This is a genomic window from Kordia periserrulae (assembly GCF_003054265.1).
Classification (GTDB): domain Bacteria; phylum Bacteroidota; class Bacteroidia; order Flavobacteriales; family Flavobacteriaceae; genus Kordia; species Kordia periserrulae.
The window spans coordinates 57,672-288,357 of record NZ_QBKT01000006.1 but is presented as its reverse complement, the minus strand read 5'-3'; the positions used below and the strand labels follow the sequence as shown (position 1 = coordinate 288,357).

194 protein-coding genes, 2 tRNA genes and 1 pseudogene (2 of these 197 only partly in view) are annotated in these 230,686 nt (G+C 36.2%); 129 read left to right on the top strand and 68 right to left on the bottom strand.

Going from position 1 to position 230,686, the window contains the following annotated elements:
• The 3 genes in view from C8N46_RS14035 to C8N46_RS14025 are tightly spaced (at most 10 nt apart) and all read right to left on the bottom strand, a layout consistent with a single transcriptional unit that may run on beyond the window.
• A protein-coding gene (locus C8N46_RS14035) for an endonuclease/exonuclease/phosphatase family protein (protein WP_158269154.1) crosses the window boundary here: on the bottom strand, positions 1–25 show its 5' end (the start). The gene continues 857 nt to the left of window position 1, outside the view; the window shows 25 of its 882 coding nt (coding positions 1–25); it begins with the start codon at positions 23–25; its stop codon lies off the left edge, out of view.
• Between the two features lie 10 nt (positions 26–35).
• The gene (locus C8N46_RS14030; protein WP_108115533.1) at positions 36–548 is read right to left on the bottom strand and encodes a YciI family protein; all 513 of its coding nucleotides are present in this window, start codon (positions 546–548) and stop codon (positions 36–38) included.
• Complete coding sequence (locus tag C8N46_RS14025) at positions 541–1,017, bottom strand: CYTH domain-containing protein (protein ID WP_108115622.1); 477 nt, start codon at positions 1,015–1,017, stop codon at positions 541–543. Before C8N46_RS14025 ends, C8N46_RS14030 begins: the two co-directional genes overlap by 8 nt.
• A gap of 40 nt (positions 1,018–1,057) precedes the next feature.
• Here C8N46_RS14025 and dinB point away from each other — a divergent pair, with 40 nt between their 5' ends.
• Positions 1,058–2,170, top strand: a complete 1,113-nt coding sequence (dinB, locus tag C8N46_RS14020) for a DNA polymerase IV (protein ID WP_108115532.1) — start codon at positions 1,058–1,060, stop codon at positions 2,168–2,170.
• A gap of 180 nt (positions 2,171–2,350) precedes the next feature.
• Here dinB and C8N46_RS20525 read toward each other — a convergent pair whose 3' ends face one another.
• The 8 genes from C8N46_RS20525 to C8N46_RS13985 form a co-directional block, all read right to left on the bottom strand.
• The gene (locus C8N46_RS20525) at positions 2,351–2,506 is read right to left on the bottom strand and encodes a hypothetical protein (protein WP_158269153.1); all 156 of its coding nucleotides are present in this window, start codon (positions 2,504–2,506) and stop codon (positions 2,351–2,353) included.
• 110 nt (positions 2,507–2,616) lie between these two features.
• Positions 2,617–3,234, bottom strand: coding sequence for a low molecular weight phosphatase family protein (locus C8N46_RS14015; protein WP_245896865.1), 618 nt, complete (start codon positions 3,232–3,234; stop codon positions 2,617–2,619).
• A 15-nt stretch (positions 3,235–3,249) separates the two neighbouring features.
• Positions 3,250–3,963: a hypothetical protein gene (locus tag C8N46_RS14010; protein ID WP_108115531.1), complete on the bottom strand. Its 714-nt coding sequence runs from the start codon at positions 3,961–3,963 to the stop codon at positions 3,250–3,252.
• 91 nt (positions 3,964–4,054) lie between these two features.
• Complete coding sequence (pyk, locus tag C8N46_RS14005) at positions 4,055–5,485, bottom strand: pyruvate kinase (RefSeq protein WP_108115530.1); 1,431 nt, start codon at positions 5,483–5,485, stop codon at positions 4,055–4,057.
• Positions 5,485–5,970 carry an IPExxxVDY family protein gene (locus C8N46_RS14000; RefSeq protein ID WP_108115529.1) on the bottom strand — a complete coding sequence of 162 codons (486 nt, stop codon included), beginning with the start codon at positions 5,968–5,970 and terminating at the stop codon, positions 5,485–5,487. Before C8N46_RS14000 ends, pyk begins: the two co-directional genes overlap by 1 nt.
• A 184-nt stretch (positions 5,971–6,154) precedes the next feature.
• Entirely contained in the window at positions 6,155–6,889 is a 735-nt protein-coding gene (gene rnc / locus C8N46_RS13995) for a ribonuclease III (RefSeq protein WP_108115528.1), read from the bottom strand.
• Positions 6,890–6,892: 3 nt separating this feature from the next.
• A complete protein-coding gene (gene fabF / locus C8N46_RS13990; protein ID WP_108115527.1) occupies positions 6,893–8,143 on the bottom strand; it encodes a beta-ketoacyl-ACP synthase II in 1,251 nt (416 codons plus the stop codon).
• 110 nt (positions 8,144–8,253) lie between these two features.
• The gene (locus C8N46_RS13985; RefSeq protein ID WP_108115526.1) at positions 8,254–8,490 is read right to left on the bottom strand and encodes an acyl carrier protein; all 237 of its coding nucleotides are present in this window, start codon (positions 8,488–8,490) and stop codon (positions 8,254–8,256) included.
• Positions 8,491–8,677: 187 nt separating this feature from the next.
• On the opposite strand from C8N46_RS13985, the gene purN reads away from it, so the two are divergent.
• The 5 genes from purN to C8N46_RS13960 all read left to right on the top strand — a co-directional run bounded on the left by purN (position 8,678) and on the right by C8N46_RS13960 (position 13,375).
• The gene (gene purN / locus C8N46_RS13980; RefSeq protein ID WP_108115525.1) at positions 8,678–9,250 is read left to right on the top strand and encodes a phosphoribosylglycinamide formyltransferase; all 573 of its coding nucleotides are present in this window, start codon (positions 8,678–8,680) and stop codon (positions 9,248–9,250) included.
• Complete coding sequence (gene rnhA, locus C8N46_RS13975) at positions 9,250–9,726, top strand: ribonuclease HI (protein ID WP_108115524.1); 477 nt, start codon at positions 9,250–9,252, stop codon at positions 9,724–9,726. Before purN ends, rnhA begins: the two co-directional genes overlap by 1 nt.
• Positions 9,727–9,784: 58 nt before the next feature.
• Positions 9,785–10,375, top strand: a complete 591-nt coding sequence (locus tag C8N46_RS13970; RefSeq protein ID WP_108115523.1) for an START domain-containing protein — start codon at positions 9,785–9,787, stop codon at positions 10,373–10,375.
• 112 nt (positions 10,376–10,487) lie between these two features.
• Positions 10,488–11,414: a PfkB family carbohydrate kinase gene (locus tag C8N46_RS13965; protein WP_108115522.1), complete on the top strand. Its 927-nt coding sequence runs from the start codon at positions 10,488–10,490 to the stop codon at positions 11,412–11,414.
• 62 nt (positions 11,415–11,476) lie between these two features.
• Positions 11,477–13,375 carry an amidophosphoribosyltransferase gene (locus C8N46_RS13960; RefSeq protein ID WP_108115521.1) on the top strand — a complete coding sequence of 633 codons (1,899 nt, stop codon included), beginning with the start codon at positions 11,477–11,479 and terminating at the stop codon, positions 13,373–13,375.
• A 782-nt stretch (positions 13,376–14,157) separates the two neighbouring features.
• Here the strand turns inward: C8N46_RS13960 and C8N46_RS13955 are convergent.
• Positions 14,158–14,766: a superoxide dismutase gene (locus tag C8N46_RS13955; protein WP_108115520.1), complete on the bottom strand. Its 609-nt coding sequence runs from the start codon at positions 14,764–14,766 to the stop codon at positions 14,158–14,160.
• Between the two features lie 300 nt (positions 14,767–15,066).
• Here C8N46_RS13955 and C8N46_RS13950 point away from each other — a divergent pair, with 300 nt between their 5' ends.
• From C8N46_RS13950 to C8N46_RS13925, 6 genes are all read left to right on the top strand, one after another.
• Entirely contained in the window at positions 15,067–15,363 is a 297-nt protein-coding gene (locus C8N46_RS13950) for a hypothetical protein (protein ID WP_108115519.1), read from the top strand.
• Positions 15,364–15,476: 113 nt separating this feature from the next.
• Positions 15,477–18,623, top strand: coding sequence for a UvrD-helicase domain-containing protein (locus C8N46_RS13945; protein WP_108115518.1), 3,147 nt, complete (start codon positions 15,477–15,479; stop codon positions 18,621–18,623).
• Between the two features lie 124 nt (positions 18,624–18,747).
• Complete coding sequence (gene kbl / locus C8N46_RS13940; protein ID WP_108115517.1) at positions 18,748–19,941, top strand: glycine C-acetyltransferase; 1,194 nt, start codon at positions 18,748–18,750, stop codon at positions 19,939–19,941.
• A gap of 121 nt (positions 19,942–20,062) precedes the next feature.
• Entirely contained in the window at positions 20,063–21,436 is a 1,374-nt protein-coding gene (locus C8N46_RS13935) for an OmpA family protein (protein ID WP_108115516.1), read from the top strand.
• 66 nt (positions 21,437–21,502) lie between these two features.
• Positions 21,503–24,268, top strand: a complete 2,766-nt coding sequence (locus C8N46_RS13930; protein ID WP_108115515.1) for a PD-(D/E)XK nuclease family protein — start codon at positions 21,503–21,505, stop codon at positions 24,266–24,268.
• Between the two features lie 2 nt (positions 24,269–24,270).
• On the top strand, positions 24,271–25,119 hold the full coding sequence (locus tag C8N46_RS13925; protein WP_108115514.1) for an alpha/beta hydrolase family protein: 849 nt from the start codon (positions 24,271–24,273) through the stop codon (positions 25,117–25,119).
• 41 nt (positions 25,120–25,160) lie between these two features.
• Here the strand turns inward: C8N46_RS13925 and C8N46_RS20520 are convergent, their stop codons facing one another.
• The 3 genes from C8N46_RS20520 to C8N46_RS13915 form a co-directional block, all read right to left on the bottom strand.
• Positions 25,161–25,328: a hypothetical protein gene (locus C8N46_RS20520; protein ID WP_158269152.1), complete on the bottom strand. Its 168-nt coding sequence runs from the start codon at positions 25,326–25,328 to the stop codon at positions 25,161–25,163.
• A 112-nt stretch (positions 25,329–25,440) separates the two neighbouring features.
• Positions 25,441–25,653: a hypothetical protein gene (locus C8N46_RS13920; protein WP_108115513.1), complete on the bottom strand. Its 213-nt coding sequence runs from the start codon at positions 25,651–25,653 to the stop codon at positions 25,441–25,443.
• A gap of 149 nt (positions 25,654–25,802) precedes the next feature.
• Complete coding sequence (locus tag C8N46_RS13915; RefSeq protein ID WP_108115512.1) at positions 25,803–26,597, bottom strand: universal stress protein; 795 nt, start codon at positions 26,595–26,597, stop codon at positions 25,803–25,805.
• Positions 26,598–26,696: 99 nt separating this feature from the next.
• Here C8N46_RS13915 and C8N46_RS13910 point away from each other — a divergent pair, with 99 nt between their 5' ends.
• The 6 genes from C8N46_RS13910 (at position 26,697) to C8N46_RS13885 (ending at position 32,255) form a co-directional block, all read left to right on the top strand.
• Positions 26,697–27,206, top strand: coding sequence for a GNAT family N-acetyltransferase (locus C8N46_RS13910; protein ID WP_108115511.1), 510 nt, complete (start codon positions 26,697–26,699; stop codon positions 27,204–27,206).
• Positions 27,203–28,543 (top strand): MATE family efflux transporter, encoded by a 1,341-nt coding sequence (locus tag C8N46_RS13905; RefSeq protein ID WP_108115510.1) that lies wholly within the window; start codon positions 27,203–27,205, stop codon positions 28,541–28,543. Before C8N46_RS13910 ends, C8N46_RS13905 begins: the two co-directional genes overlap by 4 nt.
• A gap of 240 nt (positions 28,544–28,783) precedes the next feature.
• Entirely contained in the window at positions 28,784–29,551 is a 768-nt protein-coding gene (locus tag C8N46_RS13900; RefSeq protein ID WP_108115509.1) for an enoyl-CoA hydratase/isomerase family protein, read from the top strand.
• Positions 29,552–29,644: 93 nt separating this feature from the next.
• Entirely contained in the window at positions 29,645–30,808 is a 1,164-nt protein-coding gene (locus tag C8N46_RS13895) for a hypothetical protein (protein WP_146169825.1), read from the top strand.
• A 147-nt stretch (positions 30,809–30,955) separates the two neighbouring features.
• Complete coding sequence (locus C8N46_RS13890; RefSeq protein ID WP_108115507.1) at positions 30,956–31,408, top strand: 6-pyruvoyl trahydropterin synthase family protein; 453 nt, start codon at positions 30,956–30,958, stop codon at positions 31,406–31,408.
• An 88-nt stretch (positions 31,409–31,496) separates the two neighbouring features.
• Positions 31,497–32,255 (top strand): UDP-2,3-diacylglucosamine diphosphatase, encoded by a 759-nt coding sequence (locus C8N46_RS13885; RefSeq protein WP_108115506.1) that lies wholly within the window; start codon positions 31,497–31,499, stop codon positions 32,253–32,255.
• A gap of 319 nt (positions 32,256–32,574) precedes the next feature.
• Here the strand turns inward: C8N46_RS13885 and C8N46_RS13875 are convergent, their stop codons facing one another.
• From C8N46_RS13875 to C8N46_RS13855, 5 genes are all read right to left on the bottom strand, one after another.
• Entirely contained in the window at positions 32,575–32,931 is a 357-nt protein-coding gene (locus C8N46_RS13875; protein WP_108115504.1) for a DUF6686 family protein, read from the bottom strand.
• 218 nt (positions 32,932–33,149) lie between these two features.
• Positions 33,150–34,421 carry an MFS transporter gene (locus C8N46_RS13870; protein ID WP_108115503.1) on the bottom strand — a complete coding sequence of 424 codons (1,272 nt, stop codon included), beginning with the start codon at positions 34,419–34,421 and terminating at the stop codon, positions 33,150–33,152.
• Between the two features lie 296 nt (positions 34,422–34,717).
• A complete protein-coding gene (locus C8N46_RS13865; protein ID WP_108115502.1) occupies positions 34,718–36,793 on the bottom strand; it encodes a glycoside hydrolase family 97 protein in 2,076 nt (691 codons plus the stop codon).
• Between the two features lie 331 nt (positions 36,794–37,124).
• On the bottom strand, positions 37,125–38,813 hold the full coding sequence (recJ, locus tag C8N46_RS13860) for a single-stranded-DNA-specific exonuclease RecJ (RefSeq protein WP_108115501.1): 1,689 nt from the start codon (positions 38,811–38,813) through the stop codon (positions 37,125–37,127).
• Between the two features lie 234 nt (positions 38,814–39,047).
• Positions 39,048–39,470 carry an OsmC family protein gene (locus tag C8N46_RS13855; RefSeq protein ID WP_108115500.1) on the bottom strand — a complete coding sequence of 141 codons (423 nt, stop codon included), beginning with the start codon at positions 39,468–39,470 and terminating at the stop codon, positions 39,048–39,050.
• Between the two features lie 111 nt (positions 39,471–39,581).
• On the opposite strand from C8N46_RS13855, the gene C8N46_RS13850 reads away from it, so the two are divergent.
• The 8 genes and pseudogenes from C8N46_RS13850 to C8N46_RS21065 all read left to right on the top strand — a co-directional run.
• Positions 39,582–40,172, top strand: a complete 591-nt coding sequence (locus C8N46_RS13850; RefSeq protein WP_108115499.1) for a carboxymuconolactone decarboxylase family protein — start codon at positions 39,582–39,584, stop codon at positions 40,170–40,172.
• Between the two features lie 3 nt (positions 40,173–40,175).
• Positions 40,176–40,682 (top strand): hypothetical protein, encoded by a 507-nt coding sequence (locus C8N46_RS13845; protein WP_108115498.1) that lies wholly within the window; start codon positions 40,176–40,178, stop codon positions 40,680–40,682.
• 197 nt (positions 40,683–40,879) lie between these two features.
• Complete coding sequence (locus C8N46_RS13840) at positions 40,880–41,293, top strand: response regulator (RefSeq protein WP_108115497.1); 414 nt, start codon at positions 40,880–40,882, stop codon at positions 41,291–41,293.
• A 59-nt stretch (positions 41,294–41,352) separates the two neighbouring features.
• Complete coding sequence (locus tag C8N46_RS13835; RefSeq protein ID WP_108115496.1) at positions 41,353–41,892, top strand: heme NO-binding domain-containing protein; 540 nt, start codon at positions 41,353–41,355, stop codon at positions 41,890–41,892.
• Positions 41,893–41,895: 3 nt separating this feature from the next.
• A complete protein-coding gene (locus C8N46_RS13830) occupies positions 41,896–43,875 on the top strand; it encodes a PAS domain-containing sensor histidine kinase (protein ID WP_108115495.1) in 1,980 nt (659 codons plus the stop codon).
• A gap of 3 nt (positions 43,876–43,878) precedes the next feature.
• Complete coding sequence (locus C8N46_RS13825; RefSeq protein WP_108115494.1) at positions 43,879–45,018, top strand: FIST signal transduction protein; 1,140 nt, start codon at positions 43,879–43,881, stop codon at positions 45,016–45,018.
• A gap of 4 nt (positions 45,019–45,022) precedes the next feature.
• Complete coding sequence (locus tag C8N46_RS13820; RefSeq protein WP_108115493.1) at positions 45,023–46,072, top strand: sensor histidine kinase; 1,050 nt, start codon at positions 45,023–45,025, stop codon at positions 46,070–46,072.
• 24 nt (positions 46,073–46,096) lie between these two features.
• Positions 46,097–46,258 (top strand): annotated as a pseudogene (locus C8N46_RS21065) (DNA-binding response regulator); the annotation flags it as partial.
• 195 nt (positions 46,259–46,453) lie between these two features.
• Here C8N46_RS21065 and C8N46_RS13810 read toward each other — a convergent pair.
• Both C8N46_RS13810 and rsmI read right to left on the bottom strand, forming a co-directional pair.
• The gene (locus tag C8N46_RS13810) at positions 46,454–47,128 is read right to left on the bottom strand and encodes a class I SAM-dependent methyltransferase (RefSeq protein ID WP_108115492.1); all 675 of its coding nucleotides are present in this window, start codon (positions 47,126–47,128) and stop codon (positions 46,454–46,456) included.
• Positions 47,129–47,557: 429 nt separating this feature from the next.
• Entirely contained in the window at positions 47,558–48,229 is a 672-nt protein-coding gene (rsmI, locus tag C8N46_RS13805) for a 16S rRNA (cytidine(1402)-2'-O)-methyltransferase (protein WP_108115491.1), read from the bottom strand.
• A 141-nt stretch (positions 48,230–48,370) separates the two neighbouring features.
• Between rsmI and C8N46_RS13800 the strand changes: the two genes are divergently transcribed.
• Entirely contained in the window at positions 48,371–51,733 is a 3,363-nt protein-coding gene (locus C8N46_RS13800; protein WP_108115490.1) for a T9SS type B sorting domain-containing protein, read from the top strand.
• Positions 51,734–51,845: 112 nt separating this feature from the next.
• Here C8N46_RS13800 and C8N46_RS13795 read toward each other — a convergent pair whose 3' ends face one another.
• Positions 51,846–52,673, bottom strand: a complete 828-nt coding sequence (locus C8N46_RS13795) for a hypothetical protein (RefSeq protein ID WP_108115489.1) — start codon at positions 52,671–52,673, stop codon at positions 51,846–51,848.
• 103 nt (positions 52,674–52,776) lie between these two features.
• On the opposite strand from C8N46_RS13795, the gene C8N46_RS13790 reads away from it, so the two are divergent.
• From C8N46_RS13790 to C8N46_RS13750, 9 genes are all read left to right on the top strand, one after another.
• Entirely contained in the window at positions 52,777–53,427 is a 651-nt protein-coding gene (locus C8N46_RS13790) for a thymidine kinase (RefSeq protein ID WP_108115488.1), read from the top strand.
• Positions 53,427–54,536 carry an alanine racemase gene (gene alr / locus C8N46_RS13785; RefSeq protein ID WP_108115487.1) on the top strand — a complete coding sequence of 370 codons (1,110 nt, stop codon included), beginning with the start codon at positions 53,427–53,429 and terminating at the stop codon, positions 54,534–54,536. The genes C8N46_RS13790 and alr overlap by 1 nt, the downstream gene beginning before the upstream one ends.
• Positions 54,537–54,620: 84 nt before the next feature.
• On the top strand, positions 54,621–55,028 hold the full coding sequence (gene mscL, locus C8N46_RS13780; protein ID WP_108115486.1) for a large conductance mechanosensitive channel protein MscL: 408 nt from the start codon (positions 54,621–54,623) through the stop codon (positions 55,026–55,028).
• 174 nt (positions 55,029–55,202) lie between these two features.
• A complete protein-coding gene (locus C8N46_RS13775) occupies positions 55,203–56,192 on the top strand; it encodes an aspartate-semialdehyde dehydrogenase (protein WP_108115485.1) in 990 nt (329 codons plus the stop codon).
• A gap of 184 nt (positions 56,193–56,376) precedes the next feature.
• Positions 56,377–56,772: a DoxX family membrane protein gene (locus tag C8N46_RS13770; RefSeq protein ID WP_108115484.1), complete on the top strand. Its 396-nt coding sequence runs from the start codon at positions 56,377–56,379 to the stop codon at positions 56,770–56,772.
• 127 nt (positions 56,773–56,899) lie between these two features.
• Positions 56,900–59,059, top strand: a complete 2,160-nt coding sequence (locus C8N46_RS13765) for a prolyl oligopeptidase family serine peptidase (protein WP_108115483.1) — start codon at positions 56,900–56,902, stop codon at positions 59,057–59,059.
• 236 nt (positions 59,060–59,295) lie between these two features.
• On the top strand, positions 59,296–60,243 hold the full coding sequence (locus C8N46_RS13760; RefSeq protein ID WP_108115482.1) for an ABC transporter ATP-binding protein: 948 nt from the start codon (positions 59,296–59,298) through the stop codon (positions 60,241–60,243).
• 217 nt (positions 60,244–60,460) lie between these two features.
• Positions 60,461–61,573 (top strand): hypothetical protein, encoded by a 1,113-nt coding sequence (locus C8N46_RS13755; protein ID WP_108115481.1) that lies wholly within the window; start codon positions 60,461–60,463, stop codon positions 61,571–61,573.
• A 24-nt stretch (positions 61,574–61,597) separates the two neighbouring features.
• Complete coding sequence (locus C8N46_RS13750; protein ID WP_211314498.1) at positions 61,598–64,636, top strand: FG-GAP-like repeat-containing protein; 3,039 nt, start codon at positions 61,598–61,600, stop codon at positions 64,634–64,636.
• 270 nt (positions 64,637–64,906) lie between these two features.
• Here C8N46_RS13750 and C8N46_RS13745 read toward each other — a convergent pair whose 3' ends face one another.
• From C8N46_RS13745 to pdxA, 9 genes are all read right to left on the bottom strand, one after another.
• The gene (locus C8N46_RS13745) at positions 64,907–65,356 is read right to left on the bottom strand and encodes a 3-oxoacyl-ACP synthase (RefSeq protein ID WP_108115480.1); all 450 of its coding nucleotides are present in this window, start codon (positions 65,354–65,356) and stop codon (positions 64,907–64,909) included.
• A complete protein-coding gene (locus C8N46_RS13740) occupies positions 65,353–66,465 on the bottom strand; it encodes an NAD(P)/FAD-dependent oxidoreductase (protein ID WP_108115479.1) in 1,113 nt (370 codons plus the stop codon). Before C8N46_RS13740 ends, C8N46_RS13745 begins: the two co-directional genes overlap by 4 nt.
• Position 66,466: 1 nt before the next feature.
• Entirely contained in the window at positions 66,467–67,072 is a 606-nt protein-coding gene (locus C8N46_RS13735) for a hypothetical protein (protein ID WP_108115478.1), read from the bottom strand.
• A 152-nt stretch (positions 67,073–67,224) separates the two neighbouring features.
• On the bottom strand, positions 67,225–68,574 hold the full coding sequence (gene accC / locus C8N46_RS13730; RefSeq protein ID WP_108115477.1) for an acetyl-CoA carboxylase biotin carboxylase subunit: 1,350 nt from the start codon (positions 68,572–68,574) through the stop codon (positions 67,225–67,227).
• Positions 68,575–68,662: 88 nt separating this feature from the next.
• Complete coding sequence (gene accB / locus C8N46_RS13725) at positions 68,663–69,157, bottom strand: acetyl-CoA carboxylase biotin carboxyl carrier protein (RefSeq protein ID WP_108115476.1); 495 nt, start codon at positions 69,155–69,157, stop codon at positions 68,663–68,665.
• 20 nt (positions 69,158–69,177) lie between these two features.
• Positions 69,178–70,176, bottom strand: coding sequence for a beta-ketoacyl-ACP synthase III (locus tag C8N46_RS13720; protein ID WP_108115475.1), 999 nt, complete (start codon positions 70,174–70,176; stop codon positions 69,178–69,180).
• A gap of 174 nt (positions 70,177–70,350) precedes the next feature.
• Positions 70,351–70,551: a 50S ribosomal protein L32 gene (gene rpmF, locus C8N46_RS13715; RefSeq protein ID WP_108115474.1), complete on the bottom strand. Its 201-nt coding sequence runs from the start codon at positions 70,549–70,551 to the stop codon at positions 70,351–70,353.
• Between the two features lie 8 nt (positions 70,552–70,559).
• Positions 70,560–71,099, bottom strand: a complete 540-nt coding sequence (locus C8N46_RS13710) for a YceD family protein (protein WP_170110087.1) — start codon at positions 71,097–71,099, stop codon at positions 70,560–70,562.
• A gap of 74 nt (positions 71,100–71,173) precedes the next feature.
• Complete coding sequence (gene pdxA, locus C8N46_RS13705) at positions 71,174–72,220, bottom strand: 4-hydroxythreonine-4-phosphate dehydrogenase PdxA (protein ID WP_108115473.1); 1,047 nt, start codon at positions 72,218–72,220, stop codon at positions 71,174–71,176.
• Positions 72,221–72,279: 59 nt separating this feature from the next.
• Between pdxA and C8N46_RS13700 the strand changes: the two genes are divergently transcribed.
• A complete protein-coding gene (locus C8N46_RS13700; RefSeq protein WP_108115472.1) occupies positions 72,280–72,876 on the top strand; it encodes a riboflavin synthase in 597 nt (198 codons plus the stop codon).
• Here the strand turns inward: C8N46_RS13700 and C8N46_RS13695 are convergent, their stop codons facing one another.
• On the bottom strand, positions 72,877–73,014 hold the full coding sequence (locus C8N46_RS13695; RefSeq protein WP_245896862.1) for a PID-CTERM protein-sorting domain-containing protein: 138 nt from the start codon (positions 73,012–73,014) through the stop codon (positions 72,877–72,879). It abuts the gene before it with no gap.
• 363 nt (positions 73,015–73,377) lie between these two features.
• Here C8N46_RS13695 and C8N46_RS13690 point away from each other — a divergent pair, with 363 nt between their 5' ends.
• From C8N46_RS13690 to C8N46_RS13680, 3 genes are read left to right on the top strand one after another with little or no spacing between them, the layout of a single operon-like run.
• Positions 73,378–74,544, top strand: coding sequence for an efflux RND transporter periplasmic adaptor subunit (locus tag C8N46_RS13690; protein WP_108115470.1), 1,167 nt, complete (start codon positions 73,378–73,380; stop codon positions 74,542–74,544).
• Positions 74,545–74,547: 3 nt separating this feature from the next.
• Positions 74,548–77,859 carry an efflux RND transporter permease subunit gene (locus C8N46_RS13685; RefSeq protein WP_108115469.1) on the top strand — a complete coding sequence of 1,104 codons (3,312 nt, stop codon included), beginning with the start codon at positions 74,548–74,550 and terminating at the stop codon, positions 77,857–77,859.
• A complete protein-coding gene (locus tag C8N46_RS13680) occupies positions 77,849–79,165 on the top strand; it encodes a TolC family protein (RefSeq protein WP_108115468.1) in 1,317 nt (438 codons plus the stop codon). The genes C8N46_RS13685 and C8N46_RS13680 overlap by 11 nt, the downstream gene beginning before the upstream one ends.
• A 343-nt stretch (positions 79,166–79,508) precedes the next feature.
• Here the strand turns inward: C8N46_RS13680 and C8N46_RS13675 are convergent, their stop codons facing one another.
• On the bottom strand, positions 79,509–80,387 hold the full coding sequence (locus C8N46_RS13675) for a winged helix-turn-helix domain-containing protein (protein ID WP_245896860.1): 879 nt from the start codon (positions 80,385–80,387) through the stop codon (positions 79,509–79,511).
• 151 nt (positions 80,388–80,538) lie between these two features.
• Here C8N46_RS13675 and C8N46_RS13670 point away from each other — a divergent pair, with 151 nt between their 5' ends.
• The 3 genes from C8N46_RS13670 (at position 80,539) to C8N46_RS13660 (ending at position 83,175) form a co-directional block, all read left to right on the top strand.
• The gene (locus C8N46_RS13670; RefSeq protein WP_108115467.1) at positions 80,539–81,093 is read left to right on the top strand and encodes a YceI family protein; all 555 of its coding nucleotides are present in this window, start codon (positions 80,539–80,541) and stop codon (positions 81,091–81,093) included.
• Between the two features lie 10 nt (positions 81,094–81,103).
• A complete protein-coding gene (locus C8N46_RS13665; protein ID WP_108115466.1) occupies positions 81,104–81,694 on the top strand; it encodes a hypothetical protein in 591 nt (196 codons plus the stop codon).
• Between the two features lie 194 nt (positions 81,695–81,888).
• Positions 81,889–83,175: a hypothetical protein gene (locus tag C8N46_RS13660; protein ID WP_146169824.1), complete on the top strand. Its 1,287-nt coding sequence runs from the start codon at positions 81,889–81,891 to the stop codon at positions 83,173–83,175.
• Positions 83,176–83,476: 301 nt separating this feature from the next.
• Here C8N46_RS13660 and C8N46_RS13655 read toward each other — a convergent pair.
• Positions 83,477–83,550, bottom strand: a tRNA-Ile gene (locus C8N46_RS13655).
• A 56-nt stretch (positions 83,551–83,606) separates the two neighbouring features.
• Positions 83,607–84,008, bottom strand: coding sequence for a methylmalonyl-CoA epimerase (gene mce / locus C8N46_RS13650; RefSeq protein WP_108115464.1), 402 nt, complete (start codon positions 84,006–84,008; stop codon positions 83,607–83,609).
• A 171-nt stretch (positions 84,009–84,179) separates the two neighbouring features.
• Between mce and rbfA the strand changes: the two genes are divergently transcribed.
• Together rbfA and C8N46_RS13640 are read left to right on the top strand one after the other, a co-directional pair.
• Positions 84,180–84,572 (top strand): 30S ribosome-binding factor RbfA, encoded by a 393-nt coding sequence (rbfA, locus tag C8N46_RS13645; protein ID WP_108115617.1) that lies wholly within the window; start codon positions 84,180–84,182, stop codon positions 84,570–84,572.
• On the top strand, positions 84,573–85,784 hold the full coding sequence (locus C8N46_RS13640; RefSeq protein WP_108115463.1) for an ABC transporter permease: 1,212 nt from the start codon (positions 84,573–84,575) through the stop codon (positions 85,782–85,784).
• Between the two features lie 305 nt (positions 85,785–86,089).
• Here C8N46_RS13640 and dusB read toward each other — a convergent pair whose 3' ends face one another.
• Both dusB and C8N46_RS13630 read right to left on the bottom strand, forming a co-directional pair.
• On the bottom strand, positions 86,090–87,082 hold the full coding sequence (gene dusB, locus C8N46_RS13635; RefSeq protein WP_108115462.1) for a tRNA dihydrouridine synthase DusB: 993 nt from the start codon (positions 87,080–87,082) through the stop codon (positions 86,090–86,092).
• 98 nt (positions 87,083–87,180) lie between these two features.
• The gene (locus tag C8N46_RS13630; protein WP_146169823.1) at positions 87,181–89,586 is read right to left on the bottom strand and encodes an outer membrane beta-barrel family protein; all 2,406 of its coding nucleotides are present in this window, start codon (positions 89,584–89,586) and stop codon (positions 87,181–87,183) included.
• 156 nt (positions 89,587–89,742) lie between these two features.
• Between C8N46_RS13630 and lepA the strand changes: the two genes are divergently transcribed.
• Positions 89,743–91,539, top strand: a complete 1,797-nt coding sequence (gene lepA / locus C8N46_RS13625; RefSeq protein ID WP_108115460.1) for a translation elongation factor 4 — start codon at positions 89,743–89,745, stop codon at positions 91,537–91,539.
• Between the two features lie 139 nt (positions 91,540–91,678).
• Here the strand turns inward: lepA and C8N46_RS13620 are convergent, their stop codons facing one another.
• The gene (locus C8N46_RS13620; protein WP_108115459.1) at positions 91,679–93,529 is read right to left on the bottom strand and encodes a cation:proton antiporter; all 1,851 of its coding nucleotides are present in this window, start codon (positions 93,527–93,529) and stop codon (positions 91,679–91,681) included.
• Positions 93,530–93,779: 250 nt separating this feature from the next.
• Here C8N46_RS13620 and C8N46_RS13615 point away from each other — a divergent pair, with 250 nt between their 5' ends.
• Genes C8N46_RS13615 through C8N46_RS13605 form a run of 3 tightly spaced genes read left to right on the top strand, consistent with a single transcriptional unit; the run spans position 93,780 to position 98,157 of the window.
• On the top strand, positions 93,780–94,637 hold the full coding sequence (locus tag C8N46_RS13615; RefSeq protein ID WP_108115458.1) for an MBL fold metallo-hydrolase: 858 nt from the start codon (positions 93,780–93,782) through the stop codon (positions 94,635–94,637).
• A gap of 29 nt (positions 94,638–94,666) precedes the next feature.
• Positions 94,667–96,295 carry a S8 family peptidase gene (locus C8N46_RS13610; protein ID WP_108115457.1) on the top strand — a complete coding sequence of 543 codons (1,629 nt, stop codon included), beginning with the start codon at positions 94,667–94,669 and terminating at the stop codon, positions 96,293–96,295.
• A gap of 23 nt (positions 96,296–96,318) precedes the next feature.
• Positions 96,319–98,157 (top strand): M1 family metallopeptidase, encoded by a 1,839-nt coding sequence (locus C8N46_RS13605; protein ID WP_108115456.1) that lies wholly within the window; start codon positions 96,319–96,321, stop codon positions 98,155–98,157.
• A gap of 75 nt (positions 98,158–98,232) precedes the next feature.
• Here C8N46_RS13605 and C8N46_RS20515 read toward each other — a convergent pair whose 3' ends face one another.
• Positions 98,233–98,394, bottom strand: coding sequence for a hypothetical protein (locus C8N46_RS20515; protein ID WP_158269151.1), 162 nt, complete (start codon positions 98,392–98,394; stop codon positions 98,233–98,235).
• A gap of 116 nt (positions 98,395–98,510) precedes the next feature.
• On the bottom strand, positions 98,511–99,314 hold the full coding sequence (locus C8N46_RS13600; RefSeq protein WP_108115455.1) for a S24 family peptidase: 804 nt from the start codon (positions 99,312–99,314) through the stop codon (positions 98,511–98,513).
• A gap of 268 nt (positions 99,315–99,582) precedes the next feature.
• Here C8N46_RS13600 and C8N46_RS20510 point away from each other — a divergent pair, with 268 nt between their 5' ends.
• The 6 genes from C8N46_RS20510 (at position 99,583) to C8N46_RS13575 (ending at position 102,754) form a co-directional block, all read left to right on the top strand.
• Positions 99,583–99,738 (top strand): hypothetical protein, encoded by a 156-nt coding sequence (locus tag C8N46_RS20510; RefSeq protein WP_158269150.1) that lies wholly within the window; start codon positions 99,583–99,585, stop codon positions 99,736–99,738.
• A 238-nt stretch (positions 99,739–99,976) separates the two neighbouring features.
• A complete protein-coding gene (locus tag C8N46_RS13595) occupies positions 99,977–100,651 on the top strand; it encodes a phage tail protein (RefSeq protein WP_245896859.1) in 675 nt (224 codons plus the stop codon).
• Between the two features lie 380 nt (positions 100,652–101,031).
• A complete protein-coding gene (locus C8N46_RS13590) occupies positions 101,032–101,466 on the top strand; it encodes a TIGR02594 family protein (protein WP_108115615.1) in 435 nt (144 codons plus the stop codon).
• Entirely contained in the window at positions 101,453–101,893 is a 441-nt protein-coding gene (locus tag C8N46_RS13585) for a phage holin family protein (RefSeq protein WP_108115454.1), read from the top strand. Before C8N46_RS13590 ends, C8N46_RS13585 begins: the two co-directional genes overlap by 14 nt.
• On the top strand, positions 101,890–102,489 hold the full coding sequence (locus C8N46_RS13580; protein ID WP_108115453.1) for a hypothetical protein: 600 nt from the start codon (positions 101,890–101,892) through the stop codon (positions 102,487–102,489). The genes C8N46_RS13585 and C8N46_RS13580 overlap by 4 nt, the downstream gene beginning before the upstream one ends.
• Positions 102,490–102,562: 73 nt before the next feature.
• Entirely contained in the window at positions 102,563–102,754 is a 192-nt protein-coding gene (locus tag C8N46_RS13575) for a hypothetical protein (protein ID WP_108115452.1), read from the top strand.
• A 13-nt stretch (positions 102,755–102,767) separates the two neighbouring features.
• Here the strand turns inward: C8N46_RS13575 and C8N46_RS13570 are convergent, their stop codons facing one another.
• Positions 102,768–103,079 (bottom strand): hypothetical protein, encoded by a 312-nt coding sequence (locus tag C8N46_RS13570; RefSeq protein ID WP_108115451.1) that lies wholly within the window; start codon positions 103,077–103,079, stop codon positions 102,768–102,770.
• A 73-nt stretch (positions 103,080–103,152) separates the two neighbouring features.
• On the opposite strand from C8N46_RS13570, the gene rnpA reads away from it, so the two are divergent.
• Both rnpA and C8N46_RS13560 read left to right on the top strand, forming a co-directional pair.
• A complete protein-coding gene (gene rnpA / locus C8N46_RS13565) occupies positions 103,153–103,545 on the top strand; it encodes a ribonuclease P protein component (protein WP_108115450.1) in 393 nt (130 codons plus the stop codon).
• 42 nt (positions 103,546–103,587) lie between these two features.
• Positions 103,588–105,225 (top strand): S41 family peptidase, encoded by a 1,638-nt coding sequence (locus C8N46_RS13560; RefSeq protein WP_108115449.1) that lies wholly within the window; start codon positions 103,588–103,590, stop codon positions 105,223–105,225.
• A gap of 6 nt (positions 105,226–105,231) precedes the next feature.
• Here the strand turns inward: C8N46_RS13560 and C8N46_RS13555 are convergent, their stop codons facing one another.
• A complete protein-coding gene (locus C8N46_RS13555; protein WP_108115448.1) occupies positions 105,232–105,675 on the bottom strand; it encodes a GNAT family N-acetyltransferase in 444 nt (147 codons plus the stop codon).
• Between the two features lie 293 nt (positions 105,676–105,968).
• Here C8N46_RS13555 and C8N46_RS20905 point away from each other — a divergent pair, with 293 nt between their 5' ends.
• From C8N46_RS20905 to C8N46_RS13535, 4 genes are all read left to right on the top strand, one after another.
• Positions 105,969–109,409 (top strand): hypothetical protein, encoded by a 3,441-nt coding sequence (locus C8N46_RS20905; protein WP_245896857.1) that lies wholly within the window; start codon positions 105,969–105,971, stop codon positions 109,407–109,409.
• A 116-nt stretch (positions 109,410–109,525) separates the two neighbouring features.
• Positions 109,526–111,664: a phage tail protein gene (locus C8N46_RS13545; RefSeq protein ID WP_108115447.1), complete on the top strand. Its 2,139-nt coding sequence runs from the start codon at positions 109,526–109,528 to the stop codon at positions 111,662–111,664.
• 6 nt (positions 111,665–111,670) lie between these two features.
• Entirely contained in the window at positions 111,671–112,690 is a 1,020-nt protein-coding gene (locus C8N46_RS13540; RefSeq protein ID WP_108115446.1) for a hypothetical protein, read from the top strand.
• A gap of 3 nt (positions 112,691–112,693) precedes the next feature.
• Positions 112,694–113,158 (top strand): hypothetical protein, encoded by a 465-nt coding sequence (locus tag C8N46_RS13535; protein ID WP_108115445.1) that lies wholly within the window; start codon positions 112,694–112,696, stop codon positions 113,156–113,158.
• 83 nt (positions 113,159–113,241) lie between these two features.
• Here the strand turns inward: C8N46_RS13535 and rpiB are convergent, their stop codons facing one another.
• The 3 genes from rpiB to C8N46_RS13520 form a co-directional block, all read right to left on the bottom strand.
• Positions 113,242–113,676 (bottom strand): ribose 5-phosphate isomerase B, encoded by a 435-nt coding sequence (rpiB, locus tag C8N46_RS13530; RefSeq protein ID WP_108115613.1) that lies wholly within the window; start codon positions 113,674–113,676, stop codon positions 113,242–113,244.
• Positions 113,677–114,420: 744 nt separating this feature from the next.
• Positions 114,421–114,663 carry a hypothetical protein gene (locus C8N46_RS13525; protein WP_108115444.1) on the bottom strand — a complete coding sequence of 81 codons (243 nt, stop codon included), beginning with the start codon at positions 114,661–114,663 and terminating at the stop codon, positions 114,421–114,423.
• Between the two features lie 454 nt (positions 114,664–115,117).
• Positions 115,118–116,038 (bottom strand): diacylglycerol/lipid kinase family protein, encoded by a 921-nt coding sequence (locus C8N46_RS13520; protein WP_108115443.1) that lies wholly within the window; start codon positions 116,036–116,038, stop codon positions 115,118–115,120.
• A 249-nt stretch (positions 116,039–116,287) separates the two neighbouring features.
• On the opposite strand from C8N46_RS13520, the gene rnr reads away from it, so the two are divergent.
• Complete coding sequence (rnr, locus tag C8N46_RS13515) at positions 116,288–118,483, top strand: ribonuclease R (RefSeq protein WP_108115442.1); 2,196 nt, start codon at positions 116,288–116,290, stop codon at positions 118,481–118,483.
• Positions 118,484–118,567: 84 nt separating this feature from the next.
• Here rnr and C8N46_RS13510 read toward each other — a convergent pair whose 3' ends face one another.
• Entirely contained in the window at positions 118,568–119,446 is an 879-nt protein-coding gene (locus C8N46_RS13510; protein WP_108115441.1) for a hypothetical protein, read from the bottom strand.
• Positions 119,447–119,555: 109 nt separating this feature from the next.
• Here C8N46_RS13510 and C8N46_RS13505 point away from each other — a divergent pair, with 109 nt between their 5' ends.
• Positions 119,556–119,870, top strand: a complete 315-nt coding sequence (locus C8N46_RS13505; protein WP_108115440.1) for a YbjQ family protein — start codon at positions 119,556–119,558, stop codon at positions 119,868–119,870.
• Between the two features lie 172 nt (positions 119,871–120,042).
• On the opposite strand, the gene C8N46_RS13500 is transcribed toward C8N46_RS13505, so the two are convergent.
• On the bottom strand, positions 120,043–120,237 hold the full coding sequence (locus C8N46_RS13500) for a hypothetical protein (protein ID WP_108115439.1): 195 nt from the start codon (positions 120,235–120,237) through the stop codon (positions 120,043–120,045).
• A gap of 162 nt (positions 120,238–120,399) precedes the next feature.
• On the opposite strand from C8N46_RS13500, the gene C8N46_RS13495 reads away from it, so the two are divergent.
• Together C8N46_RS13495 and C8N46_RS13490 are read left to right on the top strand one after the other, a co-directional pair.
• Positions 120,400–121,071, top strand: coding sequence for a head GIN domain-containing protein (locus C8N46_RS13495; RefSeq protein WP_108115438.1), 672 nt, complete (start codon positions 120,400–120,402; stop codon positions 121,069–121,071).
• A gap of 501 nt (positions 121,072–121,572) precedes the next feature.
• Positions 121,573–122,217, top strand: coding sequence for a LysE family transporter (locus C8N46_RS13490; protein WP_108115437.1), 645 nt, complete (start codon positions 121,573–121,575; stop codon positions 122,215–122,217).
• 68 nt (positions 122,218–122,285) lie between these two features.
• On the opposite strand, the gene C8N46_RS13485 is transcribed toward C8N46_RS13490, so the two are convergent.
• From C8N46_RS13485 to C8N46_RS13475, 3 genes are all read right to left on the bottom strand, one after another.
• Positions 122,286–122,359: transfer RNA gene (locus tag C8N46_RS13485), tRNA-Cys, on the bottom strand.
• 67 nt (positions 122,360–122,426) lie between these two features.
• Positions 122,427–122,786 carry a dihydroneopterin aldolase gene (folB, locus tag C8N46_RS13480; protein WP_108115436.1) on the bottom strand — a complete coding sequence of 120 codons (360 nt, stop codon included), beginning with the start codon at positions 122,784–122,786 and terminating at the stop codon, positions 122,427–122,429.
• Positions 122,787–122,911: 125 nt separating this feature from the next.
• Complete coding sequence (locus C8N46_RS13475; RefSeq protein WP_108115435.1) at positions 122,912–123,121, bottom strand: zinc ribbon domain-containing protein; 210 nt, start codon at positions 123,119–123,121, stop codon at positions 122,912–122,914.
• Positions 123,122–123,329: 208 nt separating this feature from the next.
• Between C8N46_RS13475 and C8N46_RS13470 the strand changes: the two genes are divergently transcribed.
• A complete protein-coding gene (locus C8N46_RS13470) occupies positions 123,330–125,372 on the top strand; it encodes a glutamine--tRNA ligase/YqeY domain fusion protein (RefSeq protein WP_108115434.1) in 2,043 nt (680 codons plus the stop codon).
• 486 nt (positions 125,373–125,858) lie between these two features.
• The gene (locus C8N46_RS13465) at positions 125,859–129,479 is read left to right on the top strand and encodes a S8 family serine peptidase (RefSeq protein ID WP_108115433.1); all 3,621 of its coding nucleotides are present in this window, start codon (positions 125,859–125,861) and stop codon (positions 129,477–129,479) included.
• 410 nt (positions 129,480–129,889) lie between these two features.
• Here the strand turns inward: C8N46_RS13465 and C8N46_RS13460 are convergent, their stop codons facing one another.
• Together C8N46_RS13460 and C8N46_RS13455 are read right to left on the bottom strand one after the other, a co-directional pair.
• The gene (locus tag C8N46_RS13460; protein WP_108115432.1) at positions 129,890–130,417 is read right to left on the bottom strand and encodes a hypothetical protein; all 528 of its coding nucleotides are present in this window, start codon (positions 130,415–130,417) and stop codon (positions 129,890–129,892) included.
• Between the two features lie 189 nt (positions 130,418–130,606).
• Entirely contained in the window at positions 130,607–131,545 is a 939-nt protein-coding gene (locus C8N46_RS13455; protein WP_108115431.1) for an SPFH domain-containing protein, read from the bottom strand.
• A 93-nt stretch (positions 131,546–131,638) separates the two neighbouring features.
• On the opposite strand from C8N46_RS13455, the gene C8N46_RS13450 reads away from it, so the two are divergent.
• On the top strand, positions 131,639–132,289 hold the full coding sequence (locus C8N46_RS13450) for an outer membrane beta-barrel protein (protein WP_108115430.1): 651 nt from the start codon (positions 131,639–131,641) through the stop codon (positions 132,287–132,289).
• Positions 132,290–132,386: 97 nt separating this feature from the next.
• Here C8N46_RS13450 and gltX read toward each other — a convergent pair whose 3' ends face one another.
• On the bottom strand, positions 132,387–133,898 hold the full coding sequence (gltX, locus tag C8N46_RS13445; RefSeq protein WP_108115429.1) for a glutamate--tRNA ligase: 1,512 nt from the start codon (positions 133,896–133,898) through the stop codon (positions 132,387–132,389).
• Between the two features lie 84 nt (positions 133,899–133,982).
• Positions 133,983–135,032: an alkane 1-monooxygenase gene (locus C8N46_RS13440; protein WP_108115428.1), complete on the bottom strand. Its 1,050-nt coding sequence runs from the start codon at positions 135,030–135,032 to the stop codon at positions 133,983–133,985.
• A gap of 131 nt (positions 135,033–135,163) precedes the next feature.
• Between C8N46_RS13440 and C8N46_RS13435 the strand changes: the two genes are divergently transcribed.
• Together C8N46_RS13435 and C8N46_RS13430 are read left to right on the top strand one after the other, a co-directional pair.
• Entirely contained in the window at positions 135,164–136,930 is a 1,767-nt protein-coding gene (locus C8N46_RS13435; RefSeq protein ID WP_146169822.1) for a hypothetical protein, read from the top strand.
• A 6-nt stretch (positions 136,931–136,936) separates the two neighbouring features.
• A complete protein-coding gene (locus C8N46_RS13430) occupies positions 136,937–137,509 on the top strand; it encodes a hypothetical protein (protein WP_108115426.1) in 573 nt (190 codons plus the stop codon).
• A gap of 10 nt (positions 137,510–137,519) precedes the next feature.
• On the opposite strand, the gene C8N46_RS13425 is transcribed toward C8N46_RS13430, so the two are convergent.
• On the bottom strand, positions 137,520–138,347 hold the full coding sequence (locus tag C8N46_RS13425; protein WP_108115425.1) for a hypothetical protein: 828 nt from the start codon (positions 138,345–138,347) through the stop codon (positions 137,520–137,522).
• 110 nt (positions 138,348–138,457) lie between these two features.
• Here C8N46_RS13425 and C8N46_RS13420 point away from each other — a divergent pair, with 110 nt between their 5' ends.
• The 6 genes from C8N46_RS13420 (at position 138,458) to C8N46_RS13395 (ending at position 146,866) form a co-directional block, all read left to right on the top strand.
• On the top strand, positions 138,458–141,883 hold the full coding sequence (locus C8N46_RS13420; RefSeq protein ID WP_108115424.1) for a DUF4175 family protein: 3,426 nt from the start codon (positions 138,458–138,460) through the stop codon (positions 141,881–141,883).
• Positions 141,876–142,298 carry an rRNA maturation RNase YbeY gene (gene ybeY, locus C8N46_RS13415; RefSeq protein ID WP_108115423.1) on the top strand — a complete coding sequence of 141 codons (423 nt, stop codon included), beginning with the start codon at positions 141,876–141,878 and terminating at the stop codon, positions 142,296–142,298. The genes C8N46_RS13420 and ybeY overlap by 8 nt, the downstream gene beginning before the upstream one ends.
• Positions 142,299–142,338: 40 nt before the next feature.
• Positions 142,339–144,210 carry a tRNA uridine-5-carboxymethylaminomethyl(34) synthesis enzyme MnmG gene (gene mnmG, locus C8N46_RS13410; RefSeq protein WP_108115422.1) on the top strand — a complete coding sequence of 624 codons (1,872 nt, stop codon included), beginning with the start codon at positions 142,339–142,341 and terminating at the stop codon, positions 144,208–144,210.
• 34 nt (positions 144,211–144,244) lie between these two features.
• Positions 144,245–145,084: a GNAT family N-acetyltransferase gene (locus C8N46_RS13405; RefSeq protein ID WP_108115421.1), complete on the top strand. Its 840-nt coding sequence runs from the start codon at positions 144,245–144,247 to the stop codon at positions 145,082–145,084.
• Between the two features lie 118 nt (positions 145,085–145,202).
• Positions 145,203–146,045, top strand: coding sequence for a class I SAM-dependent methyltransferase (locus C8N46_RS13400; RefSeq protein ID WP_108115420.1), 843 nt, complete (start codon positions 145,203–145,205; stop codon positions 146,043–146,045).
• Between the two features lie 296 nt (positions 146,046–146,341).
• The gene (locus C8N46_RS13395; RefSeq protein ID WP_108115419.1) at positions 146,342–146,866 is read left to right on the top strand and encodes an OmpH family outer membrane protein; all 525 of its coding nucleotides are present in this window, start codon (positions 146,342–146,344) and stop codon (positions 146,864–146,866) included.
• Positions 146,867–147,148: 282 nt separating this feature from the next.
• Here C8N46_RS13395 and C8N46_RS13390 read toward each other — a convergent pair whose 3' ends face one another.
• The 5 genes from C8N46_RS13390 to C8N46_RS13370 all read right to left on the bottom strand — a co-directional run bounded on the left by C8N46_RS13390 (position 147,149) and on the right by C8N46_RS13370 (position 151,190).
• On the bottom strand, positions 147,149–147,895 hold the full coding sequence (locus tag C8N46_RS13390) for a LytR/AlgR family response regulator transcription factor (protein WP_108115418.1): 747 nt from the start codon (positions 147,893–147,895) through the stop codon (positions 147,149–147,151).
• 1 nt (position 147,896) lies between these two features.
• The gene (locus tag C8N46_RS13385; protein WP_108115417.1) at positions 147,897–148,709 is read right to left on the bottom strand and encodes a sensor histidine kinase; all 813 of its coding nucleotides are present in this window, start codon (positions 148,707–148,709) and stop codon (positions 147,897–147,899) included.
• The gene (locus C8N46_RS13380; RefSeq protein ID WP_108115416.1) at positions 148,688–149,314 is read right to left on the bottom strand and encodes a hypothetical protein; all 627 of its coding nucleotides are present in this window, start codon (positions 149,312–149,314) and stop codon (positions 148,688–148,690) included. Before C8N46_RS13380 ends, C8N46_RS13385 begins: the two co-directional genes overlap by 22 nt.
• 8 nt (positions 149,315–149,322) lie before the next feature.
• Positions 149,323–149,745, bottom strand: a complete 423-nt coding sequence (locus C8N46_RS13375) for a hypothetical protein (RefSeq protein ID WP_146169821.1) — start codon at positions 149,743–149,745, stop codon at positions 149,323–149,325.
• A gap of 191 nt (positions 149,746–149,936) precedes the next feature.
• Positions 149,937–151,190 (bottom strand): hypothetical protein, encoded by a 1,254-nt coding sequence (locus C8N46_RS13370; RefSeq protein ID WP_108115414.1) that lies wholly within the window; start codon positions 151,188–151,190, stop codon positions 149,937–149,939.
• A gap of 318 nt (positions 151,191–151,508) precedes the next feature.
• On the opposite strand from C8N46_RS13370, the gene C8N46_RS13365 reads away from it, so the two are divergent.
• The 6 genes from C8N46_RS13365 (at position 151,509) to C8N46_RS13340 (ending at position 159,922) form a co-directional block, all read left to right on the top strand.
• Positions 151,509–153,887, top strand: coding sequence for a TonB-dependent receptor (locus tag C8N46_RS13365; RefSeq protein ID WP_108115612.1), 2,379 nt, complete (start codon positions 151,509–151,511; stop codon positions 153,885–153,887).
• A 4-nt stretch (positions 153,888–153,891) separates the two neighbouring features.
• A complete protein-coding gene (locus C8N46_RS13360; protein WP_108115413.1) occupies positions 153,892–154,740 on the top strand; it encodes a DUF4249 domain-containing protein in 849 nt (282 codons plus the stop codon).
• A 594-nt stretch (positions 154,741–155,334) separates the two neighbouring features.
• The gene (locus tag C8N46_RS13355; RefSeq protein ID WP_108115611.1) at positions 155,335–155,847 is read left to right on the top strand and encodes an RNA polymerase sigma factor; all 513 of its coding nucleotides are present in this window, start codon (positions 155,335–155,337) and stop codon (positions 155,845–155,847) included.
• A gap of 53 nt (positions 155,848–155,900) precedes the next feature.
• Complete coding sequence (locus tag C8N46_RS13350) at positions 155,901–156,821, top strand: FecR family protein (protein ID WP_108115412.1); 921 nt, start codon at positions 155,901–155,903, stop codon at positions 156,819–156,821.
• 54 nt (positions 156,822–156,875) lie between these two features.
• Complete coding sequence (locus C8N46_RS13345; RefSeq protein ID WP_108115411.1) at positions 156,876–159,476, top strand: carboxypeptidase-like regulatory domain-containing protein; 2,601 nt, start codon at positions 156,876–156,878, stop codon at positions 159,474–159,476.
• Between the two features lie 95 nt (positions 159,477–159,571).
• On the top strand, positions 159,572–159,922 hold the full coding sequence (locus C8N46_RS13340; RefSeq protein ID WP_108115410.1) for a hypothetical protein: 351 nt from the start codon (positions 159,572–159,574) through the stop codon (positions 159,920–159,922).
• A 9-nt stretch (positions 159,923–159,931) separates the two neighbouring features.
• Here the strand turns inward: C8N46_RS13340 and C8N46_RS13335 are convergent, their stop codons facing one another.
• Positions 159,932–161,092: a DNA polymerase III subunit gene (locus C8N46_RS13335; RefSeq protein WP_108115610.1), complete on the bottom strand. Its 1,161-nt coding sequence runs from the start codon at positions 161,090–161,092 to the stop codon at positions 159,932–159,934.
• A 241-nt stretch (positions 161,093–161,333) separates the two neighbouring features.
• Here C8N46_RS13335 and C8N46_RS13330 point away from each other — a divergent pair, with 241 nt between their 5' ends.
• The 7 genes from C8N46_RS13330 to C8N46_RS13300 all read left to right on the top strand — a co-directional run bounded on the left by C8N46_RS13330 (position 161,334) and on the right by C8N46_RS13300 (position 170,079).
• On the top strand, positions 161,334–162,521 hold the full coding sequence (locus C8N46_RS13330) for a phosphoglycerate kinase (protein ID WP_108115409.1): 1,188 nt from the start codon (positions 161,334–161,336) through the stop codon (positions 162,519–162,521).
• 121 nt (positions 162,522–162,642) lie between these two features.
• Positions 162,643–164,139 (top strand): DUF6973 domain-containing protein, encoded by a 1,497-nt coding sequence (locus C8N46_RS13325; protein WP_108115408.1) that lies wholly within the window; start codon positions 162,643–162,645, stop codon positions 164,137–164,139.
• A 3-nt stretch (positions 164,140–164,142) separates the two neighbouring features.
• Positions 164,143–164,481, top strand: coding sequence for a hypothetical protein (locus tag C8N46_RS13320; protein WP_108115407.1), 339 nt, complete (start codon positions 164,143–164,145; stop codon positions 164,479–164,481).
• A 16-nt stretch (positions 164,482–164,497) separates the two neighbouring features.
• The gene (locus C8N46_RS13315) at positions 164,498–164,836 is read left to right on the top strand and encodes a hypothetical protein (protein ID WP_108115406.1); all 339 of its coding nucleotides are present in this window, start codon (positions 164,498–164,500) and stop codon (positions 164,834–164,836) included.
• Between the two features lie 159 nt (positions 164,837–164,995).
• Positions 164,996–166,633: a LysM peptidoglycan-binding domain-containing protein gene (locus C8N46_RS13310; protein WP_108115609.1), complete on the top strand. Its 1,638-nt coding sequence runs from the start codon at positions 164,996–164,998 to the stop codon at positions 166,631–166,633.
• A gap of 28 nt (positions 166,634–166,661) precedes the next feature.
• Positions 166,662–167,648, top strand: a complete 987-nt coding sequence (locus C8N46_RS13305; RefSeq protein WP_108115405.1) for a DUF4837 family protein — start codon at positions 166,662–166,664, stop codon at positions 167,646–167,648.
• Positions 167,649–167,952: 304 nt separating this feature from the next.
• The gene (locus tag C8N46_RS13300) at positions 167,953–170,079 is read left to right on the top strand and encodes a Tex family protein (RefSeq protein ID WP_108115404.1); all 2,127 of its coding nucleotides are present in this window, start codon (positions 167,953–167,955) and stop codon (positions 170,077–170,079) included.
• Positions 170,080–170,101: 22 nt separating this feature from the next.
• Here C8N46_RS13300 and C8N46_RS13295 read toward each other — a convergent pair whose 3' ends face one another.
• The gene (locus tag C8N46_RS13295) at positions 170,102–171,226 is read right to left on the bottom strand and encodes a Fic family protein (protein WP_108115403.1); all 1,125 of its coding nucleotides are present in this window, start codon (positions 171,224–171,226) and stop codon (positions 170,102–170,104) included.
• A gap of 183 nt (positions 171,227–171,409) precedes the next feature.
• The gene (gene tatA / locus C8N46_RS13290; RefSeq protein WP_108115402.1) at positions 171,410–171,598 is read right to left on the bottom strand and encodes a twin-arginine translocase TatA/TatE family subunit; all 189 of its coding nucleotides are present in this window, start codon (positions 171,596–171,598) and stop codon (positions 171,410–171,412) included.
• A 118-nt stretch (positions 171,599–171,716) separates the two neighbouring features.
• On the opposite strand from tatA, the gene C8N46_RS13285 reads away from it, so the two are divergent.
• From C8N46_RS13285 to C8N46_RS13205, 17 genes are all read left to right on the top strand, one after another.
• Positions 171,717–172,589, top strand: a complete 873-nt coding sequence (locus tag C8N46_RS13285; protein WP_108115401.1) for a M23 family metallopeptidase — start codon at positions 171,717–171,719, stop codon at positions 172,587–172,589.
• 37 nt (positions 172,590–172,626) lie between these two features.
• Positions 172,627–174,126 carry a GH3 auxin-responsive promoter family protein gene (locus tag C8N46_RS13280; RefSeq protein WP_108115400.1) on the top strand — a complete coding sequence of 500 codons (1,500 nt, stop codon included), beginning with the start codon at positions 172,627–172,629 and terminating at the stop codon, positions 174,124–174,126.
• 42 nt (positions 174,127–174,168) lie between these two features.
• A complete protein-coding gene (locus tag C8N46_RS13275; protein ID WP_108115399.1) occupies positions 174,169–175,863 on the top strand; it encodes a DUF6909 family protein in 1,695 nt (564 codons plus the stop codon).
• Positions 175,864–175,873: 10 nt separating this feature from the next.
• Entirely contained in the window at positions 175,874–176,953 is a 1,080-nt protein-coding gene (locus tag C8N46_RS13270) for a hypothetical protein (RefSeq protein ID WP_108115398.1), read from the top strand.
• Positions 176,946–177,965 (top strand): dTDP-glucose 4,6-dehydratase, encoded by a 1,020-nt coding sequence (gene rfbB / locus C8N46_RS13265; RefSeq protein ID WP_108115397.1) that lies wholly within the window; start codon positions 176,946–176,948, stop codon positions 177,963–177,965. Before C8N46_RS13270 ends, rfbB begins: the two co-directional genes overlap by 8 nt.
• 7 nt (positions 177,966–177,972) lie before the next feature.
• Positions 177,973–178,830 carry a glucose-1-phosphate thymidylyltransferase RfbA gene (rfbA, locus tag C8N46_RS13260; RefSeq protein WP_108115396.1) on the top strand — a complete coding sequence of 286 codons (858 nt, stop codon included), beginning with the start codon at positions 177,973–177,975 and terminating at the stop codon, positions 178,828–178,830.
• Positions 178,831–178,837: 7 nt separating this feature from the next.
• A complete protein-coding gene (rfbC, locus tag C8N46_RS13255) occupies positions 178,838–179,371 on the top strand; it encodes a dTDP-4-dehydrorhamnose 3,5-epimerase (protein ID WP_108115395.1) in 534 nt (177 codons plus the stop codon).
• Positions 179,368–180,222, top strand: coding sequence for a dTDP-4-dehydrorhamnose reductase (gene rfbD, locus C8N46_RS13250; RefSeq protein WP_108115394.1), 855 nt, complete (start codon positions 179,368–179,370; stop codon positions 180,220–180,222). Before rfbC ends, rfbD begins: the two co-directional genes overlap by 4 nt.
• Before the next feature lie 4 nt (positions 180,223–180,226).
• On the top strand, positions 180,227–181,027 hold the full coding sequence (gene cysQ, locus C8N46_RS13245) for a 3'(2'),5'-bisphosphate nucleotidase CysQ (RefSeq protein WP_108115393.1): 801 nt from the start codon (positions 180,227–180,229) through the stop codon (positions 181,025–181,027).
• 105 nt (positions 181,028–181,132) lie between these two features.
• Positions 181,133–182,128: an SDR family oxidoreductase gene (locus C8N46_RS13240; RefSeq protein ID WP_108115392.1), complete on the top strand. Its 996-nt coding sequence runs from the start codon at positions 181,133–181,135 to the stop codon at positions 182,126–182,128.
• Entirely contained in the window at positions 182,118–183,377 is a 1,260-nt protein-coding gene (locus tag C8N46_RS13235; RefSeq protein WP_108115391.1) for a nucleotide sugar dehydrogenase, read from the top strand. Before C8N46_RS13240 ends, C8N46_RS13235 begins: the two co-directional genes overlap by 11 nt.
• A gap of 34 nt (positions 183,378–183,411) precedes the next feature.
• Positions 183,412–184,539, top strand: a complete 1,128-nt coding sequence (gene wecB / locus C8N46_RS13230; protein ID WP_108115390.1) for a non-hydrolyzing UDP-N-acetylglucosamine 2-epimerase — start codon at positions 183,412–183,414, stop codon at positions 184,537–184,539.
• 9 nt (positions 184,540–184,548) lie between these two features.
• Complete coding sequence (wecC, locus tag C8N46_RS13225; RefSeq protein WP_108115389.1) at positions 184,549–185,754, top strand: UDP-N-acetyl-D-mannosamine dehydrogenase; 1,206 nt, start codon at positions 184,549–184,551, stop codon at positions 185,752–185,754.
• A gap of 16 nt (positions 185,755–185,770) precedes the next feature.
• The gene (locus tag C8N46_RS13220; protein WP_146169820.1) at positions 185,771–186,322 is read left to right on the top strand and encodes a hypothetical protein; all 552 of its coding nucleotides are present in this window, start codon (positions 185,771–185,773) and stop codon (positions 186,320–186,322) included.
• A gap of 287 nt (positions 186,323–186,609) precedes the next feature.
• Entirely contained in the window at positions 186,610–187,782 is a 1,173-nt protein-coding gene (locus C8N46_RS13215) for an MBOAT family O-acyltransferase (protein WP_158269149.1), read from the top strand.
• A gap of 5 nt (positions 187,783–187,787) precedes the next feature.
• Positions 187,788–189,443 (top strand): SGNH/GDSL hydrolase family protein, encoded by a 1,656-nt coding sequence (locus C8N46_RS13210; protein ID WP_108115386.1) that lies wholly within the window; start codon positions 187,788–187,790, stop codon positions 189,441–189,443.
• On the top strand, positions 189,443–191,560 hold the full coding sequence (locus C8N46_RS13205; protein ID WP_108115385.1) for a bi-domain-containing oxidoreductase: 2,118 nt from the start codon (positions 189,443–189,445) through the stop codon (positions 191,558–191,560). The genes C8N46_RS13210 and C8N46_RS13205 overlap by 1 nt, the downstream gene beginning before the upstream one ends.
• Positions 191,561–191,626: 66 nt before the next feature.
• Here the strand turns inward: C8N46_RS13205 and C8N46_RS13200 are convergent, their stop codons facing one another.
• The 3 genes from C8N46_RS13200 to C8N46_RS13190 form a co-directional block, all read right to left on the bottom strand.
• Complete coding sequence (locus C8N46_RS13200; protein ID WP_146169819.1) at positions 191,627–192,949, bottom strand: O-antigen polymerase; 1,323 nt, start codon at positions 192,947–192,949, stop codon at positions 191,627–191,629.
• Positions 192,950–194,026, bottom strand: a complete 1,077-nt coding sequence (locus C8N46_RS13195; RefSeq protein WP_158269148.1) for a glycosyltransferase — start codon at positions 194,024–194,026, stop codon at positions 192,950–192,952. It lies immediately after the preceding gene.
• A 113-nt stretch (positions 194,027–194,139) separates the two neighbouring features.
• Positions 194,140–195,594, bottom strand: coding sequence for an oligosaccharide flippase family protein (locus tag C8N46_RS13190; RefSeq protein ID WP_108115382.1), 1,455 nt, complete (start codon positions 195,592–195,594; stop codon positions 194,140–194,142).
• A gap of 237 nt (positions 195,595–195,831) precedes the next feature.
• Here C8N46_RS13190 and C8N46_RS13185 point away from each other — a divergent pair, with 237 nt between their 5' ends.
• The 20 genes from C8N46_RS13185 (at position 195,832) to purD (ending at position 222,392) form a co-directional block, all read left to right on the top strand.
• Entirely contained in the window at positions 195,832–197,334 is a 1,503-nt protein-coding gene (locus tag C8N46_RS13185) for a hypothetical protein (protein ID WP_108115381.1), read from the top strand.
• A 110-nt stretch (positions 197,335–197,444) separates the two neighbouring features.
• The gene (locus tag C8N46_RS13180; RefSeq protein ID WP_108115380.1) at positions 197,445–199,385 is read left to right on the top strand and encodes an alginate lyase family protein; all 1,941 of its coding nucleotides are present in this window, start codon (positions 197,445–197,447) and stop codon (positions 199,383–199,385) included.
• 10 nt (positions 199,386–199,395) lie between these two features.
• Entirely contained in the window at positions 199,396–200,256 is an 861-nt protein-coding gene (locus tag C8N46_RS13175) for a hypothetical protein (protein ID WP_108115379.1), read from the top strand.
• Positions 200,257–200,376: 120 nt separating this feature from the next.
• On the top strand, positions 200,377–201,882 hold the full coding sequence (locus C8N46_RS13170) for an MATE family efflux transporter (RefSeq protein ID WP_108115378.1): 1,506 nt from the start codon (positions 200,377–200,379) through the stop codon (positions 201,880–201,882).
• Positions 201,883–201,897: 15 nt separating this feature from the next.
• On the top strand, positions 201,898–203,016 hold the full coding sequence (locus C8N46_RS13165) for a glycosyltransferase (protein WP_108115377.1): 1,119 nt from the start codon (positions 201,898–201,900) through the stop codon (positions 203,014–203,016).
• Positions 203,017–204,252 (top strand): O-antigen ligase family protein, encoded by a 1,236-nt coding sequence (locus tag C8N46_RS13160; RefSeq protein WP_108115376.1) that lies wholly within the window; start codon positions 203,017–203,019, stop codon positions 204,250–204,252.
• Complete coding sequence (locus C8N46_RS13155; RefSeq protein WP_108115375.1) at positions 204,253–205,608, top strand: oligosaccharide repeat unit polymerase; 1,356 nt, start codon at positions 204,253–204,255, stop codon at positions 205,606–205,608.
• Positions 205,605–206,795 (top strand): hypothetical protein, encoded by a 1,191-nt coding sequence (locus C8N46_RS13150; RefSeq protein ID WP_108115374.1) that lies wholly within the window; start codon positions 205,605–205,607, stop codon positions 206,793–206,795. The genes C8N46_RS13155 and C8N46_RS13150 overlap by 4 nt, the downstream gene beginning before the upstream one ends.
• A gap of 72 nt (positions 206,796–206,867) precedes the next feature.
• Complete coding sequence (locus C8N46_RS13145) at positions 206,868–208,982, top strand: bi-domain-containing oxidoreductase (RefSeq protein ID WP_108115373.1); 2,115 nt, start codon at positions 206,868–206,870, stop codon at positions 208,980–208,982.
• Between the two features lie 33 nt (positions 208,983–209,015).
• Positions 209,016–210,896: an alginate lyase family protein gene (locus tag C8N46_RS13140; RefSeq protein ID WP_108115372.1), complete on the top strand. Its 1,881-nt coding sequence runs from the start codon at positions 209,016–209,018 to the stop codon at positions 210,894–210,896.
• Entirely contained in the window at positions 210,897–212,141 is a 1,245-nt protein-coding gene (locus tag C8N46_RS13135; RefSeq protein ID WP_108115371.1) for a glycosyltransferase family 4 protein, read from the top strand. It begins immediately after the preceding gene.
• On the top strand, positions 212,141–212,746 hold the full coding sequence (locus C8N46_RS13130) for a sugar transferase (RefSeq protein WP_108115370.1): 606 nt from the start codon (positions 212,141–212,143) through the stop codon (positions 212,744–212,746). The genes C8N46_RS13135 and C8N46_RS13130 overlap by 1 nt, the downstream gene beginning before the upstream one ends.
• A complete protein-coding gene (locus tag C8N46_RS13125) occupies positions 212,739–213,350 on the top strand; it encodes an acetyltransferase (RefSeq protein WP_108115369.1) in 612 nt (203 codons plus the stop codon). The genes C8N46_RS13130 and C8N46_RS13125 overlap by 8 nt, the downstream gene beginning before the upstream one ends.
• Positions 213,351–213,353: 3 nt before the next feature.
• Positions 213,354–214,487, top strand: a complete 1,134-nt coding sequence (locus C8N46_RS13120) for a DegT/DnrJ/EryC1/StrS family aminotransferase (RefSeq protein WP_108115368.1) — start codon at positions 213,354–213,356, stop codon at positions 214,485–214,487.
• A 57-nt stretch (positions 214,488–214,544) separates the two neighbouring features.
• On the top strand, positions 214,545–216,584 hold the full coding sequence (locus C8N46_RS13115; protein ID WP_108115367.1) for a polysaccharide biosynthesis protein: 2,040 nt from the start codon (positions 214,545–214,547) through the stop codon (positions 216,582–216,584).
• Positions 216,585–216,623: 39 nt separating this feature from the next.
• On the top strand, positions 216,624–217,934 hold the full coding sequence (locus C8N46_RS13110; RefSeq protein WP_108115366.1) for a UDP-glucose dehydrogenase family protein: 1,311 nt from the start codon (positions 216,624–216,626) through the stop codon (positions 217,932–217,934).
• A gap of 20 nt (positions 217,935–217,954) precedes the next feature.
• Positions 217,955–218,941, top strand: coding sequence for a UDP-glucuronic acid decarboxylase family protein (locus tag C8N46_RS13105; RefSeq protein ID WP_108115365.1), 987 nt, complete (start codon positions 217,955–217,957; stop codon positions 218,939–218,941).
• A 3-nt stretch (positions 218,942–218,944) separates the two neighbouring features.
• The gene (locus tag C8N46_RS13100; protein ID WP_108115364.1) at positions 218,945–220,351 is read left to right on the top strand and encodes an exopolysaccharide biosynthesis polyprenyl glycosylphosphotransferase; all 1,407 of its coding nucleotides are present in this window, start codon (positions 218,945–218,947) and stop codon (positions 220,349–220,351) included.
• Positions 220,352–220,353: 2 nt separating this feature from the next.
• Entirely contained in the window at positions 220,354–221,124 is a 771-nt protein-coding gene (locus C8N46_RS13095; RefSeq protein ID WP_108115363.1) for a glycosyltransferase family 2 protein, read from the top strand.
• The gene (gene purD, locus C8N46_RS13090) at positions 221,121–222,392 is read left to right on the top strand and encodes a phosphoribosylamine--glycine ligase (protein WP_108115362.1); all 1,272 of its coding nucleotides are present in this window, start codon (positions 221,121–221,123) and stop codon (positions 222,390–222,392) included. The genes C8N46_RS13095 and purD overlap by 4 nt, the downstream gene beginning before the upstream one ends.
• On the opposite strand, the gene C8N46_RS13085 is transcribed toward purD, so the two are convergent.
• Positions 222,387–222,614, bottom strand: a complete 228-nt coding sequence (locus C8N46_RS13085) for a DUF6341 family protein (protein WP_108115361.1) — start codon at positions 222,612–222,614, stop codon at positions 222,387–222,389. The genes purD and C8N46_RS13085 overlap by 6 nt on opposite strands.
• 47 nt (positions 222,615–222,661) lie before the next feature.
• Here C8N46_RS13085 and C8N46_RS13080 point away from each other — a divergent pair, with 47 nt between their 5' ends.
• The 3 genes from C8N46_RS13080 to C8N46_RS13070 form a co-directional block, all read left to right on the top strand.
• Positions 222,662–223,591 carry a DUF6427 family protein gene (locus tag C8N46_RS13080; protein ID WP_108115360.1) on the top strand — a complete coding sequence of 310 codons (930 nt, stop codon included), beginning with the start codon at positions 222,662–222,664 and terminating at the stop codon, positions 223,589–223,591.
• Positions 223,592–223,826: 235 nt separating this feature from the next.
• A complete protein-coding gene (locus C8N46_RS13075) occupies positions 223,827–228,941 on the top strand; it encodes an SdrD B-like domain-containing protein (protein WP_108115359.1) in 5,115 nt (1,704 codons plus the stop codon).
• Positions 228,942–229,563: 622 nt separating this feature from the next.
• Positions 229,564–230,686 carry the 5' end (the start) of an SdrD B-like domain-containing protein gene (locus tag C8N46_RS13070; RefSeq protein ID WP_108115358.1) on the top strand. Its footprint extends 2,126 nt past the window's final position, so 1,123 of the gene's 3,249 nt are visible here — the first part of the coding sequence; it begins with the start codon at positions 229,564–229,566; the stop codon falls past the right edge of the window.

Below are 230,686 nucleotides of genomic sequence, written 5' to 3'. Positions count from 1 at the left end.
TTTTGAAATACGTTTTAAATTTCACAGGAATAAATTTATCGCAAATAATAGCCTTTTCCTGCCCACCAAGGATGCATTTCAATTTTGAGTCGCCCCGCTTTTACAGATGGATCAGAATTTGCCAAACTGTCTGCCATTTCAAGCGTTGGAACATTGTAAATGGTGATACCGCGAATGTCGCCATCCAATTCACCAAAAGGTCCGGAAATATCCGCATAGCCTAAGTCATACATTTTTTTGAGATGTAAAATGTGCAAACGCTGCAAACTGTCTGCTTCTTGTTGGGTTTGTGAACGATTTTCTCCTTTTTTCAGAAATGCAATAAAATATTCCTGCATTAAAATGGTGTCCTTCGTTTTTGGGTCCGTCATTTCGATGATTTTATGACCTTTGTTCATGAGCTTTTGAATATACTCTCGTGAATATTTTTTTACATCTTTGGATGGTTCAACAGTTTTTTTAGTTTCCGTTTTCGTTACTTTTTGGGTTGAATCATTGCAAGAAACACTCAAAATTGCGATAAGAATGAAATAGATATATTTATTCATGATGCCAGGTTTTATACGGTTTTTTACTGAGTTGTGAGTTGTAATATTTGGGTTGTCCTGTGACTTCTTTTCCAAGCCACGTTGGTTTGGAGAACGTTTCGTTTTCGTGTTGCAATTCGACTTCTACAACGATTAATCCTTCATTATCTCCAAAAAACTCATCAACTTCAAAAATATGATTTCCGTGTGGAATGTGATAGCGTTTTTTTTCAATAATGCCTTTTTCACAAAGTACCAATAATTGCTTCGCTTCTGCTACAGGAATTTCAGTTTCCCACTCAAAACGACTCGTACCACTTTCGTTTGATTTTCCTTTGACGGTTAAAAATCCTTGCTGTCCTTTGATACGAACGCGCACCGTACGTTCGGGATGTGTGTTGAGGAAACCTTGTGCAATTTCGAAAGCATTGGTGGCTTCTTCTTTAAATTGTAAATTATTGACGAGAAATTTTCGTTCTATTTCTTGCATGAAAACTATAATATAGGCTAAAGATATCATAATTTTGAATATGGATTTCGATTTCCCGTTGCGAAAAATTATTCACGTTGATATGGACGCGTTTTATGCGTCTGTAGAACAATTGGACAATCCTGAATTGAAAGGAAAACCGTTGGCTGTTGGTGGCGGTGCTAAGCGTGGCGTGGTAAGTGCAGCAAGTTACGAAGCTAGAAAGTTTGGTGTACGCAGCGCGATGAGCGGATTTTTGGCTAAAAAAAGATGTCCAGAATTAATTTTTGTCCGACCACGATTTGACCGCTACAAAGAGATTTCACAACAAATTCGCGCTATTTTTTATGAGTATACCGATTTGGTAGAGCCGTTGTCACTAGATGAAGCGTATTTGGACGTTACACAAAATAAAAAAGGAAATCCGAGCGCGTCTTTGATTGCCGAAGAAATTCGTGCAAAAATTTTAGAAAATGTTGGTCTGACCGCTTCTGCGGGAATTTCCATTAATAAGTTTATTGCCAAAGTTGCTAGTGATTACAATAAACCCAACGGACAAAAAACGGTGCCGCCAGAAGAAGTGTTGGAATTTTTAGAGAATTTAGACATTCGGAAGTTTTATGGCGTTGGAAAAGTAACCGCGGAGCGCATGTATCAGTTGGGAATTTTTACGGGAAAAGATTTAAAAACCAAAGATGTTGATTTTTTAACGGAGCATTTTGGGAAATCGGGAAGTTTTTATTACAACGTGGTTCGTGGGATTCATTTGAGTGCTGTAAAACCGAATCGAATTGCGAAATCGGTGGGCGCGGAACGAACGTTTTCAGACAATTTGACTAGTGAAATTTTTATGCTGGAGAAGCTCGAAAATATCGCCAAAGAACTCGAAAAGCGACTAAAACGCTATGATGTTTCTGGAAAAACCATCACGCTAAAGATTAAATATAGCGATTTCACGACACAAACCCGCAGCAAAACGATTGCCTATTATATTTCTGATAAAAGCTTGATTTTAGAAACTGCAAAAGAATTGTTGTATCAAGAAAAATTGAAAGATTCCGTGCGTTTGTTAGGCATTTCGTTGAGCAATTTGAACACGGATAAGGATCAAAAGAAAGAGCAAAAACCTGAGGAAAAACAGCGTTTTTCAGTGCAGTTGAAGTTTGATTTTTAGACTTGTTTCCGCTTGCGCAGAATCTTTTAGACGTGCTTCACTTTAGATTGCTGTAGCTCTTAGATATCTAATTTTGTCTGTCATTCCTGCGGAGGCAGGAATCTATTTGATGTACGATTGCCGATTTTTGATTTTTAGCTTGTTGTGAGATGCTGAATCAAGTTCAGCATGACGCTTGAATTACATTTTGTCATTCCGCACTTGATACGGAATCCACCATGAAGTATTTTGGATTCCTGCCTTTGCAGGAATGACAATAAGGAAATGAACGTCTCTTCGAGTGAATTTGCGTAGCAAATTTGTATCGAGAAGTGATTTGAAGTAATTGGTTTTCATAGCACTTCTCGATACAAAATTCTTGCAGAATTTTACTCGAAGTGACGACTTTTTATAATGTACTAATTTGAAAACCAATTTTTTAATCTTTCAATTTTCAACCTTTTAGTTTACACCGAAACTTTCGACAGCACATACAACATTTCCGTTCCGATTTGTTGGCAGCGTTCGTCATATTTTTCGGCTTCTTTCGGTGTTCCGTCAAAGGCTTTTGGATCTTCAAATGGTAGTGCAATTCTAAAATCGGTTCCAGGTACAAACGGACAACCTTCGTCTGCTTCTGAGCAAACCATAATCGCAGCAAATTCTTGTGTTGGATTTGGAGCCTCTTCAAAACGTTTGGAAAATGCATGATATGCTTCTTGATTTTCCTGCCATTGCACTTTGTAAATAGGATTTTCTGCTTCCACTAATTTGGAAATTTGAAAACCAATTCGTTGTACAGCCGCTACCGCATTCGGATTAAATGCTGTGGCTTCTGTTCCTCCAGAATAGGTTTCTACGTTAGGTAACTTGTAATAATCTGCCGCAGCTGCCAACCACAATTGTCCTAAGTGACTTCTTCTGGAGTTGTGCGTACAAATAACGATTAGTTTGGGCGTTTTTTGAGCCTGATATTTTTCTTGAATGTAAGCAGAAAGTGTTTCCAACTGTGCTTTTCTTTCTGACGGAATTGAGTCGAAATCCTGCGTAAGCTTTTCAATGTTTTGGTGTAATTCTGGTAACATTTTAACGTTTTTATGTTAGTTTTCAATTGATAAACTGTCTTGTATCATTTCGTCGTAAAATGGTAAAATTCTTCTTTCTCCTTGTCGTACAGCATCTTCGTATTTTTCGGGAGCTTCCACCATGTACGAACTACTTCCAAACTGAACTCCGATGAAGTATTCTTCTATTCCTAAACTGTTTTCTACATAGGAATAACACTCCAACAAGGCTTCAAAAAAGACGTCTTTTGTAGAAGATTCTATTTTTCCTAAATCGGGAAGTTTGACCAATACTAATAATTTATTTTCATTAATTCGTGTAAAATATTCTACTGTGTTTTTGCTAATATTCTTTTTGGTCGTTTTTGTTTTTTGTAGAAACTTTTTTTCTTGCGTTTCAATGTAAATACTCGATTCTATACATTTTTTAGCAATCATAGTTAGCGGTTCATCTTCCGAAACATTGCTAGTGAGTTGTGCAACGTCTTTTTCAAAAAGTTCGTAGCGTAAATCATCGCCTTCAGGCTCTAACATTCTGTCAGCACAATATCCAATCAACATTAAAAAGACAAAAATCGTCAAACAACCAACACAACCCTTTTTAATATTCTTGTTGATTTTTTCCTTGTATTCGTCATTCGTTACTGGCGGCTCTTCGGTCTGATTTTGCGAATCAGCAGGCTTCTCATTAAAATTGCTACGAGGTTTTCGCGGGTCTTTTCCGACTTCGTCTAAAAAGTCTTCATTCATAAGGGAAATTTTGTTTGGTTAAAAAAATATGCTTCTATACAAAGTTTGTAAAGAAGCATATTGCAATATATGAAATAATTTTATACGTTATTTATTCAATTAATGAAACACGCAAGGTGTTAACCATTCCTTTGTCTGTAATTGGCATGGCTGCTAAGTTGATGAGCATATCGCCTTTTTTGACAAACTTTTTTTCTTTCGCAATTAAATTTACATCATCAACCGTATCATCTGTACTGACAAATTTGTCGTAGTAAAATGCTTTTACGCCCCAAAGAAGGTTGAGTTGTGACAGAATTCGTTTGTTGGATGTAAATACTAGAATGTGTGACGCTGGTCGCCACGCCGAAATTTGGAATGCGGTGTATCCACTATTGGTCAAAGTACAAATGGCTTTCGCCTTGATTTCGTTTGCCATGTGCGATGCGTGATAACACACTGATTTTGTGATGTATCTTTTGGTACGAATATGCGGTGGCGAATGCGGCACTTGAATCAATGGCGAATCTTCCACACTTTTAATGATACGTGTCATTTGCTCAATAACTTGCACTGGATATTTTCCCACAGAGGTTTCTCCAGAAAGCATCACGGCGTCTGCACCATCCATTACCGAATTGGCAACGTCATTTACCTCAGCTCTTGTTGGCGTTAAGCTTGTAATCATCGTTTCCATCATTTGTGTCGCAATGATGACTGGAATTCTGGCTTTTTTAGCACGCAATACCAATTGTTTTTGAATCAAAGGTACTTCTTGCGCAGGCACTTCTACCCCTAAATCGCCTCGTGCTACCATTAAACCATCACAATAAGCCACAATTTTATCGATATTCTCAACTGCTTCTGGTTTTTCTATTTTCGCAATGATTGGAATTTTATGATTAGAATGCTCGTTGATAATCGCTTGCAAATCCATCAAGTCTTGACTGTGACGTACAAATGAGAGTGCAATCCAATCCACTTCTTGTCCAATAGCAAAAATGGCATCTTCTACATCTTTTTCGGTCAATGCAGGCAATGAAATGTTTGTATTTGGCAGATTCACCCCTTTTTTCGACTTTAACGGTCCGCCTTGAATTACTTTTGCGGTCACTTCTTGTTCGCCATCTGTATCGACAACTTCAAAGATGAGTTTTCCGTCATCGAGAAGAATGCGTTCTCCAGATTTTACATCGCGCGGAAAGTTTTGATAGTTCATATACACTTTCTCAGAAGTTCCTTTGAATTCTTCTCCTGTACAGAATTTTATATGATCGCCAGGCTCTACAATCACGTCTTCTGACATGATGCCCACACGCAATTTTGGCCCTTGTAAATCGGCTAAGATGGACGTGTTAAATCCGTATTCTTCACTGAGTTCGCGAATGATAGCAATACGCTCTTTTACGTCTTCATAATTCGCATGCGAAAAGTTGATGCGAAATACATCTACGCCTTGCTCTATCATTTCTTTCATGACTTCTCTTGATCCTGATGCTGGTCCAAGTGTAGCTACTATTTTCGTCTTTTTTCTTTTTGGCATTACTCAAAAATTAAATTGTTTTTAGATTTTAGTTGGTTTGCGTCTACAATATATGCCGTAATAACTTCTGCTATGGCATTGATGTTAGACAGTATAATTTTAGGAGATTTTACATGATTTTCGCTAGATATTTTCACAAAATAATCTACTCTTTTTTGCTCTGGAATCAAATATTTGGAAACCGTTCTTTTTCCTGTTTGCTCAGAAAATAAAGAACCTGCACTAGCAACTTGTTCTACTTCTTTTTTGCTTGTATTTGCGACCAAATTCCATTTGACAAAGTTCTTTTCATCATTCCATTCGTAAATAGAGAAAGAAGCTTCCATGTAATTATAATCCAAATCTTCTTCTTTTCGTGCTAATCGCAGATTCAAATTGCTGTTTAAAAGATACGCCAATCGATAATCTTCCGCTGAACAATGAATTGCAATTAACGTATAGGTATCGTCTTCAAAATCATCCTCAAAGAGTTTATGAATTGCCATAAATCTTATAATTAACAAATGTAAATATAGGATATAATGACTACATAAAGGTTAATTTTTGGTAATGTTTGTGAAGATTTGATAACGAAAACGTTATAGCTTGCTGTTTCTTTTTTGGAAATCGTAAAATTGAGGTGAATCTGTTCCGAATTTTAGAATATGAGAACCGTTTTAGGGCTAAAATTTAACTTGTAATTTGCTTTTGAAAGGCAAAAAAGGCGCGTTTGGATGCTTTTTCTTCCGCTTTCTTTTTGGAAGTTGCACGTGCTTTTGCCACAACGCGATTGTCAATAAATAATTTTACGGCAAAATGCTTCAATTCATCATTTCCGGTGTCTTCGTAGACGTCGTATTTGAAGTTTTTCTTTTCTTTTTGACACCACTCAATGAGCAAACTTTTGTAGCTGATAATTTTTCCTTCCAAACGCTCTATGTCTACATACGGAGAAATCACACGTAAGTGAATAAAACGTTCGCAATAATTATATCCTTTGTCAAGAAAAATAGCACCAATTAACGCTTCAAATATGTTTCCGTGAATGTTTTCTCCAAAATTGTCTTTCGGAATGCGAGAACGCACCAAGTCAATCAATTTTAAATCGCGTCCCAATTCGTTTAAATGCTCACGACTTACAATTTTAGAACGCATTTTAGTGAGATAGCCTTCGTTTCCCGACGGAACTTCGTTAAAGAGATAAGCAGAAATGACACTACTCAGCATCGCATCTCCCAAAAACTCCAAGCGCTCGTAATTTACAGAATTCCCTTTCGAGTCTTTCTGATTCATCGAACGATGCGTAAACGCTTTCTTGTAAATTTTTTTCTTTTTGGTTTTAAATCCGAGAATATCTTCAAGTTCAACAAAAAAATCCCCATCACTATCAGTACGGGAATTTAATATTTTGCGAACAAAATTCATTGGCTAGTCTAACTTTTTAAATAATACACACGCATTATGCCCGCCAAAACCGAAGGTATTGCTCATGGCAACTTTGACTGCTCGTTTTTGTGCTTTATTTAGCGTTAAGTTTAGACTCGGATCAATATTTTCATCTACTGTAGAATGATTGATGGTTGGAGGCACAATTCCATGCTCAATGGATAAGATAGAAGCAATAGCTTCAACAGCACCAGCCGCTCCCAACAAATGTCCTGTCATGGACTTGGTAGAGTTGATATTTATGTTTTTAGCATGATCACCAAATACTTCAGATATTGCCTTTAATTCGGCAACATCACCAAGTGGCGTTGATGTACCATGTGTGTTGATGTGATCTACTTCTTCTGGCTGCATTCCTGCGTTTTCAAGACAGTTACGCATTACTGCCATCACTCCAATTCCATCAGGATGTGGAGCCGTCATGTGATATGCATCGGATGACAATCCGCCACCAACAACTTCTGCATATATTTTAGCGCCCCTGGCTTTGGCATGCTCATATTCTTCTAGAATAATCGCTCCAGCACCTTCACCCAATACAAAACCGTCACGGTTGGCATCAAATGGTCTTGAGGCCGTTTGTGGATCATCATTTCGTGTTGACATGGCGTGCATAGCGTTAAATCCGCCCATACCTGCAATGGTAACAGCAGCTTCACTTCCGCCCGTAACAATTACGTCACAATGTCCTAATCGAATGTAATTTAAAGCATCAATCATTGCATTGGCTGACGATGCACACGCAGATACTGTAGTGTAGTTTGGCCCCATAAATCCGTATTTAATGGAAATATTTCCAGGCGCAATGTCTGCAATCATTTTTGGGATAAAGAACGGATTGAATTTTGGAGTTCCGTCACCATTGGCGAAGTTGATTACTTCTTCTTGAAAAGTTTCCAAGCCACCAATTCCAGCGCCCCAAACCACACCAACACGTAATTTGTTGATGCTGTCCATATCAAGTTTCGAATCTGCAATGGCTTCATCGGAAGCTACCATGGCATATTGCGAAAACTTATCCATTCTTCTCGCTTCTTTTCGATGGATAAAATCTGTGACGTCAAAGTTTTTAATTTCACAGGCGAATTTCGTTTTGAATTTTTCAGCGTCAAAATACGTAACTGGAGCCGCACCACTTTTTCCTGTAATTAGTCCATTCCAATATTCTTCTACTGTATTTCCGATTGGAGTCAATGCTCCTAAACCTGTAACTACAACTCGCTTTAATTCCATCTTTGATAAGTTCGTTTAAAAAATTAAGAAGAAATTCCTTCTAACAAAACATTAGAATGCATGTAAATATGCATTCTAATGTAATTTAATATAGAAAATTTATTCTTTTCTTACTTTTTTGCTTCTTCAATGTAAGAGATCGCTTGACCTACAGTTGCAATGTTTTCTGCTTGATCGTCTGGAATTTGGATATCGAATTCTTTTTCAAACTCCATTATTAATTCCACAGTGTCCAATGAATCTGCTCCTAAGTCATTTGTGAAGCTAGCTTCTTGAACAACTTCGTTCTCATCTACACCTAATTTGTCTACGATAATCGCTTTTACTCTTGATGCAATGTCTGACATAATCTTATAGTTTTTAAAATTTAATTGTTGGCAAAAATAAAAAACTTTGGTTTAAAACAACATTTTGTGCAAAAAATGTGTTCTAATTTACTAAATTTTTAGGACAAGTAATTTGCTTTTGCCTTCATTTTGTTAATAATTATTCTTTTTTTTGTCGAAACAACCGTCACTAAATTTCATTCTTTTTATGAAGCGTATTGCTATTTTTGCTTCAGGTTCCGGAACAAATGCTGAAAATATAATTCGATATTTTCAAGAGCGAAATACAGCTTCCGTCGTTCAAATTCTGACTAACAATCAGCATGCCAAAGTTTTAGACAGGGCTAAAAACCATAAAATCAGCGGTTTAAGCTTTAATCGAACTGCGTTATATCACAGTAATGATGTACTGAATTTGCTCAAAAGCGCACACGTTGATTTGATTGTGTTGGCTGGTTTTTTGTGGAAATTTCCAGCGCATATTCTAGCAGCGTTTCCAAATAAAGTTGTTAACATTCATCCTGCATTGCTTCCAAAGTATGGCGGAAAAGGAATGTACGGAGCGCATGTACACAACGCTGTCATTGAAAATAATGAAAAAGAAAGCGGCATTACCATACATTATGTAAACGAGCACTATGATGAAGGTGCCATTATTTTTCAAGCAAAAACAGCAATTACATCAGAAGATACACCTGAAACACTTGCGCAAAAAATTCATCAATTGGAATACAAACACTTTCCTGAAGTTATTGAAAACATCCTGACAAACGCACACTAATGGCAGATGTACATATTTACACCGATGGCTCATCTAGAGGAAATCCAGGTCCTGGCGGTTACGGCATTGTGATGGAATGGGTTGGAAAACCGTATAAAAAAGAATTTTCGGAAGGCTATCGAAAAACCACCAATAATCGGATGGAATTGTTGGCTGTAATTGTAGCATTGGAGAAACTGAAATTTATGCACACCGACGTCAAAGTGTTTACAGATTCCAAATATGTGGTGGATTCCGTAGAGAAAAAGTGGGTTTTTGGTTGGGAAAAAAAAGGATTTTCAGGGAAAAAGAATGCTGATTTGTGGACTCGTTTTTTAAAAATTTACCGAAAACATATTGTCCGTTTCCAATGGATTAAAGGGCACAACAACCATCCACAAAATGAACGTTGCGACTTTTTAGCGGTGGAAGCTTCCAAAAAAGAAAAATTAAAAATTGATACGTTTTTTGAAAGCGAAAGTAGTAAACTTCTGTAAATCATAGTTTCACAAGATTAATTTGTATTTTTGCGCATCTTAAATTCTCAAATCGAAGATGAAAATTTGTATTGCTATTGTTAGTTTTTTAGTTTTTTCTTCTGCTTTTGCCCAAAAAGATTGGAAGCTGAAAAAGGACAAGGATGACATTAAAATTTATGTCAAATCCAAAAAAAACAGCAATTTAAAACTTTTCAAAGCAGAAATGACCGTTCAAAGTTCGTTAGATACGGTACTAAACGTGATTTTGGATGGCGATTCTTTAAAAGATTGGAATTATAAAGCTTTAGACAGCAAACTCTTAAACAAATCGCTAGACGATGAATATTTGTTATGGATGGCGCTCGATTTGCCTTGGCCAGTACGCAATAGAGATGTGGTGATTGCCTGCAAACTTCTTAGAATAACAGACGATATCATCAAAATTGAAATTTCATCCGCGTCCAATCGTTATCCAGAAAATGACGACTATTTACGTATTACAACCTTTGAAGGATTCTGGTTGTTACAACAACTCGATGACGGTATTAAAGTTACCCATCAAATGTATGGCGATCCTGGCGGAAATCTCCCCGATTGGTTTGTCAATAGTACCCTTACACGTGCGCCCTATCATAACTTTATGGCATTAAAAGAACGCGTTGAATAACACCTATATACCTAATTTTTATTAAAAAAAACGCAAAACAGACATCTAGGCAGACAAGCTATTCTTCTTGGAAAAATTTTATGTAAGTTTGCAAAAAATTTTAATTCTAAAGATGAGCAAATTATTAATTGTAGGAACGGTTGCTTTTGATGCTATTGAAACGCCTTTTGGAAAAACAGATAAAATCTTAGGTGGCGCGGCTACATATATCGGATTATCCGCAGCAAATTTTAATGTAGATTCAGCAATTGTATCAGTAGTAGGAGAAGATTTTCCACAGGAATATCTTGATATGTTGAAAGCTAGAAATATTGATATTTCAGGAATCGAAGTGGTAAAAGGCGGAAAAACATTTTTCTGGAGCGGAAAATATCACAACGATATGAATTCTAGAGATACGTTGGTTACAGAACTTAATGTATTGGCAGATTTTAATCCTGTCGTTCCTGAAAATTACAAAGATGCTGAAATTGTAATGTTAGGAAACTTGCATCCTGGCGTCCAAATGAGTGTGATTAACCAAATGACCTCAACACCAAAACTCATTGTGTTGGATACCATGAACTTTTGGATGGATTGCGCTTGGGACGATTTGTTAGCAGTCATCAAAAAAGTAGATGTAATTACAATTAATGATGAAGAAGCGCGTCAATTATCAGGCGAATATTCGTTGGTGAAAGCTGCACAGAAAATTCATGAAATGGGACCTGATTATGTCGTAATTAAGAAAGGAGAACACGGCGCGTTGATTTTTAACGACGACAATATTTTCTTTGCACCAGCATTGCCGTTAGAAGAAGTTTTTGACCCAACTGGTGCTGGAGATACCTTTGCAGGAGGATTTTCAGGATATTTGGCAAAACATGAAGACATTTCATTTGAAAGTATGAAAAACGCGATTATTTACGGTTCTAACTTAGCTTCTTTCTGTGTAGAGAAGTTTGGAACAGAACGCATGGAATCGCTCACAGACGAAGAAATTACGGAACGCTTGCAGCAGTTTAAACAACTAACGCAATTTGAAATAGAAGTAAATTAAAGAAACGCGCTCAATAATGAGCGCTTTTTTATTACAATACACACAACAACACAAACGATATAATGAGTGACGCTTTGAAACACGAGTGCGGTATTGCACTGTTACGGCTATTAAAACCATTAGAGTACTATAAAGAAAAATATGGTACGGCATTTTATGGCATCAATAAAATGTACTTGCTAATGGAAAAACAACACAATAGAGGACAAGATGGCGCCGGATTGGCAAGTATCAAGCTCAATATGAATCCTGGTGAACGTTATATTAGCAGAATTCGCTCCAACAAACAACAACCGATACAAGATATTTTTGCGCAGGTAAAAGAACGCATCAACGCTATTTTAGAGCAAGATGTGGAATTGAATACTAATGTAGCGCGCCAAAAGAAGGAATTGCCGTATGTAGGTGAATTGTTTTTAGGACACGTTCGTTATGGAACTTTTGGTAAAAATAGTATTGAAAGTGTACATCCGTTTTTAAGACAAAACAACTGGATGCATCGTAATTTGATTGTCGCTGGAAACTTTAATATGACCAATGTAAATCAGCTTTTTGAAAAGTTGATCAGCTTGGGACAGCATCCAAAAGAAAAGGCAGATACGATTACCATTATGGAAAAAATCGGGCACTTTTTGGATGACGCGGTGGCGAAAATCTATAAAAAACTCAAAGCAGAAGGTTATAACAAGCAAGAAGCATCTCCGTTAATCGCGGAGCGTTTGAATATTGCCAAAATCTTAAAAAAATCGGCAAAAGATTGGGATGGCGGTTATGCAATGGCAGGATTGTTAGGTCACGGAGATTCGTTTGTATTGCGCGATCCTGCGGGAATTCGTCCAGCGTATTATTACCAAGATGACGAAATAGTAGTCGTTGCGTCGGAACGACCTGTGATTCAAACAGTATTCAATGTAGATTTTGAAAATGTACAAGAAATTGAGCCTGGAAGCGCCTTAATCATCAAAAAAGATGGTTCCGTACATACAAAAGAAATTTTAGAGCCTTTGGTACGCAAAGCATGTTCGTTTGAGCGAATTTATTTTTCGCGCGGAAGCGATGCTGAAATCTATCAAGAGCGAAAAATGCTTGGGAAATTATTGTTGCCAAAAGTATTAAAGTCAATTGACGACGATATTAAAAACACCGTATTTTCCTTTATTCCAAACACCGCAGAAACCTCCTTTTTTGGACTCACGGAAGCGGTTGAAGAATATTTGAATGAACGTAAAACCAAAGAAATTTTAAACGGGCAACGTTCCTTATCGGCAGAAAAAGTAAAAGAAATTCTCAACGAGCGACCAAGGGTTGAAAAAATTGCCATTAAAGATGTAAAATTACGAACTTTTATCACAGAAGACAGCAGCAGAGATGACTTGGTGGCGCACGTGTACGATGTTACTTATGGTGTGATAAAACCGCAAGACAACTTGGTGATTATTGACGATAGTATTGTGCGTGGAACTACGTTGAAGAAAAGCATCATCAAAATGATGGATCGTTTGCATCCAAAGAAAATTGTAGTGGTTTCTTCTGCGCCGCAAATTCGTTATCCAGATTGTTACGGAATTGACATGGCGCGCATGGAAGATTTAATTGCGTTTAGAGCTGCTTTAGAGCTACTAAAAGAGCGCAATCAGTACGATTTGGTAGCGGAAGTATATCGCAAATGCAAATTGCAAGAAAACTTAAAAGATATTGATGTACAAAACTTCGTAAAAGAAATTTATGCGCCTTTTACAGACGAAGAAATATCAGAAAAAATCAGTGAACTTATCAAAAGTGATTCGGTAAACGCCGAAGTGGATGTTATTTTCCAAAAAGTAGCCAATTTGAACGAAGCCTGCCCTAAAAATTTAGGCGATTGGTATTTTACAGGAAACTATCCAACCAATGGTGGAAATCGTGTGGTTAATAGAGCTTTTATTAATTTTTATGAAGGAAATAAAGAGCGTGCTTATTAAGCATAAAATACGCTTTAAAAAATAGAATTTTTTTTGAAAGAATTTTCTTTGTTTCGCTTCTAAGCTCATAATAAAAAGTTAAATCGTACACTTAGTCTAAAAAAAAGGTATTTGGTCTGATTTATTAGTGCTTTTCTAACGAGTCTACTTACATTAGCAATGCCATAGCATAAGTAGGTTAAGTTCATGGTAAGATTTGGGGCAAAAAAAGGTGGTTTTTTCCACCTTTTTTTATGTTTTATAGTTAAGCTTTTAGACCGCTTTCGCTTTTTAGATATTAGATTGCTGACGTTGTCAGCTGTTAGAATGCTTACTCAGATATTTTTTTAATTCACTTTTTTTCTTGTCTTTTATATATTAATGTTAATTTTATTGCTAACAGTTTTAGAACACTTCGCTGTTAGTGTTAGATATTAGATCGCCGACGTTGTCAGCTGTTAGAATGCTTACTCAAATTTTTTTAATTCACTTTTTTAAGTGGTCTCTTACTCTTATGGGAAACTGAATCAAGTTTCGTTTGCCGCGATTCTCTCTTATAAACTGTCATTCCGCACGTGATGCGGAATCCACGTTGAAACATCAAACAAAGTCTGATTTAGTTTGACGCGACTTTTTAGATTAAATTTGATCATTAATCTATTTTGAAAATCATGGATTCCTGCCTACGCAGGAATGACATCATAAAAAATCCTGACTCCTGACTCCTGACTCCTGACTCCAAAAAAACAAAAAAGACGAACATCGCTGTTCGCCTTTCTCCATATTTTTAAGAAATTCACTTCTTATTTGCTTTCCGCGTAACGTCTTTCTATTTCGTTCCAGTTAATCACTTTAAAAAATGCTTCGATATAATCTGGACGTCTGTTTTGATAATTTAGGTAATATGCATGTTCCCATACATCCAATCCTAAAATTGGCGTTCCGCCACAACCAACACCTGGCATTAACGGATTGTCTTGGTTTGGAGTAGAACATACTTCTACTTTTCCTCCTTTGTGAACACAAAGCCAAGCCCAACCTGATCCAAATTGTGTTGCTGCTGCGTTGCTAAATGCTTCAATAAAAGCATCTTTTGAACCAAATTCTGCTTCAATAGCATCTTTTAATTCTCCTGAAAGATATCCTCTATCTTCTGGATTCATCACATCCCAAAAAAGACTGTGATTGTAAAATCCGCCACCATTGTTACGAACTCCTTTGTTGCTCATATCTAAGTTCGTTAAAATATCTTCGATTGATTTTCCTTCTAAATCGGTTCCTTCAATCGCAGCGTTTAATTTGTTCGTATATCCGTTGTGATGTTTTGAATGATGGATTTCCATCGTTCTTGCGTCAATATGTGGTTCTAAAGCATCGTATGCGTATGGTAATTTCGGTAATTCAAAAGCCATTATGATTGTTTTTTTGGTTAAACATTTGTTTTTATGTTTACAAATTTAATCATAACTATCAACAAAATAAAGCTGTCTAGAAAGATTATGATAATATTCACATAAAGTTAATCTATGCTGCGCTACTAATTTTAACACCGTTTTTCGCTAGAATTTTCACTCTAAAATCAAACACGACGTAGAAATAGCAACAGCTACCACAATTTTTTTGAAATACTTTTCGTTATCTTTAAAGAAGATTTTTAGTCTAACCAGCTAACAACCTTCATAAAATATAATAGTAACCAAAACTTTTAAATCATGAAAAAAAAGAATTTCACACAAAAATTGATGTTTAGAAAAACAAAAATTTCAACGCTAAAACCTGAAGATATTATAGGTGGTAGAACAGGATATTTCTGTGAACCTATTGATTTATCGGTAGCAGAAACTTGTATTTCCGATTGCGATTTAACCGTTACCTGTACGCAATATTCAGATTGCAACGATTATTCTTTTGCCAACTGCACTGTATATAATTGTGGCGGAACCACTGGAGGTGGCGGCGGAACTGGCGGAAACTCTGGCGGAATTTCTTGTCCAGGATATGTTTGTTAATAGTCACACGTATAAAATTGAAAAATCCAGCTTTATAATAAAGCTGGATTTTTTGTTATCCAAAAGAAACGTGGATTTTTAAAGTATCTTTGTAAAACGTTAAACAAACTTCTGTGGCTACACCTTTTATTATTTACAATGCTTCTGCTGGTTCTGGAAAAACCTATACGTTGGTTAAAGACTACTTGCGTATTTTGCTTTCTTCCGTTCAAAAAGACGCATACAAGCAAATTTTAGCGGTTACGTTTACCAATAAAGCGGTGGCGGAAATGAAGGCGCGAATCATTCAAAACCTCAATATATTTGCATTTGATGAAACTGCGGAACATTCACCAATGTTTCAAGAGTTGGCTGCCGATTTGAAATTGCATCCAGCGCAATTACAGCAAAAAGCCAAAGAAGTACTGAAAAGCATTTTGCACAACTACGCGTTTTTTGAAGTAGCCACGATTGATAAATTTACGCACAGCGTTATCAGAACCTTTGCGTACGATTTAAAGCTTCCGTTGAACTTTGAAGTAGAATTGGACACTGACGCGTTACTCAACGAAGCCGTAGATCAATTGATTTCAAAAGCAGGCGAAGACCAACTCATTTCAGATGTATTGATTGAATACGCGCTTGAAAAAGCCGATGATGATAAAAGCTGGGACATTGCGTTCGATTTGAATAAGATTGCAAAGTTACTCTTAAACGAAAATGAAAAACCACATCTGCGGAAGCTCAAAGACAAAACGCTGGAAGATTTTAAAGCATTAAAAGAAATTTTGCAACAAAAAATAGAAACAATTTCCAATGAACTTTCCAAAGCCGGACAAAGCGTTTTAGACTTATTGAACAACGCAGGATTGGAATTCGAAGATTTTTTGCGTGGAACACTTCCAAATCATTTTAAAAAAATTGCAGAAAAAGATTTTAACGAACGAAATCTCTACGGAAATAAATTGGCTGAAAATTTGGCGGATGGAGCAGTGTACAAAAAAACACTCGATGCGGACAAAGCTGCTACCATTGATGGTTTATTGCCACAACTTACAGCATTGTATCACAGTTGCAAGCAAAACGTTTACGAACTGAGCTTTTTAAAAAATTTCTATAAAAACATCACGCCACTTTCTGTATTAAACGCCATTCAGCAAGAGCTGGAAACCATCAAAGATGAACAGAATTTATTGTTGATTTCCGAATTCAATACCTTAATTAGCGAAACCATCAAAGATGAACCTGCGCCATTTATTTATGAGCGTTTGGGTGAAAAATACAAGTATTATTTTATTGACGAGTTTCAAGATACGTCCGAAATGCAATGGCAAAACTTAATTCCGTTGATTTCGAACAAATTACAAACCGAAGCGTTGGGCGCAAAAAGTGGTTCGTTGACCATTGTGGGCGATGCCAAACAGTCTATTTATCGCTGGCGTGGCGGAAAAGCAGAGCAATTTATCGGACTCAACAACGACGTGAATCCGTTTTTTGTGGAAAAACATTCCGAGAATCTTCCGAGAAACTACCGCAGTTTTGACGAAATTATCCACTTTAACAACGATTTCTTTCAGCATATTTCGCAGTTTTTTCATCAAGAGGAATTTAAAAATATTTATAAAAACGGCAGCACACAAGAAACGAACGACAAAAAAGGCGGTTTGGTAACGTTTGATTTTGTCGAAGCCAATTCGGTGGAAGAAGAATTCGAGATTATTCCCGAAAAAGTCATCGCGAAAATTGAAGAATTATGTCAAAAAGGATTCGATTATAAAGATATTTGCGTACTTACACGCCGAAAAAGTGAAGGAATTGCCATTGCTGATATGTTGTCTTCAAAAGAAATTCCGATTATTTCGTCGGAAACTTTGCTAATCAAACGTTCGCAGGAAGTTCAATTTATTACCGATGTTTTAAAATTGGCCATTCAACCAAAAAATAATGAAGTCAAGCTACATTTGCTCAATTATTTGGCGACGGAAAAGCTACAATTACCACAAAAGCATACTTTTTTAAAAACATACGTGGCGCTTGAATCGGAAGAAATGTTTCAAGCTTTGACCGATTTTGATTTCGATTTCACCTATTTCTTGCAATTATCGTTGTACGAAGCGGTGGAATATTGTGTGCGTGCGTTTCATCTTACCAATGAATCGGATGCGTACATTCAATTTTTCTTAGATTTTGTATTGGAATACACCCAAAAGAAACAACTCGGATTTGCTGGCTTTTTAGAACATTGGGAAAAGAAAAAAAATCATTTAAGCATTATGGCTTCTGGCTCGGAAAATGCAGTGCAAATTATGACCATTCACAAATCGAAAGGATTGGAGTTTCCTGTGGTGATTTTTCCATTTGCCAATACGGACATTTACAAAGAAGTAGAACCAAAAATCTGGTTTCCCATCAACCAAGACGACTTTAACGGTTTTGAAGAAGCCTATTTGAACCTCAATAGTACGATTCAAGAATACGGCGAAATTGGCGAAATGTTGTATGCTGAGCGACAATCGCAGTTGGAGTTGGACAATTTTAACATCCTCTACGTAGCTTTTACGCGACCTGTACAGCAATTGCATGTCATTACCAAAAAAGATGTCGATCGCAACGGAAATGAACGTTTACAGACGTTTTCAGGCTTGTTTATCAACTATCTCAAGACAAAAGAACGTTGGAGCGATGAATTGTTGCACTATACATTTGGGGAATCTGAGGAAAATCTAGCGAAAGCGGAAACCAAACAACCTGTTCAAACAGAAGTTCAAAAAGGATTCATCAGCACTGCCAAAGAAGATCACAACTTGCATTTGATGACCAAGCAAGGCTTGTTGTGGGACACTTCGCAAGAAGCCGCCATTGAAAAAGGAAATTTAATACACGATATCTTGGCGCAGATAAAATATCCTTCCGATGTAGCATTTGTGTTGGATGAATATATCAGCAAAGGAATTATTGACGAACAACAGCGCGAAAAGTTGGAAGAAAGTATTCGTGACGTTGTGAATCACTCAGAAATTAGCACCTATTTTCATCAAGATAATACGGTTTATAACGAAAAAGACATCATTTCAAAAGCTGGAAAAATTTTACGTCCCGACAGAATTGTGGTCAATCCAAACGGCGAAACGGTTATCATAGATTACAAAACGGGCATGCACGATCCGTTTTACGTCGAAAAACTATACGAATACGCCGATACGCTGACAGAAATGGGCTTTTCAGTCACTAAAAAAATACTATTATACATCAACGAAGAAATCGTTGTGAAGTACGTGTAATGCTTTCATTTTTGAAAATATGCTAAAAATCAACCAAAAAAAGACACCATTGTTACGATAAATTCAATACAAACCGTGCAAAACTCAAAAATCGTCGTTATTTTTGTAGAAAACCTAACAAAACATGTACGGAAGCATACAACAACACTTACAAAAAGAGCTTCAAGAAATAGAAGAAGCTGGACTTTATAAAAAAGAACGCATCATTACTTCTGCACAAGGAGCAGAAATTACCATCAATACTGGCGAAACGGTTATTAATTTCTGTGCGAATAATTATTTGGGATTGTCATCGCACCCAGATGTCATTCAAGCTGCAAAAGACACGATGGATACGCACGGTTTTGGGATGTCTTCGGTACGATTTATTTGCGGAACGCAGGATATTCACAAAAAACTAGAACAAAAAATAGCCGATTTTTACGGAACAGAAGACACGATATTATACGCAGCAGCATTTGATGCAAATGGCGGTGTGTTTGAACCATTATTGACAAAAGAAGACGCTATTATTTCTGATTCGCTCAATCACGCTTCTATTATAGATGGTGTTCGTTTGTGTAAAGCGGCGCGTTATCGTTACCAAAATAATGACATGGCAGATTTGGAGAAGCAACTCCAACAAGCCAATGCCGATGGTGCACGATTTAAACTTATTGTAACAGATGGTGTATTCTCTATGGACGGATTGGTAGCTCCACTGGATGAAATTGTCGCTTTGGCAGAAAAATACGATGCGATGATTATGATTGACGAATGTCATGCTACTGGTTTTATCGGTGAAACCGGACGCGGAACGCTGGAAGATAAAAATGTAATGGGAAAAATTGACATCATTACAGGAACACTCGGAAAAGCGATGGGCGGTGCTATGGGCGGTTACACCACAGGAAAAAAAGAAATTATTGAAATATTGCGTCAACGTTCAAGACCGTATTTATTTTCAAACTCGTTAGCACCTGCAATTGTAGGCGCATCTATCAAAGTATTTGAAATGCTGGAAAATGATACAACACTGCGCGATACGCTTATGGACAACACTGCATATTTCAAAAAAGGTATTAAAAATGCTGGTTTTGATATTGTGGATGGTGATTCGGCAATTGTGCCTGTAATGCTGTATGATGCCAAGTTATCGCAAATCATGGCAGACAAATTATTGGAAAAAGGAATTTACGTAATTGGATTCTTCTATCCTGTAGTTCCCAAAGGAAAAGCTAGAATACGTGTGCAGTTATCAGCAGCACATACCAAAGAACATTTGGACAAAGCAATTGCCGCATTTACCGAAATTGGAAAAGAATTAAATGTGATTTAAAAGCTTAAATATTCATATTTCTTAACGGATTCTAAAAAAATTAATATATTTGTCTTTGTTAATAAGTATTAACAACTTACATTTGTCCTTTAATTAACACTTAAAATTAAATAATTAAAACATGAAACATCTTAGCAGATTTTTAGTTGCTTTGTTGCTTGTAGTAGGATTCAGCAACGTAAAAGCTCAAGACTCAAATAACCCGTGGCAAATTAACGTTAGCGTTAATGCTGTTGATTTCTATCCAACAAACGATATGGAAGCAGCAGGAGTTACAGGAAAGTGGTTTGACGAATACTTCAATGTAGGAGACCACTGGAATATCCTACCAACGCTTTCAGCAATTAGCGTTTCTAAATATGTTGGAGACGGATTTTCTGTAGGAGCAAGAGGTTCTGTTAATAGAATTGAGAAGTTTGGAACACAAAAAGTAGAAGATTTAACATACTACGGTTTCGACGCACTTATCAAGTACAACATCAGCGAATTAGTTGACTTAGGGAAATTTGATCCTTATGTAGAAGTTGGTGGAGGTTACACTTGGGTTGACGATATCGGAGCAGGTACTGTAAACGGAGGTTTAGGTATCAACTACTGGTTTTCTGAAAGTATCGCATTAAACTTTCAAACAACATACAAGCACTCTTTTGAGGATTATTTAGCTCCTCACTTCCAACACTTAGCTGGTATCGCTATCAAATTTGGTGGAAAAGATACTGATGAAGACGGAATTTATGACAAAGACGATGCTTGTCCAGACGTAAAAGGTTTACCAGAATTCAACGGATGTCCTGATACTGACGGTGACGGAATCGAAGATAGTAAAGATGACTGTCCTGATACTGCAGGTTTAGCTGCATTAAACGGATGTCCTGATACTGACGGTGACGGAATTGCTGATGCAAAAGATGACTGTCCAAACACTGCAGGTTTAGCTTCTTTAAATGGATGTCCTGATGCTGATAGCGACGGAATCACTGATGCTAAAGATAACTGTCCAAACGAAGCTGGTCCAGCTGCAAACAAAGGTTGTCCATGGACTGACAAAGACGGTGACGGAGTATTAGATAAAGATGACAGATGTCCAGAAGTAGCTGGTGTTGCTGAAAACGACGGATGTCCTCCAATCGCAAGAATGACTGTTACTGAAATTACTGAGTTAGACAACTTAGCAAGAACAGTTTACTTTAACTCTGGAAAAGATTCTTTCAAGCAAGAAACTTACGAAATCTTAAACAAGATTGTAGAATTAATTAAAGGTTTCCCTAAAGAAGAATTCACTATCGGTGGACACACTGACAGCGTAGGTTCTGAATCTTTAAACCAAAAATTATCTGAAGAAAGAGCAAATGCAGTTAAGAGTTACTTAGAATCTAAGTTACCTAACAAATTTACTTCTATTGGATACGGTGAAAGAGAGCCAATTGCATCTAACAAAACTAGAGCAGGAAGAGCTCAAAACAGAAGAGTAGAAATCAAATTAGTTAGAAACTAATTTCAATCTCACATAACATTATAATAAACGCCTCGAAATATCGAGGCGTTTTTTTATTTTTACAATATGAAGTCATTCCTCTCACATGTTGTTGAATACATTCTTACTACCAATACCAATATTAGCAATCTTACGCTCGTATTGCCCAGTAAAAGAGCAGGTGTCTTCTTAAAACACGAACTTTCACAGCAAATTCAACAAACTTCTTTTGCTCCCGATATTTTAAGTATTGAAGAATTGGTAGAACAAATTTCTGGATATACTTCGGTCAGCAATACAGAATTACTGTTTGAATTTTACAGTATTTACAAAGAATTAACTCCCAAAAACGCGCAAGAACCGTTTGATTCCTTTTCAAAATGGGCGCAAATACTACTGCAAGATTTTAATGAAATTGACCGATATCTCATCAATCATAAAGAAATTTTTAACTATTTAAGTGCTATTCAGCGAATTCAACAATGGTCGCCAGATAAAGAACCGAGCGATTTGATGACGAATTATTTGAAGTTTTGGGATAAATTGGAGCAATATTATGATGCGTTGACAGATAAAATTACCCAAAAAGGAATTGCCTATCAAGGATTGGTCTACAGAGAAGCGGTTGATAGTTTGGAATTTTATTTGCAGAAAAACGAAGATAAAAAACATTATTTTATAGGTTTCAATGCACTTAATACTGCTGAAGAAAAAATCATTCAAGAGTTTTTGGAAGTTGGGTTGGCGGAAATTTTATGGGATACGGATCACATCTTTTTTGACGATCCGGAACACGATGCAAGTTTATTTTTACGTCGTCATCGCTATGAATGGAACTACTTTCAAAAGCATGAATTTTCTTGGATTGCTGATAATTTCTCGTCCGAAAAAAATATTGAAATCATCGGTGTTCCTAAAAATATTACGCAAGCAAAATACATTGGTGAAATTCTTCAAAAATTACAACAAGAAGATGAAACGCTTCAAGATGTTGCAGTGGTTTTGGGTGACGAACAATTGCTCATTCCGTGTCTAAATTCGCTTCCGTCAGCAATTGAACGTCTTAATATCACAATGGGTTTTCCGCTGAAAGACATACCGTTAGCAACCACATTTAACAATCTGTATCTACTGCAAGAGCATCACAGAAATGATACATTTTACTATAAAAACATCATCAATGTGCTGTCGGACACCAATTTGCGTCCGTTATTTCAGCAAAAAGATCAAAATATTGCTGCGAATATTATTGAATATATTCAAGCCAACAACATTATTTATGTTGCTACGGAAGTGATTGTAGAACGTTTTCCAAAAGAAACTCAGGAAATTGCACAATTGTTATTTACCTACTGGAATGACAAACCAAAAACCGCCATTCAAAATTGTGTGACGCTGATTCGGCATTTAAAAGCAACATTAATCGAAGAACGCGAGCAACATCTGTTGGCGTTGGAATATTTGTATCGTTTTAACGAAGTTTTCAATCAATTACAATTGTTAACCAAACAACACAATTACATCACGGATATCAAGTCCTTACTAGCGTTGTACAAAGAAATCATCAGTACCGAAACACTCGATTTTAAAGGAGAACCGCTACAAGGCTTGCAGTTGATGGGAATGTTGGAAACACGTGTACTCGACTTCAAAACTGTGATTCTATCGTCTGTCAATGAAGGTATTTTACCTTCGGGAAAAAGTAACAATTCGTTTATTCCGTTTGACTTAAAAAAGCAGTTCAAGCTGCCAACTTATAAAGAAAAAGACGCCATTTACACCTATCATTTCTATCGATTGTTACACAGAGCTGAACATGTATTTTTACTCTACAATACCGAAGCCGAAGGACTCAGCGGCGGCGAACGCAGTCGTTTTTTAATGCAATTAGAAACCTACGCATTACCAAATCATACGGTGACGCAACATGTAGTGACGCCAAAAGTGCCTAAGATTGAGCACGCCATGCAAGTGGTGAAAAAAGAAACTTCCGTAATGGAACGACTCAAAGACATTGCCAACAAAGGATTTTCGCCATCGGCGCTGACTTCTTATATTCGAAATCCGATTGATTTCTATTATCAAAAAATATTAGGCATCAACGAATACGAAGCGGTAGAAGAAACTGTGGCAGCCAATACGCTTGGAACTGTGGTGCACGACACGCTTGAATTGTTATACAAACCTTTTGAAGGTCAAATCATCACCACAAAAGACATCAAAGCAATGTTTTCAAAAGTGGAAGAATTGGTGATAAAAAACTTTAAAAAAACCTATGGAGAAGGCACCATTCATCGTGGAAAAAACCTCATCATTTTTAATGTTGCCAAACGCTACGTAACCAACTTTTTACAACAAGAATTGCAAACCCTAAAAAGCGGAAAAACATTGCGAATTCTACAAATAGAGCAAAATTTGCAAGCAAAAGTGGAAATTCCTGAACTGGATTTTCCTGTCTATATTGGCGGAAAAGTGGATCGTGTGGACGAATTGGATGGCGTGCTGCGAATTATCGATTACAAAACGGGAAAAGTGTCGCAAAGCGATGTAGAAATTGTCGATTGGGATTTGTTGACGCAGGATTATAAATTCAGCAAAAGCTTTCAAGTATTGGCGTACGCGTATATGATATACCAGCAACAAGGATTTTCGGGCGATACGGAAGCGGGTATTATTTCGTTTAAAAATTTACAAAGCGGATTTTTAAAATTCGGAACGAAAGAATCTTCAAGAGCGCGCAACAAAAATCAATTGGTAACGGCTGAAACGCTCGATGGTTTCTTGGTCGAACTCAAACAACTCATTCTCGAAATTTGCAATATCGACATTCCATTCACAGAAAAAGAAGTATAATCATGATGCAGAAGCTTATAAACAACATTGTAACGCGCAAAGGCGATAAAAACATCCTAGTAGATTACTTTTTCACAAAGAACGGTCAGCCGAAGCCTTTAGTGGTTTTTTGCCATGGATATAAAGGTTTTAAAGATTGGGGCGCGTGGAATTTGGTCGCAGAAGCATTTGCCAAAGCAGGGTTTTTCTTTGTGAAATTCAATTTTTCACATAACGGCGGCACGATGGAACAACCGATTGATTTTCCCGATTTGAAAGCTTTTGGCGAAAACAATTATACCAAAGAACTCAATGATTTGGAGTTTGTGCTGGATTTTGTAACACATACTGATTTTCCTTTTTCTTCAGAAATTAATTCGCAACAGATTTCGCTCATCGGACATTCTCGCGGCGGCGGAATTGTTACTATAAAAGCTGCAGAAGCATCAAATATTTCCAACGTAATTTCTTGGGCTGGCGTTTCCGATTACGCATCCCGATTCCCGCAAGGAGAAGATTTAAAAAAGTGGAAAGAAACAGGTGTGTATTATGTAATTAATGGCAGAACGAAGCAAGAAATGCCACATTATTATCAGTTTTTTGAAGATTTTCAAGAGAATACTATTCGCCTGAATATTGAACGTGCTGCAAAAAAACTGCAAATTCCACACTTAATCATTCACGGAACAACAGATGTTGCTGTTTCGCTTGAAGAAGCCAAAAATTTACACCAATGGAATCCAAAAAGCACATTGCATTTGATTGAAAATGCCAATCATGTATTTGGTGCGCGTCATCCGTGGAAAGAAACAGCATTGCCAACCGATTTAGCAGAAGTCGTACAAACTACCATCGAGTTTATCAAAGCATAAAAAAAGCGAGTCGTTCAACTCGCTTGTTTCCTGTCTTATTTTTATTCTTGTTTATTACATGTTTCGTGACACGTATATACAATTGCTGTATCACCGCTACAATCTGGATTATCAGAACCTCTTCTGAATTGTCCTTTTAGAGCTTCTCCTTTTAAACTACTGATTACTTTTTTTCGCAGCTGTAAGTTTTTGACATTTCTTTTTTTCATACTGTAAAAGTTTTTGGTTAATTCCTAAAGTTACAAAAGCAAAGATGAAAAGCACTCATTATGAATATAAAAACACACAAATAACACAAAATATACTTTAAAAAAGATTCTATTACGCACAGCAAACTTTCTCTGTATTTCCTGGACAATGCGTATTTTCACAAGTTTCACATGTGTTTTTACAAGTATATACACAGGTTTGCTTGTCACAGGTTTTTTTATCGCAACTGTGTCTATCATTCGAATTTTTATCGCTCGCGTACATGTTGTTAAAACTCCAAATTCTTGTTTTGGATAGCTCAGGAAAGTGGATATGTTTTTTCATACTACTAGTTTTTTAGATGTATAATTACAAAATTGTATATAAATATAATTATTTATTAAATAAAAAACTTACAATTTTTGACGGCTAATCATAAAAAAAGCTGCTTACGTATAATCATAAGCAGCTTTTGAGTATTGAATATTTCTTAGTTATTCAGTCCCTTTTAAAACCAATAATGGCAAGCGACTTTCGAAATCTACTTTTTTAATAGAATTCTGCATCCAAAGTTTTTGGAAAAATCCGCGTTTGCGTCTAAACACACAAATCATGTCTGGATTATTAGCGTTCAAATGCTCCAATACACCTTGAAACAAGGTTGAATTTTCGGAGCTTTTATAACCAGAAGTAATGGCTGCCAATTCCGAGTGAAACTCTAAATCTTCAGGTAAAAAATCAGGCGTTTTTATTTGTAGTAATTGCATTTTTGCATCAAAAACTTCTAAAATAGTTTCCAATGGTTTCAACACTTCTTTGCGTTTGATAATTCCAGACTTAATAGCCGTCAACACCTTTTTAATTGGTTGAAACACATATCCTTCTGGCACAACCAGCACAGAAATATCCGTTTGTTTCACAATACTTCCCGAAGTACTTCCCAAAAAGACTTCTTCTTTGATAGAATTGCTTCTCGGGCCAATAATAATCAAGTCAATTCCTAACTCTTTGTCAATAGCATTAATGCTGTCAATCACATTTCCTTTCGCAGAAATTACAGAAACATCTACACCTTTTAAGTCAACACTTTCCACCACTTCTTTCACATACGTAGTAGTTTCGCGACTTACAATTTCGTCAACATTTAAAATGGTTCCTGCTTTAGACGGTATTTTAAACGCTCTAAACACAAATACTTTGGCATCCATCGCTTTCGCAAAGTCAATGGCGTACTGTAAAGTGTTCTTCGCATTGGTAGATTCTCCGATAGGAACTAAAATATGATTCATGGTCTTTACTTTTTGCAAAAGTAATCATTTTTTGGTTCACACATTATTTTTCAATTTTTTAAAATATCTTTAGTTGTTCAATCGCAGTACAAAAAATATATGAGTTTATACATTCGCAAAGCCACTTCTCAAGACATTGATTCTTTGTTAATTATCACCAAAGCCTGTGCTGCATATATGATTGAAAAGAACATTTTTCAATGGAATGAGCACTATCCAAATCGCGCCGCTTTTGAGCAAGATGTTATACGAAATGAGCTGTACGTATTGTTAGAAACGGATGAAATTGTAGGTTGCATCGTGATTTCTACCTTAATGGACGAAGAATATAAAGCTGTAAATTGGCTTTCGCCAGATGGAAACAATCTCTACATTCACCGCTTGGCAATTCACCCAAAAGCACAAGGAAAAGGCTATGCACAGTTTTTAATGAATTTTGCCGAAAACTACGCGATAAAAAATAATTATCGCTCCATAAGATTAGACACCTTTAGTAAGAACCTAAGAAACCAAAAGTTTTACGAACTTCGCGGCTATAAAAAACTAGACGATATTTACTTTCCAAAGCAAAGTATATATCCGTTTCACTGTTACGAACGCATTTTTTGAAAACAAAAGTCACCACATCACTCGTTAACAAACTTGCAATTCCTGCATTAATTTCAGGAGTTGCCGAACCGCTTTTGTCTATCACAGACACCGCCGTAGTCGGAAACGTCGATTTGCATGCTACAGAAGCCTTAGCCGCTGTCGGAATTGCTGGAGCGTTTATTTCAATGCTCGTGTGGGTTTTTGGACAAACCCGAAGCGCAATTTCTGCCTTGGTTTCACAATACTTAGGCGCTGACAAACTAGATGATATCAAAACCTTGCCTGCACAAGCAATTGCTATTATTTTACTGATTAGTTTTATCGTAATTGCCATTAGCTATCCGTTTGCAGAATACATTTTACGCTTTTACAATGCAAAAGGCATTACGTTGGGTTACAGCTTTTCATACTTCCAAATTCGCATCTTTGGATTGCCATTTACGCTATTAACCTTCGCGATTTTTGGTGTCTTTAGAGGTTTACAAAACACCCTAATTCCTATGGTGATTGCCATTTTAGGAACTTTACTCAACATCGGATTGGACTTTGCTTTCGTATATGGAATTCCAAATGTTATTCCTGCCATGCACGTAGAAGGCGCGGCGTATGCCAGTGTCATTGCACAAATATTTATGGCGATATTATCTGTAGCACTTTTGCTGAGCAAAACACAAATTCCGTTAAAAATCTACCTGCCTTTTCACAAAGAATTACCAAGAATGGCGGGCATGATTCTCAACTTAGTTATAAGAACCATTGCGCTCAACACCGCATTATATTTCGGAACGGCGTTTGCCACCAAATACGGGGCAGCGTACAGTGCAGCTTATACGGTTTTGCTCAACATTTGGCTATTTGGCGCGTTTGTCATTGACGGTTATTCCAGTGCAGGAAACATATTATCTGGGAAATTGTACGGCGAACAAAACTATGTTGAAATGGTACAACTCAGTCAACGATTGATACAATATGCCATCATTATCGGTGTTGTAATGTGTATTCTTGGCGGAATTCTATACTTTCCTATTGGACGAATATTTACACAAGAAGCCGAAGTTCTGAACGAATTCTATGCTGTTTTTTGGCTTGTGTTGGCAATGCAACCCATTTGTGCGATTGCCTTTATTTTTGACGGAATCTTCAAAGGATTGGGAAGAATGGCGATGCTGCGAAACGTGCTGTTATTTTCAACTTTTTTAGTATTTGTACCAACCATTTTACTATTAGATTGGTTCGATATAAAACTGTACGCAGTTTGGATAGCCTTTACCTTATGGATGATTGCACGCGGATTTCCACTGGTGTATCTTTTTAGAAAAGAATTTGTTCCCAAAGCGAATGCGCAGAATCTTTAGATTTTTTAGAGATGTTAGAATTTTAGACTTGCTTAGAACTGTCTTTGTCATTCCTGCAGCTCGTACTGAGCTTGTCGAACTAAGGCAGGAATCTCTTTGAATCACAACGCGTCTGTTTGAGTGATTTTTCATAGAAAAATTGTATCGAGAACTACTTTGAAACAAAAAAGTCTTGACTCCTGACTCTAAACTCTTGGTTCAAAAAATTCACTACATTTGAATAGCAAAAAATCAAAAAAAATGACCACAACACGCCCAAACGGAAGTTTATATACCAGCATTCAAAACAACATCGCTACGATTGAATTTGGACATCCTGCCAGTAATTCGTTTCCTAGCGAATTGTTAGAACGATTGACGAACGAATTGAATAAGCTTGCAGAAAACGATGCTGTACATGTGATTATTCTCAAAAGTGAAGGCGACCGTGCATTTTGTGCCGGTGCTTCCTTTGACGAACTCGTCGCGATTGACAATTTGGAAGATGGAAAAACCTTTTTTAGCGGTTTCGCGAATGTGATTAACGCGATGCGTACGTGCGGAAAACTCATCATTGGTCGTGTGCAAGGAAAAGCTGTGGGCGGCGGCGTTGGATTGATTTCTGCCTGTGATTATGCGATGGCAACCGAAGCAGCTTCCATCAAACTTTCAGAATTGACCATCGGAATTGGTCCGTTTGTCATTGCTCCTGCTGTACAAAATAGAATCGGAAAAGCAGGATTTTCAGAACTAAGTCTAGCACCAAGCGAATGGAAAACCGCGTATTGGGCAAAAGAAAAAGGTTTGTATGCCAAAGTCTTTGAAACCCAAGCAGAACTAGATAAAGAAGTGGAACTCTTTGCAGCAAAACTCGCTTCTTACAATCCGGATGCGTTGGTGGGCATGAAAAAAATACTCTGGGAAGGCACCGAAAACTGGGATGAATTGTTAGCTGAACGTGCTGAACTTTCAGGAACATTGGTTTTATCTGACTTTACCAAGAATGCACTAGCGAAGTTTCGGAAGTAGTTGTTTGTTTTTTGTCATTCCTGCGAAGGCAGGAATCCAATCCGTAAAAAAGGTACAAAATTTGATGCGTTGTTGGAAACTAACTGTATTCTGATGAAGAAAATTATCTTACTATCTATCGTTTCCATCTTAGCTTTTTCCTGTTCAAAAACAGAGCAATACTACGGAACTTGGAGCCAAATTAATGGCTTATATCCTTATATAAAAATCAATACTGATAGCATTTCTTTAAGTGATGATGGAAGCATTTGGAAGAGTTATCCAGTGGAAATTAAAAATAATAGTCTTACTTTTTTAAACCACACCTTTCCAACTACCATTTATAAAGATTCTCTAATATTTCAAAAACTCACGTATGAAAAGGATACTATATTACCTATACTAGAAATTACATTACCAAAGTTTACAAACTATAGGCTTTTTGAGCCAAGCCGTGAAACAGCATTCATCTATGTGAGATTCGGAAAAGTGCCTAATTCAAATGAATTTAAGCTTCAACTTAATGATAAATATGCAAAACCTGAAGAACTCATTGATTTTGTCTTTAGTCATGATGATGTGTCATTTCATCATGCATTAAGAAGAATCGCTTTCATATGTGATAATGATACTAAAATGAGGGATTTGGAGGCTTTATTTTTTGAAATGATTAAAATAAACGCCATCGTTTTTTTTGCGGTTAATGATGTAACATATAACATTATTGAAGACAGAATTGAAAGAGGTTATGATTTGTATAGACAATACATCACACCGATTCGAAATATACACTATGAAGCAAAAATAGGTAGTAAAGTTCCTGTACAGTATAATAACTTTTATCCGTCCATAGACTATTTTGAGCCTGCTAAAAGTCAATTTCTATTTCTTATACATAATGAATTTTACATTGGAAAAGAAAAATACAGCGTGGATACTTTCTCAAAAAAACTTGATGAGCTAATAACTGAAAATAAGCAATTCGTTTGTTTGTATGATTTAGATTCTGATTTTAAACACAACACCATTTTTAATAATATTTTGAATGAAGCTTATCAAAAACAGTATGACAGTATTGCGTTAGAGAAATTCAGCAAAACCTACAAATTATTAAACTATAAAGAAAAAGAAACTGTAAGAGAATTATATCCCAGAAGAAGCATACAAAATATCTCAATTCCGCATTTTATATCTTTTGAGGAAACTCCAATGGAAGATTTTAATTTTCCATTTAAAAACATAAAAGAACAACTTCCGAAAGCATATTTTAAAAAGTAAAACTGTCATAAAACAACCAAAAAATCCAGCGTCTTGATTCTAAACTCTAGATTCCAATACAAAAACCCAACACCAAAGACCTAAAAACGATTTTAACAACTCCTAAAACCAAAAAAAACTATCTTTGCCGCATAATTGAGAAGGAACATGAGCAAAATTCGCATTACAAAGCAATTTAATTTTGAAACTGGTCACGCACTGTACGGCTACGACGGGAAATGTAAAAATGTACACGGACATAGTTATAAACTTTCGGTAACCGTGATTGGAACGCCTATTACAGACAATTCGAATGTAAAATGGGGAATGGTGATTGACTTTAGCGATTTGAAAAAAATTGTCAAAGAAGAAGTCGTAGATGTATTTGACCACGCAATTGTATTCAACAAAAATACACCACATTTGAGTCTGGCATTAACGATGCGTGAAGAAGGGCACAATGTGATTTTGGCAGATTACCAACCAACAAGTGAAAATATGGTGATTGATTTTGCTGAAAAAATAAAAAATAGACTTCCGAAAGAAATTCAGTTGTTCTCGCTACGACTGCAAGAAACGGATTCATCGTGTGCAGAATGGTTTGCGAGCGATAACGAATAAGCATCTCAACTGCGCTCGATGTGACTAATACATTCCTTAGAAAAAGATTCCATCCTCATAGGAATACAAGAATTACTATATTTACAATATGAACATTCCCAAAGGAAAAAAAATATACTTCTCTTCCGACAACCATTTGGGTGCGCCCACGGCGGAAGCTAGTTTTCCGAGAGAGAAAAAATTTGTAGCATGGCTAAACGAAATTGAGCACGATGCTGCCGCTATTTTCTTGTTGGGCGATTTGTTCGATTTTTGGTTTGAATACAAAACCGTAGTTCCCAAAGGATTTGTACGTGTGCTGGGAAAACTGGCAGATTTGAGCGACAAAGGCATTCCGATTTATTTTTTTGTGGGAAATCACGATTTATGGATGAATGATTATTTTGAGAAAGAACTCAACATTCCCGTGTACCGAAAACCGCAAGAATTTACGTTTAACGATACCACTTTTTTAATTGGTCACGGTGACGGATTGGGTCCAGATGACAAAGGTTACAAACGCATGAAAAAGGTGTTTACCAACAAGTTTTTTCAATGGTGTTTTCGCTGGTTACATCCCGATTTAGGTGTACGATTGGGACAATACATGTCCGTTAAAAATAAATTGATTTCAGGTGACGAAGATGCCAAATTTTTAGGTGAAGAAAACGAATGGTTAGTACAATACTGCAAGCGTAAACTGGAAACCAAACACTACGATTATTTTATCTTCGGACATCGTCATTTGCCTTTAGAAATTGACCTCAACGAGAACAGTCGTTACGTGAACTTAGGCGATTGGATTCAATATTATACCTACGGCGAATTTGACGGAAAAACGCTTTCTTTGAAGAAGTATAGTATATAGACTTGCTGCACTATTAGATATTTGGATCGCTTCGCTTTTAGGTTGTTAGACTTTTTCTAAATCTATAACTCAAAACACACAATTTTCGTCATACTGAACTTGATTCAGTATCACATAACAGTAGATTTTTATCTACAAGAAATTGAGTTTAGCAAACTACAAGAATCAAAACATAAAAAAAGTAAAAACTCTAAAAACATTCAAACTGAACGAAGTCGAAGAAGTCTAAACAATCTAAAAACAAAAAATCTAGAATCTAATAGCAAAGCGGTCTATATTCTAACAGCGAAGCGTATCTAAAAGCAATGCGCGTCTAAACTCAATTCCAACAAACATCTTCCAAATACCGATTCAATTTTATGTGAAACAACGTTCCTTCAAGCAAATCGGAAATGTGGTTGAGTTCTTTGGTAGAAACTGCCAAATCTACATTGGCTGCAGGTGTTTTGAGTAAGATAGAGCGACAATTGTTAGTGGCTTTACATTCGTTACAACAACCACGATTCGCCGCTTGCTTCACAAGTTTGGCAAAGTTTTCTAACTGCGAAAACGTCAAATAAAATCCAGTATCTCTAAAAATTACTTGAAATTGATTGTATTTTTTCTTTTCCAAATCCTGCTTCCATTGAAAAGCAATTCCAAAATCATTGTAATAAATACGTTGTATATCGCTCATAGTTGTCAATTTGAGTTCAAATATACAAATTGTTTATAATTAGTCTAAATAAAATTAAAGATTTAGGAGAAGAAATATATTGCTCTTAATTCAACATCAAATAACAATAGATTCCTGCCTTACTTCGAAAAGCTCAGTACAAGTCGCAGGAATGACAAAAAGAAAAGTCATCTTGATTCTAGCAGCGAAGCGGTCTAAAAGCAAAGCAATCTAAAACATCAAGATTCTTCAAGAGATTGTCGCCTAACATCCTCCGTCAAATCCAATTCTCGCAACGGTTTGTTAAAGAATCCTGTAGCAAATACCGTGAGTAATGTCATGGTTCCCCCAAAAACAACCGCTGTAACCGTCCCCATGAGTTTTGCGGTTAGTCCACTTTCAAAAGCCCCTAATTCGTTAGAAGATCCCACAAAAATAGAATTTACGGAAGATACACGTCCGCGCATTTCATCAGGCGTTCGTAATTGTAAAATGGTTTGACGAATGACCATTGAAACACCATCCACCATTCCACTGAAAAATAACGCTATAAGTGATATCCAAAATATGGTAGACAAACCGAAAACGATGATACAAATTCCAAACCCGAAAATGGCTGCTAGCAATTTTTTCCCTGCATTTTTTGTAATTGGAATGTATGCCGTAATGACCATTGTTAAGACAGCTCCAACAGCTGGCGCAGCTCTTAGAAAACCGAAACCTTGTGAACCTACTTCCAAAATATCTTGTGCAAATACTGGTAATAACGCCACCGCGCCACCAAATAATACAGCAATCATATCTAAGGTCAATGCTCCAAGAATGACCTTTTCGTTTTTCACAAAATCGATACCTTCTCGTAAGCTTTTCCAGATATCTTCTCCAATATTTGGGTTGAGAATTGGTTTTTTAGGAATAAGAAAAAGAATCATGAAAGACAATACAACCAATCCAAAAATGATGCACAACGACCAATGTACGCCAATCCAGTCAATAGTAAATCCTGCAAAAGCTGGTCCTAAAATAGTAGCAGCTTGCCATGTTGAACTGCTCCAAGTAGCAGCGTTTGGATATGCTTTTTTAGGAACGATTAATGCAATGAGTGAAAAGATAGTCGGACCAAAGAATGAGCGTAATATTCCGCCAAAAAAGACCAATCCATACACACTATACAAAATTTCATGTTGCGACCAGCTTTCAACAATCGCTGGTGATGTAATGAGAAACAATCCCAAACTTATCAATGAGAAAAGTGCAATACACGTTGCTAATAAACTTCGTTTTTCCCGTTGATCAACGATGTGTCCTGCAAATAATGCCATCAAAACTGCAGGAATGACTTCCATTAGTCCTATCAAACCTAGTGACCACGGATCTTTGGTGATGGAATATACTTGCCATTCAATGACAATAAACTGCATAGACCAGCCAAAAACTAAAAAGAATCGCACTAATAAAAAGATGTTGAATTCTCTAAATCGTAAGGCTTCGTATGGATCTTGTTTTTGCACGTAGTGTAATTTCTTGGCAAAAATACATTATAAAAATGGAATTTACCGTGAATGAAAAAATTTCGCGGCTCAGCTACATGTTCTTAGTGTTATGAAAAGTTGAATCATACTGAATCAAGTCCAGCACATGAGTTTAACTTGACGAAATATATTTTCAATCTTAAAAAACCGTCACTTCGAGTGGCGAATCTGTGATTCGTTGTATCGAGAAGTGCTATGAAACTCAGATTATCAAAGCACTTCTCGATACAAATTTGTTCCACAAATTCACTCGAAGTGACGTTTTGTAGTTACGCTTACTTTTTCATAAAACTAATCGCCGTTCCGCCACCTGCAGCAAGTTGTAGCTGTAGCTTCGTTTCAGCAGTAACTTCCATCGTTTCGATTTCAATTGCCGTCGGATTGTCGTTCCAATGCGCGTCTTTTCCATCTTTATAAATGGTGGCTGTGTAGGTTGTATTTGGCGCTAAAAAGTCCAACGAAACTTCCATAGTACGTGCGTTTTCGTCTGTGATACTTCCTAAAAACCAATTGCCTGTATTGCGTTCTTCACGTGCAATCGTTACAAAATCGCCTACTTCTCCATTGAGAACTTTGGTTTGTTTCCAATCGACACCCACATCGCGAATGAATTGTAAGGCAGGATTTCCTTCGTAATGTTCTATCAAATCTGCCGCCATTTGAATCGGACTGTAAATTACAACGTACAATGCCAATTGTTGTGCAATGGTTGTATTTACCTGATTTTCTTCTTTGTACGGTAACAATTTGATGTTAAAAATTCCAGGTGTGTAATCAATTGGACCTGCCAACATACGTGTAAATGCTACAATTGGCAAATGTTCGGGTGGATTTCCGCCATCGGCTGCCCAAGCATTGAATTCTTGTCCACGCAACCCTTCGCGGGAAATGATATTTGGATAGGTTCTGCGCAATCCTGTCGCTTTGATAGGTTCGTGCGCGTTGACAGCTACTTCATAATCTGCTGCTTTGATTGCTGCGTTGTTGTAATGATTGACCATCCATTGTCCATGATGATATTCGCCTTTCGGGATGATTTTACCCACATACCCAGATTTCACGGAATGAATGCCCAAATCTTTCATCAGTTGATAGGCTTTGTCCATTTGTTTATTGTACGTTCCAATCGCTGCTGACGTTTCGTGATGCATGATAATTTCCACACCATTTTCATTGGCGTAACGCACGACTTCTTGCAAATCGTAATCGTCGTACGGCGTTACAAAGTCAAATACTCCTTCGCGGTCTTCAAAACCAATCCAATACTCCCAACCTGTGTTCCAGCCTTCTACCAACACACCTTTGATGTTGTTTTTGGCTGAAAAATCAATAAAGGCTTTGGCGTTTTCAGTCGTAGCGCCGTGTTTTCCCGCGGCTTTGTCCCACGAAGATTTTCCTAAGTGCATTTCCCACCAAATTCCTGTGTATTTCATCGGCGTAAACCAAGAAACATCGTCCAATTTTGAAGGTTCATTAAGGTTGACAATCAGTTTTGAATCAATCAATTCGGTGGCTTTTTCCGCAATTTGAATCGTGCGCCAAGGAGTTGTGAATGGTGTGGTGCGTTTTACTTTATAATCTGTTCGTTCTGAGCCCACCAATTCACTTTTTAGTATTAAGTTTTTGGTGTCTACTTTTAAGGTCATTCCCGAATAATCTAGCAAGGCTGCCTCATGAAAACTGAGATGCAAACCGTCTTTTGTTCGCATGGTAACTGGCGTATTTACTGCATTTTCAGGAATATACGTTTGTGCCAAACTTCCGTGATTGGCTTTACTCAATGCATCAATTTCAGAAACTTTCGAAGTTGTGTATAAGTGTTCGTAAATATCCCAATCGCCCGGAATCCACCATGTGGTATGGTCGCCTGTAAGTTGAAATTCTGTGTTTTCATCTGTGATGAATACTTCTGTTAAATGCTCTTGTTTTGGGAATTCGTAACGAAATCCGATACCATCATCATACACTTTAAAAACGATATTTAATTTTCGTTGAAGCGCATCTTTTTCTTGCAATTCCACCGTAAGTTCATTGTAGTAATTGCGGACGGTTTCCTGTTCGCCCCAAGGCATATTCCAAGTTTCATCTGCGGAAGTTGTCGTAGTTTTTACAATTTTAAAATTATTCGCTAAAGAAGGGGCATCTTTCAAATCAAAACCAACCGCAGAAGTATCAATTACTGTCTGCTTTTTGTGTGCGATGGTATAGTGAGGTGTTCCGTCATCAGACAAGAAAAAAGACACCGTAATGTTGGTATTTGGAGAAGAAATCGTTGCTGTTGTTACTTCTTTTGTACACGAAGAGAAGCCACAAATTCCAATAAGCAACACAATTTTTAAAGCAATTTTCATGATAAATACGATTGATTAGTTTTTAAAAATACTGTTTTCAGCACAAAATAAAGCACGCAACCGTTTTCGTGTTGATAAGTTGTGTTTTTTGGGAAGAGTCAATTACTTCGGGGCAAGCCCACGAAGTATCCAGTAGAAGCTATTAAAACATTTTGACTCAAGCGTAGGAGCATTTTTAATCTCGATTATCGAGTCAAGATTTTTCGAGTCTGGAATCTAGATGTTTTCAAATATCAAATTGATTGTAGCTCATGAGATTCATTAGAAATTCTGGTATTTGTAGTGTTTTCGACTGCGCTCAAACTGACAAGAAGTTAATTTTCAAACTAAATTATCGAATATCGCGCAAGCGGAGTTGTAATTTGGTTTCGCCATTCCAGGTGTTTTCGTCGATAGAATATACGGCGTCAAACGGTTTTTTGTTTTTTATTTTGCTGAGTTTGTCACCTAAATTGAATCCGATGCCGTCAATCCGTGGTGATTTTCGTTGTACCGCTGTGAGTTTGATATGTGCTTCGTCTGAACCGACACATTTTGCCCAACCTGTATCTTGCAATTGTGTGCTCATAAAAATTGGACTCATGTTTTGTGGCCCAAATGGCGCAAATTGTTTGATGATTCGATAGAATTTCGGCGTGATTTCTTGTAGTGTGATTTCTTTATCAACCAGAATTTCAGGTGTTAGCAGTTTTTTATCGATGGTATTTTTAACGACTTCTTCAAACGCATCTTTAAACGCTTGATAGTTTTTTTCTTCCAACGTCAATCCTGCCGCATATTTGTGCCCGCCAAATTGTATAAGATGCTCTTTGCATTGTTCTAAGGCATCATACACATCAAAACCTTTTATAGAACGTGCAGAAGCGGCGAGTTTGTCACCACTTTTCGTAAAAACCAATGTGGGACGATAATAGGTTTCAATCAAGCGAGACGCTACAATTCCAATCACTCCTTTGTGCCAATGTTCGTTATATACAACCGTAGTAAAACGTTCTTGCTCGCCTAGTTTTTCAATTTGTTGAAAAGCTTCCTGCGTAATTTCTTGATCCAATGAACGACGCTCCGAATTGAACTCTTCGATGTCTGCCGCATATTGTTTCGCCACTTCAAAATTGGTTTCTGTGAGCAATTCAACCGCATGCAATCCGTGACTCATTCGTCCCGCCGCATTGATTCGTGGTGCAATGATAAAAACCACGTCCGTAATGGTTAGTTCTTGTTTTTTTAGTTGGTGAATAATCGCTTTGATGCCGGCTCTCGGTGCGGAATTGATGACTTGCAATCCAAAATATGCCAGCGTTCTGTTTTCGCCTGTAAGCGGAACGATGTCAGCTGCAATTGCGGTGGCAACCAAATCTAAATACGGAAATAAATCTGCAATGGTTTGTCCTCTTTTAGAAGCTAAGGCTTGAATGAGTTTAAAACCTACGCCACATCCACATAATTCGTCATACGGATAGGTACAATCGTCGCGTTTTGGGTCTAGTACTGCAACGGCTTTTGGCAATTCACTTCCTGGTCGGTGATGATCGCAGATGATGATATCGATTCCTTTTTCGGTAGCATATGCTACTTTGTCAACCGCTTTAATGCCGCAATCGAGTGTGATGATTAATGAAATATCATTGTCGGACGCATAATCAATTCCTTGAAATGACACACCGTAGCCTTCCTCATATCTATCTGGAATATAGGTCGCTATGTTTGGATAGATTGTTTTCAGATAGGATGAAACCAAGGCAACAGACGTAGTTCCATCTACATCATAATCGCCATATACCAATATATTTTCACCATTGGCAATTGCATTGGCAATTCGCGCCACAGCGACGTCCATATCTTTCATCAAAAACGGGTTGTGAATGTGTTCAATGGACGGACGAAAGAAGTTTTTGGCGTCTTCAAAGGTTTCGATTCCACGTTGTAACAATAGTGTTGCGACAATTTCGTCTACGTGCAACACGTCCATTAGGTGTTGTATTTTGTGTGTTTCTGGTTTTGGTTTTAACGTCCAGCGCATGTGTGATGTGTTTAGATTTTTAATGTACTTTTTGGTTTCAGAGTACTTCTCGATACTATTTTCTGTCGAAAATCACTCGAAATGACGTTCGACGGTATCAAAATCTAATTTTATGGTTGGTTTGTTATTCTACAGTTTTAGTTTCAAAGTACTTCTCGATACTATTTTTCTTCGAAAAATCACTTGAAGTGACGGTTTAAAAAATATAAAACTGAGGAAAATGATTCTACGGAATTAAGAACTGTGAAAATACGTATTGGTTTTCACTTTTGCAAAACGACGGAACATTTCCATGACACCGCAATAGGTTTCTACCGATAAATCCACGGCGCGTTGAATCTTTTTTTCATCTAAGTTTCTTCCATAAAAATGATAGTCAAGCGTAACCGTATGGTAGTATTTTGGATGTTCTTCTGTCAATTCGCCCGATGCTTCCATTTTAAAATCATCAACCACTACTTTCATTTTTTTTAGGATAGAAACCACATCTAAACCCGAACAACCCGCAAGCGATGATAACATTAGTGCTTTAGGAGCCAATCCTTCGTTATTTCCACCATTTTCAGGCGATGTGTCTATGAAAACTGTTTTTCCGCTCGGATTATCCGTTTCAAATAACATATTTCCTTTCCATTGTGTCGTAACTTTATGTGCCATGGTGCAGATTTATTTTGTTCATAATTGCGTACATTCGCGTGAACATGTAACATGTCTTTTCACGCAAAGTGATTTCAAAAATACAAATACTAATTTTAAAAATATACGAATATGCCATTAGTAACGCCACTAAGTCCAGAACACGATTTGGAAACTAAAGAATTAGCCGAATTTTTCAACGAAACGCTCGGATTTTGCCCAAATTCTGTGTTAACCATGCAACGCAGACCTGCCATTTCAAAAGCATTTATCAACCTCAACAAAGCAGTAATGGCAAATGAAGGTCGTGTAACCTCTGCTTTGAAGCGTATGATTGCTTGGGTAAGTAGCAATGCTACAGGTTGTCGTTACTGTCAGGCACATGCTATTAGAGCAGCAGAACGTTACGGTGCAGAACAAGAACAGTTAGACAATATTTGGGAATATAAAACACATCCTGCGTTTTCAGATGCAGAACGAGCGGCGTTGGATTTTTCCTTAGCGGCTTCTATCATTCCAAACGCGGTAGATGCTAAAATTAAAGAGGAATTATACAAATACTGGAACGAAGGCGAAATTGTGGAAATGTTGGGCGTAATTTCGTTGTTCGGATATTTGAACCGTTGGAATGATAGCATGGGCACTTCTATTGAAGAAGGTGCTGTAGAAAGCGGCGAACAGTATTTAGGGAAACACGGTTGGGAAAAAGGAAAACACGTATAATTGATGGAAGCAAACAATATTATTTGTCCAAGTTGTAACGAAGAGGTTTCAAGAATTTCTGTGTATTGTGAAAATTGTAAATTTCCCATAAGCGGAACGGATAAGGAGAAAGCAATTTTTATAGGACAGCAAACGTTGAACAAATCGAAAATAGACAATTCGGAAAGTGTCGTTAAAAGAACGCAAATCATTTTGTATGTTGTGGTTGGGTTTCAGGTTTTAAATGCCTTTTTGGTGTATTACAATTTTGAAAGTGTGATTGATGCAGTGTTTTATCTTGTCATAGGGTTGATTTTGGGCGTATTTGCCTTTTTATTACCTAAAAAACCTATTGTTTTTATCACTTGCGCGCTTGCGCTTATTTTAGGATATTATCTGCTGTTATTTTTAGCAAATCCGCTGTTGTTGTTCAGTGGTATTTTGTGGAAATGTGTCATTGTTATGGCACTTTTATATGCCTTATATACCGTAGTGGAAAGTCAGAATATTAAAAAGAAATTTAATTTATAAATCACGTAAAACCCTTACTATTAACTTCGTAAGGGTTTTTACTTTTTGTAGATAAATTCTTTAAAAAAAGCAATCGCTTAAAATTTTCATCTACACTTATTTGCATTTCGTCTACACTTCTTCTTCACTAAACTGCATTCGCGTTTTACTTATTTTTTATACTGTAACATTGTATATCAATTGCTGAATACACGAAAATGAAAAATACATTAAACGTACTATTAATCGAGGATAACATGATTGAAGTCATGAAGATGAATCGTACCGTTTCTTTGTTAAAAGCCAAGCATGAAATTAGAGAAGCAAAAAATGCAGAAGAAGCGTTGGTGCTGTTAGAAACCAAAGAAAATTTGCCAGATATTATTTTGCTCGATTTGAACATGCCGAAGATTAACGGAATTGAGTTTTTATCTATCCTAAAAAATAATCCTGATTTACGACATATTCCAACGATTATTTTAACAACTTCTGACAATAGAAAAGATATTTTGGAATGTTACCGCATCGGAATTTCTGGCTATATTTTGAAGCCATTGAAATATGAAGAATATGTGTCTAAAATTGAAATAGCACTTTCGTATTGGTCTATCAATGAATTAAAAAGTGCGTAACTTTACAAAAACACTTTTAAAAACCCCAACTTAGAAGTGAACTTATTCTAAATGTACTTATGAAAGGAATCATCTTTACAGAGTTTTTAGATTTGGTAGAAGATACATTCGGATTGGAAATGGTGGATCAAATCATTTCAGAATCCGAATTGCCCTCTGAAGGTGCTTATACAGCTATTGGCACCTACAGCTTTTCGGAAATGTTGCAACTCATCCAAAACCTGAGCAAGCATACTAAAATTCCTGTAGATGATTTATTACTTACCTATGGCGAACACTTTTTTAGTGTTATTGAAACCAATTACGCTGGACTTTTAGCCACCTACAATGACCCGATAGAAATGTTATCTTCTATTGAAAATCACATTCATGTGGAAGTGCAGAAAATATATCCTGACGCTGAATTGCCTACTTTTATTGTACAAGAAAAAACAGCGACTACGTTGATTATGGTGTACAAATCAAATAGAGCTATGCATCATTTTGGACTGGGTTTAATGAACAAAACGTTTGAGCATTTTAATAGTTCAGCTGAAATTATTCTTGAAAAAATAAAAGACGACGGAACCGAAGTAAAATTTATCATTACCAAGCATTAATGCATGAGTCAGGAAAAAATTGACATATTAGAACGTGCCTTAAAACGTGAAAAAGCGGCAAGAAAAGCCGCCGAGAAAATTTTGGAAGACAAGTCGAGAGAACTTTACTTGTTATCTGAGCAACTCAAAGTTTCCAATGCACAACTCGAAGCATCTGTTAGTGAGACCTCTTCTCAATTGGCAGGTGTTTTTGAAAATATAATAGATGCGTATTTGGTGATGGATTTATCTGGGAATGTACTCAGCATGAACGATGCCGCTTCCGAACTTTTTGGCTATAATCTTGAAGAAGAATCCTTAAATGTTTCCAAATTAATATATCCAGAAGATAGCAAATACGCGCACGATTCGTTTAGTGAATTGATTAAAAAAGGAACGTTTTCCAACTATACAGCACGTGTATATCGAAAAAACAAAGAAGTGCGTTGGGTGCAAATCAACGCGAGTCTTATTTATGACAAATCGCAAAAACCGATTGCTGCACAAGGAATTATCCGCGATATTACCAATCAAAAAGTATTTGACGAGAAGCTGATTGAATCTGAAAACCGTTTGGCAACGCTCATTCTCAATTTAGACAGCGCCATTTTGTTAGAAGATGAAGACCGAAAAATCGTCTTAACCAATCAAAAGTTTTGCGAAATCTTTAAAATTCCTGTCGAGCCACAATTTTTAACAGGGCAAGATTGCTCGCAAGCGGCAGAACAAAGCAAAAATTTATTTAAAGAACCTGAGGCTTTTATTACGACTATCAATCAAATTCTTAAAGAAAAAAAACAAGTTATTGGCAAGGAATTAGTAATGACAGATGGTACTATTTTAGAATTGGATTTTATTCCTATTAAAAAAGGACAAACCTATAAAGGACATTTGTGGACCTACCGAGATATTACGCTCAACCGTCAATATCGCAAAAGTTTAGAAGCACAAAAAGAAAAATACAGTCGCATCATTGCCAATATGAATCTCGGATTGTTGGAAGTTGACAGTGACGACAAAATTTTGATGGTCAACCATAGTTTCTGCGAAATGTCGGGCTATAAGGAAGAAGAACTGATTGGAAAAGTTGGTGGAAAACTATTCCCAATTGCGGAAGACCAACGCATCATTACCGAAGAAAATGAAAAACGAATGGAAGGCGAATCCAATTCGTATGAAATTAAAGTGACCAACAAACAAGGAGTCCCGCGAATTTGGCTGATTAGTGGCGCGCCCAATTACAACTTAAAAGGGGAAATCATCGGTTCTATCGGAATTCATTTGGACATTACTGAGCTGAAAAATCTGGAAAAGCAAAAAGAAGCCATCTTAAAAGAACTCGAAAAAAGTAATAAAGAATTATACGAATATGCACACATCGTTTCGCACGATTTAAAATCGCCATTGCGCAGTATTGACGCGTTGATTTCTTGGATTAAATCCGATAACGAAGGAAAGCTAGACGAAGAAACCTTGCAAAATTTTAGCATGATTGAAAGCACGCTGGAAACGATGGAAAATTTAATTTCTGACATTTTAGCGTACTCGAGTGCTGGCGCGGAAACAGGCAAATTGGAAACCGTAGACTTGAACAAAACGATGGACAATTTGAAACGTTTATTGCTTGTTCCCACAAATATTTCGATGAAAATACCGTCCAAAATGCCTGTAGTTAAGGGCGACCCGACAAAGTTTCAGCAATTGTTTCAAAACCTGTTAAGCAATGCCATAAAGTTTTGCGATAAAGAAAATGGTATTGTCGAAATTGATTTTATAGAAAAACCTTCGTTCTACCAATTTTCGGTGCGTGACAACGGTATTGGAATTAAAAAAAAATACCACGATCGCATCTTTAAAATCTTTCATTCGCTCAACAAAAACAAAGAATCTACAGGAATTGGTTTGTCAATTGTGAAAAAAATTGTTGATTTATACGAAGGAACTATTTGGCTTGAAAGTGAACCAGGCGAAGGTACAACCTTCTTTTTCACCTTAAAAAAATAGCGGATGAAAACGGTACAACTTAAAAAAACAATACATACCCAATGGGAATATTTGAGCGAAAATAATACGCTCCAAAAGCCGTTGGTTTTAGTGTTTGGAAATCGGTTTCTATTGGAAGATACTAAATTACACGCCGAAATTCGTGCGTTGTTTCCTGATGGTGAATTTGTCTTTGGTTCGAGTGCTGGCGATATTACATCGCATTATGTAGATGATGAAAGCATCACCATAACGGCTATTGAATTTGAGAAAAGTTCGTATGTTATTAAAACCGCAAATGTGCTTGAAAATGATGCAAAAAAAGATAGTTTTGAAACTGGAAAACAGTTGATTGAACAGTTTGACTCGGAAAGATTGAAGCATGTATTTATTGTTTCGGAAGGAAGTTTTGTCAATGGAAGTCAGTTGACTTTGGGTATGAATGCTGCCACCGATGATAATCTGCTAATAACTGGCGGATTGTGTGGTGATGAAGCACGCTTCAAAAAAACACTTGCTTCCTATAACGAACTTCCAAAACCTGGAGAAATTGTCGCCATTGGTTTGTATGGTGAAACGCTTGAAGTGAGTTTTGCCATCAACGGTGGTTGGATTCCTTTTGGTCCTGAACGAATTGTCACAAAATCAAGCTCCAATATTTTATACGAATTGGACAATAAACCTGCATTGGATTTGTACAAGAAGTATTTAGGAGAAAAATCGAAAGAATTGCCTGCAGCAGCGTTGTTGTATCCGCTCAAAGTAAAATCGACCAACGAAAAACAATCTATTGTGCGTACTATTTTAAACATTGACGAACAAGAAAATTCTATGATTTTAGCGGGTGATATTCTTGAAAATTCGCGCGTGCAATTGATGATGACCAATGTAGATACAATTGTAGATGCTTCTGAAAAAGCAGCAACAACCGCATTAAAATGTAGAAAAAAAGCACCAGAACTTGCCATTTTGGTAAGTTGTATTGGTAGAAAATTAGTGTTAGACCAACGTGTAGAAGAAGAAGTGGAAGAAGTCCTAGAAGTGATAGGAGCAGCCACTACAATTTGCGGATTGTATTCCTATGGAGAAATTGCGCCTTTTGTTGGCGAAAAAAACTGTCAATTGCACAATCAAACGATGACAATTACACTTATAAGTGAATAAGCTGATGAATTCCTTACTAAAACGACAATTGCGAAAATATATCTCTCAAGATTTGCAAAATCATCCTGAGATGGAGCGCTTTTTAGATGCTGTAAATCGTTCCTACAATAATTCTGAAGAACAATTTTCCATGTTGCAACGCGCTACGGCGATTAGCTCGGAAGAATTGTACGAAGCCAATCAACAGTTACGAAAAGAATCGGATGCACAAAAAGAGATTATTGAAAAATTAAAAAATGTGATCGATACGCTAAAATCGTACGATTTGACCGATGGTAAAACTGCTGAAAATGTAGCATTAGACTCCTTGAGTTTGGTCGATTTAATCGATAATCAAACCAAAGAAATATTACAAATCAATCAGCAACGAGATAAATTGTTAGCCAATTTGGAGCGTCAAAATCAAGAGTTGAACAATTACACACATTTGGTTTCGCACGATTTGAAATCGCCTTTGCAAAGTATTGATGCACTCACCACGTGGCTCAAAGAAGATTACAACGACTTGCTTGACGATAACGGAAAGCAAACTATTAAGCTCATTCAAAATAATGTGGAAAAGATGGACAGACTCGTCAAAGGCATCTTAAAATACTCCACAATTGGTACTATTGGACATCAATTTTACGATGTAGATCTGCAGCAAACTGTTCAAAAAATTATTGATTTTATGGACATTCCTGCACATTTTACCATTTCCATTCCGCAAAAATTGCCGATTGTTAAAGGTGATAATTTCCGCATGGAAGAATTGTTTCGAAATTTACTTCGAAATGCAATCAACTTCAACGACAAACCTAAAGGAGAAATCACGATTGGCTATACTGACAACAACGATTTTTGGCAATTTTACGTTCAAGATAACGGTAAGGGAATTGAAGAAAAGTATTTTGAAAAGATATTTGTTGCCTTTCAGAAACTGGAAAATAATTACAAATCGTCAGGTATTGGACTTTCCATTGTAAAGAAAATTGTGGAATTGTATGAAGGGACTATTTGGATACAATCGACACCAAATGAAGGAACTACATTTTATTTTACGCTAAAAAAATAAGCGAATTTATTTTATGTAAATCAATTAGCACGCGGCGAGGAAAAAATTCGGCAAACGCTCATTAATGTCATCAACTTAAAGAAAATCATTGATATTGAAGACAATAGCGTTTTAATCAAAAAAGAAGTCATTCCTATAAGTCGTTCCAAACGACCGAAATTGATGAAGCAGTTGGATTTACTTTGATACTAGATTGCTTCGCTTTTAGACACGTTTCTCGCTCACGCAAAAATCTTTAGATATTTTAGATGTAATTCCTTGGATTTACTTTTAGCTTTTTTCTGCGATGCAGAAATCCGCTGTTATGGGATGCTGAATCAAGTTCAGCATGACGTAAAAAATCATCTAACAGGTCTAAGTCCGTCTAATCTTCTAACAAATCTAAAAAGTCTGATAAACAGTAGTCACAATTACGCCTTTTCCATTTTTTGGTGTAACCGATACCAGTTCTGTTGCTTCTTTTACTTTAAAATTGAATGGTGCTGCGAGCAGGTTTATTCCACTATTTTTCTTTAAGCGAATGCCTTGCCCTGAAATGATATCTTTATTGGGAATAAAATCGCCCGAAGGAATATGCTCTGTAAGAACAACATATTGATACTTTTCCAGCTTTCGCACGATTTGTAAAACCTCAGCGTTGGACAAGTGTTGCAGTACTTGCCGCACCAAAGCGCAATCGCCTGTTGGTAATTCATCTTTCGCTATATTTAAGCACAAAAACTCTAAATTTTCAGCCGAAAACGTTTGTTTATTTCGCTCCATTAAATCGGAAACGATATCGATAGCTATATACTTTTTTGCATACGGAACCAATTCTTTCCCTACATTAAAATCGCCACAACCCAAATCGCACACTAGTATTTTTTCTGAAAAAGAAGCTAAAAACGAGCGTACTTTTTCCACATACGAATTGACTAAAGTTGCATCGTGCGAACCTTCTCCAGAATAAAAATCTTCGCCATTTGTTCCCCACAAATTCAGTTCATAAATCTGCTCCATAGCTTTCTTGGTTGCCCATGGTTTCTTCTCTTTTCTTGTAGGCTTTTTGTGTTTCATCGTACACAAAGATAAAATTAAGATTTCGCTTTTTACATTCGATAAAATATATTGAACAACAGAAAGTTGTATTTCGTCTATACTTACATTCACTACATCGACAAGAGTATTTTTAAATCATAAAGCTTACTATATTTGTAAGATAAATACTAATTTTCGATTCTGATATATTCCTAATAAAACCCGAATAAGTTATTGCAAATCAATCTGAGGACGCTCGTTTTTCTATATCTCTTTAATGAAGAAATATAGTTGATATCAAATACGGCAAAAGCTAAAATTGATACATTCCCCTAAACCTAAATAACCTGCGTCCCAGATTGTATTTCTAAAAAGCACATAAGACAGAAGGCTTATTGAAAATGATAGGGTTTTCCGCTTACAGGAACAAGTTTAAGCATCTCAATACTCACTACTAATTTCTCAAAACTATTTAGATTTTCCTTCCACAACCACCACAATCTCTCCTTTTGGAGGTTTGTTTTGATAATGCAACAACACTTCTTTTGCCGTACCTCGAATGGTTTCTTCGTACAGTTTTGTCAATTCTCTGGAAACCGAAAGTTGTCGGTCTTCGCCGAAATATTCACAGAAATGTCCCAACGTTTTGGTCAATTTGTGTGGCGATTCGTAAAAAATCATTGTGCGGGTTTCTTCGGCTAAGAGTTTTAAGCGGGTTTGACGGCCTTTTTTTACAGGTAAGAAGCCTTCAAAGACAAATTTATCGTTTGGCAAACCACTATTCACCAACGCAGGTACAAAAGCAGTCGCGCCAGGCAAACATTCTACAGGAATATCGTTTGCAATACATTCACGCGTCAACAAAAAACCAGGATCGGAAATAGCAGGCGTTCCCGCATCGCTGATGAGTGCAAAGGTTTCGCCAGCTTTCATACGTTGAATTATATTTTCTGTCGTTTTATGCTCGTTGTGCATGTGATGACTTTGCATCGGAGTGGCAATTTCAAAATGCTTCAACAGCTTTCCACTCGTACGTGTATCTTCTGCCAAAATCATATCGACACTTTTTAAAACTTCAATAGCTCTAAAGGTCATATCTTGTAGATTTCCGATAGGTGTTGGCACAATAAATAGTTTCATACATACAGTTTTGACGGTGAAATTTCCAGCCTATTTTTCAATCCAAAAATAACGATTACGAGCTAAAAAAAGAGCCTTCTGTAATTATTAATTAAAAAGACAACGCAACCTTTTCAGATTTTTCTCATCTTTATCATAATTATGAGAAAAAAATACCTAACCATCCTTTTCTTGTTTTGCTATTATGTCGGATGGACTCAAACCACCGATATCTCTGCAAGTCTTGAAGCTACAGACCTCAACGGAACACCAATTTCCAATATCATCATTTTTCAAGAGTTTTACTATGTTACAACCGTGAGCAACTCAGGTAACGACGTGAGTAACGTTACGTTTTCTCAACAATTAGCACCGAGTGTTGTTGTGTTGTCCATTGAAAGTCAAAATGCAGTTGGCGGCGCGGCTGATGCTACTAATTTTGTGTACAATGCTGATACGGATACTGTAACCGCTTCGCTACCAAATTTACCAAATGCTTCCAGTGTAGAAATCCGAATACGAGTTAGAGCGCCAAAGTTTTCTGGTGGAATTTCAACAACAGCCACCGTAACGCCACCCAATGGAACGACCGATACTTCTCCCAGCGGAAATACGTCCGTCATTTCTATGGATGTTACCTATACACCTTTGGATTTTTCTGTTACGTATCAACAAGTAAATCCTGCTTCGGGAACGGGAATTTCTGCTTGGGGCGACCAAGTTACGTTTGAATTTACCATTACCAATAACAGTGCTATTCAGTATCCAATTGACGATTTTGGATTGTTTCAAGGTTTGGCTTCCAATTCTCTCAACGGTTCGGCAACGCTACAATTGTTGTCGTTAAATTGTATTGCAGCGACCAACGGCGTGGTGTGTCCCACAAATTTTACTGGTGTTCCCGGAACTACTATTGGAATTGTACCTATTCAGGAAATTTATCAATACGATCAAGAAATTATCTTTCCATCGCAATCGAGTTTAACGTTTCGTGCAGTTTTTGAATATACAGAAGGTGACTGCGGAATTGAATCAGAATTGATTCGTATTCAGAGTTTTGCAGAAGTTACTTTAACGGAACCGAATACCAATTCCGACCAATCCAATATAGAAATAACCGATTTGCTAGATTCTACAATATGTCCATGTACAGATGTTACTATTGCAACTGACCAAATAGTTCCTGCAATTGGAACCATTCCCAATTACGGCGACCAAGTCACGTATCAAACCGTATTGACTAATAACGGACCATTAGACACAACGATTCAATTCTTTTTTCAAAACTTAGGAATCAATTGGGAATTTGTTTCTATAAACTGCGTGAGTGCTACAGGCGGCGTTACTTGTAGTGATTTGAATTTTGATATAGATACTCTTTTTTGGGAAGTGGATAGCTTTTTTATTCCAGCAGGAGCAGTGATTGTGATAGAAACAACGGTGGCATACAATGAACCAATTTGTCCTACAGATTCGATAATTGATTCTCCTTATAGAACCACCGTCAACATGCTACAACATATTGATTGTAACGTAGATGACAACAATGATTTTGATTCCATCACGCTACCGCAAGCTCCTGGAACTGTGGATTGTGTAACGCCTGATAGTATTGTTGTTACCAAAACACAAGTAGATCCAGTACTGCCATTGGGAAGTTCTGAAGACAATCCGATTCCCTGGGGCGATATTACCTATCATATTACAGTTGCTAATAACAACCTAAATGAAATTCCGCTAACATTGGTCGATTTTTATGGTGGAGATACGGTTGCAACCGGAATTTTACAATCAGTAACCTGTATTGAAACCACAGGAACTGCAGCGTGTATTCCGACACCGAATACAAATATTGGTGTCGAATTGACCATGATGGACGAGGTATTTTGGGAAATTACAGAAGCCGAAAATTGGGTACTTCCTGCAGAAAGTTCTATCACATTTGAAGTGGTTGTCAATTGGAATCCGCAATGTTCAAGTTTGGTTGTGCCTGTTACCAATACCGTATCAACCAATATTACTGGCTTGGCTGATTCTACCATTACTGTGGAGGAAACAAGTTATTTAACTTCTTGTGTAGATTTAATCATACAAACCTATCCGTCGCAAGCGACTACTCCAGTAAATTCAAATTTTAATTGGATTGTTGATATTACCAATAGTATTACAAGTTCCACAGCGACTGACGCTATTTTTTCTACGGCTATAAACCCTGCGTTTACCATTGCAGGAACACCTACATGTACCGTTACTAGCGGAAATGCTACGTGTATTTCTTCTTTTGCAATTGATACAACGACCAATGAAGTTTCAGGCATCATTCCGCTACTTGACCCTGATGCTACTATACAAATTATCATTCCTGTTACGGCGCCCAATTTTGGGGGTTCATTTACCAATATTGCTGAAATTCAACCTGATCCTGCCAACAATACAGAGGCAAATCCAAGTACCAATGTTTCCATTTCGAGTGTCCAAGTATTATCGCCAACATTGACCAAAGCTTTTTCTCCAGAAGAAATTACCGAGTTGGAAACATCATTATTGACGTTTACAATTGAAAATATTCCTGGAAATCTAGCGCAATCTGGCATTTCTTTTACAGATAATTTGCCTGTGGGAATTGTGTTAGCGGGCGAGCCTTTTTGGGTAGAAAATAATGGCGCTACGGCAGATTTTGTCGGTGCCACTGATGATGATTTTGTAGGAGTGAACAATCTCGTTATTCCTGATGGTGTGGCGAGTTGCTCGTTTGCGGTATTGGTGACTTCGGATACGAGTGGATTCTACACGAACGAATTTGCTAATTTTTCAAATCTGACCAATATTGACGCAAGTACCATCTTTGCTACGTTGAATGTATTGCCAATTCCACCAACGGCCGATTTGAGCATAGAAAAAGTAGTGGATATTGAAATGCCTTCCTTTGGCGATAGCATCAATTTTACCATCACTATTACAAACAATAGTACGAATGATGCTAGCAATATTATTGTGGAAGAATTACTGCCCGACGGTTACGAATACGATTCGCACACTGCAAGTGCTGGAACCTACGATGAAGGTTCGCAATTATGGACCATTGACTCACTCGCTGCGGGAAATTCAGCTACACTGACATTGACAGTCACCGTGGTTGATGGAAGTGATTATGTAAATGTGGTCGAAATTATCAATCAATCACCTGTAGATGAAAATTTAGACAATAATAGTGCTAGTGCCGAAACGTTTCCAGATTGTATTGAAATTCCGAGTGGATTTTCGCCTAACAACGATTTATTCAACGACTTTTGGGAAATTCGCTGTTTGGAAAACTACGCTGATAACGAATTGACAATTTTCAACCGCTGGGGAACTATTGTGTACAAAACACGAAATTACGCCAACAACTGGAACGGAGAAGCCAATCAAAATACGGTATTGCTCAACAGTAGCGGGCGTTTGCCAGTTGGCACGTATTTCTATGTTCTGAAATTACAAGGAAATACCATTGAAAAAACAGGTTGGGTGTATTTGAGTTATTGATGTTCAAACCGCTGACGCTGCTAGATGTTAGACTGCTTCGCTATTAGATTTTTCTATAATTTTCAAATTAAACAACCTAATACCCAACACCTAAAACCTAATAATTCCTAAATCACGCAAACTTACGCTCTACAATTTCCATAAAGCGTGTTTCGTATTCTTCTTTGCCTTCCCAATTGTTGTAATCGGGTTTAATCATGTCGTAGATAAAGTCTTTCGCTTCCGTTTCACTTTCAATCGTGTTCAATTGTGAAATCACACGGTTATAATCTTCTTGATTGCCATCAAATAAGTGTTTGGTAAACGCAATCCGATCGTTCAATCCAATGGAAATTCCTGTGTTCAATCGGTCGTTTAACGATTTTGGTTTATTTTCTGTCTTTGTCACTTTTGCTTCTACTTGAATGCGTGCTGTGACTTCTTTGGTAACAGTTTCGGTTTCTTTCGGAGCTTTTTCTTCTTTGGTAGCAACTTCGTCACTTTTTACAAATGTTGGTTGTGGCAACACATCTGCTAAAATATCTTCTAAGGTTTCACGCTTTGGTGCTTCTGTTTCTTGAGCTTCCGCTAGAATGGTATCTTCTTCTTGTTCGTCTTCTGGCATTTCAGCTACCATATTTTTAATGGTTTCCATCAACGGCTCTACCAATTCATCTTGTTCAGGATCTTCACTCACCAAAAAATGACGTGTAATGGTATCGTCTTCGGCATTTTTTTCAACCTTATCGTGATTGTATACATTTTCCAATGTTTGAAAAAAAGAAGAGTCTGCATAGTCAGGAACGGAGTCTTTAAATTGCTCTTCAAAAAACAAGAGTACAGACAATTTTTCAAAAACTTCTTTCGCTTCTTTGTGTAATGCAACTACATCTTCTTTGCCTTTTAATTTAAGGATTCTATGTGCAATACTTATCAAATCTCCTTCTAATTTTTTCTTCATAATTTTTAAACTAATGTCGTTGTATAACCTTTGGTTTTTTAATAAATTTGTTCCACCTTTACAAAAACGAGTATAAATTCGTTTTCGACTTGAAAATTACAAAATGTTTCTCGAAAATACAGTAAATCATAAAGAACAATTTGGTTGGATTGAAGTTATTTGTGGTTCAATGTTCTCTGGAAAAACCGAAGAACTCATCCGAAGACTCAAAAGAGCGCAATTTGCCAAACAAAAAGTAGAAATCTTCAAGCCTGCTGTAGATGTTCGTTATGATGAGGAAATGGTAGTTTCTCATGACGCAAATGAAATTCGTTCCACACCTGTTCCCGCTGCCGCCAATATACGATTATTAGCCGACGATTGTGATGTTGTAGGAATTGACGAAGCACAATTTTTTGACGATGGTATCGTTGCTGTATGTAACGATTTGGCAAATAAAGGCATTCGTGTGATTGTCGCTGGTTTGGATATGGACTTTAAAGGAAATCCGTTTGGACCGATGCCTTCACTCATGGCAACGGCTGAATACGTTACCAAAGTACACGCTGTTTGTACACGAACAGGAAACCTAGCACAATACAGTTTTAGAAAGTCCAAAAGTGACGATTTGGTTTTGCTAGGAGAAACTGATGAATACGAACCGTTAAGTCGCGGTGCTTATTACAAAGCAATGCTCAAAGAATCTGTGAAAGAGATAGAAGTTGATGATGCGGAAGAAATCATTCCAAAACAACAACCAGACAAACTACCATAATGTTACATATACAAGAATCTGTTTTAGAAATTAATTTTAAAGCGCTCAAACAAAACTTCGAGTTTCTTACATCCAAAACTAAATCTGGAACTAAAATTTTAGCCGTTGTAAAAGCTTATGGCTACGGAAGCGACGCTATTGAAATTGCAAAGTTTTTGCAAGATGAACTGCAGATTGATTATTTTGCCGTAGCGTATATTCGAGAAGGTGCGTATTTAAGAGCTGCCGGAATTACTACGCCCATTTTAGTGCTGCATCCGCAAATAGGCAACTTAAAACACGCAATTGCGTACAATTTAGAACCGAGTTTGTACAGCGATCGTATTTTTACGGCATTTGCTAAAGAAGCCGCAAAACAAGGGAAAAAAGACTATCCTGTTCACATCAAATTCAACACAGGACTCAATCGTTTGGGCTTTTTTCATACCGATACAGACTTCGTTATTAAAAAGCTAAAAACACTCTCGCAGATAAAAGCGGTTTCTATTTTTTCACATTTGGCAGCGTCGGAGGATTTGAACGAAAAAGAATTCACACAAAATCAAATACAGCTTTTTAAAGAAATCAGTGCGCAGTTTCAAAAAGAACTCAACTACAAACCAATATTGCACATGACCAATACTTCTGGAATTTTAAATTATCCAGAAGCACACTTTGATATGGTTCGCACGGGCATTGGATTATACGGCTTTGGAAACGACCCTAAATACGACAAATATTTACAGCCTGTAGCTTCTTTAAAATCGGTCATTTCACAAATACATCGTATCGAAAAAGGGGAAAGTGTTGGTTACAATCGTGCGTTTGTTGCAGACGATTATGTAACCATTGCTACCATTCCTCTCGGACATGCAGATGGCATCAGTCGACAATATGGAAACGGCGTTGGAAGTGTCGTTATTAATGGAAAATTAGCACCTATTGTGGGCAATGTGTGTATGGACATGTTAATGGTCAACATTACAGGCATTCGTTGCAACGAAGGTGATGAAGTTATTATTTTTGGCGAAGGGCAAAGTGCTGAAGCGTTTGCTAAAAAAATAAATTCCATTTCGTATGAAATCTTAACAGCGGTCTCTCAACGAGTAAAACGTGTATTTCTTCGGTAATGTAAACAATAGTTTTTCACAACTCATTGAAAACTACCATAATTTTCACTACTTTTAATTCAATAATAACTAACAATACACATTATGTTAAAAGAATTTAAAGATTTTATCATGACAGGAAATGTTATCGATTTCGCTGTCGCAGTAATCATGGCTGGAGCTATGGGTCTTGTAATTAACGGATTTGTAGCAGACATTGTAATGCCAGTTGTGGGACACTTTTCTGGTGGAGTTGACTTCGCAGACATGAAAATTGTACTAACCGAAGCCGTTGCAGATGCTGACGGAAAAATTACTACTCCAGAAAATGCAATTCGTTATGGTAAATGGATTAACTCTATTATCAGCTTAATCATTGTAGGTTTTGTAATGTTTATGATTGTAAAAGCATACAACAAAACACGCAAAAAAGAAGAGCCAAAACCAGAAGCGCCAAAAGGACCAACTCAAGAAGAGTTACTGACACAAATCAGAGACTTATTGAAAAAATAATTTTTATCAAAATACACTATACAAAGCCACTCCGTAAAGAGTGGCTTTTGTGTTAAATGTAACTTTTTGTGAAATTTTTGATATTTGGAAAAATTTATCGTTTTTACGCAAGATTTATTCCTAATTTTACCAACAATTAAATTGAATGTAGCTTAAAAAACTAAAAATATACAAATGAAAGTAGCAGTTGTAGGTGCCACAGGAATGGTGGGAACCGTAATGTTAAAAGTATTGGCTGAGCAAAATTTTCCTGTAACAAGGTTAATTCCCGTAGCTTCGGAACGTTCTATTGGAAAGGAAATTTCGTATGAAGGAAAAGCCTATCCTATTGTAAGCATGCAAGATGCCATTGATGCCAAACCTGATATTGCACTATTTTCCGCAGGCGGAAATACATCGTTGGAATGGGCGCCAAAGTTTGAAGCTGTCGGAACAACGGTCATCGATAATTCTTCTGCTTGGCGTATGGATGCTTCTAAAAAATTAGTCGTGCCAGAAATCAACGCGAATCAATTGACTGCTTCTGATAAAATTATCGCCAATCCCAACTGTTCTACCATTCAAATGGTGGTTGCATTGGCGCCATTACACAGAAAATACAAGATAAAACGCATTGTCGTTTCTACCTATCAATCCATCACAGGAACTGGTGTAAAAGCCGTACGTCAACTAGAAAATGAGTACGTTGGTGAAAAAGGTGAAATGGCATATCCGTATCCAATTCACAGAAATGCCTTGCCGCATTGTGATGTGTTTGTAGAAAACGGATATACAAAAGAAGAAGTAAAATTGGTCAACGAAACCAAAAAAATATTAGATGACAATACTATTGCCATTACCGCAACTGCCATTAGAATTCCTGTTGTTGGTGGGCATTCTGAAAGTGTAAATGTTGAATTTGAAAACGATTTTGACTTGGATGAAGTGCGTCAAATTCTTCACAATGCGCCAGGAGTCGTAGTACAAGACAATCCTGATGTCAATGTATATCCGATGCCAATTTACGCTGAGGGAAAAGACGATGTATTTGTCGGAAGAATTCGCCGCGATGGCTCACAACCAAATTCGCTTAACATGTGGATTGTATCGGATAATCTTCGCAAAGGCGCTGCAACCAATGCGGTACAAATTGCACAACATTTGGTAGCGCATCAATTGGTATAATTTTATAGAAATAAAGCGATATTAGCTGTCTTGAAGATTTCACTTTTAGACAGCTTTTTTTATGCAAAAAACTGAAATATAAATAGTTATTTTATCTAAATGATGTTTTTAATTGTCGAAAATAGTTGTTAAATCTACTATCTTTTTTTACCTTAATAGTACACTAACACAAAACTCAACACCTATGGACTCCAACTTCACCAAAATTATCCGTTTCATACTAGGATTAATTCTTATCGTATTTGGTGCTAACAAGCTCCTTATGATTTTTATGGAATCTGGTTTTTTACCACAACCTTCTATGCCACCAAAAGCAGGCGAATTTATGGGCTCACTTAATGCTTCTGGATACATGCTACCTATTGTTGGCGCTTTGGAAGTCTATGTCGGAATATTATTGATTCTAAAAAAATGGGTGCCTTTTGCGCTTATTTTATTAGCACCGATTTCTGTCAATATTTTACTATTTCACTTCTTTTTAGATTTATCTGGCGGAATGATTGGCGCACTCGTTGTAGCTACGTTAAACGGAATATTAATTTACAAGCATTGGTCGCAGTTTAAACCACTGTTTTATTAAAAAATCTTAGCATTTTGTTAAAAACCGCTTTCAATTCACGGAAGTGGTTTTTTTTATCCTAAATTTGAAAGAAACCAATTTTTGTGTAGTTAATATTAATTTCGCACAAAACTAAATACCACACTCAATGAAACAATTGTTAAAAATTAGTTGTCTCGCAGTACTATTCTTCTCTTGCGAGGAAAAACCAGAAAAAAACGCAATTACAGTGACATATCCCGAAACACAACAAAAAGAAGTTGTTGACACCTATTTTGAAACTGAAGTAAAGGATCCGTATCGTTGGTTGGAAGACGATCGCTCAAAAGAAACGGAAGCTTGGGTAAAAGAACAAAACAAAACTACCTTTAACTACTTAGACCAAATTCCATATCGTGATGCGCTTAAAAAACGCTATACAGAATTAATTAATTACGAACGCATCAGTGCGCCATTTAAGGAAGGTGAATACACGTATTTTTACAAAAATGATGGTTTGCAAAATCAATCGGTTATTTACCGACAAAAAGGAGATGAAGAAGCAGAAGTATTTTTAGACCCGAATACATTTTCTAAAGATGGCACTATTTCACTTGGAAGCGGATTGAACTTTTCAGACAATAAAGAAATTATAGCCTATTCCATCTCTGAAGGTGGAAGTGACTGGAGAAAAGTAATCATCATGGACGCTGCTTCTAAAGAAATTTTAGAAGATACCTTGGTAGATATTAAATTCTCTGGAATTTCTTGGAAAGGAAACGACGGATTCTACTATTCTAGCTACGACAAACCAAAAGGAAGTGAACTTTCTGCCAAAACAGATCAGCACAAATTATACTATCACAAATTAGGAACACCTCAAAAAGAGGATAAAGTTGTGTATGGTGCGACACCTGAGGAAAAACACCGTTATGTTGGTGGAGGCGTCACGGAAGATGGCAACTATTTGTTCATTTACCCAAGAGTTTCTACCTCAGGAACTAAGCTGTTAATGAAAGATTTGACAAAACCAGCAAGTGATATTATTACAATTTTAGACAATACAGAAACAGACTCGTATGTGATTGAAAGTGTAGGTTCTAAACTCTACATCTTGACCAATATGAATGCACCAAATCAAAAAGTTGTTACGGTAGATGCGTCCAATCCAGCACCTGAAAATTGGGTAGATTTCATTCCAGAAACTAAAAATGTGTTGAGCATTTCTACAGGATCAGGGTATTTCTTTGCTTCCTACATAGTAGATGCAGTTACAAAAGTATTGCAATATGATTACGATGGAAAATTAGTTCGCGAAGTAAGCTTACCAGGCGTAGGAACGGCAAGCGGATTTAGTGGCGAAAAAGAGGATGAAGTATTGTATTATTCGTTCTCAAACTACAAAACACCATCAACAACCTATGCATACAATCCAGAAGATGGTACATCAAAAGTATACAGAAAACCAGGCATCGATTTCAATCCAGACGAATACGAAAGTAATCAGGTATTCTACACGTCAAAAGATGGCACCAAAGTTCCGATGATTATTACGCACAAAAAAGGCATTGAACTCAACGGGAAAAACCCAACCATCTTATACGGTTATGGCGGATTCAACATTTCGTTACGTCCATCATTTAGCACTGCAAATGTAGTTTGGATGGAGCAAGGCGGAATTTACGCAGTAGCCAATCTTCGCGGTGGTGGCGAATATGGAAAAGAGTGGCACGATGCTGGAACCAAAATGCAAAAGCAAAATGTATTTGATGATTTTATCGCTGCGGCGGAATATTTAATTGCTGAAAAATATACGTCAAGTGATTTCTTAGCCATTCGCGGTGGTTCTAATGGTGGTTTGCTTGTAGGTGCAACCATGACACAACGTCCAGATTTAATGAAAGTAGCTTTGCCAGCAGTTGGTGTGTTAGACATGTTACGTTATCATAAATTTACAGCGGGCGCAGGTTGGGCGTACGATTACGGAACTGCGGATGATAGCAAAGAAATGTTTGAATACTTAAAAGGCTATTCGCCAGTACACAATGTAAAAAAAGGTGTGGAATATCCAGCAACGATGGTTACTACAGGCGATCATGATGATCGTGTAGTTCCAGCACACAGTTTCAAATTTGCTGCAGAATTACAAGCCAAACAAGCAGGAAACAATCCAACGTTGATTCGTATTGAAACCGATGCAGGACATGGCGCAGGAACTCCAATCACAAAAACCATTGAACAATATGCAGACATTTATGGCTTTACGCTGTTCAACATGGGCTTTAAAGAATTGCCAAACAAAGCGGTTTTAGAAGAATTTAAAAAGTAGTGAAATTCATTTTTAGGCAATCTTAAAAAATAAAAATTAAAACTAACCGTCAAGTTGAAAATACAGCTTGACGGTTTTTCTTTTGAACATATACAAATAGCGAGTGCCAACGAGCCAAAGAAAAGTCTAAAATCCAGATTCCTGACTCTTGACTCTTCATTCCTGAATCCAGATTCTACCCCAAAAATAGCATATCAAAGATTATCTCCGTATTTTTGTATTTCTAAAAAATTGCCATGCTCAAGGTTCAACGAATCTCCTTTTCGTATATAGAAAACACACCTATTTTAAAAGACATCTCTTTTGAAATTCCACAAGGCGCGCATGTGTCTATCATTGGCGAAAGTGGCTGTGGAAAAAGTACGCTGTTAAAGCTGATGTATGGTTTGCACGATGTAGACGAAGGCGAAATTTTTTGGCAAGATGAGCAAATCCTTGGACCGAGTCACAACTTAGTGCCGGGGTTTGAAAAGATGAAATATGTGGCGCAAGATTTCGATTTGATGCCGTACACTACTGTTTCAGAAAATATTGGAACGCATCTTTCCAATTTCTATCCCGAAAAAAAACAACAACGCATTGACGAACTATTGGATATGGTTGAAATGTCCGCGTTTGCGAATGTAAAAACAAAACTACTCAGCGGCGGACAACAACAACGCGTAGCACTAGCCAAAGCCTTAGCACGTGAACCTGAAGTATTATTGTTGGACGAGCCGTTTAGTCATATCGACAACTTTAGAAAGAATGCGTTGCGCAGAAATCTATTCAGCTATCTCAAAAAAGAAAACATCACTTGCATTGTCGCCACCCACGACCGAACCGACGCATTAGCATTTGCAGACACGACAATTGTACTAAAAAAAGGAACACTCATCACAAAAAGCGATTCTAAAAATCTTTACAAAAATCCGCCGAACAAATATGTAGCTTCCTTGTTTGGCGAAGTCAACGAATTACCCGCAAGTTTATTTCCAGAAATTGAAACGGAAAAGGAAACCGTTTTAATATATCCGCATCAACTCAAAGTTTCCGAAACTTCTGAATTTAAGGTAACAGTGCGCAAAAGTTACTTTAAAGGCAGTCATTATTTGGTATTGGCGAAGTATGAGAATTTTGTGGTGTTTTTTGAGAGTTTGGAAGCGTTGGAAAATGGTTTTGAGGTTGGGTTGGATTTCGTTTAAAAGCAACATATTTTCAATTTATTAAAAATCAATATTGTAGTACAAAATTCATAGTGAATTATAAAAAATACTACAAAAGCAATCACTTCCAAAAATAATTAAAACCAAAAGGTAGGATAAATTTCTTCTCAGTTGTTTTATTAAGTGAGTAACTCACTAAGTATCAATCAAAACAATTGATATTTTTACTATATTAGTAGGCTAACTAAACTAAAATATGATCAAAAAACTACGTAAAATTGCTGTATTAGCAGTACTTTCTGCTACCCTATTTTCTTGTAAAGACGACAACGATCCAATGAATCCACCATCATCTATGGACGACGATTACATTCCGATTCCAACGTCTCCTGTAAATTTGGATATGGACGCATTTCCGTTCAACACGCTGTCAGAATACAACTTTTTTGAAGGTGAAATGAAAAACCAAACGCCTGTCTTAGGTGTGATTCCATACGAGCCCATTTCAACACTTTTTACCGATTACGCCAAAAAGAAGCGTTTTATATGGATGCCTGACGACGTGCAAGCAACCTATGCGGCAGATATGGAACTTATCAACATGCCTGTAGGAACCATTTTAATTAAAACGTTTTACTACAATAATGTCCAACCAAGCAACACAACGCGCATCATAGAAACGCGTTTAATGCTGAAAAAAGCAGACGATTGGTATTTTGCAGATTATGTATGGAACGATGAACAAACCGAAGCAACATTTAGTCTCGATGGTTCCTTTACCAATGTAGAATTTATGGAAGCGGGCGAAATGAAAACGACCAACTACAGAATTCCGTCCGAAGTAGAATGTTTTACCTGTCACAAAAGCGGTACGGCGTCTGTTCCTATCGGAGTCAAGCCGCAAAACCTCAACAGCATGTACGACTATGCAGACGGAACTGAAAATCAACTGCAAAAATTTATCAACGAAGGCTATTTAGAAGACAACTTACCAAATACCATCAACACCGTAGTAAACTGGAGCGACGAAACACAACCAATAGACTTACGTGTTCGCTCGTATATCGATATCAACTGTGCGCATTGTCATCAAGAAGGATCTCATTGTGATTACAGACCTGTTCGTTTTGCTTTTGACGAATCGGGCGACCCTAACAACTTAGGTATTTGTATAGATCCTGATACAGAAATTACGGGAATGATTGATATTGTAACGCCTTCGCTCAAAGAACGTTCTGTAATGTATTACAGAATCAATACAGAAGCCGAAGAATTCAGAATGCCATTACTCGGAAGAAGCATCATCCACAAAGAAGCTGTACAAATGATTGGGCAGTGGATTGATGGCTTAACCACAGAATGTGAATAAAAACTAACAACGCAACCAACACTTATGAAAAAAATTACGCTATTATTCAGTTTGCTAGTATCTTGCTTTTTTGCAGTAGGGCAAACTACAGTCAACTGTGCTTCTGGTCCAGTAAACACAACCTATTGTTATACAAATAATGATACCACAAGCTTTGTTTTTACAAGTTCTGATGGTTCCGATTTACAAGTTACCTTCAATGCGGGACAAGTAGAAAATACGTGGGACGAATTGATTGTCTTAGATACAAACGGCACAGAACTTTACAATGGTTATGGTAACGCAGGAAACTTGGCAGGACTCACTTTTCAATCCAATGGAGATACGATTACAGTTTCTATCAACTCAGACGTAACTATTAATTGTGCTGATAACAGTTACACACCTTGGGATTTTGATGTAGCCTGCGCAACCTGTACCAACCCAACAGCTGCCTATGCTATTGTTGACGATTGTACAAATAGCGGTGGGTTTTTAGTAAATGTAAATGTAAGCGATTTAGGCTCAGCAACCTCCTTGACCATTTCAGACAATCAAGGAAGTACAAACCAAGCATTAGCTGCTACTGGAATGGTGCAATTTGGTCCTTTTGCTAACGGAACAAATGTTGTCATAACAATACAAAACGACCAAGATTCGAACTGTATAGTAAACAGTAGCGCTATTACACAAAGCAACTGTCCGCCGCAAGCGCCTGTTGGTGTAACGTGTGGTTCTGGTTCTTCTGTGTATCTTTTTACGGAAGAATTTGATACTGTCTCTGGCTGGACAGGGAATTTAAATAATGGAAATGGTTCATGGGAGATTCCTAACGATTCAGGCTCTGGTGGAACAGGTCCTGATGCGGCTTTCAGCGGTAGTAGTTTTATGAATTATGAAGCTTCTGGAGGAACATCAGCAACAGCTTCTGCGATCAGTCCTGCAGTAGACCTTTCTTCTGCAACTGACGGCGCAGAACTTTCCTTCTATCTTCACGCGTATGGAGCTGATATGGGAACATTGGAAGTAGGTGTGAAAACTTCTATTAGTGGGCCTTTTACATCCTTATTTACGCAAACAGGACAAATACAAACAAGCGGTGCTGAAGCTTGGGTTCCTGTAGGGATCAATTTGGATGCCTATTTAGGACAAGTTATTTATATAGAATTTCGTCATACTGGAACTGGAACTGGTTTTGAAGGCGATATGTCTATCGATTTTGTACGTGTAGAAACCTGTGGCTCGTTTTGTATTGCGCCTTCTAGTTTAGTAGCATCAGCTATTACACAAAACTCGGCTACCGTTTCTTGGTCTGCCAATAGTGGCGAAACTGCTTGGGAATACGTTGTACAACCTGCAGGAACAGGAATTCCATCAGGTCCCGGAACTGCGGCAAGCACTACGAGTATCAATTTATCGTCGTTAACGCCAGCAACAAACTATGAAGTATATGTACGCGCTATTTGTGGGTTGGATTCCAGTATTTGGGGCGGACCGTTGAATTTTTCAACCTTAGTGCCACCACCACCAGCAAGTTTTACAACCTCAACCGTAAGTACGAGTGGAACTCAGAGAGCTGCTGTAGATATGAATGGCGACTTTTTAGACGATGTGGTTTCTATAACTTCAACAAATATTAACATCTTTTACCAACAAGCTTCAGGTGGTTTAAGTACAACGCCAGTAAATATTACTACCACTACTGCCGACTTTACACCTTCGTGGAGTTTGGCTGCTGCCGATTATGATAGAAACGGATTTACCGATTTATTATACGGCGGTGGAAATGGTGTAACCTTTATGAGAGCTAATGCTACAGGAACGGCTTTTACTGAAATTTCAGGACCAGAATATGTATTCTCTCAGCGTTCAAACTTTGTCGATTTGAATAATGACGGACATTTAGATGCTTTTGTATGTCATGATGTCGATCCGAATGTGTATTATACGAATGACGGAAGCGGAAACTTAACATTCAACCAAGGTGGATTGGGTGATGATGCCGGTGGAGGAAATTATGGTTCTATCTGGATTGATTATGACAACGACCGCGATATGGACATGTTTATTGCGAAATGTCGTGGTGGCGCTACGACCATCAACATCAATGAAATGCACGAAAATGACGGAAGTGGAAACTTTGTAGAAGTAGCTTCTGCGCTGAATTTGGCAGATCCAATTCAAACATGGTCTTCTGCTTGGGGCGATTTTGATAATGATGGCGATATGGATGTGTTTGTAGGTGCAAGTTCAACTACCAACGGAACACACAAACTCATGCGAAACAACGGAAATAGTACGTTTACAGATGTTACAGCTTCTTCTGGAATTTTACCAGCATTGACCAATACAGGAATTGAAAATGCTACCTACGACTTTGATAACGACGGAAATTTAGATATTGCCTCTAACGGAAGTATTCTATTCGGAAATGGCGATATGACCTTTACAGTGTACGACAATGTCATTGCTGGAAATAACGGTTCTTTTGGCGATATGAACAACGACGGATTCATTGACGCTATCTCGGGAACGACTTTATACACAAATAACACAAATAGCAACAATTGGGTGAAAATTACCACCACAGGAGTCGCGAGTAATATTAACGGAATTGGTGCTAGAATTGAAGTACATACTGCCGCAGGAACACAAATTCGCGATGTGCGTAGTGGAGAAGGCTTCCGTTTTATGAGCACACTAAACGCACATTTTGGTATAGGAACAGAAACTACGATTAACAATATTGTGATTTACTGGCCATCAGGAACGATTGATAATTTGGTAAATCCTGCTATCAATACGCATCATATCATTACCGAAGGACAAACCTTAAGTATTGAAGATGAAACGTTGGAAAGTGTTGCCATTCATCCAAATCCTGTGGGGAAAATTATGAATATCAACAGTCCTGTGAATTTGGTAGGGAAAATTGCTACGATTTTCAACATGGAAGGAAAGCGCGTGATGAATTTAAAACTCACAGAACATTCCATTGATGTATCAAGATTGCAAACAGGAAACTACATTCTACGTTTAGAATCGGAAGGAAAAATATTTACGCAGAAGTTTATCAAACAGTAAATAGTTTTTGAATATCATATACAACTCCAATGCTGTAAAAGGTGTTGGAGTTTTTTTTGATAAGATAATTAGACACGCTTATACTTTAGATTTTTAGACTTGTTAGAGTTTTTATACTTTGTCATTCCTGCGTAGGCAGGAATCCACTTCGCATTATTGTTCAACTTGACAAATATTAACACATCCTAAAGGTGAAGCATTCTAAGAGTACTGAGCAAAGGCGAAGTACAAGTCTAGATTCCTGCCTACGCAGGAATGACAAATGAACTATTAAATGACCTTCTCAATCACAAACTCCTGATTTCGAAACGAAACTGCATCACCTACTTTTTTACCTAGTAACAATTTCCCAATCGGTGTGTTGGTGGCGATGGCGTAGAATTTTTCATGATTAACAGTAATTTCACCGACGCTTACAGAGATAAAGTAATTGGCTTGTGATGTATATACAACACTTCCCAAACAACCTTGAGAAGCTTCTGATTGCGGATTAATTTTGAAGAGAATTTCTTTTACTTTCTGAATTTCTGCCAATTGATTGCCCAACTTTTCACGCTCCAATTGCAACATGGCGCGACCTGTTTCGTGTTTGTCGCCCGCAGAACTTTTGGTTTCCGACAACATCGCTTCTTGAATGCCTGAAAAATGCTCTTGAATATTGGTTTGTCGCTCGTTGACAATTTCCAAACACGCATTGTATAACGTTTCTTTTATGGTCATATCAACTCTGCTAATTCTTTTCCTACCAAACTTCCAATTGCAACGCCCATTCCGCCTAAGCGAACGCCGCAAAATACGTTTTCAGAAAGTGGTTTTACAATGGCTTTTTTCTGTGAACCGACGCCCATAATACCACTCCAACGATGTTCAATTTCGAAATCTGTATTAGGTAAAATAGTGGTTTTTAAAAGTGCTTCCAGCTTTTGCTGAATCAACTCGGTATTTGCGAATTCTGTCGTTTTTTCGCCTTCAAAATCTAAATTTCGTCCACCGCCAAATAGAATACGGTTGTCAATATTTCGGAAGTAGTAATAGCCTTTGTCTAAGTGAAATGTGCCTTTGATGTGTAAATTTTCAATCGGCTTGGTAATCAATACTTGTGCGCGTGCGGGTTGTACGTTTTCGTTGAGTAATTGCGACGCAAATCCGTTGGTGGCAATGAGTAATTTTTTCGTGTAAAAGTCAAATTGATTTGTTTGTATTTGCACTGCATTTCTGGCTTCCGAGAATGCATCTACCGAAACGGAATTTAAAATGTGAATGTGCTGAGAAACGGCTTTTTGCAATAAGGCTTGCATCATTTTTCCTGTATCAATTTGCCCTTCAAACTGATTAAAGATATAACGCGACTGAATGTTTTCAAACTGAAATATATTGTCAACTTCACTAAAGACATTTCCATCAAAAACCGAATACAGTAACTGATTGATGTGTTCTTTTTTCGCCAAACATGCTTCGTACAGTGCGGTATCTTCTTCCGTAAACAATTCATAACCTCCTAAACCTTGATAATCAATCGTTGCATCACCTAAGGTTTCTCGAAGCAATTGCAAGCCTTCTACGCGCCTTTTGACAAGGTTTACGACTTCTGCCTCCGAATGTGTGTTTAGGTCGTCTAAAATCTCTGAGAGGCTTCCAAAACAAGCAAAACCAGCATTTTTTGTACTCGCGCCTTGTGGCAGGATTCCTTTTTCTAGCACAATAATTTTAGCGGTAGGATATTGCTTTCGAAGTTGCAACGCGCAATTCAATCCCACAATACCGCTTCCTACAATGGTAAAATCAACATTGCTTAACCACGTTTTATATTCCCAATAACTTAGTTGCATATTACGACGTACTAATTGGCAGTAATTTTGGACCAAGATACGCATACCATAAAAATAAACTCAACACACTCGCGGGAAAAGCAATGAAAAGTACTTGTAAGCGTTCTTTTTTGCCAAATATTTTAAAGAAAGTGTAGATTCCCAATCCGCAAAAGATAAAAAATGGAATGAATGACAGTAAAAATTCGCTCTGAAAATAAGGTAAAGATACTACGAAATACTCCAATTCTTTTGCTATATAGAAACAAAAAATAACCACATAAACCCAATACTGTGTTTTGAAGATGTTGCTTTTTCTGGTTTTTAAGAATAAAATCAGCCAAAAAAGTCCTGAAACGACTAACCGTAACCAATAAGCACCAATCACTTGAAAAAAATGTCCGTCTTCTTCGTACGTTCTTAGTTTGCTAATTTCTTTACAACCTATCAATTCACCCAGAAAGTTATAGGTATAAATTTCTGTAACGATTCCGCCCATGAAAACTTGATCATAAACATAAGTAAGCGTATTAAAAAATTGTGTTTTGAGTGGAAAGAAAAACAAAAACAGTACAAAAATAAACGTCGCTTGTTTGTTGATGAAAAGTGATGTAATTCTTGAAGTCATTCAATTATAGTTATTATTAACTTTTTCAAGATAAAGCTTTTAAAAAAGCTTTTGTGTGAAAAGAATGGTAAAATTATGCTAGATGTTAACGCAAAAAAACTCCCCATGTAAAGTACATGAGGAGCTTTTTTAATCTATTTTGAAATTGAGATTTACTCTGCTTCTGGTTGCATTTCAAAGTCTTCCATGAATTTTGTTGTGTAATTTCCAGCCACATAATCAGGATGGTCCATCAATTGTCTGTGGAATGGAATGGTGGTTTTGATACCTTCAATTACGAATTCATCCAACGCACGCTTCATTTTGTTAATCGCTTCTTCACGTGTTTGTGCTGTGGTGATTAACTTCGCAATCATAGAATCGTAGTTTGGTGGAATGGAATATCCAGCATACACATGCGTATCTAAACGAACTCCGTGTCCGCCTGGCGCGTGTAATACCGTAATTCTTCCTGGAGAAGGTCTAAAATTGTTATATGGATCTTCCGCGTTGATTCTACATTCAATAGAATGCAAGTTTGGCGTATAGTTTTTCCCCGAAATTGGCACGCCTGCTGCTACTAATATTTGCTCACGAATCAAATCGAAATCAATTACTTGCTCCGTAATTGGATGCTCTACCTGAATACGTGTGTTCATTTCCATGAAGTAGAAGTTTCGATGCTTATCCACCAAGAATTCTACCGTTCCGGCACCTTCATAGCTGATATATTCTGCAGCTTTTACCGCAGCTTCTCCCATTTTTTGACGCAAATCGTCTGTCATGAATGGCGAAGGCACTTCTTCGGTTAATTTTTGGTGACGACGTTGTACTGAACAATCACGCTCAGACAAGTGACATGCTTTTCCTGTAGAATCACCAACCACTTGAATTTCAATGTGTCTTGGTTCTTCAATCAGTTTTTCCATGTACATATCGTCATTTCCAAACGCAGCTTTTGATTCTTGTCGCGCCGAATCCCATGCAGGTTTTAAATCTTCTGGTTTCCATACCGCACGCATTCCTTTTCCACCACCACCAGCAGTTGCTTTTAGCATGACAGGGTATCCAACTTCTAAAGCTAATTTTTCACATTCTTCAAAATTGGCAATGATTCCATCACTTCCTGGGACACACGGAACGCCAGCTTCTTTCATGGTTGCTTTTGCAGTAGCTTTGTCTCCCATTTTAGAAATCATTTCTTCACTGGCTCCAATAAATTTGATATTGTGTTCTTCGCAAATTTTTGAGAATTTGGCGTTTTCAGATAAGAATCCGTATCCTGGGTGAATGGCATCTGCATTGGTAATTTCTGCAGCTGCGATAATGTTAGACATTTTAAGGTACGATTCGGTACTTGGTGCAGGACCAATACATACGGCTTCGTCTGCAAAACGTACGTGAAGGCTATCCACATCGGCTGTAGAATAAACCGCAACCGTTTTGATTCCCATTTCTTTACAGGTTCTAATTACTCTTAAAGCAATTTCACCTCTATTGGCAACTAATATTTTTTTAAACATCTTTTGAAATTTTAAATTTTGAAATTAAAATCTGTAACTTTTTGAGCGGTACATTTTGTGGTGTACTTCAAGTAGTATTTAAAATTTCTTAGGATGGATCAACTAAGAATAATGGTTGATCAAATTCTACAGGTGAAGCGTCATCTACTAAGACTTTCACGATTTTTCCTGAAACTTCTGATTCAATTTCGTTGAAAAGTTTCATTGCTTCAATCACACATAATACACTTCCTTCAGAGATAGAAGCTCCAACCTCAACAAATGCAGGCTTGTCTGGAGATGGTTTTCTGTAAAAAGTACCAATAATTGGTGATTTTATAGTAATATATTTTGAGTCGTCGTTTGCTGCTGGTGCAGGAGTTTCCGATGCTGCAGGCGCCGCAGGTTGTGCTGCAGGTGCTTGTGCTTGCTGTTGAGGGATTCCAGCCATTGGAATTTGTTGCACTACAGTTGTTGTTTCGCCTTTATAATCGCCACTTCCAGTTTTAATAGTGATTTTTACATCTTCCATTTCAAGTTTTACTTCACTTGCTCCAGATTTGGCTACGAATTTAATTAAGCTTTGAATTTCTTTTAAATCCATGAGATAGGTTTTAGTCGTTTCTAGTTAGAATTATATGCCCATTTAAGGTAAATAGCGCCCCAAGTAAATCCGCCACCAAATGCAGCAAATATGAGGTTATCTCCTTTTTTGAGTTGTTTTTCATAGTCATGCAAACAGAGTGGCAACGTTCCAGAAGTAGTATTTCCGTAGCGTTGAATGTTCATCATCACTTTACTTTCATCTACGCCCATACGCCTTGCAGTGGCATCAATGATACGTTTATTGGCTTGGTGAGGAACCAACCATTGTACGTCTTCATTCGTCAGATTATTATCTTCCATGATTTTGGCACTCACATCTGCCATATTGGATACTGCGAATTTGAAAACGGTTTTTCCGTCTTGAAAAACGGTATGTTGTTTGTTTTTTACAGTTTCTTCAGAAGCTGGCAATATAGAGCCACCAGCATCAATTTTTAGGAATTCACGACCAATACCGTCACTTCGTAAGTATTCATCTTGCAATCCTAGTCCTTCTTCATTGGGTTCAAATAAAACAGCGCCTGCGCCATCACCAAAAATGATACACGTAGCTCTGTCTTCATAATCAATAATAGAAGACATCTTATCAGAACCAATTAACAATACTTTTTTATAGCGTCCAGATTGCACATAGCTAGCTGCCGTAGACATTCCGTATAAAAAACTAGAACACGCTGCTTGCAAATCGAACGCAAACGCATTGGTAGCACCAATTTCAGTAGCTGTGTATACAGCAGTAGAAGCAACAGGCATGTCTGGCGTAGCAGTGGCTACAATGACCATGTCTATTTCTTTTGGATCTAGGTTTTTCTTTGCTATAAGGTCTTGTGCGGCTTTGATTGCCATATATGAAGATCCCGCGCCTTCTTTTTTAAGAATTCTGCGTTCTTTGATACCTGTTCGAGTCGTAATCCACTCGTCATTTGTATCAACCATTGTTTCAAGTATCTTGTTGGTCAATACATAATCAGGAACATAGGCTCCTACAGCGGTTATTGCTGCTGTAATTTTGGTCATACCTTAACGTTGGTTTTGTTGATTTTTAACAAAAATTCATTAAAAATTAAACGAAATTACTAAAATTCTCCGATAATCACGGCAAAATATGTCGTTTTTACAATTTTAACAAAAAAACGAGCAAATAAAAAACTCTCACGAAAGTGAGAGCTTTTATGACGAAACATGTGTGTGTTATGCTAAGTTTTCTTCTGTTGTATTGTCAATCAATACTTTTCCTCTGTAATACAATTTACCTTCGTGCCAGTGTGCTCTGTGGTATAAGTGTGCTTCACCAGTCGTTGGGCACGTAGCAATTTGAGGAGCAGTAGCTTTATAGTGAGTTCTTCTCTTATCTCTTCTTGTTTTCGAGATTTTTCTCTTAGGATGTGCCATTTTCTATATTATTTATTATCCGTTAATAGTTTTTTTAATGTATTCCAACGAGGATCAATATCCTCTTCAGTTTCTTTTTTTTCTGTACCAGGTTGTAATTCTTCTAGCTTTTCGAGTATTTCAGATTGCAATGTGCCATCTGCAATACCAGGATGAATTCGTTTGGAAGGAACTGCCAACACAATCATTTCATAGATGTACTGCGCAACGTTAATTTCATATTCGCCATGAGGAACAATCAAAATTTCTTCATTTTCATCGTTGTATTCATGTCCAAACTTTACAATTAAGTTTAGGTTTCCTTCAATAGGCTGCTCGTAAGGTTCATTCGTTACATCACAATTTACATTTACCGTACCTGTAGCTTTGAATGAAAGCTCTAGCATGGTAGTTTTTTTGTGAAAGTCTAATACAACACCTACAGCGGCATTATTAAATTCATCAAAATCAAAAAGTTCAAAGAACGTATTATCAATTTGATAATCAAACTGGTGTTTTCCTTCTTTTAATCCTATAAAAGGAATTGTAAAGTCCTTTAGTACCATCATCTTAAACATCAGTTTCGAGCGTGCAAAGATATAAATTTTTTTATAGCAACGTAAAGTTGTCAACATTTTTTTGTTTATATCTTGCTTGGCTGCTTTTTTAAAGGGTTTTTAGCGAGTTTTTTATACAGTTTTCGACTTCTAAAAATCTGTATTCCAGTGAATACTGCTTCTTTGAACGAATTGTGATCTGCTTGATTTTTTCCAGCAATTTCGTATGCTGTTCCATGATCGGGCGATGTACGCACTCTATTGAGTCCTGCCGTAAAGTTAACACCTTGCCCAAACGACAATGTTTTAAACGGAATCAACCCTTGGTCGTGATAGGCTGCCAAAATAGCATCAAAGTTTTTATAATTGCTCGATGCAAAGAAACTATCAGCCGCATACGGCCCAAATACCAACTTTCCTTCTTTTTTTATTTTTTCTAAGGTTGGTTTTAACACCTCATCGTCTTCTATACCAATGACACCGTTGTCTCCTACATGTGGATTAATGCCTAACACGGCAATTTTTGGTTTGCTGATGCCGAAATCCTGTTGTAGTGTTTTGTAGATAACGTTTACCTTCTTCTCAATCAATTCAGGTGTAATGGCTGCCGATACATCTTTTACCGCAACATGATCGGTTAACAACCCAACACGAAGCGTATTGCTTACCATCAACATTAAACTATCACCTTCTAAGGTTTGCCCTAAATAATCGGTATGTCCAGGAAAGGTAAACTCTTCCGACTGTACATTGTGTTTATTGATAGGAGCTGTGACCAAAATATCAATCGTGCCTTCCTTTAAAGCCTTCGTAGCTTCTACAAACGATTCTATTGCAAACTTCCCAGCTTCTTCTGTGGGCTTTCCATATTCAATCGTAATTGGGTCTTTGGTAATATTTACGACATTTATTTTTCCATGCTGCGCGTTTTCAGCACTTGAAACACCATGAAAATTGGCTTGTATGTTGAACTGCTTTTTTTGAAATGATAGAATTTTTGTAGAGCCAAAAATAACAGGCGTACACAATTCGAGCATCCTATTGTCTTGAAAGGTCTTTAAAATAACTTCTGTTCCAATACCGTTTAAGTCACCAACCGAAATCCCTACTTTTATTTTTTCCTCTTTCTTCATGTATGTGATTCAGACTTTTATTTCTTAATTTTACCTGCAAATTTAACGAAATTAATACGATGTTTACAGGGATTATTGAAGAATTAGGTATCATTACACAATTAGAACGCGAAAAAGAAAACCTACACATAACGGTTCAAAGCAGTTTGACGCACGAATTGAAGATTGACCAAAGCGTAGCACACAACGGAGTTTGCTTGACTGTTGTCGATAGAAATCTCGATGAAAACACATACATCGTAACCGCCATTCAAGAAACACTTGAAAAAACGAATTTAGGAACTTGGCAAGTAGGTAATCGTGTCAATTTGGAACGTGCTATGAAACTCGGCGATCGTTTAGACGGACATATTGTTCAAGGACATGTAGACCAAATTGCAACGTGTACTTCTGTAGAAGAAAGCGATGGCAGTTGGTATTATTCGTTTGAATATGATGCTTCACTAAATAACATTACCATTGAAAAAGGCTCTATTACCGTAAATGGTACAAGTTTGACAGTAGTAAATTCGGGAAGAAATACGTTTTCAGTAGCTATCATTCCATATACGTATAGCCATACGACTTTTCAATATTTGAAAGTTGGCTCCATTGTAAATTTGGAATTTGATGTTATAGGGAAATATGTTGCAAGACTTCAGGGGCTGACGAAGTAGTTAATTTTTCAACTTTTTCCGTATACCATACAAAACTCCAGCAGCTAGTACACCTACAAGACCTGCATCAATCGGGAAACCCGGTGGTGGTGGTGGTCCTGGCGGCGGCGGTACGATTTGGGCGTGTGTTACTGTCACAAAAGCAACTGCTAGTATAACAAAACACAACAGGGACTTTAGGTTTAATTTTGCCATAACGGTGTAAAAGTATAAAATTATGGGGTTTGACAAAACATTTTATGTTATATCATTGCAAATTTATCCATGAAATAACATAAAATTTCGTCGAAAGCGTCTTTTTCTTCAATTTCATATACGTAATTTTCTTAATTTAGGATTTTTCCATGAACGAAATATAAAAATCTTTCCCCATTTTTCAACTGTTTTGCTGACAAAAATACATTTTGTATTTGTTTTTTCATTAATTAAGTTTTTTTTAAGAAAGTTAGACATAAGTTATAGATAAATTTGCAGTCTAACCATCTAAAATATTCCCATCAGATGCGAAAAGTAATCCTTTCGATAGTAGGATTGTTATTTATAGTTGGCGCATTTTTGTATGCTCAAAAATTGATTGCCGACAAAAAACGACCTAAACCTGTTCCTAAAAAAGTTGTAAAAACCGTCTACACAGACACTATTACCAACACAACAATTCCAATTGTGGTTCCCGCCAATGGAAATTTAGTCGCCAAAAGACGCGTAGAATTGTACGCAGAAGTACAAGGCATTTTTAGAGGAAGCAACAAACTTTTCAGACCTGGACAAAAATACCGTCAAGGAGAAACTCTAATTCGTATTGATGCTGCCGAATACCGCGCTAGTGTACAAGCTGCCAAAAGTAATTTGTACAATTCCATTGCTGCAATTATGCCCGATTTACGATTGGATTTTCCAGAAATATATCCAAAATGGCAAAATTATTTAAACCGTTTTGATATTAACAAAACGATACCAACATTACCAGAAATGACTACCGAAAAAGAAAAATACTTCATTACAGGTCGTGGTATTGTTTCTAGCTATTACAATGTTAAAAATCAAGAACAGCGTTTGGTAAAATATACCATTCAAGCGCCGTTTTCAGGTATTTTGACGGAAGCATTGGTCACAGAAGGTTCGCTGGTTCGAAATGGACAAAAATTAGGAGAATTTATTGACGATTCTGTCTACGAAATGGAAGTCGCGCTCAGCAAAACCTATGCTACACTACTAAAAGTAGGCGAAAAAGTAACGCTGAACAATCTTGAAAATACAGAAGCATTCTCAGGAACCGTTTCTCGTGTCAACGGAAGTATTGATCCTACCACACAAACCATTACAGCCTATATTGAAGTAAAAGATAATAGACTTAAAGAAGGCATGTATTTGGAAGCACAACTGAATGCAAAAAACGAAGAAAACGCCATTGAAATCAGTCGAAACTTATTATTGGAAAGTGAGGAGATTTTTGTAGTTAGAGACAGTATCTTAGACCTTATCGACGTTAAGCCCGTGTATTTTTCAGACAAAAAAGTCGTGTTGAAAAACATTCCTGATGGTACCATTATTCTTTCCAAGCCTGTTCCTGGAGCGTATGCAGGAATGGCGGTAAAAGCTTTTGGAACAGAGGATAAAGAAGACAAAAAAGAGACTTCTGCAAAAGATTCATTAAACACTAAAAAATAGGACATGAGAAAACTAATCGCCTATTTTATTCGCTATCACGTAGCTGTCAATGTGTTTATCATTGCCTTTTTTGCTTTTGGTACTTTGGGAATTATGTCTTTAAAGTCGTCCTTTTTCCCGCTGGTCGATTCTAAAATAATTAATATCAACATTACCTATCCTGGAGCGTCTCCACAAGAAATTGAAGAAGGAATTGTACTTCAGATTGAAGATAATTTAAAAGGATTGAAAGGAATTGACCGTGTGACCTCAACTTCTCGTGAAAACAGCGGAACCATTACGGTTGAAATTGAAAAAGGAGAAAATATAGACTTCATGCTATTGGAAGTAAAAAACGCGGTAGACCGTGTGCCGTCCTTTCCAACAGGCATGGAACCACTAATTGTCGCCAAGCAAGAAGCTGTACGAGAAACTATCTCTTTTGCAGTAAGCGGCGATAATATTCCGCTGGCAACGCTCAAACAAATTGGACGCGCTATTGAAAACGATTTGCGTGGTATTGACGGAATTTCGCAAGTAAATATCTCAGGATATCCTGCCGAAGAAATTGAAATTGCGGTTAATGAAAATAGTCTGCTTGCGTACAATTTAACCTTTACCGACGTAGCGCAAGCCGTAAGTACTGCCAATATTTTGGTGACAGGTGGAAACATCAAAACAGATGTGGAAGAATATTTAATTCGTGCCAACAATCGCTCGTATTATGGAGATGAATTGTCAAATATTCCTGTAAAAGCGCTTCCAAATGGAACGACAGTTCGACTCAAAGATGTAGCGATTATTCGCGACCGTTTTTCGGAAACGCCAAATGCTTCGTATTTCAATCAAAAGCTATCGGTTAATATTTCCATCACGAGTACCAACAATGAAGATTTGATTGGCTCGGCGGATAAAGTGAAAGAATATATTGAAGAATACAATCAAAAATACGACAATGTTCGTTTAGATGTCGTGCGTGATTTATCCATAACGCTCAACCAACGAACGGATTTACTAGTAGAAAACGCTGTTATCGGAATGTTGTTGGTATTGGTTTTTCTATCTATCTTTTTAAATACACGACTTGCCTTTTGGGTAGCTTTCGGATTGCCAATTTCCTTTTTGGGAATGTTCATCTTTGCAGGTCAATTTGACGTAACGATTAACGTGTTGTCCCTTTTCGGGATGATTATCGTGATTGGTATTTTGGTAGATGACGGAATTGTAATTGCCGAAAATATCTATCAACATTACGAAAAAGGAAAATCGCCGATAAAAGCTGCAATTGATGGAACTATGGAAGTAATTCCACCAGTAGTTTCTGCCATTGTAACTACCTTATTAGCCTTTTCGTTGTTCCTCTTTTTAGATAGTAGAATTGGAGAATTTTTCAGCGAAGTTTCCGTCATTGTAATTCTCACTTTGGTCATTTCGCTTATAGAAGCCTTGATTATTCTACCTGCGCATTTGGCACATTCCAAAGCCTTGCGTAAACAAGAAAAAGAAGAGAATCCATCTAAAATAAAACAGTTTTTCTCCAAAATGCGCGCTATCAACACCTTTGGCGATCGCATTATGAGCTTTTTACGCGACAAATTGTACGCGCCTACACTTCGTTTTGTATTGCGCGCCAAGCTATTTTCATTAGGTGTTTTTATTGCGTTGTTGGTACTTACCTTTGGCGCAATAGGTGGCGGAATTATTGGAGTGACTATTTTCCCTAGAATCGCTAGTGACCGTGTTTCTGTAGAATTGGACATGCCAAACGGAACCAACGAAAAAATTACCGATTCTATCATTTCCATGATTGAAGAAAAGTCGTTTCTCGTCAATGAATACTTCTCAGAGAAATATTTAAAAGGAACGGACAAAAAGCTGTTTGAAAACACCATTTTAAACATTAAAAGTAGTTCTAGCGCTGAACTTATCATCAATATGTTGCCTGGAGAAGAACGTCCAGATGCCATCAATTCGCAGCTAGTCGCCAACAAATTGCGCGATACCGTCGGTCCTGTCATCGGTACGGAACGTTTGATTTTTGGTTCGGGCGGAAACTTTGGTGGAAGTCCTGTTTCTGTGGCGCTTTTGGGGAATAATATTGAAGAACTCAAAGCCGCCAAAAAAGAACTCAAAGATGTTTTAGAAAAAAATCCACTGTTAAAAGATATTGAAGACAACGATCCAGCCGGCATCAAAGAAATTCGTTTGCAACTTAAAGAAAGTGCCTATTTACTTGGTTTGGACTTACGAACCGTCATGTCGCAAGTAAGAGCTGGATTCTTCGGCGCACAAGCACAACGTTTTCAGCGTGGACAAGACGAAATAAAAGTGTGGGTTCGGTACGACAGAAGCAACCGAGCATCTATCAACGATTTGGACGATATGCGTATTGTAACGCCAACTGGCGAACGTGTAACACTGAAGGATATTGCTACGTATACCATACAACGTGGAGAAGTTGCCATCAATCATTTGGAAGGACAACGTGAAATTCGTATTTCTGCCGATTTAAAAAATCCGAGTGAAAGCGCTACCGATATTTTAGATGACATCAGAAATAATACAATTCCAGAATTGCAATCAAAATATCCGACAATTTCTGCTTCTTTTGAAGGACAAAATCGAGAAGCAACCAAACTCAACAATTCGTTGGCAAAAGCGGGAATTCCTATCTTAATCCTAATTTATATCGCAATTGCGTTTACGTTTAGAAGTTACAGTCAGCCGATATTATTAATCTTATTGATTCCATTTAGTTTAACTGCGGTGGCTTGGGGACATTGGTTGCTCAATTTTCCTGTAAATGTATTATCGTTGTTAGGAATTATTGCGTTGATTGGAATTATGGTCAACGACGGACTCGTCTTGATTGGAAAATTCAATAGCAATCTAAAAGAAGGGATGAAGTTCGACCTCGCGCTAACAGAAGCTGGAAAATCACGTTTTAGAGCTATTTTCTTAACCTCATTAACCACCATTGCAGGATTAGCACCATTACTATTAGAAAAAAGCAGACAAGCGCAATTCTTAAAACCAATGGCAATTTCTATTTCGTTTGGAATTGGGTATGCCACCATTTTAACTTTATTAGTATTGCCGTTATTTTTAGCATTTAGCAACAATATCAAAAGACAATTAAAATGGTTAGCATTTGGTGGAACTGTTACCAAAGAAGAAGTAGAACGCGCTATTAAAGAACAAAAAGAAGGTGCTGAATTGCTCGAGCATGACGAAGATGAAGCCTTAGGCAATGGCGCTATTGACATTGACGCCGTGGAAGCAGCAGAAACCTCAGAAAACACTTCACAACATCAAAATCAAGCAGATGAATCGTAACATTTATATCACCGCTACGTTGGTTTTTTTAGGCATGTATTTGAATGCACAAGAACTGCTTTCGCCTGATAAAGCGGTTCAATTGACATTGGAACATAATTACGGAATTCAAATTGCCAATAATAATGTAGAAGTTGCTGAAAATAATACAAGCGTTTTAAATTCTGGCTATTTACCAACATTGACAGGAAATGCGGGAGCAACGTACAATTTAGACAATACCGAAGCCGAATTTTCCAATGGAAACTCTACTGTATTGAACGGAGCGGAAAGTTCGCGTTACAATGCTACTATCAACCTAAATTATACTTTGTTTGATGGTTTGGGTAGATTGTACAATTATAGAAGACTCAAAGAACAATACCAATTGTCAGAATTGGAAGCACGTGAAACGATTGAAAATACCATGTTGCAATTGTTTTCGGTGTATTATTCGGTGGCGCAACTTGAAGAAAATACAAATGCCATCAAAGAAACATTTCAAATTTCGAAAGATCGCTTAACGCGTTCGGAATATCAGTTTGAATATGGTCAAAATACGAAATTGGATGTCTTAAATGCGGAAGTGGATATCAATAATGATAGCATTAGTATTGTCAATACACAACAGCAACTCATCAACGCCAAACGCGATTTAAACGTAATTATGGGTAATAAAGTAGCAGGCGATTTTAACGTAGATACGAATATTTCTTTTCTGTTTGATTTGAATAAAGACGAATTGTGGACCAAGACGAAAGCAAATAATGTATCGTTGTTGCAAGCAGATAGAAACATCAATATCAGTACGTTGGATGTAAAGTCGAATCGTTCGCAATATTTACCAACGGTTGGATTGACAGGAAGTTATGGTTGGAATCGAAATAATAACAATGCGGCATCATTTGTGGCAGTTTCTACCAACACAGGATTGTCTGCAGGCGTAAGTTTGACTTGGAATTTGTTTGATGGCGGAACAACCATTACACGTGTTAAAAACGCAAAAATTACACTAGAAACGCAGCAATTGCAAAGAGAGCAAATTTTAATCGATTTGGAACGCAATTTTAACAATGCTTGGGACGATTATCAAAACAAAGTGTTGATTTACCAATTACAAGAAGAAAACATCAAAACTGCCGAAAATAACTTCAACCGTACGCAAGAGAAGTTTAAAATTGGACAAGTAAATTCTATCGAATTCCGACAAGCACAATTAAATTTATTAAACGCGGAACTCAGCCGAAATCAAGCAAAATACAATGCAAAATTGGCGGAATTGGTCGTATTGCAATTGAGTGGCGATTTGTTGAATGTTAAGTTTTAGGTGTTAGGTTTTGGGTATTAGGTTTTGGGTATTAGGTATTGGATTGCTTCGCTATCGCTCTTGGACACGGCTCGCCTTTAGATGTTAGACCGCTTCGCTGTTAGACTTTTTCTCTTTTAATTTTAAATGTTGGATGCTGAATGTTGTATTTTTTTGTTTTTCGTTTTTTGTCATTCCTACGAAGATAGGAATCTATGTGAAGTTGAATCACACTTCGATAAACTCAATGTAAAAGTTCAACTTAACATTTAGTTTCATAAAAGAAAATTCCTAACAATCTAAAAGTTTTGCGTAGCAAAAGAGTCTAAATGTCTAAGAGGTTTCCACCTACGCGGGAACAAGTCTAGCTGTCTAACTCCAGCTTATATCCTACTCCATGTACATTGGTGATTTTAATACGTTCGTCATCTTTAAGTTTTTTGCGGAGTTTGGAAATGTAGGTGTCTAAACTTCTGCCGACAATTACGCCATTATCTTCCCATACTTTTTTGGTCAATTCATCGCGCGTGACTACCTGATTGAGATTGTCTGCAAATATTTGAAGTAATTCACATTCTTTCTTTGAGAGATTAATTTCCACCGCTTGTTTGACTAATTTATTTTGTGTCGGATAAAAATCAAAAATTCCAATGGTTGCAAACTTGTTATTTGCTTCATCTTTTGCTTCAAGCGTTGCAGTGTTTTTATTTTTCTTTCGAAAGAATATTTCCATCACAATGAAAAACAACAAAAGTAGCATAGTCAATAGCAAGGAAATCGTTAACACGATATTACTTTTCCCCGTAAACCGCAATTGAATGGTATAACAATCCATGGGCAACCAACGTCCCGAACACGGGATAATGGTGCTTTCTTCGTGTTTGGTCATTAAAAAGCTGTAGGCAACTTGTTTGGTACTGCACTGTATCACTTCTACTATATATTCTGAAGGTAATTTTGAAATTAGAAAACTATCTTCCAACCATTTCACCAAGATGGTTGGTTCAAAAGTTAGCTGATTTTGAAATGAGAGTTCGTACGTGTCGGACGCAATTTCTTTAATTGGCAAAATTAACGAGGTTGAGTCTTTTTCAGATAGTAAGAGTTTGTTGCCCGCATAGCGCAATGCAACTTTTACTTTTTCAGAAAATCGCTTCGGTCGTGAATTTGCAGTAGAAATCAACCAAATACACAACAATACAATTCCTAAAAAACTGTATATAATTATTCTCTTTTTACTCATAACGGCTGTAAATAACAGACAATTTCGCGACTTTTTACAACTGTTGACACTTCTTTTACACTTTTTTGACATTTTTCACCACGACTCCACGCTAGTTTTACTTCACAATTGAAAACAATCAAAAAGTAATCACATTTAAAAAAACGAACAGATGAAAAAAATTTTAGTTTTTATCGCTTTTATCGCGATAGCACAGATGAACGCGCAAGAGCAACTTCCTATTGATGTATCAAAAAGTAGCATTAAATGGTCGTGCGATTATAGTTTTTATTTTAACGGGCATTATGGATTTGTCAATTTTCAGGAAGGCTATTTTATCAAAACAGACGATAAAATTTCAGGCGGACGTTTTGTAATTGATCTCAACACCATTCAGGCAACGGATATGAGCAAATCAGGAAACGAAAATTTAACGGAGCATTTAAAAGACTCCGATTTTTTTGATGTAAAACGCTTTCCAAAAGCAACGTTGGTCATTACGAATGTTGAATATAAGGATGCAACACATTTTCGAGCTAGAGCGGATATGACTATAAAAGGAATTACGCAATCGATAAATTTTCAAGCAGAAGTCGATTTTGCAACTCAAACCATGAAGACAAAATTTAAAATTGACCGCACGCGTTGGGGAATTAATTATAACAATGCTTTAAAAGACAGTGCAATTTCAGATGCGGTTGGCTTTGAAGTAACTATTAGTTTGTAACTTGATACGCATGAAAAATAACATACTTTTTATTTTCTTGTGGATTGCTCTGTGTGCATTCGCGCAAGCGCAACAACCAAATTTGTTACAAATTCCCGACGATTCGTGGCAGGAAGAAAAAATACACATGCCTTTACATTTTGCGCCGCAAATTCCCTATGCTGGTGAGGAAGAATTGCGCTTTTCGAAAGATTGGTCAAAACAAGGAACAAATGGTTTTTGGAGCTATGTATTTGTTTGGGACATCGATTTGAAAGCACTATTAACTTCCCAACAACTAGAAATTGACATGCAATACTATTTTGACGGATTGATGGGCGTTGTGAATAAGGATAAAGACAAAAAACTACCGAAAACCATCGCGTTATTTTTAGAAAAAGAAGCCAAAGAGAATTATGTGTCATTTGTTGGGAAGCTTCAAATCTACAATTCATTTCATACTAAAGATGTCATGGTGTTGAATTGTACAGTACAACAATTCTATTGTCCGAAAAAGCAAAAATCGTTGGTATTGTTTCGTTTTTCTCCGAAAGAATGGAATCATCCCATTTGGAACGAATTACAAACAGTAACACTTACAGAAAAACCTTGTAATCAGTAACAAAACTAGCAGTTTTCTTAGTTTTCTTGTAAAATCACCTTCTAAAGCCTTTTTTGTAGGTAAATTAAACTTTTTTTAAAATTTCTTACCATTTTATTTGTTTTTTGTAAGATTATTACTTATACTATATACAGTTAAAACCGATAATTGACCAAGAAAATAATTATAAACCTTTAAAACAAATTTAAAAAACTATGAAAACCACAGTCCCCACAATGTTGGGAAGAAATTTTAAAAAACTATTATTAACCGTAGCAACTTTACTACTTATTTTCTCTTGCCAAACTTCCAATGATGAAGTTATATTGGAAGAAACCCAATCGCTAGATGAAGGATTATCTTTTTCGGAAAGATATAAAAATGCACCCGATAAAGCGCAATTTATCATCGATAATAAAGACTATTATGGAAAAGAAATTGATGAGCAATTGGTAAGAGACTTTTTCAATGCAAAAGACCGAATTGCCTTTATTGAAAACAATTTAGAGCGTTTTGGTAAGAATAAAAAAATGATGCAGATTCATGTAAAAGCTAATAAAAATGAATTTAGTACAAAAAGTACACAAGTGCCAAGCTATGATACGTACACTGCATGGAAAGAAATTAACAACAGTACATTTGATGTATTTAATGATATAGCAGGACCAGGAATTGATTATAAGAATCCTTATTTCGCAAAAGACAGATTTGCCGCAGTGATTGGATCTGGTTCTACAAAACCTCATGGTGTATATGTAAATGATGTAGCCATGGTTTGGACAGGAAGTCCACAAAACCCAGTAGATACTTATGGTTGGGATGCTGAATATCGATTCAAAATTAATGGAATCAGTGCCAGTACCTATGACAATCTTGTAAACAATACTTCGTATAATTCATGGACAAAAATTCCAGGAATAAATATTGAGATGAAGCCAAACGGTTCTAGTCAAGCTAGAGACCTTACTTCTTCTGGAGTAAGTCATTCCTATTCAAATTTTGTAGAAATTCAAAATAGTCATACGGTAAGTACGACTTTAGGATCAGAGTTTGAAGCTGGTGTTATATTTGCCAAAGGTTCTGCCTCTATTGAAGTATCTTATGCATATACTAGATCAAAAACAGAAAGAAATACCGAAACTTTTACTCAAAATTTAAGTGCAACCGCGTATAATGTTCCTGCCAATGGTAGAGCATTTTTCCACCCGCAAACGAGAAGTAAAACGTTGAGTTATACCATTGAAGCTCCTTTTGAGCTTTCAGGATATGTAGCTGCCGATTACGGTTCAGGAAAATGGAATGGAAGTCACTTTTGGGCAACTGGAAACAGAGGGTATTTCCAAGAAGCGTATGACAATTCAAGAGATGAATTTCAAATTGATGAGCAAGTACAAACTACGGTAGCCATGATTCCATATAGAGAAAAACTGGAAAATGGTGTCTATAAACCGTATGAATGGATTGATACCTATTACAATGACTATTATAATTTAGGGTATTAATAATTGAAATTTTAGATAGTAAAAACTCCGCATGTATGTGTGGAGTTTTTTTGTTGTGACTTTTTTTTGAATAAAAAAAGCTTCTTAATTTCTCAAGAAGCTTTCAACGTTTTAAAAAGTGGTCCCATATTTCGGTAAACTCAATACGGCGACTGGGCTCACCTCTAATTACTGTGTAAGGTGCTTTCGCAGAAAAATATATTTTCCCGCTCAACCAATGCTCGGTATAAACTTCTCGCTAGAAAATTTCTGACAGAAAAAAACCCTCCAGAAACACTGAAAGGTTTTGTCGTTTTAAAAGTGGTCCCAACTGGGCTCGAACCAGTGACCCTCTGATTATGAGTCAGATGCTCTAACCAACTGAGCTATGGGACCGTAAAACGGGATGCAATATTACTACTTTTTTTACTTTCGTAAAAATTTAATCTGTATTAAATTCTTTCCTGACACAACTCTATCAGCATGCCGTTGGTCGATTTTGGATGCAAAAAGACCACCAACTTGTTATCTGCTCCTTTTTTGGGTGTTTCGTTCAATACGACAAAACCTTCTTTTTTCAATCGCGCTACCTCAGCGTGAATGTCCGTTACATCAAACGCAATATGGTGTACACCTTCGCCTTTTTTGGCAATAAATTTCGCGATTGGACTGTCGTCACGCGTAGCTTCCAACAGTTCTATTTTGCTTTCGCCCAACTGGAAAAATGAGGTTTTCACACCTTCGCTTTCCACCTCTTCCATTTTATAATGTTGTTTGTTAAAAAGCTTGGCAAATAATTCGTTGGACGCGTCAATATCTTTTACCGCAATTCCAATATGTTCTATTTTGTTCACGATTTTTTTCTTAATTTGATTGTCAATTCTATTGTGTTGAAAGCTAGAAAATTGTTTTAAAGAGTACTTTCTAGTGTTTTAATCTCAATTATTACGTAAAGTTATTGCAATTCCACAGCAATGTCAACGTTTTGTGGCGTTATTATTATATTTTTGCAAATTATGAGTGATATAGAAAGTAATAGACAGAAAAAAATAGCAGGAGTGCTCCAAAAAGATTTGGTAGACATTCTACAAGGTGCAGCAAGAAGTGGCGGATTGACGAACGTGATTATTTCAGTGACAAAAGTAAATGTAACCGTTGACCTTTCAGTTGCTAAAGTATATTTGAGCATTTTTCCACATGATAAATCGAAAGAATTATTGGAAGGAATTAAATCAAACGCACCATTAATTAAGCACGATTTGGCACAACGCGTGCGTCATCAACTTCGAAAAGTGCCGAATTTAATTTTCTTTGTAGACGATTCTTTGGAATACATTGAAAACATTGAAAAGTCATTAGAAGGCAAAGAAAACCCTATTGAAGACCCTGATTTACTAGACAAAAGAAAGAAATCGTAGTTGAAATTTCCATTGTACATAGCCAAGCGGTATTTGCTGTCTAAAAGTTCGCAAAACGCTATTAATATTATCAACATTGTTACGAGTGTCGTAGTGGTGATTGGTGCGTTGGCTTTGTTCATTGTCCTTTCTGGATTTGCAGGATTGAAAACCTTTAGTTTGTCGTTTAGCAACGATTTTGATCCTGATATTAAGATTGAAGCCGCTACGGGAAAAACCTTTCGCGTCAACGCAGCGCAACTAAAAGAACTAGAAGAAATTCCAGAAATTGTATCGTTTTCAAAAATTGTGGAAGAGCGTGTGGTGTTGAGTTTTAAAAACAAACATCACATCGCCAAGATAAAAGGTGTTGATGCCAATTTTAAAAGTGTAAATGCGGTTGACAGCATCATGTATGTTGGAAAATGGGTAGACCCGAATCAGTATCAAGATGCGGTGATTGGCATTGGAATTTCAAATCTTTTAGGCGTTATCGCGAATGATTATACAGGGTTGCTGGAAATTATTGTCCCGAAGCCTGGTACCAATAGTATCACAAGCAGCTCCAAGGCGCCGTATGAGCAGGTAAATGTGTTGACTTCGGGTATTTATCGCATCAATGAAGATTTGGACGATCAGTTTGTATTTACCAATTTGGAATTGGCGCAAGAATTACTCGAATTAGACATAGACCAAGTCACGCATATTGAATTTGATATTCTTCCTGAAGCAGATGAAGCTGTGGTACGAGAAAAAATTGCGACGGTTTTTAACAACGAAGTGATTACCAAAAGTCGTATTGAATTGAACGATGCGCTTTACAAAATGTTGAACACCGAAAACATCGCTATTTACTTAATTTTCACCTTAGTACTCATTCTTGCATTGTTTAATGTGGTCGGAGCCATTGTCATGATGATTTTAGACAAGCGCGGCAATTTAAAAACGTTGTTTAGCATGGGAACCACCATTAAACAGATAAAACGTATTTTCTTTTTTCAAGGTATAATTATTACTACGTTGGGTGGATTGTTAGGTATTACACTTGGCGTGATTGCTGTATTTTTGCAGATAAAATTCAAGTTAATATACATCACGGCGAGTTTGCCATATCCTGTGGAGTTCAAGTTCATGAATTGCGTTACCGTATTTTTAACGATTACCATTTTAGGCATTCTAGCTTCCTATTTGGCAAGTAGAAGGATCACAAAAGGGTTTATTGCGAATTCTTAGATTTTTCGCTACGCTCAATTCAATGATTTAAAAATTCAATGATTCAAGGTTTTTGTTTTAAGCTTTGTTAGATTTTTAGATTGATTAGACACGCTTTACTTTTTCCTTTTCCAGATTGGTTTATTTTACGTCACTTCGAATGGTTTTCGACAGAAAACTGTATCGAGAAGTACTAAGATACAGTTCGATTCATAGTACTTCTCGATACAAATTTGTTGCACAAATTCACTCGAAGTGACGGTATGGGTTAAGTAAGACTTCGTTCTTTACGTTGAAGAATTCAGCAAGTAAGAAAGCTTAGAGACTTACACGAATTGATAATCGCCAAACTTTTCATAAACTTCATCCAATACTTGGAAAACACCGGCAGAATCGTCTGTAGTCACTAAACGTTGACGGTATTCTTTAAAGTGTGGAATTCCTCTGAAATAATTGGCATAATGACGACGCGTTTCAAAAACACCTAAACGCTCTCCTTTCCAATCGACAGACATTTGTAAATGACGCCGTGCGGCTTCTATGCGTTCTTCCATCGTTGGTTTTGCCCTATGTGTTCCGGTTTCAAAGTAATGCTTTACTTCTCTAAAAAACCACGGATAACCAATACTTGCACGACCAATCATAGCGCCATCCAAGCCAAATTCATCACGCATTAACATGGCTTTTTCTGGAGAATCCACATCGCCATTTCCAAATACTGGAATGTGCATGCGTGGATTGTTTTTTACCTCAGCAATCGGGCGCCAATCGGCTTCACCTTTATACATTTGCGCACGTGTACGACCGTGAATGGCAATAGAAGCGCAACCAACATCTTGCAAGCGTTCGGCAACTTCTACAATTTTGATAGAATCGTGATCCCAACCCAAACGCGTTTTCACGGTTATGGGTAATTTGGTGTGCTTTACCATGGCTTCAGTTAAGGAAACCATCAAATCGATGTCTTTTAGAATTCCTGCGCCTGCTCCTTTGCTTACTACTTTTTTTACAGGGCAACCAAAGTTGATGTCTATAATATCAGGACCTGATTTTTCCACAATCTCCACCGATTTCAACATCGAATCTAGGTTTGCACCAAATATTTGAATTCCTACAGGGCGTTCTTTTTCGTAGATATCAAGCTTCATTGTACTTTTGGCAGCATCGCGAATCAATCCTTCCGAAGAAATAAATTCCGTATACACTACATCAGCACCTTGTTCCTTGCACAAGGCACGAAAAGGCGGATCACTTACATCTTCCATCGGCGCCAGCAACAAAGGAAAGTCTGGCAATTCTATGTCTCCTATTTTTACCACAATTTGTTATGCTATAAAGATTCGGCAAAGATACAGGAAAAATTTAAAGTACTAAAGTATCTAAAAGGTAGATTGTAAGCTGTTTAAGAGAGGTTCACTTACTCCTTCAAACGCTCTTGCTCTGCAGAAGATTTGGTACGTTGATTGGTTTGTAATCGCGTATTTCCGAAGTTATATCGAAATCCAACACGAATGGTTTGCGTATCGTAATTGGTAAAGTAACGACTATTTTGATTGACAAAACGTGTCGTTTTTGTGAATTCTTGTCCGTTTAAGATATCATTCAACGTTAAGGAAATGGTTGCTTTTTTATGCCACAACGTCTTTCGTAACGATAAACTCACAAAGTTTCTATCTGATACTTCAGAAAGTCCTTGAATATTACTCGAAATGTAAAGTAGAGAAAGGTTCGCCGTTAAACTTTGGTCTTTTAAAAAGGTAAAATTATTGTCTAAAGTAGTGTACAACGACCATTTGCTTTGCGTTGTTTGCACATTATCTCCTAAGGTAAATGTATCACTCATATTGAATACAGACGACACAAAAGACACATCCCACGTGTCGGTTACAGGAAAATACGTGACAAAATCTAGCCCATAGTCGACACTTTTTTCAATGTTTGAAGCAATATATTGTATCACATCATTTTGATTGTCTTGCAAGGTGAGTTCAAAAATAGCTGCTTTATTGTAGGTGTAATACGCTTCAATAAAAAACGTATCATCAATTTCCACACCAACTTTATATCGATTGGTAATGGCAGGTTGTAAACGCGGATTTCCCGTTACAAATGAAAAGTCGGTAAAATTATAGCGAAACGGATTCAAATCGTCAAAACTTGGTCGCTGAATTCTTCTGCTGAAATCTGCATAAATATTGACTTTTTCTGAGGCTTTATGACTCAGATACGCACTCGGAAACAACTCAAAGTAGTTTTGTGTATTGGTTTGATTCGTGCTTCCAGAAACGCCTTTAATTTCCGTTTGTTCACCTCTAAAGCCAATTTTCAAACTCCAATCTTCCCAGCTTTTAGCATAACTGATATACGCCGCGTAAATAGCCTCATCGTAATCAAACACATCAGAATTATTTACATCCAACACCGAAACTCCATTTTCAATATTGAATTGCAACAAATCGCTTTTGGTATCAATATTGGCAACCTTTGCGCCTGCTTCAAAATTTGACGTTTCACTGATGGGCAATTCGTAATCGACTTGTCCGCTCAAAATATTGGTGCGTTGATTGGCATGTGTCGTAAACGCTGTAGAAAAGTCAGGACTTGAAACAACTGCGTAATCTGTAGTAACAAACTGATCATCTTCTTTATCATAATCCGTATAGTGAATATTCGCTGAGAGTTTTTCGCCTGGTTTTTCAAAATTGTGCACATAATCTACATTCAACCCTAAATTGTGCTTGTCTTGGTTGAATTTATTAATTGCCAATAATGAAAAATCATTGTCCGCAACTGTTTGATCGTCTACCACAGCATTTGTAAACGTGTTCCGTTTCCAATGTGGTAAATAGAGCAAGTTTCCAGAAAAACTCAGCGAATTTTTTTCGTCAAATTCGTAATCAATATTCAAATTCACATTATGCTGATTGGACCACGTATTGCGATTAATCAGTGAATTCCACACAGACGTTGTAGTCGTATCATCCAAATAATTAATCACCTCATCATTATCTCTATTTATCTTATTGTCTGTGTAATTGTAATTTCCGAAAATATTAAACTTTCCGCGCTTGTAAAACTGGTTGATTCCTGCATTATATCGTGGAAAAACGCCTTGTGTAAAGTTTCCATACACACTTCCGTGATAGCCAACAATTAAGTTTTTTTCCATTACAATATTCAAAATGGTACTTCCTTGTGCATCGTAGCGCGCTGGCGGATTAGTAATGACCTCAACCGATTTTACCGTTTCTGCGGGCGTTCCTTCTAACAATTGATAAATTTCACTATTGGAGAGGTGTACTTTTCTATCGTTGATATAAACAATCGGCGTACTATTTTTAATAGACAATGTATTGTTGATAACAATCACACCTGGCGTTCTGCGCAATACTTCCCAAGTATTTTCTTCGGTAAGTGACGTTCCTTGAATGTTGAACACCAAACGGTCAATTTCACGTTGTAATGACGGTTTTTTGTTCGTAATCGTAACATCGTCTAAAGCTTCTGTATCTTTTTGAAGAATGATGGTTCCCAAATTCAAATCGCTCTGGACTTCCATACTTTTTGTGTACGTTTTATAACCTAAAAAGCTAATATTGAGTTCATAATTTCCTGATGAAATATTTTCTATTAAAAACATTCCTGAAGACTCGGACGAACTTCCTTTGACCACAACACCTTCTCGAAGTAATACCGCATTGGCAAAAGAGATGGCCTTTTCTGAATCAGAAGCAATCAATTTTCCTGTGACTTGATACGTTTCTTGTCCTACAGCGGTTAAAAAAGTAAAAAACACAAATAAACTTGTGATTTTTAAGTTCATGGCGTTGGTTTGGTTATAGAGGGCAAATATATTCAATTTTATTGAACGTAGAAAAAAAGCTACATCTTTAATTAAAAAATCTTTGCTTCTCTCTTGCAAACGTGTGTTTTTGGTAGCTAAAAGAACTATATTTGCAAAATATTAGCGATAAACTACATGAAGCACATTAGAAACTTTTGCATTATTGCACATATTGATCATGGAAAGAGTACGTTGGCTGACCGTTTGTTAGATTTTACAAACACGGTTACAGAACGCGAAAAACAAGATCAATTACTAGATAGTATGGACTTAGAACGTGAGCGTGGTATCACGATTAAATCACATGCTATTCAAATGGAATATACGTATGAAGGACAAGAATATATTTTAAACTTGATTGATACTCCTGGACACGTAGATTTCTCGTATGAAGTATCGCGATCCATTGCTGCCTGCGAAGGTGCATTATTGATTGTTGATGCCGCACAAAGCATTCAAGCACAAACCATTTCAAACTTATATTTGGCACTCGAAAACGATTTGGAAATTATTCCAGTCTTAAATAAGGTAGATTTACCAAGTGCCAATCCTGAAGAAGTAACCGATGATATTGTTGATTTGTTAGGTTGCGATCCCGAAGAAGTCATTCACGCAAGTGGAAAAACTGGTTTTGGTGTCGATAATATTTTAGCAGCTGTTATTGAGCGTATTCCTGCGCCAAAAGGAAGTCCAGACGAGCCTTTACAAGCCTTAATTTTTGACTCTGTGTACAATCCATTCCGAGGTGTAGAAACCTATTTTAGAGTAATCAATGGTGCTATTAAAAAAGGACAAGAGATTAAGTTTGTCGCTACTGGAAAAAAATATTATGCAGATGAAGTAGGAACCTTGAAGCTAAATCAAGTTGTAAAGAAAGAAATCAAAACGGGCGATGTTGGGTATTTAATCACAGGAATTAAAGATGCGCGCGAGGTAAAAGTAGGTGATACGATTACAGACGCCAAAAATCCAACCAAAAACGCGATTGAAGGTTTTGAAGACGTAAAACCAATGGTTTTTGCAGGAATTTATCCAGTAGATACCGAAGATTATGAAGAATTGCGTAATTCGATGGAAAAACTGCAACTGAATGATGCTTCGCTAGTATTTACACCTGAAAGTTCTGCTGCATTGGGCTTTGGTTTCCGTTGTGGATTTTTGGGAATGTTGCACATGGAAATCATCCAAGAACGTTTGGAGCGCGAATTCAACATGACCGTGATTACTACGGTTCCAAACGTATCGTATCATGCATTCACGAAGAAAAATCCTGACGAAATTATCATTGTAAATAATCCTTCTGATTTGCCTGATCCTTCAGGATTGGATCGTGTAGAAGAACCGTATATCAAAGCAACCATCATTACCAAAGCTGACTTTGTTGGAAACGTAATGTCGTTGTGTATTGAAAAACGTGGTCAAATTACCAATCAAACGTATTTGACAACAGAACGTGTAGAATTGTCGTTTGACATGCCATTGGCAGAAATTGTTTTTGACTTTTATGATCGATTAAAAACGGTTTCCAAAGGCTATGCGTCGTTTGACTATTCGCCAATAGGAATGCGCGCTTCAAAATTGGTTCGTGTTGATATTTTATTGAATGCACAACCGGTAGATGCGCTTTCTGCCTTGATTCACTTTGACAATGCATATAACATCGGAAAAAAGATGTGTGAAAAGCTCAAAGAATTAATTCCAAGACAGCAATTTGATATTCCAATTCAAGCTGCGATTGGTGCTAAGATTATTTCGCGTGAAACCATTAAAGCACTTCGTAAAGACGTAACCGCAAAATGTTACGGTGGAGATATCTCGCGTAAGCGTAAACTGCTAGAAAAGCAGAAAAAAGGTAAAAAACGCATGCGTCAAGTAGGAAACGTAGAAATTCCACAACAAGCATTTATGGCAGTGTTGAAACTAAATGATTAAATAGATTCAAGATTTTTAGAGTCTAGAATTAAGATTAAAACAGCTAGCGCGATTTTTAAACTCGCGCTAGCTGTTTCTAAAAAAGTCTAAAAATCTAAAGCAAGCGTCTCTAAAAAGTGAAACGTTCTAAAGATCTCCATTAATTCGTTTCCGTCACCTCAACATCAAAGGGTTTTCCTAAGTAGACAAGTTTCCAGTTTTTCCCAACTTCCTCTAGTTTGGTATCTTTTAAGGAAATGATATCCAATTCGCCATCTTCTTTTTTGATGAATAATGGAATCGTGTACTTTTCGAGGTTGGTTTGCTCAATTAAGCTGTTGTAATGTGCCGCATCGTTGATGTCAATTTCTTGAATAGAAGGATATTTTCGAGTTACTTCGGTTAATGAATTGTAATCGTCGGTACTAGAAAAAAGGCCTTCTACAGGATTGTTATTTTCGTCGAGCATTTCTTCTTTGGTTACCAATCGGAACGAACCATTTTCTCCAAATTCAGCACCAAATTTGTCTATAGCGTACTTGTTAATTCCAGAGTTTCCAGTAAGCGCAATTAAATATCCAACATCGTTCAATTCAATATTATCGGTTAAGGTGTTGGAATAAATATCTGTACTAATCGCTTCTAAGCCAAGTTCTTGCGCTTTTTTAATATTACTTTGGTTGCTATCAATCAACACCACATGTCGTCCGTTATTTTTTAGATAATGTCCTAACAAGCGAGATACTTTAGAAGCACCTACAATCAATATTCCTTCTGACTTTGTTAGAAAAACGCCCACCATTTTCGCAAACAAACGCGCTGTGGTTGCGTTTAATAATACCGTTCCGAGTACAATCATAAATACTAGTGGCGTAATGTATTCGGCACCTTCTACGCCTTGTTTTGCCAATTTACTTCCAAATAACGAAGCAATTCCCGCAGCTACAATTCCACGCGGTCCTACCCAACTGATAAATAGCTTTTCGTTGGTTTTTAATTTTGAATTCATTGTGCTAAGAAAAACACCTAACGGACGAATGACAAAAACGACCAACGCAAACAAAATGGCGGTTTGCCAGTTGTACAACAACATCAAATCATCCTTGTTAATATTCGCGGCAAGCAAAATAAACAAGATAGAAATTAGCAAGACACTGAGCGATTCTTTAAAGTATAAGAGTTCTTTAATATTTTCTAGTTTTCCGTTTGCCAACACCATTCCCATCACCACAACTGCTAATAAACCTGATTCGTGCGCAAAGATTTCCGATTCTACAAACACTAATAATACGGTTGATAAGGAAACTACATTCAACAAATAGTGTGGAATCAATTTTTTATTCACCGCAAACGCCAACGCGTGCGCAAATGTGAATCCAAATGTTGTTCCAAATAAGATGATTTTTCCAAACTCGATTAAGGCGGTTTTGGTAAAACCACTATCGCCACCAACACTAATAAATTCAAACATCAAAACGGCAACTAAAGCTCCTATTGGGTCAATTAAAATTCCTTCCCACTTTAATACGGTTGAAATGTCTTTTTTAAGCGGAATATTTCGAAGAATGGGCGTAATTACCGTTGGTCCCGTTACAATAATCAATCCTGAAAAAAGAAACGATAATTCCCAACTCAAGTTAAAAATAAAATGCGCTACGATTCCTGCTCCAAAAAAAGTGACTGCCGTACCAAGCGTAATTAGTTTCGTAATTACAGGGCCTACATTTTTAATTTCGGCACGTTTCAAGGTTAATCCACCTTCAAACAGAATAATACTAATGGCAAGGGATACAAAATTGAAGAGACTTTCTCCTGGAAAAAGCCCTTTTTTCTTTTCTTCATCCCAAATTGGCTCAATCCATTTGTTACCGTCTTCTGATAAAAATTCTGCGGCTATGGGTCCTACTAACAAACCAATCAATATCAATGGTAAAATTGCTGGAATTTTAAGCTTCCACGCAACCCATTGTGCCAATATTCCTAAAATGATAATTCCCGCGAGTTCGAGCATGTATTCTTTTTTTGAAAATGAATCGTAAATTTAACAATTAAAATAGTATAAAATAGCATCTAAAGTTAAACAATGCAAAAGGAAGAAAAAAAGTAATCGATTCAACATAAAAATAGTTGCAAAAACACCTTTAAAATCGCTTTGATGATTTAATAGTTGAAATTTCGCTTCACATTTTCTTAATAAAACCTTAATAAACACGCATTTTTGTCGTGGTTTTGTTAATTTGCAAGCTAAACCCAACGTATATATGAAGCTCTATCCCATTGAAGCTGGAAACTTTAAATTAGACGGCGGCGCTATGTTTGGCGTAGTTCCAAAATCGTTATGGCAACGTACCAATCCTGCAGACGCATATAACATGATTGATATTGCAGCGCGTTGTTTGTTGATTGAAGATGGCAATCGGCTAATTTTGATTGATACGGGCATGGGAAACAAGCAAAGTGATAAGTTTTACGGTTATTATCATCTTTGGGGCGACCATTCTATTGAAAAATCGCTTAAAAAATACGGTTTTCATAAAGATGATATTACCGATGTGTTTATGACGCATTTGCATTTTGACCACTGTGGTGGAAGCATTCAATGGAATAAAGACCGAACAGGATACGAACCTGCATTTAAAAACGCTCGGTTTTGGAGTAATGAAAACCATTGGCAATGGGCAACCATTCCAAACCGACGTGAAAAAGCTTCTTTCTTAAAAGAAAATATCATTCCGATGCAGGAAAGCGGTCACCTCAACTTCATTGCACAACCTGAAGTGGATATTTTGGAAAATTCAGCGCTCGGTTTTGATGTGTTTTTTGCGAACGGTCATACCGAAAAGCAAATGATTCCGATGATTCACTACCAAGGAAAAACCATTTGTTTTATGGCAGATTTATTGCCTACGGCGGGCCATTTGCCGCTTCCATTTGTCATGGGATATGATACTAGACCTCTGCTTACTTTAGATGAAAAAGAAAAGTTTCTAAACATGGCAGCCGATCAGAATTTTTATCTCTTCATGGAACACGATGCGCACAACGAAATTATTACTGTAAAACACACAGAAAAAGGAGTGCGACTCAACGAAGTTTTTACGTGTAACGATATACTTTAAATAGAATTTACTCATAATTAAATAGCATAATGAAAATACTAAAACCCTCAATTTTTGCTGTATCATTGCTTGCGTTGGCAAGTTGTACCTCTACAGCTCCTATTTTATCAACTCCCATTGAAAATATTGACGCAACGCCACTAAAAGAGCGTGCGCTTACTGATGAAGAACTCAAATCGTGGGGACATAAAGATTTGGTAACAGACACTATTCCTGGAATGAGTGTGGACAAAGCGTATGCGGAAATCATCAAAGGAAAAAAAGGAAAAAAAGTAATAGTAGCCGTTCTAGACTCTGGAATTGATATTGATCATGAAGATTTAGATGCTGTCATTTGGACCAATTCAAAAGAAATTCCTAACAACGGAAAAGACGATGATAACAACGGATATGTAGACGATATACACGGCTGGAACTTTTTAGGCGATTCGTACAATGAAAACATGGAAAAAACACGAATCGTAAAAAAAGGACCAAGTCATCCAAAGTATGCGGAAGCAAAAGCTGAAATGGAGGAAGAGTATGCAGAAAAAAAGCAGCTCAAAGTACGAATAGAGCAGATTTTACAAAAAGCAGAAGAATCGCATGAGGCACTTACAAAATACTTTAAGAAAAGTGATTACACTAAAAAAGAAATAAATTCTATCAGCAATCCGAGCGAAGAATTGAAACCATATATCGGCGCTGCGAAATACTTTTTAAGCATCAACCCAGCAAATAATACAATGGAAGAAGTGATTGCTGAACTTAAAGATTATGTTCAAAATGCCATTACAGATTATTTAAACTATTATCTAAATCCTGATTTTGACGGTCGTGCTGTGGTAGGAGACAATCCGTATGACATAACAGATACCAATTATGGAAATGCAAATGTAAAGCATTCGGTAAAGTCAGAATCGCACGGAACACACGTTGCAGGAATCATTGCTGCAGAGCGTAACAACGGAATCGGAATGAATGGTGTTGCCAATAACGTAGAAATTATGGCGGTTCGTATGGTGCCAAATGGTGATGAATATGACAAAGATGTGGCTTTAGGGATTCGTTATGCAGTTGATAACGGCGCGCGAATTATCAATACAAGTTTTGGTAAATATTTTTCTCAAAACAGCGAATGGATTCGTGATGCCATCGCTTACGCGGGAAAAAACAATGTACTCATTGTCAATGCAGCAGGAAATGAAAATACAAACTTGGATGAAAAAGAGGTATTTCCAAACGACCAAACACCGAAAGGAAGTGAAGTTTCAGACACCTTTTTAACAGTTGGTGCATTAACGAATGAATACGGTTCGCAAATGGTTGCTGCATATTCAAATTATGGACAAAATAACGTTGACGTTTTCGCACCAGGATCTAGTATTTACTCTACATTCCCAGAAAACGAATACGAATCCATTGGAGGAACTTCTATGGCAGCACCAAATGTTTCAGGAATTGCAGCCTTAATCATGTCGCAATATCCAAAACTAACCGCTGCACAAGTAAAAAAGATTATTATGCAATCTGGGCTTTCTATTAACAGAGATGTAATTGTTGACCAATCAAAAGACGCGATGCCGTTTTCTAAATCATCTAAAACTGGGAAAATAGCAAATGCATACAATGCGCTTATTTTAGCGGATAAAGTCAGTAGAGGAAAAGTTCAGCTGTAAAACTCATAAAACTTAAAAAATACATGAAATTAGTAACTAAATTAAGTATGCTGTTTGTGTTGGCTGCTTTTGCATGCAAACCACAACAGGAAACTATTGCTAAAAATAACAATGTTGCTTCTCATCAAACTTCATCTACTTATTGGCAACAAAAAGTCAATTATGACATGAGTATTGATATGAATGTCAACAACTATCAATATACAGGAACGCAAAAGTTGGTCTATACGAACAACTCTCCTGATGTGTTAGACAAAGTATATTATCATTTGTATTTCAATGCGTTTCAGCCTGGAAGTGAAATGGATGTACGCTCACGAACGATTGCCGATCCTGATAGACGTGTGGGTGATCGTATTAGTAAATTATCTGATAGTGAAATTGGCTATTTACGTGTAAATTCGCTTACGCAAGATGGAAAACAGCTTTCGTACACTACTGAAGGAACTATTTTAGAAGTAACCTTAGCAAAACCTATCATGCCTGGCGCTTCGACTACTTTTGATATGAATTTTAACGGACAAGTTCCTGTACAAATTCGCCGTTCAGGTAGAAACAACAGTGAAGGCGTTGCCTTATCGATGACGCAATGGTATCCAAAAATGGCAGAATACGATTTTGAAGGTTGGCACACGCCGCCATACATTGGAAGAGAGTTTCACGGTGTTTGGGGCGATTTTGATGTAAAAATTACCATTGATAAAAACTATATTTTGGGCGGAACAGGGTATTTGCAAAATCCAAACGAAATTGGGTATGGTTATGAAACGGGAACGGTAAAAAGACCTGCTGGCGAGAAGCTTACCTGGCATTTTAAAGCGCCAAACGTGCACGATTTTACATGGGCAGCTGATCCTGATTATGTACACGATACCTACAAAGGACCGAATGATGTTACTTTGCATTTCTTATACAAAAACGATCCTGAAATTAAAGACAATTGGAAAAAATTACAGGAAAAAACAGCAGAAATGATGGTGTATTTTAATAAATACATCGGGGCATATCCATATAAGCAATATTCGGTAATCCAAGGTGGTGATGGCGGAATGGAATATGCCATGTGTACCTTAATTACTGGAAAACGAAGTTTTGGAAGTTTGGTAGGTGTTACGGCTCACGAATTAGCACACACATGGTTTCAATTTTTGTTAGCAACCAACGAATCCAAACACGAATGGATGGACGAAGGATTTACAAGTTATATTTCCAATCGATGCATGAATCAAATTATGGGCATGAATCGTGAAAACCCTCACAAAGGCTCGTATATTTCATATTATCGTTTGGTAGAATCAGGAAAAGAGCAGCCGCTTACCACGCATGCCGATCGATACGAATACAATAGAGCGTATGGTGTTTCGGCATATAGTAAAGGTGCTATTTTCTTAGCACAATTGGAATATGTAATTGGAAAAGATAATCTAGAAAAAACACTTAGAAAGTACTTTGACGATTTCAAATTCAAGCATCCAACGCCAAATGACATTAAAAGAACTGCTGAAAAAGTTTCTGGAATTCATTTAGATTGGTATTTAACAGATTGGGGACAAACCACCAATACGATTGATTACGGTGTAAAAGAAATCAACGGAAGTAATGTTGTGTTAGAACGAATTGGTTTAATGCCAATGCCTATAGATATTACGGTAAATTATGCCGATGGTTCTAGTGAAGAATTTTACATTCCGTTACGCATGATGCGCGGTGAAAAACCAACCACCGCAACCATAAAACCAGATTGGGCTTGGGCATATCCGACATATACGCTACAAACTAGTAAAACCATAAAAAGTGTAGAAATTGATCCGTCAGAATTGATGGCTGATGTCAATAGAGAAAACAATGTGGCACAGCAATAGTGTCAACAATTTATAAAAACAGAAAAAGCGAGATTATTAGTTAATCTCGCTTTTTTTATTCCTGTAAGTTCTTTTTTAGCAATTATCGCAACTTTGATAGGGTTCACAACTCATGCCTTCCCAAGAAACTATTGGAGAAGTTGGTTTTGTCGTCCAGCCACCTTTTAAATTTTCATTTTCAAGACTAGAAATAGCTACTTTTTGTAGCTTTAATGTTTTAAAATTCTTTTTTTTCATAATATATAAGGTTAAATTCTTTCTTAAAATTAAGAAAAAGCTTATAATTTAACTTATGGTTTTACCATAAATTAAATGATTTAGCAGCTACTTAACCCTATTTATAGTTTGAATTTTTAGTTTTTCTGTTGAAGAGCATTTTCTAGTAGCACAATCTTACTTTCCAAATCATGCAATCTATCATATACATCTACAGGTTCTGGCATTTGTTTGGATGCGAACATGGTTACATACCAAACTTCCATCACTTCTTCTGCATTGATGGTATAGGTTGGATAGTTCCCATCTTTATTATCGGACTTTAAGATAAGCTTTCCGCGCTCTTCTATTCGATTAATGACACGTTTTAGTACAATTCCATCATTTCGGCTCACAATAACATATACACGACCATCTTTGATATCGCTTAAATCTTCCACATATTTACCAAATACCAAATCGCCATCAAAAAATGTGCGTACCATGGAATTTCCTTGTACTTCAAAACAGCGATAGGTTCCATTGGTTAAATGCGGCATGCTAAACGATGGCAATGTTTCAATATAGTCTGCATCGCCATATCCGTCTAAATACCCTGCACGTGCTTTGATAGGAACATACACTACGTTTTCTTCTCCTTCTTGATTTACCGCAACTACTTGTGGAATTCCAGCATATGTTTGAAGTTCTGTGTTGTTCGATTTAAACATTTGAGAACTTTTACCAAATAAATAATCTGGATTGATGTCAAACTCGTTGATAATGCTTGTCAGTAAATCATAGCCTGGCTTTGTTCTTTTTCTAGAACCATCAGGTTGTGGCCTACCGTTGGTAATACTGTCAATAGTAGTACTTGTAACGCCAATTCGTTTGGAAAAAGAATTATTGTTGAGTCGAAAATGATCTATGATTTCCTTTATTTTTTCATGTATTCCTTCCATATATAGCTACGATTTTTAAACATTTTACAAATTATTTCTGTTTTATGTTTGAATTAATCTGTAATTTGTTTATATTTGTCCTGTAATTTGTTGCTAATATACGAATTTTTATTGAAAATCAAACATTTGTGAAGATAAATATCGTTTTTATTCTTCATAAATACATAAAAAGCGATACAATATAGACTGACGGTTACGTATTTGAATGCTGCAATTCACATACGATTTTAAAAAAAGTAGAATAAAATAACATCATATAATAAGTACCATGAAACGAAGTAAAGAGCTATTAGACAAAAGAAAAAAATTCATTCACAACTATGTAGAAGACAATTCTGCAAAACAAATGAAAGTCATCATCAACGAATTGGTGGATAGACTGTTCATTTCAGAAAAGACGATATACAATATTTTAAAACAATAGTTAGCTAGTCACTCAACACGTATTAACATATGTATATCTGGAAAGCTCCTGCAAAAGCAAGAGCTTTCCATTTCAAAAAACACAAACATATCCTGCAGTGAATACGCTTATTGTAGTATGAAAAAGTTCTTAGGGTTAGTTATTCATATTCATCACTACACTACGTATTCAAAAAATCCCTTCGCGTAAGGGATTTTTTTTAGCTGAAATTTCATTTAAAAAATTAAAATAGCAAATCATGAAAAAAACAATTCAAGAATTAAAATCCTATTTTGAAACTGGCAACAAGCCTAAAGAAGTGCAATATATAGACTTATTAGACAGTTTAGCCATGCCAATGGTTGGAGAAATTAAAACGGTGAGTTTTGCTACTATTCCTAGTGGTTGGGCTGCCTGTAATGGGCAATTATTAAATATTGCTGAACACAGCGTATTGTTCAACTTGATAGGAACTACTTATGGCGGTGACGGTACTAGTACGTTTGCATTGCCAAATTTGCAAGGAAAAACCATGATTCATAATGATTCAACGTACACTCTCGGTCAAGCTGGTGGTACAACGGAAAACACGCTTACAGAGAGTCAATTACCAGCACATAATCATGATGTCGGTAGTTTGGCAGCATCGCATAATTTAACGGGAACTGTAAAGGTTAATGAAGAAGATGGTGAGTCAGGGGATCCTCAAAATAAAAATTTTGGAGTTTTTACAGGTTCTATACCCGATTACATATACAATCCATACGTTAACGATAAATTAATGGCAGCCGACAACGTTCAAATTGATGGAAATGTTACACTATCAGGAGCAACAGCCAATACAGGAAGCGCAACACCTATTAATAATATGCAACCATATCTTGTAGTGAATACTATCATTGCTTTGGAAGGAATTGATCCTTTAGCAAGTTAAATTTACCTGTAAAATAACGTATTCAAACAAAAAGCAGAAAAATTAAAAATAATTTTGTAATATGTTTGTTTTATATTGTAATATGTTTTATATTTGAACTCGCTTTTCTAATGAACAGTACATCATTTTGTACGATTCGTATATTAAAATACACTGTTGAGAAGAATCTTAAAAGTATGCAAAGCCTTATTCTGGTTAAGAAAAATATAAAAAGAAAGTTGCATCTAATCTAAGTTTTTTATTCTCAAATTAAATTCCAACATTTTCATGAATATATAAACCACGCACTGATTGTTCAGTAGCGAAGGCAATACTTTTTACTCTCTTTTAAAACGATAAAAATGGAGAAGTATCGCCAAATATTAAAAAAAATTGAAACTATGAGCTTAATTCAAAAGGCGTTATCTCAATACGGAGTTACGGAAGTTGATGGTAAGGCAGATAATCCCCAAATTATACGATATTTTGAAATTTTAGGATTTGATGGTAGCAAACTACATGATGAAACTGCTTGGTGTAGTGCATTTGCGAATTGGGTTGCTAAAACGGAAAATTATACATATAGCGGAAAATTAAACGCTAGAAGTTGGTTGAATGTTGGTGAATCGACCGCATCGCCCAAACAAGGAGATATTGTTGTCCTATGGCGCGATTCTCCTAGTAGTTGGAAAGGTCATGTCGGTTTTTTTGTAAAGCAAACAAAGCGATATGTGTACATTTTAGGAGGCAATCAAAATAATAGAGTTTCTATCAAAGCCTATCCTAAAAACAGGGTATTAGACTATAGGAAACTAGAAAAAGATGGAAAAGTTTAAACCATACCTATTTTGGTTGTTTGCCTTAATTGCTCCTACTATTTCTGTGATGTTAACTGTTGCTTTTTTAATTGCTGTTCACTTCATCACAGAGTCGTATGCGGGTATTAAGAAAAAAATTCCAATTTCAGGTGAACGTATCGGAAATACGATTTCGAAATTTTTCATTTATAATTTAGTGGTATTGTCTGCTTTTTTATTAGAAAAATACATTGTAAATGAAGTTCCGTTTATGCGCATTATTGCTGGATTTATAGCAATTGCTGAAATTAAATCCATTATGGAAAATTTTAACGCTATTTATGGTATTGATCCGTTTAAGGCTTTGGTGAATTTAATCAAAAAAAGGTCTTTTAACGATTTAAAAGAAACCATAGATCATCTTGTTAATGATTCCGAAAACGATCAAAAAAAACAGAAAAAATGAAACAAACATTAGACACATTAAAATCTTATTTTGAAACTGGTGACAAACCAACGCAAGGACAGTATGAAAATCTGCTAGATAGCTTGGTGCATGTTAATCTATTTCCTGTACCAGTTCATACAGCAGAAGCAACATCAACCTATTCAAATTCAGCTGTGTATCATGCAACTTCACCTTTCATTGATAGACCTTTGCAAAAAGAAGCTGCCACCAATTATCTTTGGTTAAGTGAATCAGGGCAAACAACAAATCAACGTTTGTGTATTTACTTTAAAAACCCATGTAGCATTACTAGATTTACCTATATTAACGCAGGACAAAATGCTCTTCCAAAAGGAGGTATTAAAACCTGTAGAATGTATGGTATGACTGAAAAAATGATGTATACTACCACACATGGAACCATTGTTCCAGAAATGACAGATGTATTATTTAGTGGAGATTTAGAACAATATACCGAAAGCCAGTTTGATAACGGCGGTGTAAGTGTCGAAATTCCTAAAACACCTGTAATTTATGGAATCATATTAGATATGGACGATAAACACAGTGGAGAAGCATACATTGGTTTAAAATCAATGTATTTCTACCAATAATTTTCACCCAATATTGTAGAATAATTACAGAGCCTTTGTTATAAGCAAAGGCTCTTTTTTACCTGTAAAAATCATGAAAAAAATACATTTATCAACCGATCGAATATTACTAATTATGATAGCACTTTTGCTTTGGTATAGTACATTGCTGAAAGCCTGCGAAAGTGATAATGAAGTAACCCTTGAACCGCAAATAAGTATGGTTCAAGAAAATGCCTTACAACTACATATACATCGTAAAGGAATTAGGAGAAGAAGAAAATAGTTATATAATTACTTCAAATTGAAAACAATAACAAAATTATTAGCAGAATTAATACGAATGTTAAAAATTCAAACACAAAAGGTTTTCTTTTAAATTTTTCCAAGGTATTGAGCGTTTCTTCTGATTCTTTCTCCTTCAAGCATTCATTCACATGCTCTACAAAAGGCAAGTCCTTTTCATTGAAAAAATACTCTGTAAACTTTGAATCGGGAATGTCTCTTTTTACAAAATCAATTTGTTGTTGTTTCAATGCATTGTCAAAAAAAATTTCCGCCTCGTCATTGGTGAATAATTTAAAATACCGTTCTAAGTTTACTTTTTTCATCTGCGGTCAATCTCTTATAAAGATACAAATTACAATCTTATTTTCTATTTTTACCGAGATTCAATACATATACATGAACTATCGTTTTCCGAAAGAAGAAAAATTGAAAAGTAAAAAGTGCGTGGAACTTCTTTTTAGCGAAGGAGCAGCCGTAACAAAATTTCCGTTGCGACTTGTTTTTATTGCAACCGATTTGCCAAAAAATGTTCCCGTACAAGCTGGTGTTTCTGTGGCTAAAAGACGTTTTAAAAAAGCCGTAACGCGCAATCATATCAAAAGATTGATGCGAGAAGCCTACCGTTTGCACAAAAATGAGGTTTTTAACAGAATATCAACATCCTATGCTTTTATGTTTTTGTATATTGGAAAACAAGAACCTACATTTGAAGAAATAGATGCTTCAATGACTCGATTGTTGGAAAAATTTATTGAAAAAATTGATGCAACAAACACGCTTGAAAACTAGTTATACAAAAAGAAGCTTGCGAACTATTAATGAAGTAAAAAGATGAAAAAACTGTTAAAAAAACGAATTATTATTCCTGTATTGGCAATCATGATTTTATTTGGTGCGGTCGGATTTAAAAGTGATTTCTTTGAAATTGCCAAGCAAATTGAAATTTTCACGACCATGTTTAAACAATTAAACATGAATTATGTTGACGAAACCAATCCAGCAGAATTGATGGATGATGCCATTAAAGAAATGCTGAACGATTTAGATCCGTACACAAAATTCTACAACGAACAAGATGTAGAAGCTGCCAAAATCAGAAACGCAGGTGAATACTCAGGAATTGGTGCTTCTGTCCGTAGAAATAACAATAAAATCACCATTATTGAGCCTTATAAAGGATATCCAGCAGACAAAGCGGGGTTGAAAGCTGGCGATGAAATCATTAAAATTGACGATATCGTTGTTGCCAATTTTAAAGAAGATACAGGCGAATTGTTAAAAGGTGCTGCCAATAGCAAAATAAATATCGTGTACAAACGTCAAGGAAAAGAATACGAAACGGAATTGACACGAAGCAAAGTAGAAGTTGACGCGGTTCCTTTTTATAAAATGATTGATGATAAAACGGGTTATATTGTCTTAGCAAAATTCAATAAAAAAGCAAGCGCGCAAACCAAAGATGCTTTAGAGCGTTTGAAAGAAGACGGCGCTGAACGCATTGTACTCGATTTACGCGGAAATCCTGGCGGATTGTTACGAGAATCTATTGATATTGTCAACTTATTTGTGCCAAAAGGCGAAGTAATCGTTACTACAAAATCGAAAGTAAAAAAATACAACAGAACGTATAAAACAAGAAAACAACCTGTAGATACAGAAATTCCGTTGGTTGTTTTAGTGAATGGAAAAAGTGCTTCTGCTAGCGAAATTGTTTCTGGAGCCTTGCAAGATTTAGATAGAGCTGTTGTTATTGGCGCGCGCAGTTTTGGAAAAGGCTTGGTACAACAACCCAAAAAACTGACCTACGGAACACAGTTAAAAGTCACTATTTCCAGATATTATACACCTTCCGGGCGTTGTATTCAAGCGTTGGATTATTGGAATAGAGACGAAAATGGAAATGCTGTTCGCACGAGCGAGAAAGATTATAATGCGTTTAAAACGAAAAAAGGAAGAACGGTGTATGATGGCGGCGGAATCAACCCTGATATTGTAATTGCGTCTCAAAAAACAAGTGATTTTACACGTGCCTTAGTTGGAAACTTAGCTGTTTTTGATTACGCAACCGAATACTACAACAAAAATTCATTTGCTACAATGAACGATTTCTCTGCAGATGCGATTGATTACGAAGCGTTCAAAGAAAGTATGGAAGCTTCTAGCATGGATTTTTACGAAACCAATACTGAAAGAGAACTCAAAAAAATCATGAGTACCAAAGAAGCAACTGATTTCGGCAACGAGGTTTCGAAAGAATACAAAGAACTATTGAAATCTATCCAACAAAGCAAATTAGACGCTTTAGACACGTATAAAGAGCAAATTGAAGTAGAACTTCAAAACGAAATTTTAAAGCGTTATTTCTATCGAGAAGGCTTGTACGAATATCAACTTACGCATGACGAAGCTATCAAAAAAGCAACGGAAGTATTAGCAAACAAAAGTGAATACAATCGTATTTTGAACTAGAAAAACTTATCGAATCATAGCAATGTGCGGAATTCCATCTTCAAGGTATTCGGTTCCTATTTGTGTAAATCCGTGCGCGTTGTAAAACTTTCGCAAATAGGTTTGTGCCGAAATTTTAATGGCTTCTGTGTGATAATATGTTTTAATTGCTGCAATAGAGGCTTTCATAATTTCGTGTCCGTAGCCAAACGCACGTGCCTCTTTTGAAACCACTACTCTACCAATACTAGCGTTCTCAAAATAATCGCCAGCCTCAAACAGGCGCGTGTAGGCAACAATCTTTCCATTTTCATCACTCCCGATAACGTGCAGTGCTTTTCTATCTTTCCCATCCATATCTTGATACACACAATCTTGTTCTACCACAAAAACTTCGCTTCGCAGTTGCAGTACATCATACAATTCGTCAATAGTCAAGGTTTCAAAAGGTTTTACAGTGATTGTTAGCATAAAAATAGTATAAAATAGAAACTACGGGAACATTTTACATAAAATATTGTAAAATGATTTTAATATATTGTAATATGTTATATATTTGCGTTATTATTTTAGCACAAAGCTACAAAGTAAAGCAATAATGGCTAAAAATACGAGTCTTTTTTATTTTGTCTAAAAAATTCAAACATTTGATTGAATTACAGGTAGTACAAAAATTAGTTTTTAATCGTACAAAAATGGAGCACTGTCATTAGAAAAGCGGCAACAGTTTATGCAAACATATTTAAACGATTAAAATTAAAAAGATGAAACAAAACATCAAGAATACCTTGTACAGATTCGTCACCATGCGCGCTCCAGAACTTATTGGAGAGACTGATAAAGCATTAGGATTTGTACAATTTCCAACAAGTGAAACGAGTGAATTTATTACTCCTGCCACACAAGCAGCGACACCAGAAGCTAGAAAAACAGCCATTGAAACTGCTATTACTGGCTACACGCCTGTATATGCTTCAAAAGCTGCTTTAAAAACTGCAAATTCACACTTTTTTGAACTAGCAACTTGGCTTACTGCCAATAGATCAAAATTTACGGTTACTGAGCTTACCGCTAAAGTAGACGATTTCAATCAAACAGGAGCTGCAATTCCTAATATGGTAGAAATTTGGGATGATTTACATTACAACATTCTTACTTCGGGTGATTCGTATCTAAGAGATGTACTCCTATCCTATTTAGTAGCAAAATTCTTTCTTGATAATCAATTAAAAGTTGATGCCACAGCAAAAGATTTACAAAAACTAGCGCAAGCTAGAGTTGTGATTGACAAAATATTATTCAGTTATGAAGTTTCGCCTACGCAACCAAGAACGCCAAAAGTAGCAGAAAAGCATTTCAAAAAAGAAATGAATGCGCTTACAGCAAAGCAAAACGTAACGGAACTAGAAGCTATTGCAAAAGAAATCGCCAAAGCTAAAAAAATATATACCACAGAAAGAGCTAGAGCCAAAGCTGCTTATCAAAAAACGCATGACGATGCTGTTGAAGCCGCTTATGCAGCAGCTACTTTAACAGAAAGAGTCGTTACCGACCCTGATACGGGAGAAACTTCTGTCGTAAAAGAATATACGAATTTGACGCTTCCAGAGTATGATTTTTCATTTGAAAATGAATTAGATAAAAGTACGTTAACCACTAGAATAAGTGCACCTGCGTTACAAGTTTTAACAGATATTGAAGCAGCCAATAATGTAACAACATTACAAGAAATTGAAGATATCATTGCTATTGATATTCAATCAAATACTGATGAGTTGTTTGACAATATCGATTTAACGTCTTCAGAAGTAGTACTACCTGGTGGTGTTTCTGTTCCTGTAAACAGTAATGCTACGATTGCTCCTTTCTCATATAGCTTATGTCCTAGAAGAAAAATTGGTAGTACTTTATATAACTTTCTACTTACCATCAATGTTCCTACTAATTCGTATGATGTAGTTGATGTAAATGTTGATGTCAGCTTACAAGGAACGTTTAGAGACTTTACCGAATTCAACATGGAATCGAAAGTTGCTTTGGTATTATGTTCTGATGGTATTGATCTTACAAATCCCGTTGATGTTGATATCCTTATTGAATTTTCCAACGGAGAAATATATGAAACAAGCGTAGGAGGATTGACACTAAAATGTTATTTGGGTGAATTAACTCCAAGTGTAACTGCACCTGCTTCAACAGAAGCGCCTGTAGTGTACGGAATTCAACGTTTGGGAATTGCCGACTATCGCAAAGTAGAACAAGAAGTATGTTGTTATGTGCCAGGAGAAGTTTCACACATTGAAAACATCATGGCGCGTGAATACAAATCAAAAGATGTAAGACGCACACGTCGCCAAGAAACTACAGACACTTTTTCGAGCGAAACTGAAAGAGAAAATCTTACCGAAACAACGTCTACAGATCGTTTTGAAATGAATCAAGAAATTGCTTCTATGACAGCGCAAGATCGCTCAATGAATGCAAGTGCAGGGATTCGCTGGGGAGGAGAAAATTGGGGAGGAGATGCAAGCGCAAGTTTTGCTACAAATACTTCTTCCGAAGAATCCGAAAGTCAAGCCATTACACATGCTAAAGAACTCACAGAAAGAGCTTTAGACAGAGTGGTTCAAAAAGTACGTGAAGAACGTGTTACCAAAATTGTAGAAGAATACTCTGAAACTACTTCGCATGGTTTTGATAACCGAACTGGAGACAAACACGTGTCTGGTGTGTATCGCTGGGTTGATAAAATTTACGAAAATAAAATCCTCAACTACGGCAAGCGTTTGATGTATGAATTTATGATTCCAGAACCTGCTGCTTTCCACGAATTAGCCATAGAAATTACGGATAATGAAGACCTATTGGTAAAACCTGTAGATCCAAGAACCGAAGCAGCAGCTTTGCAACAAATGAAAGATTATACAGACATTACCAAAGCAAATTCAAAACATTGGGCAGCAATATATAATGCTGAAATTAACCCAATGCCAGCTGAAACTGTATACGTTTCCAAATCGTATAGTGAAAGTAACATGACTGAAAATTCTGGAAGATGGGCACACTCTGGACATGAAAGTGTAGAAATTCCTGAAAATTACTATGCATCCAAGTATAGCGGATTTTTTACTGCAGAGCACGGGCATCGTGAAGATAATGGTCCAACGTATATGCGAGGTGCTATTAGTATTGGTGGAGACGATCACTCCATGAATGCAAATCAAGGAAGTGCTATTAGTATTGACGGTGATTTTCCAAATGAAAATATTATCAATTCCTTAGATTTTTCTGTAGCTTCTTGGGATATGGGAGCGTATGCTTTCAACCTTAAGGTAGAATGCAAATTACTTCCTGAAGCCTACGAAGCATGGCAGTTAGAAACTTTTAATGCTATTATTGAAGCCTACGAAGCACGTTTGGCAGCGTATGAAGAAAAATATGCTGCACAAAAAACGAAAAACGAAGAAAAAATCAAGATCAATCCTGGATTCTTCCGCGAAGTTGAACGTACAGTGTTGCGTAAAAACTGTATCGCCTACTTATTAGGTCATGAAAATATGGGACTTGATTTGTTACAAAACAGACTTACTGCATCTGAAGTCGTTCCTAAATATTCCAGTCCAGCATTAGACGAGTACGCTGCTAAAGTAAAATTCTTTGAACAAGCGTTTGAATGGAATATTATGAGCTACTATTTCTATCCGTTCTATTGGGCTAAAAAAGATAAATGGACAAAACTATATCAAGTGCGAAATGACGATCCGTTATTCAAAGCCTTTTTACAAAGTGGAATGGCACGTGTTATCCTCACCGTTCGTCCAGGATTTGAAGAAGCTGTGAACTGGTATATGGCGACAGGACAAATTTGGAATGGTGGACAAGTACCAACACCAAGCGATGAAGAATTTGTATCGATTGTGGAAGAATTGCGCAATCCTGAAGGCGTAGTGGAAGAAACGTGGGAATCACGTGTACCAACTTCGTTAACGGTTATTCAAGCGGGTGCTATCGGACTCAATGTAGAAGGATTACCATGCAATGACGAATGCGACGATTGGTTACGATTTGATACTGACGGAAATCCTGTAGTAGACGAAAATGGAAACCAAATCTCAGACAATCCAATTGTACAAAGCGATGAGCTCATAGGCGGCACACAAAGTGGCGTTGGAAGCGACGTAGTAGGAGAAACTACGGTACAATAACAAACAATTAATCACAGATTTTAATGAAAAAGTCGTCCCGAATTCGGTTCGGGACTGCTTTTATCATGTCAAAATTTGACAAAAATCGAAGTATAAAATTTTAAAAAATAAAAATTATGTATGTATACGAGTATGGAGTATCAAATTTTACCAAAACATATAAGCCTTTTAATCATGTAACTGTATTTAATGATATTTATGATGTACAGGATGTAGATGAAAATAATATTACGGGATATGGTTTTTATATAAAAGTTGCCCTAGATCCTGATGATGAAAGTGTTGCTAGAGCTATAGTAGACGAAAAAAGTGGCGGTCATATAGTTTTTCGTGCTAGAGTTTTTGAAGAATATCTAAAACATATAAATCCATATTACGAAGTTGGTTACAGAATAGTTCATGATACTGGTATTAATTATGGTCCTAATCAACAACTAGATGCCCAAGAGCTTGGAGAAGTTAAAATTGTATCCTATAATGGAGAATATTATGCTTTTATTGATGTTAATAAAGGACTTGAGGAAGTAATTATAACCTATAATAAAGAGTCAAATCCTGTTCAAGCCAAACCACAAAATAATATTGTTAAAAGACTTAAAGCTGCTCCTCGATTCAGAGAACTAGAAGAAGATTTAGCTAGAGAAAATATTTCGGTAATTTTAATGATTTCAGATGATGGTGCTAAAATTGAAAATACTTTTCAAAATACAAAAACCTTATTACCTAACGAATTAGTAATATATGTTGAAAATGATAATGGATTTAATTTTACAGGATCTGTTTTTAGAGTTCGATCTGGAAATGCTGTCACCAAAGATTCCAAACTTCCATTCAATGTAATTGCTAAATTATGCAGATTTTTTGATGTTAATATTTCCAAAAATAAAATAGTGGAGTTTTTGACAGATCATGTGACTACTAAAAATGAAGAAGTAGGCTATTTCAGTAGAGCTGGCTTAAAACTTATAAAATTAGCTTCTGAATTTGCATTAGACTCTGTTGCAGGACTTTTTGATTTAACAACTCAAGGAATAAATTATCTAAGAATTGAAAATCCCAATTACTGGAAAAGATATGATGAAAACGGTAACATAAATAACGAGTACAAACCTTTATTACCTGGCTACGAATATATCAAAATATTACAGGCAATGTTTGATGAACCACCTAAAACAAAAGAAGAGAAGAAAACTAAAAAAGAGACTGAAAAACAATTAAATAAAAATATTTCTGGAGAATCTCTTTCTTCTATTGGAGGTGACATAGAAAAATCAGAAAAGGAACTTCGATCTAGTATCGACGGACTTGGAATTTCTTCTCTTATCAATTTTGTAAAACAAAAACTTCAAGGTGTTTTTAGATTTTTAAGTGAAGTCAAAAGCATTATTAAAAAAGTCATTAAATATATACTTGATGCACTTGAAAAGGGATTTATATATTGTAATGCGTTCATTGTTGGCTTATATAATAGTTTAATTGATACTGTAACAGGAATACTACAATTAATTAGTATGATATGTAAAGGTGTAAAATCTCTAGTTAATACTGGTGCTGAGGTACTCAAAAATCCTACTACGTATTTTAGTATGTTTTTAGAAATGTTTGAAAATGGTATCGAAACTGTTGCAAAATTATTCTCATGGAAAAATGTAAAAGCGTTTGTTGGATTTATAGTTCAATTGGTAAAATTTTATCTTTTTCCAACTAGAGAAAACAGTAAATTTCTTGATGATATTACTGAGAAAGTGAAAAATAAATATAACCAAGCAAAAGAAAAAATTTCTGAAATTAATACAAATGTTAGCCTCACTTATGATCAACTTGGATATGGTGTAGGATACATAATCGGTTTTATAGTTTCAGAGGTTGCGTTTACAATAGCTACGGGAGGTGCAAGCACAGTTTCAACAGCATTAAGAGTATCTGCTAAAGGATATTTATCAATTATTAAAGGAGCTGGTAAAATTGCTACAACTGCTGTTAGAGGTGTTTACAAAACTATTAAATTTTCATTTCGCTCAGTTATCAACTTTATGAGATATCTAAGAAGTTTAGTTGTCAAAATACCTCAATTGCTTAAAAAAATGGTGAATTGGTTTAATGAAATGTCAGCAGTTGTAAGTAAGAATGTTGATGATGTATTCAAAAACCTATTCCCGTCAAAAACAGCTAGAGATAGAATTACTAAAGCTGGTTTAAAACCTACAAAAGTAAGTGCTAACGGAGATGCTATAACTTTCTGTCCTGTAAAATAACATATTATGAGAAAGCTAATAAAATTTCTCATGTATCCATGGGAAAGAAAAAGAAAAAAGAAAGAAGAACTACGAAAATTACTTCGAATTGCAGGATTAAAATTAATCACTAGGAGAAATACCTCCATCACATTAGGTTGTATAATATCTATAAATGATGGTAAAGGAACCAAAAGTATCGTTAGTGAAGCGGATAACAGTATTGTATATGATAAAGGATTATCTGCTGATGAAGCTGCTAAAAAAATGGCTAAATATAATAAGGAAGCTGCTAAAAAATATCCAAAATTATCTACTGAGGAAGCCTTAGCTAAATATATGGATGTATTTATAAGAAATAATTTTGAAACTATAAAAAAACTTTACATACAAAGGAGAAAGATATTCCGTTCTAAAGGAGAAAAAGCAATAATGGCTTTGTGGTTAAAAAAAGTAAAAAGTGTTTTTCTTAATAAAGCAGATTTAATCAAATTGTTAACTAAACATTTAGATGAATTTCCAGCTCTAATAAAAGGATATAATCAAGCCCAGTTTAAAACTACCATAAAACTGCAAAGTAAACTAATTGAAAAAATAGATGAATTTTCAATGTCTGGAGCGTATGATGAATTTTTTAAAAAGAGATTTGGAAATCCACCTGATTGGAAATTACCTAAAAATACTATTGATGTATTTACTGATTATGATGATTTTGTTAAATTCGTAAAAGATGCATTAGATTTTGAAGGTATACCCAGAGTTTTTGATAGTGAAATAAAATATATCTATAATTTTCTTAAAAATCATTTACATAAAGGGGATGAATTTATTATTGAAATGAAGAATATTTACAAAACTTGTGGTAGTTGTACTAGAGAGTTTATGATGCTAGAAGACCTGTTATCTAGTCTTGGAAAAAAAGTAACTTTTATTATCCATACTGATGAAAGAATTAAAGGGTTTTCACAAATTACTGAAGTATATTCTGATATAAAAGAAACAATAAAAAAATACAATAAGTTGTATAATAAGACAAAAAAGAAATAAGTTATGGAAATATTATATATGCAAAAATTAAAAGATAATATAGTTCTCAATAAAGTAAGAATAGAAGGAATATCAACTGAAGCTATATTAGATTTAGAAACAAAGTATAATAACTCAAATCCTTTTCCTAAAGCCTTTAGAGAATATTTGTATCTAGCAGGAAAAATTTCAGGAACTGGTATAGTATGGAATGATTGGGAAATGCTTCAAGAAGACTTACAAGAATTTTTTGAAACTTTTAATTATTCTATTGGAAGACCTATTTTTCCTTTCAATAAGAGAGATGGAGGAAGTATTTTTTCATTTTTTTATTTAGATGAAGATAAAGATGATCCCGATTGTTATCATTTAATGTCCGGAGATTATGTAGGAGAAAAATCTCCTGTAATAAGAAGTTCTAATAATTATACTTTTTCAGGACTAATAAACGAAGCTATTCGAAGAATAAAAAATAATATTCCATTTTAAAGTAATATTAAAAAAACACCGCCAACCTTATCAAAAGCTAGCGGTGTTTTTTTAATATCTAAAAGTCCAACAATCTAAGAAGTCTAACTACACGCTATCTTCTCCACTCTACGTTGGTGTCGTCCGCCTTCGAATTCCGTGGTTAAAAAGGTATCTACCATGGCAATGGCTTGTGGTAACGAAGTAAATCGTGCGGGAATGCTTAAAATATTGGCATCATTGTGTTGCCTGGCAAGTGCTACAATCTCTTTGGTCCAGCAAAGCGCTGCACGCACATTTTGATGTTTATTCGCAGTCATAGCAGCGCCGTTTCCACTTCCGCAGATGATAATTCCAAACGGAACTTTTTCAGTTTCGACATCTAAGGCAACTGGATGAATAAAATCTGGATAATCAACGCTATCATTCGTGTTGGTTCCGTAATTTTGAACAGCATAGCCTTTCGATTCCAAATATGCGACAATGGCATTCTTATAATCGGTTCCTGCGTGATCGTTTCCGATGGCAATAGTTTTCATAAATAATTGTGTTGTGTTTGTGGAAAACAAAGGTATGAATCGACTTTTAAACATCCGAAAAAAGTCACTGTTAATTATAATTTACAATTCCTTAATTTTGAGTTGATTATAAAGTAATACACATTGTTGATATTTAGTGATTAGAAACTAAGAAGAAAATTTTGTGGATTCAGAATAATTTTCAATATGCACAAATTTTAAAACTTCACAATTTATTTAGCACTTCTTTTTAGAAAACTTTTCAAGAGTCGTTTTCTTGATTGTTAACAATTTTTTAAGACAATTTTATCAAAAAAAAGCTGTGAATTTTAGTTGTTAATAGCTGTTGATAACCTAGCTAATAAATCATAAAATGAACGACTTAACTTTTTCATAAGTTGTTCATCAAATTCAATAAAAAACAATTCCAACAAAAAGATAAAAAAGTTTTGCTACCTATTCACACGCTATTATAATCATCATTATTTTTTAGAATTTTTAAAAGAAAAGAAATCTGTATATAATTAATGTTTATAACATTTTTGTGGTATCTCTTTTTAGATTGAATTTTTGCTGTGTTTTTAAATAGTGTCACTTTCGTGAGAAACAAAACGTGAAACTGAGCAGTTCTTTTACTTTAGAAGAAGCCGTTACTTAGAATGAATTTGCTGCTCATTGAGCTTGTCGAAATGAAGCAAATTTGTATCGAGAAGTACTGTTAAACGAAAAAGAATGTCACTACTAATAGCTCAATTCTAAGAAAACCTAAACAATCCGAAGATGCGATTGCTTGCCATAAAACTCATCTAAAACCTCTTTGGTAAGTGCTACGTCGTTTTTATGGACTTTTAAGGAAATACCACCAATAGCATTCGAATAAAACGGGAAAACGCTTAACATCATATCGTTTTCAAACACATAATGGATGCCTTTCTGATCTAAAATAATACGCAAAATGGCATACTCAAACGAATAGGTAAATGTAGCTACAGTGACAAAATTAGTCATACAACGATAAATAAAATTCTAAGTCAACTACTTTGGGATAAACTAACAAAACATTCAATAGAAACTATTAAAACATTTAGACGCAAGCGTCAGAGCATTACAAATCTCGATGATCGAGTATTTAAAAATAAGAAAACTAGTTTAAAAAATACATGTCAACGGCAGCATTTTTTATAGAATCATTCGGAACTTCCACAGCTCTGATATCATCTTTAAAATCAGTTTTAGTTTTCAAAGAAGAATTGATATAACTACCAAACGAGAACACACCGATTAAGAAAATCGATACAAATAGCAGAATAACTTTATACACTCGTTTCACGGTTTTACCTCTATTTTACGCTTAGTTATTGTTCTATAGACGAAAGAATAACGCAAATGTTACACTTTTATTAAGATTTTTTTAACTTTTTTTAAGAAAATCTTGACGCAAATGATATTCTAGTTTGAGTTTCTAACTTAGACTAACCACAAATTGTAGTTTTTTTGGCAAAATTTCAGCCTTAAATCCGCCAGTTCCAATCAATTCGCCATCTGCTTGAATGTAGGTATTTTTTTGAGAAGTTTCAATCGTAACGCTATCCGTTTTAAAAGTTTCCACTTCTGAGTGATTGACAATTGTTCCGTTAAACAATCGCACAACATTCCGTATCAAAGTCCAAAACGTAAAGTTTTTAGCCATCGATACATCAAACAAACCATCGGTAGGATTTACTTCTTTTGTTAATTGCATGCCGCCACCAGAAAATTGACAAATTCCCACAATCGTCAACAAGGATTTGCTAGTAATTGTTCGTTCGTTACTTTTAATAGAAAACTCGTTCGATTTGTACGAGAGCAATCCCAAAACGGTAGACATCAAAAACGACATCGGACCTAAAAACTTGAGTCGTTCATTGCGTTTTACCACGTAGCCATCAAAACCCAATCCTGCCACATTATTAAAAAACACAGTTTTATGCTCCTGCAGTAACGTAAGCTTTCCAATATCTTGAAAAACAGTGTGTTCATCTTTAATAATTTGTACAGCTTTGGCAATATTTTTCGGAATTTTATAGGTTTTTACCCAATCATTTCCAGTGCCTAGTGGAATTACTGCCAATTTAATTTCTTCGAGCGAAACCTGTTGCTGTTGCATCAAACCATTTACAATATGATGTAACGTACCATCGCCGCCAACGCTGACAAACTTTCGATAACCTTTGTCCAGCGCTTCCAAAACCAACTCATATTCGTGATGTGGTTTTTTGGTAAATGTAAAATCATACGGAAGTTCATTTGCTTCAAAAGCAGCTGTAATTTGTGTCCATTTTCGCTTTCGCGAGAAGCTTCCTGAGGTTGGATTCACAATCAAAAACCACATATCTTTACGCATACATAACAACAATTTAATGTGTTGCAAAATACAAATTGTAAAATATTTGTATCTTTGCATCAGAATTATTACTGCTTCTCTCCTATTTTTATGTTTCAAACTGAAACTGTTAATTTCCTAGAAACATAATTTTCCTGACATAAAAATGTATAATTTTAAAAAAGTAAATTCGGTATGCTTTTTTTAGAATAATTAATTATAAACAAAAACCGAATACATGCGTAACAACGTATAAAACAGCATGATATAATGACAAGAAAGAAAAAGAAAAAATCGCATAAGATTCCAAATCTTACAGATGCGATCTTACAAATATTTAAAAAATCTTCCAACAAAGTTTATAACTACAAACAAATAGCTGCAATACTAAATATTACAGATACCAGCGGAAGAAATCAAATCATAAAAACACTTAAAAAACTCCAAGCGAAACAAAAAATTGAAGAAGTTGAGCGCGGAAAATATCGTGTCATTGGCAACACAGAATATTACAAAGGAGTTATTGATATGACTACGCGTGGACAAGGCTATGTAATTTGTGATGATTTTGAAGAAGACATCTTTGTACCAAGTCACAAACTCAACCATGCGTTAGATGGCGATGAGGTTGAAGTATACGTGTACAAACGCCGACGAAACAATCGTCCTGAAGGTGAAATTACCGAAGTCATAAAACGTGCCAAAACAGAATTTGTGGGTGTGTTGCAAATGCAAAAAAACTTTGCGTTTGTCGTAGTTTCCAATCAAAAAATGTACACAGATATTTTTGTGCCAAAAAGTAAAATCAACAATGCAAAAGACGGTGAAAAAGTAGTTGTCGAAATTGAAGATTGGCCAGCGCGTGCCGATTCTCCTTTTGGAGTAGTAAAACAAGTGCTAGGAAAACCAGGCGAACACGATACAGAAATTCATTCCATTTTAGCGGAATACGGATTGCCATATGAATTTCCAGAAACTGTAGAACGATTTGCAAACAAATTAGATACTACTATTCAAGAAGAAGAAATAAAAAAGCGTCGCGATATGCGCGATGTGTTGACATTTACGATTGATCCAAAAAACGCGAAAGATTTTGACGATGCATTGTCGTTTCAAGTGCTTGAAAATGGCAATTACGAAATCGGAATTCACATTGCCGATGTATCGCATTATGTGCAACCAGGAACCATTTTAGATGATGAAGCATACGAACGTGCAACTTCCGTATATTTAGTAGATCGTGTAGTGCCGATGTTGCCAGAAATTCTCTCCAATGGCGCGTGTTCGTTACGACCAAATGAAGAAAAATATACTTTTTCGGCTGTTTTTGAAATCAATAACAAAGCAGAAGTTCTCAAGCAATGGTTTGGACGAACTGTTACGTATTCTGACAAACGATTTGCGTACGAAGAAGCACAAGTCATCATTGAAACGAAAGGCAATGAAATTCCTGCAGATGTTTCCCTTACGGGAGAAGCGTACACGGTTTCGGACGACATTGTACAGGCAACGTTAAAACTAGATGAATTGGCAAAAATCATGCGTGCAAAACGTATGCAGCAAGGTGCTATTTCGTTTGATAAAGTGGAAGTTCGTTTTCATTTAGATGAAAATAACAATCCTGAAGGTGTCTATTTTAAAACGCAAAAAGATGCCAACAAACTGATTGAAGAATTTATGTTATTAGCCAATAAAAGAGTGGCGGCTTTTGTTGGAAAACAAGAACCAGAAAAAACCTTTGTCTATCGTATTCACGACGAACCCGATGTGGAAAAACTGGCAAATTTGCAAACCATCATTTCCCGATTTGGCTATTCTTTAAATTTAAAAACGAGAAAAAGTACGACTTCTTCTTTAAACAAATTATTAGAAGATGTACAAGGAAAAGGCGAGCAAAACATGGTAGATACGCTGGCAATTCGAAGCATGAGCAAAGCAAAATATACCACTAAAAATATTGGTCATTACGGTTTGGCGTTTGATTATTATTCGCATTTTACCTCGCCAATTCGTCGTTATCCTGATGTGATGGTACATCGTTTATTACAGCATTATTTGGATGGTGGAAAATCAGCAGACGCAGAAGTGTATGAAGAAAAATGTGAACATTCGTCTAAAATGGAAGCATTGGCTGCTAGTGCCGAACGTGATTCTATCAAGTACATGCAAATCAAATTCATGCAAGATCATAAAGACGAAGAATTTGTAGGTGTAATTTCGGGCGTTACAGAATGGGGAATTTACGTAGAAATCATTGCCAACAAATGTGAAGGTATGGTTCGCATTCGAGAAATCAAAGACGATTACTACACCTTTGATGAAAAGCAATATGCCTTGGTAGGTGAAGTCACCAAAAACATGTATCAACTCGGTGATGAAGTGGTGGTAAAAGTTAAAAATACTGACTTAATAAAGCGTCATTTGGATTTTGACCTCATTGGAAAGCGCGTTGAGGTAGAAGCCTAATTTTTAATGCATTAATTTAATGATTTGAAAATGTACCAATTGTTCATGTCATTCCTGCAAAGGTAGGAATCCATACTATATTTTTTATTGTTGAACTGAAACTCCTTTATGATTTTGTTTCCACCAACTTGCATCTTGTTTCAGTTCAGTCAAAACCTTTTGTAACAATCGACTGTCTTCTTGTAAATATTCAATGCGATCGTGTAAAGGGATGGTTTCATAAAAATCATCTTCTTGCGCAATTTCCTTTTGTAATTGTGCTATTTCATACGTATTTATGGCAATAAAATCTTGTATTAAGTTGGTCAATCTGTGTTTCATACCGCCCATCATGGTTCCAAAAGTACCTACAGGAGTATCTTTTTTATCATCAGGAACTACATAAGTATATTTTGTAGAATAGTTTCGTCCTTTTGCGACATTGCCATCAGGTTGTAAACCTCTTATAAAATCTTGAAAAGAACTTCCTTTCATAATAGCAAGATATGCACCAACCCAGGTTTTGTCACCATCGTTGTGTTTGTTATTTTCTAGTTGTTCTAAATAGGCTTCAACACCTTTTTGCTCTGTAGAAAACTTACCAAAATTTGACGTTTGTTTTCCATGCGCTTCATCTTTGGTAAGGGCTTCATAGCCTAAATCACCTTTTGATTGTAAGTAGTACGGATTGTTCAATTCGGTATTTCCTTTGTCAAATCCGCCTTGTTCCATCAAGCGATGCGCTAACGGCAGTAAAAATCGAAAATCATGTTCAAAGCTTTCATTACTTTTTTCAGTGATAAGTTTGGTGAGAAGTGCTCTTCTTTTTTGTAAAATAGGCTTCCAGTATGCAATATTTTTTCTCACATCTCCATGCTGGGCAATTTTTCGTTGTATAACGCCCGAACTTTTCGGTTTGATAAAAGGAGATGAATTTGAAGACTTCTGCTCTTTTGAATCATTATGATGCATTTCTCTTCCCATAAAAAGATATATTACCTAATCTAAACAAGATACATTTTTTATTGGTATGAATACAAAATGAAAAACGTGTATTTTTGTAGAAAGTATTAATTAACAATCTAATAGCAATATGATTTTTACCACAACAGACAGTTTTCAAAATAGAGAAATTATAGAATATGTAGGGTTGGTTTCTGGCATGACCTACAATATCAACTACAGTTACAAAGGCATGTCGTTCAAAGACATGTTTAGCATGAAAAAATACTATTCACATGTAGAATCAGCAATCGAAGAAGTCAAGGAAAAAACATTTCAAAAGCTCAAGGAAAATGCTGAAAAACTCAATGCTGACGGCGTGGTAGGAATTCATGTAGATATGGAAGTCAGTGCGGGCGGCGCTGTGATGGTAAGCATTACAGGAACTGCGGTAAAATTGAAGTAAAAACTATCGTTCTGGGACATATACGGGACATATTGGTCTTTTTTAACCGATAATTTACTGAAAACAAAATAGTTACTATTTTTAAATTTCTTTTTTAAATAATAAAAATCCTTACAAAACAAAAAACCCTGATGTACATACATCAGGGTTTCGTTTTATAATGTTTAAAAGATTAATAATCTTCATCCCAACATAAACATGCTACTTCACATGCCATGTCACCAAAGCTTGTAGTTGGTCCGGCACCACAATAAAGTCCTGGTACAAAGGAATAAAAACTTCCTGTTCCACCTGTAACTTCATCGTGATTCAATTCAGAAACTTTTTGCTTGTTAAGCTTTAACGATGTTAAATTCTTTTTTTTCATGATTAGAAAATTTTAAGTTAATACAGTTAAAAGTACCAAACATTCACCAACAAAAAGTATGGTAAAACCGTAATTCATAAACAATTAGAAAAAAATTCAATAAAAACTGTAACAAAGCGTTTTGTACATACTCTTTACTGACAAATACTAAAACCAAAGGATATGAAACATATATTCACATTTATTTTTTGTGCAATTACCTATACAATTTTTGCACAAACACCCATAGAAAAACAAGTAGGAGATTTTGATGAAGTGAAAGTATTCGATTTAATAGAAATCAATCTAATCAAATCCAACGAAGATAAGGTTGTGATTACAGGAGCTGATACTGAAGATGTCGAAATTGTTAACAAACGCGGAAAACTCAAAATTCGCATGAAATTCGATAGAATCTTCGATGGCTCTGAAACTTTTGTAGAAGTATATTACAAAGATATTGACATTATTGACGCGAATGAAGGTGCTGTAATTGTGGCAAACGAAACCATGACGCAACCGTATTTAAAATTAAAAACTCAAGAAGGCGGAAGAATCATTGCTAATTTGGAAGTGGATAACTTAGATTCAAGAGCGGTTTCGGGCGGAATTATTGAAATTTCTGGAAAAGTAAAACATCAAGAAGTAGTGTTGAATACGGGCGGAATTTACGAAGGAAAAAAATTGCTAACAGAGCAAACCAAAGTCAAAGTAAGTGCTGGCGGCGAAGCATACGTTTCGGCTTCGGTATTAGCAGATGCTAAAGTAAGAGCAGGTGGATATATTGAAATTCACGGCGATCCAACCACCATCAAAAAAGACAAAGTTTTTGGAGGAAAAATCAAAGTAAAATAAATTGAGTTTGACATTATAGTAACAGTGGTTTTTCTTTTCCGCAGTGTAGCAGGGATTTTTCGTTAAAATTTCTGAAACCTTGGAAGAAATTTAGAAAAATTCATGCGGTTTTGGTTTTTCTCCTAAAAGAAAAAGCAAAAACACCTCTGGAAAAGTGCCCTTTCTTTTGTTTCTTTTCTTTGGGCAAGCAAAGAATAAGAAAATAAGCAACAGAAATTAGGATGATTGCATTTATTTTTCTTGATAAGAAATAAACTTTTTTAGTAAAAAATTATACTGAACTAATGTTAGAATAACACAGCAACAAAACCATTCATCAATCAATTATAGAAAACGTTCAAACTGCCATTTGGACGTTTTTTTTGTGAATTAAATTTTTCAAGCTTCAATTTATACCAAAAAAACATTTAAAACATACAAAAAGAAAGAAAAGTCAAAAAAATAACACCAGAAATGAAATATAAAAAGCCGTAATTACATCTCTTTTACTACATTTGTTATATGGTTGACGGATTACAATACGCAGTGTTATACGGATTATTTTTATCCTTTGTTGCTATTGGACCTATATTTTTTCTGTTATTAGAAATTAGCATTACCAAAGGTTTCCGAAGTGCCTTAGCATTCGATTTAGGCGCTATTTTTGCAGATATTATCTTCATTATTTTTGCCTATTACAGCACATCAGGATTAATAGAAAAAATAAAAGACGATCCTAATTTAATCATCTTTGGAGGCTTAATTTTGTGCGCGTATGGCGTCATTTCCTATATAAAAACCTCAAAATCATTTCGAAAAATAGTGCGCGAACACTATAGCGTAGATACGCGAAAAAATCTGTTTGGATTGTTTGTAAAAGGGTTCTTTCTCAACTTTATCAACTTTGGCGTATTGGCAGGTTGGATTGTTGCCATTGCTACAGCAAGTAAAATTACAGGCGATACCAAATACGGATTGTTCATTTTTATCACAACTATTTTAGTGACTTTACTAGTGATGGATATCTCCAAAATTATGCTGGCAAAAAAACTAAAAAGTAAAATGACACCGCGTTTTATCTTCAAAGCCAAAAAATGGGTGAGTATTATCATTATCGTTTTTGGTATCATTATGATTATAAAAGGCGGCTATTCGCGAATCTTATAAAAACATAAAAGCCAAAAAAAAATACAGATAGAAAAAAACCTTCTGATTATCAGAAGGTTTTCTTTTTTTGGAGGCGTCGAGCGGATTCGAACCGCTGTACAAGGTTTTGCAGACCTCTGCCTAGCCACTCGGCCACGACGCCATTTGTGATTGCAAATTTAACTAATTTTACATTCTATGCAACAAAAAAGAACTTTTAAATAATATTCCTACGACCTTGTAGAAGTCATTTCAATAGTCACCATTTGCACATTACCACCAATAGGCGGATTAATTTTAGACACTTCAACCGTAGCTTCATTTGCAATAGCAATTTCATCAAAAATACGATTCAAAATACGTTTGGCAACATGTTCTAAAAGTTTGGACGGAATCGCCATTTCTTCTTTTACAATTCTGTTGACATGCACATAATCTACCGTATCTTTCAATCGGTCACTTTGTGCAGAAACTTGAAGATTGGCTTTTACAGCAACATCAACTCTGTAGTCGCTTCCTATCTTAGTTTCTTCATTCAAACATCCATGAAAAGCATACACACGGATATTCGTAACACGAATAATTCCCATAATCAATAATTAATCGTGCAAAAATACGGCTTAATTGATAAACTATCAACTCGCCAAGTTGTAATAAAATCTAGAAAAAGCAACGACTAAACTTCTATGCTAAAACGAATGGTTGCTAAGTTTTTTTAATTGGTAAAGAAATCAAAAACATTGCTAATAGCGCTTGTTTTTGTTTTGTAAAACTCTGTGTACGAACAACGCTCACACGTAACGGAAGTGTACTTCTGATTTTGAATGTCAAATATTTTAGAAAACGTTCCGCCCGTAGCTCTCAACTCTCCTACTTTAAAAGTTCTGTTATGACATTTTAGGCACGAATAATTCCGATGTTGCATGATTTTTATGATTTATGTTAAACAATACATCCAATTAGTGCATTTATACGAGTAATTGTTACAACGCACCATTGCTCTTAAAAACACAAAAATGCTCCATCAATACAAGTTTTAACAATCGTACAGTAAGAAAGGGTTTTATTATAAATATTCGCTTGAATTCCGTATTTTTGACGTTCTATTTTAACAAGTATTTCAAAATAAAATAATGTCTGAAGAAACAAAATCACTCAATTTTATTGAGCACATTATAGAAGAAGATTTGGCAAATGGAATGCCAAAAGAACATCTTCGTTTTCGATTTCCACCGGAACCTAATGGGTATTTACACATTGGGCACACAAAGGCAATCGGAATTAGTTTTGGTTTGGGCGAAAAATACAACGCGCCTGTAAATCTTCGTTTCGACGATACCAATCCAGCCAAAGAAGAGCAGGAATATGTAGATGCTATCAAACGCGATATTTCGTGGCTTGGATATCAATGGGCAAACGAATGTTACTCTTCAGATTATTTTCAGCAATTGTACGATTGGGCAATTCAAATGATAAAAGACGAAAAAGCCTATGTCGATTCGCAATCGTCAGAAGCGATGGCGGAACAAAAAGGAACACCAACGGAAGTTGGCACCAATAGTCCGTTTAGAAACCGAAGCGTGGAAGAAAACTTAGATTTGTTCCAACGTATGAAAAATGGCGAATTTAAAGCTGGAACACATGTATTGCGCGCCAAAATTGACATGGAAGATCCAAACATGCTCATGCGCGACCCAATTATGTACAGAATACTACACGCACATCATCACCGAACTGGAAATGATTGGTGTATTTACCCAATGTACGATTGGACGCATGGTGAAAGTGATTACATTGAGCAAATTTCACATTCCTTATGTTCATTAGAATTTAAGCCACACAGAAAGCTGTACGATTGGTTTAAAGAGTTGGTATATAACTACAGTAAAGATGAATATCCGTTACAACCAAAACAGCGCGAATTTGCACGACTGAATCTCAGTTATACCATCATGAGCAAGCGTAAATTGCTCCAATTGGTCAATGAAAATATTGTAGCTGGTTGGGACGATCCACGCATGCCAACCATTTCTGGCTTACGCCGAAGAGGATACACGCCAGCAGCCATTCGAAAATTTGTAGAAACAGTAGGTGTTGCCAAACGTGAAAATGTCATTGATGTGTCATTATTGGAATTTTGCATTCGCGAAGATTTAAACAAAACGGCAAATCGTGTGATGGCGGTGTTGAATCCTGTGAAATTGGTCATTACGAATTATCCTGAAGGAAAAGAAGAATGGCTTGATGCTGAAAACAATCCAGAAGATGAAAGTGCAGGCAATAGAAAAGTGCCGTTTTCTAAGGAATTATACATTGAACGTGAAGACTTTAAAGAAGAAGCGAGTAGTAAATTTTTCCGCTTAACGCTTGGAAAAGAAGTGCGACTCAAAAACGCATACATCATCAAAGGAGAATCGGTTGTAAAAGATGCTGATGGAAATATTTTGGAAATTCACTGTACGTATGATACCGACAGTTTGAGCGGAAGCGGAACGGAAGCAAGTTTACGAAAAGTCAAAGGAACCTTGCACTGGGTTTCTATTGCACATGCTGTCAATGCTGAGGTTCGTGTGTACGACCGTTTATTTTCGGATGAAGCGCCAGATGGTCACAAAGACAAGGATTTTATGGAATTCATCAACCCGAATTCGTTAACCATTGTCAATGCGTTTGTAGAACCATATTTAAAAGAAGCAACTATTGGAGAACGTTTTCAATTTCAACGTTTGGGCTATTTCTGTGTGGACGAAGATACAACTACAGATACGCTAATTTTCAACAAAACCGTTGGATTGCGTGATACGTGGGCGAAACAAAAACCAAAGGAAAAACAACCACAACAACCTCAGCAGCATAAATCACAAAAAAATCAACACCAACGCCCTCCAATTGAGGAAATCAAACAATTAGGAAAAAAGTACACCAATCTTCCAGAAGAAAAGCAGCAACAAGCAAAACAAAAGATTCAAACCTTAGCTGAAAACGTTGTGTTTGAAGATTTAGAACCGTTATTTGACACAGCAGCCAAAAAAGCGGGAACTCGCATTGCAGCCATGCTAACGCTCGGTGTGTTGTTGAAAAACGGTCAAAAACGTACCGAAAGCATCAACGAATTCATAGAAAAAGCGTTGGAAGACCAAAATGAACTCTTAGTGGCTGAGGCAAAACAGGTATAACACATTACACATTATATTTTGAAAAGACTGTACAAAAACGTACAGTCTTTTTTTGTTTAAAAATACCTTCAAAATAAGGCTTCACTCCTATCCTATTCGTTCCATAAAAAACCGTCACAAAAAACGAATAGAATGTGATATTTTGAATAATTGGCAAAACTGATGCATCACTACTGTAGAATTCTCGCTACACAATCTGTCGCAAGACAAGAATATTTCTAAGCTAAAAGAAAATTAAGCGAAATGTATATCATAAAACAGATGCATCATATTTTCAAAATATGACTAGCCAACAAAAAAATCGAGCTAAATACCTAAAAAAGATGAATATAAATCAACGCTATCACTAAAAATCTTAACAATTTTTTGCGAACTAATCATTATATTAGCGAGCTAAATACATTTTTAATAAAAATTTATCATTAAAAAAGCCTCGATGAATCAAAAAAATAGATTTAGATCCTTACAAACTAAACAAAAATTGTCATGAAAAAAATTACGCTAACAAAGAGCTTTTCTAGTTCTTTCATTCCTATGTTAGTGGCAGTAATTCTATTAAACTGTACCTTTTTGTCTGCACAAAATACCGTGTATTTTCAAGATGAGGTCATTACTATGCCAACTAACATTACATCATTCAATTGGAATCTGATGCCACAATCAGCCAAATTTGATAATGGATATTTTGCATGGGTTCGCTTTAGCGAAACACCAACGCAAGCCATTCAAAATCAATTTGCAGAAAGAAATCTCAGACTTATTGAGTATTTCCCTGAAAAAACATACTTAGTGCATTTTCCTGAAAATACAGCAATTTCGTATTTACAATCTTCAGGAATTATTTCTATCATTCCAGTTGAAGATAACTTTAAAAAATCATCACAAATCAAGTTCAACAATATAGACGACCACGCTATTGAAGGAAACAATATTGTAGTGATGTTGGAATATTATGATTTTATTGATAAAAGTTATGTACTTCGTCAACTTTCAAACATTAACGGCGTGTACATCAAAGAAAACTACACGTCTAGTAACTATATTCAAGTGTCCATTCCATCAAATGCGATGGACGAGGTAGTATCAAAACCATTCATTAAATGGGTAGAATTAATTCCGCCACCAGCTGTTTTAGAAGACGATAGAGGGAGAAGCATTCACCGTTCATCTAACTTAGACACACAAACACTTGGAGGAAGAAACTATACAGGAGCAGGAGTAGGCGTATTGGTTCGCGATGACGGAATTGTAGGACCACACATTGACTTTCAAGGAAGATTAAACACTTTAGTAACTTCTAACGGAGGAACACACGGTGATGGTGTATCTGGAATTATGGCTGGAGCTGGAAATTTAGATCCAACCAACCGCGGAATGGCAGCAGGAAGTGAAGTATATGTTACAACCATAGCAGTTTCTTTCTTAGACGGACCAACGGTAAGTTTACTAAACAGTGGCGATGTTCAAATTACGAACAACTCGTACGGAACAACTTGTAATGGTGGTTACACAGCAGCCGCTAGAACGGTTGATGAGCAAATTAGCACCATTCCTTCGGCATTACATGTATTTTCGGCTGGAAATTCAGGAACATCCAACTGTGGATATGGAGCAGGAGCTGGCTGGGGAAATATTACTGGTGGAGCAAAACAAGGTAAAAACGGAATCGCAACCGCAAACACCTTCTTTAATGGACAATTGGTAAGCTCAAGTAGTCGTGGACCAGCATATGATGGACGAATCAAACCAGATATTACAGCACACGGACAAGGACAAATTTCAACCACAACCAACAATAATTATCAAACATTTGGAGGAACTTCTGGAGCCGCACCTGGAATTGCTGGAGTAGCAGCACAGTTGTACGAAGCGTATGCAAACTTAAATAGTGGAAACTTACCAGAGTCAGGTTTGATTAAAGCTGCGATGCTCAACACGGCAAACGATTATGGAAATGAAGGTCCAGACTTTAGTTTTGGTTGGGGAATGGTAAATGGATTACGAGCAGCGATGCTAATTGAAGAAGGACGCTATTTAGACGCAACTGTTTCACAAGGAGCTAACAATTCGCACTCAATTACAGTTCCAGCCAATACAAGAGAAGTTCGTTTTATGGTGTATTGGGATGATGCTCCTGCAGCTTCTGGAGCAGCAACAGCCTTAGTAAATGATTTAGACGTGGTAGTAACCGACCCAAGTATGACAACGCATCAACCTTGGGTATTAGACACCACACCAAACGCAGCATTTTTAAATCTTCCAGCTTCAAGAGGAACGGATCATTTAAACAATATGGAGCAGGTTTTAATTGACAATCCAGCAGCAGGAACGTACAATGTGAGCGTAACAGGATTCAATGTTCCTGTAGGACCACAAAAATATCACTTGGTATATGAAATCATTACAGACGGATTAACATTAACGTATCCAGTTGGTGGAGAAAAACTAGTTTCTGGTTCTCAAACAATAATTCACTGGGATGCAAACGATGCTACTAGCAACACTGTAATTGAGCTTTCTGAAGATAACGGAGCTACGTGGACATCATTAGTAACATTGCCAGCTTCATCAATAAACTATACTTGGAATCTTCCAAACAACCTTTCTTCGGGAGAATGTCTTATCAGAATTACAAATGGTACATTCACTGATCAATCTCCAGCAAACTTTTCGGTTGCAAGACGTGTAACAGGAGTTGCCATTACGCAAGTATGTCCGTCGGGTGCAGAAATCACTTGGGGACCTGTACCAGGAGCAAGCACCTACGATGTATATATTTTAGGAGAAAAATACATGGAAATTGCAGGAAGTACTACAGCAACAAGTTTAAATGTTGCTATTCCAAATCCATTAGATCCATTATGGGTTTCTGTAGTTGCTAAAGGAGGAAACGGATGGGAATCACTTCGTTCCAACGCCGTAACTGTGAATCAAGGAAACGGTGGATTGTTTAACTGTCCATTAGCAAAAGATATGGCTGTAACTGCTATTAACAACACCGAAAGTGATTTTGACAAACTTTGCAATACCGATCCAATCATCATTTCGGCAGATATCGAAAACGAAGGTACAGATGCACAGTCAAACTTTACAGTTTCGTATCAAGTAGGTTCTGAACCCATTGTAAATGAAACGTATACTGCAACGTTAAATGCTGGTGCTACAGATACGTATGTATTTACTACGCCAGCAACAGTAACCACCAATGGCGATACAACATTACGTGTATGGACGTCGTTGACGGGTGATGAATTTTCAAATAATGACGAGCGAACTTTTAGCTTTAATGCATTGATTAGCGGAACGGCAATCAACTTTTCGGAAGATTTTGAATCAACAAGTGTGATTCCAAGCGATTGGACAATTACGAATTTTGACGGTTCTACAACGTGGGTTCCTGCGCTTAATATCACGGGAATTGATGGAAATACAACAAGTTCAGTATTTATTGATGCTTACAATTATAGTAGTGCTGTCGGTCAGCAAGATTGGTTAATTACGGAGTATTTTGACTTAACAAGCGTGACGGATGCTACGCTAATGTTCGATTTAGCAAAAGCACAATACAGCGCCACTAATTCAGATGATTTACGTATTGATATTTCTACAGATTGTGGCGCAACGTACACACAAATCTACTTTAAAGACGGTGCCGATTTGGCAACAGTTCCAGACGATACCAATCCTTTTTCACCAACAAGTGCTTCCGATTGGAGAACGGAAACAGTGAATTTAGATGCGTATATTGGAAACAATGTCTTACTTCGTTTTGCACACGTAAACGGTTTTGGTAATAACATGTATATTGATAACTTACGCGTAGAAACAACCTTATCTGTTGGAGAAAACGCGTTGGAAGGAGCAATTTCTATGTATCCAAATCCAGCATCAAGCAATGTGGATGTAGTTATCAACACAACTGTTGGAAATACCTATGAAATTGAATTGTTAAACAGTATCGGACAAACCATCACAAAAATTGAAGAAACGCGTTTCAATGCAAACGCACGTCAAAAATTAGATGTTTCTAGATACGGAACTGGATTATATTTTGTAAAAATTAAAGTGGGCAATCAAATGGTGACTAAAAAATTGATTGTTAACTAAAACGATAAACACCAATCCAACCATTCTATAAAAATCCTGAGAGCAATTGTGTTCTTGGGATTTTTTTCATGAAAAAACACACCATAATCTTTCTCGATGAATTCTTTTGTAACTATAAGTAGCAACTATTAAAAACAACTTCTTTAGGTGCGTTTTCTTGAATGAAAAATAATATTTAAACCACTTTAGTGAGAAGTCAAAAAACTGAGCTAAAAACCAGCTTAAAACAAGAAAAAACCCGTTTGAAGCGTATTTTGAAAAATTTTGAATCTATTCATAAAAAAACGACTCACTTTTTTAGTTTTCTATCAAATTGTCAGCATTTTTATGACAATCGTCTTGTAAAAAAGTAAGCCGAATTTTATACAATACTTTCGAAGCAATTCGAAAAGGTAAGAAGTATCGAAAAATTATTCCTTATTAATTTTTTTCATTTCCATTGTATTCTCAGGGATGTTCATTTCTGTTTTAAAATTTGGAAAATAGGTAGCTACAGAACCTGTGTTTTTCATTTCTTTCGCTTCTACAAATGTCCATTTTTTAGTTGTTTCATTATAAAAGCCAATCATATAGCTCGTAGAAAAAATACGCATATCTTTCATTTTCATGACATTGTAATTTTCTACATAACAACGATATTCTCCTTGTTCTTTTACAACATCCGATACGGACTTGGTTTGTGCAATTTCAAATTTAAAACCTTCTGCCTTCATTTGGTCAAAAGTTGATTTTAAAAATTCTACCATAACGTCCGCTCCGCCTGCAGCTTTTAAAATATTTGGATGTGTATACGTGAGTAAGGTTTCAAAATCTTGTTCTAAGGTCGCTTTACAAGCAGCCATCGCGTCGCGCATTGCACTTCCTTTTAAAGTAGTGAGGCTTTGAGAAAACACCTGAGTAGCACAAAAGATAAATAGGAGTAAAGTGATTTTTTTCATAATATTAGTTTGTGATTGGGTATAAATATACACATAAAAAAAGCTGTTTTTAAAGTAAAATTTCGTCAAACCAAATCAAGTTCGGTTTCTCATAACAGCTAAAAATTAGGATGATGAGATTCTGAGTCAAGCTCAGAATGACGTTTAAAAACTTTAAAAAAACAGCCTTTTACGTGTTTTTATAAATAATTATTTATCAGATTCGCCTTTTTTGCGTTTTGCTTCTTTCATGGCTTCTCCAATTTGGTTACTTGCTGTAAAACTCGCTACCATATTGTTGAGCATGTCGCTTCCCGCTTGTGGAGAATTTGGTAATAAAATCAAATTACTATTGGTTTCTTCACCAATGGATTGTAAAGTATCGTAATGTTGTGTTACAACAATCAACGCAGACGCTTCTTGCGAATTGATTCCTACCTTATTCAACACTTCTACGGATTCTTCCAAACCACGCGCAATTTCACGACGCTGATCGGCAATACCTTGACCTTGTAAACGCTTGCTTTCCGCTTCTGCTTTTGCTTTTTCTACAATTAAAATACGCTGTGCATCACCTTCATATTGTGCAGCAATTTTTTCACGTTCGGAAGCATTAATGCGGTTCATGGCAGCTTTTACTTGCGCATCAGGATCAATATCAGTTACCAGTGTTTTAATAATATCATATCCATAGTCCATCATAGCATCGTTCAATTCTGCTTTTACCGCAATGGCGATGTCATCTTTTTTCACAAAGACGTCATCCAATTTCATTTTTGGAACTTCGGCACGCACTACGTCAAATACATACGATGTAATTTGATCGTGCGGATAATCTAACTTGTAAAAGGCGTCATATACCTTTTCTTTAATAACCATGTACTGTACAGAAACTTTCAATCGTACAAAAACATCGTCTAAAGTTTTGGTTTCAACAATCACATCTAATTGCTGAATTTTCAAACTTAGCTTTCCCGCAATTCTATCAACGAGCGGAATTTTTAATTGTAATCCTGATTGTCGAATACTTTGGAAACGACCGAAACGCTCAATAATGGCGGCTGTTTGTTGTTTTACAATAAAAAAAGTAGCAATCAAAAAAATGACAGCAGCAACTATTAAAACAATAGCAGTTGGACTTAATGGCATAATGTGTAGTATTTAAAATGTTAGTATATAAAAATAATTGTTTTTGTGTAAAAAAAGATACATTTGCCAACTTTAAATATAAAGTTTCCCCAAATGCAACAATCTATTTACAGGATATTAGTAGTAATTACCATACTTTTTGTTACAAAATCTTTTTCACAAGGGCGATACGACAATTACAATCGTTTAGGAATTTCCGCAGGAATTCATCAATTTGATATAAAAACGGATGATTTAGTTACGACAAAATCCACAGGTTTTCAAGCCGGATTATCAACGCGCGGAACTGTTGCTCGACACGTTGATATGGTGTATTTTTTGCATCTAAACTTTCACGAATTCAATGTGATGGGACGACAAACCTTACTGTCTGAAAATGTCGAAATTCCGTTCAATTTGTTGGCGGCGAAAATTGGCGTGTTGGGAAGTTACAAAATCAGCGAGAAACATTTTAGTGTGGAATTTGGTCCAGCGTTACAACTCTCGGAAAAATTTGAAGTTGACAGTGAATTTGAAGACTATATTTTACAAGGATACGACACATTTACTGCCAAAGAAGCGCGACAAACCAATCGTGTAAACATCATGGGAATTATAGGTGTTTCGGCAGGATTTCAATCTTTTAAAATCTCGTTGCAATACGAATATGGAATTTCCAACGTTCTTAGTAAGTTATCTGTGAATAATCAACAATTAAAAGGACATATAGAACAGTTGAGTGTTTTAGCCACTTTCTATTTGTAATAACACGTAAAAAGAGCGCTAATTGGCGCTCTTTTTTATATATTGAATTGAGTCATGCTGAACTTGATTCAGCATCGCATAACAGCATTCTAAATTTCTACAACATCCCCAAAACCTTCTCAATACGCTTGATGGTTTCTTGTTTTCCAATCATAAACATAATGGTAAACAAATCTGGACCACTTAATGCGCCAGCTAAGGCAAAACGCAACGGTTGCATGACTTTTCCAAAACCAATTTCGTTGTCAGTAATCCAACCTTTGATATTGGTTTGCAAGCTTTCTACGGTATACTCTTCTGTTGAATTAATAATGTCTATCAACTTGCGCAAAATATCGTCTGTACCTTCTTTTAAGGCTTTTTTCTGGGCTTTTTCATCAAATTCTGTTGGCGCGACAAAGAAAAAGTGACTTTCATCCCACAATTCTTTTACAAACGAAACACGCTCTTTGACAAGACCAACCACCATTTCAATATATTGGATATCAATTCCGTTCAATTCTGGGCGCAATGCTTGAAACGATTTCGCTAAATATTCGTTCGATTTATGATGCATATACTGCTGATTGAACCACTGCATTTTGTCAATATCAAATCGTGCACCTGCTTTGTTGATACGCTCCAATTCGAATGCTTCAATTAGTTCTTCCAGACTGAAAATTTCTTGTTCCGTTCCAGGATTCCATCCCAAAAAGGCTAAAAAGTTTATCAACGCATCGTCAAAATAGCCTTCTTCTTTAAAGCCTAAATACAATTGGTCTTCTTTATCATCATGCCATTCCATTGGAAATACGGGAAAGCCAAATTTAGCACCATCGCGCTTGCTGAGTTTTCCTTTTCCTGTGGGCTTTAAGATTAATGGCAAATGCGCAAACTGAGGTGCTTCCCAACCAAAAGAACGGTACAGTAAATTGTGTAATGCTAACGAAGGCAACCATTCTTCTCCACGAATAACGTGCGTAATTTCCATTAAATGGTCGTCCACAATATTCGCTAGGTGATAGGTGGGCATTCCATCACTTTTGAACAATATTTTATCATCTAAAATATTGGTATCAATTTCGACATCGCCACGCACAATATCTTGTAAATGTAAGGTTTCGCCTTGTGGCGATTTAAAACGAATGACATACGGTTCGCCCGCATCCAGTTTTGCTTGTACTTCTTCTGCCGAAAGCGACAAAGAATTCGTCAATTTTAATCGATTGTGCCAATTGTAAATAAAGGTTTTGCCTTTAGCTTCATGTTCTTTTCTGTGAGCATCCAACGCTTCTGCAGTATCAAAAGCATAATACGCATGTCCTTTTTCAATTAGTTCATCGGCATATTTTCTATACAAATGCTTACGTTCACTTTGTCGGTATGGACCAAATCCGCCATCTTTTCCAATGCCTTCATCAAACGGAATTCCACACCATTCCAATGCATCTACAATGTATTGTTCGGCACCTTCCACAAATCTGTTTTGATCGGTATCTTCAATACGTAATACAAAATCGCCACCGTGTTTTTTGGCGAATAGATAATTGAATAGGGCGGTTCTTACGCCTCCAATGTGTAATGGTCCTGTGGGACTCGGTGCAAAACGAACACGAACTTTTTGAGTCATAGATTTTTTGGTAAATGATTATAAAGCGCAAAGGTACTAGGAAAAGTGAAACCCTCAAAGTTTTAATTTTTGAGGGTTTTTATGCTATTTTGCTAGTGAAACCATTTCTTGCGGAATGCGCTTGTTCATCACTTTAAACCACAACGGTGGAATGAGCGCCATAACCATCGACGTTGGATAGCCAAAAGGCATTTGCGGACTTTTTTCGTGACAATCTAACAATTGATATTTTTTAGAAGCTTTGTAATGATGGTCGCTGTGACGTGTGAGTTCGTACAATATAATACGTCCAATTACATGATTGGAATTCCAAGAGTGAATTTCGCGTACGCGCTCGTAACGACCTGATGCTAGTTTTTTTCGGAGCAATCCGTAATGTTCTATATAGTTGATGGTTTCTAAGAGTAAAAAACTCACCACAGCGCTTGCTACAGCAAACAAAAGTGCCAAACTTCCCAAGAAAAAGAAAATACTCGCCAAGTAACTTATCTGCAGCAGCGTAAACCAAAACATGTTGTTTTTAAACGAGAAAAAAGAGAAGTTTCCACGCTTTTGTAAGTTTTGTTGAATGTTCCAAGCATTCACATATTGGCGAACTGTTGAGGTAATCCAAAACGAATACACAACTTGATTGTATCTCGCGGTTGCAGGATCTTCTTTGGTGGCGGCGTGTAAATGATGTCCAAAATTATGCTCTACAAAAAAGTGCATGTACAACGAAGGCAAGAGTAGTAATTTTGCCATAAACTGCTCGTATTTTGTTTGTCGGTGACCAAGTTCATGTGCCACATTGATACCGTTGGAGCCTAACACAATTCCCGTTGAAAAGATGAGTCCAATGAGTTCGTAGGTTTCGTACATTCCGCTAGAAACATTTAAAAGTGTCACTAGCAACAAGCCAAAAACTACAGGAATGTTCAAATATAGTAACCAATCAAAAATTGGGTTGATGGACTTTTCTGCAACTTCTTCTTCAGATAAATTTTCGGTGTTTTGCGAAAAAATCAATTCCATCAACGGAATCATTCCAAAAGCATATATAGGTGTCAAAAATGTATAATAACCGCGCAAATACAACGCAATAATAGCAACTACAGGTGTAGAAAATGCGGCTATATATTTTAAATCTTTCATGATTTCATTTCTAAGTTCCAAGCATTTAAAAGTACCATTTTTTTCTTTGAAATGAAATTAAAGTATAATACTAACGATTTGAGCACGATTATGGCTAAGTTGTAAGAAATATATGTAAAACTAAAAGGTTTGTGTATATTTATGACTTTATTGAAGGAGTTATGCTAAAAATTAGAAGATTTGTAATTATTCTTATAGTTATTTCAATTAGTAATTCTTTTTTGAATTGTCAGAGTGATAAAGAAATCTCTTTTGAGTATCAAGGCGTATCTAAAGTTAGAAGAATATCATTAAATGACTTTAGAAATCATGTTGGAGAAAAAAACTATTTTTCGATTAATACATATTTTGATATCACGAGACAAAAAAATTCAAATGAAAACTTTAGAATTTTGGTCGATAATATTGTTATGATTCAAAAAGAAAATAAAACTTTTTATACGTTTCAAATAGAAAAGCAAACTTCTGAAAATGAATTCTATAATTTAGTTTTAACAGTAGATAATCAACAACAGGTTACAAAGTCTGAGGTTTTAAAGTATGTACGTGAAAGTTCCTCATCAAATGACTCCTATTTTGAGGGAACTGTTCAAGCGGTTTCAGACTTTACGATTCACCATGATGACTTGATTTCCCAAAAAGCAAATAATGATTGTATTGTAAGTGCTTACGGAGTTTGGGAATGTAGTTTTGGGAATACAGGAGATGACCATGCACCAGGCATGTGTAATGGGACAAGCTCTCATTACACCATTCACGTCATTTACGAACCTTGCCCAACAACACCAGAGCTAGTAGATGTAGATAGCGGCGCAGGAAATACGTCCGATGATAGTGGAACATCAGGCGGAGGAGCTACAAATCCTAATGATGATGACAATACAACTGAAACCGTACCTTTAGACGATGAAACGGCTTTAGATAGAATTATTGAATGTATGAATGGAGCATACAATATTGGAGGCAATAATGTAACGATGCCACAAAGTTTATTAGATTCTCTAACTTCAAGATCAGCAAATAGTTTCTGTCTAAATAAATTAGATAATTTTTTAAATACGGAAGGATGCGGCAATCAAGAAAAATTATTTGGAATAGAAGCGGCACGAGCTTGCTTAAAAGGTGAAGAGGTAAACTACGAACATAGGATTATTATTGATTCCACGATGATGGAACATCCATGTCATGCTAAAATCATTAAATCTACGTTTAACAGTTCAGCAGCTATTGTACAACTGGTTAAAAATGCCTTCAATGATGATACCAAGTTTACATACAGAATAAAGGCAACTGCTTTTCCTGCAGCAAATTCAAATGAGAGTGCTTTTACAGATCCCTTTCCAACATGTACTCAAGGAAATTGTACAGTGAAAACAGAATTTAATAAGGCATATTTTGTAACATCGTCGGATTTGATTATAGCTAGAAACGCAATTCACGAAAGTGTTCATGCCGTATTAGCATATTTGTTTCAAACTGGATTACTACAAACCCAATCTTCGGACCCTGATTTTACAGAGTTAGTAGTAGCTTATACAACCTTACAGGCTTCAAGTCAAGCAGATAGTCAACAATCTGGACAAGACTTAAATAATATTCAACATGAGTTTATGACTGGTCTGATAGATGTACTGGCATTAGCACTAAAAAGCTATGGAGATAGTAAGGGATATATATTACCATTAAGTTATTATAAAAAGTTAACTTGGGCTTCAAGCTCTATGATAGAGACTCCTAATTTTGAAAATGAATTTTCATATTTTCAGCGATTAGAAATTATAGCAATAGGTTTGGCAGAACTTCAGGGGACATCACAAACATATCTCATTAATCAAAATGATGAAGTGACTATTCCACCTAATGGCGTAATACCAAATACCACAGAACCTTGTAATTGAAAACTCATGAAAAAATATATAATCATAATATTAATTTTCGGTGTAGTTATATCTTGTGTAGCAACTAAAGACGCTGAGCAAACTAGATTGAAGGATATTAAAGCAGTCTTAAAACTACATCTTGACACCCAGTTTACTCTTAATTCTAAACGAAGAACTTGGTATAAAAAAGATTTTATTTATTTTCAAATTCACCCTAGGGAGGAATTTAATCTATCAATTAAAAATAAATTGGAGTCACAAAATCCTGGAGCTGATAAAGAAATATTTGGGCAATTTTTTGATGATGATGCCTTAGCATATTATAAGCAACAAAAATTTCAAGTTCACATAGAATTACTTGAAAAAGAACTTATTTCTGAAAAATTCAAATCTAAAAGAGAAAGGGATGCTAAAAAAAGTCGTTTGGTACAACTGTATGATCATCATACATATCATGCGGCTTTACCAGTTTTCACTAAGGATGGAAAATATGCACTTGTTCCAAGCAACTCCGAAGGCGGAGCTGGTTTTATAAATATTTATAAAAAAGAAAATAATGTATGGAAAATTTATGGTGCGTTATTGCGTTGGATTTAGATTATAGTATTCAAAACCGCTTATACAACCCAAACGTCAACGCGGCTTGTTTGGCAACATTATTTCCTGAAAATGCGCCACCAAACGTTACAATTCCTCCAAACGAATTGTTGATTTCTCCAATGGCTTTCAAGCCAAACGCTCCGTATTCTTGATTGTTGACGTATAACGCTGTCGCGAGATTGGACAAAGGTAAGTTCACATCGCCATCGTTGAACGAATTGACAATATCTACAAAACCAATTAACCAAATTTTAGAATGTACTTTGGTTCCAATTTCCCCACCAATTTTAAAATTGTTGCTGTAATTGTTCGTTCTCAAATCAATTCCAGTAAAGGCTTGAATGTAAAATTTGTCAAAACTGCGTCCAATATTTAGGGTAGGCGTAAAGCTCCATGCATCTTCTCCCGTTCTAATGCCCGAAGCGGCTTCAAAAGTACTGGTGTTGGCTTTGATATTCAATTGTCCAGAAATCAACCATTTTTTCTTGTAAAACTGATGACGAATTCCCACCGAAATATTTCCAAAGGCAGTCTTTGAATCTTCCGAAATAAAAGCTGTGCCACCAACCACATCGTTTGTACTGATAAGCTTTAGCGGGACATTAAAAATTAACGTTGTTTTGTTTGATATTCCGTATTCTCCATATAATTGTAGGGTATTGTCGGTAATTTCACGGTCGGTTTGATAGTCTGGAGTACCGAAAACTTCATCATAATTTGAAATGGTTGTGAACGAAAGTTGTGTGTAAAACTTTCCTTTTTCTTGTGTCCAAGGACTTTGTGCAAACACGATTCCTGAACAAAAAAGTGCGATAATCGTATAAAAATTTCTCATAATTGGCTTGTTTATGTTGCCTTAGTAGGATGTTTTTCAAAAATCTTACAGAATCTTTAACAAGTTCTGCATACTATTAATTCGCTAAATATGTTACTTTTATCAGTTATATGATGAAGGCATACGAACACATACAGAAGAAATTAAGTCAGTTTGTGACCAAATATTACACAAACGAACTCATAAAAGGAGCCATACTATTTTTTAGTATCGGACTCTTATATTTTATCATTACGCTATTGGTGGAACATTTTCTATGGCTCAGCACAGGCGCACGAACAGCCTTATTTTGGATTTTTATTGCGGTAGAGTTGTCGCTTTTCGCGAAATTCATCGTGCTGCCGTTGACAAAACTATTCAAGCTGCAGCAAGGCATCAGTTTCAAAGAGGCATCTACCATTATCGGGAATCATTTCCCAGAAGTGAATGACAAATTGTTGAACGTTTTGCAACTGTCAGAAGCGTCTCAAGAATCGGAATTGCTGTTGGCAAGTATCGAACAAAAATCGAAAGAATTACAACCCATTCCGTTTCAAGTAGCGATTAATTTCAAGAAAAATATTAAATACGCGAAATATGCACTGCTACCATTAGCCATTGTGCTTTTTGTGTGGATTTCGGGAAATAGTTCGTTATTTAGCCAAAGCTACGAGCGTGTGGTCAACTACAAAACCGCCTATGAACCGCCAGCGCCTTTCCAATTTATCGTTGTCAATGATAGTTTGCAAGCTATTGAAAATCAGTCATATACACTAAAAGTACAAACGTTGGGCGATGTCATTCCCGAGGAAGTACAAATCACCGTAGATGATGAAACCTATTTCCTTCAAAACAAAGGTATTGGAACGTTTGAATACACCTTTACACAACCCAAAGAAGCAACTACATTTACGCTCAACGCGAATGAAGTTACCTCAAAACCCTATACGTTAGATGTAGTAAAAGTACCATCGTTGGTGAATTTTCAAATGGTGTTGGATTATCCTGCGTACACCAAACGAAAAGATGAAGTACTACAAAGCACAGGGAACGCAACCATTCCAGAAGGCACTAAAATTACTTGGCAAGCCAAGGCAAAACAAACCAACAAACTAGAATTAATCTCAAAAGATTCTACCTATACGTTTGCCAAAGAAGCAGACGAATTCAAGCTTGAAAAGAGCATTTTTCAGCAATTGGATTATCAAATAAGCACAAGTAATGATGAACTTCAGAACTATGAAAATTTAGGATTTAACATTAACGTGATTCGTGATGAATATCCAAAATTGGAATTACAATCCAAACGCGATTCTATTGACGGAAGAACGATGTATTTCTTAGGACAAGTGTCGGACGATTACGGCTTAAAGCGTTTGCAGTTGGTGTATTATCCAGCCGAACGCGTAGAGGAGAAGTCAAAAGAAAACATTCCAATTAGTACCTCAAACATTGACCAATTTCAATATACATTTCCAGGAAATCTAGAGTTAGCAAAAGGCGTGAATTATGAATTCTATTTTGAATTGACCGACAACGATGGAATTCGTGGTGGAAAAAAAGTAAAAAGTGAAATATTCAATTATAGAAAATTAACGGATACGGAATTGCAAACAGAGCAGTTGCAACAGCAAAACGAAACTATTAAAGATTTAGATAAATCCCTAGAAAAATTACAAAAGCAACAAGACGAACTCAAAAAGATTACGCAAAATCAAAAAGAGAAAAGTGAACTGAATTTCAACGATCGTAAAAAGCTGGAAAAATTCTTGCAACGACAAGAACAAAGTGATGAAATGATGAAGAAATTCTCGGAGCAATTAGAACAAAACTTAGAAGAATTTCAAAAAGAAGAAACAAAAGATGATGTTGATAAAGAATTGTTAAAAGAACGTCTAGAACGTCAACAAAAGGAATTGGAGAAGAACGAAAAACTGATGGAAGAGCTAAAAAAATTAGCTGAAAAAATCAGTGAAGAAGAATTACAAGAAAAGTTAGAAGAACTCGGAAAGCAACAACAAAACATTAAAAAGAATCTGCAACAAATTTTAGAGTTGACCAAACGTTATTATGTAACGAAGAAAGCTGAGAAAATTCAACGAGAATTACAAGAATTGGCAAAAGAGCAGGAGGAACTTTCGAAAAAAACGGGCGAAGAAAATACCAAAGAAAAGCAAGAAGAGCTGAATAAAAAGTTTGAAGATTTGCAAAAGCAAATGGACGAATTAGATGAAGAAAATAACAAACTCAAAAAACCTTTAGACTTAGAACGCAGCAAAGAAGACGAAGAAGACATCAAACAAGAACAGCAAGATGCTACGGACGATTTGGAAAAAAGTGAAGAGTCCAAAAGTGAACAACAAAAAAGTGAGCAGCAGAAAAGTGCTCAACAAAAACAGAAAAAAGCAGCACAAAAAATGCAGCGTATGAGCAAAAGTATGCAAAGTGCGATGCAAATGAGCGGACAAGAAAGCATACAAGAAGACGCTGAAATGTTACGTCAAATATTGGACAACTTGTTATTATTTTCTTTTGATGAAGAAAATTTGATGAACGGTTTTAAAGAAATTGACAACACTAATGCGAGTTATGCAGCAAAGCTCAAACGCCAAAAAGAACTTCGTAAAATGTTTGAACACGTAGATGATAGCTTGTTTGCTTTGTCGTTACGTCAGCCAACAATTTCAGAACGCATCAATGGTGAAATTACAGAAATTTATTACAATATTGACAAATCTTTAGAGCAATTAGCGGAAAACAATGTCTATCGTGGCGTTGCTTCTCAGCAGTATGCGTTGACATCTACCAACAAACTTGCAGACTTTCTTAGCGAAGCCTTAGACAACATGAATCAAAGTATGGGACAAGGGCAAGGACAAGGTTCAAATGGCATGGGACAAAGTGGACAAAATCAAGGTCAAGGAAAAGGGTTTCAGTTGCCAGACATCATTCAATCGCAGGAAGATATCAATAAACAGATGCAGCAAGGAATGAAGCAAGAAGGGCAAGGAAAAGACGGAAAAGATGGCAAAGAAGGCGGCAAGGAAGAAGGAGACAAAGGCAAAGGTGAAAAAGAAGGAAAAGATGGAGAAAATGGTAAAACTGGCGGCGGATCTGGTAGTGGAAGCGAATACGAATCTGAAAAACTCTATGATATTTACAAGCAACAACAACAATTACGCAATCAATTAGAGCAGCAATTGAAAGATAAATTTGGAGAAAAAATCAACGACCCACAAGCGGTGGAATTGTTGAAACAAATGGAGGAAGTAGAAACAGAATTATTAGAGCGAGGCTTTAATGACGAAACCATGAAAAAGATGATTGAGCTCAAATATCAATTGCAAAAACTAGACAAAGCTGCTTTCGAACAAGAGAAAGAATCCAAACGAGAATCTACCACAAATCGTACAGATTATAACAATACTACAAACGAAAAAATGCCTGATGTGCGACAGTATTTCAATCAAATTGAAATATTAAACAGACAAGTATTACCTTTGCGAAATAATTACAAAAAGAAAGTACAAGAGTATTTCAAAAAGAAGGATGATTAGTTTTCATTATGAAACAGAATTCGAGCTTCCAAATGAAGCACAAATTCAAGCTTGGATTGGCAACGTAATCGCATCAGAAAATAAGCGTGAAGGTGATATCAATTATATATTTTGTGACGACGATTATCTACACAAACTGAATGTAGAATTTCTAAATCACGACACGTTAACGGATATCATTAGCTTTGACAATTCGGTTGGAAATGAACTGCACGGCGATATATTTATCTCTGTGGAACGTGTAGCTGATAATGCTGAAGATTTCAAGGTTTCATTTGAAGAAGAATTGCGTCGCGTGATGGTTCATGGTGTTTTGCACTATTGTGGATACAAAGACAAAACCGAGACAGAACAAGATGAAATGACCGCTAAAGAAAACGAAAAACTTCAAATGTTCCACGTGGAACAATCGTAAATGACTCAATAAAAATTATAAGAATTTCAATCGTTAGAATATGTTTACTACGGAATATGATGTGATTGTGGTTGGTGCTGGACACGCAGGTTCAGAAGCTGCGGCTGCGGCTGCCAACATGGGAAGCAAAACGTTGCTCATTACGATGAATCTTCAAAACATTGCACAAATGTCTTGCAATCCTGCCATGGGTGGAATTGCCAAAGGACAAATTGTGCGCGAAATAGATGCACTTGGTGGCTATAGTGGAATTGTAACAGACAACTCTGCGATACAATTCAAAATGTTGAACAAATCGAAAGGCCCTGCCATGTGGTCGCCGCGTGCGCAAAGTGACCGAATGCGGTTTGCAGAAGAATGGCGTTTGATGTTAGAACGTACCGAAAGCTTAGATTTCTATCAAGAAATGGTACGCGGATTAATCATAGAAGGCGGAAAAATCAAAGGTGTAAAAACTTCGTTAGGATTGGAAATTCGTTCCAAAACGGTAGTGCTAACCAATGGAACTTTCCTCAACGGATTGATTCATATTGGCGATAAAAATTTTGGTGGTGGAAGAGCAGGAGAGAAGGCAGCAACGGGAATTACAGAAGAACTTGTTGCATTAGGTTTTGAATCGGGTAGAATGAAAACAGGAACGCCGCCACGTGTGGATGGTCGCTCGTTAGATTATTCTAAAATGATCATTCAGCCAGGTGACGAACATCCTGATAAATTCTCCTACCTAAAAGCAACAAAACCACTCAAAGAACAACGTGCCTGTCACATGACTTACACGTCTCCAGAAGTGCACGATTTACTGCGTGAAGGTTTCGACAGATCGCCTATGTTTAACGGAAGAATCAAGTCGATTGGACCGCGCTATTGTCCTTCCATTGAAGATAAAATCAATCGTTTTGCAGATAAAGATAGACACCAATTGTTTGTGGAACCTGAAGGTTGGAATACGGTTGAGGTTTATGTAAATGGCTTCTCAACATCGCTTCCAGAAGACGTACAATTCAAAGCTCTTAAATCTGTGGCTGGTTTTGAAAATGTCAAATTCTTTAGACCTGGATATGCTATTGAATACGATTATTTTCCACCAACGCAATTAAAGCATACGCTAGAAACTAAAATAGTAGATGGATTGTTTTTTGCAGGACAAATCAACGGAACAACTGGATATGAAGAAGCAGCTTCGCAAGGTTTGATGGCTGGAATTAATGCTGCATTAAAAGTACAAGAACGCGACGAATTTATCCTAAAAAGAAACGAAGCGTACATCGGAGTTTTAATTGATGATTTAATCACAAAAGGAACGGAAGAACCGTATCGTATGTTTACTTCAAGAGCTGAATACAGAACGTTATTGCGTCAGGATAATGCAGATTTCAGGTTGACGCCTGTTGGTTATGAACTCGGTTTGGCTAGTGAAGAACGTTTGCGCGCAATGGAAGATAAGAAGCAAAAATCTGAAGCGTTTATTCAATTCTTTAGAGAAACAAGTGTTAAACCAGAAGAAATCAATCCGATTTTAGAAGAGAAAAAGTCGTCTACAGTAAAGCAGCAAGACAAGATGTTTAAGATATTTGCGCGTCCAAATATCAGCATGGACGATATGCGAAAAGTTGCGTCTGTTTCAGAATATATTTCGGAACATGATTTAAACAAAGATGTCTTAGAGCAAACGGAAGTTCAGGTAAAATATGCAGGGTATATCAATAAAGAAAAAAGCAATGCGGACAAATTAAATAACTTGGAGCGCGTCAAGATTCCAGCCGATTTTGAATACGACGGATTGACAAATCTGTCGATGGAAGCGCGACAAAAGCTATCTAAAATTCGTCCTGTAAACTTGTCACAGGCATCGCGGATTAGTGGTGTTTCGCCAAGTGATATTAGTGTGATGTTGGTATATTTGAATAGATAAAAAACGCAAGTGTTCCACGTGGAACACTTTTTTTATGGAAATTAAATCTTTAGCACATACACCGATTTCAACGATTGTTTCAACACTCAATCATGCCTTTTCAGATTACTTTGTGCCGATTAATTTTACAGAAGAATATGTAAATGAACGTTGGGTAGCTTCTGGTGTGGATTATACATTATCTTTTGGTGTTTTTGACAAAAATGAACTTGTCGGATTCCTTATTCACGCCATCAATTTTTATAGAGAAACTAAAGTAGCGTACAATGCTTCTACGGGAATCATTCCGAAATATCGAAGACAAGGTTTGCTGACTAAATTATATGAAAAAGCGATTGCTGTTTTAAAAGAAAAAGGAATTCAAAAAAGCACATTGGAATGCATTACCAATAATGAACGTGCCATTGCGGCGTATCAAAAAGTAGGTTTTTCAATTGATAAAAAATATCACTTATATAAATTTGAGTGGAAAGGCATCGAAGTTGAAACTGAGTTTGAAATCGAAACGAAAACTGATTTTAAGTTCTCAGACTTTAGTCTTTTGCAGAATTATCTTCCTTCTATAGAAAATCAAGATCATTTTTTAGAAAAGTACAAACACAATTTAATTGCTCTTTCCATTTTTGATACAAAAGAACGCGTTGCTTATTTGATTTTTCATAAAACTTCAAAAAGAATTCACAGACTTGGTGTAAAAAATAATAATTGGGAAAAATATGGTACTGTTTTATTTTCAGGATTGCCAAACGGAAATTATAATATCATCAATATCGATTCAGAAAATCAAAATATGCACAAATTTTTTAAAAAGATGAATTTTGATAATTATATCGATCAATACGATATGAGTTTTGATTTTGCAAAGTATGATTAACAAAATTTCAATAATCAACATACATTTGTAAACGAAAGGCAATTTGTCCGTTCGAGCGCAGTCGAGAACACTATAAAAATAAAATGTTCCACGTGGAACATATCGCAGAAAACTAACAATGGAAAATAAGAGCGTAAAAGATTATTCCGTTTCAGGAGAAGAATTTCAACTGGTTTTTGATGCCGTTTTGGAACTATACAAAACCGAACCGCAACCGAGCTTGGAAAAATTAGGTTCGTATTACGAAAGTGAAGATTACATTTCGCATACCGACGCCAAACGCAATCTCTTTGAAAAAATCTATCATTGGGTTCGCTCGTATATGCTTTCCAAAAAAATAAAGCTTGTAGAGCAACACACAAAAAGTGATACTAAAAAATTATTAGACATTGGATGTGGAACAGGTGACTTTTTAGCAATCGCCAAAAAAAGACATTGGGAAATTGCAGGAGTAGAACCTGATGCGCAAGCACGAAAAATTGCTTCTAAAAAAACAGCTACCAAAATTGAAACCAACGAATACCTTTCTCAAATTCCGAATGAAAGTTTTGATGCGATTACGATGTGGCATGTATTGGAACACGTTCCAAATTTGTCTGAGCAGATTCAAACGTTAAAGAGATTGCTCAAACCGAACGGAACTATTTTTATTGCGGTGCCGAATTTCAAAAGTCATGATGCAAAACATTACAAAGAATTTTGGGCAGCCTATGATGTTCCACGACACTTATGGCATTTTTCTCAAACATCTATAAAAAAGCTTTTTCAGAAAGAAAATATGAAAGTAGTAAAAATCTTACCAATGAAATTTGATGCCTATTATGTAAGTCTGCTTTCCGAAAAACACAAAAATGGCAAAATGAATCCGATCAAAGGATTTTACAGAGGATTTTTGTCAAATCTCAAAGCCAAGTCGTCTTCTGAGTATTCTTCGCTCATTTATGTCATTCAGAATGACTAAAACCGTATTTAAAGCACTTTTAAGCGTAGTTTTCATATAAAATAGTAAACTATATTAGAATTTTTATAAAACGAGTTAAAAAAGCCGTTTTTAAAAGCGCTTTTTAATTGACGAAATCTATATTTTAGCGATTAAATATAATTTTTACTTATAATACCAAAAAACACATAAATTCCCTCAATTTTCAGAAGTTGTTATGTGAACTTTATTTTTATTTTTGCGCCAACAAAAAGATGATAGAAGGAACATGTTGCTTCATCTCGAAAAAATTTGACAACACTTAAAAAGTATACAAAATGAAAAAACTCATTGTTTTAGGAATTGCAGTAATGGCATTTGTGTCATGTGAGAAATCTGCGAAAATTGGTTTTGTAAATAATTCAGAACTCATCAACGAATATCAAGAGAAAAAAGATTTGGAAGCTGTTTTTAAAACGCGTATTGACAATTTCAACAAACGAAAAGACAGCATGCAGCAAATGTTTAATTTAGAGTATAAACAAGCACAAGAAAAAGCAGCCAAAGCATCTGCTAAAAAGCAAGAAGAATTATCGATGCAAATTCAACAATTAGGACAACGTTTGGATCAGCAAATCAACATTGAACAAAAACGTATTTCTGACGACAGCAAAACACAAAACGATTCGCTCATCAGCACAGTTAAGAAATTTGTTGAAAAATACGGAAAGGACAACAACTACGATTTTATCATCGGGCAAAATGACAATACAGCAAGCTTATATTTTGGAAAAGAAGAGCACGATTTAACACAAAAAGTATTGGAAGCATTGAACAAACAATATGCTGACAAGAAAAAATAAACGTTTTTAATGTACCAATTCTTCAATTTGAAAATGTACCAATGATTTTTTCTTTTTAAAAAGAAAACTAGACTACAATCAAGATATAAACTACAAGATTCACGTAAAAGACTTTCGAAAGAAGGTCTTTTTTTGTTTGAATCTGAACTTGAAATTGAATTCGAACTTGAAGTTAAAAAACGTCAAAACACGAAATACAAAGAACAAAAACACAAAAAAACAGCGCAGCTATTACACAAAAATTTTCAAATTGACACATTTTCAAATTAGCGAATCGTCACACTAACAATTCCGAACAAGTTCCAAAAAATCCGAACGTTTATTCCTTGAAACAGGCAACTTATGATGGTCTTGCAACACCACATACCCTTCGTTTAAATACTTTTCGATATAGTTGATATTGATGAGGTGCGATTTGTGAATGAGGTAAAAATCACTGTGTTGCAACAACTTGTGAAAATGACCAATACTGTACGAACTCACCATCGGTTTTCCGTTCCGAAAATGAATTTTAGTATAACCGTCCATTCCTTGACAGTGAATGATTTCCTCAATTTTTACAAACTCCAAACCTTCCTGACACGGAATGACAATTTTTTTCTGCTGAAACGACTGAATGCCTAAATTTTCAATTAATTGGCGGTTTTTTTGAAGCGCAGTTTTATCGGAAATATTTTGTGTTGCAACCGAAACTGCCTGAATCAAATCTTGACTGTCAATGGGTTTTACAATATATCCAATCGCGCAATGTTTGATGGCTTCAATGGCGAAATTGTCAAAAGCAGTCACAAAAATCACCTCAAAATTGGGTTTCGATATGTTCTCCAGCACTTCAAAACCATTCATGCTAGGCATGGCAATGTCCAAAAACACCAATTGTGGTTGTTTTTCTTGAATCAATGTAATGGCTTCTTCAGCATCTTGGGTTTCGCCGATAATATCAACATTCGGACACAAACGTTTCAGTTTATTTCTTAAAATCGCCAACGATTTATGTTCATCATCAATTAAAATAGCAGTTACAGTCATATCAATTTGGTAGTTTAAAAGTTAGGGTTACAATCGTGCCTTGCGTGTTTTCTACTTCTGAAAGATCTTCAATAGTATATAGTACATGCCAACTGTCTATTTGTTCTAGTAATTTTAAGCGTTCGTCCAGCACTTGTGAAGAATGGGAACCTTGATTTTTTATGTTTTTGTTGGATAATTTTTTGGATTGTTTGATGCCAATTCCGTCATCTTTAACTACGACGCGAAGACTTTCGTCTGAAAGTTGCGAAAAATGAATGGTCACTTTTCCAGTGGTTTTCTTGTGAAAAATTCCGTGATTCACCGCATTTTCTACAATCGGTTGCAATACCATTGACGGCATTTCTGCATCTGCATCAACATTTTCATCACAAATAATCTCGTACAAAAGCGTATCTTCAAAACGTAATTTTTCAAGCGATAAGTAATTGGAAATCAATGCTATTTCTTCTTCAATCGTAATGAGCTGCTTGCGCGAATAGTCAAAAAACTGTCGTACCAACTTTGAAAATCGCGTCAAATAATTCTCCGATTGCTCAATATCATTCAGCTGAATATAATACTGAATCGCGTTGAGTGAATTGTGCACAAAATGCGGATTCATTTGCGAGCGAAGCGCATTCAATTCCAACTCAATCATCTTTTTTTCATACTGATTGACGGCCAAGCTTTTTTCGGTTAAAATTTTATTCTTTCGCGAATTAAATACATAAAAAAGAATCACCACCGCAACTGCAATCAACAATGCCGCGCCTGATAAAAGCAGGAATATTTCTTCTGAAAATACCTTCTCTATGGTTTCTTTCTCAAGCATAAAAAACTTTTAAAAATACAACCATACAACACTGCATTTAAGACTGTAATAACTATCGAATAAAAATTGCTACCATAATTCAGGAAACGATGAAAAATCAGCAACGGAATCAATCCGATATAAAAAGAAAACAATCCTGTAACAATCCAAAAGCGTTGCGAAGAAACAAAAGATGTAATGGTGTTGTTGTTCAGCAATTCTACAAAATAGCTAATGGTTAGGGTTAAAATGCAAAAAGAGCCTGCAATGATAGGGTTTAAGTACAAATTGTAAAATACATCCTTATCGAACAAATCATACAGATAAAAAATCAAAAAAATAGAGAGCAAAACGGGAATTAAAAATAACCGTTTCCGTAAAATTTTAGAAAACCAAAAAAAGTAAAAAAGAAACGATACTAATGTAAATACATTGTAGATGATATCATTGCTATTGTCTGATAAATATCCGTAGGTAAGTCCCACAATTTCATGAATGACAACATATATTAAAAACCATAAAAAATAACGCTCTGTAGAATGTTTATACGCATGCCAATACCAAATAGCAGCAATCAAAGCTGCTATTTGGAAGCTTAAAAAAAAGGTGTTTACTAATAACTGCATACTAAAAATCAGTGTATTACATTATGTACTTGACATTTTAAAGTAGGCTCGTATTTCTTTGGCGGTCTGCGAGAACCTCCATAATTTAAAGCAGGGATTTCATATACGTTTTCATAATCATTTTCATCATCAGAATCAGCACTTTTCTTGGTGGCTACAAAAAACACGGTGGTGTAATAAATACCAGGTTCATTTCTGATAGACTTCATATCACCTTTAACCTTATCTACTTTCTGATTGTAATCTTCTATATACTTGGCACCGATATACACACGAAAACCCAATTCTTCTTCGTTTACATTGTGTTCCTTAGCTTTTTCTCTGAGATATGTTAAACCATCCACCATTTGCTTATTGGTAAATGAAATAACTCTATTGTCATATTCAGGATGATTGATAAAATCTTTATTTACGATATAATTATCTTCCATCGTTTGGGCATCTATAGTGCATAAAGCCGTGTCTGGTACTACCGCAAGATTAACTTTAGGAGTCTCATCGCAGCAACTATTCAACACTAAAAGTAAGAATAAAATTGTTAAATATATTGTATTTGTTTTCATAATTGTAATTTTTAGGTTCCGCCAACCGAAATTGACGGAATGTTTTTTAAAATGGGTAATTAACTCTTTATGAGCGAAATAGGAAAGCGTGTTTTTCCTGTATTATCTTGATTGATTTCAATTTGATCAATACAATACTCAATCAAAATCTCATAATCTGTTGGTTTGGCATTTTGAATAGATAAGTATAATGCCTGACTCGCACAGCTACATCCACACAAATCTCCCAAATGAATTAAACGGTTTGGCACAATTTGGATGCTTCCATCTGTCACAACTTGATGGGTAGTTAGTATTGGTGTATTAGGTTTTACAGATCCATCAGGATGTTCATTAGGTATATGCTGACCAATAGTAGCCGCGGCTCTGATAGTGTCATCACCTTTTTTAACAAATCCTTTTTTGTATAGGATGCTAATACTTGTGATGGTTACACCTCTAAAACTCAAATTACCATACGGATTGCACGCTGTGATGTATAAAACTTCATCATCATGTGTTTCCATTTGATCCTTTTGACTATCTCCCCAATGCAAATAGAAGCAAGGTTCCAATCTTGGTAAATCGAGTGTAGAGCAGGTTTCTTCAGAATAAGGCGCTTTACATCTTCTTGAATTATTCTCATCACCTTTAATGACAAAAGTTTTTTCTAAGGCTGACTTTTTCAACAATTTTCGTTCATTCTTTATAGAATCAGCGCAAGCACCACAATGGCAGTTATCATCACACTCATAATCTTGCTTGCAGTCATGACATTCTTCCACAAACAATTCGCGAATAGGAAATCTAAAAATCAAAAACTCATCATGATTAAACCCTTGAAATGGTGCGCCAGCAGAAGAATCTTTCCCTGAATCGTACCAAATAAAATGTGCATTTTTGCTTATATCTTGATACGTTCTAAAAGGTCGTTTACCATTTGTATTTCCTTTAGTAACCTTTTTCCATTTTTTACAATGCGCTTTTTTGAGCTCAGTATTTATCAACTTTTCTGAAGGTCGAGTAGTGTGTGAACTAAAATTAATTCCTGTTGGAAACACTTCCCATTTTGCATTTGTTCCAGACAATGCACTGTTGCTTCCGTGAAGTTCTGCAAGCAATCCGTTTAAACCGCCATCATCACTCCAACACACAAAATAAATAAACGCTTCACAAGTTGCTTTTGCTTCAAATTGAACGGAATCTAAAGAGCTATTACTCGCTATTTTTTGCCGAACTTGATTGCAGTCTCCTATATACACATCTGCATAATTATCACACGAATAAATGCCTTTAAACTGTCTGATTTTTGTACATTCTTTTATATTTTTCATAATCTTTGATTTAATTTTTTACCTACTCTATTAAAAAATGGCTTTTCGGTTTCCGCCGTTGAGGTTGTGTCATTACGTAATTCATATCACAAAAGTGAAAAGAGAATACTCAAATGAATAGTGTAGCTTTATGAAACGTGAAGTTGATTCGATAAACGGTTTGCCTGATTTTATAATACTTTGTTAAAAAACCTACAAAAACCAAAAGCTCTGCAATGAGAACGTTAATTTTGTGTAAAATTCAAGAGAACCACGTAACCTTTTGCAATCTGAACCGTCAAGATGCTATACGAATCAATTGAAAAACACAGACCACACATGAAACATAGGCTCGTTTGTCTCTTTCTACTCATGACAACTTTTCTCTTCGCACAGGAAAAATTCAGCGTAAGCGGAACTATTAAAGACAAAAAAAATGGAGAAACGCTGTTGGGCGCAACGGTATATTTAAAAGGTACAACTAATGGCGCCGTTACCAACGAATACGGTTTTTACTCGCTCACCGCAACCGAAGGCAACTATACGTTGGTTGTCTCTTTTTTAGGGTACGAAACTATTACCAAAGAAATTACGCTCAACGTAGACCAAACGGTAAATTTTGAAATCACGGAAGCGTCTACATCGCTGGAAACGGTTGTGATAGAAGCCGAAGAATCGGAACGTGTCAGCATCCGAAAGCCACAAATGAGCGTTTCAAAACTCAATGCCGCCACCATCAAACAAATGCCGGTAGTATTAGGTGAAGTAGATGTGCTCAAATCGATTCAATTATTGCCAGGTGTTACAAATTCAGGTGAAGGAACGGCAGGTTTCAATGTGCGCGGTGGCGCGGCCGATCAAAATTTGGTATTGCTGGACGAAGCCATCATTTACAATACCTCACACTTTTTTGGGTTTTTCTCAGTATTTAATGCAGATGCAATCAAAGATATCAAACTCTACAAAGGAGACATTCCCGCAAAATATGGTGGTCGAATTTCGTCGGTGTTAGACGTACGTCAGAAAGATGGAAACAGTAAAAATCTGGAAGTCAACGGCGGTGTCGGACTCATTTCAAGTCGTTTGGCGGTAGAAGGTCCAATGTTTAACAAAAAAGGCTCATTTTTAGTAGCGGGAAGAAGCTCGTATGCACATTTATTCATGCCACTAATTGAAGAAATTGCCGATGATAAAATTTCGTTTTACGATTTAAACCTTAAAACCAATTACGAAATTGACGAAAACAACCGAATTTATCTTTCTGGCTATTTTGGAAGAGATATTTTTGACATTTCACAATTCATCAAAAACCGTTACGGAAATGCGTCGGCAAACTTGCGTTGGAATCATGTATTTAATGAAAAACTCTTCTCCAATCTCTCGTTTATCTATAGCGAATACGATTACGAAGTAATTCTAGATTTCATCAAACTCGATTGGATTTCCGACATTAAAAATTTCAACCTAAAATACGATTTGCGTTACTACGCCAATGACAAACTCAAACTCGATTTTGGTGTCAGCGGAATCACCTACGATTTCAATCCTGGAATTGTACGTCCTTCAGACCCAAGCTCGACTATCAACTATCGAAAACTCGATCAAAAAAGAGCTTTTGAAGGCGCCGCGTACATCAGCGCAGAACATAAACTATCAGACAAATTAACCGCGCAATACGGAGTACGACTCAGTATGTTTAGTCGTTTGGGCGGACAAGCATTGTCAAACTACGCCAACAATCAACCTGTAGTGTACAATGACGAAATTGGCATCTATGAAGAAGGCGAGGAGATTGGCACTACGGAATATGACAAAAACGAAAGCATCAAAACCTTTGCAAATGTTGAACCGCGTTTAGGACTGTCATATCAACTCAATGACGAATCTTCGGTAAAAGCAAGTTACACGCGTTCGGTACAATATGTACACTTGTTGTCCAACACCATTTCGGTAACGCCGTTGGACGTTTGGGCTCCAAGTGGCGAATACATCGATCCACAAAAATCCAATCAATATGCGGCGGGTTATTATCGAAACTTTAACGATAAAACATATTCGCTAGAAGTAGAAGCGTACTATAAAAACGTAGATAACCGAATTGACTATATCGACGGCTCCAACTTAATCGGAACAAACAATATTGAAACTGAAATCTTAAACGGAGAAGCGCGTGCGTATGGTTTGGAAGTATTATTCCGAAAAGACAAAGGAAAATTCAAAGGTTGGGTAGCGTATACCTTATCAAAATCGGAACAACGTGCATTGGGCGGAATTGCTGGCGGACCAGGCATTAATCGTGGAAATTGGTACAATACACCATTCGACAGAACGCACGATATTTCCATCACGGGAAGTTATGATTTTAGTGAAAAATGGAAATTCAGCGCAAATTTTGCCTATCAAACAGGTCGTCCTGTAACTTTTCCGAACGGACAATACGAATACGATAATTTATCCATTGCGAGTTTCAATCAACGAAATGCCAATCGTTTACCTGATTATCACCGATTAGACGTATCAGCAACCTATACACCTTCCAAAAATAAAAATCGCCGCTGGCAAAGTGAGTGGGTTTTTGGTTTGTATAACGCTTACGCGAGAAGAAACGCTGCTTCTGTCTCATTCACACAAGATTTTAACACTGGGATTAACGAAGCCCGAAGACTGTCCATTTTTGGAAGTGTCATTCCGTCAATCACGTATAATTTTAAATTTTAAGAAGATGAAAAAATACATAGCATACCTACTTTTAGTTTTCTTGGGAACGACTTTTATTTCATGCGATGATCCAATCGATGTAGAGTTGACAGAAGCACCACCACGATTAGTGATTGAAGCGTCTCTCGATTGGGAAAAAGGTACTGCAGGAAACAATCAAACGGTAAAATTAAGCACTTCTACACCGTTTTTTGACAACAATTCGGATACAAGCGTATTAGGAGCTAGCGTAAAAGTGACGAACAATGATACCAATGCAGAATTTATCTTTACCGACCAAAACGACGGAACGTACACAACCAACAGTTTTGTGCCACTATTAAACAATTCCTACACATTGGAAGTTGTGTACAACGGTGAAGTATATAACGCTACCGAAACCCTAATGCCAATTACAGGCATCAATGAAGTATTTCAGTCGTTTGAAGGTGGTTTTGACGAAGATTTACTAGATGTTAACATTACGTATGACGATCCGCAAGAACTAGGAAATTACTATATGATACGCTTGCAAGAAGTGGGCGATTTATTTCCGATTATTGAAACACGTTCGGACGAATTTACCAACGGAAATGTACAAGATGAATTCTTTGAAAAAGATGAAGATGATGACAATCCCGACAATCAATTTGACCCTGGAGATTCGGTAAACATCAAGCTTTTTGGTATTTCGGAGCGCTATTACAATTTCATTACTTTACTTATAGAACAGTACGATTCGGCAGGGAATCCGTTTGCAACCACGCCCGCAGAAATTCGCGGAAACTGTATCAATGTAACTAACGAAGACAATTACGCCTTCGGTTATTTCAGAGTTACCGAATTTGATCAAGTAGATTATACGTTTCAATAAAGTGTCTTTTGTCATTCCTGCGTAGGCAGGAATCTTAGTGTAAGGAATTATAAAAGTAATTTTCAGAATCTAGCGTCAAGAGTCTAGACTTTTTCAGATGTGAGAAAAATCAAAAAAAATGAGTCTTGATTCCAGCTTCCAAAAATCTTGATTCTTAAAAAAAAGGCATAAAAAAACCCCGGTAATACTAAGACATTACCGAGGGAAGAAAAACTAGTAAATAGGTTTTGAGATGTATTTTCTTTTTCCCGAACTTTGTGAAACAACTACTGAAATAGTTGCTTTTCTTTTTCATAACATTCGTTTTCCCATGCTAATTTTGTAAGTTCAGTTAAAAAAAGGGCAACAAAGACTTTAGCCTCGATCTCAATAGCTTTGCTGCCACTTATTTTCAACTAATAAAAAACCGACTTAATTGAACTTAATTAATTTTTATGAACGTTTAGAAATGTTAAATTTCTAAGTATTTATTATCTTTTTTGTGCGTTGTTTGATGATAAAACAGGCAACTTTCAAAATACCCTACCGATATTTAAAAAAAATTTAAAAATAAATTTACGTAGTTTTGAAAATCGAACATTTAGAAGCCAATTAATGACCTCAGACGATAAATCTGTTTGTGAGCAAAAACACTACGAAAGTATCTTTAATACACACGCCGAAACCTTACGGAATTTCGTGTATTACAAGTGTGGTAGCGAGCAGCAAGCGGAAGACATTGTGCAAGAAGCATTCATAAAATTGTGGAAAAACTGTTCGAAAGTAATTTACACCAAAGCAAAATCATATTTATTTACCGTAGCAAATAATATGTTTTTAAACGAGGTGGCACATGAAAAAGTAGTATTAAAATACAAACAACAAACCAAAAGTAAAGTTTCAAACGAAACACCCGAATTCCTATTGCGACAAAAAGAATTCCAAGAAAAATTGCAACGAACCATTGCCAATTTGCCAGAAGGACAACGCGAAGTATTTTTACTCAATAGAATTGACAAAAAAACCTATGCAGAAATTGCAGAAATCATTGGACTTTCTGTAAAAGCAGTTGAAAAAAGAATGCACAAAGCGCTGATAACAATGCGAAAAGAAATAGGAAATATTTAAAAAAGGGTAGGGTATTTTGTGGAGAAACTGTTTAATAAGCGAATCAAACACGAATGATGGAAGAAAAATATGATGATACATTTTTAGCAAGATGGCTTGCTGATGAACTCACAGAAGCGGAAAAACTTCGGTTTGAAAGCGCTGAGGAGTATCAGGACTATCTGCAAATCATTGAAAGTGTCAACCAAATGCAAGCACCTTCATTTGATAAAAAAGCCGTATTGCAATCGATTCAACAAAAACAACAAAAAGCAACTCCAAAAGTACGCAAACTCCGTACTTCTTGGGTATATGCTGCGGCTGCAGTCGTGCTTTTCTTTGTTAGCTTTTCGTATTTCTACCTAAATGCTTCTGAAATGGTTACTACAGATTTCGGTGAGCAAACAACAGTAATTTTACCAGATGGTTCAGAAGCTATCCTAAATGCCAAAACAACACTTTCATTCAACGAAAATTCTTGGGCAAACGACCGAACGGTTGTCTTGGAAGGAGAAGCATTCTTCAAAGTAAAAAAAGGAGAAACGTTTACCGTACAAACAGCTTTAGGAACTGTTGAGGTATTAGGAACACAATTCAATGTACTTACCAACGACAAAAATATCTTTGAAGTAAAATGTCATGAAGGAAAAGTAAAAGTGACCTCTAAAACGCAAGAAACCGCTATTTTAACACAAGGAAATGCATTTTCTTCTATTAACGGGCAAGTTGCTTCATGGAACTTCAATCCGAAGCATCCTTCGTGGAGAGATGGCGAAAGTAATTTCAGAGAAATGCCGCTACAGCATGTCATTACAGCACTTCAAAATCAATACAATGTTGAGTTCCAACATGAACAAATAGACGCTTCACAACGTTTTACAGGAACTTTTTCTCATAAAAATTTAAAACTAGCACTACGAACTGTCTTTGATGCTATGGAAATTTCATATACTTTTAAAGGCAAAAAAGCAGTTATACTCACAGAAACGAAGTAATTTCTTAATAAAAAGAGAAATTCGTAAGAGGAAGGGAGTTTTACCATTACGTTTATGAGAACTATCTTGAGTGTTGTCTTAGTATTCATCACCTCTTCATTGTTAGCCCAAAACAATGGATCGTTTTCGTTTGAAAATGAACCACTTGAAAATGTGCTCACAGCAATTGAAAAAACGTACGATGTAAAATTCTCTTACAATGCAGCGCTTGCCGAAAACAAAACTATTACACTACAAGTTACGGATGTTTCCCTAAATACGGTGATTCAGCGTTTGCAAAAGCAAGTCCCTATTGTTTTTGAAAAAGTCAATGAGCGTTATTACATCATCCGAAATCAAGTACAAGCTGGAAAAATTCGAATATGTGGTTCACTAAAAGATACCAAAAGTAACGCACCTATTGTAGAAGCTTCGGTTGTAAATATTTCTCAAAACAAAGGAACTGTGACCAATGCAGAAGGAAAATTTGAGCTGTTTTTAGCCATTCCGTCAGATACCATTGAAATCCGCTTTTTAGGCTATAAAACCCAACGCTTGTTAGCACAAAGTTTGCAAAAAATACCGTGTGAAACTATTTTCTTAGAAGCAGATCAGTACGATTTGGAAACGGTGTTGCTGAGCAACTATTTAACATCTGGAATTGACAAAAACACGGATGGTTCTATTTCTTTATCGCCTTCTCAATTGGGAATTCTTCCAGGACTCACCGAACCAGACGTTTTGCAAAGCATACAACTCTTGCCAGGCATTCAAAGTCCGAACGAAACCGCTTCCGGATTGTTCATTCGCGGTGGAACACCAGATCAAAATTTAATCCTGTGGGACGGAATCAAAATGTATCATTCGGGACACTTTTTTGGACTAATCTCTGCCTTCAATCCATACGTTATTGAAGAAGTTTCAGTGTACAAAAGCGGAACGGAAACTCGTTATGGCGATCGTATTTCGGGTGTGATTGACATTCAGACCGATACCAAAGTTCCCAAACAACTTTCTGGAGGATTTGGATTTAATATGACACACGCAGATGCCTATTTAAAAGTGCCAATTGCCAAAAACTTTGGAATTACAGTGTCGGCACGTAGAGCATTTACGGACATTCTGGAAACATTTACGTACAACAATTTTTCGGATCGTGTCTTTCAAAACACAAAAATTACAGAAAGTACTGAAATCATAGAAAACGTGTTCTCAGAAACGGAAAACAATTTCTTTTTTACCGATTATACCATCAAACTGATTGGAAAACTTTCAGACAAAGACGAAATTATGATTAGCAATTTGCGTACGAATAACGAATTGGATTTTTTGTCTGAAATAGAAGCGTTTGAAGAAACTTCGCGTGATCAATTGAGCATTCGGAACAGTGGTTTTAGCGGACTTTGGAAGCGACAGTGGAATACAAATTTTTCACATTCGTTGGAAGCTTACTATTCTCGATTTGATTTTGATTATTTAGGAAGGTTTCGAGGAAACTTGGTAAATGCTACCGAACAAGATCAAAAACGCAACAAAATCAAGGATATTGGGTTTTCATACAACACCAATTGGATGCTCAATGAAAAAAACAGCATTCAGTCAGGATACCAATTTTCTTCCAACGATGTTTCTTTTGGTTTTTCTGGATTCAGAGGAACGGAAGAAGGTGTCACTACATACAACGTAGGCGAACAAAGCATCAACAACTCACATGCGTTATTTGCAGCCTACAAATACAACAACAAAAAGGAATTGATTGTCAACGCAGGTTTACGTGTCAACTATTTTAGCACCACCAAAGAAGCCTTTTTTGAACCAAGACTGTACGTTGAAAAGAAATTAAGTGACCTGTTTACGGTGAATTTTTCGGGCGAATTAAAACACCAAGCAGTCAGTCAAATACTGGAATTTAATACGGCAAACTTCGGATTGGAAAATCAAGTATGGGCAATTGCTAACGGAGAAGAATTTCCAGTATTAAAAAGCAGGCAAATCTCTACGGGCGTTATCTTTAGCAACAATGGCTGGAGAGTGGACTTGGACATGTATTACAAAAACATTACGGGACTCACGTCGTTTAACAGAAGCTTTGGAAACACCAGTGTTTTGGAAACATTTACCGAAGGAAACAGTCGTATTTACGGTGTAGATGTATTGATTGAAAAAAAGATTAACAATTACAAAACGTGGATGGGCTACTCGTACACGGACAACAATTTTGAGTTTTCGCGTATCAACAACGGCTTACCGTTTGATGGCAACTACGACATTCGTCATTACTTTCGTTGGGCACATTCCTATACAATTGACAACTTTGAATTCTCGTTGGGTTGGAATTACCGCACAGGAACGCCATACACGCCTGTAACGTCACAAACGCAAACCAATGGAGACTTATTTGTATTTATTGGAGAAACCAACAGCACGCGGATTCCTGACTATCATCGCTTGGATTTTTCAGGAACCTATACCTTTGATTTTGACAAAAAGAACAAATGGAAAGGAAAAATAGGCTTTTCACTACTAAACATTTACGACAGAAACAATCTGCTAGAACGTTACTACGAAATACGACCATTTCTCAACCAAAACAACAACGTACAATTTCGCCTAGAAACGGTAGATAAATTCTCTTTGGGCATCACGCCGAATTTGGTTTTTCGTGTGGATTTTTGATGCTATTCTTTTCAACGCTTTAAAGAATTTATTTTATAACTTATTAAGTTATATATATCTTTAAGAAACAAAACAGGGCATAAAAAACGGTAAAAATGTTTTCTAATATTCTAAACGCAATTAAAAATATCGTTGGAAGTATTATAGCTTTTCTTTTTAGTCTTTCTGAAAGAGAACCTTCAGAAACGACTTGGGTTGTCGTATCTGTTATAGGAATATGCTCAGCAGAATATATTTATTACATTTCCAGTGATGAAGGATATTTTTTAACAGCAATTTTTGTGGCGATTATTGGAGTTTTTGCAGCCATTCTAATTTTTAATTTTTTAAGAGCCATTCCTGCTTTATTTGCTTTGGTAATTATAAGTGGAATTGTAATGGGTACTATTATTGGAATTGTTGCGTTTATTGAATTTTTAAGTGAAATAAAAATTTGGTCTAAGTAGCGTTTTTAACTACAAAGGCAAATCCTTTCGATGCAGCAATCGCGTTAATTTAATCGACAAGTCTGTCAACACGATTTTCGCATTTCCGTTGCGCTCAATGTGATACATAGCATCTTGCAATTCGTTGGAAATATCCATAATATTATTTCCGTGTACAAACGGTGCAAATTTTTCCAAGAAAAATCCTTTGGTGTTCGATTCAAAAAAGACCAAATCGGTTGCGGTGTAATTCTGTAACAAGGCTTGTCGGAACAAATTCAAACAAAAACCTAAAAACTTCTTTTGCGTTTCACGTCCCGTTTTGGCAACTTCTTCGCTCCACGCAATCAAATCGCGAATAGCAGTTTTATTTCCTTTTGCCTTAAAGGCAGATCGAACCCACGTAACAAACCACGTTTCAAACAGCAAATCTTCCGAATCTTGATGCACCAAATCCACCGCTTTGTTATAATTTCCATTCGCTTGATGCGCAATTTTCGTCGCTTCTGCTTCCGAAACATTCAAGTTTTGTATCAACGATTCTTTAATAGCTTCTTCACCCAACGGTGGAAAATGTAAAATCTGACAACGCGAACGAATCGTATTAATAATCTGTTCTTCGTCTTCCGCAATCAAAATAAAAAGCGTTTTATTTGGCGGCTCTTCAATCAATTTCAACAATTTATTCGCAGCTGCGGTATTCATGCGTTCTGCCATCCAAATAATCATCACTTTATAACCGCCTTCATACGACTTTAACGTGAGCGATTTCACCACATCCAAAGCTTCATCAACACCAATTTGTCCTTGCTTATTATCAATGCCAAGCATTTTATACCAATCGAATAAATTTCCGTACGGTTGCTCTTTCAAAAACTGCCGCCATTCTTCCAAAAAGTGCTTGGAAACAGGATGACTTTTCACTTTATCATTTGCGGCCACAGGAAATGCAAAATGCAAATCAGGATGTGAAAAATGGTTCAATTTCAAATTACAAGCTTCGTTTCCACCCGTATTTTCTCCGTCAACATTATTACACAAAACATACTGCGCATACGCCACTGCCATAGGCAAGGTACCACAACCTTCAGGACCGACAAAAAGTTGCGCATGCGGAATGCGTCCGTTGTCGGCACTCAATGTCAAATGTTTTTTAATATGGGTAAGTCCTAAAATATCCTGAAAAAGCATGTGACAAATATAGTTGTAAGTGTTCAATTTTTGAGTGATAAGCACCATAAAATCCTTGAAAAAGCACGCTAAAAATGTCAAAAAGCAGTAAGAAACCGTAATTTTTAGTCGCGCAACAGCCAACTAAAACGTTTGAAGGAAAAAAACTTCTCAAAAGTCCTTCTAAAAAATAGAAAACAACTTATCTTGCTTACAAATTTAAGATGTAAAACAAGAGTTTAACTCATAAAAAAGAAATACTGTGAAAACGCTAAACGATTTTAACTTTAACGGTAAAAAAGCACTCATTCGAGTAGATTTTAACGTGCCACTCAACGATGAATTTCAAGTAACAGACGATACGCGCATCAAAGCGGCAAAACCAACCATTATCAAAATTTTGGAAGATGGCGGAAGTTGTGTGTTGATGTCGCACTTGGGAAGACCAAAAGGCTTTCAAGAAGAATTCTCGCTGCGTCATATTGTTAAAAAAGTATCTGAAGTCATCGGTGTAGAGGTGAAATTTGCAGGAAACTGTATTGGAGAAGAAGCCGAAAAAGCGGTAGCAGGATTAGAAGATGGCGAAGTCTTATTATTAGAAAATTTACGTTTTCACGAAGAAGAAAAACTAGGTGATAAAAACTTTGCGGCGCAATTGGCAAAACACGGCGATATTTATGTAAACGACGCATTCGGAACGGCACACAGAGCGCATGCTTCTACAGCAATCATCGCACAAAACTTTCCAGAAAAAAAATGCTTCGGATTATTATTGGCAAAAGAAATAGAAAGTATTGCCAAAGTGATGGAAACGGGTGAAAAACCAGTTACAGCGGTGTTAGGCGGCGCAAAAGTATCTTCTAAAATTACCATTATTGACAATATCTTAGATAAAATTGACCATTTAATCATTGGTGGCGGAATGACCTTTACGTTCATCAAAGCGCAAGGTGGAAGCATCGGAAACTCGTTGGTAGAAGATGACAAACTAGACTTGGCAAAAGAAATTATGGCAGAAGCGAAAGCAAAAAATGTGACGATTCATTTACCAGTAGATTCTGTAATCGCGGATGCTTTCGCGAATGATGCCAACACCAAAATCGTCGACGTAACTAAAATCCCAGACGACTGGATGGGATTGGATGCTGGTCCAGCAACACAAGCAAAATTTGCAGAAGTCATCGCACAATCAAAAACCATTTTATGGAACGGACCGTTAGGCGTATTTGAAATGCCAACCTTTGCGAAAGGTACTATTGCACTAGGTGATGCCATTGCAGAAGCAACCAAAAACGGAGCGTTTTCACTAGTTGGCGGTGGCGATTCGGTAGCTGCGGTAAAACAATTCGGATTTGAATCAAAAGTAAGTTACGTAAGTACAGGCGGCGGCGCCATGTTGGAAAGCTTAGAAGGAAAAACATTGCCAGGAATCGCTGCGATTTTGGAGTAAGAATCTAGCAACATATCAATAGTTCAAAAAAGTCCAATTCCCGTAATTGGACTTTTTGATTTGTAAGAAATTTTGTATTTATAAAAAATGTATATATTTTTGATTTTGTAAGAAAATAAAAATGAAATCAAAAAACTTTTACGTAACATTTCTTTTGGTATTACTTCTTTTCTGGAACTGTGAAAAAGAAAGTTCTGAACAAGGTATTGTGGATACTCAACATAAAGAATTAGCAATCTCTGTTGTTGGCTACGAACATTTCAAGGCAGCACATTCTAATATCTTAGCAAAAATTGAAAAGCTTACAATAGAAAATACAAAACAAAAAAACACAGTTTCTGAAAACAATTTCTACATAAATAAAAGTAAGGTTCAAATCATTCAACAACAAAACTTTACCACCTATACTTTTTATGTGACAAGAGATAGTATGCTGCCGAGCATAGTTGAAAATTACTCCTATAAAGAATACAATGATGGAGCTTACGAACAATACTTGTTGAAATATCATTACACAGTAGACACTAACGGTGAAATTTTTTTTGATACGAGTATCCTAGAAATAGAATTCATACAAGGAGAAAGCTTAGTCTCAAAAAACGCTTCTGATTGTGTTCCTCAATTTGTAGAAGTTATTGATAATCTTGTTTGTACGTATCAGTCAAAATGTTGGGGACCAGGAGCAGGCGGACATGAGGTTGGAGACAACTGTGAATGTCAACAAGCAGTGACGACATGCTTTCCGCCAGGAACCACGAGATGTGAATATGAATATATATGGGTATATGAAGGTTGTGATGCTAGTGGAACCCTCAATAATCCTGATTCAGATGATAGTGATACTTCGGGCAGTTCTAGTGGTAGTGATGGCTCAAATGATGAAACACAAAGCATTCCATTAGAAGACCCGACGCCAATTTGGCAGCCTATAGTCGATTGTATAAATTTTGGTCAATTAGGTCAAAATGATGACACTACCATTGATTCCGCAATTTTTGAACAGTTAAGTTTAACCGTTAGAGAGTATTCAGCGATGCAAAACTTTCTTCAAAACAACAATTGTGACGAAAATGCGCAACAAACTATTATAGATTTTTTGGAAGTCCACCAAGATTCACCAGAGATTTCGTATGAATTTTATGAAGAAATTTTAATCTTTGAACAAGATTATAGGCTACAAATGTCAGAAGAAGAATTAAGTATTTTTGATTCGTTGTCTAAAAAAACACAAATCAAATATCTTTGGAGTGGATATAATGCTATAAACAAAGCGGATGAATTATTTCCTTTACCATGTGAAAGATACAATGGAAAAGGAGATGCTTTACGACATACCTTGTGGAATGCATTATCTACCAATCGTATAGGAGCAGCTTTAACATATCAGTTAACCACTGCGCATGAAAATCAATCCTTTGATTATTACCATGAGTACAAAGAAAAAGAAATGGATTTATTCAATAATAATATAGGTATCAATTTAGGGCAATTGGATATGAGTGTTATAGAACAAGAAGTTGTCAATGCGTTAAACAATGGTAGTTTAAAATATCTAAATAACTTAAATTCTAATTGTAGAGCTACCAATGCTTCCCAATTGATACCCACAAATCAGTAAACAATGAAAAAAATAATTTTTACATGCTTTATCTTAATTAGCATTTATTCATGTTCCAAAGTAAGTAAAGTAACTGTTATTGAAACGTTTGATAAAGAAATTTCAAGTGTCATTCACCCCAAAAAAGATGGCTCTTACACAACATATTATGTAGAAATTCAAGGAGAAGTAAATGATTCTATAAAAATAGAATATTTCGACGACTCATTTTCATTTTATTATTTTGGAAAAATTAATGAATTCAAAAGAATGGATTATTACGGAGGCATTTCAGAAAAATTAACTTTTTATCCTTACAAAGCCACATCAGGAAAATTGACAATTAAACAAGTTCTACAATAATGACTCTTTAACGTATATGAAAAAACTATTCATTTTATGTCTGTTGCTAATAGTATTGGTTTCTTGCTCTAGAGTAAGAAAAGTAACTGATATTGAATCATTTGATAAAGAAATAACTGAAATAATATATCCCAAGAAAGAAGGCTCTTATACAACTTATAGAGTTACCATAAAAGGGACTGTAAATGATTCCGTTTTATTTGAATTTCGAGATAATGGTTTGCCTTTCTACTTTACTGGAAAAGTAGATTTTTCCATACCTACTGATTACTATGGAGGGCTTTCAAAAAAATTTATTTTCAAGCCATACAAAGCCACTGCCGGAAAATTGACTGTTGAACAAGTTTTACAATAACTAATCTTCAACATTTGTAGTAAACACAGTCCAATTCCTGTAGTTGGACTTTTTTCGTATGCTGGAATTTCAAAATCCAACAAAAAAACACGAATTTAGCAACAATTTCGTTTCTGTATATAGAAAAACATGCAAAAGCACCAAATTAATAGTTTGTACATGAAATATTTAGTTAGTATTTTCTTTTTATTGTTCACTTTCGTGGGAATGGCACAAGAAGATGAAAAAAAGCCAACAATAGAAAAACCAAGGTTTAAAATCATAAAAGACACGGTCATTCTTGACGGAAAAAGAACCGTGATGACTGATACGATTTATCTCGATACTCAAAACGAAATCAAGCGTTCTGCCGATGAGGTACTTCCACAATTAGACAGTCTAAAAACAGCGCCAGAAAACAATCCACTTCAAAAAGTCAATGAAAGTTATGTGTTGCTCGATAATCAAATGGCGGCAGAAATTGACAGTTTGTGGCTGCGCGAATTGGGCGGAGAAGAACTGTTTGATACCATTCACAAAGAAATCTCCGAACTCAAATACGAACCTGTTGTCTATCAAGAATTACCAACAGACACACTGAAAGCTCGCTTGGCACGCTTGAACGCTAAAACGCCGTTCAATATTGAATACAATCCATCGTTAGAAAGTGTGATTCGCCGTTTTTTAAAACGTCGCAAAAAATCTATGGAACGCTTGATGAAAATCAGTCAGTACTACTTTCCAATGTTTGAGCAAGAATTGGCAAATCACAACATTCCACTAGAAGTTAAATACTTGGCAATTGTAGAATCTGCACTAAATCCACGCGCACGTTCTCGCGTTGGTGCTACAGGCTTATGGCAATTTATGTATCAAACAGGAAAAATGTACGATTTAAATGTGAGTTCGTATGTTGATGATCGCCAAGACCCTGAAAAATCAACAGTTGCTGCGTGTAAATATCTAGCGAGTTTATACAAAATATTTGGCGATTGGGATTTGGCATTAGCAGCCTACAACTCAGGACCAGGAAATGTTTCCAAAGCAATTAGACGTTCAGGCGGTTATGAAAACTATTGGAATATTCGTCCCAACTTACCACGCGAAACCGCAGGATACTTACCAGCATTTCTAGCAACCATGTATATTTTTGAATATGCCGAAGAACACGGTTTTCAAGTGGATAAAATAGAAGTACCGCATTTTGCTACCGATACCATTCGCGTAAAGCAATTACTGACGTTTGACCAAATTTCGGAAGTATTAAATGTCAAAGTAGAAGACATCCAATTTTTCAATCCAGCGTACAAATTAGACATCATTCCTCACATAAAAGGAAGAGATTATACCTTGCGATTGCCTGTACAAGAAGTGGGTAAATTTGTCAATAACGAAGAAGCCATCTACGCCTTAGCGAAAGAAGAATTGGCAAAGCGCGAAAAACCATTGCCGCAACTTTTTGAAATGGACAAACGGACGCGTTATCGTGTGCAAAAAGGAGATTATTTAGGAAAAATTGCCAGACGATTTGGCGTACGTGTGAGCGATATTAAACGTTGGAATGGTCTGCGCTCGAATCGTTTGCGAATTGGACAACGCTTGACGATTTATCCTAAAAAACCAGGTTTTGCCATCAAAAAACCATCCCAAAAAGAAAAAAATACAAACAATGCAAAAACCTATACAGTCAAGTCTGGCGACTCTTTATGGAGCATTGCACAAAAATTTCCAGGAGTTTCTGTGAAAAATATTCAAAAATGGAACGATATTCGCGGGAATAAGTTGAAACCTGGCATGAAACTCAAGGTTTCTAAATAATAATAACAAACCTAAAAACAGATTTCTTGTGAAAAAATTATACCTATTTTTATTCGTTTTGGCGCTATTTGCTTCATGCGAAGATCCAAAAAATAAAGACGTTGCAGCACAATATTTACCATTATCAGCAGGAAAGGTAAACATGCTCGCTGTAGTTATGGATGTGGATCAATGGAAAGGAAAAATTGGAGACAGCATTCGCAACATATACGGAGCTCCAACAGATGGTTTGCCAATGGAAGAACCATTATTTTCTCTAAAACAAATCAATCCAGAGCTTTTTCAAGGAATTATCACACACTACCGAAGTGTATTACTAGTTGAATCGTCCGACAAGAAACAATACGAAGTACGCGAAAATGTATTCGCCAAACCGCAAAGAATTATTTACGTGTCTGGTTCGGAAGATGAAATCATTCAGCAACTCAATGAAAATGCTGAAAGTGCTATTGAAGTCTTTAAAAATAACGAATTAATTTCTAAGCAACGATTCATCAACAATGCATTGAGCAATGACAAAACCTTGGAAGAAACTTTCGGAATATCGCTCAACATTCCATCTGTTTACAAAATGGTAAAAAAGGAAGACAACTTTGTTTGGTACGAGCGAAAAGTAAAAAATGGCACCATGAATATCATAGCATACACCATGCCGTACGGAAGCATTCCAAAAGGCGATGCTACGGTTGATGCTATTATTCAAATGCGCGATTCTATCGGAGAAGCGTATGTGCCAGGAAAAGATCCTAAAACGATGTATATGATTACGGAAAAAGCCTATGCGCCGTATTTGTACGAAGCAGAAATCGATGGAAAATTTGCTTTTGAAACCAAAGGAATGTGGGAAATTTATGGCTATCAAATGGCAGGACCGTTTATCAATTACGCAGTAGAAGACAAAGCCAATAATCGTTTGGTAGTCGTGGAAGGATTTACTTTTGCACCATCAGAAGACAAACGCGATTTTATGTTTGAAATAGAGGCGATTCTAAAATCGTTGAAGATTCAAAAATAACAGCTGATAATACTAAAAGAATGTGAGTTCGACTTAAGAAATCACTAATTGTCAAATCGAGTGCAGTCGAGAAGAGCTAAGAATTGATAATTTCAAAGGAATCTCGTGAGCTAAGCTCGGTATCTACGATAATGCTCGATTTGACATTGAGTATAATCTATTAGTAATCAGTCACATAATAAAATAGTTATATCAAACTCACGTTAAAAAATGAAAAGCATCTAAGGGAACACTTAGGTGCTTTTTTAGTACATTGCAAGTCTTAAAAAATCATTCAATTCTTTAAATTTTCAATATAAAAGAAATGACCTTACTTCACTACATACAATCCCAATTGTCGCTGCCAGAACGAAGCATTCTAAAAACCATTGAATTGCTCAACGAAGATTGTACCATTCCTTTCATAGCGCGCTATCGTAAGGAAATGACAGGAAATTTGGATGAAGTGCAAATAGGTCAAATCGTAAAACTGAAAACGGCGTTTGAAGAACTTGAAAAACGACGCGAAGCCATCTTAAAAGCGATTGCAGAACAAGATGCCTTAACTCCACAATTACAGGAAAAAATCGCGAAAGCTACAACCTTGACAGCGCTAGAAGATTTGTACTTGCCTTTTAAAAAGAAGCGCAAAACCAAAGCGTCTGTTGCTAGAGAAAACGGATTGGAACCACTGGCAAAAATCATCATGAAACAACAACACCAAGATGTGGAACATGCGGCGCAGCGTTTTGTAAAAGGTGAGGTAGCATCAATTGAAAAAGCGCTAGAAGGTGCACGTTATATTATTGCGGAGTGGATTAACGAAAACGAATACGTTCGGAACAAAATAAGACGCCTCTATCAACGAAAAGCAACAATAACGACCAAAGCAGTCAAAGCAAAAAAAGACGATGATACAGCGCAGAAATACAAACAATATTTTGACTGGAGCGAATCGCTTCATCGAACGCCTTCGCACCGATTGTTGGCAATGCTTCGCGCCGAAAACGAAGGTGTTATCAAACTAAAAGTGGAAGTCGATACAGAAGAAGCACTACATATTATCGACGGAATGATTATCAAAACTGACGTGACATCGTGTACCGACCAAATTTTTATCGCTATTGAAGATGCATACAAACGTTTATTGTCGCCAGCGATTGTCAATGAAGTTATGAACGAAGCCAAAGCCAAAGCTGATGCGACGGCAATTTCGGTATTTGCGGATAATTTGAAACAATTATTATTAGGCGCGCCGTTAGGTCAAAAACGTGTGTTGGCAATCGATCCAGGATTTGTTTCGGGTTGTAAAGTAGTGTGTTTGGACGAGCAAGGCGATTTATTACATAATGAAAATATATATCCGCATCCGCCGCAGCGAGAAACAGCTCAGGCTGGCAAAAAAATTCGTTCGCTGGTCAATGCCTATAAAATTCAGGCAATTGCGATTGGAAACGGAACTGCTTCACGCGAAACAGAATTCTTTGTGAAGAAAATTCAATTTGATTGCGATTTGCAAGTATTTGTGGTGAATGAAGCTGGCGCGTCTGTGTATTCGGCTTCTAAAATTGCACGCGCCGAGTTTCCGAATTATGATGTTACGGTTCGTGGTGCCGTTTCTATTGGAAGACGATTGAAAGATCCGTTAGCAGAACTCGTAAAAATTGATCCAAAAGCAATTGGCGTGGGACAATACCAGCACGATGTGGATCAAACCAAGTTAAAAGAAGAATTGGACACTGTCGTCATGAGCTGTGTAAACGCAGTTGGTGTCAATGTAAATACGGCGAGTAGTGCCTTGTTGAGTTACGTTTCTGGAATTGGTGTGAATTTGGCGGAAAACATTGTGAATTATCGCTCGGAACATGGAAAAATTGAGTCGCGAAATAGCTTAAAAGAGGTTCCGCGTTTAGGACCCAAAGCGTTTCAGCAAGCGGCGGCGTTTTTGCGAATTACCGACGCCAAACATCCGTTGGACAATTCTACCGTGCATCCAGAAAGTTATCATATTGTAGAAAAAATGGCAAAAGACGTGAAGCTTTCCGTTGAGGAATTGATTGGTAACAAAGCGGTTTTAAACAATATTCAATTAGAGAAATATTGCACAGAAACCATAGGATTGCCCACATTAAACGACATCGTTAAAGAACTCGAAAAACCAGGCGTTGACCCAAGAAAAGCAGCCAAACTCTTCGAATTTGATCCAAATGTAAAAACCATTGCAGATGTCAAAGTTGGCATGTCCTTACCTGGAATTGTGAATAACATTACCAATTTTGGTTGTTTTGTTGATATTGGCATCAAAGAAAGTGGTTTGGTACACATTTCCAAGTTGGCAAACGAATTTATCAGCGATGTCAATGCTGTTGTCAAACTACATCAACATGTTGTGGTAACAGTGGTTGAGGTTGATGAAGCTAGAAAGCGAATTCAGTTGTCTATGATTGATTGAATCGAGGTTTATAAAAACAACATTACGAGAAAATTCTAATGTACTTTGGAAACCAATATTGTTTTCCTCTTTTAGCTCCAGTCATTTCTTTTAATATATTCAAGGATTCCAATTCTGATAGAATTTTGTAAGCAGTCGGCATGGATGAACCAATTACCTCTTGGACTTTCTGAGCATTAATAATGGGTTGTTTATACATATAATTTATAATTAATTTTCCATTATTCATCCTGCTTCCCAACTTTTCAAGTTTTTCATCTACTTCTTTTTGAAGCTTGAGTATTTTATCAAAAGTTTCGATGCTATTTTTAGCCGTCTCTATGACACCTACTAAAAAAAATTTAAACCATTGTTTGATATCACTTTTTTCTCTAACAATCATTAAGTTATCATAATATAAACTTCTGTTTTTTTCAAAAAAATCTGACAGATAAAGGATAGGTTTTTTTAAAATTCTTTTTTCGACTAAATATAAGGTGATCATTAATCGTCCAACCCTACCATTACCATCCAAAAAAGGATGAATAGTTTCAAATTGATAATGGATTAAGGCGATTTTTAATAAATCTGGAAAAATTGTTTCTTCATTGTGTGTAAATTTTTCCAAATCGCTCATTAAGCTTTGTATTTCAGTATGTATTGGAGGAATAAAGATAGCATCAGCAATTGATGCTCCTCCTATCCAGTTTTGACTAGTCCTAAATTCTCCTGGAATTTTATGCTTACCTCTAACTCCCTTTAACAGTATTTTGTGAGTATTCTTTATTAATCTTGATGAAAATGGAATTTTTTCCAATTCTTCTATAGCAGAATGTAATGCCGAAATGTAGTTTTGAACTTCCTCCCAGTCATCTCTTTTTTCTTCTGCAATCATCTCTTTTTCCTGTAAAACTTCCTTTATATTGGTTTTGGTTCCTTCAATCTTACTTGATTGAGTAGCTTCTTTTAAAACATGCATACTTATAAATAAGTCTATGTTTGGAATATATTCTGAATACATGTCCAATCTTCCTAGCTGTCTATCAGCTTTACTCAATAAATCAATCACTTCAATACTCTCTAATTTCCATTGTCGATTTATTTTAGAAGGAATGAAACTTTTATATGAACCTTGACTAATATAATGACCAGCTAAAAAATCTTTCATTATTGTTAATATTTATAAACAATTACTAAATCTAATTAATTAAAAACAAAGTTATTTAATTTTTTTTAATTAATTTTAAATAACAGAACACCTTATTTAAGAAAACTCATTAAATTTTAATACAAACAAAAAAATCCACACTACAATAGTGTGGATTTAGTATTTTTTATATCAAATAGAAACCTATTCTTTCTCTACTTTCTTTGTGTCGTCGTCTCCTTTCGTAGCATCTTTAAACTCTTTAATTCCGCTACCTAAGCCGCGCATTAATTCTGGAATCTTTCTTCCTCCAAATAAAAGTAATACAACAACCACAATTAAGATAATTGAAGTTCCTCCTGGAATGGCTAAAAACATATGTAATGACATCATAATGATTCGTATTTAAGTTACAAAGGTAAAAATAAATAGATACCTAGCGCTACAGAAGCACAAAAAAAACACTTTCATACACTATAAACCTACTATTTTTATTTTTAAGTTTGTATCCATGGCAAAAGATAAACAAAAAAGGCAGCGACTCAAAAAGAAACTTTTGCATAAGTATCGCCTAGTGATTTTAAATGAAGATACGTTTGAAGAGCGTATTTCTTTTAAACTCACACGATTAAATGTGTTTGTATTGGTTGCTTTTTCAGCAATATTGCTCATTGTATTAACGACGTTTTTAATTGCGTTTACGTCCTTGCGAGAATACATTCCAGGCTATTCGTCAACGGCATTAAAGCAAAAGGCGATAAACTTGAATGAAAAAATTGACTCGCTACAACAAGTCGTGCGTCGCGACTCTGTGTATTTGCATTCTATTCGAAATGTCCTTACGGGAGAAATAAAAAGCGAGAACATCAATAAAGATTCACTGTACAAATCGTTTGAAATTGATCCTGAAGATGTAAACTTAGCGCCTAGCAAACAAGATTCATTACTGCGTGAAGAAGTTGCGCAAGAAGACAAATACAATCTGTTTGAAACCGCTACTGCCAAAGTCAACTTTAAACTGTTTCCTCCTGTAAAGGGAGACATTACACAAAAATACAATTCGAAAGAAAAACACTTTGCCGTAGATGTAGTGGTACCCAAAGATACACCTGTAAAAGCAACAGCAGACGGAATGGTCATTTTTTCCGAATGGACAGCCGCTACAGGATATGTCATCATTATAGAACATCCTAACAATTTAATATCAGTGTACAAACACAATGCATCACTCACCAAACAACAAGGCGATTTGGTGACTGCAGGCGAAGTGATTGCACGTGTTGGAAATACAGGAGAATTGACCACAGGACCGCATTTGCACTTCGAACTGTGGAGCGAAGGATATTCTATTGACCCAGAATCGTTTATCGATTTTACCCTATAACAACGGATAGCTGATTTACGCAAGAACGCATACACACATGAAATCAATCAAAGCTCTTTTAGCGAAACCTTTTGCAAAGTACATTCAACGAAAAGTGTCAAAATGGGCAAACAACCCTGTGCAAACGCAGGAAAAAGTCTTTCAAAAACTCATCAAAGACGCCGCACATACTGCTTTTGGAAAGGATCATGATTTTGGAAACATTCACTCACATGCCGATTTTGCAAAGCGCGTTCCTATTCGCGATTATGAAGCCTTGCGTCCTTATGTAGATAAGGTTGTAGCAGGCGAAAAAGACATTCTCTGGAAAGGACAACCGTTATACTTTGCCAAAACTTCAGGCACAACTTCGGGTGCCAAATACATTCCTATCACTAAAGAATCCATGCCGACACATGTAGAAGCTGCTCGAAACGCAATTTTACTCTACATTGCAGAAACGGGAAACACCGATTTTGTAGATGGAAAAATGATTTTTCTACAAGGAAGTCCCGAATTACAAGAAAAAAACGGCGTAAAACTCGGACGACTTTCAGGAATCGTAGCGCATTATGTACCTGGATATTTGCAAAAAAACAGAATGCCAAGTTGGGAAACCAATTGCATTGAAGATTGGGAAACCAAAGTAGAAGCCATTGTTAATGAAACGCTGCACGAAAAAATGGCGATTATTAGCGGAATTCCGTCGTGGGTACAAATGTATTTTGAGCGTATAGAAGCGCGAACGGGCAAAAAAGTAGGCGAAGTTTTTCCGCATTTCAAGCTCTTTATTTATGGTGGTGTCAATTTTGAACCCTATTGTAACAAATTTGAAAATCTCATTGGTAGAAAAGTAGACAGCATTGAATTATATCCTGCTAGCGAAGGATTCTTTGCCTTTCAAGACAAACAAGATGACAAAGGAATGCTGTTGCAGCTAAACGCTGGAATTTTCTATGAATTTATCAAAGCAGAAGAGTTTTTTGATGAAAATCCAACACGAATCACCATAAAAGACGTAGAAATTGGCGTGAATTATGTCATGATTATTTCGTCCAATGCGGGACTTTGGGCGTACAATATTGGAGACACCATCGAGTTTACTTCTACAAAACCGTATAAAGTCATTGTTTCGGGTAGAATCAAGCATTTTATTTCGGCGTTTGGCGAACATGTGATTGGAAAGGAAGTAGAACAAGCCTTGCACGACGCCTTGCAACAATCGGGCGCAAGCATTAATGAATTTACGGTGGCGCCACAAATAAATCCTGAAAAAGGATTGCCGTATCATGAATGGTTTATCGAATTTGAAAAAGAGCCCTCAGACCTAGAAAAATTTGCAGAAATAATTGATGTCTCTTTACAACAGCAAAACAGTTACTATTTTGACCTCATTGATGGGAAAATATTGCAGCGTTTACGCATCACAAAAATTGAAAAAGACGGCTTTCAAAACTATATGAAATCCATTGGAAAATTGGGTGGACAAAATAAAATTCCTAGATTGTCAAACGATAGAAAAATAGCGGAATTGCTAACGAAACACAAAAAAGCTTAGAAATATCAAATTAACTTGTATTTTTGTGCGGAAAAACTTTATATGAGTAACATCAAAGTACACGAAAGAACAAGAGCCCAAGAATCATCAGGAGCCATTGAACGTTTGTATATCACCATGCGCCATTTATTCAATCGCGGATTTTACAAACCGATGGGCGTTTCTGGAGAAACATTGCGTGAATCGTTGCTATTGTTACGTCCCGAAATCTACGGCTCTGTTGCTGATAAAAAGGCGGAAATTAATGGTTTATTGTACGTAATTGACCGTTTGCCAGTTGGCATTGAAGAATGCCGTTTTATCAATTTAACTTCTGACGAAGGTTTCAAAAATTCACACTTTAAAGTTATCATTCCACCAAAAAGACGTAGAAATTGTTACCGAATTGACGCTGAGCAGATGAATATTGAAATCACGCGCGGGCGTTCGGAAATCTACGATATTTTAACGCATTTGACGTTTTTATTCATCGAATCGCACAAAATTAGCGAACGTGTTTTGATTAGTGAAGACGGAGAAACTACGCGCGATTGGGTAAAATTGGCACAAGCCGTTGATAAAAAGAAAAAGCTAACACAAGCAGAACGCGAAGTTGCCATCACGCATACCGCAAATATTTTAGGCAGAACGTTTGAAGAAATTTTAGACGCGCACAAAACATTTTCGACCAAAGAAAATCCGGAGCGTTTTTTAAATATTATCTACTGGCTTGGAAAATTGGCTATCAAGGAAGTGACTACAGGTGAAAAAAGAACTATTACGTTTAGTCCTGTGTTGCGCGAGCGTTTGGGACATCATATTCACGGAGAAGTTTGGGCAAATAATATTAAAAAAGTCCTCAAAGACCATCAATTATTACACAGACCTATTCACATCATCAGTGCCAACATGCACAGTGTGATGAACTCTATATTTGCACCAAAATTGTTGCAAAAACAACTCAACACTACAGACGAATTTGATATATTTGAAGCGTTGAGTACTTCTGAAAACAGTCCGCTTCGAAATAAAGTAGAAAAAGAAGCGTTGAAGAAGGGAATGATGTACATAAAAGACGAATCGGGAACCAATATTGACGTGCAAATTTTTGATACAGCCAAAATAGATTTTAGCAAAACCTCGTACACCTGTTGTGCGGAAAGTGACGCTGAAAAACCTGTGTTGTTTGTGATGGATTATGCCTTTGGAGAGCAAGCCTATGAAACTATAGATGAGTTTTTAAAACCCTATACAAGCGACGACCAAACCCAAAAAGAATACTTGAACGTAGCGTCTATTTCTATTATGGGAAAAGCAGGAATTTTGGAAGGAGGAAAAGGAGATATCATGATTCCGTCGGCACATATATTTGAAGGTACTGCGGACAACTATCCTTTTGAAAACGAATTGACCAAAGAAGATTTGGAAGGTCACGGATTGCAAGTCTTTGAAGGCTCTATGATTACCGTTTTGGGAACTTCGTTGCAAAACAAAGACATTCTAAAATTCTTTTACGATTCTACTTGGAATGTCATTGGACTCGAAATGGAAGGTGCGCACTATCAAAAAGCCATTCAATCGGCATCTAAAATACGTAGAAGTATCACGGAAAATGTAAAAGTGCGTTATGCCTATTATGCTTCTGATAATCCGTTAGAAACAGGAAGTACATTGGCTTCGGGCGGATTGGGAACAACAGGCGTAAAACCAACGTATTTAATTACAAGAAAAATATTAGAACAACTATTTAACAACTAATAATACGAATATGAGTGAAAATATTCAAAATACAGAAAATAGCAAACCAGAAAAATCTACCGAAATAGATTTAGGCGAGTTATTTAGAATGATTGGACGCGGATTTAGTCGTTTTTTCGCGTTTCTTCGCAACTCTTTACTAATCTTACTTGATTTATTGATACGAACTCTAATTGTATTTAGAGAACATGTGTTAAAGTTTGTTATCATAGGAATACTAAGTATTACTATTGGTTGGTTTGTTGACTCAAGACAACCCAAAGTATATGGAGCAAATATGACTGTAAAATTGAATTATGAAAGTGAACAACAGTTATACTCTAACGTTCAATACTACAATAGTTTAATACAAGAATCAGATAGTTTACGACTTTCTGAAATTTTCGAGATTACTCCAAGTCAAGCAAATCAGCTATTAACGGTAAATATTGATCCTATCATTACAGAAGTACAATCGTTGAGGTTGTATAATGCTTTCATGAAAGAAACAGATAGTGTTAACGTAGCTGATAAAATAACGTTTGATAAATTCAAAAACAACATCAGTCCATCATCTGCTGCTACGCATCGCATTGGTGTAGCCGCTTTAGAGAAAAATGTTTTCAATAAATTAGGAGATAAAATCATTTCTCTCGATTTAGAAAATGACTATGTTAAAACGAAAAAGAAAGTATTATACAAAACTCTTGAACAAGAGGAAGAAGCGTTGAAAAAACGTTTAGAAAAAATTGATACTTTACGTGGTGTGTATAACGAAGCCATTCGAAGTGAAGCCAAAAAGACAAGTCAGGCACAAACACAAATTCAAATGAGTTCAACAGGTATCAAAACAAACGAAATAGAATTATTTACGTTAGATAAAGAAATTCTAGGCAGATTGGCTGAGATAGAAAGAGAAAAAGAATTAAATAGAAATACAGTAAATGTATTAAGTACATTTTCTGAAGGAATTGAATTAAGAGATTTTCACGATAAGTATTTATACAAAATTCCATTGGTAACAATTGCACTCTTGCTAATTTTTATTCTACTCAGAGAATTAAACAAATACCTAAACACATACGCAGAAAATAAACAACTAAATGCCTAAAAACGCCGTACTCATAACGGGAGGAGCAGGATTTATAGGTGCAAACTATATTCCGTATTTCTTGGAACAACACCAAGGTACGACCGTTGTGAATATTGATAAGCTAACCTATGCAGGAGATTTAGCAAATTTAGAAGAAGTACAACAGCACAAAAACTATAGCTTTGTGCAAGGTGATATTTGTGATAGAAACTTGATTGAACAACTGTTTGAAACGTATGATTTTAAAGCCGTTATTCACTTTGCTGCCGAATCGCATGTAGACAATTCCATTACAAATCCGGATGCGTTTATCCAAACCAATATCTTTGGAACATTCAATTTGCTAGATGTTGCTAAAAAACATTGGATGAACGGACCTAATCAGGTGAAAAAAGGCTATGAAAACTGTCGTTTTCACCACATTTCAACCGATGAGGTGTACGGAACGTTGGGAGAAACCGGATTGTTCACAGAAGCAACCTCGTATGCACCGAATAGTCCGTATAGCGCGTCCAAAGCGTCGTCTGATTTTATTGTGCGCAGTTACTTTCACACCTACGGAATGAACGTTGTAACAACCAACTGTTCTAACAATTACGGACCAAAACAGCACGATGAAAAGTTGATTCCAACCATCATTCGAAAAGCAATTACAGGTGAAAACATTCCAATCTATGGAGATGGAAAAAACATTCGCGATTGGTTATACGTGTTAGACCATTGCAAAGGAATTCACCTAGTGTATCAAACAGGAACAGCGGGCGAAACCTACAATATTGGCGGACGAAACGAACGTACCAATGTGTACATTGCAAACACTATCTGTGAACTGCTAGACGAATTGCGTCCAAAAGAAACCTCATACAAAGCACAAATAACTTTTGTAAAAGACCGACCAGGACACGATTTTCGCTATGCCATTGACGCTAGTAAAATAGAAAACGAACTCGGCTGGAAAGCGGAAGAAACCTTTGAATCGGGTATTTTAAAAACGATTGAATGGTATTTGAAAAAATATCAAAAACAATAAAACAAACATGAAAGGAATAGTATTAGCCGGCGGTTCAGGCACACGATTGCATCCACTTACACTCGCAGTAAGCAAGCAACTTATGCCTGTATATGACAAACCGATGATTTACTATCCTGTTTCAACTCTCATTAGCGCGGGAATTCGTGAAATATTGATTATTTCCACACCGCAAGATTTACCATTATTCCAAAAACTCTTAGGCGATGGCACGCAATTCGGTTGCGAATTTCAGTACGAAGTACAAGAAGCACCGAATGGATTAGCAGAAGCATTCATCATTGGTGAAGAATTTATTGGCGATGATAAAGTGGCGCTTATTTTGGGTGATAACATATTTTACGGTTCAGGATTGTCCGACTTATTACAAGCCAATAACGACCCTGATGGCGGTATCATTTATGCCTATCACGTTCACGATCCAGAGCGTTATGGAGTAGTAGAATTTGACAAAAACGGCAATGCAATTTCTATTGAAGAAAAGCCCGAAACGCCAAAATCAAACTATGCAGTTCCAGGGATTTATTTCTATGATAATGAAGTCGTGAACATTGCCAAAAACATCCAGCCAAGTGGAAGAGGCGAACTTGAAATCACGGATGTCAATCGTGTGTACTTGGAAAAAGGAAAACTAAGCGTAAGTATTCTCGATAGAGGAACCGCTTGGTTAGATACAGGAACGTTCAATTCGCTCATGCAAGCTTCGCAATTTGTGCAAGTCATTGAAGAACGTCAAGGACTCAAAATTGGAGCCATTGAAGAAGCTGCCTATCGAATGGGATTCATCAACAAAAAACAACTAGATGCCCTTGCGGAGCCATTGCTAAAAAGCGGTTACGGAAAACATCTATTAGAAATACAATAATAAGGTCTTGAAAATAACAAACACACCATTAGCAGGCTGTTTTGTCCTAGAACCTCAAGTATTTGGGGATGCTAGAGGAAGTTTTATGGAAAGTTATAACGAGCAAAAATTTCCAGCAAAAGTTCATTTTGTTCAAGACAATCAATCCATTTCTCAAAAAGGCGTATTGCGCGGATTGCACTTTCAAAAAGGCGAACACGCACAAGCAAAACTGGTACGTGTCATTCGTGGAGAAGTATTAGACGTTGCGGTTGATATTCGTCCAGATTCTGAAACTTTTGGACAACACTTTTCCATCATTCTTAACGCAGAAAACAACAAGCAGCTTTTTGTGCCAAGAGGATTTGCGCATGGTTTTGCCGTGTTGGAAGACAATACCATTTTTGCGTACAAATGTGATAATTTTTACCACAAAGAAGCAGAATCAGGCATCATTTACAACGATCCAGACATTGCGATAGATTGGATGCTTGATGATGATGAAATCATGCTATCTGACAAAGACAAACTATTGCCAAACCTGAAAATGCTCTCGCTATGAAAACGGTTTTGGTCACAGGTGCAAATGGACAATTAGGACAATGTATTCAAAAAATACAAACCCAACATACGGATATTGCCTTTCACTTTGCGTCGATTAATGAATTGGACATTACGGATACGAAAAAAGTACAAGAATTCTTTGAAAATCAGCATTTTGATTATTGTGTAAATTGCGCTGCGTATACCAATGTAGAACTCGCAGAAGATGAAGAAGACAAAGCATTTTTAGTCAACGCGGAAGCAGCAAAACATCTGGCGGAAGCCTGTAAAAAACATAATACAACACTCATCCATATTTCAACCGATTATGTATTTGACGGTGAAAAAACATCGCCTTATGTAGAAACCGATGCCACAAATCCAATCAGCGTGTATGGCGCGTCTAAATTGAAAGGAGAAACATACATTCAAGAAGTATTTGATGCGTATTTTATCATTCGAACGTCGTGGTTGTATGCAGAATTTGGGAAGAATTTCTACAAAACCATGGTGCAAAAAGCCAAAGAAAAGGCAAATTTGACCATTACCACCGAACAAACAGGAACGCCAACCAACGCGAACGATTTGGCAGCATTAATTGTAAAAATCATCCAGACAAACAATACGGATTACGGCATCTATCACTTTAGTAACGATGGAGAAGCCACTTGGTATGATTTTACGAAAGAAATCATTCAAAATCTTCATCTGGCGGAAGCCGACCAACCTTCGTTAAAACCTGTGGATACTTATAAAACCAAAGCAGCACGCCCAAAAAACAGTGTGCTAGACAAAACCAAAGTGAGAAACATTATTGAAACGATTTCTTGGCAAGAAAGTTTGCGAAATCTCATGAAAAATCACCAATAATTTGATGAACGAATATCTACATACCGCCATAGAAACTGCTGTTCATGCAGGCGGAATTATTATGGATATTTACGAAAATCAAATTGTAGCTGTCGAAAAAAAAGCAGACGATTCGCCTGTTACGATTGCTGATAAAACCGCGAATGCTTATATTGAAAAAGCCTTGGCATCTACCAATATTCCTGTACTAAGTGAAGAAGGCGAACACGCGGCGTATGAAATTCGCAAAAACTGGCAACAATGCTGGATTGTCGATCCGCTAGACGGCACGAAAGAATTCATCAAACGAAATGGGGAATTTACGGTAAATATTGCGTTGGTTGAAGACGGAAAAGCGTTGTTAGGCGTCATTTACATTCCAGCAGTAAAAACGTTGTATTATGCCATTACGGCAGAAAAAAAAGCATTCAAGTTACAGCTAGATGAACATACTTTAACGCGTGACATGCTTCCAAACGCTACACAAATATTTGCCGCGGAAGAAAGCGATGATGAAATTACACTCACCTCTAGTCATTCGTATACCAATCAAAAAGTGTTGGACTTAATTGATTCGTTGGAAACAGAAGGCAAAGAAGTCAATCTTATCATGGCGGGAAGCTCGTTAAAATTTTGTTTAATGGCAGAAGGACAAGCCTCGTACTATCCGCGATATGCGCCAACAATGGAGTGGGACACCGCGGCTGGACATGCCATTTGCAACGCAGTCGGATTGGAAGTCTACAACTTAGAAACGCAAAAACCACTAAAATACAACAAAGAAAATCTACTAAATCCGTGGTTTCTTGTTCGAAAAGTAGGATAAAATAAAAAGGGAAAAAACCCTTTCCAAAAAGGGTATTTCCCCAGAAAAGTCAATTATTTCCTAGTATTAAAATTTATAGCTAGTTTTGCAGCGAATAATAGCAACATGTATCAAGAAGCATATTACCCAACACACCTACATACGTACAGTTTTTTAATCACGGGCGGTGCCGGATTTATTGGTGCTAATTTGGTAGCATATTTACTCAAACATAACGCCAAAAAAGTACGTGTATTGGACAACTTGGCAACAGGTTTTAAACACAATATTGCCGAATTTGAATCGCATCCAAATTTTGAATTCATGCAAGGTGATATTCGCGATTTGGGAACTTGTAAAAACGCTGTCGCGGGAATGGACTTTGTATTACACCAAGCGGCGTTGGGTTCTGTTCCGCGCTCATTCAATGATCCAATTGCTACGAATGAAGTGAACATTTCGGGATTCTTAAACATGTTATTAGCTTCGCGTGATGCTGGCGTACAACGCATGGTGTATGCAGCGTCTTCCAGTACATATGGAGATAGCAAAGCATTGCCAAAACAGGAGGAAATCATTGGAAAACCCTTATCTCCGTATGCTATTACGAAATATGTAAACGAACTGTACGCAGACAATTTCTCAACACATTTTGACTTTCATACCGTCGGATTGCGTTATTTCAATGTTTTTGGACCAAAACAAAACGTAAAAGGTGCGTATGCAGCCGTAATTCCACTATTTTTCAACGCAGGAATACATAACACAAACGTAACAATCAATGGTGATGGAAATCAAACGAGAGATTTTACTTTTGTCGAAAATGTAGTACAGGCAAATATGAAAGCGCTATTTGCAGAAATTACACAGCATGAAGTAATTAATGTAGCGGTTGGCGATCGTATCAGTGTGAACGATTTGTGGAAAAATATTAAAAGCATCACAAAAAGTACTGTAGAAGCACAACATGGCGAAAGTAGAATAGGTGATGTACGTGATTCACTAGCCGATATTTCAAAAGCTAAAAAAATATTAGGATACCATCCGAAATATAGCGTACGCGATGGTTTAGCCATTACGTACGATTTTTTTAAACAGCAAGCAGCAACCAATGACAAATAAAATACTTTCCATAATAGGTTTAGGATATGTTGGATTGCCATTGGCTGTCGAATTCAGCAAAAAAGGCTATCAAGTCATCGGATTTGACATCAATGCTGCACGTGTTGACGAATTGCAACAAGGAAAAGATCATACGCTAGAAGTCAGCGAAGCGGAATTGCGAGAAGCTTCAAGCTTGCAATACACCTATAAAGCGGAAGACATCGCGCAAGCAAACATCTACATTGTAACGGTACCAACACCAATTACGGAACATAAATTTCCAGATTTAACACCAATTGAAGCGGCTTCAACCTTAGTCGGTTCCGTGTTAAAAAAAGGAGATATTGTCATTTATGAATCTACCGTGTTTCCAGGGTGTACCGAAGAAGTTTGCGTACCAATTTTAGAAGCGCAAAGCGGATTGAAGTTTAATACAGATTTCTTTTGTGGGTATTCTCCCGAAAGAATCAATCCAGGCGACAAAAAACACAGAGTGAACAATATTGTGAAAGTGACTTCGGGAAGCACGCCAGAAATTGCTGAAACGATTGATACTTTATACAAAAGCATTGTCACAGTTGGTACGTACAAAGCATCGTCTATCAAAGTTGCGGAAGCTGCCAAAGTGATTGAAAACTCTCAACGCGATATCAACATTGCGTTTGTCAACGAGTTGGCATTGATTTTTGGAAAACTAGGCATTGACACGCACGAAGTGTTGGAAGCGGCAGGAACAAAGTGGAATTTTCTACCGTTTACACCAGGTTTGGTGGGCGGACATTGCATTGGTGTAGATCCGTATTATTTAACACACAAAGCCAAAAGTGTAGGCTACCTTCCGCAAGTTATTTTAGCAGGAAGAAAAATAAACGATAACATGGGTAAATATATCGCAGAACGCGTGGTAAAGCTCATGATTAAACAAGAAAAACTCATCAAAGGCGCAAAAGTGACTATATTGGGAATTACGTTTAAAGAAAACTGTCCCGATATCAGAAACACGCGCGTTATTGACATTGTACACGAGTTGGAAGAATATGGAATTGAAGTAGAAGTATTTGACGATAATGTCAATGCTTCTGAAGTAAAAAAGGAATACAATATTGACTTGGTTTCGTCTATTTCAAATGACACTAGGGCGATTATTTTGGCAGTTGCGCACAAAAGTTTCAATAAAATTGACGTAACTCCCTTTTTTAAAGCAGGATGTATTATTTTTGACGCGAAAAATTTCTTCCCAAAACAAATAGTAACCGAAAGATTATAGCCGTAATACTAAATAAAAGAACAAAAACAAACTGATGAAAAAAAACCTAATTGTATTTGGTACACGACCAGAAGCTATCAAAATGGCACCACTGGTAAAAGAATTTTTAAAACACCAAGACACTTTTGAAACAAAAGTTTGTATCACGGCACAGCATAGAGAAATGCTGGATCAGGTACTTTCATTCTTTGAAATTACGCCAGATTATGACTTGGACTTAATGAAGCCAAATCAGAATTTATATGGTTTAACGGCGGATATTATTACAAACTTAAAACCTGTGTTGGAAGATTTTCAACCAGATTACGTATATGTTCATGGCGATACGACTACGACAATGGCAACGAGTATTGCAGCGTTTTACTCGGGCGCAAAAGTATGTCACGTAGAAGCAGGATTGCGAACGTTCAATAAGCGTTCTCCTTTTCCAGAAGAAATCAATCGTTGTGTGACAGGAAGTATTTGTGATTATCACTTTTCTCCAACAGAAACTTCAAAAAACAATCTGCGCAACGAAAATGTAGCAGATGAAAACATATTGATTACTGGAAATACGGTCATTGATGCCTTGCATTTTAGTGCAGCCAAAGTAAAATCAGACGGTTTCCAAGACCAAGAAATCGAAGACGTAAAAGAAGTGTTGGACACTTCCAAACGTTTGATTTTGGTAACGGGACATCGTAGAGAAAATCACGGACAAGGATTTATCAATATTTGTACTGCATTAAAGCAAATTGCCACCGATCATCCAGACACACAAATCATTTATCCTGTACACTTAAATCCAAACGTACAAAAGCCAGTTTACGAATTATTAGCTGATATTGACAATGTAAAATTGATTAATCCGTTGTCCTATCCTGCATTTGTATGGTTAATGGACAAATCGCACATCATCATTACAGATAGTGGCGGCGTACAGGAAGAAGCACCAAGTTTAGGAAAGCCAGTATTGGTAATGCGCGATACTACCGAACGTCCAGAAGCAGTTGACGCAGGAACGGTTTTATTGGTAGGAACCGATACGGAGAAAATTATCAGCGAAGCAAATAAATTATTAACAGACGAATCAGCATATCACAAAATGAGCAAATTGCACAATCCGTATGGAGATGGAACAGCTTGTGATAAGATTGTAACATACATGTCAAAATTACACTAAAAAAACATCATGGGAACGAACAAACCAAGCGTTGTAATGGTAGGTTTAGGATACATTGGACTTCCTACAGCAGCGTTAATAGCAAGTAAAGAAATAAATGTAACAGGCGTTGATATTCATCAACATGTAGTAGATACGATTAACAAAGGAGAAATCCACATTGTGGAGCCAGACTTAGATGGATTGGTACATTATGTAGTAAAAGAAGGATTTTTAACAGCAAGCACAAAACCTGTAGAAGCAGATGTGTATTTAATTGCGGTTCCGACACCTTTTAAAGGCGACTACGAACCAGATATTTCGTATGTTGAAGCAGCAACAAGAGCGTTGTTGCCAACCTTGAAAGAAGGCGCGTTGGTGATTGTAGAATCGACAAGTCCTGTAGGAACTACTGAAAAAATGCAAAAAGTCATTGAAACGGAGCGTCCTGAGTTGAAAGGTAAAATATACATGGCGTATTGTCCTGAGCGAGTTTTACCAGGAAACGTTATTTACGAATTGGAACACAACGATAGAGCTATTGGTGGTATCAATCCAGAATCGACGGAGAAAGCAGTAGAATTTTATAGACATTTTGTAAAAGGAACTTTGCACAAAACCAACTCTAAAACCGCAGAAATGTGTAAGTTGGTAGAAAACTCATCAAGAGACGTACAAATTGCCTTTGCCAATGAATTATCAATGATTTGTGACGAAGCAGGCATTAATGTATGGGAATTGATCAATTTAGCCAACAAACATCCACGTGTAAATATTTTACAACCTGGAACGGGCGTTGGTGGACACTGTATTGCGGTAGATCCTTGGTTTATTGTTTCTGAATTTCCAGCGCAAGCAAAAATCATTCGTTCTGCACGAGAAATCAACAATTACAAAACAGAATGGGCAATTGAAAAGGTAAAAAATACAGCCTTACAATTCAAAATTGACAATGGACGCGATGCAAAAATTGCGTGTATGGGATTGGCATTTAAACCAAATATTGACGATTTAAGAGAATCGCCAGCATTGCAAGTAGTTGACAAGCTTTCTATTGACGGTTTTCAGGTATTGGCAGTTGAACCAAACATAAAAAAACACGAAAATTATACCATCTACGATATGGAAGATGCTATAGCACAAGCAGATATTATTGTATATTTGGTGGCGCATAGAGAGTTTGCAAATACTGAAAAGGTAAAACAAACGTTAGATTTTTGTGGAATATTCAAATAAACATAAAATGAAAATTATGAAAAAAGCATTCGTATTAGTTTTAGGTCTTTTTTTAATGGCTTGTGGGTCAGAGGAAAAAAAGAAAACAGACCCATCAAAAAATAATACAAAAACAGATGTAGAAACACCAAAGGAAACAACACCAACATATCCAAAATTAGCGGACGTTCCGCAACAATTGAACTATATTTTTAACAATGGTTATGAGTTTGCGGACGATATTAAAGTTGATTTTATTGCGTTGGAAAGTAAAGGAGGAGATAAATACCAACTTATTTACGGTTTAGAATCAGGCACTGATTATGCCAAAGTAGAGGCATTAAAAATTTCAGCGGTTTTCTATGCAAAAGATCCTTCAAAATTTAAAGAGGAAATTTATGTGAAAAGAAAATCAAAGCAAATACCAGCGGTTTGTGAGCTATTCAGCTTAGACGGTGGTGTAGTAATTGCACATGATTTCGAAATAGAACCAAAAGATTTTACGCAAGTAAAATTCTACTTCTACAATGACCAAGGCGTTATTAACAAAAAAATGCTAACGGTTAGAGAAGTTAAATTGTCTAAGTAATTTTATCAATACATAGCTAGATGATATTTTCAACATCTCTTTTTCTAGTATTCTTTACTATTGTATTTTTAGTATATTGGTTTGTACTAGGCAGCATAAAAAATGAAGACAAAAGACTAAAAGCGAGAATCATATTCTTGCTTTTAGCGTCTTATTATTTCTATATGTCGTGGAATCCAGTATTCATTCTATTAATACTATTTTCAACGGTAGTCGATTATATTGCGGGAAAAAAAATACACAACAGTGTCTCCCAAAAACAAAAGCGATTCTATCTAGTTATAAGTTTGATAACTAATTTAGGGTTTTTAGCCTATTTTAAATATGTAAACTTCTTTCTAGGAACTGTAAACGATATTACAGGCTCTAACTTCTTTGTAGATGTTATACTACCTGTAGGAATTTCGTTTTACACTTTCCAATCTATGTGTTATACTATAGATATTTATTATGGAAAAATGAAGCCCTCCAAAGACTTCTTTGAGTTTTCATTATACGTAACCTTCTTTCCGCAATTAGTAGCGGGACCTATTGTAAGAGCTATTGACTTTATCCCACAACTAAAAGTAAACCAGTATTTTAAAGACATTAACTTTCAACTAGCGGCAAATTACTTCCTTTTAGGATTGGTTAAAAAAGTGGTCATTGCCGACAATATTGCACAATTTTCAGATCCGTTATTTGCAAATCCAGATCAATTCGGAACGCTTTCTTCTTGGATTGGTGTTACAGCATACAGTGTTCAAATTTATTGTGACTTTTCTGGATATTCCGATATGGCAATTGGTGTGGCAGCGTTACTAGGCTTTCGCCTGATGGAAAACTTCAACATGCCATATAACGCAACCGATATTACCGTTTTTTGGAGAAAATGGCATATCAGTCTATCATCTTGGTTACGAGATTACCTATTTATTCCATTAGGAGGAAGTAGAGTATCTAAAAAAATATTTTATTACAGAAACTTAATGCTCACCATGCTTCTTGGTGGTTTGTGGCACGGTGCCAGTTGGAACTTTGTCGTTTGGGGCGGATTGCATGGCTCAGCATTAATTGTCCACAAACTATACAAAACCAAATACTCAGACAATTTCAAATTTTCAAAAATTGGACAATCTGCGTACACTGTTGGAGCGTGGGTGGTAACCATGATATTTGTAATGGTAACTTGGGTATTTTTTAGAGCACAAACATTTGGCGATGCCGCACAAGTATTGCAAAACATGTTTACCTTCCAAGAATCTGTCGATTACAGAATTCCAATTGCTTTTGTGGCATTGTTAGCAATTACGGTTGTCGGGCATTTCTTTGGAACCAAATATTACCAAGAAGTGGAAGAAAAACAACATCACATGTTTAAAAATCCGTACCTACAAGGAGCGCTCTTCGGATTGGCAATATTCATGGTGATTTTATTTGGAAGTGATGATAATCAAGCATTTATTTATTTTCAATTTTAAAGGCTATGAAAAAAGAACATCGTTTATTTATCATTCAATTAGTCATTGCAGTAGCACTTTTTCTAGGCTTATCTTTTATGGTCAAAAAGGCCTTTATGAGCGATCCAAAAGCGCAATCGTACTTAGAATTCAATGAAGGTGTCAAAAAAATGGCGAGTTCAACTTATGCTTTGGTAGATTCACTCATAGCAACAAACGACCTCACATTTGATCCTACAAGTGGAAAAGATATAGATAAAGTACTCAATAATCTAAAATATACAGACAATAAAAAACTTCTCATCGTTGGCTCTTCTCAAATGCGCGTGGTACAAGGTGAAGAAATTCAAGATGCGTATCAAAGCCTAGTCTCTAGAAAAATAGAAAGATACAACAGCAAAGGGTACAGTACTTACAATCTTTCTTTAGGTGGAATGACGACCAAAGAAAAGTTGATCATGACGACCAAAGGAACTGAAATTATCAATCCAGAGCGCGTTTTGGTATCGGTAACACCTTGGGATTGCTTGTCCGATAAACTAAGACCGTCAATCAAAGCGATTCAAGGAAAAACCTACGCTTCTTTAGAAAAAACTGATGAAGTAGTAACAAAAGAAGCAACCAATACAGGAAGCGATGAGGTATTTCCACTGAATATAAATTCGCAAATAACTGAAACAGTTGATAAAATCGTAGAAGACAATATTGACATTTACAGCAAAAGAGCTGCTATTAAAACATGGCTAAGCGACAAAACAACGAAAGTACTCAAAGGTATAAAAGATGGTACAGAAGCAACAGAAGAGGTTTTTAAAACAAACTTACCTTTGTATTGGTTTACTGTAAATCAAGACTTAGACAATCTTTCGGGTTGGGTTTCTGAAACAGCACAATCGGGTAAAAAATCTATCAAAATTGTCAACAAAGATCCGCAAAATGCAAAATGGCTTGGTAATGACATTATTTTAGATACGCCAACAGATACATTTGAATTTGAAGGTTGGAGTAAAGCTGAAAACGTTTCTAGTAGTACAAAACTGTATTGTATAGACTTTCAAGTAATCTTTGAAGATGGTACCAGCAAATGGCATTACAAAGGATTGACTTTCAACAAAGGGACACACGATTGGGAAAAAGTAACAACACGTGTTCGTTTTGACAAAAAAGTAAAATCTATAAAACCACATGTCTTATTTTACGGAGGAACGGGAACAGTGTGGTTTGATCAAATCATAGCAAAGCCTTTATACGATGGGGTTTTGGGAGATAATGTATTACCTAACTCCGATTTTGAAGAAGAACTAAAAGAGCGTCAAAATGTAACTTACACGTACACTACGGCAGAGTGGAAGCGCATTGAGCAAAACATGTTCGCTGTGGTTGATCATATAGCAGGGTTAGCCACCAAAGAACAAAACGTATTACTATTTACACCATTCTGGCATCACAACGAAAAAACAGCATATCCACAAAAAGCACAATACAACAACCTAGTTGAAACGGTAAAAAAATATTGTGAGCAAAAAAATGTGGCATTCGTAGACGCTTCATATATATTAACTAAAGACAACTTCGGAATATATACCAAAGGAAGTGTACGAGACAAAATAGACGTATTGCACTTCAATGCGGATGCGCACGAAAAATTAGCAAAATATATCATAAAAGAATTAAACCTATAATGTTACAAGCAATTATAAAAAAGGGAAAGGTAATGGCAGAAGAAGTGCCATCACCAATATTATCAGCGGGAGAAGTATTAATCGCGGTATCATATAGCTGTATCTCAGCAGGTACAGAACTTAAAAGTGTTGGAAATAGTGGAGAAAATCTATTGATGAGAGCCATTAAACAACCTGAAAACTTAAAAAAAGTAATCGACCTTGCTAAATCGCAAGGAATTGCACGAGCTTTCTCTAAAGTACAGCAAAAAGTAAAATACGGAACACCAACAGGATATTCCAACTCAGGAATTGTCATTGCCGTTGGTGAAGGTGTTCAAAATATACAAGTTGGTGACAAAGTTGCCGCTGCTGGTGCCGGAATTGCCAATCATGCAGAATATGTAGTAGTGCCTGAAAACTTAGTAATGAAAGTCCCAGAAGGCTTGGATTTAAAATTAGCTTCTACCGTAACACTAGGAGGAATTGCGTTGCAAGGTGTACGTCGTGCAGACTTACGCCTAGGTGAATATTGCGTAGTAATTGGTGCTGGAATTTTAGGACTATTAACGGTTCAATTCTTAAAAAACTCAGGTGTTCGTACCATTGTTAGTGATATTAATGATGACCGTTTAAAAATAGCAAAAGAACTAGGAGCGGATGTTGTTTTAAATCCTTCAAAAGAGAATTTAGTAAAGAAAACAACCGATTTTACAGGCGGTTACGGAACAGATGCTGTTATATTTACTGCGGCAACTGCGAGTAGCGAACCGTTATCAGAAGCGTTTAAAGCATGCAAAAAGAAAGGTCGCGTTATTTTAGTAGGTGTTTCTGGAATGGAAATCAAACGTGCCGATATCTATCAAAAAGAATTAGACTTTAAAATATCTACTTCGTATGGTCCAGGACGTTACGACAGAGAATACGAAGACAAAGGACACGATTACCCATACGCGTATGTACGTTGGACGGAAAATCGTAATATGACAGAATATTTAAAAATGATTCACGAAGGAAAAGTGAATCTTGAACCGCTCATTAACAAAACCTATCCAATAGAACAGGCAGAAGAAGCATACGCATCGTTACAAGGTCCGGAAAAACCAATCATTGTATTGCTTTCGTATGACAATGATGTCAATGCAACACCAAGCTCTAAAGTGGAGGTAAATTCGAGCTATACGAAAAAAGGAAAACTCAATGTAGCTTTAGTTGGTGCAGGAAGTTTTGCTACGGCAATGCATTTGCCAAACATGGAGAAAATGAAGGATAAATACTCGCTCTATGCAGTAGTAAACAGAACAGGTCATAAAGGAAAAACGGTAGCCACACATTTTAATGCAAAATACACAACTTCTGAAATCGAAGATGTATTACAAGATCCAGAAGTAGATGTAGTATTCATTACAACACAGCACAAAGACCACGGTCCATTAACGTTACGTTCATTACAAGCTGGAAAACACGTATTTGTAGAAAAACCGTTGGCAACAACTCCAGAAGATTTAGACAAAATTGTTGATTTCTACAATGATGATAGCATCCAAAACAAACCCTTATTGTTGACAGGTTTTAACAGACGTTTTAGCAAGTATGCACAAGAAATAAAAAAGCACACGTCAACACGTGAAAACCCGTTATTTGTAAGCTATCGTATCAATGCAGGTTTCCGTCCGGCTACAGATGCTTTGCATGAGCATGGCGGAAGAGTTGTTGGAGAAGTTTGTCATTTTATTGACTTAATCACTTTTTTAACGGAATCTAAAATACAATCGGTAAGTGTCGAAAAACTAAGTCCGAATAACGACCAAATTCGTAGCGATGATAATGTTTCTATCTTATTAAAATATGAAGATGGTTCGGTAGGAAGTTTACAATACTTTGCCGTTGGAAACAAAGGCTACCAAAAAGAGAATTTAGAAGTGCATTACGACGCGAAAACAATTATCATGGACGATTTTACCAAATTGACAGGATATGGCGTTAAAGTAAAGGAATTGGCTTCTAAAACACCTGAAAAAGGTCAGTATGAAGAATTAATTCACATGTTTGATGCGATTCAAAACAACAAATTTGCCATTGACTTTGAAGACATGGTACAAACTACCAGAGCAACATTTTTAATTCAAGATAATTAAGAAAAGGCTTTATATTTTTTTTAAACGCATCAATCTTTTAGGTTGATGCGTTTTTTATTGATATGATTACGGGCGCAATTTTATCTTAAATCCTTTTTGTAAAAACATCCATGCCAACATAAAGAAAAATAGTCCGTAACCCATTAACGATCTTGCCAAACTTGCTTGCGATAAATAATAGCCAAAAACAAAACAGAAAACGATAAAAATAAGGTTGATACCATTTTTTTCAAGTCTATTTAAAAAGGCATCAAAAACACTAATAAGGAGTCCCATAAAAATATTTCCGATAAAAAAACCATAATACCCAAAAGCAGCATAAAAATCAATAATACTATTGATTGCCATTGAACCGTCTAGTTTTGTTTTTGTAAAATGAGCATACACAACTTTAGAGTCCAAAAATATTTCATAACGAAAGATGGTACTTAATTTTCCGATGTTAGTAACTCCATAGTGGTCTTCTACCGCAGGGAAATAATGTACATAACAGAAAGCGGGTAAGGATAATCGACCAAAAATTCTTGTCAGTACAACCTCAGTTAACTTAGAAACGCCTTCAAATATACTTGTAAACTCATAGGTAGTAGCAGAATAATACAAAATCAATAATAAAACAAACAATGAAGAGCCAATAATGATAAACCTTCTTCTAACTTTTTTACGTTTCAAAAACTTTTGAAAAACAAATAATGCAAGAAATAGTGCCAATAAAAAGATAATTAACGGACGCTTTTGAAACAATAATAAAATGAGCGTGAACGATGTAATAAACAATCCAGAAAATACCAATTTACTAGACAAGGTTTTTTCTTTCATCATTAAATACAAGGCAACTACGGTAAAAAAAGGGAGTAAATTGTATAGAATAATTACATAAAGATAATTAGACATAATTCCGTACCGAGATTCTAATAATGCAATCGGTTGACGCCCTATAAGACCATCAAAAATTCCTGAAATAAATACATCTCGCTTTAAAAAAATATACCCTAGAAGAAACACGGAAATACAAATTAAAACGAAATAAAAGTTTACTTTATTGAGGTTATTTTTAATAGGTTCTCTTATTCTAAAATGATTGATACATTCCACACGTTTGTACATAACTATCATACCTATAACGTATGCGTATAAGGCAATAAGCAATCCTCCTACCGCTAAAAGTTGTGTTAGAAATATATCTTGTTCTGTGATGAGGTATAACTTAAAAGTGATAAATGTTTCATTTGCGTACGACCGCATCAACGGAAACATTAAAATTCCAGCAATAGAAAAGATACATGTTGATAGAAAGAATACGCCAAAAATATTCCAATTAAAAATCATCTTCCTAAAGAGGATTATATGAAAAAGAAGGACACATATTAAGATATATGAAGTTGCCATTTATTCTTTTTTAGATGATTTTTCCTCTGTTAAAAATAACTCGAATGCGTTGTAGCTATTGTCGCCAAAATAGGAATCTTTATCTAATTTGGATAAGTTCTGTACCAACATATCGTTATTTTGTGTAATGTGATTGACGGCATTTTCTATAGCATTTTCTTCTTTATAATCAATGAAAGTTCCAATACCCAAATCTGTCACAATTTCTGCCAAGTATGTATTATGACTACAGATGATAGGAACTTTATAGTACATGCACTCATACAGTTTGTTGGGTAATGCCAATCGGTTGTTCAATGAAACCTGATTGCTATCATATACCAAATACATGATGTCAATAGAATAATAAATTTTTTGTGCGTCAGAGAATACATTATAAGCTCCAAAATAAATAATGTTTTGATACTTAGCAGCATAGTCTTCTACAATATGCTGATAATGTCCTTTTCCATGAATGTGAATTTCAACATCAGGATGATTTTTATAGGTTTCAAAAAGCTGTATATATTCTTCTTTTCGAAGCAATAACCCAACAATTCCTATAACCGTTTTTTCGTTTTTTGCTCTTGTAAGTGTAGCATCAAACTTTTGAGATGTAGAAAGTAGTTTGTTTTCTAACACAAAGACATCTTTCTTAAAGAATTTTTCAAAATGATACGAATAGTATTTCTTGGAGGTTACAATTAACTTGTCAATATAGCTAGTATAGATAAATCGCTCCAATGCTCGCATACAAGTACTTGTAAAACGCTTGCCAAAGACAAATTCACGTAAATCAGAAATTTCTATCGCAAGTGTTTTTTCTTTTTTTCGACGAAAAAATCCAAAGTTTGCCAAAAGATACAAGATAACAATATCAATGTTGTTTACGATGATGATATCAAAAGTGGTATTAGAGAGAATTTTTCGAATTTTTCGAGAAGTTTTTATATAAATCCAAATACGCTTAAGAGCTTGAGATGCATTGGGAAGAGTGCCTAAATGATGCAGCACAACGTTTTTGGAAATAGCCTTGTCAAAAGAAGCTAAGGTTTCTCTGTGAAAACAAACCAAAGTTACCGTGTGGTTTTTCGCCAAGTGGTTAATTTGCTGAACAAAACGTGGGTCTGGCTGATGTGATAAAAAAAATAAAATATGCTTCATTTAGTAAAGCTGACTTTAGCTTTTATAAGTATTTTTTAAAATGTATGTTAATGCCGTTTATTAAAAACATGCAAAGCTTCTTTCAAAAAGGGACTTTTTATAGTTAGACAAAATATTAAAAACAAAATAATTGATACCGTAACACTTATTAAAAAACCTATCCATGAAGGATATACATCATGTATTTTGAAATTTATCACAAATACAAAAAGATTAAATATTAATAAGTAAAAAAGATTAAAGTAGCTTTGAGAGTATAAATATTTTCGATTCCAATACAATGCAAAAATCCCCAAAATAATAAAACTTATTGATAACGATATAGAAAGCGATTGTAATGTGTTGCACCAAATATTCAAAATATAAAAGAATACAATATGGCCTGCTACAGCAATGAATAAAGAATATAAATTTAATGGTTTAAAATACTTAATATCAATAATCCCTTTTAAGGACTGAAATATAGTATAGGGAATAATCCCAATAGCTAGTATTTTAAAAACATACATAACAGTTTCGATGGTGTCTTCATTCTTCAACCAAAAAGGAAGTAAAATATCAATCCAATTATAAAAAAGTATAGTAGTAATTGTTGTTGTGTAAATAGTTCCGCCAACTATCAAATTCAAAACTTTTTTATGAGCCTCTTCTGTATTGTGATGTCCCGAAATAACGGCTGAAAGTAAGGAAATAGGTTGTAACACAATCAATATTGTTCTTGACAATACAATTCCTATTAAAAAGGAGGCTACAATTTCTTCTTCGCCTTGTATCAACATAGCGCCAACAGTAAGTAAAAACATATCTGAAAACGTAATAAATGCTCTTGGTAATCCATACATAATAAAACGCTTGCCTTCTTTTTTTATAGCATACAAACTAGGTAAAATATAGAGTTTTATCTTAAAACAAACGTACATAAATGTTAATATCAACACGGTAAAAAGAATCACTAAAGAATAGGTAAGCACTGTTAAAACATCCGCGGAAGAACCAAGAAACTTAAAAGAAATCAAGATACTTAAACTGGCTATCAACAATACAATCATATTATAGGTAATTACTTTTCTCAAATTCAAAAAGTAAGGAAGCGTAAAATGGCTAAGGTGTAAAATACTAATGTAGATAAATGTAATCTTCAAATACGCCACGCTATTTTCGCTATCTGGAAAAAACAACAAACTCAAAAAATCATGAAACAGCCAAAATAAAATGACCAATAACACAGAAACCAAAACCCATACGAAAGTAGAAATTGTATAGTAAATTTTTACTTTCTGGATATCGTCTTTTTCAATACTTGTAAATCGTACAAGCGCTTGAGAAGTGCCTAATTGTAGAATATTAGAAAACGTAGGAGCAATACGTCGTATATACATCAAAATGCCCAAGTGAACTACGGAAAGTGTATACTCAGCTTCTTTAATTAGCCAAAAATTAAATAGAATATTCAAAAAGGAAAAAACAATACTAACAACAACATCTTTACTAAGTTTATTCATAACTTGTTTTCTCCGTACTTTCTGAAATATTCTATATAAAAAATAAATATAGGACTCTTTTAACGCAATTCAAAACAATAAATTCCTAAGGTCTTAAAGAGAAGCGAACAACAAAGAAAACCACCTTGTCAATCCTAAATAAAACAAACACATTTTTAATCTGCATATGACTCAAAACACACCTTTTCTTTCCTCTCAAATATTTATAGTATTTTAGAAAATCTAAAATGCACATCAATGAACGTTGTAGAAAGTTTAGAAGAATTATACAATTATCCTTCACCCACACATAAAGAAATGGTATATGTACAAGGCTATCTGAATGACGAAGATGGCGGCGGCGGTTTTTTTATCTTTGATGCGAAATCTTCACTCGAACCTTTTTACCAAGATATTGCACCAAATACGCGCAATCCGAAAAGTCCGTATGCTTCTTTTGAAGACATGCTAAAAATTGGATACAATGCCAATTATGACGGAATGGTGTGCAAATCAAAAACAAATCCAACAGGACGTTGGACGCGTCAATGGGACAGAGGAAAACTCAACTTGCGTTGGTTTGGAGCGCGCCCAAGTGGCTCAGATGCGTCTCCAGCCATAAATGCAGCCCTAAAATATGCGCAATTTGAGGTGGCTATCCGACAAAGAGATGCAAAAGGCGCTTATGTATATCCACCGAAATTTGTTCCATCAATTCATACTTTTAATAACAGAGCCTACACACGACCTGGAAAAACGATTTTTATACCTTCTGGGCGTTATTATTTTCATACGTTCATCAGTACAATTCGCTACGGAGTAGTCTTTGAAGGCGAAGGAAATATGGGAACGTCTGCACATGGAACACGTTTGCTTATTTTTCACCGATACAACGATTTCAATTTTACATCGCCTAAGGATTCGAAAAAAAGTATTTTACCGCAAAGCAGCGAAAAAGGAGCCTTTTTTAGATATGTAGCCAATGGTAGTAACAATGCCGGTGGCGGATTAAAAAACTTAACAATTGACGTTCCCGAATTATTCATTCCGAAAGAAGAAGAAAACAATCCTAATTTTGTGAATGCGTACGACGCTAATATTGTGTCTTTACTGTCTGAAGAAACTTCGCATACCGATACAAAAGGCAACCGTTTGGATTGTCCTGCTGTGGCAAAATGGACGGCTGAAAATATAGTTTTCACACTCAATGCACGAGCAAAAAGAGCCCTCTTTTTAGAAAGCAATCAAAAAACCAAAGGATTGCGCTGGCGAATTAGAGATACAACACTTATCAATTGTTGGTTTGCGGGAGCGAGTGTTCATGGAGAAACTGTTTCGGCAACGCAATCTTCGGGGTTGCATATCATCGGCGGATTTTTTGCTTCTGGACTTGGTTCTGTTAATCGAAAAAACCCAAATCTTCCTCCCGAAAGAGTCAAGCCAGGCATTTTGTTAAACGATTGTGCCAATACACATTTAACGGGCGTCGATTTGACACATGGCGAAATTTGTATTCACAAAAAAAGCTACTTCATCAACATCAATTGTCGTTTTGGAAGATTGCTCATTTACAACGGACCAGATAAAGAACATGTCGATTTACAAGTGTCTAAAATGCTAATATTAAATCCAAGAAAACTACCCGATTATTTAGATCGTGCTACAGCGCCGAAAGATTTTAAATGCTACAATAATGTGTGGGAATTGGAACAAGACGAAGACAAGGAATGGTTGCACAACACTCCGAATTCGTCTAGTTAAAAAATCAACGTCTAATTCCAAGAGTCTTTTTCCAATCATAACGGCTGCTATAAAGAATCAAAACAATACATTTGCAGTAAATTTTTAGAAGGCCTGACAGTTATTTTGTTATGAATATAAAAACCATTCTTTCAAAACCGCTTCCTGTGGTTTGGTATCGTTTCGTGCAATTGGTAAAATTGAAAATGTACGCTAAGACTAAGTTTTGGCAAAAAATTGAACCAAAAATTCATCAAACCATTCACAAACCAAAAGCAACTTGGAAAGCAAAAAGTCTGTTGTACGCAACAGATTTTAAATCATCTGATATTCCTCAAAAATTACAGCAACAAACCATTGCAGCTGCGAATTGCATTATGAAGGGAAACATTGCAATTTTTGATGTTGACTATCAATTTACACAACCCATTTCATGGCATACTGATTGGCGTGTACATCACGAATGGAAAAACAACTACTTCAAAGGGTATTCGTTTTATCATAAAGACAAAACCAAAGAATATGACGTAAAATTTCCGTGGGAGTTATCGCGTTTAAGCTTCTTAATTCCGGTGGCGCGTGCATATCAATTGGAGAATAACGAAGCACAATTAGCCTACATTCATGCAATATTGACAGACTGGAAAGTCAACAATCCTATTGCTTTTGCGGTGAATTGGTATCCGATGGAAGTTTCGGTGCGAACGATTAATTTAATTCAGTTGCGAGAAATTTTACTAGAAGCCAATCATACCGATGAGGTTGTGAATTTGTTGAATGAAATTTTATTGCTTCACGGTATCTTTTTGTGGCGAAATGTAGAATATACTGATGTTCGTGGAAATCATTATTCGGCTAACTTAACTGCGTTATTATTGCTAGGAAGTGTTTTTAAAGAGTTCTATTCGGAAGCAAAATCGTGGTATTCCTATGCGGTAAAACGCACAGAGAAGGAATTCCATTTACAATTTATACCAGATGGTGTCAATTTTGAAAAATCCATTCCGTATCACCGATTGGTTGTAGAGTTTTACCTTATTTCTTTCTTGGTGATGCAGCGTGCAGGATTGAAAATTCAAGAAAACACACTGAAAGTGCTAAAAAACTCCTGCAAATTCACGCGTGATGTTACAAAACCCGATTCTTTAACGCCGATTATTGGCGATAACGACAGTGCTTCCGTATTTCAAAACGATCAAGTACCCTTGAACAATCATGCAAACATGTTGCAATTGGCAAGTCTGTTTTTTCAAGATGAAACCTTAAATATTAGCAACGAAAAATACCATTCAGCGTATGAAATTTTCGGAACAAAAGCTATGGAAAATGTAAGTTCAATTTCACAAGATGATTTTGCGTCATATCATTATAAAGATGGCGGATTTGTTACGGTAAAAGATGCGCAAAACTATTTTATTACCGATGTTGGCGAAGTAGGAATGAATGGTCGCGGCGGACACGGACACAACGATTTGTTTAGTTTTGAGTTGATGTTGGATAATGAAAACATTATTGTTGATGCAGGTTGCTACACCTACACTGGCGATTTGGCTCTCAAAACCAAAATGAAATCTACCGCTTATCACAATGGTTTACAGGTAGATGATGAAGAAATTGCGCCAATGGTTGGCAATTGGGGAATTAGTGATGTAGCACACCCTTTTGAGGTTTCTGTTGAACATTCCGAAGAAAAAGTAATCATTTCCGGAAAACATTCAGGCTACCAGCGATTGGAAGATGCGGTAATGCACCAACGTACTTTTCAAATAGATAAAAATGATTTCAAAATGATTTGTACAGATGTGATTGATTGTAAATCTACATGCAAAATCACGAGAAACTTACATTTTAGCGAGAAAATTGCGTTAGAAATTCATGAGAATATTATATTTATAAGAAATAGCAAAGCCTCCTCAAAAATAACGGTTGACAATGCTACAACCATTCGTATTGAAAATTACACGTTAAGTTATAATTATGGCTCTAAAATTACAGCTAAAAAAGTGGTTTTGGAAACTGAAATAAAGGGAAAAAGTTCCCTACAATTTACCATTGAAAAAGAAAATAATTAAAAATTTATAGATGAAAAAACTTATTGCATTATGTTTTCTCTTTGCTTTTATAGTATCATGTTCGTCAAATGATGATATTGTAGCACAAGAAGAACAAAACACAGAAACACCTGTACAAGAACCAGTAAACACTATTTTAAGACCTTCAAAAATTTCAAAAATGGATTCGTATTGGGTTTATGAATATGAAGGCAATAGAGTTACCAAAATAGAAGAATTTGATGTTGATAACACAAATCCTCAAGAAGTTTACGAATTCAATTATGATAGCTCAAACAATCTGATTTCTGTTTTGAGAAATTTCAATGACGATTTAGGGTTTATTTTTGAAAATGGTATAGCAACAAGAAACTTAATACTTCCTTTTTCATGGAATAGTTCGTATGAAAATACAAGAGATTATACATACAATAATCAAACACAACTGACGTCAAGCGTAAACAGTTTATGGTTTACAGATTACAATACTTCATTGTGGAATGAAACACATGAAAAACAATATACTTATGATGCTAATGGCAATCTTCTAGAAAAAGAGTATATTTCGACAAACGTTAATTATTCGACAAAATATATTTATGACGATAAAAACCATCCTTTTAAATATATAGATCCACGTGTAAATCTATTTTTAAAGTTACCTAATGCCCTTACGCCAAATGATACGTATGTTGATTTAGAAATCTTTTCTAGTTTGGACGAAATACAATCTTTTAACAATAATATTATTGAATTTAGGAATGCAAATAATGTCCTTTTAGGTGAATATACAATTATATATAATGAACATGATTACCCAATTGAGATACATCCAGGAAATGGTTCTATCTCAAGAAGAATTTATATAGAATACGAGGAATTTCCAGAATAATTAGAGGAAATCCTCAAACTAAACAGACAAACCACAATTATTAATCCACTTAATAATTGTGGTTTTGTTTTAATAAATTAGTTTTGCAGTTGGAAAACACCTAATTAATCTCCGTTGGTAATGAACAAACTCGGTAAAGACTTATTTTATAGTACAGGTTTTGCAGTTTTCAATGTATTACTGAATTTTTGGCTTATCAAAGAAGCTGAGTATTTACTTTCGGCATTGGCATTGAGTGTGTTTTTAGTTATGCGACGCGTCGTGCCTACATTTACCAATTTGAGTCAGTTAGGAACTTCACAAGCGTTAATTCGATATGCAAGTATCAATAAAGATGACAAAGACAAAATACGAACCTATTTTGCCATTTCGTTCACTATTTGGATATGTAGTTGCATTGTATTGGCGATTTTATATTTCGGTTTTGGTTCCACTTTAGGACAATTAGTATACGACGAGGTAGAAGGTACAAACAATTTTAAACCGTACTTTTTACTAACCGTTTGGTACATAGCCATTATTCACTTGAGTTATTTAGTGCAACCGTATTTTTTGGTACAACGAAAAGTATTTTTTTACAACGTAATCAACATGCTGAATGCAAGTTTAATTTTGCTTTTGGTCATTAAATACATGGCAACGACGACAACGGCTGGTGAAATTATCAATGGTGTCGTGACCAAAGTTGTATTGACAAACTTTTTGTATATAGCGTTGAGTGTTATGAGTATTGTACAGCTTTTGTTAATGGGCTATATCATTATGCAACAAAAACTGTATAATTATCCGTCTTTCGAAAAAATAAAAGCTTACGGAAAAGAGTTTATTCGTTACGGTTTGCCACGCTCGGCTATCACATTTTCAGACATGTTTTTACTTACCGTAAGTGCTTTTATGATTGTTGATGGAAAAGAAGACATTACCGCCTTTTTATTAGCATTGACTTTAGCAAGAATTGTACTGATTGTATTGCAACCAATTTCGAAATTATCATCAGTAATTGTTGGAAATAACAATTCTGCCGAGCGACAAAAAATAGCCACTAATTTAATGACAGGAACCATTGTATACTCTACATTTTTGTTGGTTATTATATTGTACAATTGGCTCAACGTACTTATTGAATATTGGATTTCTGACGCAGAACGTATTGAAAATGTAATTTATGCTTTTAAGATTTTGGCGTTCGGACTTATTCCGTATTCTATATTTCACGGATTAAAAGGAATTATTGAAATTAAATTTTTCAAACCGTTTAACTTGTATAGTATTTTAATTGCAATTGCCTGTCACGTCATTCTATTTTATGCTTTGCGCGATAGTTACGGAAACTTATTTGCCCTGTCGTTTTCACTCATGATTGGATTTGCAGCTTTGGGAATTACCACCATAATTTGGTGTCGGAAAGACTTTAACAGTTATACATATTACCGAATGGAAGTTTTGATTATTGTGGGAATAATTCTGTTTGCAATCAACTATTACGTCAATGCATTCTATCCAAATGTGATTGCATGTATTATTTGTGTCATTGGAAGTACTATTATATACGCAGGTGTTTTATTTTTTAGCAAAGTAAAATTCCTTAGCGAAACCATCAATGTCTTATTAAAAAGAGGAAAATAACAGCGAATACACGTTATGAACATACTATTTTTTATATCGCATCAGCCAAATCCACGTTTTGTAAAACAGATTAATTTCTTGGCGAGAAAACATGAGGTAAGTCTTGTCTTTTTTCACAGAGAAACGCTGGCAAACCTAAACGATTCTATCGAAAAAAATGTAACCATTCATAATTTAGGCGGCGTACCCAATGCTTCACAACCGTTCAAACGTATTTGGGTATATATAAAAGCGATTAAAAAAATTAGAAAAATCATAAAAAAGGCAAAATTTGATGTCGCTTTGGTCAATAATATTGATGTCATTATTCTGTACTTAATGGCAAACTTTAAATTTGGACGTAGAAAGCATAAGCCAAAATTGACTATTGAAATTTCAGATTTGCGAGAATTTGTATTCAGCGATAGTTTTGTGAGCAAACGCATGCGCGCGCTCGAAAAATATCTTTACAAAAAGTACATTGATAAACTCATTGTTACTTCTAAAAAATATTATACCTATCATTTTGAAAAATTCTTTAAGAAAGAAGTATTTGTGTTAGAAAACAAACTACTTTCAGTAGAACAAAAAAATGATCCAAACATTCAAAAAAAGCAAGGTGGCAAAACCGTCATAGGAATTGTTGGACTGTTGTTGCGTAAAGACGAATATGTAAAACTATTCGAAACTTACAAAGATCATCCTGAAGTAGATATTCACATTCACGGTAAAGGGCACTATCAGCACATTGTGGAAGAATACGCTGCCAAGCATACCAATATTACCTATTTCGGACCGTATAATACATTTACCGATGCACAACGTATTTACAATTCGATAGACATCATTTACTTAGTGTACGATATTGATCAAGTGTCGCTAAATAATCGATTAGCATTGCCAAATAAACTTTACGAATGCATGTATTACAAAGTGCCGTTAATTTGTAGCAAAGAAACGTATTTGGAAGAAATTGTGATGGATTTAGGCATTGGAATTTCTATAAATTACAAAGAGCCAAATGCTATACAAGATGCGGTAAGCTACTTATCTTCAAATAGTGACCGTTTGCAAAATAATTTTTCTTCCTTATCTCAAAATACGTATTTTGGCGATCAAGACTATGAAGAATTAGAAATTTTTTTAGCCAACTAGATGCAATTGAAAACATACGCTACGCAATTCCTTGAAAAAAACAATATTGACGTTGTTTTTATGCTTCTTTTGGGAGTAGTAGCTACGTTTACGCTAGATAAAATTAATCCTATTTTCATCTTTTCCTTGATGATGATTCAAGGAATCATTTTTTTTAGAAGTGAACATAAAAAACAACGCTTTACAACAACGCCATATTTTTGGCTATTAATAGCTTTGTACGGATTGAATATTGTGGGAATGCTGTATACCGACAACTACTCCAAAGGTTTTAATGCAATTACACGACAAATTACGTTTGTACTATTTCCATTGTTTTATTCGGTATACAAAGTAAAACGTCTTGGACTGCTCTTAAAGTTTTATGTGTTTGCGGTTTTTTGCTTTATAGTCACCTTTGAACTGCACACGCTCTATCGCTTCTTTTACAAAAGCGATATTTTTCCACTTGATGTAGAACTGTTTTTTTCGTACAGATATACAGGCGCAGAGTTGACAAAACTTCTTGAAATGCACAATGCGTACTTTGGTATGTATATCATGTTTGCTCATATAATTATCCTCGATTATATACGTCGCGCAAAAAAATATTACACCATCATCTTATTATTGCTACTCATTGCGTTTCAGTCGCTATTTCTATTGCAAATGGTTGCTAAAACAGCAATTATTTTAAATATAATACTCATTGTATGCTCTTTGATGTACTTTCTCATCAAAAGAAAACTATATACACTATTAGCCTTTTCTATCTTTTTAATGGGAGCGGCTGGCTGGTTTGCAACACAGCATCTAAATTTAACCGTTAGCCGAATTACAGACAGAATAATGGCATTGCAAGAAGGCGACGGTTCAGAAGTAGATACTAGAGCTCGTATGTGGAGCGCTGCTATGCCTATAATAAAAGAAAATTGGCTTTTTGGTACAGGAACTGGAGACGTAAAAAAAGCATTGCATGCAGAATTCGGAAAAAACAATATTCAAATACGAAGCAATGTTCATAACCAATATTTGGATTACCTCATGCGATTTGGGATCGTCGGTTTAGGACTTTTTTTAATCGTTTTTGGGTATTCGCTGACACATGCCATCAAAACAAATAATTATATTTATTTTTGCTTCACCATAATCATCATGGTTTGTTGCTTTACCGAAAATATTTTAAGCAGGCAGTGGGGAATTACATTCTTTGCGACATTTAATTATTTACTATACTATCAATACCAAAAAGAATAAATGACGGCTTCATACATACTTATTTTTGTCTTGCTGTTTCATATCATTCTATTTAGAAAGATGATTTTTAAATGGAATATTTTTGGTATTTTCTTCATAGCAACTTGTATTTTTTCTATTATCGGAATTTTAATGTTTCCTTTTATGCGAATGTATGCAGGAAGAACATTTTGGACCTTTAAATTGGAATTGATTACCAACCAAGATGTCTTTAGGACACAAATGCTCGCCGTAGGAGGATTATTGTTAGTACTCTATTCGTATGTATTTGGTTTGGTGCTGATGTATAGACGTGTAGAATGTATCAACCATTTTCGCATAAAAAACCCAATAAAAAACAACCTCAGTAAAGTAAACTTTTACTTTATGTTGCTCTGTATTTTTCTCTTTTTATTAGTTTATTTAATTATAAAGCGGAATGTATTAATTTCAGGTTTATTTGACGGACTTATAGGACGGCAACCTGTTGCTTTATTAGAATCGCGAAGGGGAATTACGTCCAATTACTTATATGTTGTCATAACTTATAATCTATTGCCGTTTTTAACCATGGTGTCACTGTATTTGATGATGAAAAAGAAAACACTTTCAGCTAGAATGCTTTTCATCGGACTATTTACAGTATCTTTTATCTTAATATTGCTTTTATTTCAAAAACGGCCATTAATACTATTTTTACTGTCTTTATTTCTCTCAGCATTCGTGTTTAAAAAGTATATCACCATCAAGAAAAAACGTGTGCGAACACCTCAAGAAAAAAGAAAACTTCGCCGTCGTGCTATATTGATTGGGTTATCATTATTCTCGTTGCTATTATTACTTTACTACTCGGCAACAACGTACAGATTTAACAGTGTTTTTGAAGGAGTCAGTACGCTAACTGAAGTCGTGCTAACACGTGTATTTGGTCGTTTATCCATACCAGCATTTTGCTACGTACATTACTTCCCTTCGGTAGAAGATCACTATACCATTACCAACATAGGAATGTTTAGTAAAATATTCAACTATGAGTTATATCCCGATAGTAAAGTCTTATTCAATTACTTTTCAAGAAATGAAAAAGAAGGCTCGCTAGCTATTAACAGTATCATTGATTTTTATGGAGCATTTGGCTATTATGGTTTCTTTATAGGAAATATTATTTTAGGCTTCTTTATAAGCGGACTCGATGCATTTTTGAATAGACTTGAAAAAAATAATATCAATATCATTTTTATTATTTTCTGTTTCATATTTGCGTACTATTTATCGCAAGCAAGTTTGGCAAGGTCATTACTGGGATACGGATTTTTCTTCTTTGTGATAACTTGGGTGTTTTTACAAAAAAATTTCAGAATTAAATTACGCCCATGAATTTCATAAAAAAAAACATAGACAGCATCATTATTGTTTTTTTGATGGGATTCTTTATAAGTGATTTCATCACGAGTATAGCTTTTAAACTAACGCCCAACTCTTTTTACAGATACTCAGGAATGGTCAAATTAATTTTTGAGGCATTTATGATTGTAATGATTGTAGTGTATTTTAAAAAGCCATTGAAAACATTGTGGTTCATCATTTTTTTCGCACTGTCGTTCATTATAAGTCAATTTTTACTGAAGGAAACACCGTATGATTTTAAAATGCACATCTCTATAGGAAACATCTACTTTTTTAATAGATACCTATACCTTTTAATATTCATCCTTTTTGTTAAAACCCTGTTATTAAAAGAACACACTTACAAAAAAATATATCGCTACTTCGAAATTTTCCTTTATCTAAATACCATAGCCTTACTAGTAGGATACTTTTTTCATGTAGAAACATTCCGCTCGTACGAGTATACAACCCGATTTGGTGTTTCAGGTTTTTTCTCCAAGCCTGGAGAAGCTAGCTATATGTACATCATTGCTATTATTGTAAACTACTACTTTTGGATATCAGAAAAAAACAAAACATCGTTCTATAAACTTCTTTTTTTCATAACATGTTCGCTCTGTCTAGGACAAAAGAAAATAATACTATTCCTGTTATTGCTAGGCATCATGCACTTAATTCACTATAATCGATTCAAAAAAATAATCCGAATTGCGCTGCCGGTACTCTTTGTCATATTTCTTTTTGTAAAAGACTCCTTTATACAACTAGTACTTAGCAAATCTCCTTTTTGGAAAAATATTTATGAAGAAAGCGGATTGGTATCTACATTATTTTCATACAGAGATCAACTTTTAGTGAAAGCCATGGACTATATTGATGAAAATTGGTCATTTCTCAACTACATATTTGGCGGCATTGACTTCAATACATTCAAAGTAGAATTTGAATTCATAGACTTATACATTTTCATGGGCTTTGCAGGAATCATATACTACTTATACATCGTATCCAGTTACTTAAATGGTAGCAACTCTTTAAAGCGAAATCTTATCATCATAGTATTCATAACAAGCTTACTTTCAGGAGGATTAATTTTAAATGTTCTTGCAGCAATTCTACTATACATTGCCGTAAAATATATTATGTTACCAAATAATACGCCGCAAACCGCATAATTGCTAAATTTGTTGGGTTAGTGTCAAATTATAAAGTAAGTTTGCACAAATTTTGTAAAATCAGAAGAATCGATGAAACAAATATTACAGTCTTTTAAAACTGGAGTTACCGAATTAGCAGAATTGCCTTCGCCACGAGTAAAAGGTGGACAAGTTCTCATCCAAACGACAAGAAGTTTAGTATCGCTAGGAACGGAGCGTATGTTAGTAGAATTTGGAAAAGCCTCTTTAATCCAAAAAGCAAGACAACAACCAGACAAAGTAAAAATGGTGCTCGACAAAATAAAAACAGAAGGCTTAATGCCAACTATTGAAACTGTTTTTAACAAACTAGAGCAACCACTTCCGCTAGGCTATTGTAATGTTGGAAAAGTAGTCGCAGTTGGAAAAGGTGTCACCGATTTTAAAGTAGGTGATAGAGTAGCATCCAACGGACAACACGCCGAATTTGTTTCTGTACCACAAAATTTAGTAGCACACATTCCCGACAATATCTCAGACGAAGAAGCTGCGTTTACGGTGATTGGCTCTATCGGATTGCAAGGGATTCGCTTGGTAAATCCTACCATGGGCGAAACGATTGTGGTGATTGGTTTAGGACTCATCGGATTACTAACGGCTGAAATGTTAGTTGCAAACGGTTGTAAAGTAATCGGTTACGACTTAGACGATAAAAAAATCGAAATCGCAAAGCAAAAAGGAATCATTGCCTTCAATCCGCGTCATGGAAATGATCCTGTAAAATTTGTTTTAGAAAATACGAACAATGTCGGAGCCGATGGTGTCATCATCACCGCTTCTGCTAAAACCAATGATATCATTTCACAAGCGGCTCAAATGAGCAGAAAACGCGGACGAATCACCTTAGTTGGGGTTATCGGATTAAACATTTCAAGAGCAGAATTCTACGAAAAAGAACTCACCTTTCAAGTATCATGTTCGTACGGACCAGGACGCTACGATGATGATTACGAATTCAAAGGAATCGATTATCCATTACCATTTGTACGCTGGACAGAAAAGCGAAACTTTGAAACGGTATTGCAACTCATATCAGCAGGAAAACTTGAAGTAAAAAGCTTAATTTCAGAAGTAGTTCCGCTGGATGAATACGACAAAATATACGGAGACATTGGAAACTCAAAATCCATTGCATCCATCATAAAATACAGTGAAGATTCCAAACTAGAAAACACCATTGTAGTCAACAAAAAAGAGCTACAACCTACCAAAGGAATTATTGGGTTGGTTGGTGCTGGAAACTTCACAAAAATGACCTTATTGCCAGCGCTAAAAGGCTCAGATGCCCAAATAAAACACATTGTATCTTCGGGTGGTGTTAATGGAACGGCTTTGGCAAGAAAACACAACATTGCACAAAGTACGACCGATTACGATTTAGTCTTAAACGATACAGAAGTAGACTTGGTAATGATTACCACGCGTCACAACTTGCACGCCGATATGGTTACCAAAGCGCTAGACAAAGGAAAACACGTGTTTGTTGAAAAACCATTAGCGTTGAATCACGAAGAACTGGAAGCCATTCAAGCAAGCTACCAAAAAAGTAACGGAACACTCATGATTGGGTTCAACCGTCGTTTTTCGCCGCATACACAAAAAATAAAATCTTTAGTAGGCGATGCACCAATGAACATCATCGCAACAATGAATGCCGGAGCCATTCCGCCAGAAGTTTGGGTGCACGATATGGCAGTTGGTGGTGGAAGAATCATTGGAGAAGCGTGTCACTATTTGGATTTAATTGTGTTCCTTTCGGGAAGCAAAATCAAAGCGGTTTGTATGAATGCGTTGGGTGAAAATCCAGCAGAAAATACTGATAACGCTTCTATCTTAGTCAAACTAGAAAATGGTTCAACAGGAGTTGTCAATTACTTTGCAAACGGTTCAAAATCGTACGCAAAAGAACGCTTAGAAGTCTTTTCGCAAGAGAAAACACTCATCATGGACAACTTTATCAAAACGTCTGGTTATGGTACGAAAGGATTCAAAAAACTAAAAACAAAGCTAGACAAAGGTCACAAAGCACAATTTGGCTCAATTGTTAACAAAATAAAAGAAGGCGACATTGCGTTAATTCCGTATGATGAATTAATCAACGTTACCAAAGCAAGTTTTGCAGCCATTCAAAGCTTAAAAGAAGGAAAGTGGATTGAAATTGAATAATCTCACGATGTAAAAAAACAAAACACTACCATCATGATTCAAAAAATAAAAAGGATAGCCAATCTTATCTCAAACATGGGATTGCGCTATCTTTTTTTTAGAATCTTTTATACGATAAAAACGAAATTGGGTTGGCAGAAAAAAGCATTTCCTACCAATCCTAAAGCAAAAAAATACAGCTCATTAGAAGATTGGAAAAACAACTTGCCACCATTTTTCTTCTACGGGAAAAGCATTCCGAATCTACCAAAACAACCTAATGAAGAGCTAAAAGAAACCTATAAAGAAATTCAAAAAGGTGTTTTTACCTTCTTCAACAAAACCAAAATAAAACTCGGAAAAGACTACAATTGGCTAGTCAATCCGGCAACAGGATATCGTTACAACATACAAAAACACTGGTCGGAAGTAGCTGATTTATCTAAAGAAGCAGGCGATATCAAGTACGTTTGGGAAAAAGCACGTTTTTCATTTCTATATGATGTCATTCGCTATGATTATCATTTTGAAGATGACCAATCGGAATTTGTCTTTGGCGAGATAGAAGACTTCATCGAAAAAAACCCTATCAACCAAGGACCCAATTACAAATGCAGTCAGGAAATTAGTTTGCGCGTTCTCAATTGGACGTTTGCACTGTATTATTACAAAGATTCAACCAATTTGACAGAAGCGTTATTTCAAAAAATAATGCACAGTATTTACTGGCAAATTCACCACGTATATCACAACATTCACTTTTCGCGAATCACGGTGCGAAATAATCACGCAATTACCGAAACCTTGATGTTGTATCTTTCGGCGAAACTATTTCCGTTTATGCCAAATGTTGCTTCATGGAGTACAAAAGGTAAAAAATGGTTTGAGCAGGAAATCGCCTATCAAATTTATGAAGATGGTACGTTTTTGCAATTTTCCATGAACTATCACCGAGTTGTCATTCAATTGCTTACTTGGGGAATTCAACTGGCAAAATGCAACGATGAAAAATTCAGTCAAGTAGTCTACGACCGCGCACAAAAATCACTCGATTTCTTAGACGCTTGCTCAGATCCGATTACAGGAAAACTACCAAATTACGGTTCAAACGACGGCGCATTATTCTTTAAATTGACCAATGACGATTACAGAATCTATCGCTCACAACTAGACGATTTACGCGCTGTGTTGAATAATTATGTCTATTACGACTCCAATAGCGTGTTTTGGTACGGCATCAATCCTGAAAAACAATCGCGATTGGTCATTCCAGAAATCAATCAATTTGAAAAAAGTGGCTATTACATTTCGCAAGATGGAAATACCAAAACCTTTATTCGTTGTGGTGCTTACAAAGACCGACCTTTTCAATCGGATAACTTACATGTAGATATTTGGGCAAATGGTATCAACTATCTACGTGACAGCGGATCCTACAAATACAATACTTCTACCGACGAACTCAACTATTTCAACGGAACAGAAGGACACAACACCGTAAGTATTGCCAAAGCCAATCAAATGCTCAAAGGCGGACGATTTATTTGGTTTTATTGGGTGAAAAAAGCCAAAGCAACGCTTCAAAAAGAAAACGATACATTCGTATTTGAAGGAACTATTGAAGCTTTCAAACAATTGGGCAAAAACATACAACACACGCGAAAAGTAAGCAAACCTGTCGGACAAAATAGTTGGGAAGTTACCGACACCATTCACAACAAAGGCAACAAAACCATATACCAATATTGGCATTTGCATCCTGACTATGCAGACGCCATTAACATCACTACCACTGATGAGGATGGTAACGAAATTCAACCAGTAATCGAAGAAAAGTGGTTTTCTGGGTATTATGGTGTCAAAGAAAAGGCAATAAGGCTTACATTTGCAAGCGAAAAGAATGTGTTTAACACTACAATACGTATCAAACAATAGATGAGAATATTACTAATTCATCAATATTTCTTAGAAAAAGGCGATGGTGGCGGTTCGCGCTTTAACGAAATGACACAAGTATGGGCAAAACAAGGTCATGAAGTTACAGTACTTGCGGGAATGGTGCATTATGCTACAGGAAAAAAAGCAGCTCAATATAAAGGAAAATTCACTTATAAAGACTTGCAATTCTACGATAATGTAGACGTCATTCGAAGTCACGTTTCTGAAAGTTACAACGTAAGCTTCTTAGGACGCTTGTGGGCATACTTCTCGTTTGTATTTTCGAGTATTTATGCAGGATTGTTCAAAGCCAAAGGAAAATATGATGTCATTGTAGTAACCTCGCCACCACTATTTGTGGGAATTACGGCGTATCTATTGTCTAAATTCAAACGAACACCATTTGTCTTTGAAATTCGCGATCTCTGGCCAGAATCTGCCATTGACACAGGCGTGCTAAAAAACGGAATGATTATCAAATTTGCCTATTGGTTTGAAAAATTCATCTACAAAAGAGCAAAACTCATCAACGTATTAACGCCAGCGTTTCGCGACAAACTTATTCAAGACAAAAAAGTACCTGCCGAAAAAGTCATCTTCATTCCAAATGCGGCTGATTTCTCCTTGGCGGAAAAAGTACAGGAAGAATTTGATGCAGAAGCGTTCAAAAAAGAACTTGGATTGCACGATAAATTTGTCATTACGTATGTGGGCGCGCACGGTGTTGCCAATCATTTAATTCAATTGGTAGAAGCTGCCGAAAAATTAACGGATACCAACATTGTATTTCAATTAATTGGCGCAGGAATGCGCAAAGAAGCATTGATAGAAGAAGCTAAAAAACGCAACTTATCAAACGTGATATTCAGAGATCCTGTTTCCAAACAAGAAGTCTTTAAATACATCTTAGCATCGGACGCAGGCGCTTCTGTACTAAAAAAAGTAGATACCTTCAAAACCATATACTCCAACAAAACGTTTGATTACATGTCGTGCAAACGACCAATTTTACTTGCTATTGATGGCGTGTCGCGCCAATTAGTCAACGATGCAGCATGTGGTGTATATGTAGAACCAGAAAACATTGACGCTATTGTGAAAGGCGCTAAAGAACTAGCCAATAAAAGTACAGCGGAAATCAATCAAATGGGCGAAAGTGGTTATGCATACGCCAAAGCACATTTTGACAGAGATCAATTAGCCAAAGAATACACAAACAAAATTCAAGGAATTCTAACATAATGTATCGTCACTTTTTAAAAAGAGTCATTGACTTCATACTAGCACTCATAGGATTTATTCTACTAAGTCCGATATTTTTTATTGTGCTCATTTTATTGATGATTAACAATCAAGGAAAACCGTTTTTCTTCCAAAAGCGACCTGGAAAAGATGAAAAAATCTTCCAAGTCATCAAATTCAAAACCATGAACGATAAAAAAGGTGCAGATGGTGAATTGCTTCCTGATGCTGATCGTTTGACAAAAGTAGGCGTGTTTGTGAGAAAAACTTCCTTAGACGAAATTCCACAATTGTTGAATGTACTCAAAGGCGACATGAGTTTAATAGGACCAAGACCATTATTGCCAGAATATTTACCTTTATACAACGAAACGCAAAAAAAGCGACACCATGTAAAACCTGGTATTACAGGTTGGGCGCAAGTCAATGGAAGAAACGCCATCAGTTGGAAAAAGAAATTTGAATACGATGTATGGTATGTAGAAAACCTAAGCTTTCTACTCGATCTAAAAATCATATTCAAAACCATTATAAAAGTAGTTCGCTCGGAAGATATCAACACAGAAAATCAGGCAACTACCGTAAAATTTACAGGAAATGAGTAAAATTTGTCTATTTGGTGCCAGCGGTCATGGAAAAGTAGTCAAAGATGTGGCAACAAGCACCAATACGGTGGTAGAAGCTTTTATTGACGACAATCCAAAAAGTGAATTTCTGCATGAAGTTCCTATTGTGACGTCTGAAAAAATGGCAAACTATCCTGAACATAAATTTGTCATCAGCATTGGAAACAACAGAGTTCGAAAAGTCATCAGTAAAAAAATAAAAAACGAATTCACCACACTCATTCACCAAGCTGCCATCATTTCTCCAACCGCAACTATTGGAAAAGGTACAGTTGTGATGAATGGAGTTAATATTAATGCTGATACGACTATCGGAAAACATGCCATCATCAATACAGCAGCCGTTATAGAGCACGACTGTGTTATTGGCGATTATGTACACATTTCTCCCAATGCCACCATTACAGGAAATGTACACATAGAAGAAGGCGCTCACATTGGCGCTGGTGCCATTGTCATTCCAAATATCAACATTGGAAAATGGGCAACCATTGGCGCAGGTGCTGTCATTATAAAAGATGTTCCCGACTTTGCCGTAGTCGTAGGAAATCCAGGAAAAATAAAAAAGTACAACAACGAATAAACTATGAACTCAAGAATTTGGCTATCCTCTCCGCACATGGGCGGAAACGAATTATCATACATTCAAGAAGCATTTGATACCAACTGGATTGCTCCACTAGGACCAAATGTAACAGGTTTTGAAGGTGATTTAAAAGCATTTCTCAACACGCAAAAGGAAGTAGCAGCGTTGGCTTCTGGAACTGCGGCAATTCACTTAGGATTGATTCTCGCAGGCGTAACTGCTGGCGATGAGGTCATTTGCCAAAGCATGACGTTTTCTGCATCTGCCAATCCAATTCTTTATCAAGGAGCAACACCCATATTTGTAGATAGTGAGCCAGAAACGTGGAACATGTGTCCAAAACACTTGGAAGTTGCCATCAAAGACAGCATTGCTAAGGGAAAAAAACCAAAAGCCATCATTCCTGTGCATTTGTACGGAATGCCAGCAAAAATGGAAGAAATCTCAGCAATTGCTACCAAGTACGAAATTGCACTGATTGAAGATGCTGCTGAAGCTTTAGGTTCTACCTACAAAGGAAAAAACTGCGGAACGTTTGGCGAATACGCTGCGTTATCGTTCAATGGAAACAAAATCATCACCACTTCAGGTGGTGGCGCTATTGTGTGTAATGACGAAGAAGCCAAAAAGAAAGCGGTTTTCTTAGCCACACAAGCAAGAGACGACGCGCCACATTACCAACATTCTGAAATTGGCTACAACTACCGAATGAGCAATATTGTAGCAGGAATTGGAAGAGGACAAATGGAAGTGCTGAGCAAACACATTTCGCTTCGCAGAAGCATGCAAGCCTTCTACAAAGACGTTTTCAAAAATGTTGCAGGTGTTACTGTCTTTGAAGAACCAAACGACGACTATTTCTCAAACCATTGGTTGAGCTGTATCACTATAGATCCAAAAGAAGCTGGATTCACACGAGAAGACCTACGCTTAGCACTTTGGGAAGACAACATAGAATCCAGACCGCTCTGGAAACCAATGCACTTACAGCCAATTTTTGAAAAATATCCATATTACGGCAGCAATGTGTGCGAAACGTTATTCGAAAATGGACTCTGTTTGCCATCAGGTTCCAACCTAACCACACAAGAAAAAGAGCGTATTGCACAAGTTATAGCCGCTTTTCTAGGGTAGAAAGAAATAAATTAAGTAATTTGTGTCATCAAATAAAGAATCTGTTTTTTTGAGAAGATGAAGCCACTGAATTCTAGACGCATACAAGAAGCACTCAAACAAGTCTTTAAATCGAGCAAAAAACGCATTGATTTTAAGAATATAGGATATTTGCCAAGATGGCTTATCTTATGCTTTGACATGTTCATTTGTTTTGTCGCGTTGATTTTAACGAGTTTGATCATCAATAATATCAACATTAGCGATATCAACTTATCAACGCAGCCAATATTCTCTCCAAGCGCAGGACTGATTTTAATCACCAACTTACTGTTCTTCATTTTCTTTAGAACATACGCAGGATTAATTCGTCACTCCACATTTATTGATGCGATTAAATTTTTCTTAGCATCGTTGGCAACATTAATCACATTATTGATTGTCAACTATTCGCATTTAATCTTTAGAGAAAGCAATCTCTTCTTAATTCCTAAATTATTCATCTATTTTGCCATTTCCTTCTCGTCGTTATTGCTATTTCGAGTATTGGTAAAGCAAGTCTTTGAAGCGTATTTTGATTATGCAACTAAAGAAGACCAAATTAGCGTGATGATTTACGGAATTGATTCCAACGCCATTGCCATCTCAAACGCACTCAAAGTAGAACGTCCTATTCGTTACAAACTTATTGGTTTTATTGATAAAAAAGGAAAAAACCAAAGCAAGGAAATCTTAGGATTGCCGATTATACATCTCAAAAGAAAACTCTCAGTCATTCTTCGTGCGCATGGTGCGAATGCGATTATATTGGCAGACAAATCCATTACACAAGAAGAACGTATCAAAATCGTAGATGAGTGTTTGGAACACAATATCAAAGTCTTTAGAGCGCCAATTGTGTCCGACATGGAAGACAAGGAAAATGTCAACGTGGCGCAGCAAATTCAAAACGTACAAATTGAAGACTTACTCGAACGCGAACCAATTGTTTTAAATAATAAGCTAATCGCGAAAGAACTCTTTGACCGTCGAATTTTAGTTACAGGCGGCGCAGGCTCTATCGGAAGTGAAATTGCGCGACAAGTAGCCAACTACAAACCGCAAAAACTCATCATTGTGGATCAGGCAGAAACGCCGTTGTATCAAATTCAAATGGAAATCAAATCGAATTTCCCAGAGTTGAACTTTGAAGCAGTCATTGCAGACGTTCGCGACAAAGAAAAGCTAGAAAACATCTTCGAACTTTATAAGCCACAAGTAGTCTATCACGCCGCAGCATACAAACACGTACCGCTCATGGAAGACAATCCGTCACAAGCGATTTTTACCAATGTGATGGGCACCAAAAATGTGGCAGACACAGCACTCAAGTTCAAAACAGACAAGTTTGTGTTGGTTTCTACGGACAAAGCGGTAAACCCAAGCAATGTAATGGGCGCTTCCAAACGTATTGCTGAAATTTACGTGCAAGCAATGCAAGAAGCCTTTCAACATGACAATCGTTATGTTACGAATTATGTGACGACACGTTTTGGAAATGTACTGGGTTCTAATGGTTCGGTAGTGCCGTTGTTCAAGCGACAAATTGCGGAAGGTGGTCCATTGACCATTACGCATCCAGATATTATCCGTTATTTCATGACCATTCCAGAAGCGTGTCAATTAGTACTAGAAGCTGGCGCGATGGGAAATGGTGGCGAAATCTACATTTTTGACATGGGAGAAGCCGTAAAAATTATTGATTTGGCGAAAAAAATCATCAAACTGGCAGGATTCATCCCAAATAAAGACATTGAAATTAAAATTATCGGGTTGCGTCCAGGTGAAAAACTATACGAAGAATTACTCAACGACAAATCGACCACATTGCCAACGTACAACGAAAAAATCATGATTGCACGTGCGGAAATGTACGATTACGAAAAAACGAACAGCAATATTGCTGAATTGATTACTTCGGCTTCTCAATTTGACAAAGTAGAAGTTGTAAAACGAATGAAAGCATTGGTTCCTGAATATAAAAGTATGAACTCTTCCTATGAAGAATTAGACAAAAGTGAGAAGAATTCAAAAAAAGAAGCAAAAACAGTCAATTTAAGAGACAAAAAAGTTTCGTAAGGAAGCAATAGTAATAAAAAAAGCGCTAAAAATTAATAGATGAAAATAACTGTTGTTGGAACAGGATATGTAGGACTAGTCACAGGAACGTGTCTGGCTGAAACAGGAAATGATGTACTTTGTGTCGATATTGACAAAAACAAAGTCGCAAAAATGCAAAACGGTGAAGTTCCTATCTACGAACCTCATTTAGATATACTTTTTGAAAGAAACATAAACGCAGGTCGTTTAAAATTTACTACCGAACTTGAAGAAGGCTTGACGCACGGTCAAATTATATTTTTAGCCTTGCCTACACCAGAAGATGAAGACGGTTCTGCCGATTTATCGTATGTACTAGGCGTTGCAGAAAATATTGGGAAACTGATGACCGATTACAAAGTGATTGTCGATAAAAGTACAGTTCCTGTAGGAACGGCGGAAAAAGTAACAGCAGTCGTTGCAAAACATGCTACAGTTGATTTTGACGTGGTTTCAAACCCTGAGTTTTTACGAGAAGGTTTTGCGGTAGATGATTTCCTAAAGCCAGAACGTATTGTCATTGGTTCGAGCTCCGAAAAAGCAACGCAACTTATGGAGCGTTTGTACAAGCCTTTTGTGCGTTCAGGGAATCCGATTATCATCATGGACGAAAAATCGGCAGAGTTAACCAAATATGCAGCAAACTCTTTCTTAGCCACCAAAATCACCTTTATGAATGAGATTGCGAACTTCTGTGAAAAAGTAGGCGCAGACGTTGATAAAGTACGTATTGGTATGGGAACCGATTCTCGTATTGGAAAACGTTTCTTATTTCCAGGCATTGGCTACGGCGGTTCGTGTTTTCCAAAAGATGTAAAAGCTTTGCACAAATCGGGAAAAGACAATCTGTACAACTTCCAAATTTTAGATGCGGTTATCAACGTAAATAACAAGCAAAAAACAGCGTTAATTCCGAAAGTGGTGAGTCACTTAGGTGAAGACTTATCAGGAAAAACCATTGCTATTTGGGGATTGGCATTTAAGCCAGAAACAGACGATATTCGCGAAGCACCATCGTTGTATATTATTGACGAATTGCTTTCGCGCGGCGCTACATTAAAAGCATTTGACCCAGAAGCGATGGACAATGTACAAAGAAAATTAGGAGACAAAATCACCTATGCAGACAGTATGTACGATGCTATTGAAAATACAGACGCGCTCATTATTTGTACTGAATGGAGTATTTTTAGAACGCCAAATTTCCAAAAATTACGCGAAAATTTAAAAGCACCAATCATATTTGACGGTAGAAATTTATATGATATTGCCGAAATGGAAAAAGAAGGATTTACCTATTTCTCTATCGGTCGTAAAAACGTTTTATAAACCCTAAACCAACCTATGTTATGCAACGAATTCTAATTACGGGAGCCGCAGGATTTTTAGGTTCACACTTGTGCGATCGCTTTATTGACGAAGGTTTTCACGTTATTGGAATGGACAATCTCATTACAGGAGATATGCGTAATATTGAGCATTTATTTCACTTAAAACACTTTGAGTTTTACCATCACGATGTTACCAAATTTGTACACGTGCCTGGAAAACTAGACTATATTTTACACTTTGCTTCACCCGCAAGTCCGATAGATTATCTCAAAATTCCAATTCAAACCTTAAAAGTAGGTTCGCTCGGAACACATAACTTATTAGGATTGGCGAAAGAGAAAAAAGCACGAATTTTGATTGCGTCTACTTCTGAAGTCTATGGCGATCCGTTAGTGCATCCGCAACACGAAGAATATTATGGAAACGTAAATACCATTGGACCACGCGGTGTATATGACGAAGCGAAACGTTTTCAGGAATCTATTACGATGGCATATCACCGTTTTCACGGATTGGAAACACGCATTGTGCGCATATTCAATACCTACGGACCGCGTATGCGATTGAATGACGGTCGTGTCATTCCTGCGTTTATCGGTCAGGCGTTGCGTGGCGAAGATTTAACCGTTTTCGGCGACGGAACACAAACGCGTTCATTTTGTTATATTACTGACCAAATAGAAGGCATTTACCGTTTGTTGATGAGTGATTATGTAGAACCGATTAACATTGGAAATCCGCACGAAATCACAATTGGCGAATTTGCTGAAGAAATCATCAAGCTTACAGGAACTACGCAAAAAGTAATTTACAAAGAATTGCCTGTAGACGATCCGCTACAGCGAAAGCCAGACATCCGTAAAGCCAAAGAAATCTTAGGTTGGGAACCTACCGTAGATCGTAGTGAAGGAATGCGATTGACCTACGAATATTTTAAATCATTACCACAAAGCGAGTTATTTAAAAAAGAACACAAAGATTTTTCAACCTATACACGAAGGTAACAGATGCACGTAAGAGGAAGATATTCATGGCTTTTGCGACCATTTTTTTTGGTGTTCGACTTGTGCGTCATTAATATTCTTGTCTTTTTCTTTTTCAACTTCAACGATCAAGATTTATACTTTTTTGAATCGAGTTTTTGGAATAACAAACATTTACTATTTATCATTTACACGACTATTTTTTGGCCGTTATCTGCATTTTTTCTCAAATTTTACAATGTATATCGTTTTACATCTATTCCGCAAATATTATCGCTTCTCATCAAACAATTATTGGCGTACACGCTGATTGTATATGCGTTTATCGGAATTTTTAGAAGTATTGATGTTTCCGCTTTTGTGACGTTTAAATACTTGATGTTGAGTTTTGGCATTATCGGTTTGGTAAAAATCATTGGGTATTATGGTTTAAAAAAATACCGTGCTGTGTTAGACGGAAACATTCGTCGTGTTATCATCATCGGATTCAGTGCGGGCGCGCAAGAACTAGAGCGTTTGTTTCGGAACAACAAAGAACTCGGATACAAATTGTTGGGTATTTTTAGCAATAAAGACAATGAAATGATTACTGGAACCATTGAAGATAGTTTTGATTTTATTGAAAAAGAAAAAGGAATTGATGAAATTTACTGTGCCATCGATGAGCTTTCAGAAAAACATGTGAATGACTATGTGAAATACGCCAGCATGAACATGATAAACATCAAGTTTATTCCCAACACGAAAAAACTCATCACAAAGCGACTCAAAACGGATTATTATAACTATTTGCCCGTATTATCTATTCAAGAAGTTGCACTGAACAACAACTTAAATCGCTTTATCAAACGTGCTTTTGACATTGTTTTCTCGTTGTTTATCATCATTTTTTTACTTTCATGGTTGGTGCCGTTAATGGCAATTTTGATAAAATTAGAATCGAAAGGCCCTGTTTTTTATAAACACATTCGCAACGGTATCAATTACAAAGAATTTACTTGTTACAAGTTTCGTTCGCTTGCGAAAAACAGTGATGCTGATTACGATCATGTAACCCAGCAAGATTCACGCGTAACGCGCATTGGACGCTTTATTCGAAAAACAAGTATTGACGAATTGCCACAGTTTTTTAATGTGCTCAAAGGCGATATGTCGGTCATAGGACCAAGACCACACATGATTCCGTACACGAAAGAATATGCCAAAAAAATTGACAAATACAACTTCGTATTCCGCCACAGCGTAAAACCTGGGATTTCCGGATTGGCACAAGTAAAAGGCTATCGCGGCGAAATTAAAAACGACGAAGACATCATCAACCGAATTAAATACGATATATTTTACATTGAAAACTGGTCGCTTTTTTTAGACATAAAAATTATCTTTGAAACAATTTTAAACATCGTTCGAGGAGAAAAAAATGCCTACTAATCATGCATCAGCCGCTTGTTTCTGTCATTACACCAACCTATAATTCTGAAGATTTTATTTCGGACACCATTGATTCGGTTCGTGCGCAAAGGTATGCTAATTGGGAAATGATTATTGTGGATGATGCTTCTTCAGACAACACGGTAGAAATTTTACACAAATACGCCGCAAAAGACGAACGTATCAAAGTACAGGTACTACAAACCAACTCCGGAGCCGCCATCGCACGAAATACAGCGATTGAGAAAGCTTCTGGACAGTATATAGCCTTTTTGGACGCAGACGATTTGTGGAAGCCTGAAAAGCTCGCAACACAAATCGCATTCATGCAAAAAAATGATATTGCGGTGAGTTTTTCCAGTTACGAATTGATGGACGAACAGGGAAATTCGCTTCAAAAAATGGTGAAAGCCTTGCCCAAAGTGAATTTCTCCAAAATGCTCAAAAGCAACTATATTGGAAATTTGACAGGAATTTACAATGCTCAAACATTGGGAAAAGTGTACATGCCCAACATTCGCAAACGACAAGATTGGGCATTATGGCTTACATTGGTTCAAAAAGTAGATTTTGCATACAGTTTGGAAGTGCCGCTTGCCATATATCGCGTGCGCGAAAACTCCATTTCGTCTAATAAACTAAATTTATTACAATACAATTACACTATTTACAGAAAGGCGCTTAACTTTGGCGTTTTAAAATCAATCGTGTATTTGATTCGATTTTTACTAGAACATTTCTTTATAAAACCACGACAAACCGTACCACTATGAACATTCTTGTATTAGGCTCAGGAGGAAGAGAACATACACTTACTTGGAAAATTGCGCAAAGTCCGCGTGTTACAAAACTATTTGTAGCACCAGGAAATGCCGGAACTGCTGGCATTGCTGAAAATGTGGCGATGAGCGTTAATGATTTTGATGCGATTGGAAAATTTTCTGTGGAAAACAATATTGACATGGTTGTGGTAGGACCCGAAGATCCGCTCGTCAACGGAATTCACGATTATTTTTTGAATGATGATGTTTTAAAAGGAATTCACGTGATTGGTCCGCAAAAAGAAGCTGCCGAATTGGAAGGAAGCAAAGAATTTGCAAAGAAATTCATGATGCGTCACAACATTCCGACCGCAGCGTATGAAAGTTTTACCAAAGAAACTGTAGAAGCTGGTTGCGAATTCTTAACAACCTTACAACCGCCGTATGTACTCAAAGCAGATGGTTTGGCGGCTGGAAAAGGTGTGTTGATTATCAACGATTTGCAAGAAGCACAAGATTCCTTACGTGAAATGTTAGTCGATGCCAAATTTGGAAACGCGAGTACCAAAGTAGTGATAGAAGAATTTTTAGACGGAATTGAATTGAGTTGTTTTGTCGTTACGGACGGAAAAAATTATGTAACACTTCCCACAGCGAAAGATTACAAACGTATTGGTGAAGGCGATACAGGCTTGAATACAGGTGGCATGGGCGCTGTTTCTCCAGTACCGTTTGCAGACGCAGAATTCATGGAAAAAATTGAATCGCGCATTATCAAACCTACAATTGATGGTTTTCAGAAAGATAGCTTACCGTATAAAGGATTTGTTTTTATCGGATTGATAAAAGTTGGAAACGATCCGTTTGTGATAGAATACAACGTACGAATGGGCGATCCGGAAACGGAAGTTGTCATTCCGCGTTTGGAAAATGATTTGGTAGACATTTTGGAAGCTGTAGGAACGCAGTCTCTAAATACGATTGATGTAAAAATCAAAAAAGAAGCAGCAACGACTATCATGGTAGTTTCGGGCGGTTATCCAGAAGCGTACGAAAAAGGAAAAGAAATTACGGGCATTCAAACCATTGAAGATGCTATTGTATTTCACGCAGGTACCAAATTGGACGGTGAAAAAGTGGTGACCAATGGCGGAAGAGTTATTGCCATTACCTCGTATGCAGATACGTATGAAGATGCCATAAAAAAATCTTACCAAAGTATAGCAAAACTACATTTTGATAAGATGTATTATAGAAAAGATATTGGCTTCGACTTATAAGTACGAATGCGCTGTTACATCTTTATTTTCTTCGCCGTTGTCGTTGAATTTTTTCAATTGTAATACCCAGTATACAATTGCTGCTGCACAAACCAACATAAAAATCCAGTTTAAAGTATTGGCAAGTGTCCAACTTTCTAGTTCTAGCTTACGCAATGCTTCAAATGGAAGAAATAATATTTCTTCAAACAAGTATGCAATTCCTTCAAAAAAACTTTTCATCGATAAATCGTATTATATTTACAGTACAAAAGTATAAAAACCTATAAATGATAACAAGCGTTTTTGGAAAATCAAAACCGATAAATTTTATTCTCTGTGCAGTATTGCTGTTAGTGTATTTTGTAATATACTTATTTTCAGGGTATAAAGCTGTTGGTTTGGAGTTTTTGACAGCGGAACTTCCAGTGGTTTTGTTACTGTTATTTTCCTTGTTTATGGTGAATTTTGTCGTAAAGAAGAACGATTTAACCGAACAAAACGATTATGCGCTATTTGTATTCACGCTGGTTATCGGATTTTTCCCTTCTATTTTTCAGCATATAAACATCGTATTGATGCAGCTTTTGATTCTTTTTGCCTTGAGGCGAATTATTAGTTTAGGCTCGTTGCGAAGTGTAAAACAGAAACTATTTGATGCTTCTTTTTTCATCGGTTTGGCTGTTTTATTTGATGCTTGGATGGTGCTTTATATGGCAATTGTATACTTAGGAATTCTACTCTATGTTTCAAGTGATTATAAAAATTGGCTTGTACCATTTATAGGATTTGGAGTCGTTGTGATGCTTTACAGTATATATGTTTACCTTACGAAACAAGCACTTCCTACAAATTCACTATTGGAGTTTGATGTGCAAATTAATTATTCAACGACAAACTATAGACGTATTGCACTACATTTTGTAATCGCATTTCTTTTTAGCATAATTTTTGTACTATTTTTATTAAAATACAAAAGCTATTCTTCTCAAAAAAAGCTTTCTTTTTTAATAATCAAAATGCTATTTTTTATAGGAACATTTTACGTGTTATTAGCTAAAAATAGCATTCAAAATTCAGAGTTTTTATTCGCATTTCCGTTAGCTGTTTTTATGGCAAATCTTCTCGAAAATATTGAAAACAAAAGGATTGCAAATAGTATACTGTTTATACTAATGATTGTTAGTTTTCTCTTCAACATATATCTTAAAGAAGCTTAAAAACCATAAATTAGATAAAGTAAAAACCTACTTCATTGTAAGTAAATACACCTAAAAAATACTTTTTCTCGAATTTAATGACGTTTTATCTAAAAGAAAACCTCTTTTCAGCATTTTAGGATAATTCCAAATATTTTTGTGTTCGAGAATTAAGCCGCTCACCCCAAACTTATTGTAAACAAAATCTATTTTATCTGCTTCGGGCACATATAATAGTAAACTAAACAGCAAATCAATGAAGACTAAAATTACTCTTTTGGTCCTAATCGCCTTATTAGGATTAACCAATGTTTTCGCTAATTCAATGCCTACCAGCGAAAATGTAGTCGAGAATGAAATGATGACCACAGATGGTAACTTAATTATCATTTCGGCAGGAAAAAGAATCTACAAACTCGACATGAATACGTACCACGCTACGTTATTGGCAACTTCACCTTATGTAAACGAAATTAACTCTATCGCTAGTGACGCAAGTACAGGATGGATTTTTTACGTTTCAAACCACATTTCCAGTTACAACTGGACGATTTATGGTTACAATGTGTACACAAATACACATAAAAACTTTGGGTCGGTGCGACACTTTTTCACAGGAACAGGTCATGCGTACTCTTCTAGAGGTTTAGCTTCTGGTGGAGCAACATTTTACAACGGGAAATTATATTTCGCAATGGAATATCCTGTATATTGCTACTACTACAGAGATGGAAGAAGAACTTCTTCAGTAAATGAAAATCCTAAAGATGAATTAAACAATAATCCAAGAGCAGCAACGACAACATCTACAGGAATGTTTAGTACAAGAGGAACTAGCGTTTCTACAGAAGAAGATGTTGTAGACAATGGAGGAAGAGATGGAAATGGAGAAACTCCTGCGGATTTCGTAATTATTGAAGCAGAAGAAGCAAACCAAATTAACGATAATGTAAGTGATTACATTCCTGAAGAAGACTTACCACAAGCAGATTCGGGAACCTCAGATGACAACTTAGCACAAAGAGGAAACACGTACCAAACAGAAACTACGTACTACTACAGCTCATACAACAATAACATTTACTTATTGGAAATTAGCTTTAATGGATTAGCTGATACTTCTGGTCAAACAACTTCTGTAGCTAATGGAAGACCAGTATATGACAACTGGGGATACTCTAGCTTCTTATACAAAGGAGAACTAGGAGATATCGTAGTAGATGACAACGGACAAATGTATGCAGCTACATCGTATCAAGTACAAGCATACAACTTCAATAGCAACAGATATGACTGGGCAAACAATGAAGATGTATATGCGCAAATGGCGAAAGATAAGTACAGCAATCTTCAATTATTGAAGAACAAAAGACAATGTTCTACAACATACTACAACGGTTGTCCTCACACAACATGTACATTAAAAAGTTTTGTACAAAAATATACAGCGCCAGCTCAATTAAGAACGTACAACAGCTTACAATTAGGTTCTTTAATTGAAATCTCAGGATTAGATCCACACGATGTTGGTAAAATTACAGACGCGTCTGACTATGTAGACTTAACGCCACCTGTATCTTACAAAGTAAAAGGTATCGTATACGACGATAACAACGAAGATGGAAACATTGATGCAGGAGAAACTGCTACATCAGGAATTACAGTAACATTATATGCTGACAACAACAACGATAATATGTTGGATTCTGGAGATACTGTAATCAACTCACAAACTACAGATGCAAACGGAGCATACGAATTTAACAATATCGATGTTGCTGAAACATTAGTAGCTGTGACTGTACCAAATAATACTCCAACAACTACATTTACATCAACAACTCCAGAAGTAGTAGCAATATCAGGTTCTACAAACGATGTAATTGTTGATTTTGGAATTAATGAAGCATTAATTCCTATAAATTATGATGTTTTCGGAACTGTATACGATGACAATAACGAAAATGCAACCTTAGATGGCGGTGAAGCAGGATTAGAAAATGTAACACTTACGTTATATGCTGATAACAACGCTGACGGATTGTTAGACTCAGGCGACACTGTAATTTCAACAACTACATCTGCAAACGATGGAACATACAGTTTCTTACATGTATGTGTTCAAAATACAATTGTAGCGGTAACAGTACCAACAAATACTGGAGATTTTACATACACATTAACAACTGCTGGAACACAGGCTATCGATTCTATCAATACAGACGTAACAGGAGTTGATTTCGGAATCAACGAAGTTCAAGTAATTGACTATGCAATTTCAGGAAATGTATATGATGACAACGACGAAAGCGGTGCGCAAGATGCTGGCGAGGATAATTTAGAATCTATCACAGTTACTTTATATGCTGATAACAATGCAGACGGTGCAGTAGACGCTGGTGATACGGTAATCGGAACAGCAACAACAGCTGCAGACGGAACGTACAGTTTCTCAAACGTAACTGTAGAAAATACAGTAGTAGCAGTAACTGTTCCAGGAAACACACCTGCGTTCACGTATACATTAACAACTGCAGGTTCAGTAAATACAAGTTCAACAACTACAGACGTAACAGGCGTAAACTTCGGAATCAACGAAGTAGAAGTTATTGACTACAACATCTCAGGAGTGGTGTTTGATGACGACAACGAAAGTGGAGATATCAACCCATCAGAAGGAAGAATTGAAAACGTAGTTGTTAGATTATACGAAGACGTTAATGCTGACGGTGCACTTGATGCAAACGATGTTCAATTAGCAAACAGAGCTACTGGAGCAAACGGGGAATACCAATTTGAAAATGTATCTAAAAGAAATACATTAGTAGAATTTACAGTACCAGCAAACTCTCCAAACTTTACGTATGTTGCAACTACGCCAGATGTAGTAGCGGTTTCAGGAACTATCAACGATGTAACTGACGTAAATTACGGAGTTAACAAAGAGCAAGTTATTGATTACAACATCTCAGGAACTGTATTTGATGACGACAACGAAAACGGTACAGCAGATGCTGGAGAGCGTGATTTACAAAATATCACAGTAACGTTATACGCTGATACAAATGCAGACGGAGCAGTAGATGCTGGTGATACAGTAATCGTAACGGCTACAACTGCAAACGACGGTTCCTACAGCTTCTCAAATGTAACGGTTGAAAACACTGTAGTGGAAGTAACCGTACCTGCAAACACTGCAAACTTTACATACACATTAACTACAGCGGGTTCAATAGATACGAGTTCTTTAATTACAGATATTACAGGAGCTGATTTCGGAATCAATGAAGTAGAAGTTATCTTATATGATATTTCAGGAACTGTATTTGACGATGATAACGGTGACGGAATTAAAGATGCTACTGAAGGATTTGTAGAAGCAGTAACAGTAACATTATACGCTGACAACAACGGTGATGGAATTCTTGATGCGGGAGATACTGCAATCAGTACAACAACATCAAGCACAACAGCTGGTGACTATAGCTTTACAGGAGTTACTGTAAGAAATACAATTGTTGCGGTAACAGTACCAACAAATACAGCAGATTTCACATACACGTTAACTACAGCAGACGCACAAGCAGTAAGTTCAGCAATTACAAACGTAACAGATGTTGACTTCGGAATTGATCGAGTATTAATCGTAGACTATAGTATCTTCGGAACTGTGTATGATGATGACAATGAAAATGCAATCTTAGATGCTACTGAAACAGGAAGATTAGAAAATGTAACAATTTCCTTGTATGTAGATGAGGATGCTGATGGAAGAGTAGGAAGCGAGGATACGCTAATTACAACAACAACAACAGCAGCTGACGGAACATATTCGTTCTTAAACGTTACAGTTCAAAACACAATTGTAGCAATTACAGTACCTGACAATGGTGGAGGATTCACTTATTTATTAACAACGGCTAGTAGCTTTAACTTAAGCTCTGTAGATACAGACATTACGGATGTTGATTTTGGTGTAAATCGTGCACCAGCAAACTACAATATCTCAGGAAATGTATTTAACGACGTAAACGCTGATGGAGTGAATGCTACAACAGAAGCAGGATTGTCAGGTGTGGTTATCAACTTATATGAAGACTTAAACCAAAACGGAAGAGTAGACAGAGGTGAACCATTAATTGCAACCGCAACTTCTGATAGAAGTGGAAACTACAACTTTACAGGAATTACGGCTCCAAATGTAATTGTACAAATGGTATTACCAGCAAATACACCTCAATTTACATTTACACCAACAACACCAGTAAGTGTTGTGGTAACAGGAAGCACTTCTACAACAATTGACTTTGGTATCAACAGACAATTAGTAGTATTGTACAATGTTTCTGGTATTGTTTGGGACGATCAAGATGCTGACCAAATAAAAGATAGTACAGAATCTCGATTGGAAGGAGTTGCAGTAACACTTTACGAAGATGTTAACGCAAACGGAGCTTTAGATATGGTTGATAGATCATTAAGTACAATTACGACTTCAGCAACTGGTTTCTATCAATTCTCTAACGTAAACCTTCAAAATGTATTGGTAGTACCAACGGTGCCATCAAACGGAACACTTACAACACCAAATAGTAGAGCTATTTCTAGTATCAATACCAACGCAATTGATGTTGATTTTGGTATCAAAATCGCATCGACATTGTTCCAAGTAACAGGAGTTGTATTTAATGACCAAAACGCAAACGGAATCATTGATGCTGGAGAAGAGTCAATTGACGGATTACCAGTAGAAATCTATGCTGATACTGACTTATCTGGAACATTTGATCCTAACTTAGACTTGTTAGTAGCATTTACACAAACATCGAATAGTGGATTCGGATTCTTAAATCCTAACTACTTAGTAGATGATATTCCAGGAGGACAAGTATTCATCGTAGTCATCATTCCAGAAGATACCATCTTTACAACGTACACACCAACATTCGATCCAGATTCTGGAACAGCGAACCCAGATGGTGTATATCCAACAAACTTAAATACAAACTTGGTTGATATCAACTTTGGTATTAAAGTGGAAGATGCAAACTCTACATCAAGAGCAGCAAATGAAGATGATGTACTATTTACCAACGGTAGCAGCATTGACGCAGCTCCAGAAGATGTATCTGAAAGATTGCGTTTGTATCCAAACCCAACCGTAAGAGATATCGCTATCAACGCAGATGAGTTTGCAGGCGATGTTACGGTAGAAATCTACAACGACAGAGGTTATCAAGTAGTAAACACAACGGTAAGCTCATTCGGAAGTGAATACAAAGTAGACGTTCAGCGTTTAGCGCCAGGAATGTACTATGCAAAATTCACCTCAAGAAATAAAGTTGCTAGCAAGAAATTCATCAAGAAATAATTTATAGCAAGAAACCCTTAAACCTTAAAAAGAGTCGCTCTAATAGCGGCTCTTTTTTTGCTTTATCGTTTGATATTTAAAGTAAGAAAAGCTCAAATTCAAGCTTAATATGACGATATTGCCATCAAATAGGTATTAAAAGTCAAAAGAACGATGACAAAACCGCTCTAAAAATTCCATTAAACAGTTCATTTTTGCTTAAAATTTATCTCAATTTTGCAAAAAAAGAAATTATATTTTTCATTTTTACTAAAGAAATAGCTGTCAAAAAAGGAAACATTAATTGCATAAAAAAATAAGAATTTGGAATTTTTAACAAAAATTAGTTAAAAATATACTTACACGTGCTGAAAATATTTTTCGAAGACATTACAAAAAGAAAAAAATAGAGCAAAAAACACCTGCTTTAAATTACAAAAAAAGTAGTAATAAGTTTACTAAAATAGCTTTTCGTCGTTAAAAATAATCACTTCATCTAATTGACATAAAAATGTCAGTCAATTCCTTACAAAAAAGATAAATTCGCCATCGAGAAATAAGCCACTCATCCCGAACCTAGTATTAATTATTCTGTTGTATGTAAAAAAGCCGCATACAACTAGCTAAACACGAATCAATTAAAATGAAGACAAAAATTACTCTAAGCGCAATTGCGCTGTTTTTAGCGTGCCTTACGCTGAACGCAGTTAACACTTCATCAAACAAATCTTACGAAACCTTACCGACCGCAAACGTAGAAGAAAACGCTTCTGCAACGGTAGATTTACACGGTTTTATTTTTGAATTTTTAGGAGTACAGTACAACCTTGACGGAACCTCAACTTGGACGTATAAAGTTACAGGTAATGGCGCAAGAAGAAGTTTATCACACTGGAAACTTAAATTGTATGATGATCACACGGTTAACTCTGCCTCTCCAAATACTTGGGAAGCACATGTAGATCCACACTTTCAATACTACGGAATCAAATGGGATTCTTCTGTAAACAAAAATGGAGGAATGAAAACATTCTCTTTTACGTTAGATGGAAGATACGATATTGGAGAAGTTGACTTTGGATACAAAGCAGGAAGAAAGTTATTCCACGGAACCATTTTAGGACCAACAAATCCATTAACAAGTTCAATCTCTGGAACAGTATTCAACGATACAAATGCTAACGGTGTGTTAGATGGTGTTGAAAGATTCCTTCCAAATGTTCAAGTAAACTTATACGATGATGTAAATGGAAATGGCGTTGTTGACGCTGGTGAGCCATTATTGGAAACGCAAATCACTGATGGAGTTGGAGGATATATTTTCTCAAACACTTCAGCAATCAACGTAATTGTGGTAGCAGAATTGCCATCAAACACTATTGATTTTACATACCAAGCAACAACACCACTTACAAACGCAATGTTTGTTACAACTGGTGATATTACAAATATTGACTTCGGTATCAAAAGAACACAAATACAGTTTTACGACATTTCAGGAGTTGTATATGATGACAACAACGAAAATGCAATGAACGACAACGAAGCTGGTTTAGCTGGTGTTGAAGTAAACTTATACAACGATGCCAATGCGAACGGATCGCTTGAAGCAGATGAAATTTTAGTATCAACCACAACAACAGACGCTAACGGTGCATACATATTTACACAAGTAATGTTTACACACGTTATTGTAGAAGCGGTAAAGCCAAGAAACACGGCAGCTTTTGACTATGTTGCTACTACCGATTCGCAAGAAGCAATCA

What these genes read in the sequence shown, in the direction of transcription:
- C8N46_RS13275 (WP_108115399.1), top strand. Translation starts at nt 174,169, where the DNA reads ATGAGTAACATCAAAGTACACGAAAGAACAAGAGCCCAAGAATCATCA.
- C8N46_RS13930 (WP_108115515.1), top strand. Translation starts at nt 21,503, where the DNA reads ATGAAGTCATTCCTCTCACATGTTGTTGAATACATTCTTACTACCAAT.
- C8N46_RS13820 (WP_108115493.1), top strand. Translation starts at nt 45,023, where the DNA reads ATGAATTCCTTACTAAAACGACAATTGCGAAAATATATCTCTCAAGAT.
- C8N46_RS13425 (WP_108115425.1), bottom strand. Translation starts at nt 138,347, where the DNA reads ATGAGAAATTTTTATACGATTATCGCACTTTTTTGTTCAGGAATCGTG.
- C8N46_RS13765 (WP_108115483.1), top strand. Translation starts at nt 56,900, where the DNA reads ATGAAACAATTGTTAAAAATTAGTTGTCTCGCAGTACTATTCTTCTCT.
- C8N46_RS20515 (WP_158269151.1), bottom strand. Translation starts at nt 98,394, where the DNA reads ATGAAAAAAAAGAATTTTAAAACATTAAAGCTACAAAAAGTAGCTATT.
- C8N46_RS13840 (WP_108115497.1), top strand. Translation starts at nt 40,880, where the DNA reads ATGAAAAATACATTAAACGTACTATTAATCGAGGATAACATGATTGAA.
- C8N46_RS13495 (WP_108115438.1), top strand. Translation starts at nt 120,400, where the DNA reads ATGAAACATATATTCACATTTATTTTTTGTGCAATTACCTATACAATT.
- C8N46_RS13205 (WP_108115385.1), top strand. Translation starts at nt 189,443, where the DNA reads ATGTTACAAGCAATTATAAAAAAGGGAAAGGTAATGGCAGAAGAAGTG.
- C8N46_RS13675 (WP_245896860.1), bottom strand. Translation starts at nt 80,387, where the DNA reads ATGAGTAAAAAGAGAATAATTATATACAGTTTTTTAGGAATTGTATTG.
- C8N46_RS13985 (WP_108115526.1), bottom strand. Translation starts at nt 8,490, where the DNA reads ATGTCAGACATTGCATCAAGAGTAAAAGCGATTATCGTAGACAAATTA.
- C8N46_RS13555 (WP_108115448.1), bottom strand. Translation starts at nt 105,675, where the DNA reads ATGCTAACAATCACTGTAAAACCTTTTGAAACCTTGACTATTGACGAA.
- C8N46_RS13165 (WP_108115377.1), top strand. Translation starts at nt 201,898, where the DNA reads ATGAACATACTATTTTTTATATCGCATCAGCCAAATCCACGTTTTGTA.
- C8N46_RS13280 (WP_108115400.1), top strand. Translation starts at nt 172,627, where the DNA reads ATGAAATCAATCAAAGCTCTTTTAGCGAAACCTTTTGCAAAGTACATT.
- C8N46_RS13490 (WP_108115437.1), top strand. Translation starts at nt 121,573, where the DNA reads ATGGTTGACGGATTACAATACGCAGTGTTATACGGATTATTTTTATCC.
- C8N46_RS13375 (WP_146169821.1), bottom strand. Translation starts at nt 149,745, where the DNA reads ATGGAAGATAATTATATCGTAAATAAAGATTTTATCAATCATCCTGAA.
- C8N46_RS13320 (WP_108115407.1), top strand. Translation starts at nt 164,143, where the DNA reads ATGAAAAAAATAATTTTTACATGCTTTATCTTAATTAGCATTTATTCA.
- C8N46_RS13105 (WP_108115365.1), top strand. Translation starts at nt 217,955, where the DNA reads ATGCAACGAATTCTAATTACGGGAGCCGCAGGATTTTTAGGTTCACAC.
- C8N46_RS13925 (WP_108115514.1), top strand. Translation starts at nt 24,271, where the DNA reads ATGATGCAGAAGCTTATAAACAACATTGTAACGCGCAAAGGCGATAAA.
- C8N46_RS13140 (WP_108115372.1), top strand. Translation starts at nt 209,016, where the DNA reads ATGATTCAAAAAATAAAAAGGATAGCCAATCTTATCTCAAACATGGGA.
- C8N46_RS13385 (WP_108115417.1), bottom strand. Translation starts at nt 148,709, where the DNA reads ATGCTTGAGAAAGAAACCATAGAGAAGGTATTTTCAGAAGAAATATTC.
- C8N46_RS13430 (WP_108115426.1), top strand. Translation starts at nt 136,937, where the DNA reads ATGAAAAAATATATAATCATAATATTAATTTTCGGTGTAGTTATATCT.
- C8N46_RS13285 (WP_108115401.1), top strand. Translation starts at nt 171,717, where the DNA reads ATGGCAAAAGATAAACAAAAAAGGCAGCGACTCAAAAAGAAACTTTTG.
- tatA (WP_108115402.1), bottom strand. Translation starts at nt 171,598, where the DNA reads ATGATGTCATTACATATGTTTTTAGCCATTCCAGGAGGAACTTCAATT.
- C8N46_RS13190 (WP_108115382.1), bottom strand. Translation starts at nt 195,594, where the DNA reads ATGAATAAACTTAGTAAAGATGTTGTTGTTAGTATTGTTTTTTCCTTT.
- wecC (WP_108115389.1), top strand. Translation starts at nt 184,549, where the DNA reads ATGGGAACGAACAAACCAAGCGTTGTAATGGTAGGTTTAGGATACATT.
- C8N46_RS13830 (WP_108115495.1), top strand. Translation starts at nt 41,896, where the DNA reads ATGAGTCAGGAAAAAATTGACATATTAGAACGTGCCTTAAAACGTGAA.
- C8N46_RS13450 (WP_108115430.1), top strand. Translation starts at nt 131,639, where the DNA reads ATGCAACAATCTATTTACAGGATATTAGTAGTAATTACCATACTTTTT.
- rpmF (WP_108115474.1), bottom strand. Translation starts at nt 70,551, where the DNA reads ATGGCACATCCTAAGAGAAAAATCTCGAAAACAAGAAGAGATAAGAGA.
- C8N46_RS13235 (WP_108115391.1), top strand. Translation starts at nt 182,118, where the DNA reads ATGACAAATAAAATACTTTCCATAATAGGTTTAGGATATGTTGGATTG.
- ybeY (WP_108115423.1), top strand. Translation starts at nt 141,876, where the DNA reads ATGATTAGTTTTCATTATGAAACAGAATTCGAGCTTCCAAATGAAGCA.
- C8N46_RS13810 (WP_108115492.1), bottom strand. Translation starts at nt 47,128, where the DNA reads ATGAAACACAAAAAGCCTACAAGAAAAGAGAAGAAACCATGGGCAACC.
- rpiB (WP_108115613.1), bottom strand. Translation starts at nt 113,676, where the DNA reads ATGAAAACTATTGCCATCGGAAACGATCACGCAGGAACCGATTATAAG.
- C8N46_RS13465 (WP_108115433.1), top strand. Translation starts at nt 125,859, where the DNA reads ATGAAAAAAATTACGCTAACAAAGAGCTTTTCTAGTTCTTTCATTCCT.
- C8N46_RS14010 (WP_108115531.1), bottom strand. Translation starts at nt 3,963, where the DNA reads ATGAATGAAGACTTTTTAGACGAAGTCGGAAAAGACCCGCGAAAACCT.
- C8N46_RS13560 (WP_108115449.1), top strand. Translation starts at nt 103,588, where the DNA reads ATGAAAAAACTGTTAAAAAAACGAATTATTATTCCTGTATTGGCAATC.
- C8N46_RS13775 (WP_108115485.1), top strand. Translation starts at nt 55,203, where the DNA reads ATGAAAGTAGCAGTTGTAGGTGCCACAGGAATGGTGGGAACCGTAATG.
- C8N46_RS13660 (WP_146169824.1), top strand. Translation starts at nt 81,889, where the DNA reads ATGAAAACCACAGTCCCCACAATGTTGGGAAGAAATTTTAAAAAACTA.
- C8N46_RS13310 (WP_108115609.1), top strand. Translation starts at nt 164,996, where the DNA reads ATGAAATATTTAGTTAGTATTTTCTTTTTATTGTTCACTTTCGTGGGA.
- pdxA (WP_108115473.1), bottom strand. Translation starts at nt 72,220, where the DNA reads ATGAAGAAAGAGGAAAAAATAAAAGTAGGGATTTCGGTTGGTGACTTA.
- C8N46_RS14000 (WP_108115529.1), bottom strand. Translation starts at nt 5,970, where the DNA reads ATGGCAATTCATAAACTCTTTGAGGATGATTTTGAAGACGATACCTAT.
- rnhA (WP_108115524.1), top strand. Translation starts at nt 9,250, where the DNA reads ATGGCAGATGTACATATTTACACCGATGGCTCATCTAGAGGAAATCCA.
- C8N46_RS13970 (WP_108115523.1), top strand. Translation starts at nt 9,785, where the DNA reads ATGAAAATTTGTATTGCTATTGTTAGTTTTTTAGTTTTTTCTTCTGCT.
- rnpA (WP_108115450.1), top strand. Translation starts at nt 103,153, where the DNA reads ATGAACTATCGTTTTCCGAAAGAAGAAAAATTGAAAAGTAAAAAGTGC.
- rsmI (WP_108115491.1), bottom strand. Translation starts at nt 48,229, where the DNA reads ATGAAACTATTTATTGTGCCAACACCTATCGGAAATCTACAAGATATG.
- C8N46_RS13580 (WP_108115453.1), top strand. Translation starts at nt 101,890, where the DNA reads ATGAAACAAACATTAGACACATTAAAATCTTATTTTGAAACTGGTGAC.
- purN (WP_108115525.1), top strand. Translation starts at nt 8,678, where the DNA reads ATGAAGCGTATTGCTATTTTTGCTTCAGGTTCCGGAACAAATGCTGAA.
- C8N46_RS13570 (WP_108115451.1), bottom strand. Translation starts at nt 103,079, where the DNA reads ATGAAAAAAGTAAACTTAGAACGGTATTTTAAATTATTCACCAATGAC.
- C8N46_RS13175 (WP_108115379.1), top strand. Translation starts at nt 199,396, where the DNA reads ATGAAAAAACTTATTGCATTATGTTTTCTCTTTGCTTTTATAGTATCA.
- C8N46_RS13545 (WP_108115447.1), top strand. Translation starts at nt 109,526, where the DNA reads ATGTATGTATACGAGTATGGAGTATCAAATTTTACCAAAACATATAAG.
- C8N46_RS13455 (WP_108115431.1), bottom strand. Translation starts at nt 131,545, where the DNA reads ATGCCATTAAGTCCAACTGCTATTGTTTTAATAGTTGCTGCTGTCATT.
- purD (WP_108115362.1), top strand. Translation starts at nt 221,121, where the DNA reads ATGAACATTCTTGTATTAGGCTCAGGAGGAAGAGAACATACACTTACT.
- C8N46_RS13665 (WP_108115466.1), top strand. Translation starts at nt 81,104, where the DNA reads ATGAAAAATAACATACTTTTTATTTTCTTGTGGATTGCTCTGTGTGCA.
- C8N46_RS13685 (WP_108115469.1), top strand. Translation starts at nt 74,548, where the DNA reads ATGAGAAAACTAATCGCCTATTTTATTCGCTATCACGTAGCTGTCAAT.
- C8N46_RS13115 (WP_108115367.1), top strand. Translation starts at nt 214,545, where the DNA reads ATGAAGCCACTGAATTCTAGACGCATACAAGAAGCACTCAAACAAGTC.
- C8N46_RS13460 (WP_108115432.1), bottom strand. Translation starts at nt 130,417, where the DNA reads ATGAAAAAAATCACTTTACTCCTATTTATCTTTTGTGCTACTCAGGTG.
- C8N46_RS13335 (WP_108115610.1), bottom strand. Translation starts at nt 161,092, where the DNA reads ATGCTTTTTCAGGATATTTTAGGACTTACCCATATTAAAAAACATTTG.
- mscL (WP_108115486.1), top strand. Translation starts at nt 54,621, where the DNA reads ATGTTAAAAGAATTTAAAGATTTTATCATGACAGGAAATGTTATCGAT.
- C8N46_RS13150 (WP_108115374.1), top strand. Translation starts at nt 205,605, where the DNA reads ATGAATTTCATAAAAAAAAACATAGACAGCATCATTATTGTTTTTTTG.
- C8N46_RS13795 (WP_108115489.1), bottom strand. Translation starts at nt 52,673, where the DNA reads ATGAAGAAAAAATTAGAAGGAGATTTGATAAGTATTGCACATAGAATC.
- rfbA (WP_108115396.1), top strand. Translation starts at nt 177,973, where the DNA reads ATGAAAGGAATAGTATTAGCCGGCGGTTCAGGCACACGATTGCATCCA.
- cysQ (WP_108115393.1), top strand. Translation starts at nt 180,227, where the DNA reads ATGAACGAATATCTACATACCGCCATAGAAACTGCTGTTCATGCAGGC.
- C8N46_RS13755 (WP_108115481.1), top strand. Translation starts at nt 60,461, where the DNA reads ATGATCAAAAAACTACGTAAAATTGCTGTATTAGCAGTACTTTCTGCT.
- C8N46_RS13510 (WP_108115441.1), bottom strand. Translation starts at nt 119,446, where the DNA reads ATGGGAAGAGAAATGCATCATAATGATTCAAAAGAGCAGAAGTCTTCA.
- alr (WP_108115487.1), top strand. Translation starts at nt 53,427, where the DNA reads ATGTTACATATACAAGAATCTGTTTTAGAAATTAATTTTAAAGCGCTC.
- C8N46_RS13935 (WP_108115516.1), top strand. Translation starts at nt 20,063, where the DNA reads ATGAAACATCTTAGCAGATTTTTAGTTGCTTTGTTGCTTGTAGTAGGA.
- C8N46_RS13420 (WP_108115424.1), top strand. Translation starts at nt 138,458, where the DNA reads ATGATGAAGGCATACGAACACATACAGAAGAAATTAAGTCAGTTTGTG.
- C8N46_RS13865 (WP_108115502.1), bottom strand. Translation starts at nt 36,793, where the DNA reads ATGAAAATTGCTTTAAAAATTGTGTTGCTTATTGGAATTTGTGGCTTC.
- C8N46_RS13920 (WP_108115513.1), bottom strand. Translation starts at nt 25,653, where the DNA reads ATGAAAAAACATATCCACTTTCCTGAGCTATCCAAAACAAGAATTTGG.
- accB (WP_108115476.1), bottom strand. Translation starts at nt 69,157, where the DNA reads ATGGATTTAAAAGAAATTCAAAGCTTAATTAAATTCGTAGCCAAATCT.
- C8N46_RS20525 (WP_158269153.1), bottom strand. Translation starts at nt 2,506, where the DNA reads ATGAAAACCAATTACTTCAAATCACTTCTCGATACAAATTTGCTACGC.
- C8N46_RS13240 (WP_108115392.1), top strand. Translation starts at nt 181,133, where the DNA reads ATGTATCAAGAAGCATATTACCCAACACACCTACATACGTACAGTTTT.
- C8N46_RS13155 (WP_108115375.1), top strand. Translation starts at nt 204,253, where the DNA reads ATGACGGCTTCATACATACTTATTTTTGTCTTGCTGTTTCATATCATT.
- C8N46_RS13135 (WP_108115371.1), top strand. Translation starts at nt 210,897, where the DNA reads ATGAGAATATTACTAATTCATCAATATTTCTTAGAAAAAGGCGATGGT.
- C8N46_RS13110 (WP_108115366.1), top strand. Translation starts at nt 216,624, where the DNA reads ATGAAAATAACTGTTGTTGGAACAGGATATGTAGGACTAGTCACAGGA.
- C8N46_RS13210 (WP_108115386.1), top strand. Translation starts at nt 187,788, where the DNA reads ATGAAAAAAGAACATCGTTTATTTATCATTCAATTAGTCATTGCAGTA.
- C8N46_RS13615 (WP_108115458.1), top strand. Translation starts at nt 93,780, where the DNA reads ATGAAGCTCTATCCCATTGAAGCTGGAAACTTTAAATTAGACGGCGGC.
- C8N46_RS20905 (WP_245896857.1), top strand. Translation starts at nt 105,969, where the DNA reads ATGAAACAAAACATCAAGAATACCTTGTACAGATTCGTCACCATGCGC.
- C8N46_RS13790 (WP_108115488.1), top strand. Translation starts at nt 52,777, where the DNA reads ATGTTTCTCGAAAATACAGTAAATCATAAAGAACAATTTGGTTGGATT.
- C8N46_RS13355 (WP_108115611.1), top strand. Translation starts at nt 155,335, where the DNA reads ATGACCTCAGACGATAAATCTGTTTGTGAGCAAAAACACTACGAAAGT.
- C8N46_RS14030 (WP_108115533.1), bottom strand. Translation starts at nt 548, where the DNA reads ATGAATAAATATATCTATTTCATTCTTATCGCAATTTTGAGTGTTTCT.
- recJ (WP_108115501.1), bottom strand. Translation starts at nt 38,813, where the DNA reads ATGCGCTGGACGTTAAAACCAAAACCAGAAACACACAAAATACAACAC.
- lepA (WP_108115460.1), top strand. Translation starts at nt 89,743, where the DNA reads ATGAAGCACATTAGAAACTTTTGCATTATTGCACATATTGATCATGGA.
- C8N46_RS13610 (WP_108115457.1), top strand. Translation starts at nt 94,667, where the DNA reads ATGAAAATACTAAAACCCTCAATTTTTGCTGTATCATTGCTTGCGTTG.
- C8N46_RS13220 (WP_146169820.1), top strand. Translation starts at nt 185,771, where the DNA reads ATGAAAAAAGCATTCGTATTAGTTTTAGGTCTTTTTTTAATGGCTTGT.
- C8N46_RS13470 (WP_108115434.1), top strand. Translation starts at nt 123,330, where the DNA reads ATGTCTGAAGAAACAAAATCACTCAATTTTATTGAGCACATTATAGAA.
- C8N46_RS13900 (WP_108115509.1), top strand. Translation starts at nt 28,784, where the DNA reads ATGACCACAACACGCCCAAACGGAAGTTTATATACCAGCATTCAAAAC.
- C8N46_RS13475 (WP_108115435.1), bottom strand. Translation starts at nt 123,121, where the DNA reads ATGCAACATCGGAATTATTCGTGCCTAAAATGTCATAACAGAACTTTT.
- C8N46_RS13505 (WP_108115440.1), top strand. Translation starts at nt 119,556, where the DNA reads ATGATTTTTACCACAACAGACAGTTTTCAAAATAGAGAAATTATAGAA.
- C8N46_RS13120 (WP_108115368.1), top strand. Translation starts at nt 213,354, where the DNA reads ATGAACTCAAGAATTTGGCTATCCTCTCCGCACATGGGCGGAAACGAA.
- C8N46_RS13300 (WP_108115404.1), top strand. Translation starts at nt 167,953, where the DNA reads ATGACCTTACTTCACTACATACAATCCCAATTGTCGCTGCCAGAACGA.
- C8N46_RS13895 (WP_146169825.1), top strand. Translation starts at nt 29,645, where the DNA reads ATGAAGAAAATTATCTTACTATCTATCGTTTCCATCTTAGCTTTTTCC.
- kbl (WP_108115517.1), top strand. Translation starts at nt 18,748, where the DNA reads ATGTACGGAAGCATACAACAACACTTACAAAAAGAGCTTCAAGAAATA.
- C8N46_RS13855 (WP_108115500.1), bottom strand. Translation starts at nt 39,470, where the DNA reads ATGGCACATAAAGTTACGACACAATGGAAAGGAAATATGTTATTTGAA.
- C8N46_RS13760 (WP_108115482.1), top strand. Translation starts at nt 59,296, where the DNA reads ATGCTCAAGGTTCAACGAATCTCCTTTTCGTATATAGAAAACACACCT.
- C8N46_RS14015 (WP_245896865.1), bottom strand. Translation starts at nt 3,234, where the DNA reads ATGTTACCAGAATTACACCAAAACATTGAAAAGCTTACGCAGGATTTC.
- C8N46_RS13325 (WP_108115408.1), top strand. Translation starts at nt 162,643, where the DNA reads ATGAAATCAAAAAACTTTTACGTAACATTTCTTTTGGTATTACTTCTT.
- C8N46_RS13845 (WP_108115498.1), top strand. Translation starts at nt 40,176, where the DNA reads ATGGAAGCAAACAATATTATTTGTCCAAGTTGTAACGAAGAGGTTTCA.
- C8N46_RS13095 (WP_108115363.1), top strand. Translation starts at nt 220,354, where the DNA reads ATGCATCAGCCGCTTGTTTCTGTCATTACACCAACCTATAATTCTGAA.
- C8N46_RS13370 (WP_108115414.1), bottom strand. Translation starts at nt 151,190, where the DNA reads ATGAAAAATATAAAAGAATGTACAAAAATCAGACAGTTTAAAGGCATT.
- C8N46_RS13500 (WP_108115439.1), bottom strand. Translation starts at nt 120,237, where the DNA reads ATGAAAAAAAAGAATTTAACATCGTTAAAGCTTAACAAGCAAAAAGTT.
- C8N46_RS13340 (WP_108115410.1), top strand. Translation starts at nt 159,572, where the DNA reads ATGTTTTCTAATATTCTAAACGCAATTAAAAATATCGTTGGAAGTATT.
- C8N46_RS13405 (WP_108115421.1), top strand. Translation starts at nt 144,245, where the DNA reads ATGGAAATTAAATCTTTAGCACATACACCGATTTCAACGATTGTTTCA.
- C8N46_RS13800 (WP_108115490.1), top strand. Translation starts at nt 48,371, where the DNA reads ATGAGAAAAAAATACCTAACCATCCTTTTCTTGTTTTGCTATTATGTC.
- C8N46_RS13710 (WP_170110087.1), bottom strand. Translation starts at nt 71,099, where the DNA reads ATGATGGTACTAAAGGACTTTACAATTCCTTTTATAGGATTAAAAGAA.
- C8N46_RS13440 (WP_108115428.1), bottom strand. Translation starts at nt 135,032, where the DNA reads ATGAAAGATTTAAAATATATAGCCGCATTTTCTACACCTGTAGTTGCT.
- rnc (WP_108115528.1), bottom strand. Translation starts at nt 6,889, where the DNA reads ATGAATTTTGTTCGCAAAATATTAAATTCCCGTACTGATAGTGATGGG.
- C8N46_RS13125 (WP_108115369.1), top strand. Translation starts at nt 212,739, where the DNA reads ATGAGTAAAATTTGTCTATTTGGTGCCAGCGGTCATGGAAAAGTAGTC.
- pyk (WP_108115530.1), bottom strand. Translation starts at nt 5,485, where the DNA reads ATGCCAAAAAGAAAAAAGACGAAAATAGTAGCTACACTTGGACCAGCA.
- C8N46_RS13630 (WP_146169823.1), bottom strand. Translation starts at nt 89,586, where the DNA reads ATGAACTTAAAAATCACAAGTTTATTTGTGTTTTTTACTTTTTTAACC.
- C8N46_RS13080 (WP_108115360.1), top strand. Translation starts at nt 222,662, where the DNA reads ATGATAACAAGCGTTTTTGGAAAATCAAAACCGATAAATTTTATTCTC.
- C8N46_RS13365 (WP_108115612.1), top strand. Translation starts at nt 151,509, where the DNA reads ATGAAACATAGGCTCGTTTGTCTCTTTCTACTCATGACAACTTTTCTC.
- C8N46_RS13735 (WP_108115478.1), bottom strand. Translation starts at nt 67,072, where the DNA reads ATGACTTCAAGAATTACATCACTTTTCATCAACAAACAAGCGACGTTT.
- C8N46_RS13380 (WP_108115416.1), bottom strand. Translation starts at nt 149,314, where the DNA reads ATGCAGTTATTAGTAAACACCTTTTTTTTAAGCTTCCAAATAGCAGCT.
- C8N46_RS13075 (WP_108115359.1), top strand. Translation starts at nt 223,827, where the DNA reads ATGAAGACTAAAATTACTCTTTTGGTCCTAATCGCCTTATTAGGATTA.
- C8N46_RS13160 (WP_108115376.1), top strand. Translation starts at nt 203,017, where the DNA reads ATGCAATTGAAAACATACGCTACGCAATTCCTTGAAAAAAACAATATT.
- wecB (WP_108115390.1), top strand. Translation starts at nt 183,412, where the DNA reads ATGAAAAAAAACCTAATTGTATTTGGTACACGACCAGAAGCTATCAAA.
- C8N46_RS13885 (WP_108115506.1), top strand. Translation starts at nt 31,497, where the DNA reads ATGAACATTCCCAAAGGAAAAAAAATATACTTCTCTTCCGACAACCAT.
- C8N46_RS13130 (WP_108115370.1), top strand. Translation starts at nt 212,141, where the DNA reads ATGTATCGTCACTTTTTAAAAAGAGTCATTGACTTCATACTAGCACTC.
- C8N46_RS13825 (WP_108115494.1), top strand. Translation starts at nt 43,879, where the DNA reads ATGAAAACGGTACAACTTAAAAAAACAATACATACCCAATGGGAATAT.
- C8N46_RS13185 (WP_108115381.1), top strand. Translation starts at nt 195,832, where the DNA reads ATGAACGTTGTAGAAAGTTTAGAAGAATTATACAATTATCCTTCACCC.
- C8N46_RS13745 (WP_108115480.1), bottom strand. Translation starts at nt 65,356, where the DNA reads ATGACCATAAAAGAAACGTTATACAATGCGTGTTTGGAAATTGTCAAC.
- C8N46_RS13315 (WP_108115406.1), top strand. Translation starts at nt 164,498, where the DNA reads ATGAAAAAACTATTCATTTTATGTCTGTTGCTAATAGTATTGGTTTCT.
- mnmG (WP_108115422.1), top strand. Translation starts at nt 142,339, where the DNA reads ATGTTTACTACGGAATATGATGTGATTGTGGTTGGTGCTGGACACGCA.
- C8N46_RS13585 (WP_108115454.1), top strand. Translation starts at nt 101,453, where the DNA reads ATGGAAAAGTTTAAACCATACCTATTTTGGTTGTTTGCCTTAATTGCT.
- C8N46_RS13085 (WP_108115361.1), bottom strand. Translation starts at nt 222,614, where the DNA reads ATGAAAAGTTTTTTTGAAGGAATTGCATACTTGTTTGAAGAAATATTA.
- C8N46_RS13690 (WP_108115470.1), top strand. Translation starts at nt 73,378, where the DNA reads ATGCGAAAAGTAATCCTTTCGATAGTAGGATTGTTATTTATAGTTGGC.
- C8N46_RS13700 (WP_108115472.1), top strand. Translation starts at nt 72,280, where the DNA reads ATGTTTACAGGGATTATTGAAGAATTAGGTATCATTACACAATTAGAA.
- rfbD (WP_108115394.1), top strand. Translation starts at nt 179,368, where the DNA reads ATGAAAACGGTTTTGGTCACAGGTGCAAATGGACAATTAGGACAATGT.
- C8N46_RS13620 (WP_108115459.1), bottom strand. Translation starts at nt 93,529, where the DNA reads ATGCTCGAACTCGCGGGAATTATCATTTTAGGAATATTGGCACAATGG.
- rnr (WP_108115442.1), top strand. Translation starts at nt 116,288, where the DNA reads ATGACAAGAAAGAAAAAGAAAAAATCGCATAAGATTCCAAATCTTACA.
- C8N46_RS13720 (WP_108115475.1), bottom strand. Translation starts at nt 70,176, where the DNA reads ATGACCAAAATTACAGCAGCAATAACCGCTGTAGGAGCCTATGTTCCT.
- C8N46_RS13835 (WP_108115496.1), top strand. Translation starts at nt 41,353, where the DNA reads ATGAAAGGAATCATCTTTACAGAGTTTTTAGATTTGGTAGAAGATACA.
- C8N46_RS13680 (WP_108115468.1), top strand. Translation starts at nt 77,849, where the DNA reads ATGAATCGTAACATTTATATCACCGCTACGTTGGTTTTTTTAGGCATG.
- C8N46_RS13595 (WP_245896859.1), top strand. Translation starts at nt 99,977, where the DNA reads ATGAAAAAAACAATTCAAGAATTAAAATCCTATTTTGAAACTGGCAAC.
- folB (WP_108115436.1), bottom strand. Translation starts at nt 122,786, where the DNA reads ATGGGAATTATTCGTGTTACGAATATCCGTGTGTATGCTTTTCATGGA.
- C8N46_RS13100 (WP_108115364.1), top strand. Translation starts at nt 218,945, where the DNA reads ATGCACGTAAGAGGAAGATATTCATGGCTTTTGCGACCATTTTTTTTG.
- dinB (WP_108115532.1), top strand. Translation starts at nt 1,058, where the DNA reads ATGGATTTCGATTTCCCGTTGCGAAAAATTATTCACGTTGATATGGAC.
- C8N46_RS13605 (WP_108115456.1), top strand. Translation starts at nt 96,319, where the DNA reads ATGAAATTAGTAACTAAATTAAGTATGCTGTTTGTGTTGGCTGCTTTT.
- C8N46_RS13910 (WP_108115511.1), top strand. Translation starts at nt 26,697, where the DNA reads ATGAGTTTATACATTCGCAAAGCCACTTCTCAAGACATTGATTCTTTG.
- C8N46_RS13200 (WP_146169819.1), bottom strand. Translation starts at nt 192,949, where the DNA reads ATGGCAACTTCATATATCTTAATATGTGTCCTTCTTTTTCATATAATC.
- fabF (WP_108115527.1), bottom strand. Translation starts at nt 8,143, where the DNA reads ATGGAATTAAAGCGAGTTGTAGTTACAGGTTTAGGAGCATTGACTCCA.
- C8N46_RS13525 (WP_108115444.1), bottom strand. Translation starts at nt 114,663, where the DNA reads ATGACTAATTTTGTCACTGTAGCTACATTTACCTATTCGTTTGAGTAT.
- C8N46_RS13350 (WP_108115412.1), top strand. Translation starts at nt 155,901, where the DNA reads ATGATGGAAGAAAAATATGATGATACATTTTTAGCAAGATGGCTTGCT.
- C8N46_RS13270 (WP_108115398.1), top strand. Translation starts at nt 175,874, where the DNA reads ATGAGTGAAAATATTCAAAATACAGAAAATAGCAAACCAGAAAAATCT.
- gltX (WP_108115429.1), bottom strand. Translation starts at nt 133,898, where the DNA reads ATGACTCAAAAAGTTCGTGTTCGTTTTGCACCGAGTCCCACAGGACCA.
- C8N46_RS13590 (WP_108115615.1), top strand. Translation starts at nt 101,032, where the DNA reads ATGAGCTTAATTCAAAAGGCGTTATCTCAATACGGAGTTACGGAAGTT.
- C8N46_RS13345 (WP_108115411.1), top strand. Translation starts at nt 156,876, where the DNA reads ATGAGAACTATCTTGAGTGTTGTCTTAGTATTCATCACCTCTTCATTG.
- C8N46_RS13535 (WP_108115445.1), top strand. Translation starts at nt 112,694, where the DNA reads ATGGAAATATTATATATGCAAAAATTAAAAGATAATATAGTTCTCAAT.
- C8N46_RS13740 (WP_108115479.1), bottom strand. Translation starts at nt 66,465, where the DNA reads ATGCAACTAAGTTATTGGGAATATAAAACGTGGTTAAGCAATGTTGAT.
- C8N46_RS13395 (WP_108115419.1), top strand. Translation starts at nt 146,342, where the DNA reads ATGAAAAAACTCATTGTTTTAGGAATTGCAGTAATGGCATTTGTGTCA.
- C8N46_RS13295 (WP_108115403.1), bottom strand. Translation starts at nt 171,226, where the DNA reads ATGAAAGATTTTTTAGCTGGTCATTATATTAGTCAAGGTTCATATAAA.
- C8N46_RS13915 (WP_108115512.1), bottom strand. Translation starts at nt 26,597, where the DNA reads ATGAATCATATTTTAGTTCCTATCGGAGAATCTACCAATGCGAAGAAC.
- rfbB (WP_108115397.1), top strand. Translation starts at nt 176,946, where the DNA reads ATGCCTAAAAACGCCGTACTCATAACGGGAGGAGCAGGATTTATAGGT.
- C8N46_RS13520 (WP_108115443.1), bottom strand. Translation starts at nt 116,038, where the DNA reads ATGCGTAAAGATATGTGGTTTTTGATTGTGAATCCAACCTCAGGAAGC.
- C8N46_RS13575 (WP_108115452.1), top strand. Translation starts at nt 102,563, where the DNA reads ATGAAAAAAATACATTTATCAACCGATCGAATATTACTAATTATGATA.
- C8N46_RS13750 (WP_211314498.1), top strand. Translation starts at nt 61,598, where the DNA reads ATGAAAAAAATTACGCTATTATTCAGTTTGCTAGTATCTTGCTTTTTT.
- C8N46_RS13390 (WP_108115418.1), bottom strand. Translation starts at nt 147,895, where the DNA reads ATGACTGTAACTGCTATTTTAATTGATGATGAACATAAATCGTTGGCG.
- C8N46_RS13540 (WP_108115446.1), top strand. Translation starts at nt 111,671, where the DNA reads ATGAGAAAGCTAATAAAATTTCTCATGTATCCATGGGAAAGAAAAAGA.
- C8N46_RS13875 (WP_108115504.1), bottom strand. Translation starts at nt 32,931, where the DNA reads ATGAGCGATATACAACGTATTTATTACAATGATTTTGGAATTGCTTTT.
- C8N46_RS13965 (WP_108115522.1), top strand. Translation starts at nt 10,488, where the DNA reads ATGAGCAAATTATTAATTGTAGGAACGGTTGCTTTTGATGCTATTGAA.
- C8N46_RS13670 (WP_108115467.1), top strand. Translation starts at nt 80,539, where the DNA reads ATGAAAAAAATTTTAGTTTTTATCGCTTTTATCGCGATAGCACAGATG.
- C8N46_RS13600 (WP_108115455.1), bottom strand. Translation starts at nt 99,314, where the DNA reads ATGGAAGGAATACATGAAAAAATAAAGGAAATCATAGATCATTTTCGA.
- C8N46_RS14025 (WP_108115622.1), bottom strand. Translation starts at nt 1,017, where the DNA reads ATGCAAGAAATAGAACGAAAATTTCTCGTCAATAATTTACAATTTAAA.
- C8N46_RS13360 (WP_108115413.1), top strand. Translation starts at nt 153,892, where the DNA reads ATGAAAAAATACATAGCATACCTACTTTTAGTTTTCTTGGGAACGACT.
- C8N46_RS13890 (WP_108115507.1), top strand. Translation starts at nt 30,956, where the DNA reads ATGAGCAAAATTCGCATTACAAAGCAATTTAATTTTGAAACTGGTCAC.
- C8N46_RS13145 (WP_108115373.1), top strand. Translation starts at nt 206,868, where the DNA reads ATGAAACAAATATTACAGTCTTTTAAAACTGGAGTTACCGAATTAGCA.
- C8N46_RS13960 (WP_108115521.1), top strand. Translation starts at nt 11,477, where the DNA reads ATGAGTGACGCTTTGAAACACGAGTGCGGTATTGCACTGTTACGGCTA.
- C8N46_RS13770 (WP_108115484.1), top strand. Translation starts at nt 56,377, where the DNA reads ATGGACTCCAACTTCACCAAAATTATCCGTTTCATACTAGGATTAATT.
- C8N46_RS13400 (WP_108115420.1), top strand. Translation starts at nt 145,203, where the DNA reads ATGGAAAATAAGAGCGTAAAAGATTATTCCGTTTCAGGAGAAGAATTT.
- accC (WP_108115477.1), bottom strand. Translation starts at nt 68,574, where the DNA reads ATGTTTAAAAAAATATTAGTTGCCAATAGAGGTGAAATTGCTTTAAGA.
- C8N46_RS13955 (WP_108115520.1), bottom strand. Translation starts at nt 14,766, where the DNA reads ATGGCTTTTGAATTACCGAAATTACCATACGCATACGATGCTTTAGAA.
- C8N46_RS13180 (WP_108115380.1), top strand. Translation starts at nt 197,445, where the DNA reads ATGAATATAAAAACCATTCTTTCAAAACCGCTTCCTGTGGTTTGGTAT.
- C8N46_RS13950 (WP_108115519.1), top strand. Translation starts at nt 15,067, where the DNA reads ATGAAAAAAAAGAATTTCACACAAAAATTGATGTTTAGAAAAACAAAA.
- C8N46_RS20520 (WP_158269152.1), bottom strand. Translation starts at nt 25,328, where the DNA reads ATGAAAAAAAGAAATGTCAAAAACTTACAGCTGCGAAAAAAAGTAATC.
- C8N46_RS20510 (WP_158269150.1), top strand. Translation starts at nt 99,583, where the DNA reads ATGAAACGAAGTAAAGAGCTATTAGACAAAAGAAAAAAATTCATTCAC.
- C8N46_RS13850 (WP_108115499.1), top strand. Translation starts at nt 39,582, where the DNA reads ATGCCATTAGTAACGCCACTAAGTCCAGAACACGATTTGGAAACTAAA.
- C8N46_RS13170 (WP_108115378.1), top strand. Translation starts at nt 200,377, where the DNA reads ATGAACAAACTCGGTAAAGACTTATTTTATAGTACAGGTTTTGCAGTT.